This window comes from Delftia sp. GW456-R20, assembly GCF_001622915.1.
Taxonomy (GTDB): domain Bacteria; phylum Pseudomonadota; class Gammaproteobacteria; order Burkholderiales; family Burkholderiaceae_C; genus Comamonas; species Comamonas acidovorans.
In genome coordinates, this window is sequence record NZ_LWCN01000005.1 from 337,825 (window position 1) to 565,068 (window position 227,244).

Annotated in this window: 196 protein-coding genes and 5 tRNA genes (2 of these 201 cut by a window edge); 79 read left to right on the top strand and 122 right to left on the bottom strand. The window is 65.8% G+C overall.

Annotation, left to right across the window (positions count from 1 at the left end; genetic code table 11):
- From A4F85_RS25515 to A4F85_RS25545, 7 genes are all read left to right on the top strand, one after another.
- Positions 1 to 473 carry the 3' portion of a tripartite tricarboxylate transporter substrate binding protein gene (locus tag A4F85_RS25515; RefSeq protein WP_063328197.1) on the top strand. It extends 550 nt beyond the left edge of the window, so the window shows 473 of its 1,023 coding nt (coding positions 551-1,023); its start codon lies off the left edge, out of view; its stop codon occupies positions 471 to 473.
- 44 nt (positions 474 to 517) lie between these two features.
- Positions 518 to 1,843, top strand: a complete 1,326-nt coding sequence (locus tag A4F85_RS25520) for a sulfatase family protein (RefSeq protein WP_063328198.1) — start codon at positions 518 to 520, stop codon at positions 1,841 to 1,843.
- Positions 1,844 to 1,909: 66 nt separating this feature from the next.
- Entirely contained in the window at positions 1,910 to 2,908 is a 999-nt protein-coding gene (locus tag A4F85_RS25525; protein ID WP_063328199.1) for a hypothetical protein, read from the top strand.
- A 10-nt stretch (positions 2,909 to 2,918) separates the two neighbouring features.
- Positions 2,919 to 4,637: a single-stranded-DNA-specific exonuclease RecJ gene (gene recJ, locus A4F85_RS25530; RefSeq protein ID WP_043825009.1), complete on the top strand. Its 1,719-nt coding sequence runs from the start codon at positions 2,919 to 2,921 to the stop codon at positions 4,635 to 4,637.
- 96 nt (positions 4,638 to 4,733) lie between these two features.
- A complete protein-coding gene (locus A4F85_RS25535) occupies positions 4,734 to 5,414 on the top strand; it encodes a CsgG/HfaB family protein (protein ID WP_013800879.1) in 681 nt (226 codons plus the stop codon).
- Positions 5,411 to 5,785, top strand: a complete 375-nt coding sequence (locus A4F85_RS25540) for a DUF4810 domain-containing protein (protein ID WP_063328200.1) — start codon at positions 5,411 to 5,413, stop codon at positions 5,783 to 5,785. Before A4F85_RS25535 ends, A4F85_RS25540 begins: the two co-directional genes overlap by 4 nt.
- Before the next feature lies 1 nt (position 5,786).
- Positions 5,787 to 6,449, top strand: coding sequence for a DUF799 domain-containing protein (locus tag A4F85_RS25545; protein WP_013800877.1), 663 nt, complete (start codon positions 5,787 to 5,789; stop codon positions 6,447 to 6,449).
- A 58-nt stretch (positions 6,450 to 6,507) separates the two neighbouring features.
- On the opposite strand, the gene A4F85_RS25550 is transcribed toward A4F85_RS25545, so the two are convergent.
- On the bottom strand, positions 6,508 to 8,295 hold the full coding sequence (locus A4F85_RS25550; RefSeq protein WP_063328201.1) for a methyl-accepting chemotaxis protein: 1,788 nt from the start codon (positions 8,293 to 8,295) through the stop codon (positions 6,508 to 6,510).
- Between the two features lie 212 nt (positions 8,296 to 8,507).
- Here A4F85_RS25550 and A4F85_RS25555 point away from each other — a divergent pair, with 212 nt between their 5' ends.
- On the top strand, positions 8,508 to 9,371 hold the full coding sequence (locus A4F85_RS25555; RefSeq protein WP_013800875.1) for a 3',5'-nucleoside bisphosphate phosphatase: 864 nt from the start codon (positions 8,508 to 8,510) through the stop codon (positions 9,369 to 9,371).
- A gap of 25 nt (positions 9,372 to 9,396) precedes the next feature.
- Positions 9,397 to 10,041, top strand: a complete 645-nt coding sequence (locus A4F85_RS25560) for an L-threonylcarbamoyladenylate synthase (protein WP_012207210.1) — start codon at positions 9,397 to 9,399, stop codon at positions 10,039 to 10,041.
- 105 nt (positions 10,042 to 10,146) lie between these two features.
- Here A4F85_RS25560 and A4F85_RS25565 read toward each other — a convergent pair whose 3' ends face one another.
- Positions 10,147 to 11,514 (bottom strand): methyl-accepting chemotaxis protein, encoded by a 1,368-nt coding sequence (locus tag A4F85_RS25565; protein ID WP_063328202.1) that lies wholly within the window; start codon positions 11,512 to 11,514, stop codon positions 10,147 to 10,149.
- A gap of 176 nt (positions 11,515 to 11,690) precedes the next feature.
- On the opposite strand from A4F85_RS25565, the gene A4F85_RS25570 reads away from it, so the two are divergent.
- The 5 genes from A4F85_RS25570 to A4F85_RS25590 all read left to right on the top strand — a co-directional run bounded on the left by A4F85_RS25570 (position 11,691) and on the right by A4F85_RS25590 (position 18,725).
- Complete coding sequence (locus A4F85_RS25570; RefSeq protein ID WP_063328203.1) at positions 11,691 to 12,368, top strand: site-2 protease family protein; 678 nt, start codon at positions 11,691 to 11,693, stop codon at positions 12,366 to 12,368.
- Between the two features lie 75 nt (positions 12,369 to 12,443).
- Positions 12,444 to 13,736, top strand: coding sequence for a tryptophan--tRNA ligase (locus tag A4F85_RS25575; protein ID WP_043825000.1), 1,293 nt, complete (start codon positions 12,444 to 12,446; stop codon positions 13,734 to 13,736).
- A 94-nt stretch (positions 13,737 to 13,830) separates the two neighbouring features.
- A complete protein-coding gene (locus tag A4F85_RS25580) occupies positions 13,831 to 14,544 on the top strand; it encodes a response regulator transcription factor (RefSeq protein ID WP_012207214.1) in 714 nt (237 codons plus the stop codon).
- Positions 14,541 to 16,328, top strand: a complete 1,788-nt coding sequence (locus tag A4F85_RS25585; RefSeq protein ID WP_063328204.1) for a FecR family protein — start codon at positions 14,541 to 14,543, stop codon at positions 16,326 to 16,328. The genes A4F85_RS25580 and A4F85_RS25585 overlap by 4 nt, the downstream gene beginning before the upstream one ends.
- Positions 16,329 to 16,355: 27 nt before the next feature.
- Complete coding sequence (locus tag A4F85_RS25590; RefSeq protein ID WP_063328205.1) at positions 16,356 to 18,725, top strand: CHASE2 domain-containing protein; 2,370 nt, start codon at positions 16,356 to 16,358, stop codon at positions 18,723 to 18,725.
- An 80-nt stretch (positions 18,726 to 18,805) separates the two neighbouring features.
- On the opposite strand, the gene A4F85_RS25595 is transcribed toward A4F85_RS25590, so the two are convergent.
- The 3 genes from A4F85_RS25595 to hrcA all read right to left on the bottom strand — a co-directional run bounded on the left by A4F85_RS25595 (position 18,806) and on the right by hrcA (position 20,210).
- Positions 18,806 to 18,882 (bottom strand) — tRNA-Arg (locus A4F85_RS25595).
- Between the two features lie 177 nt (positions 18,883 to 19,059).
- Positions 19,060 to 19,138: transfer RNA gene (locus A4F85_RS25600), tRNA-Ile, on the bottom strand.
- A 67-nt stretch (positions 19,139 to 19,205) separates the two neighbouring features.
- Positions 19,206 to 20,210: a heat-inducible transcriptional repressor HrcA gene (gene hrcA / locus A4F85_RS25605; RefSeq protein ID WP_034396851.1), complete on the bottom strand. Its 1,005-nt coding sequence runs from the start codon at positions 20,208 to 20,210 to the stop codon at positions 19,206 to 19,208.
- Between the two features lie 30 nt (positions 20,211 to 20,240).
- Here hrcA and A4F85_RS25610 point away from each other — a divergent pair, with 30 nt between their 5' ends.
- The 7 genes from A4F85_RS25610 (at position 20,241) to A4F85_RS25640 (ending at position 27,831) form a co-directional block, all read left to right on the top strand.
- Positions 20,241 to 21,137, top strand: coding sequence for an NAD kinase (locus A4F85_RS25610; RefSeq protein WP_012207218.1), 897 nt, complete (start codon positions 20,241 to 20,243; stop codon positions 21,135 to 21,137).
- Between the two features lie 2 nt (positions 21,138 to 21,139).
- Positions 21,140 to 22,915, top strand: coding sequence for a DNA repair protein RecN (recN, locus tag A4F85_RS25615; RefSeq protein WP_013800868.1), 1,776 nt, complete (start codon positions 21,140 to 21,142; stop codon positions 22,913 to 22,915).
- A gap of 4 nt (positions 22,916 to 22,919) precedes the next feature.
- On the top strand, positions 22,920 to 23,822 hold the full coding sequence (gene rapZ / locus A4F85_RS25620) for an RNase adapter RapZ (protein WP_012207220.1): 903 nt from the start codon (positions 22,920 to 22,922) through the stop codon (positions 23,820 to 23,822).
- 29 nt (positions 23,823 to 23,851) lie between these two features.
- The gene (creB, locus tag A4F85_RS25625; protein WP_082848292.1) at positions 23,852 to 24,571 is read left to right on the top strand and encodes a two-component system response regulator CreB; all 720 of its coding nucleotides are present in this window, start codon (positions 23,852 to 23,854) and stop codon (positions 24,569 to 24,571) included.
- A 16-nt stretch (positions 24,572 to 24,587) separates the two neighbouring features.
- Positions 24,588 to 26,048: a two-component system sensor histidine kinase CreC gene (gene creC / locus A4F85_RS25630; RefSeq protein WP_063328207.1), complete on the top strand. Its 1,461-nt coding sequence runs from the start codon at positions 24,588 to 24,590 to the stop codon at positions 26,046 to 26,048.
- Positions 26,049 to 26,158: 110 nt separating this feature from the next.
- The gene (gene creD, locus A4F85_RS25635) at positions 26,159 to 27,592 is read left to right on the top strand and encodes a cell envelope integrity protein CreD (RefSeq protein ID WP_063328208.1); all 1,434 of its coding nucleotides are present in this window, start codon (positions 26,159 to 26,161) and stop codon (positions 27,590 to 27,592) included.
- Positions 27,589 to 27,831, top strand: a complete 243-nt coding sequence (locus A4F85_RS25640) for a hypothetical protein (protein ID WP_063328209.1) — start codon at positions 27,589 to 27,591, stop codon at positions 27,829 to 27,831. The genes creD and A4F85_RS25640 overlap by 4 nt, the downstream gene beginning before the upstream one ends.
- Positions 27,832 to 27,852: 21 nt before the next feature.
- Here A4F85_RS25640 and mutY read toward each other — a convergent pair whose 3' ends face one another.
- The 3 genes from mutY to mutM all read right to left on the bottom strand — a co-directional run bounded on the left by mutY (position 27,853) and on the right by mutM (position 32,092).
- Positions 27,853 to 28,923, bottom strand: coding sequence for an A/G-specific adenine glycosylase (gene mutY / locus A4F85_RS25645; protein ID WP_063328210.1), 1,071 nt, complete (start codon positions 28,921 to 28,923; stop codon positions 27,853 to 27,855).
- A gap of 4 nt (positions 28,924 to 28,927) precedes the next feature.
- Positions 28,928 to 30,925, bottom strand: a complete 1,998-nt coding sequence (locus A4F85_RS25650) for a dynamin family protein (RefSeq protein WP_063328211.1) — start codon at positions 30,923 to 30,925, stop codon at positions 28,928 to 28,930.
- Between the two features lie 336 nt (positions 30,926 to 31,261).
- Positions 31,262 to 32,092, bottom strand: a complete 831-nt coding sequence (gene mutM / locus A4F85_RS25655) for a bifunctional DNA-formamidopyrimidine glycosylase/DNA-(apurinic or apyrimidinic site) lyase (RefSeq protein WP_012207227.1) — start codon at positions 32,090 to 32,092, stop codon at positions 31,262 to 31,264.
- Positions 32,093 to 32,153: 61 nt separating this feature from the next.
- Between mutM and A4F85_RS25660 the strand changes: the two genes are divergently transcribed.
- The 7 genes from A4F85_RS25660 (at position 32,154) to pth (ending at position 38,084) form a co-directional block, all read left to right on the top strand.
- Positions 32,154 to 33,941, top strand: coding sequence for a tetratricopeptide repeat protein (locus A4F85_RS25660; protein ID WP_174549346.1), 1,788 nt, complete (start codon positions 32,154 to 32,156; stop codon positions 33,939 to 33,941).
- Positions 33,938 to 34,486 carry an outer membrane lipoprotein LolB gene (locus A4F85_RS25665; protein WP_231890628.1) on the top strand — a complete coding sequence of 183 codons (549 nt, stop codon included), beginning with the start codon at positions 33,938 to 33,940 and terminating at the stop codon, positions 34,484 to 34,486. The genes A4F85_RS25660 and A4F85_RS25665 overlap by 4 nt, the downstream gene beginning before the upstream one ends.
- 71 nt (positions 34,487 to 34,557) lie before the next feature.
- The gene (gene ispE / locus A4F85_RS25670) at positions 34,558 to 35,421 is read left to right on the top strand and encodes a 4-(cytidine 5'-diphospho)-2-C-methyl-D-erythritol kinase (protein WP_063328212.1); all 864 of its coding nucleotides are present in this window, start codon (positions 34,558 to 34,560) and stop codon (positions 35,419 to 35,421) included.
- A 29-nt stretch (positions 35,422 to 35,450) separates the two neighbouring features.
- A tRNA-Gln gene (locus A4F85_RS25675) sits at positions 35,451 to 35,527 on the top strand.
- A gap of 44 nt (positions 35,528 to 35,571) precedes the next feature.
- A complete protein-coding gene (locus A4F85_RS25680) occupies positions 35,572 to 36,531 on the top strand; it encodes a ribose-phosphate pyrophosphokinase (RefSeq protein WP_012207231.1) in 960 nt (319 codons plus the stop codon).
- 173 nt (positions 36,532 to 36,704) lie between these two features.
- Complete coding sequence (locus A4F85_RS25685) at positions 36,705 to 37,334, top strand: 50S ribosomal protein L25/general stress protein Ctc (RefSeq protein ID WP_013800859.1); 630 nt, start codon at positions 36,705 to 36,707, stop codon at positions 37,332 to 37,334.
- A 126-nt stretch (positions 37,335 to 37,460) separates the two neighbouring features.
- Positions 37,461 to 38,084 carry an aminoacyl-tRNA hydrolase gene (pth, locus tag A4F85_RS25690; protein ID WP_012207233.1) on the top strand — a complete coding sequence of 208 codons (624 nt, stop codon included), beginning with the start codon at positions 37,461 to 37,463 and terminating at the stop codon, positions 38,082 to 38,084.
- Between the two features lie 4 nt (positions 38,085 to 38,088).
- Here pth and A4F85_RS25695 read toward each other — a convergent pair whose 3' ends face one another.
- Complete coding sequence (locus A4F85_RS25695) at positions 38,089 to 38,352, bottom strand: YfhL family 4Fe-4S dicluster ferredoxin (protein ID WP_012207234.1); 264 nt, start codon at positions 38,350 to 38,352, stop codon at positions 38,089 to 38,091.
- 308 nt (positions 38,353 to 38,660) lie between these two features.
- Between A4F85_RS25695 and A4F85_RS25700 the strand changes: the two genes are divergently transcribed.
- From A4F85_RS25700 to A4F85_RS25725, 6 genes are all read left to right on the top strand, one after another.
- Complete coding sequence (locus A4F85_RS25700) at positions 38,661 to 39,623, top strand: ABC transporter permease (RefSeq protein WP_013800857.1); 963 nt, start codon at positions 38,661 to 38,663, stop codon at positions 39,621 to 39,623.
- Positions 39,620 to 40,543, top strand: coding sequence for an ABC transporter permease (locus tag A4F85_RS25705; protein WP_034396870.1), 924 nt, complete (start codon positions 39,620 to 39,622; stop codon positions 40,541 to 40,543). The genes A4F85_RS25700 and A4F85_RS25705 overlap by 4 nt, the downstream gene beginning before the upstream one ends.
- A gap of 15 nt (positions 40,544 to 40,558) precedes the next feature.
- Positions 40,559 to 41,611: an ABC transporter ATP-binding protein gene (locus tag A4F85_RS25710; protein WP_063328213.1), complete on the top strand. Its 1,053-nt coding sequence runs from the start codon at positions 40,559 to 40,561 to the stop codon at positions 41,609 to 41,611.
- Positions 41,608 to 42,465: an ATP-binding cassette domain-containing protein gene (locus A4F85_RS25715; protein ID WP_063328598.1), complete on the top strand. Its 858-nt coding sequence runs from the start codon at positions 41,608 to 41,610 to the stop codon at positions 42,463 to 42,465. The genes A4F85_RS25710 and A4F85_RS25715 overlap by 4 nt, the downstream gene beginning before the upstream one ends.
- 129 nt (positions 42,466 to 42,594) lie before the next feature.
- Complete coding sequence (locus tag A4F85_RS25720) at positions 42,595 to 44,088, top strand: ABC transporter substrate-binding protein (protein WP_013800854.1); 1,494 nt, start codon at positions 42,595 to 42,597, stop codon at positions 44,086 to 44,088.
- Positions 44,089 to 44,188: 100 nt separating this feature from the next.
- Entirely contained in the window at positions 44,189 to 45,670 is a 1,482-nt protein-coding gene (locus A4F85_RS25725; RefSeq protein WP_063328214.1) for an amidase, read from the top strand.
- Here A4F85_RS25725 and A4F85_RS25730 read toward each other — a convergent pair.
- From A4F85_RS25730 to A4F85_RS25830, 22 genes are all read right to left on the bottom strand, one after another.
- Positions 45,657 to 46,670, bottom strand: coding sequence for a Bug family tripartite tricarboxylate transporter substrate binding protein (locus A4F85_RS25730; RefSeq protein WP_063328215.1), 1,014 nt, complete (start codon positions 46,668 to 46,670; stop codon positions 45,657 to 45,659). The genes A4F85_RS25725 and A4F85_RS25730 overlap by 14 nt on opposite strands.
- Positions 46,671 to 46,812: 142 nt before the next feature.
- The gene (locus tag A4F85_RS25735; RefSeq protein ID WP_012207242.1) at positions 46,813 to 47,838 is read right to left on the bottom strand and encodes an AraC family transcriptional regulator; all 1,026 of its coding nucleotides are present in this window, start codon (positions 47,836 to 47,838) and stop codon (positions 46,813 to 46,815) included.
- Positions 47,839 to 47,896: 58 nt separating this feature from the next.
- Positions 47,897 to 48,739 (bottom strand): alpha/beta hydrolase, encoded by an 843-nt coding sequence (locus A4F85_RS25740; RefSeq protein ID WP_197485530.1) that lies wholly within the window; start codon positions 48,737 to 48,739, stop codon positions 47,897 to 47,899.
- Positions 48,740 to 48,846: 107 nt separating this feature from the next.
- Positions 48,847 to 49,491: a LysE family translocator gene (locus A4F85_RS25745; protein WP_043824968.1), complete on the bottom strand. Its 645-nt coding sequence runs from the start codon at positions 49,489 to 49,491 to the stop codon at positions 48,847 to 48,849.
- A 45-nt stretch (positions 49,492 to 49,536) separates the two neighbouring features.
- On the bottom strand, positions 49,537 to 50,400 hold the full coding sequence (locus A4F85_RS25750; RefSeq protein ID WP_063328217.1) for a DUF429 domain-containing protein: 864 nt from the start codon (positions 50,398 to 50,400) through the stop codon (positions 49,537 to 49,539).
- A 14-nt stretch (positions 50,401 to 50,414) separates the two neighbouring features.
- The gene (locus tag A4F85_RS25755; RefSeq protein ID WP_013800847.1) at positions 50,415 to 51,296 is read right to left on the bottom strand and encodes an EamA family transporter; all 882 of its coding nucleotides are present in this window, start codon (positions 51,294 to 51,296) and stop codon (positions 50,415 to 50,417) included.
- Positions 51,297 to 51,401: 105 nt separating this feature from the next.
- Positions 51,402 to 52,124 (bottom strand): GTP cyclohydrolase I, encoded by a 723-nt coding sequence (gene folE, locus A4F85_RS25760; protein WP_013800846.1) that lies wholly within the window; start codon positions 52,122 to 52,124, stop codon positions 51,402 to 51,404.
- Between the two features lie 129 nt (positions 52,125 to 52,253).
- Positions 52,254 to 53,027 (bottom strand): endonuclease/exonuclease/phosphatase family protein, encoded by a 774-nt coding sequence (locus tag A4F85_RS25765; RefSeq protein WP_012207248.1) that lies wholly within the window; start codon positions 53,025 to 53,027, stop codon positions 52,254 to 52,256.
- Between the two features lie 27 nt (positions 53,028 to 53,054).
- Positions 53,055 to 53,531 carry a dihydroneopterin triphosphate diphosphatase gene (gene nudB, locus A4F85_RS25770; RefSeq protein WP_034398928.1) on the bottom strand — a complete coding sequence of 159 codons (477 nt, stop codon included), beginning with the start codon at positions 53,529 to 53,531 and terminating at the stop codon, positions 53,055 to 53,057.
- Positions 53,532 to 53,539: 8 nt separating this feature from the next.
- A complete protein-coding gene (locus tag A4F85_RS25775; RefSeq protein ID WP_063328218.1) occupies positions 53,540 to 54,355 on the bottom strand; it encodes a CsgG/HfaB family protein in 816 nt (271 codons plus the stop codon).
- Between the two features lie 78 nt (positions 54,356 to 54,433).
- Complete coding sequence (gene aspS / locus A4F85_RS25780) at positions 54,434 to 56,236, bottom strand: aspartate--tRNA ligase (protein WP_063328219.1); 1,803 nt, start codon at positions 56,234 to 56,236, stop codon at positions 54,434 to 54,436.
- Positions 56,237 to 56,277: 41 nt separating this feature from the next.
- Positions 56,278 to 56,901 carry a DUF502 domain-containing protein gene (locus A4F85_RS25785; RefSeq protein ID WP_012207252.1) on the bottom strand — a complete coding sequence of 208 codons (624 nt, stop codon included), beginning with the start codon at positions 56,899 to 56,901 and terminating at the stop codon, positions 56,278 to 56,280.
- Positions 56,902 to 56,919: 18 nt separating this feature from the next.
- Positions 56,920 to 57,231, bottom strand: coding sequence for an FmdB family zinc ribbon protein (locus tag A4F85_RS29895; RefSeq protein ID WP_034396889.1), 312 nt, complete (start codon positions 57,229 to 57,231; stop codon positions 56,920 to 56,922).
- A 223-nt stretch (positions 57,232 to 57,454) separates the two neighbouring features.
- A complete protein-coding gene (locus A4F85_RS29900) occupies positions 57,455 to 60,139 on the bottom strand; it encodes a DUF7933 domain-containing protein (protein WP_231890629.1) in 2,685 nt (894 codons plus the stop codon).
- Between the two features lie 177 nt (positions 60,140 to 60,316).
- A complete protein-coding gene (locus A4F85_RS25795) occupies positions 60,317 to 61,765 on the bottom strand; it encodes a sodium:solute symporter family protein (protein ID WP_063328220.1) in 1,449 nt (482 codons plus the stop codon).
- Positions 61,766 to 61,823: 58 nt separating this feature from the next.
- Positions 61,824 to 63,389: a ubiquinone biosynthesis regulatory protein kinase UbiB gene (gene ubiB, locus A4F85_RS25800; protein ID WP_013800840.1), complete on the bottom strand. Its 1,566-nt coding sequence runs from the start codon at positions 63,387 to 63,389 to the stop codon at positions 61,824 to 61,826.
- Positions 63,386 to 64,024, bottom strand: coding sequence for a ubiquinone biosynthesis accessory factor UbiJ (locus A4F85_RS25805; protein WP_063328221.1), 639 nt, complete (start codon positions 64,022 to 64,024; stop codon positions 63,386 to 63,388). The genes ubiB and A4F85_RS25805 overlap by 4 nt, the downstream gene beginning before the upstream one ends.
- Before the next feature lie 122 nt (positions 64,025 to 64,146).
- Positions 64,147 to 65,163, bottom strand: coding sequence for a Tim44 domain-containing protein (locus tag A4F85_RS25810; RefSeq protein WP_012207258.1), 1,017 nt, complete (start codon positions 65,161 to 65,163; stop codon positions 64,147 to 64,149).
- A 53-nt stretch (positions 65,164 to 65,216) separates the two neighbouring features.
- Positions 65,217 to 65,948 (bottom strand): bifunctional demethylmenaquinone methyltransferase/2-methoxy-6-polyprenyl-1,4-benzoquinol methylase UbiE, encoded by a 732-nt coding sequence (gene ubiE / locus A4F85_RS25815; protein WP_013800838.1) that lies wholly within the window; start codon positions 65,946 to 65,948, stop codon positions 65,217 to 65,219.
- Between the two features lie 227 nt (positions 65,949 to 66,175).
- A complete protein-coding gene (locus A4F85_RS25820; protein WP_013800837.1) occupies positions 66,176 to 66,598 on the bottom strand; it encodes a gamma-butyrobetaine hydroxylase-like domain-containing protein in 423 nt (140 codons plus the stop codon).
- A 10-nt stretch (positions 66,599 to 66,608) separates the two neighbouring features.
- Positions 66,609 to 67,064 (bottom strand): HIT family protein, encoded by a 456-nt coding sequence (locus A4F85_RS25825; protein ID WP_063328222.1) that lies wholly within the window; start codon positions 67,062 to 67,064, stop codon positions 66,609 to 66,611.
- Entirely contained in the window at positions 67,064 to 70,978 is a 3,915-nt protein-coding gene (locus tag A4F85_RS25830) for a DUF3683 domain-containing protein (RefSeq protein WP_063328223.1), read from the bottom strand. The genes A4F85_RS25825 and A4F85_RS25830 overlap by 1 nt, the downstream gene beginning before the upstream one ends.
- Before the next feature lie 420 nt (positions 70,979 to 71,398).
- On the opposite strand from A4F85_RS25830, the gene ugpB reads away from it, so the two are divergent.
- The 6 genes from ugpB (at position 71,399) to A4F85_RS25860 (ending at position 79,094) form a co-directional block, all read left to right on the top strand.
- Positions 71,399 to 72,703, top strand: a complete 1,305-nt coding sequence (gene ugpB, locus A4F85_RS25835; RefSeq protein WP_013800834.1) for a sn-glycerol-3-phosphate ABC transporter substrate-binding protein UgpB — start codon at positions 71,399 to 71,401, stop codon at positions 72,701 to 72,703.
- A 123-nt stretch (positions 72,704 to 72,826) separates the two neighbouring features.
- Entirely contained in the window at positions 72,827 to 73,708 is an 882-nt protein-coding gene (ugpA, locus tag A4F85_RS25840) for a sn-glycerol-3-phosphate ABC transporter permease UgpA (protein ID WP_012207264.1), read from the top strand.
- Between the two features lie 2 nt (positions 73,709 to 73,710).
- Positions 73,711 to 74,559, top strand: a complete 849-nt coding sequence (ugpE, locus tag A4F85_RS25845) for a sn-glycerol-3-phosphate ABC transporter permease UgpE (protein WP_012207265.1) — start codon at positions 73,711 to 73,713, stop codon at positions 74,557 to 74,559.
- An 89-nt stretch (positions 74,560 to 74,648) separates the two neighbouring features.
- The gene (ugpC, locus tag A4F85_RS25850) at positions 74,649 to 75,659 is read left to right on the top strand and encodes a sn-glycerol-3-phosphate ABC transporter ATP-binding protein UgpC (protein WP_034396898.1); all 1,011 of its coding nucleotides are present in this window, start codon (positions 74,649 to 74,651) and stop codon (positions 75,657 to 75,659) included.
- Between the two features lie 90 nt (positions 75,660 to 75,749).
- Positions 75,750 to 76,514: a glycerophosphodiester phosphodiesterase gene (gene ugpQ, locus A4F85_RS25855; protein WP_012207267.1), complete on the top strand. Its 765-nt coding sequence runs from the start codon at positions 75,750 to 75,752 to the stop codon at positions 76,512 to 76,514.
- A gap of 153 nt (positions 76,515 to 76,667) precedes the next feature.
- Positions 76,668 to 79,094 carry a DUF3772 domain-containing protein gene (locus A4F85_RS25860; RefSeq protein ID WP_063328599.1) on the top strand — a complete coding sequence of 809 codons (2,427 nt, stop codon included), beginning with the start codon at positions 76,668 to 76,670 and terminating at the stop codon, positions 79,092 to 79,094.
- On the opposite strand, the gene A4F85_RS25865 is transcribed toward A4F85_RS25860, so the two are convergent.
- Both A4F85_RS25865 and A4F85_RS25870 read right to left on the bottom strand, forming a co-directional pair.
- Positions 79,091 to 79,996 (bottom strand): N-formylglutamate amidohydrolase, encoded by a 906-nt coding sequence (locus tag A4F85_RS25865; RefSeq protein ID WP_063328224.1) that lies wholly within the window; start codon positions 79,994 to 79,996, stop codon positions 79,091 to 79,093. The genes A4F85_RS25860 and A4F85_RS25865 overlap by 4 nt on opposite strands.
- Positions 79,996 to 80,988 carry a tripartite tricarboxylate transporter substrate binding protein BugE gene (locus A4F85_RS25870; protein ID WP_012207270.1) on the bottom strand — a complete coding sequence of 331 codons (993 nt, stop codon included), beginning with the start codon at positions 80,986 to 80,988 and terminating at the stop codon, positions 79,996 to 79,998. The genes A4F85_RS25865 and A4F85_RS25870 overlap by 1 nt, the downstream gene beginning before the upstream one ends.
- Positions 80,989 to 81,136: 148 nt before the next feature.
- Between A4F85_RS25870 and A4F85_RS25875 the strand changes: the two genes are divergently transcribed.
- Entirely contained in the window at positions 81,137 to 82,060 is a 924-nt protein-coding gene (locus tag A4F85_RS25875; RefSeq protein WP_063328225.1) for a LysR substrate-binding domain-containing protein, read from the top strand.
- A gap of 55 nt (positions 82,061 to 82,115) precedes the next feature.
- Here the strand turns inward: A4F85_RS25875 and A4F85_RS25880 are convergent, their stop codons facing one another.
- A complete protein-coding gene (locus A4F85_RS25880) occupies positions 82,116 to 82,391 on the bottom strand; it encodes a hypothetical protein (RefSeq protein ID WP_013800828.1) in 276 nt (91 codons plus the stop codon).
- 72 nt (positions 82,392 to 82,463) lie between these two features.
- On the opposite strand from A4F85_RS25880, the gene hemA reads away from it, so the two are divergent.
- The 5 genes from hemA to A4F85_RS25905 all read left to right on the top strand — a co-directional run bounded on the left by hemA (position 82,464) and on the right by A4F85_RS25905 (position 87,925).
- Complete coding sequence (gene hemA, locus A4F85_RS25885) at positions 82,464 to 83,789, top strand: glutamyl-tRNA reductase (protein ID WP_012207273.1); 1,326 nt, start codon at positions 82,464 to 82,466, stop codon at positions 83,787 to 83,789.
- Positions 83,790 to 83,961: 172 nt separating this feature from the next.
- Entirely contained in the window at positions 83,962 to 85,044 is a 1,083-nt protein-coding gene (gene prfA / locus A4F85_RS25890) for a peptide chain release factor 1 (RefSeq protein ID WP_063328226.1), read from the top strand.
- A gap of 10 nt (positions 85,045 to 85,054) precedes the next feature.
- On the top strand, positions 85,055 to 85,924 hold the full coding sequence (gene prmC / locus A4F85_RS25895) for a peptide chain release factor N(5)-glutamine methyltransferase (RefSeq protein WP_063328227.1): 870 nt from the start codon (positions 85,055 to 85,057) through the stop codon (positions 85,922 to 85,924).
- Between the two features lie 116 nt (positions 85,925 to 86,040).
- A complete protein-coding gene (gene grxD, locus A4F85_RS25900) occupies positions 86,041 to 86,364 on the top strand; it encodes a Grx4 family monothiol glutaredoxin (RefSeq protein ID WP_012207276.1) in 324 nt (107 codons plus the stop codon).
- Between the two features lie 187 nt (positions 86,365 to 86,551).
- A complete protein-coding gene (locus tag A4F85_RS25905) occupies positions 86,552 to 87,925 on the top strand; it encodes a hemolysin family protein (protein WP_034396907.1) in 1,374 nt (457 codons plus the stop codon).
- A gap of 54 nt (positions 87,926 to 87,979) precedes the next feature.
- Here A4F85_RS25905 and A4F85_RS25910 read toward each other — a convergent pair whose 3' ends face one another.
- Together A4F85_RS25910 and A4F85_RS25915 are read right to left on the bottom strand one after the other, a co-directional pair.
- Positions 87,980 to 88,633: a lytic transglycosylase domain-containing protein gene (locus tag A4F85_RS25910; RefSeq protein WP_063328228.1), complete on the bottom strand. Its 654-nt coding sequence runs from the start codon at positions 88,631 to 88,633 to the stop codon at positions 87,980 to 87,982.
- Positions 88,630 to 90,375, bottom strand: a complete 1,746-nt coding sequence (locus tag A4F85_RS25915; RefSeq protein ID WP_063328229.1) for a proline--tRNA ligase — start codon at positions 90,373 to 90,375, stop codon at positions 88,630 to 88,632. Before A4F85_RS25915 ends, A4F85_RS25910 begins: the two co-directional genes overlap by 4 nt.
- A 93-nt stretch (positions 90,376 to 90,468) precedes the next feature.
- Here A4F85_RS25915 and A4F85_RS25920 point away from each other — a divergent pair, with 93 nt between their 5' ends.
- On the top strand, positions 90,469 to 91,158 hold the full coding sequence (locus A4F85_RS25920) for an RNA pyrophosphohydrolase (RefSeq protein WP_012207280.1): 690 nt from the start codon (positions 90,469 to 90,471) through the stop codon (positions 91,156 to 91,158).
- Positions 91,159 to 91,224: 66 nt separating this feature from the next.
- Here A4F85_RS25920 and proB read toward each other — a convergent pair whose 3' ends face one another.
- From proB to rplU, 4 genes are all read right to left on the bottom strand, one after another.
- Positions 91,225 to 92,373 carry a glutamate 5-kinase gene (proB, locus tag A4F85_RS25925; RefSeq protein WP_012207281.1) on the bottom strand — a complete coding sequence of 383 codons (1,149 nt, stop codon included), beginning with the start codon at positions 92,371 to 92,373 and terminating at the stop codon, positions 91,225 to 91,227.
- Between the two features lie 83 nt (positions 92,374 to 92,456).
- A complete protein-coding gene (gene cgtA / locus A4F85_RS25930) occupies positions 92,457 to 93,572 on the bottom strand; it encodes an Obg family GTPase CgtA (RefSeq protein ID WP_012207282.1) in 1,116 nt (371 codons plus the stop codon).
- Positions 93,573 to 93,721: 149 nt separating this feature from the next.
- Positions 93,722 to 93,979 (bottom strand): 50S ribosomal protein L27, encoded by a 258-nt coding sequence (rpmA, locus tag A4F85_RS25935; RefSeq protein WP_012207283.1) that lies wholly within the window; start codon positions 93,977 to 93,979, stop codon positions 93,722 to 93,724.
- 15 nt (positions 93,980 to 93,994) lie between these two features.
- The gene (gene rplU, locus A4F85_RS25940; protein ID WP_012207284.1) at positions 93,995 to 94,306 is read right to left on the bottom strand and encodes a 50S ribosomal protein L21; all 312 of its coding nucleotides are present in this window, start codon (positions 94,304 to 94,306) and stop codon (positions 93,995 to 93,997) included.
- Positions 94,307 to 94,536: 230 nt separating this feature from the next.
- Between rplU and A4F85_RS25945 the strand changes: the two genes are divergently transcribed.
- The 8 genes from A4F85_RS25945 to A4F85_RS25980 all read left to right on the top strand — a co-directional run bounded on the left by A4F85_RS25945 (position 94,537) and on the right by A4F85_RS25980 (position 101,362).
- Positions 94,537 to 95,466: a polyprenyl synthetase family protein gene (locus A4F85_RS25945; RefSeq protein WP_034396917.1), complete on the top strand. Its 930-nt coding sequence runs from the start codon at positions 94,537 to 94,539 to the stop codon at positions 95,464 to 95,466.
- 33 nt (positions 95,467 to 95,499) lie between these two features.
- A tRNA-Pro gene (locus A4F85_RS25950) sits at positions 95,500 to 95,576 on the top strand.
- Positions 95,577 to 95,706: 130 nt separating this feature from the next.
- Positions 95,707 to 97,449, top strand: coding sequence for a type IV-A pilus assembly ATPase PilB (pilB, locus tag A4F85_RS25955; RefSeq protein WP_063328230.1), 1,743 nt, complete (start codon positions 95,707 to 95,709; stop codon positions 97,447 to 97,449).
- 38 nt (positions 97,450 to 97,487) lie between these two features.
- Positions 97,488 to 98,705: a type II secretion system F family protein gene (locus A4F85_RS25960; RefSeq protein WP_063328231.1), complete on the top strand. Its 1,218-nt coding sequence runs from the start codon at positions 97,488 to 97,490 to the stop codon at positions 98,703 to 98,705.
- Complete coding sequence (locus A4F85_RS25965) at positions 98,705 to 99,592, top strand: prepilin peptidase (protein WP_063328232.1); 888 nt, start codon at positions 98,705 to 98,707, stop codon at positions 99,590 to 99,592. The genes A4F85_RS25960 and A4F85_RS25965 overlap by 1 nt, the downstream gene beginning before the upstream one ends.
- 14 nt (positions 99,593 to 99,606) lie before the next feature.
- On the top strand, positions 99,607 to 100,251 hold the full coding sequence (gene coaE, locus A4F85_RS25970; RefSeq protein WP_063328233.1) for a dephospho-CoA kinase: 645 nt from the start codon (positions 99,607 to 99,609) through the stop codon (positions 100,249 to 100,251).
- A gap of 89 nt (positions 100,252 to 100,340) precedes the next feature.
- Positions 100,341 to 101,096, top strand: coding sequence for a cell division protein ZapD (zapD, locus tag A4F85_RS25975; protein WP_063328234.1), 756 nt, complete (start codon positions 100,341 to 100,343; stop codon positions 101,094 to 101,096).
- Positions 101,096 to 101,362, top strand: coding sequence for a DNA gyrase inhibitor YacG (locus A4F85_RS25980; RefSeq protein WP_063328600.1), 267 nt, complete (start codon positions 101,096 to 101,098; stop codon positions 101,360 to 101,362). The genes zapD and A4F85_RS25980 overlap by 1 nt, the downstream gene beginning before the upstream one ends.
- A gap of 10 nt (positions 101,363 to 101,372) precedes the next feature.
- On the opposite strand, the gene A4F85_RS25985 is transcribed toward A4F85_RS25980, so the two are convergent.
- The 4 genes from A4F85_RS25985 to secA form a co-directional block, all read right to left on the bottom strand.
- On the bottom strand, positions 101,373 to 101,891 hold the full coding sequence (locus A4F85_RS25985; protein ID WP_063328235.1) for a (deoxy)nucleoside triphosphate pyrophosphohydrolase: 519 nt from the start codon (positions 101,889 to 101,891) through the stop codon (positions 101,373 to 101,375).
- A 50-nt stretch (positions 101,892 to 101,941) separates the two neighbouring features.
- Positions 101,942 to 102,898, bottom strand: coding sequence for an ATP-binding protein (locus A4F85_RS25990; protein ID WP_063328236.1), 957 nt, complete (start codon positions 102,896 to 102,898; stop codon positions 101,942 to 101,944).
- Positions 102,899 to 103,063: 165 nt separating this feature from the next.
- Positions 103,064 to 104,296 carry a bifunctional glutamate N-acetyltransferase/amino-acid acetyltransferase ArgJ gene (argJ, locus tag A4F85_RS25995; RefSeq protein ID WP_063328237.1) on the bottom strand — a complete coding sequence of 411 codons (1,233 nt, stop codon included), beginning with the start codon at positions 104,294 to 104,296 and terminating at the stop codon, positions 103,064 to 103,066.
- Positions 104,297 to 104,445: 149 nt separating this feature from the next.
- Positions 104,446 to 107,193, bottom strand: coding sequence for a preprotein translocase subunit SecA (gene secA / locus A4F85_RS26000; RefSeq protein ID WP_013800813.1), 2,748 nt, complete (start codon positions 107,191 to 107,193; stop codon positions 104,446 to 104,448).
- 311 nt (positions 107,194 to 107,504) lie between these two features.
- Here secA and A4F85_RS26005 point away from each other — a divergent pair, with 311 nt between their 5' ends.
- On the top strand, positions 107,505 to 107,810 hold the full coding sequence (locus A4F85_RS26005) for a hypothetical protein (protein ID WP_034396930.1): 306 nt from the start codon (positions 107,505 to 107,507) through the stop codon (positions 107,808 to 107,810).
- Between the two features lie 69 nt (positions 107,811 to 107,879).
- Here A4F85_RS26005 and A4F85_RS26010 read toward each other — a convergent pair.
- The 6 genes from A4F85_RS26010 to petA all read right to left on the bottom strand — a co-directional run bounded on the left by A4F85_RS26010 (position 107,880) and on the right by petA (position 112,212).
- Positions 107,880 to 107,955: transfer RNA gene (locus A4F85_RS26010), tRNA-Thr, on the bottom strand.
- Positions 107,956 to 108,053: 98 nt separating this feature from the next.
- Positions 108,054 to 108,596 carry a ClpXP protease specificity-enhancing factor gene (locus A4F85_RS26015; RefSeq protein WP_063328238.1) on the bottom strand — a complete coding sequence of 181 codons (543 nt, stop codon included), beginning with the start codon at positions 108,594 to 108,596 and terminating at the stop codon, positions 108,054 to 108,056.
- Positions 108,597 to 108,697: 101 nt separating this feature from the next.
- Entirely contained in the window at positions 108,698 to 109,309 is a 612-nt protein-coding gene (locus tag A4F85_RS26020; RefSeq protein ID WP_012207298.1) for a glutathione S-transferase N-terminal domain-containing protein, read from the bottom strand.
- Positions 109,310 to 109,412: 103 nt separating this feature from the next.
- A complete protein-coding gene (locus A4F85_RS26025) occupies positions 109,413 to 110,168 on the bottom strand; it encodes a cytochrome c1 (protein ID WP_063328239.1) in 756 nt (251 codons plus the stop codon).
- Between the two features lie 17 nt (positions 110,169 to 110,185).
- Positions 110,186 to 111,601: a cytochrome b gene (locus A4F85_RS26030; RefSeq protein WP_013800811.1), complete on the bottom strand. Its 1,416-nt coding sequence runs from the start codon at positions 111,599 to 111,601 to the stop codon at positions 110,186 to 110,188.
- Positions 111,602 to 111,615: 14 nt separating this feature from the next.
- Positions 111,616 to 112,212 (bottom strand): ubiquinol-cytochrome c reductase iron-sulfur subunit, encoded by a 597-nt coding sequence (gene petA, locus A4F85_RS26035; RefSeq protein WP_012207301.1) that lies wholly within the window; start codon positions 112,210 to 112,212, stop codon positions 111,616 to 111,618.
- Between the two features lie 149 nt (positions 112,213 to 112,361).
- On the opposite strand from petA, the gene mscL reads away from it, so the two are divergent.
- Positions 112,362 to 112,790, top strand: coding sequence for a large conductance mechanosensitive channel protein MscL (gene mscL, locus A4F85_RS26040; RefSeq protein WP_012207302.1), 429 nt, complete (start codon positions 112,362 to 112,364; stop codon positions 112,788 to 112,790).
- Between the two features lie 92 nt (positions 112,791 to 112,882).
- Here the strand turns inward: mscL and pdxA are convergent, their stop codons facing one another.
- From pdxA to A4F85_RS26080, 10 genes are all read right to left on the bottom strand, one after another.
- The gene (pdxA, locus tag A4F85_RS26045) at positions 112,883 to 113,944 is read right to left on the bottom strand and encodes a 4-hydroxythreonine-4-phosphate dehydrogenase PdxA (RefSeq protein WP_063328240.1); all 1,062 of its coding nucleotides are present in this window, start codon (positions 113,942 to 113,944) and stop codon (positions 112,883 to 112,885) included.
- A 101-nt stretch (positions 113,945 to 114,045) separates the two neighbouring features.
- A complete protein-coding gene (locus A4F85_RS26050) occupies positions 114,046 to 114,798 on the bottom strand; it encodes a Nif3-like dinuclear metal center hexameric protein (protein ID WP_063328601.1) in 753 nt (250 codons plus the stop codon).
- 74 nt (positions 114,799 to 114,872) lie between these two features.
- The gene (locus tag A4F85_RS26055; protein WP_063328241.1) at positions 114,873 to 116,198 is read right to left on the bottom strand and encodes an MFS transporter; all 1,326 of its coding nucleotides are present in this window, start codon (positions 116,196 to 116,198) and stop codon (positions 114,873 to 114,875) included.
- A gap of 383 nt (positions 116,199 to 116,581) precedes the next feature.
- Complete coding sequence (locus tag A4F85_RS30775; protein WP_156517060.1) at positions 116,582 to 116,860, bottom strand: hypothetical protein; 279 nt, start codon at positions 116,858 to 116,860, stop codon at positions 116,582 to 116,584.
- A 709-nt stretch (positions 116,861 to 117,569) separates the two neighbouring features.
- Positions 117,570 to 118,061, bottom strand: coding sequence for a tetratricopeptide repeat protein (locus tag A4F85_RS29905; protein ID WP_197485531.1), 492 nt, complete (start codon positions 118,059 to 118,061; stop codon positions 117,570 to 117,572).
- A gap of 13 nt (positions 118,062 to 118,074) precedes the next feature.
- The gene (locus A4F85_RS26060; RefSeq protein WP_043822304.1) at positions 118,075 to 122,133 is read right to left on the bottom strand and encodes an RHS repeat-associated core domain-containing protein; all 4,059 of its coding nucleotides are present in this window, start codon (positions 122,131 to 122,133) and stop codon (positions 118,075 to 118,077) included.
- Positions 122,134 to 122,241: 108 nt separating this feature from the next.
- Positions 122,242 to 126,684 carry an Ig-like domain-containing protein gene (locus A4F85_RS30780; protein WP_063328242.1) on the bottom strand — a complete coding sequence of 1,481 codons (4,443 nt, stop codon included), beginning with the start codon at positions 126,682 to 126,684 and terminating at the stop codon, positions 122,242 to 122,244.
- 130 nt (positions 126,685 to 126,814) lie between these two features.
- Complete coding sequence (locus A4F85_RS26070) at positions 126,815 to 131,197, bottom strand: carboxypeptidase-like regulatory domain-containing protein (RefSeq protein ID WP_156517062.1); 4,383 nt, start codon at positions 131,195 to 131,197, stop codon at positions 126,815 to 126,817.
- Between the two features lie 124 nt (positions 131,198 to 131,321).
- On the bottom strand, positions 131,322 to 132,266 hold the full coding sequence (locus A4F85_RS26075; RefSeq protein WP_152547232.1) for a hypothetical protein: 945 nt from the start codon (positions 132,264 to 132,266) through the stop codon (positions 131,322 to 131,324).
- Positions 132,263 to 136,735, bottom strand: coding sequence for an IPTL-CTERM sorting domain-containing protein (locus A4F85_RS26080; RefSeq protein ID WP_197485532.1), 4,473 nt, complete (start codon positions 136,733 to 136,735; stop codon positions 132,263 to 132,265). Before A4F85_RS26080 ends, A4F85_RS26075 begins: the two co-directional genes overlap by 4 nt.
- 360 nt (positions 136,736 to 137,095) lie before the next feature.
- Here A4F85_RS26080 and A4F85_RS26085 point away from each other — a divergent pair, with 360 nt between their 5' ends.
- Complete coding sequence (locus tag A4F85_RS26085) at positions 137,096 to 138,247, top strand: S1C family serine protease (RefSeq protein WP_013800805.1); 1,152 nt, start codon at positions 137,096 to 137,098, stop codon at positions 138,245 to 138,247.
- A 69-nt stretch (positions 138,248 to 138,316) separates the two neighbouring features.
- On the opposite strand, the gene A4F85_RS26090 is transcribed toward A4F85_RS26085, so the two are convergent.
- Positions 138,317 to 139,219 carry a D-hexose-6-phosphate mutarotase gene (locus tag A4F85_RS26090; RefSeq protein ID WP_082848295.1) on the bottom strand — a complete coding sequence of 301 codons (903 nt, stop codon included), beginning with the start codon at positions 139,217 to 139,219 and terminating at the stop codon, positions 138,317 to 138,319.
- A gap of 85 nt (positions 139,220 to 139,304) precedes the next feature.
- On the opposite strand from A4F85_RS26090, the gene A4F85_RS26095 reads away from it, so the two are divergent.
- Positions 139,305 to 140,495, top strand: a complete 1,191-nt coding sequence (locus A4F85_RS26095) for a spherulation-specific family 4 protein (RefSeq protein WP_063328246.1) — start codon at positions 139,305 to 139,307, stop codon at positions 140,493 to 140,495.
- Between the two features lie 85 nt (positions 140,496 to 140,580).
- Here the strand turns inward: A4F85_RS26095 and hisA are convergent, their stop codons facing one another.
- From hisA to A4F85_RS26240, 29 genes are all read right to left on the bottom strand, one after another.
- Positions 140,581 to 141,321, bottom strand: coding sequence for a 1-(5-phosphoribosyl)-5-[(5-phosphoribosylamino)methylideneamino]imidazole-4-carboxamide isomerase (gene hisA / locus A4F85_RS26100; protein ID WP_012207316.1), 741 nt, complete (start codon positions 141,319 to 141,321; stop codon positions 140,581 to 140,583).
- A 61-nt stretch (positions 141,322 to 141,382) separates the two neighbouring features.
- Positions 141,383 to 142,051, bottom strand: coding sequence for an imidazole glycerol phosphate synthase subunit HisH (gene hisH, locus A4F85_RS26105; RefSeq protein WP_013800802.1), 669 nt, complete (start codon positions 142,049 to 142,051; stop codon positions 141,383 to 141,385).
- 81 nt (positions 142,052 to 142,132) lie between these two features.
- A complete protein-coding gene (gene hisB / locus A4F85_RS26110; RefSeq protein WP_012207318.1) occupies positions 142,133 to 142,738 on the bottom strand; it encodes an imidazoleglycerol-phosphate dehydratase HisB in 606 nt (201 codons plus the stop codon).
- On the bottom strand, positions 142,735 to 143,859 hold the full coding sequence (hisC, locus tag A4F85_RS26115) for a histidinol-phosphate transaminase (protein WP_063328247.1): 1,125 nt from the start codon (positions 143,857 to 143,859) through the stop codon (positions 142,735 to 142,737). Before hisC ends, hisB begins: the two co-directional genes overlap by 4 nt.
- Positions 143,860 to 143,912: 53 nt before the next feature.
- Entirely contained in the window at positions 143,913 to 144,350 is a 438-nt protein-coding gene (locus A4F85_RS26120; RefSeq protein ID WP_063328248.1) for a PIN domain-containing protein, read from the bottom strand.
- A complete protein-coding gene (locus tag A4F85_RS26125) occupies positions 144,347 to 144,595 on the bottom strand; it encodes a DUF6364 family protein (RefSeq protein WP_017405472.1) in 249 nt (82 codons plus the stop codon). Before A4F85_RS26125 ends, A4F85_RS26120 begins: the two co-directional genes overlap by 4 nt.
- A 134-nt stretch (positions 144,596 to 144,729) precedes the next feature.
- A complete protein-coding gene (hisD, locus tag A4F85_RS26130; protein WP_013800800.1) occupies positions 144,730 to 146,046 on the bottom strand; it encodes a histidinol dehydrogenase in 1,317 nt (438 codons plus the stop codon).
- A gap of 17 nt (positions 146,047 to 146,063) precedes the next feature.
- Positions 146,064 to 146,687: a DUF6348 family protein gene (locus tag A4F85_RS26135; RefSeq protein WP_231890630.1), complete on the bottom strand. Its 624-nt coding sequence runs from the start codon at positions 146,685 to 146,687 to the stop codon at positions 146,064 to 146,066.
- Between the two features lie 31 nt (positions 146,688 to 146,718).
- The gene (gene hisG, locus A4F85_RS26140) at positions 146,719 to 147,369 is read right to left on the bottom strand and encodes an ATP phosphoribosyltransferase (RefSeq protein ID WP_012207324.1); all 651 of its coding nucleotides are present in this window, start codon (positions 147,367 to 147,369) and stop codon (positions 146,719 to 146,721) included.
- Positions 147,366 to 148,634 (bottom strand): UDP-N-acetylglucosamine 1-carboxyvinyltransferase, encoded by a 1,269-nt coding sequence (gene murA / locus A4F85_RS26145; protein ID WP_063328250.1) that lies wholly within the window; start codon positions 148,632 to 148,634, stop codon positions 147,366 to 147,368. Before murA ends, hisG begins: the two co-directional genes overlap by 4 nt.
- Before the next feature lie 96 nt (positions 148,635 to 148,730).
- A complete protein-coding gene (locus tag A4F85_RS26150; RefSeq protein WP_012207326.1) occupies positions 148,731 to 148,979 on the bottom strand; it encodes a BolA family protein in 249 nt (82 codons plus the stop codon).
- A 129-nt stretch (positions 148,980 to 149,108) separates the two neighbouring features.
- Positions 149,109 to 149,864 (bottom strand): ABC transporter permease, encoded by a 756-nt coding sequence (locus A4F85_RS26155; RefSeq protein WP_012207327.1) that lies wholly within the window; start codon positions 149,862 to 149,864, stop codon positions 149,109 to 149,111.
- Entirely contained in the window at positions 149,861 to 150,790 is a 930-nt protein-coding gene (locus tag A4F85_RS26160; protein ID WP_017405469.1) for an ABC transporter ATP-binding protein, read from the bottom strand. The genes A4F85_RS26155 and A4F85_RS26160 overlap by 4 nt, the downstream gene beginning before the upstream one ends.
- A 73-nt stretch (positions 150,791 to 150,863) precedes the next feature.
- Positions 150,864 to 151,145, bottom strand: a complete 282-nt coding sequence (locus A4F85_RS26165; protein WP_043822279.1) for an STAS domain-containing protein — start codon at positions 151,143 to 151,145, stop codon at positions 150,864 to 150,866.
- A 20-nt stretch (positions 151,146 to 151,165) separates the two neighbouring features.
- Positions 151,166 to 151,807, bottom strand: coding sequence for an MlaC/ttg2D family ABC transporter substrate-binding protein (locus A4F85_RS26170; protein WP_012207330.1), 642 nt, complete (start codon positions 151,805 to 151,807; stop codon positions 151,166 to 151,168).
- A gap of 116 nt (positions 151,808 to 151,923) precedes the next feature.
- On the bottom strand, positions 151,924 to 152,727 hold the full coding sequence (locus A4F85_RS26175) for an MlaA family lipoprotein (RefSeq protein WP_063328251.1): 804 nt from the start codon (positions 152,725 to 152,727) through the stop codon (positions 151,924 to 151,926).
- Positions 152,724 to 153,209, bottom strand: a complete 486-nt coding sequence (gene mlaD, locus A4F85_RS26180; RefSeq protein ID WP_012207332.1) for an outer membrane lipid asymmetry maintenance protein MlaD — start codon at positions 153,207 to 153,209, stop codon at positions 152,724 to 152,726. Before mlaD ends, A4F85_RS26175 begins: the two co-directional genes overlap by 4 nt.
- A 44-nt stretch (positions 153,210 to 153,253) precedes the next feature.
- Positions 153,254 to 154,036 carry a lipid asymmetry maintenance ABC transporter permease subunit MlaE gene (gene mlaE / locus A4F85_RS26185; protein WP_012207333.1) on the bottom strand — a complete coding sequence of 261 codons (783 nt, stop codon included), beginning with the start codon at positions 154,034 to 154,036 and terminating at the stop codon, positions 153,254 to 153,256.
- On the bottom strand, positions 154,033 to 154,872 hold the full coding sequence (locus tag A4F85_RS26190; protein ID WP_013800794.1) for an ABC transporter ATP-binding protein: 840 nt from the start codon (positions 154,870 to 154,872) through the stop codon (positions 154,033 to 154,035). Before A4F85_RS26190 ends, mlaE begins: the two co-directional genes overlap by 4 nt.
- Before the next feature lie 218 nt (positions 154,873 to 155,090).
- Positions 155,091 to 155,879, bottom strand: coding sequence for an amino acid ABC transporter ATP-binding protein (locus A4F85_RS26195; RefSeq protein ID WP_373681080.1), 789 nt, complete (start codon positions 155,877 to 155,879; stop codon positions 155,091 to 155,093).
- Positions 155,860 to 156,513: an amino acid ABC transporter permease gene (locus tag A4F85_RS26200; RefSeq protein ID WP_012207336.1), complete on the bottom strand. Its 654-nt coding sequence runs from the start codon at positions 156,511 to 156,513 to the stop codon at positions 155,860 to 155,862. The genes A4F85_RS26195 and A4F85_RS26200 overlap by 20 nt, the downstream gene beginning before the upstream one ends.
- Before the next feature lie 131 nt (positions 156,514 to 156,644).
- On the bottom strand, positions 156,645 to 157,451 hold the full coding sequence (locus A4F85_RS26205; protein ID WP_012207337.1) for an amino acid ABC transporter substrate-binding protein: 807 nt from the start codon (positions 157,449 to 157,451) through the stop codon (positions 156,645 to 156,647).
- 208 nt (positions 157,452 to 157,659) lie between these two features.
- Positions 157,660 to 159,033 (bottom strand): exopolysaccharide Pel transporter PelG, encoded by a 1,374-nt coding sequence (gene pelG, locus A4F85_RS26210; protein ID WP_012207338.1) that lies wholly within the window; start codon positions 159,031 to 159,033, stop codon positions 157,660 to 157,662.
- On the bottom strand, positions 159,033 to 160,589 hold the full coding sequence (gene pelF, locus A4F85_RS26215) for a GT4 family glycosyltransferase PelF (protein WP_063328252.1): 1,557 nt from the start codon (positions 160,587 to 160,589) through the stop codon (positions 159,033 to 159,035). Before pelF ends, pelG begins: the two co-directional genes overlap by 1 nt.
- Positions 160,586 to 161,608 (bottom strand): hypothetical protein, encoded by a 1,023-nt coding sequence (locus A4F85_RS26220; RefSeq protein ID WP_063328253.1) that lies wholly within the window; start codon positions 161,606 to 161,608, stop codon positions 160,586 to 160,588. Before A4F85_RS26220 ends, pelF begins: the two co-directional genes overlap by 4 nt.
- Complete coding sequence (locus A4F85_RS26225) at positions 161,601 to 162,980, bottom strand: PelD GGDEF domain-containing protein (protein WP_063328254.1); 1,380 nt, start codon at positions 162,978 to 162,980, stop codon at positions 161,601 to 161,603. The genes A4F85_RS26220 and A4F85_RS26225 overlap by 8 nt, the downstream gene beginning before the upstream one ends.
- 23 nt (positions 162,981 to 163,003) lie before the next feature.
- Positions 163,004 to 163,555: a hypothetical protein gene (locus tag A4F85_RS26230; protein WP_063328255.1), complete on the bottom strand. Its 552-nt coding sequence runs from the start codon at positions 163,553 to 163,555 to the stop codon at positions 163,004 to 163,006.
- Between the two features lie 25 nt (positions 163,556 to 163,580).
- The gene (locus tag A4F85_RS26235) at positions 163,581 to 167,420 is read right to left on the bottom strand and encodes a tetratricopeptide repeat protein (RefSeq protein ID WP_063328256.1); all 3,840 of its coding nucleotides are present in this window, start codon (positions 167,418 to 167,420) and stop codon (positions 163,581 to 163,583) included.
- Positions 167,386 to 170,214 (bottom strand): bifunctional glycoside hydrolase 114/ polysaccharide deacetylase family protein, encoded by a 2,829-nt coding sequence (locus tag A4F85_RS26240; RefSeq protein WP_063328257.1) that lies wholly within the window; start codon positions 170,212 to 170,214, stop codon positions 167,386 to 167,388. The genes A4F85_RS26235 and A4F85_RS26240 overlap by 35 nt, the downstream gene beginning before the upstream one ends.
- Positions 170,215 to 170,449: 235 nt before the next feature.
- On the opposite strand from A4F85_RS26240, the gene galE reads away from it, so the two are divergent.
- The 10 genes from galE to tatC all read left to right on the top strand — a co-directional run bounded on the left by galE (position 170,450) and on the right by tatC (position 177,160).
- Positions 170,450 to 171,460, top strand: a complete 1,011-nt coding sequence (gene galE, locus A4F85_RS26245) for a UDP-glucose 4-epimerase GalE (protein WP_063328258.1) — start codon at positions 170,450 to 170,452, stop codon at positions 171,458 to 171,460.
- A 76-nt stretch (positions 171,461 to 171,536) separates the two neighbouring features.
- Entirely contained in the window at positions 171,537 to 172,337 is an 801-nt protein-coding gene (hisF, locus tag A4F85_RS26250) for an imidazole glycerol phosphate synthase subunit HisF (protein ID WP_013800786.1), read from the top strand.
- A gap of 244 nt (positions 172,338 to 172,581) precedes the next feature.
- Positions 172,582 to 172,980, top strand: coding sequence for a phosphoribosyl-AMP cyclohydrolase (gene hisI, locus A4F85_RS26255; RefSeq protein WP_013800785.1), 399 nt, complete (start codon positions 172,582 to 172,584; stop codon positions 172,978 to 172,980).
- A complete protein-coding gene (locus A4F85_RS26260) occupies positions 172,977 to 173,390 on the top strand; it encodes a phosphoribosyl-ATP diphosphatase (protein WP_016450992.1) in 414 nt (137 codons plus the stop codon). The genes hisI and A4F85_RS26260 overlap by 4 nt, the downstream gene beginning before the upstream one ends.
- The gene (locus A4F85_RS26265; protein WP_013800783.1) at positions 173,387 to 173,779 is read left to right on the top strand and encodes a DUF4870 family protein; all 393 of its coding nucleotides are present in this window, start codon (positions 173,387 to 173,389) and stop codon (positions 173,777 to 173,779) included. The genes A4F85_RS26260 and A4F85_RS26265 overlap by 4 nt, the downstream gene beginning before the upstream one ends.
- Positions 173,780 to 173,798: 19 nt before the next feature.
- Positions 173,799 to 174,830, top strand: coding sequence for a patatin-like phospholipase family protein (locus A4F85_RS26270; protein ID WP_063328259.1), 1,032 nt, complete (start codon positions 173,799 to 173,801; stop codon positions 174,828 to 174,830).
- 41 nt (positions 174,831 to 174,871) lie between these two features.
- Complete coding sequence (locus tag A4F85_RS26275) at positions 174,872 to 175,234, top strand: histidine triad nucleotide-binding protein (RefSeq protein ID WP_063328260.1); 363 nt, start codon at positions 174,872 to 174,874, stop codon at positions 175,232 to 175,234.
- A gap of 192 nt (positions 175,235 to 175,426) precedes the next feature.
- Complete coding sequence (gene tatA, locus A4F85_RS26280) at positions 175,427 to 175,666, top strand: Sec-independent protein translocase subunit TatA (protein ID WP_013800780.1); 240 nt, start codon at positions 175,427 to 175,429, stop codon at positions 175,664 to 175,666.
- A 21-nt stretch (positions 175,667 to 175,687) separates the two neighbouring features.
- A complete protein-coding gene (gene tatB / locus A4F85_RS26285) occupies positions 175,688 to 176,185 on the top strand; it encodes a Sec-independent protein translocase protein TatB (protein WP_016450990.1) in 498 nt (165 codons plus the stop codon).
- A gap of 150 nt (positions 176,186 to 176,335) precedes the next feature.
- The gene (gene tatC / locus A4F85_RS26290) at positions 176,336 to 177,160 is read left to right on the top strand and encodes a twin-arginine translocase subunit TatC (RefSeq protein ID WP_063328261.1); all 825 of its coding nucleotides are present in this window, start codon (positions 176,336 to 176,338) and stop codon (positions 177,158 to 177,160) included.
- Between the two features lie 218 nt (positions 177,161 to 177,378).
- On the opposite strand, the gene A4F85_RS26295 is transcribed toward tatC, so the two are convergent.
- The 4 genes from A4F85_RS26295 to A4F85_RS26310 form a co-directional block, all read right to left on the bottom strand.
- Positions 177,379 to 178,854, bottom strand: a complete 1,476-nt coding sequence (locus tag A4F85_RS26295) for a glutamate synthase subunit beta (RefSeq protein ID WP_063328262.1) — start codon at positions 178,852 to 178,854, stop codon at positions 177,379 to 177,381.
- A gap of 153 nt (positions 178,855 to 179,007) precedes the next feature.
- The gene (locus A4F85_RS26300; RefSeq protein WP_013800777.1) at positions 179,008 to 183,738 is read right to left on the bottom strand and encodes a glutamate synthase-related protein; all 4,731 of its coding nucleotides are present in this window, start codon (positions 183,736 to 183,738) and stop codon (positions 179,008 to 179,010) included.
- A gap of 188 nt (positions 183,739 to 183,926) precedes the next feature.
- Positions 183,927 to 184,637: a transposase gene (locus A4F85_RS26305; protein WP_043822249.1), complete on the bottom strand. Its 711-nt coding sequence runs from the start codon at positions 184,635 to 184,637 to the stop codon at positions 183,927 to 183,929.
- Positions 184,638 to 184,692: 55 nt separating this feature from the next.
- Positions 184,693 to 185,532, bottom strand: coding sequence for an IclR family transcriptional regulator domain-containing protein (locus tag A4F85_RS26310; protein WP_063328263.1), 840 nt, complete (start codon positions 185,530 to 185,532; stop codon positions 184,693 to 184,695).
- Between the two features lie 86 nt (positions 185,533 to 185,618).
- Here A4F85_RS26310 and A4F85_RS26315 point away from each other — a divergent pair, with 86 nt between their 5' ends.
- The 5 genes from A4F85_RS26315 (at position 185,619) to A4F85_RS26335 (ending at position 190,223) form a co-directional block, all read left to right on the top strand.
- Complete coding sequence (locus A4F85_RS26315; protein WP_012207359.1) at positions 185,619 to 186,320, top strand: 3-oxoacid CoA-transferase subunit A; 702 nt, start codon at positions 185,619 to 185,621, stop codon at positions 186,318 to 186,320.
- Positions 186,321 to 186,346: 26 nt separating this feature from the next.
- Positions 186,347 to 187,006, top strand: coding sequence for a 3-oxoacid CoA-transferase subunit B (locus A4F85_RS26320; protein ID WP_026062883.1), 660 nt, complete (start codon positions 186,347 to 186,349; stop codon positions 187,004 to 187,006).
- Positions 187,007 to 187,080: 74 nt separating this feature from the next.
- Positions 187,081 to 188,292 (top strand): 3-oxoadipyl-CoA thiolase, encoded by a 1,212-nt coding sequence (gene pcaF, locus A4F85_RS26325; protein ID WP_012207361.1) that lies wholly within the window; start codon positions 187,081 to 187,083, stop codon positions 188,290 to 188,292.
- Positions 188,293 to 188,299: 7 nt separating this feature from the next.
- On the top strand, positions 188,300 to 189,040 hold the full coding sequence (locus A4F85_RS26330; RefSeq protein WP_063328264.1) for an SDR family NAD(P)-dependent oxidoreductase: 741 nt from the start codon (positions 188,300 to 188,302) through the stop codon (positions 189,038 to 189,040).
- Between the two features lie 175 nt (positions 189,041 to 189,215).
- Positions 189,216 to 190,223, top strand: coding sequence for a Bug family tripartite tricarboxylate transporter substrate binding protein (locus tag A4F85_RS26335; protein ID WP_012207363.1), 1,008 nt, complete (start codon positions 189,216 to 189,218; stop codon positions 190,221 to 190,223).
- Between the two features lie 159 nt (positions 190,224 to 190,382).
- On the opposite strand, the gene A4F85_RS26340 is transcribed toward A4F85_RS26335, so the two are convergent.
- The 3 genes from A4F85_RS26340 to A4F85_RS26350 form a co-directional block, all read right to left on the bottom strand.
- A complete protein-coding gene (locus A4F85_RS26340) occupies positions 190,383 to 191,177 on the bottom strand; it encodes a hypothetical protein (protein ID WP_063328265.1) in 795 nt (264 codons plus the stop codon).
- 95 nt (positions 191,178 to 191,272) lie between these two features.
- Positions 191,273 to 192,790: an alkaline phosphatase gene (locus A4F85_RS26345; RefSeq protein ID WP_063328266.1), complete on the bottom strand. Its 1,518-nt coding sequence runs from the start codon at positions 192,788 to 192,790 to the stop codon at positions 191,273 to 191,275.
- A 191-nt stretch (positions 192,791 to 192,981) separates the two neighbouring features.
- Positions 192,982 to 194,397, bottom strand: coding sequence for an alkaline phosphatase (locus A4F85_RS26350; protein ID WP_063328267.1), 1,416 nt, complete (start codon positions 194,395 to 194,397; stop codon positions 192,982 to 192,984).
- A 192-nt stretch (positions 194,398 to 194,589) separates the two neighbouring features.
- On the opposite strand from A4F85_RS26350, the gene A4F85_RS26355 reads away from it, so the two are divergent.
- Positions 194,590 to 195,687, top strand: coding sequence for an MBL fold metallo-hydrolase (locus A4F85_RS26355; RefSeq protein ID WP_063328268.1), 1,098 nt, complete (start codon positions 194,590 to 194,592; stop codon positions 195,685 to 195,687).
- A 20-nt stretch (positions 195,688 to 195,707) separates the two neighbouring features.
- Here the strand turns inward: A4F85_RS26355 and A4F85_RS26360 are convergent, their stop codons facing one another.
- From A4F85_RS26360 to A4F85_RS26410, 11 genes are all read right to left on the bottom strand, one after another.
- Positions 195,708 to 196,589 carry a class I SAM-dependent methyltransferase gene (locus A4F85_RS26360; RefSeq protein ID WP_063328269.1) on the bottom strand — a complete coding sequence of 294 codons (882 nt, stop codon included), beginning with the start codon at positions 196,587 to 196,589 and terminating at the stop codon, positions 195,708 to 195,710.
- Positions 196,586 to 197,206, bottom strand: a complete 621-nt coding sequence (locus tag A4F85_RS26365; RefSeq protein WP_012207370.1) for a DUF1415 domain-containing protein — start codon at positions 197,204 to 197,206, stop codon at positions 196,586 to 196,588. Before A4F85_RS26365 ends, A4F85_RS26360 begins: the two co-directional genes overlap by 4 nt.
- A 138-nt stretch (positions 197,207 to 197,344) precedes the next feature.
- Positions 197,345 to 198,523, bottom strand: coding sequence for a deoxyguanosinetriphosphate triphosphohydrolase (locus A4F85_RS26370; protein ID WP_063328270.1), 1,179 nt, complete (start codon positions 198,521 to 198,523; stop codon positions 197,345 to 197,347).
- Between the two features lie 64 nt (positions 198,524 to 198,587).
- Complete coding sequence (gene aroB / locus A4F85_RS26375) at positions 198,588 to 199,706, bottom strand: 3-dehydroquinate synthase (protein WP_063328271.1); 1,119 nt, start codon at positions 199,704 to 199,706, stop codon at positions 198,588 to 198,590.
- 129 nt (positions 199,707 to 199,835) lie between these two features.
- Positions 199,836 to 200,405 (bottom strand): shikimate kinase, encoded by a 570-nt coding sequence (locus A4F85_RS26380; RefSeq protein WP_063328272.1) that lies wholly within the window; start codon positions 200,403 to 200,405, stop codon positions 199,836 to 199,838.
- Positions 200,354 to 201,883, bottom strand: coding sequence for a hypothetical protein (locus A4F85_RS26385; protein ID WP_156517063.1), 1,530 nt, complete (start codon positions 201,881 to 201,883; stop codon positions 200,354 to 200,356). Before A4F85_RS26385 ends, A4F85_RS26380 begins: the two co-directional genes overlap by 52 nt.
- A gap of 23 nt (positions 201,884 to 201,906) precedes the next feature.
- The gene (gene pilQ / locus A4F85_RS26390) at positions 201,907 to 204,054 is read right to left on the bottom strand and encodes a type IV pilus secretin PilQ (protein ID WP_082848296.1); all 2,148 of its coding nucleotides are present in this window, start codon (positions 204,052 to 204,054) and stop codon (positions 201,907 to 201,909) included.
- The gene (locus A4F85_RS26395) at positions 204,051 to 204,599 is read right to left on the bottom strand and encodes a pilus assembly protein PilP (RefSeq protein ID WP_063328274.1); all 549 of its coding nucleotides are present in this window, start codon (positions 204,597 to 204,599) and stop codon (positions 204,051 to 204,053) included. The genes pilQ and A4F85_RS26395 overlap by 4 nt, the downstream gene beginning before the upstream one ends.
- Positions 204,599 to 205,276 (bottom strand): type 4a pilus biogenesis protein PilO, encoded by a 678-nt coding sequence (locus tag A4F85_RS26400; RefSeq protein WP_063328275.1) that lies wholly within the window; start codon positions 205,274 to 205,276, stop codon positions 204,599 to 204,601. The genes A4F85_RS26395 and A4F85_RS26400 overlap by 1 nt, the downstream gene beginning before the upstream one ends.
- A complete protein-coding gene (locus A4F85_RS26405; RefSeq protein WP_063328276.1) occupies positions 205,276 to 205,887 on the bottom strand; it encodes a PilN domain-containing protein in 612 nt (203 codons plus the stop codon). Before A4F85_RS26405 ends, A4F85_RS26400 begins: the two co-directional genes overlap by 1 nt.
- Positions 205,884 to 206,963: a pilus assembly protein PilM gene (locus tag A4F85_RS26410; RefSeq protein ID WP_043795715.1), complete on the bottom strand. Its 1,080-nt coding sequence runs from the start codon at positions 206,961 to 206,963 to the stop codon at positions 205,884 to 205,886. Before A4F85_RS26410 ends, A4F85_RS26405 begins: the two co-directional genes overlap by 4 nt.
- Positions 206,964 to 207,334: 371 nt before the next feature.
- On the opposite strand from A4F85_RS26410, the gene A4F85_RS26415 reads away from it, so the two are divergent.
- Positions 207,335 to 209,659, top strand: coding sequence for a penicillin-binding protein 1A (locus tag A4F85_RS26415; RefSeq protein ID WP_013800758.1), 2,325 nt, complete (start codon positions 207,335 to 207,337; stop codon positions 209,657 to 209,659).
- Positions 209,660 to 209,737: 78 nt separating this feature from the next.
- Here A4F85_RS26415 and cyaY read toward each other — a convergent pair whose 3' ends face one another.
- Complete coding sequence (gene cyaY, locus A4F85_RS26420) at positions 209,738 to 210,076, bottom strand: iron donor protein CyaY (protein WP_012207381.1); 339 nt, start codon at positions 210,074 to 210,076, stop codon at positions 209,738 to 209,740.
- Between the two features lie 12 nt (positions 210,077 to 210,088).
- Between cyaY and lptM the strand changes: the two genes are divergently transcribed.
- On the top strand, positions 210,089 to 210,370 hold the full coding sequence (lptM, locus tag A4F85_RS29915) for an LPS translocon maturation chaperone LptM (RefSeq protein WP_080518227.1): 282 nt from the start codon (positions 210,089 to 210,091) through the stop codon (positions 210,368 to 210,370).
- Positions 210,371 to 210,461: 91 nt separating this feature from the next.
- Entirely contained in the window at positions 210,462 to 211,289 is an 828-nt protein-coding gene (locus A4F85_RS26425) for an MBL fold metallo-hydrolase (protein ID WP_063328277.1), read from the top strand.
- Here A4F85_RS26425 and A4F85_RS26430 read toward each other — a convergent pair.
- The 12 genes from A4F85_RS26430 to A4F85_RS26485 all read right to left on the bottom strand — a co-directional run bounded on the left by A4F85_RS26430 (position 211,286) and on the right by A4F85_RS26485 (position 225,218).
- Positions 211,286 to 211,906 carry a sulfite oxidase heme-binding subunit YedZ gene (locus A4F85_RS26430; protein ID WP_063328278.1) on the bottom strand — a complete coding sequence of 207 codons (621 nt, stop codon included), beginning with the start codon at positions 211,904 to 211,906 and terminating at the stop codon, positions 211,286 to 211,288. The two genes, A4F85_RS26425 and A4F85_RS26430, sit on opposite strands and share 4 nt — an antisense overlap.
- Positions 211,907 to 211,919: 13 nt before the next feature.
- Positions 211,920 to 212,900, bottom strand: a complete 981-nt coding sequence (msrP, locus tag A4F85_RS26435) for a protein-methionine-sulfoxide reductase catalytic subunit MsrP (RefSeq protein ID WP_063328279.1) — start codon at positions 212,898 to 212,900, stop codon at positions 211,920 to 211,922.
- A gap of 174 nt (positions 212,901 to 213,074) precedes the next feature.
- Entirely contained in the window at positions 213,075 to 214,415 is a 1,341-nt protein-coding gene (gene ccsB / locus A4F85_RS26440) for a c-type cytochrome biogenesis protein CcsB (RefSeq protein WP_012207385.1), read from the bottom strand.
- Entirely contained in the window at positions 214,412 to 216,595 is a 2,184-nt protein-coding gene (locus A4F85_RS26445; RefSeq protein WP_063328280.1) for a cytochrome c biogenesis protein ResB, read from the bottom strand. The genes ccsB and A4F85_RS26445 overlap by 4 nt, the downstream gene beginning before the upstream one ends.
- Before the next feature lie 139 nt (positions 216,596 to 216,734).
- Positions 216,735 to 217,385 (bottom strand): c-type cytochrome, encoded by a 651-nt coding sequence (locus A4F85_RS26450; RefSeq protein ID WP_034397008.1) that lies wholly within the window; start codon positions 217,383 to 217,385, stop codon positions 216,735 to 216,737.
- 276 nt (positions 217,386 to 217,661) lie between these two features.
- Positions 217,662 to 218,594, bottom strand: a complete 933-nt coding sequence (locus A4F85_RS26455) for an AraC family transcriptional regulator (RefSeq protein WP_016450966.1) — start codon at positions 218,592 to 218,594, stop codon at positions 217,662 to 217,664.
- 54 nt (positions 218,595 to 218,648) lie between these two features.
- Positions 218,649 to 219,593, bottom strand: a complete 945-nt coding sequence (locus tag A4F85_RS26460; protein WP_063328281.1) for a carbohydrate kinase family protein — start codon at positions 219,591 to 219,593, stop codon at positions 218,649 to 218,651.
- Positions 219,594 to 219,598: 5 nt separating this feature from the next.
- Positions 219,599 to 221,023, bottom strand: a complete 1,425-nt coding sequence (gene dalD, locus A4F85_RS26465; protein WP_063328282.1) for a D-arabinitol 4-dehydrogenase — start codon at positions 221,021 to 221,023, stop codon at positions 219,599 to 219,601.
- A gap of 64 nt (positions 221,024 to 221,087) precedes the next feature.
- Positions 221,088 to 222,146 (bottom strand): ABC transporter ATP-binding protein, encoded by a 1,059-nt coding sequence (locus tag A4F85_RS26470; protein ID WP_063328283.1) that lies wholly within the window; start codon positions 222,144 to 222,146, stop codon positions 221,088 to 221,090.
- 45 nt (positions 222,147 to 222,191) lie between these two features.
- On the bottom strand, positions 222,192 to 223,010 hold the full coding sequence (locus A4F85_RS26475) for a carbohydrate ABC transporter permease (RefSeq protein ID WP_063328604.1): 819 nt from the start codon (positions 223,008 to 223,010) through the stop codon (positions 222,192 to 222,194).
- A 7-nt stretch (positions 223,011 to 223,017) separates the two neighbouring features.
- Positions 223,018 to 223,911 (bottom strand): carbohydrate ABC transporter permease, encoded by an 894-nt coding sequence (locus A4F85_RS26480; protein WP_013800748.1) that lies wholly within the window; start codon positions 223,909 to 223,911, stop codon positions 223,018 to 223,020.
- Positions 223,908 to 225,218, bottom strand: a complete 1,311-nt coding sequence (locus A4F85_RS26485) for an ABC transporter substrate-binding protein (RefSeq protein ID WP_063328284.1) — start codon at positions 225,216 to 225,218, stop codon at positions 223,908 to 223,910. The genes A4F85_RS26480 and A4F85_RS26485 overlap by 4 nt, the downstream gene beginning before the upstream one ends.
- A 240-nt stretch (positions 225,219 to 225,458) precedes the next feature.
- Here A4F85_RS26485 and A4F85_RS26490 point away from each other — a divergent pair, with 240 nt between their 5' ends.
- Positions 225,459 to 226,361 (top strand): SMP-30/gluconolactonase/LRE family protein, encoded by a 903-nt coding sequence (locus A4F85_RS26490; RefSeq protein ID WP_063328285.1) that lies wholly within the window; start codon positions 225,459 to 225,461, stop codon positions 226,359 to 226,361.
- A 35-nt stretch (positions 226,362 to 226,396) separates the two neighbouring features.
- Here A4F85_RS26490 and pgi read toward each other — a convergent pair whose 3' ends face one another.
- Positions 226,397 to 227,244, bottom strand: partial view of a glucose-6-phosphate isomerase gene (pgi, locus tag A4F85_RS26495; protein WP_063328286.1) — the 3' portion only. It continues 715 nt past the right edge of the window; only the last 848 of its 1,563 coding nucleotides appear in the window; its start codon lies beyond the right edge, outside the window — the gene reads right to left on this strand; it ends in the stop codon at positions 226,397 to 226,399.

A 227,244-nucleotide genomic window follows, 5' to 3' on the forward strand; every position in this document is an offset into this window, starting at 1 on the left:
CCTCGGCCATCCTCACCCATGCCACGGGCGCCAAGGTCAGCCACGTGCCCTACAAGGGCAACGCCCCGGCCAGCACGGCCGTGCTGGCGGGCGAGGTGGACGGCGGCATCATCAGCTCCTCGGCCATGCTGGGCCAGGTGGCGGCCGGCAAGGTCGTGCCGCTGGCCGTGACCACGCGCCAGCGCAACCCGCTGGTGCCCGGCGTGCCCACCGTGGGCGAGCTGGGCCACAAGGACCTGGAGCAGGAAGTGCTGTTCGCCCTGTGGGTGCCTGCCGCCACGCCCGAGCCCCTGGTCGCAAGAATCCAGTCCGCGCTGGAAAAGGCCATGAAGGATCCGGCCCTGCGCGAGCGCATGCGCGCCAACGACCTGTTCTACGAAGGCCTGACCGGCCCGGCCGCCGCCGAACGCATACAGGCGCTGGCCGACCGCTACCGGACCGTGATCCAGTCCACCGGAATGAAGATGGAATGAGCGCCGCCGCTTCCCGCCCACGACCCTGCACAGAGCGCATTTCCATGTCCCGTCCCAATATCCTCTTCATCGTGGCCGACGACCTCGGCTATGCCGACCTCGGCTGCTACGGCGGCCGCGCGGCCGACTTCGGCCCGGTGTCCCCGGTGCTCGACCGCCTGGCCGCCGGCGGCCTCAGGCTCACCCAGGGCTATGCCAACTCGCCCGTGTGCTCTCCCACGCGCTTTGCCCTGGCCACGGCGCGCTACCAGTACCGCCTGCGCGGTGCGGCCGAGGAGCCCATCAACAGCAAGACACGCGGCACGCCGCTGGGCGAGAAGCTGGGCCTGCCGCCGGACATGCCCACCGTCGCCTCCATGCTCAGGGATGCGGGCTACCGCACGGCGCTGATCGGCAAATGGCACCTGGGCTACCCGCCGCACTTCGGCCCGCTGCGCTCGGGCTACGAGGAATACTTCGGCCCCATGTCGGGCGGCGTGGACTACTTCACCCACCTGAGCAGCTCGGGCCAGCACGACCTGTGGGTGGGCGAGGAGGAGCACCATGACGAGGGCTACCTGACCGACCTGCTGTCCCAGCGCAGCGTGGACTTCGTCCACCGCATGGCCCAAGGCGATGCGCCCTTCTTCCTGAGCCTGCACTACACGGCGCCGCACTGGCCCTGGGAAACGCGCGATGACCGCAGCACGGCCGAGGCGCTGGGCGCAGGCATTGCCCACCTGGACGGCGGCAACATCCACCAGTACCGCCGCATGATCCACCACATGGATGAAGGCATAGGCTGGATCGTCGAGGCGCTGCGCACCAACGGGCAGCTGGACAACACCCTCATCGTCTTCACCAGCGACAACGGCGGCGAACGCTTCTCCGACAACTGGCCCCTGGTCGGCGGCAAGATGGACCTGACCGAGGGCGGCATACGCGTGCCCTGGATCGCGCACTGGCCGGCCGTCATCGCTCCGGGCCGCAGCAGCCCCCAGCACTGCATGAGCATGGACTGGTCGGCCACGGTGCTGGATGCCGCCGGCGTGCAGGCGCCAGAGGGCCATGCGCTGGACGGCATCTCGCTGCTGCCTGTGCTGCGCGCCGAAGATGCCGAATTCCCGCGCACCCTGCACTGGCGCATGAAGCACCGCGGCCAACGTGCCCTGCGCGATGGCGACTGGAAGTACCTGCGCGTGGACGGCATCGACTACCTGTTCGACCTTGCCGCCGACGAGCGCGAGCGCGCCAACCAGGCAGTGCGCGCGCCCGAGCGTCTGGCCGCCATGCGCAGCGCCTGGGAAGACTGGAACCAGGGCATGCCGCCCATCCCCGAGGACGCCACGGTCAGCCTGGTCTCTTCGGCCCGGGACATGCCCCAGCGCTGAACCGCGCTCCAAGGGGAAAACCGAAGGCGCCGGCACTGCGGCACCCCATGCCCGACAATAGCGGCCATGCTTTTGACCGCGCCCCTGGTGTCCTCCACCCAAGCCCCGCTGGAGGAAACGACCGAATGGATCATTCCCTATGCCGGCGGTCCGTCCTCGGATGCAGCGGATGACGCTGCCGTCGCGGCCGTCTGGGGCGGACTGGAGCTGCCCCATCTCCAATCCCTGCTGGCGCTGATGCAGCCCGCGCCCGCACAGACCGGCACGGAGATGGATTTTTCTCCCCCCCACGAACGCGCCCTGGCGCGCTCGCTGGGCCTGCCCGATGCGCCGGGCCTGATTGCCTGGGCCGCCTGGCAGGCCGGTGAGACGGCGCAGGCCTGCGCCTATGTCACGCCCTGCCACTGGCACATAGGCGCAGACCAGGTCCACCAGAGCGATCCCGCCACCACGCCCCTCAGCGATGAGGAATCCCGCCAGTTGCTGGCCCTGCTGGCGCCCTGGTTCGCTGACGACGGCATCGTGCTGGAGTACCAGCAGCCGCAGCGCTGGCTGGCGCGCGGTGCGCTGTTCGATGACCTGGCCACGGCCTCCATGGACCGCGTCATCGGCCGCGACGTGCGGCCCTGGCTGCCCGATGCGCAGCAGGCGCGCGCCCTGCACCGCCTGCAAAGCGAGGTGCAGATGCTGCTCTACACCCATGTCTTCAACGACGCCCGCGCCGCCCGCGGCCAGGTGCCCATCAACGCCTTCTGGGTCCACGGCGCCGGGCGCCTGCAGCCCGGCACGGCCACCGGCGCCAAGGCCGCCGTGCAATGCCTGGACGACCTTCACGCCGCAGCCCTGCAGGGCAACCCCGCTGCGTGGCGTGAGGCCTGGAAGGCGCTGGACGCCGGGCTCATCGCCCGCCTGCTGGAGCGCGTGCGCGCAGGCCACCCGCTCACGCTGACGCTGTGCGGCGAACGCCATGCCATCGCATGGAGCAGCCGCCCGCCGCGCTGGCTGGACAGGCTGACGGGCCTTTTCGGCCCCCGCGCCCTGCCCGACCTGGGCCGCATGCTCTGACACATTGCCCATGAAAATCATCCCCCGCGAGATCCCTGCGCAGCAGGCCTCGGCACTGCGCCAGGCCGGCGTCCACCCTCTGCTGGCCCAGCTCTACGCCGCACGCGGCGTGTGTTCCGCCGACGAACTGGACGACACGCCTGCACGCCTGCTGGCCCCCTCCGGCCTGCTGGGCATGGAGGCTGCTGTGCGGCTGCTGGCCGATGCCATAGAACGCGGCCTGCGCCTGTGCATCGTGGCCGACTACGACTGCGACGGCGCCACCGCCTGCGCCGTGGGCTGGCGCGGCCTGCGCATGCTGGGCGCGACCGAGGTCAGCTACCTGGTGCCCGACCGCGTGGTGGACGGCTACGGCCTGACGCCGCCCATCGCACGCCGCGTCAAGGAAACCGGCGCCGAGGTGATGGTCACCGTGGACAACGGCATTGCCAGCGTCGAAGGCGTGGCCGAGGCCAAGGCCCTGGGCCTGCAGGTGGTCGTCACCGACCACCACCTGCCCGGCAACCACCTGCCGCTGGCCGATGCCATCGTCAACCCCAACCAGCCCGGCTGCAGCTTCGAGAGCAAGTCCATGGCCGGTGTCGGCGTGATGTTCTACGTGCTGCTGGCCCTGCGCGCCGAGCTGCGCGCGCGCGGCCGCTTCGACAAGGCCAGCCAGCCCCGGCTGGAGGCCCTGCTGCCCCTGGTTGCCCTGGGCACGGTGGCCGACGTGGTGCGGCTGGACGCCAACAACCGCCGCCTGGTCGCCCTGGGCCTGAAGCAGATCCGCCGTGGCCAGATGCAGCCGGGCCTGCTGGCCCTGTTCGAAGCCGCTGGCCGCAAGGCCTTTGCGGCCACCACGTTCGACTTCGGCTTTGCCCTGGGCCCGCGCATCAATGCCGCAGGCCGGCTGTCCGACATGACCATCGGCATCGAGTGCCTGACCACGGACGATGCGGGCCGCGCCGCCAACCTGGCGCAGATGCTGGACGCCATCAACCGCGAACGCCGCGAACTGGAAGGCGGCATGCGCGAGCAGGCCCTGCTCATGGCCGAAGGCCTGTGCGAGGACGGCATGACGCCGCCGGCCGCCATCAGCGTGTTCGACCCCGACTTCCACGAGGGCGTGGTCGGCATCGTGGCCTCGCGCATCAAGGACCGCATGCACCGGCCCAGCTTCGTCTTCGCCGCCAGCGGCGCGCCGGGGCACGAGCATGAACTCAAGGGCTCGGGCCGCTCCATTCCCGGCTTTCACCTGCGCGACGCGCTGGACCTGGTATCCAAGCGCCACCCCGGCCTGCTGCTGCGCTTTGGCGGCCACGCCATGGCGGCCGGCTGCACCATTGCCGAGGCCGGTTTCGCGGTGTTCGAAAAGGCCCTGGCCCAGGTGGCACAGGAATGGCTGGACGCGGCCACGCTGACGCGCCGCATAGAGACCGACGGACCGCTGGACCCGGATTTCCGCAAGCCCGAAATGGTCGAGCAGCTCAATCTCGCGGTCTGGGGCCAGGGCTTTGCCCCGCCCACCTTCAGCGAGCAACTGGAAGTGTTGTCACAGCGCCTGGTCGGTGAAAAGCACCTGAAACTGCAATTGCGCCATCAGGGCGAAACCGTGGACGGAATCTGGTTCGGCCATACCGACCCGCTGCCGCCATCGGCGTGCATTGCCTTTCGCATGGACATCAATGAATGGCGCGGAGAGCGCAAGGTGCAATTCCTGATCGAGGGAGTGCATTCGGACGCGTCCTAGAGACCTGGGGCGCCATTCACGGCGCCCCTCGGTTAATATCCCCGGTTTTTGCAACAAATTATTGCAAATTCATTCCAGAAAACCGGGGAAATACTCATGACCTCTCGCCTGTGGCCTTGCACGGCCATTGCCATTACCCTGGCCGCCGGCCTTTCCGGCTGCTCCACCACCGAGCAATCGCGCACGCTTGAAACGGCCAAGCCCGCTTCTGCATCCAGCGCCTATCAAGGCCCGCGCAGCCCCATTTCCGTGGGCAAATTCGACAACCGCTCCAGCTTTCAGCGCGGCATTTTCTCGGACGGCGTCGATCGCCTCGGTGGCCAGGCCAGAACCATCTTGGTAACCCATCTGCAGCAAAGCGGCCGATTCAGCGTGCTGGACCGCGACAACATGTCCGAGACCCGCCAGGAAGCGGGCTTCAACAAGCAGGAGCAAGCGATCAAGGGCGCCACCTATGTCGTGACCGGCGACGTGAGCGAGTTCGGCCGCAAGGTGGTCGGGGACCGCCAGTTCTTCGGCGTGCTCGGCCGTGGCAAGGAGCAGGTGGCCTATGCCAAGGTCAGCCTGAACATCGTCCGGGTGCAGACCTCCGAAGTCGTCTATTCGGTGCAGGGTGCGGGCGAATACAGCCTGTCGAACCGCGAAATCGTGGGATTCGGCAGCACGGCCGGCTATGACTCCACGCTCAACGGCAAGGTACTGGATCTGGCCATCCGCGAAGCCGTGGACAAGCTGGCGGCCGGCATTGACAGCGGCGCATGGAAGCCCGCGCAATGAAGCGCCCCATCCATTCGGCAACGGCCCTGGCCGCGCTGGCCATCTGCGCCACGTTGGCCGGCTGCGCTGCGCCGCGCCAGCCGCTGTATGCCTGGAATGACTACCAGCCCCAGGTCTACCAATACCTCAAGGATGACGGCAGTACCGGCGCCGAGGACCAATTGCTCAAGCTGGAAGAAGCCCGCATGAAGGTCCAGGCCGAGGGAAAGGCGCTGCCACCCGGCTACCGCGCCCATATGGCCATGCTCTATTCCCGGACCGGCAACAACGAAAAGACGGTGGAGCAATTGGCCGAGGAAAAACAGCATTTCCCCGAGTCCGCCACCTTCATGGACACGCTGCTGCAAACCTTCACGGCCCGCAAGAATTGACATGCGCCTGACCGATCACATCAAGACCCTGGCTCTTGCCATGACCGTGGCGCTGACCGGGTGCGCCACCACCGCGCCCTATGACTATTCGGCGCTGCGGGCATCCAAGCCTGCCTCCATCCTGGTCATGCCTGCGCTGAACCAGTCCCCGGAAGTGAATGCACCGGCGGGCGTGCTGTCCCAGATCACGCTGCCACTGGCCGAGGCCGGCTACTACGTTCTGCCCGTGGCGGTCACCGAGGAAATGTTCCGCCAGAACGGCATCGTCAGCGCCGACGACGCCCAGGAACTGCCCGTAGCCAAGCTCCGTGAAATCTTTGGCGCCGATGCGGCCCTGTACCTGAACATCCGCAACTACGGCACCAGCTATGCGGTGATCAGCAGCGCCTCGGTGGTCACGCTGGAGGCCAGGCTGGTGGACCTGCGCACCGGCACCCAGCTGTGGGATGGCAGTGCCACGGCCTCCAGCGCCGAAGGACAAAGCTCAGGCGGCGGACTGGTCGGCATCCTGGTGACGGCACTGCTCAACCAGATCCTGGACACCATGAACGACCGCAGCGTGCAGATCGCCTCCATCGCCAACCAGCGCCTGCTGTCGCCCATGGCGCAGCGCGGACTGCTGCCAGGCCCGCGCTCGCCCGACTACGGCAAGCCGCGCAACTGACGAAGGCCTGCAGGCCGGCGCTGACTTGCACGCCGGCCTGCATCCCCGCTCCTCCCGGTCAGAAGGTCTCCCAGTCGTCGTCCGCCCCGGCCTTGGCCGCTGTCCTGGCGGGGGCCTTCGCCACGGGCTGCTGGATCTTCTGGGGCGCCGGTGCATTGCGCACGGCAGGCGCTGGACGTGCGGGTGCCGCAGGCGCAGGGCGCACCGCAGCAGTTGCACCGGTTGCCCCGATAGATGCCGGCCGGCGTGCCGCTGCGGTGGCCGGCACGTGTGCCCTGGCCGGCGCCAGTGCGCTGCCCTCCTGCCCCAGCTTGAACACCGCCACCACCTCGGACAGGCGCCGCGCCTGGTCCTGCATGGCCAGCGCAGCCGCGCTGGATTCCTCGACCAGGGCCGCGTTCTGCTGGGTCATCTGGTCGAGCTGGGTCACGGCCTGGTTGACCTGGCCGATGCCGTCGCGCTGCTCGGTGGACGAGGCCGTGATCTCGCCGATGAGGTCGCTGACGCGGCGCACGCTGGAGACGATTTCCTCCATGGAACGCCCCGCCTGCTCCACCTGCTTGGAGCCCGACTGCACGTTGTCCACGCTGGTGGTGATAAGCAGCTTGATTTCCTTGGCCGCCTCGGCGCTGCGCTGGGCCAGTGAGCGCACCTCGCCCGCCACCACGGCAAAGCCACGGCCCTGCTCGCCAGCGCGGGCCGCTTCCACGGCGGCGTTCAGCGCCAGGATATTGGTCTGGAAGGCAATGCCGTCGATCACGCCGATGATGTCGGCGATCTTGCGGCTGCTGTCCGTGATCTGCTGCATGCTGGTGACCACCTGGGCCACCACGGCACCGCCCTGCTCGGCCGCCTGTGCGGCCGTGGCCGCCAGCTGGTTGGCCTGGCGCGCCGTGTCGGCCGACTGGGTGACGGTGGCCGTCAGCTCTTCCATGCTGGCCGCAGTCTCCTCCAGGTTGGCCGCTGTCTGCTCGGTGCGCGAGGACAGGTCCTGGTTGCCGCTGGCGATCTGGTTGGAGGCCGTGGACACGGACTCCACGCCAGAGCGCACTTCGCCCACCACGCCGCGCAGCCGCTGCGCCATGCCGTTGAGTGCGCCCAGCAGATGGCCCAGCTCATCGCCCCGGTTGCTTTGCACCGAGCCCGTGAGGTCGCCTGCGGCAATGCCGTCGGCCAGGGCCACGGCCTGGTCCAGCGGCCGCGTGATCGACCGCATGATGGCCACCCCCATGAACAGGCCCAGGGCCACGATGACCGCACTGGCCAGCGCACCGATCCAGTACGCCTGGCGCCGATGGGCCACGCCTTCCTCGCGCGCCAGCTCGCTTTGGCGCTCCAGTTGCTGCACGAAGGCTTCCTGCGCGCTGTTGTAGCGCTCGGCCGCCGGGCGCAGCTGCTTTTCAACGATGTCGAACGTGGTGGCGAAATCGCTGGCCTTGCGCGCCTCCTGGGCCGCCGAGTTGGCCTTGAGCGTCTCGCGGCGCTCGGCTGCCACGGCCTCCAGCGCCTGCTTGGACTGCGTGCCCAGCTGCAGGTCGCCCAACTGCTTTTGCAGCACGTTGATGCGCTCTATGCCCTTGCTCATCAACGCGCGCTGCTGCGCGGCCAGCGTCTCATCGGGCGACATGGCCGCGACGATGGAGCGCTCCACGCTCATCTGCGTCAGATGCCGCCACTCGCGCGCCAGCGTGGCGCCGCTTTGCGCGGTCATCACATCGGTGTTGATCTTCTCGTTGACCCCGTGCAGATAGACCAGGATGCCGCCGTTGACCACCAGCATGCTCACCAGCAGTCCCAGCACCAGGGCCCACAGCTTCTGGGCGACCGTGATTTGATTCAGATTCATGGAAAAACCGATCTTTTTTATAACAATGCCGGAGCCAGGCCATGGCGCCCCTGCCGCCCATCGCTCCGGAAACCATTCTTGTCCACCCTTGACGGCGCCTGGCTGATCATCGTCATGCATCCGTCACTATTGAGGCCTGTTAACCCGCACTCAGGGAAGTCCCCCAGCCGCACTGCCCGGCTCGGAAAAGCACCGACACCTACAATGGACCGGTGCCCAAGTCCTATCTGAACGCCGATCTGCATAGCCACTCCGTGGTCTCGGATGGAACGCTGACGCCGGAGCAACTGGCCGAACGCGCCGCCTCCCGGGGGGTGCAGCTGTGGGCGCTGACCGACCATGACGAAGTCGGCGGCCAGCACCGCGCCGCCGCAGCCGCGCGCGCCTGCGGCATGGACTACCTGACGGGCGCCGAGATCTCGGTGAGCTTTGCAGGTGCCACCGTGCACATCGTGGGACTGGGCTTTGACGCGGACGACCCCGCCCTGCTCGAAGGGCTGCACGCCACGCGCGACGGACGCGGCCCGCGCGCCCGCGAGATGGCCCGCCAGCTGGAGCTGGCCGGCATCGAAGGCAGCTACGAAGGCGCGCTGCGCTTCGCCGGCAATCCCGGCCTGATCTCACGCACCCATTTCGCACGCTTTCTCGTGGAATCCGGCCGCTGCCGCGACACGGGCGAGGTGTTCCGCCACTACCTGACCGAAGGCCATCCCGGCTACGTGCCCCACACATGGGCCCGCCTGGCCGATGCCGTGCGCTGGATCACGCAGGCCGGCGGTGTGGCGGTGATTGCCCATCCGGCCCGCTACGCGCTCACCGCCAACGAGGAGTACGCGCTGTTTTCCGAGTTCAAGGCACATGGCGGGCAGGGCGTCGAGGTCGTCACCGGCAGCCACCGGCCCAGCGAATACACCATCTATGCCGACATGGCGCGCGAATTCGGCCTGGCCGCATCGCGCGGCAGCGACTTCCACAGCCCCGAGGAATCGCACACCGATCTGGGCGACCTGCCCTACCTGCCGGGCCAGCTGACGCCGGTATGGGAACTGCTGAGCGAGCGCATACAGCTGGCCTGAGCTCCTCCCGCCAACAACGCACACCATGGTCCTACGCTTCGAAGCCCACCCCGACAATCCCCAGCCCCGTCTCATCAAGCAGGCCGCCGACATGCTGCGCCAGGGCGCCATCCTGGCCATTCCCACGGATTCCAGCTACGCGCTGGTCTGCCATCTGGACGACCGCCCTGCGGTGGAGCGGCTTCGCCGCATCCGGCAGATCAACGACAAGCACCACCTCACGCTGCTGTGCCGCGACCTGTCGGAGCTGTCCAGCTATGCGCGCGTGGACAACCGCCAGTACCGCCTGCTCAAGCTGGCCACGCCGGGGCCGTATACCTTCATCCTGGAAGCCTCCAAGGAAGTGCCCAAGCGCCTGAGCCATCCCTCGCGCAAGACCATCGGCCTGCGCGTGCCGGACCGCAAGGGCACGCAGCTGCTGCTGGAGCAACTGGGCGAGCCTCTGATCGCCACCACGCTGATCCCGCCGGGCGAGACCGAGGCCCTGCACGACGCGGACGCCATCCTGGAGCGCTTTCCCCACGAGCTTGACGCCATCGTCGATGCAGGCGCCTGCCCTTCGGAGCCGACCACCGTGATCGACCTGGTTCCCATGGCCCTGGGCAATCCGCCGACCGTGGTGCGCCAGGGAAGGGGCAGCCTGGACGCCCTGGGCCTTGAGATGGCCTGATGAAGATGGCCCGAGCAGGGGCCATGCTCCGCACCGCATGAACGACAAACGCCGGGCAAGCCCGGCGTTTGTGTTGTGAAGGGACGCTGACGAGAGAGATGCAGATCAGTGCTGGGCCAATTCCAGAGACTGCAGCGACCGGGCTGCAGGAATCGGCGCACGCTGCTGTGGCCTTGGCGAACTTGGCGTCCTTGGAGAACTTGCTGCGGGCGCCACGGCAACGGACGGGGCCAGCGCGGGCCTGCCCTGCGCTGCCGCTGCCGAGAACCCCGCACCCGCCGCAGACTCTGGCTCGTCATCGAGCTTGAAGGCGCCCACCGCCTGCTCCAGATCCTGGGCGCGCTCGCTCAACGCCGAGGCCGCGCGCGAGGCCTGCTGTACCAGGGCTGCGTTCTCCTGGGTCGCGCTGTCCATGTGGCCCACGGCGGCGTTGACCTGGGCGATGCCCTCGCTTTGCTCGCGCAGCGCCTGCGACATTTCGCCCAGCAGGCCCGAGACCTGGCCCACGGCGCCCACGATTTCCTGCATGGTGGCGCCCGCCTGGTTGACCAGGCCGGCTCCGCTTTCCACCTGGCGCACGCTGGTGGTGATCAGTTCCTTGATCTGCTTGGCGGCCTCGGCCGAGCGCCCGGCCAGGCTGCGCACCTCGCTGGCCACGACGGCAAAGCCCCGGCCCTGCTCGCCCGCACGCGCCGCCTCCACGGCCGCATTGAGCGCCAGGATATTGGTCTGGAAGGCGATGCCTTCGATGACCTGGATGATGTCCACGATCTTGCGCGAGCTGCCGCTGATGGCCTCCATGGTCTGCACCACCTCGCCCACCACGGCCCCGCCGCGCTTGGCGGTGGACGAGGCATCGACGGCCAGCCCGCTGGCCGAATGCGCGCGGTCGGCGTTCTGGCGCACGGTGGCGGTGAGCTGCTCCATGCTGGCCGCCGTCTGGGCCAGCGCCGAGACCTGGGCCTCGGTGCGGCGCGACAGGTCGGAGTTGCCGGCGTCGATCTCGCCGGCCGACAGGCCGATGGAATCCGTGGACTGCTTGATGCGGCCGACCAGCTCGGTCAGTGTGTCCTCCATGGTGCCCAGCGCGCCCAGCAGGCGGCCGAAGTCGCCCTGCAGCTCGGTCGAGAACTCCTGGCTCAAATCACCGGCCGCCACGGTCTCGGCAATCAGGATGGCCTGGCCCAGCGGCTGCACGATTCCCCGCCGCAGGCTGAACCAGGCCACCAGGGCCAGCACGCAAACGGCAGCCCCCAGCCCCAGCACCCACCAGCGCGTGTGCACCAGCGCCTGCTCGGCCACCGTGGTCGCTCCCCCGGCCGCCAGCGCCTGTTCGGCCTGCCCCAGTGAAAACACCGTGACCGCCATCATTGTGAAGACCAGCAGATTGATACCGCCGAACGCAATCACCAGTCGCCAGCCTATCGGCAGCCTGCCCAAGCCCAGTACGCCCACGTGCCACCTCTTGTACATATGGCCCGAGGGCCTTGGTGAAAAACCTGTTGAGGGAATCATCTCATCGGTGTTTCATTTTGCAACACAGAATGGGGCATTGCCAATCTGCGGGAAACCACCATATCCACGCGGCCAGAGCGCAGCGCACGGGCTCTGCCGGCTGCCAGCGGCAAGGGTAGCCAGCGTCTGAGACAATGCCCGCCGTGGACATCTCCAACCTCATCCAGACCGTACTCATCTATGCCCTGCCCGTGCTCTTCGCGATCACGGTGCACGAGGCAGCCCATGGCTATGCCGCGCGCTACTTCGGCGACAACACGGCCGCCATGATGGGACGCATCACGCTCAACCCCATCAAGCACATCGACCCCATCGGCACCATCCTGATGCCGCTGCTGCTGTACTTCGCCACCTCGGGCGCCTTTCTGTTCGGCTACGCCAAGCCCGTGCCCGTGCGCTTCGACCAGTTGCGCAACCCCAAGCGCGACATGATCTGGGTGGCCCTGGCAGGCCCGGCCTCCAATTTCGTGCAGGCCCTGCTGTGGGGCGTGCTGCTGGTGGTTCTGGTGGGATCGGGCGTGGGCGAGCGCTTCTTCATAGAAATGTGCCGCGCCGGCATCCTGGTCAATCTGGTGATGTGGGCCTTCAACCTGTTTCCGCTGCCGCCGCTGGACGGTGGCCGCATCCTTGTCGGCCTGCTGCCCTGGCGTCAGGCGCAGTGGGTGGCGCGCATCGAGCCTTGGGGCTTTTTCATCGTCATGGGCCTGGTCATCGCCGGCGTGGTCGGCAGCCTGTGGCTGCGCCCGCTGATGGACCTGGGCTACGCCGTGATCGACTTCGCGCTGACCCCGCTGATCGCGCTGCTGCGCTGAACGCGTTGCAGAGCGGCCCACCGGCTGTCTCTGCGGCTCCCTGTTTTTCTTTCTTGCCTGTCGAAGCCTCCCGTCATGAGCACCATCCGTTTCCTCACCGGCATCACTCCCAGCGGAACCCCGCACCTCGGCAACTATGCCGGCATGCTGCGCCCGGCCATCGCGGCCAGCCGCTCGCGCGAGGTCGAGAACTTCTACTTCCTGGCCGACTACCACGCCCTGATCAAATGCCAGGACCCGGCACGCGTGCAGCGCTCCACCATCGAGATCGCGGCCAGCTGGCTGGCGGCGGGGCTGGACCCCGAGCATGTGACCTTCTACCGCCAGTCCGACATTCCCGAGATCCCCGAGCTGTGCTGGCTGCTGACCTGCGTGACCGGCAAGGGCCTGCTCAACCGCGCCCACGCCTACAAGGCGGCCGTGGACAAGAACCACGCGGACGGCACCGAGACCGATGACGGCGTGACCGCCGGCCTGTTCATGTACCCCGTGCTCATGGCGGCCGACATCCTGGCCTTCAATGCGCACAAGGTGCCTGTGGGCCGCGACCAAGTCCAGCACATCGAGATGACGCGCGACATGGCCTCCAGCTTCAACCACATCTACGGCGGCGAGTTCTTCACGCTGCCCGAGGCGCAGGTCGAGGAGAACGTGGCCACGCTGCCCGGCCTGGATGGCCGCAAGATGAGCAAGAGCTACAACAACACCATCCCGCTGTTCTCCTCGCGCGAGCAGCTGCGCAAGCTCATCGGCAGCATCACCACCGACTCGCGCACGCCCGGCGAGCCCAAGGAAGTCGAGGGCTCGGCCCTGTTCCAGATCTACCAGGGCTTTGCCAGCGAAGAGGAAACCGAGGCGCTGCGCCGCCAGTACGCCGAAGGCATTGCCTGGGGCGACGCCAAGCAGCAACTGTTCGAGCGCATCGACCGCGAGCTGGCGCCCATGCGCGAGCGCTACGAGCACCTGGTGGCCCACCCTGCCGAGCTGGAGGACATCCTGCAGGCCGGCGCCGCCAAGGCCCGCCGCGAGACCCTGCCCCTGATCCGCGAACTGCGCTCGGCCGTCGGCCTGCGCAGCCTGGCACAGGCGCCCGTGGCCGCCAAGGCCAAGGCCGCCAGGCAGGCCCTGCCCCAGTTCAAGCAATACCGCGAAGCCGACGGCAAGTTCTACTTCAAGCTCGTCGCCGCCGACGGCCAGCTACTGCTGCAAAGCCTGGGCTTCGACGCCCCCAAGGAAGCCGGCCAGGCCATTGGCCAGCTCCAAAAGGAAGGCGAGGCGGCCCTGTCCGCACTGCAGCCCCGGCTGCAGCCCGCAGACCCCCAGTTGGTGCTGGCCGCCCTGCAGCAACTGCGCGATGCCGCAGAGTAAGGGTAAGCTTCGCTTTAGAAACCGCCTATTTGCGGGCAGTCCTGCCCGCGGGCTCGGCGCCGGGATTGCGGCGCGTGCGTGAAAGGACATTTGGATGCGTATAGCTGCTCTGGACGATGATCCGCTGCAACTGGAGATGCTGCGTCAGGTCGCGCTGGAGACGGGCCACAGCTGCCACACCTACCAGACGGGCTCGGCCCTGCAACTGGAGCTTCGCCGCGAGAGCTTCGACCTGCTGATCGTGGACTGGCACCTCCCGGACATGGAAGGAACGGACCTGGTGCGATGGGCGCGTGGCCATGTCAGCCGCGAGCTGCCCATCCTCATCATCACCCACCGCAGCGAAGAGGCCGACATCGTCGAGGGCCTGTCCTGCGGCGCCGACGACTTCATGGTCAAGCCCGTGCGCCATGCCGAGCTGCGCGCGCGCATGGCCGCCCTGTTGCGCCGCGCCTATCCGGTGAACACGCAAAGCGTGCTGGAGTTCGGCCCCTACCGTTTCCTCACCACCACCAACAGCCTGGAGATGCACGGCCAGCCCATCGAGGTGACGCACCGCGAGTACACGCTGGCCCTGACCCTGTTCCAGAACCAGGGCCGGCTGCTGTCGCGCGAGCACCTGCGCGAAGCCGTGTGGGGACACAACGCCGAAGTGCAGTCGCGCTCGCTGGACACGCATATCTCGCGCCTGCGCGCCCTGCTGAACCTGCGCGCCGGACAGCCCTACGCCATCAGTGCCGTGTACGGCTATGGCTATCGCCTCGATGTGCCCGACGCAGCGCTGCAGGCGCTGCAGCAGGCATCATGACCGTACACATGCCTGCCGCCCTGGGCAGACCCGTATCGCGGGCCTGCATGCTGGCCGCTCTCGGCCTGCTGGGCCTGGGCGGCGCGCAGGCCCAGATCAAACCCGTGGGCCGCAACGGTGACACGATGGCACACCGGGTCGTCGCCGGCGACACGCTGGAGCAGCTGGCGGCGCGCTACCTGGGCGATGCCCGCCAGTGGACCGACCTGCAGCAGCACAACGGCGTGGCCAATCCCTACCGCCTGCGGCCCGGCTCCGTGCTGGAGATCCCCGTGCGCCTGCTGCGCGCCGCTGTCGCCTCCGTGGAATTCGTGCAGGGCGATGCACGCAGCACGCGCCCGCTGGACCACCTGGCCGATACGCAGGGCGCGGCCGGAGACGATGCGGGCCAGCCCCTGCGCAAGGGACAGACGCTGCAGGAAGGCGAGCGCCTGCAGCTGGCCCCGGACGCATTCGTCGCCGTGCGCCTGGCCGATGGCTCCCTGGTGCGCGTGCAGTCGCAGTCCGATGTGGTGCTGCGCCAGATGCGCCGCAAGGGCCGTGCCGGCAGCCTGCAGTCCGTGCTGGACCTGCGCGAGGGCGGCGTCGAGGCCTCGGTGCCGCCCGAGCCCGGCAACGCACAGCGCCGCTTCGAGATCCGCACGCCCGCTGCATCGACCAGCGTGCGCGGCACCCGCTTCCTGGTCCAGGCCGATGCCGCCGGCAGCACGGCGGCCGCCGTCGATGAAGGCACCGTCGCCGTGGGCTCCGACGCCTCAAGCGCGAACACTGGTGATGCGCTGCTGCGCCCGGGCCAGGGCGTGGCCGTGGACGCCAATGGCCGCGTGGGCGAGCCCCGCCCCATGCTGGGTGCGCCCGACATCACGGCGTGGCCCGCGCTGGCGGAAGACGCCAACTGGATCAGCCTGCCCCTGCCCGGCTTGCCGGGCGCCGTGCGTTACCAGCTACAGCTGTCGCGCGATGCCGACATGACCCAGGTGCTGCGCAGCGCCAGCTTCCAGGCCACGGCATCGCCGCTGCGCCTGGCGGGCGTGGAGGACGGCGACTACGTGCTGTCCCTGCGCGGCATCGATGCCCAGGACATTCCGGGCGCCGCCAGCCGCCGCGCCCTGCGCGTCAAGGCCCATCCCGTGCCGCCGCTGTATGAATCCCCCCAGGCCGACGCCACCGTGGGCCTGGGCCGCGCCAGCCTGCAATGCACCCAGGTCGTGGGCGCCGCGCGCTACCGCATTCAGGTCGTCTCTGCCGATGCGCAGGCCGGCTTTGCCGAGCCCGCCATCGATGCACGCGACCTGAAAGACTGCACACTGCCCGCCACCACGCTGGCCCGCCTGCCGGCCGGACGCTATCTCTGGCGTGCCGCCAGCATTCGCACGCTGGCCGATGGACAGCCCGACCAGGGCCCGTTTGCCGCAGCCCAGGCCATGCGACTGGCGGCCGTTCCTCCCCAGCCCTCGGCCAGCGCGCTGCAGCTGGGCGACGGCCCGGCCGAAGGCAGCCGCCAGATCCGCTGGAGCGGCGAGCCCGGCCAGCGCTACCACGTGATGGTGGCGCGCGACCAGGAGTTCACCGCGCCGCTGGTGGACCTCTGGACCGACCAGCCGCAATGGAGCACCGAGGACCTGCCCGCAGGCAGCTACTACGTGCGCCTGCAGATCGAGGATGCCAACGGCCTGCGCAGCGACTTCTCGGCCGCGCGCCAGTTCCGCACCGGCAGCTGGATCGTCGATGCCAGCGGCGAGATGATGCATTCGGGCAACGGAGAGCGCCTGCAGCGCCAGTAACCGTGCCCGTTCATTCCCTGACCGCGCTTGTCCACCCAGCCGCCCCTGCCTGACAGCCCCGCCACGCCGGCGCAGCCAGCGCCTGCGCGTGGCCGTGGACTGCGGCGGGACTGGCTGCTGCTGGCGGCGGGCCTGCTCTCCCTGGTGTTCTGGCTCAGCGGCGACGGGCAGCTCGACCGCATCAACGGCTTCGTCCAGGACACGGCCAGCTGGCTGCACCGGCCCAAGGCATCGCAGGACATCGTCATCGTCGCCATCGACGATGCCAGCATCGACGCCATTGGCCGCTGGCCCTGGCGTCGCGCCCTGCACGCCGGCCTGCTGGAGCGCATCAGCCAGGCACCGCCGCGCGCCATAGGCCTGGACGTGATGCTCAGCGAGGAAGACCTGGACTATCCCGGCGACGACCTGCTGCTGGCGCGCGTTCTGCAGCGCAGCGGCCGCACCGTCTTGCCCGTGGCGCCAGGCAGCGGCCCGCTGCCGGCCTTCGCACAGGCGGCAGCGGCGCTGGGCCATACCCAACTGCCCGTGGACGCCGATGGCGCGGTGCGCGGCTTCCATGCCATAGAAGGCAGTGCGCAGCAGCCCTGGTGGCACATGGCGCTGGCCCTGCACTGCGTGGGCGAGAACGGCCGCGCATGCGCCCGCCCGGAGCCCGTGCCGCCCATGGACCCCGACGCACCCTCCTGGCAACGCCGCCAGCAGGAGATCATTGCCTTTGCACAGGCCAGGCCGGAGCAAGGCGCCAGGGACCGCTCGCCCTTCACCACCTATTCCTACATCGACGTGCTGCGCGGTCGAATTCCTGCAGCGGCATTCCGCGGCAAATACGTGCTCATCGGCACGACGGCCACCGGCCTGGGCAGCCGCTTCACCGCACCGCTGGGCACCAGCGCGCGGCCCATCTCCAGCGTGGAGATGCTGGCCCATGTGCTCAACGGCAGCCTGCAGGGCTCGCATGTGCATCCCGCGTCGGCCACGCTCAACCGCGCGCTCAATGCGGCAGCCGTGCTGCTGGCCCTGCTGGCCCTGGCCTGGCTGGGCCCGTCGGGCGGCATGCTGGCCTGCGCGCTGCTGGCCCTGGCCTGCCTTTCGCTGGCCGGGCTTGCACCGCGCCTGTGGCAGGTGCAGACAGCGCCTGCAGCCGGCCTGCTGGGCCTGGCCCTGGCCTATCCGCTATGGAGCTGGCTGCGCCTGCGCGCCGCCGCGCGCTTTCTGGCGCTGGAGCTGCGCGACCTGCAGGGGCAGGGCCTGCCCACCGCGCTGCGCCTGGGCGGCGACCTGCTGGACCAGCGCATCGCGGCCGTGGAGCAGGCTTCGCGCCAACTGCGCGCCCTGCACCATTTCGTCAGCGAAAGCCTGCGCCAGCTGCCCTCGCCCACCTTTGTCTGCGACCGGCAGGGCCATGTGCTGCTGGCCAATGCCGCAGCCCACGCCTATGCACGCAGCCTGGGGCATGGCCTCAGGGCCGGCGATGCCCTGCCCCGGCTGCTCGATGGTCTGCGGGCACTGGACACGGCAGCCGGCGCATCCGCCGGCCAGCCCTTGCTCACGCCCGAGACACTTGCCGCCCACGGCCTGCCGCCCAGCAGCGAGGGGCGCGACCCCATGGGACGCAGCCTGATGCTGCTGACCCAGACCTTCGAGGCACCGCCGACCACGGGCTGGCTGATCACCCTGGTCGATATCAGCGATCTGCGCAGCGCCCAGGCCCAGCGCGACCAGGCCATGCAGTTCATCTCGCACGACATCCGTGCGCCTGTGGCATCCATCATCACCTTGCTGGAGATGCAGCGCGGCGCCGTACAGGCGCCCGACCTCGGCCTCCTGCTGCCGCGCATCGAAGGCTATGCCCAGGCCTCCCTGCAGCTGGCCGACGATTTCGTGCACCTGGCACGCGCCCAGCAGCAGGCGCTGCGCCGGGAACGGCTGGACCTGGGCCTGGTGCTGGACCAGGCCGTGGAAAGCTGCTGGGCCCAGGCCTCTGCGGCCCACGTGCAGCTGGAGTTCCTCCTGCCCGAACAGGAATGCCCCGTGCTGGGCGATGCGGGCATGCTCCACCGCGCGGCCGTCAACCTGATCGGCAACGCCATCAAATACGGAGCGCGCGCAGATCAGGCAAACCCCGCCACGGTGCAATGCCTGCTGCAGCAGGACGCAGGCCATTGCCGCATCACCATCCGGGACCACGGGCCCGGCATGGATGGGAAGGCCGTCGCCCGGCTGAGCCAGCCGTTCGAGCGCCTGGACCATCACCAGCACCTCGACGGCGTGGGCCTGGGCCTGGCCTTTGTGCGCACCGTGGCCGCCCGACATGGCGGGCAGCTTGAGATAGAAAGCACGCCCGGCCAGGGCAGCGCCTTCAGCATCGTGCTGCCGAAAGCGGAACAGGCCTGACTGGCATCCCAGGGATGCGGATGCAAATGCAGAAAACGAAAAAGCCCTGAAGTCTTTTAACTTCAGGGCTTTGCGTTTTTTGGTGCGGCTGGCAGGAATCGAACCCACGACCCCTTGGTTCGTAGCCAAGTACTCTATCCAGCTGAGCTACAGCCGCAACGCTTCGCATTGTAGCAGCGGGTTTTGGGGCTCCCGGACAAAAGCGCCATATTTCTGCAAAAAACCCGGCAGCCGCATTCCCCGGCAACCGGGCGATGGCATGCCATGCGGCAGCCGTGCGCCCAGCAAAAAAGCCTGCCGCCCGGAAAGGCGGCAGGCTTTTCATACCAATGGATGGTAGGGCCTCCCAGAGTCGAACTGGGCACCAACGGATTATGAGTCCGCTGCTCTAACCAAGCATGAGCTAAGGCCCCTGATTCACCAAGGCAGCACGGATGCAGGCCATGGCAAACAACTATTGTAGAGCCTAACCCGCAGGACTCAGCGCTTGTGACTCAGCGCATTGCTGACGAGCTTGGAGGTGATGTCCACGATCTGGATCATGCGGTCGTAGTGCATGCGGGTGGGCCCGATCACGCCCAGCGTGCCCACCACCTTGCCGTCGAGTTCGTAGGGCGCGCTGACCACGGACAGCTCCTCGAAAGGCACGACCTGGCTTTCACCGCCGATGTAGATGCGCACGCCTTCCGCCTGGCTGGAAAAATCCAGCAGCCTGAGGATCTGGGTCTTTTGCTCGAACAGGTCGAAGGCGCGGCGCAGATTGCCCATGTCGCTGGAGAAATCGCTGACCGACAGCAGGTTGCGCTCGCCCGCGATGACCACGTCCTCCTGGGCGCTGGTCATGGCCTCCGTGCCGATGTTGACGGCCGCCTGCATGAGCGTGGCCACCTCGCCGCGCAGCAGCTCCACCTCGCCCTTGAGGCGCTCGCGCACCTCTTCCATGGCCAGGCCCGCGTAGTGGCTGTTGAGGAAGTTGGAGGCTTCGATCAGCTGCGAGGACGAGTAGTCCACGTCGGTGAAGATGACGCGGTTTTGCACGTCACCGTCGGGCGATACGATGATGACCAGAAAGCGCCGCTCCGACAGCCGCACGAATTCGATGTGTTTGAACACCGAGGTGCGGCGCGGCACCAGCACCACGCCCACGAACTGGGAAAGGCTGGACAGCAGGTTGGCGGCGTTGGCAATGACTTTCTGCGGCTGCTCGGGCGCGAGCTCGGGCGTCACGATATCGGCACGGTCTGCAGTGAGCATGGTGTCCACGAACAGCCGGTAGCCCCGGGCGGTCGGAATGCGGCCCGCCGAGGTGTGCGGGCTGATGATCAACCCCAGGTCTTCGAGGTCAGCCATCACATTGCGTATCGTGGCAGGCGACAATTCAAGCCCCGACGCACGCGACAGGGTTCGCGAGCCCACAGGCTGGCCGTCAGCGATATAACGCTCGATCAGCGCTTTGAGCAACAACTTGGCACGTTCGTCGAGCATGTGATGATTTTAATGATGTAATTTCCAGAAATGACGTCCACGTTTCGCCACGTTGCCTTGATCGGGAAGTACCACGCTCCCAGCGCAAGCGCCCCGTCCGAGAATGCCAGCAACGCGCTTGAGCGCATTGCGGACTTCCTCAGGCGCCAGGGCTGCGAAGTCGTGCTTGATACCCAATCGGCCCTGCACGCAGGGCTCACAGACTACCCCACCCTCGATGTCGATGGCCTGGGCAGGCATTGCGACCTGGGCTTGGTCGTCGGCGGCGACGGCACCATGCTCGGCGTGAGCCGGCACCTGGCGCAATACGGAACGCCCCTGATCGGGGTGAACCAGGGCCGCCTGGGCTTTGTCACCGACATTGCGCTGGAGGACTTCGAGGCCACGCTCACGCCCATGCTGCAGGGCGAATACGAGGAGGACCTGCGTCCTCTGATGTGCGCCCGCGTGATCCGCGACGGCCAGTGCGTGTTCGAGGCCCTGGCCATGAACGATGTGGTGGTCAACCGCGGCGGCACATCGGGCATGGTGGAGCTGCGCATCGAGGTGGGCGGCCGCTTTGTCTCCAACCAGCGCGCCGACGGCCTGATCGTGGCCACGCCCACGGGCTCCACGGCCTATGCGCTGTCCGCCGGCGGACCGATGATGCATCCGTCCATCCCCGCCTGGGTGATGGCACCCATTGCGCCGCACAACCTGTCCAACCGCCCCATCGTGCTGTCCGATGCCAACGAGGTCACGATCGAAGTCGTGGCCGGGCGCGATGTCAGCGCCAATTTCGACATGCAGTCCCTGGCCTCGCTGCAGCACGGCGACCGCATCCTCGTGAGCCGCGCCCACCACAGCGTGCGCTTTCTGCATCCCAAGGGCTGGAACTACTTCGCCACGCTGCGCAAGAAACTGGGCTGGAACGAGGGAGGCGCCTGACCATGGCGCTCAAGCGCATCGTTCTGCGCGACTTCGTGATCGTGCAGGCCCTGGATCTGGACTGGCATGCGGGCTTCACCGTGCTGACCGGGGAGACCGGCGCCGGCAAATCCATCCTGATCGACGCATTGCAGCTGGCCCTGGGCGCCCGCGCCGACGCCGACGTGGTGCGCGAAGGCTGCACCCAGGCCGATATCTGCGTGGAGTTCGACGGCTGCGCGCGGCTGCGCCCCTGGCTGGAGGCCGCAGGCCTGGCCTGCGAGGACAGCAGCCTGCTGCTGCGGCGCACGGTGGACACCCAGGGCCGCAGCCGCGCCTGGATCAACGGCACACCAGCCACGGCCACGCAGCTGCGCGCCCTGGGCGAGCAGCTGATCGATATCCACGGCCAGCATGCCTGGCAAAGCCTCACGCGGCCCGATGCGGCGCGCGCGCTGCTGGACGCCTATGCCGGCATCGACAGCCGCGAGGTCCAGGGCTGCTGGAGCCGTTGGTCCCAGGCCCGGCAGGCGCTGCAGCATGCGCAATCCGCCCAGGACAGCCTGCAGCGCGAGCGCGAGCGGCTGCAGTGGCAGATCACCGAACTCGACAAGCTGGCTCCGCAGGCCGACGAGTGGGACGAGCTCAATGCCCAGCACACGCGCCTATCCCATGCCCAGACCCTGATCGACACCGCCCAGACCACGCTGCAGATGCTGGAGGACGACGAGGCTGGCGTGATCACTCCGCTGGGCCGCGCCAGCCACCTGATCCAGAACCAGGAGCACCTGGAGCCCGACTTCCAGAACATTGCCGACGTGCTGGCCTCGTGCATGGCCCAGGCGCAGGATGCGCGCCATTCGCTGCAAAGCTATCTGCGCCGCGCCGACCTGGACCCCGAGCGCCTGGCCGAGCTCGATGAGCGCCTGTCGCTGTGGATGCAGCTGGCGCGCCGCTACCGCCGCACGCCCGATGAACTGCCGGCACTGCTGGCCGGCTGGCGCCAGGAGCTGCAGCAGCTGGACGCCGCCGTGGACATCGAGGCCCTGCACGCTGCCGAGCAATCCGCGCAGCAGCATTACCAGGCCAGCGCCCGGGTGCTGTCGCAGCAACGCGCCCTGGCTGCGCCGCGCCTGTCGCGCGCCATCACCCAGGCCATGCAGGGCCTGGGCATGGAAGGCGGCCTGTTCGAGGCCGCCCTGTCCACGGCCGACTCCCCTGGTGCCTTTGGCGTGGACAGCGTGGCCTTCCTGGTCGCCGGCCATCCTGGGGCCAGTCCCAAGCCGATTGCCAAGGTGGCCTCGGGCGGCGAGCTGTCGCGCATTTCGCTGGCGATTGCCGTGACCACCAGCGAGCTCGGCGAGGCCGGCACGCTGATCTTCGACGAGGTGGACTCCGGCGTTGGCGGCGCCGTCGCCGAGACCGTGGGCCGCCTCATGCACGCACTGGGCCGATCGCGGCAGGTGCTGTCCGTCACCCATCTGCCGCAGGTTGCCGCCTGCGCCGACCAGCACTACCTGGTGGCCAAGCAACGCGCGAGGCAAGGCACGCTCAGCACCGTGCAGCCGCTGGACAGCGCCGCACGCGAGGCAGAGCTGGCGCGCATGCTGGGTGGCGAGCGACAGTCCGAAACCACGATGGCCCATGCCCGCGAAATGCTGGCCATGGCGCGCCAGGCACCTGCACCCCGCCCACCCCCGCGACGGGCCGGCAGGCAGCGGCCCCAGGCCGATGCCGACCGCACACGGTCCAAGCCGGGACGCGCGGCCAACGGCGCGCGCAACACCAATGGAGGCTGATGCCATGTCGCTTGAGATCGTGCTGATCACCGGGATGTCCGGATCGGGCAAATCCGTCGCCCTGCATGCGCTGGAGGATGCCGGCTACTACTGCGTGGACAACCTGCCCCCCGAGCTGCTGTCCGCCTTCGTCGAACTGGAGCACGGCCGCCACAGCAACAAGGTGGCCATTGCCATGGATGCGCGCAGCGCCGGCGGACTGCCCCACCTGCCCGGCCAGCTGGAACGGCTGCAGCGCCAGGGCGTCGTGCCCCACCTGGTCTTTCTGGACGCCACCACGGGCACCCTGGTGCGGCGCTTCTCCGAAACCCGGCGCCGCCATCCGCTGTCGCAGGGGCCGGTCGCCGAAGGCCGCCGCGCCCTGGTCCAGGACATAGAAACCGAGCGCGAGCTGCTGGGCGACCTGCGCGAGAAGTCGCATGTCATCGACACCAGCCACCTGCGCTCGTCCCAGCTGCAAAGCTATATCAAGGAGCTGATTGCGGCCCCGGTGGGCCAGATGACCCTGGTCTTCCAGTCCTTCGGCTTCAAGCACGGCCTGCCCTCGGACTCCGACTATGTGTTCGATGTGCGCATGCTGCCCAACCCGCACTACGAACCCCAGCTGCGCCCGCTGACCGGCATGGACGCGCCCGTGGCCGAGTTCCTGCGCCAGCAGCCAGGCGTGGACCAGATGCGGCGCGACATCCAGCAGTTCCTGGAGTCCTGGCTGGACATGATGGCCAGCAACCACCGCAGCTATGTCACCGTGGCCATCGGCTGCACGGGGGGCCAGCACCGCTCGGTCTTCCTGGTCGAGGAACTGGCGCGGCACTTTGCCCCGCGCTGGCCCACGCTGTGCCGGCACCGCTCGCTGGACAGCCGGCCCACGCTCAAGCCTGCCGACTTGCTTGCGCACGACGTCTGAGCGCCAGGCCCCGCCTCCGGAACACTGCGATGCAAGGCTTGCCGATGACGAACGCTCCGCGTGTGTTGCTGGTGGAGGACGACCCCGCCATCGCGCGCACCGTCTGCTATGCGCTGGAGCGCGACGGCATCGCCGTGCGCCACTGCCTGCAGCTGGCCGACGCACGCGCGCAATGGCAGGCGCAGCCGCCCGATGCCCTGCTGCTGGACGTGGGCCTGCCCGATGGCAACGGCCTGGACTGGTGCCGCGAGCTGCGCCAGGCCGGCGCCGCCGTGCCGCTGCTGGTGCTCAGCGCACGCGGCGAGGAAATGGACCGCGTGCTGGGCCTGGAGCTGGGCGCCGACGACTACCTGACCAAACCCTTCAGCCCGCGCGAGCTGGTGGCCCGTACCCGCGCCCTGCTGCGCCGTGCGCAGCGCCTGCAGCCCGCGCCAACGGCCAGCGCAGCGCCGGCCGATGCCCTGTTCAGCATCGATCCACAGGGCCAGCGCGTACGCATGCAGGGTGTGCCCCTGGAGCTGACGCGGCGCGAATACCAGTTGCTGCGCTGCCTGCTGGAGCGCCCCGGGCGCATCCTCAGCCGCGAGTTCCTCCTCGACAGCATCTGGGGCCAGGACAGCGACAGCACGGACCGCACCGTGGATACGCACGTCAAGACCCTGCGCGCCAAGCTGCGCGCCCAGGCGCCGCAGCAGGACTTCATCACCACCCACCGCGGCATGGGCTACAGCCTGACGCTGCCGGGCTGAGCCACCGCAGCACGCCATGCGCCTCGGACTGCGGCTGTTCTTCGCCTTTTTCGTCATCAACGGCCTGGCCGCATTCTTCGTGCTGCGCGTCTTCATGGTCGAGGTCAAGCCCAGCGTGCGCAAGGTGACCGAGGACACGCTGGTCGAGACCGCCTACGCCCTGGCCGCGCTGGCCAGCGACGACATGGCCAGCGGCGTGCTGCAGCAAAGCCCCGCGGACAGCCGCTTCGCGCACCACATGCAGGCCTATGCCAACCAGACCGTCAAGGTCTGGATCTGGGACACGCGCAAGACCAGCCTGGACATGCGCGTCACCGTCGCGGACCAGAAGGGCCTGGTGCTGTTCGACTCCGCCGGGCTGGACCAGGGCGCCGACTACTCGCGCTGGCGCGACGTGTACCGCACGCTGCGCGGCGAATACGGCGCACGCACCACGCGCGAGGTGCAGAACGACGAGGCCAGCAGCGTCATGTATGTCTCGGCACCCATCATGGTCGATGGCCGCGTGGCGGGCGTGCTCACCGCCTCCAAGCCCGCCCACTCGGTGCAGAAGATCGTGGACAGCGCGGAAAGCAAGATGCTGCGCGGCGGCCTGCTGTTCCTGCTGCTGTCGGCCGGCGTGGGCTTTGCCGTCACCTGGTGGCTGGTCATCCATGTGCGGCGCCTGCGCAGCTATGCCCAGCAGGTACAGGCGCCCACGCTCAACGAGGCCGCCTCGCCCACCACGGCGCCCCCCATGCCCGAGGCCCCGCGCATGCCCGGCGAGCTGGGCGAACTGGCCCGCGCCATGGAGAACATGCGCAGCCGCCTGGAAGGGCGCGACTACATCGAAGGCTATGTGCGCGCCCTCACGCACGAGCTCAAGAGCCCCGTGGCTGCCATCCGTGGCGCAGGCGAGCTGCTGCAGGAAGACCTGCCATCGGCCGACCGCGAACTGTTCGCGCGCCAGGTGGTGGACCAGTGCCAGCGCCTGCAAAACCTCGTGGACCAGTTGCTGCGCCTGAGCCAGCTGGAGCAGCGCCGCGCCCTGCACCCGCACACGGCCTGCAGCCTGCAGGCCTGTGCCGAACAGGCCGTGGCGCAAGTCCACAGTGCAGCGCACCAGCGCCGCATCCAACTGGTGCTGCACGGCCAGGACAGCAGCGGCCCCTGGGAGCAGGACCTGGTGGTGCTGGCCCTGAGCAACCTGCTGAGCAACGCCATCGACTTCGCCCCAGAGGGCAGCAGCATCCACGTGGACCTGGAGCCCGGCCGCGTCAGCGTGCGTGACCACGGCCCCGGCGTGCCCGAGGCGCTACTCGGCCGGCTGGGCGAGCGCTTTTTCACCACCCCCCGCCCCAACGGGGAGCGCAGTGGCACGGGACTGGGCCTGTCCATCGTGCTGCGCATCATGCTGCTGCACGGCGGCAGCATGCAGGCCACCAACGCCCAGCCCGGGCTGCGTGTCACGCTGAACTGGCCACTGCGGGCACACTGACGCCCCCATATCGGCCCTGCGAATCCGACTTCACACCCGCTTCACACACTTCATTCCGGCCACACAGCCCCCGCCCAGACTGCATCCACGATCAACGAACGGGATGTGGAATGAAGAACCGACTGCTTGCCAAAGGCGTGGCCCTGCTGGTCATGCTGGGCCTTTTGATGCTGGGCCTGGGCCTGATACACGACGTGGTGCGGGACCGCATACGCAACCGCGACAACGCCGTGCAGGGCGTGGTCGCCAGCCTGGCTGGCCGCCAGACGCTGATGGGCCCGGTGCTGGTGCAAAACTGCACCGAGACCACGGGCTTGGAAAAAGGCAGCAAGACCGAATGGACCACGCGCCAGTTCCAGCGCATGCTGCTGCCCGACCAACTGCGCCACCAGGCCACGGCGCGCATGGAGGAGCGCTCGCGCGGCCTGCACCAGGTCAGCACCTATGCCATGCAGGACAGCATCAGCGCCAGCTTCACGAACGCCGCCCAGTACCTGGAAAAGCCCTCCATCGACACGGCGGCCAACCAGACCGTGCGCTGCGGCGCACTGCGCGTGGCGCTGTCGCTCACCGATCCGCGCGGCATACGCTCGGCCACCATCGAAGCCGATGGCAAGAGCCTGGACGTGGGCCCCGGCACATCACTGGAGCGCTTCTCGCAGGGCCTGCAGGCGGAACTGGCGCCGGCCCTGCTCAAGAAGGACGGGCCCCTTGAACTGAAGATTGCCCTGGAACTGGTGGGCACCGAAAAGCTGGCCTTCGTGCCGCTGGGCAGCCACAGCCAGGTCCAGTTGTCGGCCGACTGGCCCCATCCCTCGTTCGGTGGAAGCTTTCTGCCCAACCGGCGGGAGATCAGCGACAAGGGCTTCGAAGCCAGTTGGAACCTCTCGGCCCTGGCCTCGTCCGCACGCCAGGCCTTCACCGACCAGCAGCCGCTGTGCCAGCCCGGCCGCCGCGACATGGAGGAATACGCGGCCACCGCCCATGCCCCCAACAGCGGCCCTTGCCTGGAATCGCTGGATACGGACTTCGTGGACCCCATCAACGCCTACTCGTTGAGCGACCGCGCCACCAAGTACGGCCTGCTCTTCGTGGTGCTGACCTTCGTAGCCGTCGGCCTGTTCGAGGTGCTCAAGCAGCTGCGCGTGCATCCCATCCAGTACCTGCTGGTGGGATCGGCGCTGTGCAGCTTCTTCCTGCTGCTGATCAGCCTGTCGGAGCACATGGGATTTGCCAGCGCCTACGGCATTGCCGCCTCGGCCTGCGTGCTGCTGCTGGCCTACTACGCCAGCCACATCCTGGGCAGCCTGCGCCGCGGCCTGCCGTTTGCGGCGGGCATCGCCGCACTCTACGGCCTGCTGTACGTGCTGCTGCAACTGGAGCAAAGCGCGCTCATCGTGGGATCGATCGCGCTGTTCGCGGTGCTGGCCCTGATCATGGTCTGCACGCGGCATGTGGACTGGTATGCCTTCGGCCGGCAGGATGGCGACCGCGGCGGTGAAGGCGCGGGCACCCCACCCACCGTGGGAGCGCTGCAGCCATGAGCACCATCACCGCCATCAGCGATATCCGCAGCTCGGACAATCAGGCGCTGGAGCGCCAGCGCTGCGAGCAGGCCTGGCAACAGGCCGTGCAAAGCGGGGACCGTCATGCCCTTGGCTCACTGCGCCTGCACATTGCCGACGCCACCGCACGCGCCAGGCGCACGCCCGGCGCACGGGAACAATGGCTGGCCTGGATGCTGCTGCGCTGCGCCCTGCTGCTGCCGCGCCGCAGGTTCTAGCCAGCCGGGCCGGCCGTGGCCTCAGCCCGCAAATTGCGCATCCAGCAGCTTGCGCACCGGGGCTGGCAGGCCCATGTCGGCCCAGGCCCCGGCATCGGCCCAGCAGCCCTGGCCGTCCGGCGTGGCGGCATCGATGCCGCCGCCCTGCACGCGCACGCGCACCGGATGCAGGTGCAGATCGCGGTGGGTGAGCACATGCAGGAAGGCGGGCAGATCGGTCCAGTCCAGGGGCTCCGTTCCTGGCCAATGCTGTGCCGCCGCCTGCTCCAGCGCCTCGCGCCCGTTGAACACGGGTGGCGCATAAAGCCCCGCCCAGATGCCCTGCTGCGGACGGCGCTCCAGCCAGACGCGGCCCTGCCCGTCCACGGCGATCAGCAGCCACCAGGCCTCGGAACTGCGCTTGAGCTTGCGCGTTCGCACGGGATAGTTTTCGGGATTGCCAAAGCGCGCTGCCCGGCACTGCGGCTGCAGCGGACAGACCAGACAGCTGGGCTTGCGCGGCGTGCAGATGGTGGCACCCAGGTCCATCAGGCCCTGGGTATAGCGGGGCATGGCCTGCTGCAGGTCCTCGGTGGGGCACAGCTGCTGGGCCAGGTCCCACAGTTCGCGCTCATTCCTGGCAACAGCCAGATCCGCATCGAAAGCCAGCACGCGCGTGAGCACACGCCGCACGTTGGCATCGAGGATGGGCACACGCTCGGAAAAGCAAAAGGAGGCGATGGCGCCCGCCGTGGACCGGCCTATGCCCGGCAGCGTGGCCAGATCCTCGGCCCTGCCTGGAAAGGCACCACCCCAGTCCTCGACCACGGCCTGGGCACAGCGGTGCAGGTTGCGCGCGCGGCTGTAGTAGCCCAGGCCGCTCCACAGCGCCAGCACCGCGTCCTGCGGTGCGGCCGCCAGGCTGGCGACATCGGGGAAGGCATCGAGAAAGCGCTGGTAGTAGCCCAGCACGGTACTCACCTGGGTCTGCTGCAGCATGATTTCGGAGAGCCAGACGCGGTAGGGATCGCGCGTCTGCTGCCAGGGCAGGTGATTGCGTCCATGCGACGCCTGCCACTGCACGACGGGCGTGGCAATCGAGGGAAAGGTCAAGATATCAAGCAGTCAGTGAAGTTTCCTGTGCAGCCTTTGCCAGGCCGGGGAAGGCGGGCGTGGGCGACAGGGGTTGCAGCAGTTCCATGGTGGCCTGCCCCAGCTGCAGCTGCAAGGCCGTGAGCTGTTCGTCAGCGGTCTCGATCTCGGCAATGCGCTCCACCAGGCCCGAGGCCGCATTCTGGATGCGGTCCACCGCTTCGATGCGGCGGGCAAAGCTGCGCTTGCGCTCCTTCAATTGGGCATCGAGCTGGGCCGTGGCGGATTTGCTCCACATGTCCACGTCGTTGGCCGCAGACTCGAACACCGTGCGCAACCGCATCGCCAGCGCCTTGATCAGGCGCTGTGCAAACGCAGGATTGCTGCGCCTGAGCGCGTGGCCCAGGCCCAGGTACTGGGTGTAGCTGGCCTCGATGCGCTGCAGGTCGGCGCCGAACTCGGCCAGTTCCAGCTGGGCCGGAGCCTGCAGCGAGAAGCCGAACTCGGCATTGAGTTCCTTGAAGGTCGCGCCCAGCATGGACTGGATCTCTCCGGCCTGCGCCTGCGCCCGGGTCGCCACGGTACGCAGGCGCTCGAAGGTTTCGGCATAGACCTTGCGGGCGCCCAGCTTCAGGCCGCGCTGCTCCAGCGCATCCTTGAGATCGACCAGCTCCTGCTTGAGCGCGCTGGAGCCCAGCTGGCGGAAGATGTCGCGCAGCATGCGCATGTGCACCAGCCGCACGGCCTGGATCCTGGCGGCGCTGGCATCGAAATCCTGCTGCTCGCTCTCGATGCGGTGGCGCATGGAGGCGATGACGCTGGCATTCTTGCCGCGCAGACTGCGCAGCTCGGCCATCTGGTCGTCCAGGTCGCGGCGGCGGATGTTGAGCACGCGCTCCACCTCGACCTGCAACTGCTGCACATTGGCCCTGACGGCCGTCTGCAGCACCTTCTGGCGCTGGCCCATGATGCCCTCGGCCAGCATGTTCTCGAAAACGGGCAGTCCGCTGGCCTGCAGCAGCGCATCGTTGCTGGAGACCTTGGCCACCAGGCCCTTTTGCGCCGACACGGGCAGCACCCGCTCCATGGGCAGGCCCAGCATCTGTGCCGACTCCTGGCGCTGGCGCTGCAGTTGGGCCTGCACCTGCGACGCGGAACTCAGGCTGTCCCAGAGCGTGTCTATCTTGTTGAGCACCACGAGGCGGGAATCGGCCAGCGCATGCTGGCCCGAAGCCACATCGGGCGGCAGCACATGGTCGCGCCAGATGGCCAGATCGGACTTGGTCACGCCGGTATCGGCCGCCAGCACGAAGACCACGGCATGGGCCTGGGGGATCAGGTTGACGGTCAGCTCGGGCTCGGCGCCCACGGCATTCAGGCCGGGCGTGTCCAGAATGACCAGACCCTGCTTGAGCAGGGGATGGGGCATGTTGATCAGCGCATGGCGCCACATGGGCACCTCGACCAGGCCCTGCTCATCCACGAAGGGATTGCCGCCCTGGTCCTCGTCATGCCAGAAGCCCCAGGTCCGCGCCAGTTCCACGGAAACCTTGCGCACTTCGGCCACCTTGGCCAGCGTGTCGGCGATCTGCTGGGCATTGTTCACGTCGAGCGGCAGTTGCAGCCAGGCCTCGGGACGGGCGCGCCACTGGCCCAGGCTTTCCAGCGATTCGCGCGTATCGATGGGCAGCAGGCGCAGGCTGGGCTGCAGCTCGGCTTCCCAGCCCAGCTCGGCGGGGCACATGGTCGTGCGCCCTGCGCTGGCCGGCATGAGGCGGCGGCCATAGTGGGCGAAGAAGACCGCATTGATCAGCTCGGACTTGCCGCGCGAGAACTCGGCCACGAAGGCCACCATGACCTTGTCGCCACGCACCTGGGCTTCCAGCCGCTGCAGCCGCTCCTGCACCGCGACATCCAGCAGCTCCTGGGACTGCAGCCATTCGCGCAGCGCATGCAATTGCTGCGCAAAGCCGCGGCGCCATGCGCCGTGCTGGTCGAATTGCTCGTTGAATGATGGTCCCACGTGTTTCCCCCGCCATTGCATCGCCAATGTCTGCCGATGCCTAGTGATCGCCTCGACATTGCGCCGCAAGCGTGATGCCTGTTCTCTTCAAAATATAGCACCGTCGCCCCGTTTTGCCTGCTGCGGCGCCCCAAGGCCGGCCCCTGGAGCGGGGGGATTAAGGACAAAATATCGTTTATTTACAAATGAAACAATATTTCACCATCAATCTGCAGCGGTTGGTGCCTGAAATTTACAGAAACAGGCGTTTTCTGCAAATGCTTCGCGGGGCCTGCCGCAATGTAGCCGCAACAGGCGTTACGAGACGTTGAGAATTCGCTCCATTTTTTGAAGCAATCATCCCGCCTTCTGGCACCGCGCGCAGAAGTAGGTGCTGCGCTGCCCCTGGCGCAGCATTTGCACGGGCGAGCCGCAATGCGTGCAGGGCAGGCCTTCGCGGCCATAGACCTTGGCCTGCAGCTGGAAGTGGCCGGCCATGCCGTCGGGCGCGGAGAAATCGCGCAGCGTCGTGCCGCCCTGCTCCACCGCCAGGGCCAGCACGCGGCGGATCTCCTCGAACAACCGGCGCACCTTGCGCGGCCCGACCTCGCAGGCCGGCTGCGTGGGCGCGATGCGCGCCATGAACAGCACCTCGGACGCATAGATATTGCCCACGCCCACGACCACGCTGCCGTTCAGCAGCAATTGCTTGATGGGCGTGCGGCTGGCCTTCAGGCCGGCCCGGAAGGTCTCGAACGAGAAGCTGTCATCCAGCGGCTCCATCCCCAGATGGTCCAGCAGCCTGCGCGCCCAGGGATCGCTCTCGGCCGCCACATACATCACCGCACCAAAGCGCCGCGGATCGTGCAGCCGCAGCAGGCCCTTGCTGGTCTGCAGGTCGAAATGGTCATGCGTCCCTGCAGGCCCCAGCGGTGCTTCATGGGGGGCCACGAAACGCAGGCTGCCCGACATGCCCAGGTGCAGCATCAGCAGGCCCTCGCTCAGCTCCATCAGCAGATACTTGCCGCGCCGGCGCACGCCGTGCACATCGCGCCCGGCCAGCAGCTCGGGGGCAATGCCCAACGGCCAGCGCAAGGGCTTGCCCAAGGCCACGGATTCAATGCGCGCTCCGGCGATCTGCGCGGCAAAAGCGCGCCGCGTGACTTCTACTTCTGGCAATTCAGGCATGCGATCCGGGTTGTGCTGTAGTTGTGCGAAATGTGGTCTGGGCTTCGATTATTATGGTTCGATGGATCATCGCCTTCGCCTTCAGGGACTTGCCGTGGCAGCAGCCCTGGCCATGGGTTCCGCCACTGCCTGGGCACTCCCGGGCAAGACCGCAGCCACCATCGAGACGGAATCCCCCGAACCTCCCTCGTCCGCCGCCGCCTCTGCGGAGGACGATCGCGCCGCCCTCAACGCCGAGCTGTTCTACGAGATCCTGGTCGGCGAGATCGCCGCCAGCGAAGGTGCGCTGGGCGACGCCCAGGCCATGATGATGGAGGCCGCACGCACCAGCGGCAGCGAGCAGTTGTACCGGCGCGGCACCGAGCTGGCGCTGCAGTCGCGCTCCGGCGAGCGCGCCCTGGCCAATGCCCGTGCCTGGCTGGACGCCTTTCCCCAGTCCCGCGACGCCAACCGCTTCGTGCTCCAGATCCTGGTGGCACTGAACCGCATCGCCGATACCGGCAGCTATCTCAAGCGGGAGATCGAGGCCACGCCTGCGCCCTCCAAGCCCGCCACCTACCTGGGCATCACCCAGCTCTACAACAACGCCAGCGACAAGGCCCTGGCGGCCGATGTGGTCGAGCAGGCAATGGCTGGCGAGACCGACAACCCCGCCAGCGGCCCCCTTGCCTGGGCCACCATCGGCCACATGCGCCTGGGCGCCGGGCAGAAGGCTGCCGCCATGCAGGCCGTGCAAAAGGCACAGGCGCTGACACCCGATACCGGCCCCGTGGCCCTGCTGTCCATGGAACTGCTGGAAGCCGGCATGCCCGAGGCGGAGCCCATCGTCAAACGCTACCTGGCCAAGAACCCTTCAGCCCAGATGCGCATGGCCTATGCCCGCGTGCTGCTGGGCCAGCAGCGCCTGGACGAGGCCCGCCAGCAGCTGGTCTCCATCACCGTGGATTCCCCCGACTACGCCGAAGCCTGGGCCACCCTGGCCGCGCTGCAGCTGCAGTCCAACGACGTGGATGCAGCCCAGGCGTCCACCGAGCGCTTCGGCAAGCTCGTGCCGCAGATTCCCGCCGGTGTGGCGCGCAGTGCAGCCCAGTCCCAGTACTACCTGCTTCAGTCCCAGATTGCAGAAAAGCAGGGCAAGTTCGCCGAGGCCGACGCCCTGCTGCGCCGCATCGACGACGCGCCCAACCTGTTGAGCGTGCAGGCGCGCCGTGCCGCCCTGCTCGCGCGCCAGGGCAAGCTCAAGGAAGCCCGCGCCCTCATCGAGGCCGTGCCCGCCAGCGGCCCCAGCCAGCAGCGGCTCAAGCGCCTGGCCGAAGTGCAGCTGCTGCGCGATGCCAATCAGAATGCCCAGGCCTACGCGCTGCAGGCCGAGTTGCAAAAGCAGGACCCTGAAGACGCCGAGCTCGCCTATGACACCGCCCTGCTGGCGGAGCGCATTGGCAAGCATGACGAAATGGAGCGGCTGCTGCGCGGCATCATCGCGCGCCAGCCCGATTTCCAGCACGCCTACAACGCGCTGGGCTACTCCTTCGCCGAACGCGGCATCCATCTGGATGAAGCCGAAAAGCTCGTCGGCAAGGCGCTGGAAATGTCGCCTGGCGACCCCTTCATCACCGACAGCCTTGCCTGGGTGAAATTCCGCCGGGGCGACCTGGACGAAGCCCTCAGGCTGCTCGAAAGCGCCTACGCATCACGCCCTGACGTGGAGATCGCCGCACACCTGGGCGAAGTGCTCTGGGCCAAGGGTGATCGCGAACGCGCGCAGAAGATCTGGCGCCAGGGCCTGGCCACCAGTCCCGACAACACGACCCTGCGCGAAACCCTGCGCCGCCTGGGCGTTTCGCTTTGAGCCACCGCGCCGTGCCCGGGTTTCCGCATCCCGCCCTTGCACGCCGGCAGCTGTGCGCCACGGCGGCCGCCGCCGCACTGCTGGCCCTGGCCGGCTGCGCCCTGCCACCCCGCCAGCTGCAGGCCGATGCAGCCGCCCCCACCGCTGCAGGCCACTGGGCGGGCCGGCTGGCGCTGCAGGTGGAAGATGCGCAAAACCAATCCTTCAGCGCAGGCTTCGAGCTGCTGGGCACGCCCCAGCGCGGCGAGCTGCTGTTGTTCACGCCCCTGGGCTCGACACTGGCGCGTCTGCTCTGGGAGCCGGGTCAGGCAAGCCTGCAACAAGGCGAGGAGCGCAAGACCTCGGACTCGCTGCCCGCACTGGTGCAGGAGCTGACCGGCAGCGATCTGCCCATTGCCGCCCTGTTCGACTGGCTGCAGGGCCGGGCCACCGCAGCCGCAGGCTGGCAGGTCGACCTCTCCCGCATGGAGCAGGGCCGCCTGTCCGCCCGGCGCCATGACCCGCAGCCGCCGGCCGCGCTGCGCATCGTGCTCGACACGCCCTGATTTCCGCCGGGCGCGCCTGCTCCATCCCCAGCTGCCGCCCCCTGCCTCTTTTCCCTCATCCTCTCCAGCCCATGCGCTCGCTCCACGACGTGCCGGCTCCGGCCAAGCTCAACCTGTTCCTCCACATCACCGGCCGCCGCGCCGATGGCTATCACCTGCTGCAATCGGTCTTCATGCTGTTGGACTGGCATGACACGCTGCATTTCGACAGGCGTGGCGACGGCCAGATCAGCCGCGAGGACCTGTCGGGCATGGCACTTCCTGCCGACGATCTCATCGTGCGGGCTGCACGGGCCCTGCAGCAGGCCACCGGCTGCAGCGCGGGCGTGCACATCGGCGTGGAAAAGCGCCTGCCGGCGCAGGCCGGGATGGGCGGGGGCTCGTCGGATGCGGCATCGACCCTGATCGCACTGAACCGCCTGTGGCAGTTGAACCTGACGCGGCGCGAGCTGCAGCGCATTGCACTGGACCTGGGCGCCGATGTGCCCTTCTTTCTTTGCGGCAACTCCGCCTGGGTGGAAGGCATAGGCGAGCACATCACGCCACTGGAACAGGCCAATGCCCTGCCGCCCCAGCGGTTTGTGGTGGTCAAGCCCGAGGCGGGGCTGGAGACCCTGTCCATCTTCCGCGACGCAACCCTCAAGCGCGATCATGCCCATGCTACAATCGAAGACTTTGCTGCAGATCACTATGGCTTTGGCCAAAACGACTTGCAGCCTGTCGCCGAAAGGCTGCAGCCTGAAGTGAAAAAAGCCATCGATTGGCTAAACTCACTAAAACTGCATGCTAGAATGACGGGCTCAGGAAGTGCAGTATTTGCACCACTGACGCAAACGATTGACTTAAAGGATGCCCCTGGCGCCTGGAATGTCAGAGTTTGCAGCAATCTGCAGGCCCATCCTCTCAGGGATTGGCTGAAAGATGAAAGTTTATAGGCTGTCTGCCTGCGGCAGAAGGCCTGTGTAGGGGAGTCGCCAAGTTGGTAAAGGCACCGGATTTTGATTCCGGCATGCGAGGGTTCGAGTCCTTCCTCCCCTGCCAAACGTCTTTCGCGTCAAGGCAAACCCATCGTACTGGGGCGCTCAATGCATTCACATCATCCTGACATCATGGTCTTCACCGGCAATGCCAATCCTGGCATGGCCACTGAAATCGTTCAGCACCTCGGCACCACGCTGGGCGCAGCCGACGTGGGTCGTTTCTCCGATGGAGAAGTCGCCGTCGAGATCAAGCAGAACGTGCGTACGCGCGACGTCTTCGTCGTGCAATCCACCTGCGCACCGACCAACGACAACCTGATGGAACTGCTGGTCATGGTGGACGCGCTCAAGCGTGCATCGGCCGAGCGCATCTGCGCGGTGATTCCCTACTTCGGCTACGCCCGCCAGGACCGCCGCCCGCGCTCCACCCGCGTGCCGATCACGGCCAAGGTCGTGGCCAACATGCTGCAGGCCGTGGGCGTCGAGCGCGTCCTGACCATGGACCTGCACGCAGACCAGATCCAGGGCTTCTTCGACATCCCCGTGGACAACATCTATGCCACGCCGGTGCTGCTGGGCGATCTGCGCCAGAAGAACTACGAAGACCTGATCGTCGTCTCCCCTGACGTCGGCGGCGTGGTCCGCGCACGTGCGCTGGCCAAGCAGCTCGGCTGCGACCTGGCCATCATCGACAAGCGCCGCCCCAAGGCGAATGTCTCCGAAGTCATGCATGTCATCGGCGATATCGACGGCCGCAACTGCGTGATCATGGATGACATGATCGACACCGCCGGCACGCTGGTGAAGGCGGCCGAAGTGCTCAAGCAGCGCGGCGCCAAGAGTGTCTATGCCTACTGCACGCACCCGATCTTCTCGGGTCCGGCCATCGAGCGCATCGGCAACGGCAATGCCCTGGACGAGGTCGTGGTGACCAACACCATTCCCCTGAGCGCCGAGGCACAGGCCTGCGGCAAAATCCGCCAACTGTCCGTGGCACCCCTGATTGCCCAGACGATCCAGCGGATTTCCACCGGTGATTCGGTGTTGAGCCTGTTCTCTGAATAAAATATCGGCCCCTGTGGTCGGAACCCAGCAAACCTCCTTCGGGAGGTTTGCGCGTTCCGGAGTGGTTTCAGGACCACCCCGGGACACCGCAAGAGCAGCCTGGTCCGCATCGGACAGGCGTTCTTTTATCAACGGATGAGGCTGGTCGCGGTCCATCCATCTAGGAGTTAGTTATGCAATTCGTCGCTTTTGAGCGCGCCAAGCAAGGTACGGGTGCGAGCCGCCGTCTGCGCAATTCGGGCAAGGCCCCTGGCATCGTCTACGGCGGTGCTGCCGAAGCCCAACTGATCGAAATCGATCACAACGCCCTGTGGCACGCCCTGAAGAAGGAAGTGTTCCACTCCAGCATCCTGGACATGGAAGTCAACGGCCAGACCTCCAAGGTCGTGCTGCGCGACGTGCAATTCCACCCCTACAAGCAGCTCATCCTGCACGTGGACTTCCAGCGCGTTGACGACAAGACCAAGGTTCACCTGAAGGTGCCGCTGCACTTCGAAGGCATGGAACAGTCCCAGGCCGTCAAGGTCGAGAACTGCACGATCACTCCTCTGGTCCATGAACTGGACGTGGTGTGCATGCCCGCCCAACTGCCCGAGTTCATCACCGTGGACCTGAGCGGCCTGACTTCCAAGTCCACCCTGGGCCTGCAAGGCGTCAAGCTGCCCAACGGCGTGAAGGCCGTGGTGCGCGGTTCCAACAAGAACCCCGCCCTGATCTCCATCAAGCTGCCCGAAGTGGCTCCTGATGCATCGGCAGCTCCCGTGGCAGCCCCGGCCGCTCCGGCCAAGAAGGGCAAGAAGTAATTCTTGGCTTTCCCTTGCGGTGGCCCCGGCTGCCGCAAACCTGCAAAAGGCCCACCTCGCGTGGGCCTTTTGCATGGGGGAGCACCCTCGCCCGCCTGCTGCGGCCGCCATGGAGATAATCGCCCGATGATCAAATTGTTTGTCGGCCTGGGCAACCCCGGGCCGGAGTATGAGGACACCCGCCACAACGCGGGCTTTTGGTGGATTGATGCGCTGGCGCGCGAACTCAAGGTCCAGCTGGTACCCGAGCGCAGCTACTTCGGCCTCATGGCCCGTGCCAGCGTGCGCGGCGAGAACGTCTGGCTGCTGCAGCCGCAGACCTTCATGAACCTGTCGGGCAAGTCGGTGGGCGCGCTGGCGCGCTTCTTCAAGATCCAGCCCGAGGAAGTCCTGGTGGTCCATGACGAACTGGACTTCGAGCCCGGCCAGGTCAAGCTCAAGCGCGGCGGCAGCCACGGTGGCCACAACGGCCTGCGCGATATCCATGCCCAGCTGGGCTCGGCCGACTACTGGCGGCTGCGCATCGGCATAGGCCATCCGGGCCACAAGGCCGAAGTCGCCAACTGGGTGCTCAAGAAGCCCGCGCCCGACCAGCGCCAGCTGATCGAGGACAGCATCGCCCACTCCCTCAAGGCCTGGCCCGAACTGCAGGCCGGCAACATGGACAAGGCAACCTTGCTGATCCACACCACCAAGCCGCCGCGCCCCAAGCCCGCACGCCCGGCCACGGCCGAGAGCGACAAGGGCTGAACGTTCAGGAAGAAGCGGGAGCCTGGGACTGCAGACGCAGGTACTTCTGCATCAGCGTCTCGCGGTCTTCCACATGGGCGGGATTCACGGGAATGCAGGCCACCGGGCAGATCTGCACGCACTGGGGCTCATCGAAATGGCCCACGCACTCCGTGCACTTGCTGTGCTCGATCTCGTAGTACTCCTCGCCCATGGAGATCGCATCGTTCGGGCACTCGGGCTCGCAGACATCGCAGTTGATGCATTCGTCGGTGATCATCAAAGCCATGGCAGGTCCCTCGCAAGTGCCAGCCACGCTCCGGGCCGGGCGAGCCCATGCGCCCCGAAGGGGCCTTGCAGCAAGGTGGCATCAGTCATGCCGCCATTATCCTGTCCGCCACATAAGCATGGAGGCTGCACGGGCAAGCCCGGCGCCCCGAAATCGATGGCCGCGTCCCCGTCCATCGGGGCCCTGCCGCTTCAAAGGCCGCTATGCTGCGCGCATGGGCCATGCGCAGTACCATTCGGGCCCTTCCAAGAACAACCCACCCACTCCGCCGACGTGACCGCCACCCACCCTGCCGAGGCCGATTGCCCATGAGCATCTTTCTGCTCAAGCGCCTGCTGATGCTGGCAGCCACGCTGCTGGGCGCATCGGCCGTGGTTTTCGGCGTGCTGGAAGTGCTGCCCGGCAATGCCGCCCAGACGCTGATGGGCCCCGATGCCGCGCCCGAGGCGGTGCAGGCGCTGGCCGTGCAACTGGGGCTGGACCAGCCGGCCTGGCAGCGCTACCTGCAGTGGCTGCAGGGGCTGCTGCACGGCGACATGGGCCTGAGCTACGCCTATAGCACGCCGGTCAGCGAGCTGGTGCTGGAGCGGCTGGCCGTCACCGTGCCGCTGGCCGTGATGGCCATGCTCATCACGACCGTGCTGGCACTGGCCGCCGGCATCTATGCCGCCTCGCGCCACAACCGCTGGGGCGACCTGGGCATCATGGGCCTGGCCCAGGTCGGCATCGCCATCCCCAATTTCTGGTTTGCCATCCTGCTGATCCTGGTGTTCTCGGTGAAGCTGCAATGGTTTTCCGCCGGCGGCTTTCCCGGTTGGAGCGAGGCCGACGGCGGCGGCCCGCTGCAGGCACTGCAGGCGCTGCTGCTGCCGGCCATCTCGCTGGCCGTGGTGCAGGCGGCCATCCTGGCGCGCATCACGCGCTCGGCCGTGCTGGAGGTGCTGCGCGAGGACTTCGTGCGCACGGCCCGCGCCAAGGGCCTGTCGCGCCGTGCCGTGCTCTGGGGCCATGTGCTGCGCAACGCCATGATTCCCGTGCTCACGGTCATGGGCCTGCAGTTCGCCCAGTTGCTGGCAGGCACCATCGTGGTGGAGAACGTGTTCTACCTGCCGGGCCTGGGCCGGCTGATCTTCCAGTCCATCGCCAACCGCGACCTGATCGTGGTGCGCAACTGCGTGCTGCTGCTGGCGGCCATGGTGGTGGTCATCAACTTCATCGTGGACGTGCTGTACGCGGCCATTGATCCGCGCATCGAGGCCAGCGACGTATGAGCCAGCCGCACAGCCCTCCTTCGCCCCCGCCCTCCGCCTCGCAAGCGGGCCATCGGCCCACGCGGGCCGTCACCCTGGGCGCGCCCGCCGGAGCGGGCCGGCGCATGCTGGGCCACCGCAGCTTCCTGCTGGGAGCGGTGCTGACCGCGCTGCTGCTGCTCACGGCCCTGCTGTCTTTCTGGTGGACGCCGGGCTCTGCCTACGACATGGACATGGACGCCAAGCTGGCTGCACCGGGCGCCCTGCACTGGCTGGGCACCGACGCCTATGGGCGGGACGTGGCCTCGCTGCTGTTCCTGGGCGCGCGCAGCTCCATCCTGGTCGGCGTGATTGCCGTGGGCATCGGGCTGTCGATGGGCGTGGCGCTGGGCCTGGTCGCGGCAGCCTGCAGGGGCTGGGTGGAAGAGACCATCATGCGGCTGGCCGATTTCAGCTTTGCCTTTCCCGCGCTGCTGTCGGCCATCATGCTCACGGCCGTGTTCGGCGCGGGCATCGTCAACGCCATCATTGCCATCGGCATCTTCAACATCCCCACCTTCGCGCGCATCACGCGGGCATCGGCCAAGGCCGTGTGGGCGCGCGAATACGTGCTGGCCGCACGCGCCTGCGGCCATGGCCGCGCCAGCATCACCTGGCGCCACGTGCTGCCCAACATCCTGCCGGTGCTGGTGGTGCAGGCCACCATCCAGTTCGCGCTGGCCATTCTGGCCGAGGCCGCCCTGTCCTATCTGGGCCTGGGCACGCAGCCGCCCCAGGCCTCCTGGGGCCGCATGCTCAGCGAGGCGCAGACCCTCATGTTCCAGGCACCGCTGCTGGCCGTGTGGCCGGGCCTGGCCATTGCGCTGTCGGTGCTCGGGCTCAACCTGCTGGGCGACGGGCTGCGCGATCTGCTCGACCCGCGCCTGTCGCGCCAGCGCTGAGGAAGGCACGCGCCCATGCCCCTGCTCGAAGTCTCCGGCCTCACCATCACCTTGCAGACCCCGCGCGGCCGCGCGCGCGCCGTGCAGAACCTGGAGTTCATCCTGGAGCGCGGCGCCACGCTGGGCCTGATCGGCGAGTCGGGCTGCGGCAAGTCGCTGACCGCCCTGGCGCTGATGGGCCTGCTGCCAGAGCATGCCCAGGTGGACGGCAGCATCCAGCTCAACGGCAAGGAGCTGCTGGACATGGACGAGAACGCGCTGTGCCGCCTGCGCGGCAACCGCATGGCCATGGTGTTCCAGGAGCCGATGACGGCATTGAACCCCGTGCACGGCATCGGCCGCCAGGTGGCCGAGCCGCTGCGCCATCACCTGCGCCTGGGCCGCCAGGCCGCGCGCGCGCATGCGGTGGCGCTGCTGGAGCGCGTGGGCATTGCCCGTGCGGCCCAGCGCTATGACGACTATCCGCACCAGTTCTCGGGCGGCCAGCGCCAGCGCATCACTATCGCCATGGCCCTGGCCTGCGGGCCCGACCTGCTGATTGCCGACGAACCCACGACGGCGCTGGACGTGACCGTTCAGCAGCAAATCCTGGACCTGCTGCAGGAACTGGTGGCCGAGCATTCCATGGCCCTGCTGCTGATCTCGCACGACCTGGGCGTGATCGCGCAGAACGTGGAGCAGTTGCTGGTCATGTACGGCGGCAGCGTGGTCGAAAGCGGCATGACCGAGGCCATCTTCGCGCGCCGCGCCCATCCCTATACGCGCGGCCTGTTCGCGGCCAGGCCCCAGCTGGACCTGTCCGCCCCAGGCAGCCTGCCGCCGGCCCGGCTGCCCACCATTGCCGGCACGGTGCCCGAGCTGGTGGACCTGCCGGCCGGCTGCGCCTTCGCGGGCCGCTGCAGCTTCACCGAGCCGGCCTGCCACAGCGAGCGCCCGCGCCCCGTGGTACTGGAGCGCCCGCAGCGGCCCACGCCAGCATCACTGCAGGCCTGGGCACAGCCGCATGTGGTGCGCTGCCTGCGCCCCGAGGCCATTGCACAGGGCCTGCCTGCACAGGAATGCGCATGACAGGGCACCCCCTCCAGACGCCACCGGTCCAGACGCTACCGGCTGCCGATGCACCCCTGCTGCAAGTGACAGGTCTGACCCGCAGCTACCAGCTGCCGCGCCGGTCGCTGTGGCGCGCGCCGGAGCAGGTGCATGCGCTGCGCGGCGTGGATTTCACGCTGGCGGCGGGGCGCAGCCTGGGCGTGGTGGGCGAGTCGGGCTCAGGCAAGTCCACGCTGGCACGCCTGGTCATGGCGCTGGACACGCCCAGCGCCGGCAGCGTGCGGCTGTTGGGCCAGGACCTGCACCGGCTCGGCAACCAGGCCCTGCGCATGGCGCGCCGCGATTTCCAGATGGTGTTCCAGGACCCCTACGGCTCGCTGGACCCGCGCATGACGGTGGAGCACATCGTCTGCGAACCCCTGCTCGCCCAGCCTGCGTCGCCCGAACGCAGCGCCCGGCGCGACCTGGCCCGCGCCACGCTGGAACAGGTCGGCCTGCGCGCGCAGGATCTGGACAAGTACCCGCATGAGTTCTCGGGCGGCCAGCGCCAGCGCATCGCCATTGCGCGGGCATTGATCACACGGCCCCGCCTCATCGTGGCCGATGAGCCCGTGAGTGCGCTGGACGTCTCGGTGCAGGCCCAGGTGCTGAACCTGCTGCACGATCTGCAGCAGCAGCTGGGCCTGTCCTATCTGTTCATCAGCCACGACCTGGCCGTGGTCCAGCACCTGTGCGACGACGCCATCGTGCTGAGCGAGGGCCGCATCGTCGAGCGCGGAGCGCCGCAGCAGCTGTTCCACGCCCCGCAGCACCCGTATACGCAGGCCCTGGTCCGGGCCGTGCCGCACATCGCCCTGCAGCACCGGGCCTGAAAGCTGACGGCCGCCCGCGCGGACCAGCCCCCCAGGGCCACGCACCCGTGCGCCGTGGTGTAAAAACACTGCTGCAGGCCGCAGACAGCGGCCCGAGAACCATCTGCAAGAATTTCCGGAGACCTGTTCATGTTCAACCGCCGTTCCCTGCTGGCCAGCTCCGCTGCTGCCGGCCTGCCCCTGCTGATGCCCTGGCCTGCGCTGGCCCAGAGCCGCAAGGACAGCATCACGCTGGCGATGACGCTGGAGCCCCCGGGGCTGGACCCCACGGCCGGCGCCGCATCTTCCATCGGCGAGATCGTGCTCTACAACCTGTTCGAGACGCTGACCAAGATCAACCCGGACGGCAGCGTCTCGCCGCTGCTGGCCGAGAGCTGGGAGGTCTCGCCCGACCTCAAGACCTACACCTTCCGCCTGCGCAAGGGCGTGAGTTTTCAGAACGGCGAGCCCTGCAACGCCCACAGCGTGAAGTATTCCTTCGACCGGGCGGGCGACGACAAGAGCACCAACAAGGACAAGCGAACCTTCGCCTCCCTGTCCACGCGCGTGGTGGACGACCACACCGTGGTCGTGATCAACAAGGACATTGATCCCGACTTCCTCTTCGTGCTCGGCCAGGCGACTTCCATCATCGTCGAGCCCAAGAGCGCGGCCACCAACGCCACGCGCCCCGTGGGCACGGGCCCCTACCAGTTGGGCAACTGGAGCAAGGGTGCCTCGGTCACGCTCACGGCCTGGCCGCAGCACCGCATGGCCTCCGGCCTGCGCATTCGCCGCGCCAGCTTTCGCTTCATCTCCGACCCCGCGGCCCAGGTCGCTGCGCTGCTGGCTGGCGACGTCGATGCCTTTCCGCGCGTGACGCCGCGCAGCGTCGCCCAGTTCAAGGCCAACGGGCGCTTCCAGGTCGTGGTCAGCGGCTCGCGCGCCAAGACCATCCTGGCCATGAACAACGCACGCAAGCCCCTGGGCGACGCGCGCGTGCGCCGCGCCATTGCCGCGGCCATCGACCGCAAGGCCGTGATCGACGGCGCGGGCGACGGCTACGGCCTGCCCATCGGCAGCTACTACGTGCCCACGGCCTTTGGCTATGTGGACACCACGGGCATCAACCCCTTCGACGTGGAAAAGGCCAAGGCGCTGCTGGCCGAGGCCGGCGTCAAGACCCCGCTGGAGCTGACCATGACCCTGCCGCCCACGCCCTACGCGCGCCAGGGCGGCGAGGTGATTGCCGCGCAGCTGGCCAAGATCGGCATCCGCGCCAAGCTGCAGAACGTCGAATGGGCGCAGTGGCTGTCGGGCACCTACACCCTCAAGAACTACGACCTGACGCTGATCTCCCATGTCGAGCCCTTCGACCTGGGCAACTTCGCCAAGCCCGACTACTACTGGGGCTACGAGTCCGCCCAGTTCAACGAGCTGTACGACAAGATCAAGAACGCCTCGCGCCCCGCCGACCGCTCGCGCCTGCTGGGCGATGCGCAGCGCCTGCTGGCCCAGGATTGCGTGCACGCCTTCCTCTACACGCCGCAATGGGTCACCGTGGCCAACAAGAACCTGCGCGGACTGTGGAAGGACATGCCCATCTTCGTCAACGATCTCTCGGCACTGTCCTGGGCCACCTGAACCGCGCACCGGCTGAGCCACAGGCGACAGGCGCGCCGGAGGCCCCGGTCCACACTGCGGCAGATCTGCCGCTGGAACCGCCATCCTCAAGGAAGCCGCGATGACTGGAACGACACAGGCTCTGCACGACCTACCCGCCCATGCGCTGCTGCGCGCCTACCGGGAGCGCAGCCTCTCGCCCGTCGAGGTCATGCAAGACCTGCTGGCCCATGTGCAGCGCTGGGAGCCGGCCCTGGGCGCCACCTACCTGCTGCGCCCCGAGGCCGCACTGGCCCAGGCACGCGCCAGCGAGGCGCGCTGGCTGCGCGGCGAGCCGGCAGGCCTGCTTGACGGCGTCCCCGCCACGGTCAAGGACAACATCGCCACGCGCGGCGACCCCACGCCCGTGGGCACGGCCGCCATGCCGCAGGTCGCGGCCCCGCTGGATGCACCACCCGCCGCGCGGCTGCGCGAGGCGGGCGCCATCCTCTTCGCCAAGACCACCATGCCCGACTACGGCATGCTGTCCTCGGGCCTGTCCTCGCTGCACGGCAACACCTTCAACCCCTGGGATCTGGACAAGACGCCGGGCGGCTCCAGCGCAGGCGCGGGCGCCGCTGCGGCGGCCGGCTACGGGCCGCTGCATGTGGGCACGGACATTGGCGGCTCCATCCGTCTGCCCGCAGGCTGGTGCGGCATCTTCGGCCTCAAGCCCAGCCTGGGCCGCGTGCCCATCGACCCGCCCTATACCGGCCGCTGTGCCGGTCCCATGACGCGCAGCGTGGCCGATGCCGCACTGATGATGCAGGCGCTGTCCCTGCCCGATGCGCGCGACAGCATGGGCCTGCCGCACCAGGACATTGCCTGGAGCGGCTTCGACATGGACCCCGCCCAGGTGCGCGGCCTGCGCATAGGCCTGCTGCTGGATGCCGGCTGCGGCCTGCCCCTGCAGCCCCGCGTGCGTGCCGTGGTGGAGCAGGCTGCGGCCTGGCTGGAATCGGCCGGCGCCCATATCGAGATCATCCAGCCCTGGCTCACCCGCGACATGCTCGACGGCCTCGACCATTTCTGGCGCATGCGCTCGCATGTGGAAATGCAGTCGCTGCCGGACGCCCAGCGCCGCGTGGTCCTGCCCTTCATCCGCGACTGGGCCGACAGTGCCGGGTCCATCACCGCCACCCAGCTGTTCGTGGCCAGCCAGCAATCGCACCTGCTGCGCGTGGTTACGGTGCGGGCCACGGCGGCCTTCGACTATGTGCTGTCGCCCGTGGCGCCCATCACGGCTTTCCCGGCCCACCTGCCCAGCCCCACCAACGACCCGCTGCGACCGCTGGAGCACATTGCCTTCACCGTGCCCTACAACATGTCCGAGCAGCCCGCCGCGTCCGTGCCCTGCGGGCATGACGGGCAGCTGCCCATCGGCGTGCAGATCGCGGGCCGCCGCTTTGACGACCTGGGCGTGCTGCGGCTCAGCCGTGTACTGGAGCAGTTGCGGCCGCCGCAGCCTGCCTGGCCACAGCCCCTGCCTCCGGGCAAGGGCACTGGCGACAGCGAAGACGGGGCACAGGCGCGGGCACGCGCAGTGCCGGCTACTCCAGCCTGATTCCCGCATCCTTGACGATGCGCGCCCAGCGCGGCAGGTCGCGCGCCATGGCCGCTGACAGCTCCTCGGGCGTACCGCCCACCGGGCGCAGCCCCATGGCCGCCAGGCGGCCGCTGAGTTCGGGCGAGGCCACGATGCGCCGCACCTCGGCCGAGAGCTTGTCCACGATGGGCCGGGGCGTTCCCGCCGCCACGAAGGTGGCAAACCAGCCATTGGCCTCGAAGCCCGCCAGCCCCAGCTCGGCAAAGGTGGGCACCTCGGGCAGCGCCGGATGGCGCTGCATGCCGGTGATGGCCAGGATGCGGATCTTGTCGGACTTCAGGTGCGCATTGGCCGAGGACACGTCGATGAAGCCTGACGACAGCTGCCCGCCCAGCACATCGTTGACCAGCGGCGCCGCGCCCTTGTAGGGAATCAGCGCCAGGTCCAGCCCGGCCCTGGCACGCAGCAGCTCGCCATGCATGTGCGAGGAGGTGCCGTTGCCGTAGTTGCCGTTGCTGTACTTGCCCGGATGGGCCTTGACCAGGGCGATGAACTCCTGCAGCGTCGTGGCCGGCACGTCGCGCGGCACCACGAACAGGTCCGAGGACAGGGCCACCTGCGATACGGGGGCAAAGTCCTTGAGCACGTCATAAGGCATCCTGGCGTACAGCGCAGGCGCCTGGATCATGGCCGTGATCCCCAGCAGCAGCGTATAGCCATCGGGCACCGACTTGGCCACCACATCGCCGCCGATGATGCCGCTGGAGCCCGGCCGGTTCTCCACCACCACGGGCTGGCCCCAGGCCTGGCTCAGTTGCTGGGCAATGATGCGGCCGATGATGTCCGTGCCGCCACCCGCCGGATAGGGAATCACCATGCGCAGCGGCTTGGACGGATAGGCACCGCCTGCCGGCTGTGCAAGGGCGATCGGCGATGCCGTTCCCAGGGCGGCACCCAGTGAGGCGCTGGCGGCGCATGCCAGCGCTGCCCGCAGGCAGCCGCGTCGGCTCGATTCCATGGCTTGTCTCCTTGTCCTTCGGTGCTCCGCCCTCGTTGGCGGGGCGGTGTGCCCTGCCGCAGTGGCAGGGTCCATGGACAGTGTGGCCACCGGGCCTTCAGCCACCAATCGCCGATCGTCTCAAAATGATTGGCAAAAAAGATCAGCGGCCGCGATGCTGGGCCTGCCGGTAGGCGCCCGGCGGCAGGCCGGTCCAGCCCTTGAAGGCGCGGTGAAAGGTGCTGGCCTCCGCAAACCCCACGCGGGCCGCGATGTCGGCCAGGGTCAGATCCGGGCGGTTCAGCAATTCGATGGCGGCGTCGCGGCGCAGGTCGTCCTTGAGGGATTGGAAGCCCAGGCCTTCGTCGCGCAGGCGGCGGCGCAGCGTCTGCGGGGTCATGGACAGCGCGGCGCCCACCTGCTCCAGCGAAGGCAGCTCCCCCGCCAGATCGCGGCGCAGCAGGCGGCGGATGCGCTCGCCCAGGCGCGTGCGGTCGCGGTAGCGGATCACCAGGCCCATGGCCGCCTGGTCCAGGAATTCGGCCAGGCTCTCCGGGGTCTGCACCACGGGCAACTCCAGCCAGCGCGCATCGAACTCCAGCCCCGTGAAGTCGCGGTCACGCTGCAGCGGCGCCAAGAACAGGCGCTGCGCCTCCGTGCCATACGGCATGCTGGCTCCGGCCGGCGCGCACACGCCCGTCAGCTCAATCCTGCGCGACACCAGCCAGGACATGACGCCATAGCCCAGAAAGCAAAAGGAACGCTCGGCATAGGCCAGCGGCGCATCACGCTCGCGCAGCGACACCATGGCGATTCGGGCCACGCCGTCCACCACCTGCAGCCGGGGAGCGAAGTCGCGCAGCACCAGGCGGTAGAAACGCAGCCCGGCCTGCAATGCCTCGCCCAGCGTGCGGCAAGGCAGCATGGTGCGGCAGGCCTGGGCAAAACTGCCAACGGGCAGCGGATGGCGGCACAGGCCCCACAGCTCGTCGCGGCAGACGCGGCGCAGCACGCGGATCAGCGCCGCGTACTGCGCCTGGGTCACGCGCGACAGCGGCGCATCCAGCAGGGCCGGCGCAATGCCGGCGCGGCGCAGGATGGCTGGCACATCCATGCCATTGCGCTGCACGCCCTGCACGATCTGCAGGACCTGGGCAATGGCAATGGTGTGGGCCGTGGTCTGTGGCATGGGCTTGGTGGAGACGGCGTCAGATGGGCAGGTCAAGGTCTGCCAGCCATTGTCTCCATCAATGGCCCAGATATCGATCCAGGAATCCCAGCACCCGCAGCTCGTAGGGCTTGGGCGCGTAGTCGTACAGGTCCACATGCGCGGCGCCCTCCACCATCCACAGCGCCTTGGGTTCACGCGCCGCATCGAACAGCTCGCGGGTTTCTGCGGGCGTGGTGTGCCGGTCCTGCAGCCCGGCCGCGATCAGCACGGGAGCACCCAGCGCCTTCACATGGTCGATGGGACGCAGTTGCGCCAGCTCCAGATGCAGGCGCAGCGGCAGCTGCCACGCCAGCAAGGGCGTGACCACGTCCGCCAGCCAGTCGATGTGCGCGCGCACGCGGTTGTCTATGGCCTGCCGGATGTCGGGGAACACGGACTCCAGCACCACCGCATCCGGCCCCGGCGCCACATGGGACAAAAGCAGGGCCGCGCCGCCCAGCGATGTGCCGATCACCGCCACCTTCTCGCCCGGCAGCTGTTGCCGCACATAGGACATGGCGGCACGCACGCCTGCGCCTTCGGCCATGCCGAAGCTGATGCGCTCGCCACTGCTTTCGCCGTGCGCGGGCAGGTCGATCAGGCAGACGGAGTACCCCTGCCGATGGAGCATGCGCGCACGCGCCAGCATGGCCAGCCGGTCTGCGTACACGCCGTGCAGCAGCAGCACGGCGCCATGGCCCGGCAGCCCCTTGGCGAACCAGCCCCGGACCTGCCCGCCCTCGTCGGTGGGCAACTGCAGCGTCTGGACCGGCCAGTCCGCGGGCGGCGCGCCGACAGGCTGGTGGTCCGGCTGGCTCAACAGGCTGCCCACCAGCCAGGCCGCCGCCATCAGCAGGGCCAGTCCGGACAATCCGGCCATCAGCAAGGCGGCAGGCCATGAAAGATTGCGCAATCGGGAAAGCATGGCGTGGACTGTGCCACGGCCCGGCCCTCGCGCCGTGGCCCGCAGCGAAAAGCAGAGTATTCCTAACGCTGCACCAGGGCCAGCCGCACGGCCATGCCCAGAAAGACCAGCCCGGCCACGCGGTTGAGCCAGTTCTGGGCGCGCACGGAGCGCTGGAGCAGCACGCCGAACCAGCCCGAACAGCAGGCGATGGCGCCGAACACCAGCAGCGCCGCCAGCATGAACACGCAGCCCAGCACCATCACCTGGGTGGCCACGCTGCCGCGCGCGGGGTCAGCGAACTGCGGCAGAAAGGCAAGGAAGAAGATCAGCACCTTGGGATTGGTGAGGTTCATCACCACGCCACGCCCCACCCAGCGCAGCGCCCGTGCGGGGGTCAGCGGGTCGGCTGCGCCGGCCTGCGGCATCTCGCCCGGCCGGGCCACGGCGCGCAGCGCGCCCCAGGCCAGCCAGGCCAGATAGGCCGCGCCGCACAGCTTGATGGCGGTGAACAGCAGGGGCGATGCAGCCACCAGCGCCGCCAAGCCCAACGCAACCGCCGCCGTATGCACCACCAGCCCCAGGCACAGGCCCAGCACCACGCACAGCCCCACGCGCCAGCCGCGCTGGGCCGATTGCATGAGCACGAACAGGTTGTCAGGCCCCGGGCTCAGGCCCAGCAGCACGGCCACGCCAAAAAAGGCCAGCAGGGTTTCAAAGGTCGGCATCGCTTCTCTCTTTTCGATTCATCGCATGTTCCAGCGCGGCTTGGGTCAGGCTTGCGCCGTGACGATCCAGCCTTCCAGCGGGTCCAGGTCGTGCGGTAGCCCGTAGAGCGCATCGCCCTGCGCATGGCGGGCTGCGGCCCAGGCGGCCTGCAGCATGCAGATCACGGCGTCCAGCCGGTCTCCGCTGCCGTCTGCCAGAAACTGGTTGCGGGCTTCTTCGCCATCAATCTGCAGGCGCAGAGCCAGCGGGTTGTCGCCGCTCTCCAGCGCCGCCAGCAATTGCACACGCGCCTGATGGCGTTCGGGCGTTTGCCGTGCGGACTCGTCGCTTTTGTAGCTGCGGCGGCCGATCACGGCGCGCGCCAGCATGCCCGGGTAGGCTTCCAGCGCCACGCGGCGCGCATCGCCTTCGCCGGGCGGCTGCAGGCCCGGCAGATGCACGCCGGCCGCGCGCAGCAAGGGCAGCCCGGCATGCAGCATGTAGGCCACGGGCGGGTTCACCCATTTCATGGAAGGGCTGGCACCGGCAGGCCCGTCCGTGGCGCGGTGCGCGAACTTGCCGCCTGCGGGCCGCGCCGCACAAAAGGCCTTGAACTGCTCGCGCAGGCTCTGGCGCGTGAGGCCGGCGTAGTGATCCATGCACGCCGCCCAGTCCGTGGGCCAGCCCAGTTGCTCCACCAGTTCGCGCGGCAGGCCGAAAGGCAGGTCGAATCCGCCCACCCAGGCCGACTGCGCCGACTGCGCCGAATCGGCGGGCCGGGCCAGCCAGGCGGCCCATGCGTCCAGCGAGGCGAACTCCAGCAAATCCTGCAGGACCACCGTGTCGCCAGCCAGCAGGTGGCCCAGGGCCATGGTGATGGGCTTGCGCGCCGTAGGCCGGCTGCTGAAATCGCAGCCCAGCACCCGCATTGCCGCCATGGCGCTCAGCCCAGGCCCAGCGCCGTCACGCCGACGGCAATGCACACCGCGCCCGCAATGCGCGCCAGGCGGTCGCCTTCGCGCAGCATGTGCCCGCCGATCAGCGCCGCGAACAGCATGGAGACTTCGCGCGCAGGCGCCACGTGCGACATGGGTGCATCCTGCATGGCGTAGAGCACCAGCACATAGGCGATGGGACTGATCAGCGCCACCAGGGCCGCGAAGCGCCACTGCGTGCGCCACAGGCTGCGCGCAGTGGGCAGGTCGCGCAGCACCACGGGAGCGAGCAGGAATACGCGCACGAAGTTGCCCATGTAGTCGATGAGGATGGGCGACATCAGCAGCATCTTCACGCCGTAGCCGTCCACCACGGTGTAGCTGGCGATGAAGGCGCCCGTCAGCAGGCCGTACCACAGGCCCAGCCGCAGCCGCTCGCGCGCTTCGGGGTCATGGCGTGCGCGCAGCAGGCCGGGGCCGCCCGCGATCAGGAACACGCCAACCACCACGCCGGCAATGCCCAGCACGCCCAGCGAGGAAATCTGCTCCCCCAGGAAGACCACCGCCACCATGGACGACAGCAGCGGCCCCGAGCCGCGCGCCAGCGGATAGACCACGGTGAGGTCCGCGCTGCGGTAGCCACGCAGCAAGGTCACGTAGTAGGCCACGTGCAGCAGGCCGCTGGCCAGCACCACCAGCCATTCGTTGCGGCCCCATGTGGGCACCACATCGCGCCCCACCCACCAGCCCAGCGGTGCCCAGATCACCATCATGATGACCGAGGTGAAGAAAGCGAAGCGCGAGTCGCCGCCCGCCTTCTTGGCCACGATGTTCCAGCCGGCATGGATGAGGCCGGCAATGATGATCAGGGCAAAGGCTTGCAGCGACATGGGCAGGTCCGGGGAAAGCGGGGCGTGGCGCGGGAAAGAAAAAAGGCCGCGCACTGCGCAGCCTGGGGTGTTGCTTGAGGCGTCCGGGGACGCCACCCCGGGGAGTTACCTGCGGCTGGACACCAGCGAGAGGAACTCGCGGCGCAGTTCCGGGTTGGTGAGGAAGGCGCCGCGCATGACGGAGTTCAGCATCTTGCTGTCCATCTCGCGCACACCGCGCCAGGACATGCAAAAGTGCGAAGCCTCCATGACCACGGCCAGGCCGTCAGGGCGGGTCTTGTCGAGGATCAGGTCGGCCAGCTGGATGATGGCCTCTTCCTGGATCTGGGGGCGGCCCATGATCCAGTCCACCAGCCGCGCGTACTTGGACAGGCCGATGACATTGGTGTTCTTGTTGGGCAGCACGCCGATCCAGATCTTGCCGATCACCGGGCACAGATGGTGACTGCAGGCGCTGCGCACCGTGATCGGGCCGACGATCATCAGCTCGTTGAGGTGCTCGGCGTTGGGGAACTCGGTGATGGCGGGCTGCGCCACATAGCGGCCGCGGAACACCTCGTTGACATACATCTTGGCCACGCGGCGCGCCGTGGCGCGCGTGTTGTGGTCGTGCGTGGTGTCGATGACCATGCTGTCGAGCACGCCCTGCATCTTGTCCTGGACTTCGTCGAGCAGCAGCTCGAGTTCACCGGGCTCGATGAATTCGGAGATGTTGTCGTTCGCATGAAAGCGCTTTTGCGCCTGCTTCAACCGTTCGCGGATCTTGACCGAGACGGGGGTGCCCTCGGCCTGGCTGTCTTGTTTCATGTCGACTAGTTCTCTGAACATGGCTGGCATGGTAACAGCGAAACCCGCCGCATGGCACGCAAGGGATTTTCCACCCAAACGCAGGTTCTGCCCGCGCCGAAAGCTATCATTTCAATAGCAAAAGAATGGCTTGTGTGACAGAACCCGGGGCTAGAGGCGGAATTCGGCAATCAGCGGCAGATGGTCGGACATGCGCCACCAGATGCGTCCCTTGGGCACATGCAGTCCCAGCGGGGTGAGGCCGCGCACGTAGACATGGTCCAGCTGGGCCAGCGGCAGGCGCGAGGGATAGGTGGGCACGCTGGGCAATTCGTCGTACTCGTACAGGCCGAAACCGCCGAGCATGCGCTTGATCTGGCCACCCCAGTCGTTGAAGTCGCCCGCCACCACCACGGGCGCGCCGGGCGGCACCTCGCGCTCGATGAAGCGCTTGAGCTGGGAGACCTGGCGCACGCGGCTGCCGGGGATCAGGCCCAGGTGCACCACGATGGTGTGCACGCGCCGGTTCTGCACTTCCACCTCCACATGCAGCAGGCCCCGCTGCTCGAAGCGGTGGTCGGAGATGTCTTCGTGCTGGTGGCCCACCACGGGCCAGCGGGTGAGCAGCGCATTGCCATGCTCGCCATGGCGCGTGTAGGCATTGGTGCGGTAGACGGCCTCGTAGCCCAGGGGAGCCAGATACTCCGCCTGCGACACCTGGGGCCAGCGCTCGAAGTAGGCGGCCTCCTTGTGGTTCATCTTGCGCACTTCCTGCAGGCAGACGATGTCGGCATCGAGCTGCTCCACAGCGTGTCCCAGGTTGTGGATCTCCAGGCGGCGCACGGGACCCATGCCTTGCACGCCCTTGTGGATGTTGTAGGTCGCGACGCGCAGTATGGACGGGCCGGGGTCCACCTCGTGGGAGGATTTCACGTTGTCAGTCATAGGCGGTCAGGAACACAGGGATCGGGATCAGTCCAGCTCCAGTGAAGCGAATCGCGGCAGCATCAGGATGGCTTCCGCATTGGACGGGGAGTAGCAGCGCTCGGCAGCGTCATGCCAATGATGCCAAGCAGATGCGGTATGTTCCCTCGGATTCAAGAACACAGGGGTGTAGGACGGAATCCGCAGGCCGAAAACCCTCTCGCGGTTGTGCCATACACCGGGCGCATAGCGGTGCTGCCAGGCCGGGTAGATGGTGTAGATGTTCTCCAGCGCCCAGTCCTGCAGCAGGCAGCCGGGCGCCTCGGGATCGATGCCGGTTTCTTCCCGCACCTCGCGCACTGCGGTCTCGCGCCAGGACTCGCCTTCATGGTCCTTGCTGCCCGTCACCGACTGCCAGAACTCCCCGCCCTCAGGCGCCGGTGCCGTGCGGCGCATCAGCAGCACCTGCCCGTCATCGCGGTAGATGACGACCAGCACCGATTCAGGGATCTTGTAGCCTGGCATGGCAGGCATCAGCCCTTGCCCTGGACCGCTTTGGTCGCCACGGGCGGTGGCAGCTCCTTGGCCTGCAGCGCGCGCACCTGATGCACGAGCTGGTTGTGCGCATCCAGAAAGGCGGCGGCGATGACCTTGCCCTCGTTGGTATTGCTCCAGCCCGCGCCCGCCGCGCCCAGGCGGCCCAGCACCATGCCGCCCACGCCCAGATCGGTGGTGCGGGCGGCGCCCGTGGCAGCGGCCACCTGCTCGGTGGTTTCGTTGTCCGACAGCAGCAGCGCGGTCTGCGCCTCCTTGAACTTGACCTGCTCGACCATGCCGGCCAGCCCCGCGATGTCCCGCAGCACCGGAATCATGGCAACCACGCCGGCCAGGCCCCGGCCCGCGTCCTGCTCGCTGAAGGTCAGGCTGGGCGTCAGCGTGTATTGCGCCTCATAGCCACGGCCCTTGCGCACCGTGGAGCTCTCGCGCAGCACGCCGGCGTTCTTCAGGTCCTGCTCCTGCACCGTGCCGCGCAGGCCCGCGCCCCGGTCCACCACACGGAAGCACCCGCTTTGCTGGGCCAGCAGCTTGATCAGCGGCACGGGCGAGGCGGGCAGTTGGTAGCCCGACCCCATGACGTAGCCGTTGGGATTCTCGGCCAGGGCCAGCGTGGCCACGGGCGCATCGCAGCGCACGAGTTCGCGCGAGCCATTGTTCGCGCCCAGGGGCCCGGCGGAGCCGGTGATCTCCGAGCCGCCCTGCCCCAGCTCGGTCTTCTTTTCCCCGCAGCCGGACAGACCCAGCCCTGCCAGCACAGCCAGCGCCAGCGATGCAATGCCTTGAAAACGCATGAAAGCTCTCCGCAAAAAGAAAAACGGCAGAAGCTGTGCCAGCTTCTGCCGTCCGTATCAAGCCGCCAGGCCCGGTCCTCAGCCCTGGGTGGCCGCCAGCGGGTTGCGCAGGCGGATGTGCAGCTCGCGCAGCTGCTTTTCGTCCACGGGCGAAGGTGCCTGCGTCAGCAGGTCCTGGGCGCGCTGGGTCTTGGGGAAGGCGATCACGTCACGGATGGAGTCGGCACCCGTCATCAGCGTGATCAGGCGGTCCAGGCCGAAGGCCAGGCCACCGTGCGGGGGCGCGCCGTACTGCAGCGCGTCCAGCAGGTAGCCGAACTTGGCGCGAGCGTCTTCGGGAGAGATCTTGAGCGCGTCAAACACCTTGCTCTGCACGTCGGCGCGGTGGATACGCACCGAGCCACCGCCCAGCTCCCAGCCGTTCAGGACCATGTCGTAGGCCTTGGCCAGGCAGTTGGCCGGGTCGGTGACCATGAGTTCCTCGTGGCCGTCCTTGGGCGAGGTGAAGGGATGGTGCACGGCCGCCCAGCGGTCGTTTTCCTCGTCGTGCTCGAACATGGGGAAGTCCACCACCCACAGCGGCGCCCAGCGGTTCTCGAACAGGCCGTTGGCCTTGCCGAATTCGCTGTGACCCACCTTCAGGCGCAGCGCGCCGATGGAGTCGTTGACGATCTTTTCCTTGTCTGCGCCGAAGAAGATGAGGTCGCCGTCCTGTGCGCCCGTGCGCTTGAGGATCTCGGCAATGGCCGCGTCATGCAGGTTCTTGACGATGGGCGACTGCAGGCCATCGCGGCCCTTTGCCACTTCGTTGACCTTGATCCAGGCCAGGCCCTTGGCGCCGTAGATCTTGACGAATTCGGTGTACTGGTCGATCTCGCCGCGCGAGATCTGCGAGCCGCCGGGCACGCGCAGCGCGACCACGCGGCCGCCCTTGGTCGTGGCGGGGGTGGAGAACACCTTGAAGTCCACGTCCTTCATGACTTCGGTCAGTTCGGTGAACTCGAGCTTGACGCGCAGGTCAGGCTTGTCCGAGCCGAAGCGGAAGGCCGCATCCTGGTACGTCATCATCGGGAACTCGCCCAGATTCACGTCCAGCTGGGTCTTGAAGACCTCGGTGATCATGCGCTGGAAGATGGCGCGGATTTCCTCTTCGTCCAGGAACGAGGTCTCGCAGTCGATCTGCGTGAACTCGGGCTGGCGGTCGGCGCGCAGGTCTTCGTCGCGGAAGCACTTGGTGATCTGGTAGTAGCGGTCGTAGCCGGCCACCATCAGCATCTGCTTGTACAGCTGGGGCGACTGCGGCAGGGCGAAGAACTCGCCATCGTGCACGCGGCTGGGCACCAGGTAGTCGCGCGCGCCTTCGGGCGTGCTCTTGCCCAGCATGGGCGTTTCGATGTCGATGAAGCCTTCCTTGTCCAGGAAGTTGCGCACCTGGATGGCCGTGCGGTAGCGCAGCATCATGTTGCGCTGCATGTAGGGGCGGCGCAGGTCCAGCACGCGGTTGGTCAGGCGCACGGTCTCGGACAGGTTCTCGTCGTCCAGCTGGAACGGGGGCGTGACCGAGGCGTTGAGCACGTTCAGCTCGTGGCACAGCACTTCGATCTGGCCGCTCTTGAGCTTGTCGTTGGTCGTGCCTTCGGGACGTGCGCGCACCAGGCCCTTGACCTGCACGCAGAACTCGTTGCGCAGGCCTTCGGCGGTCTTGAACATCTCGGCACGGTCGGGGTCGCAGACCACCTGCACATAGCCTTCGCGGTCGCGCAGGTCGATGAAGATCACGCCGCCATGGTCGCGGCGACGGTTCACCCAGCCGCACAGGGTAACGGTTTCGCCCATCAGGGCTTCGGTCACTAGACCGCAGTAATGGGAGCGCATGGCCATGATGAAAAGCTTCCTGCGCCCGGGACGGGCGCGACAGTTTGTTATTTGGATTCCGCGGGCAGTGTGAGATCCGGAGGAGTCACCACGCCCATCGAAACAATGTACTTGAGCGCGGCATCCACGCTCATTTCCAGCTCGATGCAATCGCTCTTGCGAACGATGACGAAATAGCCGCCCGTCGGGTTCGGCGTTGTCGGCACGAAGACGCTCAGGTATTCGTCACGCAGATAGGCGGCGACCTCTCCGCTGGGCGAGCCGGTGACGAAGGCCACGGTCCAGACGCCTTCGCGCGGCCACTGCACCAGCACGGCGGTGCGAAACGCATTGCCACTGTCCGAGAAGACGGTGTCGGACACCTGCTTGACGCTGGAATAGATGGAGCGCACCACGGGAATGCGGCTGACCACCGCATCGCCCCAGGAGACAAGCTTGCGGCCGATGAAGTTGCTGGCCGCAGCGCCAACCACCAGCAGGATCAGCAGCGTGAGCACCACGCCGAAGCCGGGAATGTGGAAACCCAGCAGCCGGTCCGGATGCCAGGCCTCGGGCAGGATGGCCAGCGTCTGGTCCAGCGTGCCGATGATCCAGTTGAGCACGCCCAGCGTGATCACCAGAGGAACAATCACCAGCAGGCCGGCGAACAGCCATTTGCGCAGAGCGGACATGAGAAATGCAAGCCTTGATTAATGGCCCGTGGAGGGTGCGGGAGCAGATGCGGGGGCCGCAGCAGGCGCAGTTGCCGCAGGTGCGGCAGATGTATCCGAGGCCTGGGTGTCTGCCGCTGGAGCCGGCGTGGCGGCGCTCTTGCTGCCGCTGTTCTTGAAGTCGGTCGCGTACCAGCCCGAGCCCTTGAGCTGGAAGCCGGCAGCCGTCAGCTGCTTGGAAAAGGCCTCGGCACCACAGGCCGGGCAGGTCGTCAGCGGAGCATCCGAGATTTTCCGCAGCACGTCCTTGGCATGACCGCAGGAGCCACACTTGTATGCATAAATAGGCATGGCGCTAATGCTTATACGAGAGAAGATGCAAAACTTTCGATTATAGGCATCCGCCCGATACTGCGGCTGCCTTGCCCCCAAAGGCCCAGGCCGGAGAGCCGCAAGCCGCATGCATCAGTCGGTACCTGATGGCCCGAAATGCAAAATGCCAGTCGCGCGGACTGGCATTCCATCAGGGCGGTGCCGGCAAGCCCCGCTGCCGGGGCGCCTGCCGCGTCCATGTTCAGCGCCGTGCCCGGCGCCGCTGCATCCCCATACCGGCCAGCATGACGGCAAGGCCCATCAGCACCAGGGCAGGCACCCCGGTGGCGGGGACCGGCTCCGGTGTCAATGCGGCAGCAACCACCAATTCCTGATCCCGCGAATTGTTGGCCGGCTCCGGGTCCGTGGTTCCACTGACCGCCGTCACCGTGGCTGTCAGGCTGCCCTGCGTGGTGGGCGTGAAGCTCACCGTGCAGGAAATGCGGGCACCCGAGGCCAGCGGCGCGCCAGTCGACACCGCAGGCGTGCATGAGGTGCTGGCACCCGCTGGCAGCCCTGCGATGGAGCAATTGGCAAAGGCCGCCGCATTGGGGCCGGCATTCGTGCAGACGAACGATCCCTTCACGGGAACACCCACGTTGGCGGTGGCCGGCAGCGTGACGCTGGTGGCCTGCATATCGGCCCGCTCCACGGGGTTGAAGGGGTGGGCCTTGGTGTTGTTGGCCGGCACCGGATCCACCGTGCTGCTGCTCGCCGTCACCAAGGCCGCGATGGTGCCCGTTGTGGTGGGCGTGAACTGCACTGTGCAGGCGATGCTGCCGCCCGATGCCAATGGCGAGGCCGTGGGCACGCTGGGCGTGCAGGACGTGGTCGCCCCGGCTGGCAGGCCGGAGATCACGCACGAGGCCGCCGTGGCCGCACTGGGGCCGGCATTGGTGCAGCTGAAACTGCCGGAGACCGGCGCGCCCACCGTCATGGTCAGGGGAAGCGTGATGGAGGTGGCCTGCATGTCGGCCCGCTCCCCGGGGCTGTAGGGACGCGAGGTCGTGTTGTTGGCAGGCACCGGGTCCGGCGTGCCGCTGCCGGCGGTGACCAGGGCCGTGAATGCCCCGCCCGCTGTGGGCGTGAAGCCCACCGTGCAGTCAATGCGGGCGCCCGAGGCCAGCGGCGATCCTGTAGGTACAGCGGGAGTGCAGGACACGGAAGCGCCTGCGGGCAGACCTGAAATGGCGCACGAGGCTGCCGCCGCAGGGCTGGGCCCCGCGTTGGTGCAACTGAAGCTGCCGGATGCCGGCGTGCCCACAGCCATGGAGGCCGGCAGGGTCAGCTCCGTGGCCCTCATGTCCGCCGACTCCCCTGGGTTGTAGGGGAAGGACATCGTATTGTTGCTTGGCACCAGATCTGTCGTTGCACTGCCGGCCGTCACCAGTGCCGTGATGGCGCCCGTGACAGCAGGCGTGAAGCCTACCGTGCAGGCGATGCTGTCGCCTGCGGCCAGCGGCGATCCTGTAGGAACAGCGGGAGTGCAGGACACGGAAGCGCCTGCCGGCAGACCTGAAATGGCACACGATGCTGCCGCCGCAGGGCTGGGTCCCGCATTGGTGCAGCTGAAGCTGCCGGATACCGGTGCCCCCACCGTCATGGACGGCGGAAGATCGACGCTGGTGGCCTGCATGTCGGCCGCTGGCGCAACCGCCAGCACAGCCAGTGTGGCCGGCTGGTTCAGGCCAATAAGACTGAGGTTGGAAGGACCGTTGGTGAAGCTGCCTGTCGCGGTCGGACGCACGTCGAGGCTCACCTCGCAGAAGGCGGCGCCCTGGGCCAGGTCTCCGTTGGACACGGTCACGGTGCTGCCGCCTGCTGCCGCCTGCACGGTCGTGCCGGGGCAGGTGGTGCTGGCATTGCCCTCGACGACCAGTCCTGCAGGCAGGTTGTCGGTAAACGACCAGCCTCGCTTGCGCAGCAGATCGGTCGTATTGGTGATGGTCATGGTCAGCCGGGAGACCTGGCCGAGGTGGATGCTGGCAGGCGAGAAGGCCTTGTCCAGCTGCGGCGTGACATCGATGATCTGCGCGTTGTCGATCGACGAATCGTTGCCCATGGAGCTGGTCTGGTCGTTGTGCAGAACAAACCCGACAGAGGCTCCGCTGAAGAGCAGGGCTCCGGGAGAGGTCACTGTCTGGGCCCTGGCCGTTTGTATGATCCCAATACCGATAGGCATCGTATTGAACGACACACCATCCACGCATGGATCGACAGCGTTCATGGAGATGGGCAGTTCCGCATTAGCGTCATTGACAAGAGAAAAACGCAGCAACGGAGCGACGAATCCTGACGAGCAGAAGTTCGCCACCACATCGGCACGGGCCGTGAGGAATCTGCTGCCGGAACTTTGCGGAATATTGGCCTTGGTGCGAAAGGCAATTGCGCCAGCAGGATAGGTTCCATTCGCTGTAAGCATCGCCATGACGTGATTTTTGACCGCATCCGCCGCACTCTGGCCCTGATAGCGCCCTGCGACCTCCGCCATCTGCTGCAGGGCGTTCCAATTGCCTTGGGAACCGCAGGCCGCACTCATCGTCGCCGAAGTTGGATCCTGGTTGAAGGACGTGACTATGCCATTGCACTGGTTGGCGCTCATCCGGTACAGGGGGTCGGCGGTATACATCTGCCCCGCAGGGTCCGCGCCCTGGTAGACCAGCAGATCCCGCCCCTCCGTGGTGATGGGGGGTGTCTGCGGGTTTTCGAAGTCCTCGCTCCAGACAATGACCGGAGCGACCGGGATCCTCGGCGCAGCCATTGCCACCTGGCCGCACAGGGCTGGCACAAGCAAGGCGCCTCCAAGCCAACTCCATCGGAACCGGACGCCAGCGACAGGCCGCAGCTTCAGCCGGCGAGCCCTCGCAATCAGTTTGAGTGTTTTCATGACGGTGCTTCCTCCCAAGCGTTTGCTATTCGGAGGTCCGCCGTACTGTCACGACCTGTGCTTCACACCACCCAAGTCAGCATTCCGGGACCTCCACAATCCCAGCCGCCGACTATATAGTTAATAACTATTGATGATTGTCATCAATTGTTTTTGCAAATGATGGTGTGACGGCGCTTACCTTTCAGGGCTGAATTCAAGAATGTCTGCGCTGCGATTGGCTAGCCACTGCGGCGCCAGTGATCCGGCCACCATCCCCGTCACTGCAGCCAGCAGTCCCGCCAATTGCTGCGGAAATGCCTCGTGCAAAGCAGGAGTGGTCATGAAGACCACCCACACGCCAATGCCCAGTGCCACGGCGCAAATGGCGCCCTGCGTGGTGGCGCGCTTCCAGTACAGCCCGAAGACCAGCGGCACGAAGGCGCCGACCAGCGGCACCTGGTAGGCGCTGGAGACCAGCTCATAGATGGGCGTTCCTTCCATCTTGATCGAGTAGGCCAGCACGCAGATGCTGAAGACGAGCACGCTGATGCGCATGGCCAGCAGCATTTCCCGGTCGCTGGCCTGGGTGCGGAACTGGCGCCAGATGTTCTCGGTGAAGGTCACGCTGGGCGCCAGCAACGTGGCCGAGGCACAGGACTTGATGGCCGACAGCAGCGCGCCGAAGAACAGCACCTGCATGACGAAGGGCATCTTGTCCATGACCAGGGTGGGCAGCACCTTCTGCGGGTCCTGCTTGAGCAACTCCGCTGCCTCCTGCGGCATGATGATCAGCGCGCTGGCCACGAGGAACATGGGTACGAAGGCGAAGCAGATATAGGCCGAGCCACCGATGACGGTGCCGCGCGTGGCGGCCTTCTCGCTGTGGGCCGACATCACGCGCTGGAACACGTCCTGCTGGGGAATGGAGCCCAGCATCATGGTGATGGCCGCGCCAAAGAAGAAGAGGATTTCATGCCAGCTGGGCTCGGGCCAGAACTGGAACAGATCGCGGCTCACGGCCAGGTCGATGACCTTGCCGGCACCGCCAGCCATGTCGCTGGCAAACCAGGCCAGCACCACCAGGCCGACGACCAGGATGATCATCTGCAGGAAGTCCGTCACCGCCACCGACCACATGCCGCCGAACAGCGTATAGGCCAGGATGGACACCACGCCGATGGCCATGCCCACGGGAATGCTGACCGTGCCGCCCGACAGCAGGTTGAACACCAGGCCCAGGGCCGTGACCTGGGCCGAGACCCAGCCCAGGTAGCTGAGCATGATGATCAGCGAGCAGACGATCTCGATGGACCGGCCATAGCGGTGGCGGTAGTAGTCGCTGATGGTCAGCAGCGTCATGCGGTACAGCTTGCCCGCGAAGAACAGGCCCACCAGGATCAGGCACATGCCCGCGCCGAACGGGTCTTCGACCACGCCGCGCAGGCCGCCCTCGATGAACTTGGCGGGCACGCCGAGCACGATCTCCGAGCCGAACCACGTGGCAAACGTGGTGGTGATGATCATGTACATGGGCAGATGGCGCCCGGCAATTGCGAAGTCGGCTGTGTTCTTGACCCGCCTGGCCGCCCACAGGCCGATGGCGATGGTCACGAACAGGTAGGCGATCACCATAGAGAGCAGCACGCTGGCACTCCTGTTTCAAAGTGGGAAAAGGGAGAGGTCCGGAAACCCGTCAGTGTTCTCAGTACCAGCGCAGCCGCACCACCAGTTGCAGCAGGATCAGCGCTATGACAAAGCCGATACCGGCGCTGACGATGGCCTGCAACAGGCGGTTGGTGAGCTTTTGCTGCTGCAGCAGCTCCTTGAGCAGTTCGTCGTGCTCGCCGGAGTTGCGCGTGAGCCGGCGATGGATCAGGCGCGGCAGCTCGGGAATGAGCTTGGCATAGCGCGGCGCCTCGGCCAGCAGCTCGCGCCACAGCCGTTGCGGGCCCATCTGGTCCAGCATCCATTTTTCGAGGAAGGGCTTGGCCGTGCTCCACAGGTCCAGGTTGGGGTCCAGCTGGCGCCCCAGGCCTTCGATGTTGAGCAGCGTCTTTTGCAGCAGCACCAGTTGCGGCTGGATCTCGACTTGAAAGCGGCGCGAGGTCTGGAACAGGCGCATCAGCACCATGCCCAGCGAAATCTCGGCCAGCGGACGGTCGAAGTACGGCTCGCAGACGGCGCGGATGGCGGCCTCCAGTTCGTCCACGCGCGTGCTCGGCGGCACCCAGCCGCTTTCGATGTGCAGCTCGGCCACGCGCTTGTAGTCACGGCGGAAGAACGCCGTGAAGTTCTGCGCCAGGTATTCCTTGTCGTACTCGGTCAGCGTGCCGACGATGCCGAAGTCCAGCGAGATGTAGCGCCCGAAGGTCTCGGGCTCCAGGCTGACCATGATGTTGCCCGGGTGCATGTCGGCGTGAAAGAAGCCGTCGCGAAAGACCTGGGTGAAGAAGATGGTCACGCCGTCGCGTGCCAGCTTGGGGATGTCCACGCCGGCTTCGCGCAGGCGCTCGACCTGGCTGATGGGCACGCCGGTCATGCGCTGCATGACCATCACGTCGTTGCGGCAGAAATCCCAGTACACCTCGGGGATCAGCACCAGGTCCAGCCCTTCCATGTTGCGGCGCAACTGCGCGGCGTTGGAGGCTTCGCGGATCAGGTCCAGCTCGTCGTGCAGGTAGTTGTCGAACTCGGCCACGACCTGGCGGGGCTTGAGGCGCTTGCCGTCGGCCGACAGGCGCTCGACCCAGCGCGCCATCATGTGCATCAGCGCCAGGTCCTTGTCGATCACGGTCTTCATGCCCGGACGCAGCACCTTGACGGCCACGTCGCGCTGCACGCCGTTGCGGTCGCTGATCACGGCAAAGTGCACCTGGGCGATGGAGGCACTGGCCACCGGCTCGCGCTCGAAGCTCACGAAGATCTGGTCCAGCTTCTTGCGGAAGGCGCGCTCGATGGTGTCCACCGCAATCTGCGAATCGAAGGGCGGCACGCGGTCCTGCAACCGGGCCAGCTCCTCGGCCACGTCGGGCGGCATCAGGTCGCTGCGCGTGGACAGCACCTGGCCGAACTTCACGAAGATGGGTCCCAGCTCTTCCAGGGCCTCGCGCAGGCGCTGGCCGCGCGGCTTGTCCAGCCGCCGGCCCAGCGTGAGCACCGCGCGTGCGCGGCGCATCCAGGGATGCTCGAAGCTCGACAGCACCAGTTCATCGAGTCCGTAGCGGAACACCACCCAGAGGATGGTCAGCCCGCGAAGAAACCGGCTCATGGCTTGTCGTTCTCGAAACCGGGCAGGGATACCACGGGGGAACCAACGGGCGCGCTGGCGGGCGCTGAGGCACGTGCGGCCTCGGGGGCGGGGGCATCGGCATCGGGCTTGCCGGCCATGCGGGCGCCTACGAACTGGCGCAGTGCCTGGGCGGCGCTGCGCGCGACCTTGGCCACGGTGTGCGCGGGCGCATCGCCGATGATGCGGGCCAGGTCTTCCTCCACGTCCCATTCGACGTGGTCCACCAGCCAGTTGATGTCGGCGGCCAGTTGCACGTCGCCCTCGATGCGGATGGAGGGCTTGTCTCCGCGCAGGGCCACCTGGGCCAGGGCCAGCGGGGAGGTCTCGGTGACTTCAAGCAGCAGGTCGGGCTGCGCGCCTTCGGGAGCCACGTTGAACAGGCCGGCGGGCGTGATCTGCAGGGCCATGGAGTAGCCGCGCCACTGCACGCGCGCCACGCGGCCCTTTTGCCGCACGAGGCGCTCCATCGCCTCTTTCTCCTGCATCAGCACATGGTTGAGGAACAGCACGAGGCGCTGATGCACCTCGCTGACCAGCCATTGCGGCGGTTGCGGACCGGCCATCACGCGTTCCATGAGACCGTTCAGAAAAGAAAAAGGGGACTGTGTTGCCATAGTCCCCGATTATTCCCGAAGTGAGAGGATGCGGCCGACGCAAATCCGGTCGAGACAAGTGGCCAGCCCATGGCGTGACCGCCTGTCGCATCCCTGGCTTGCGCCGGTCCTCTGCAAATTACTTACTGCAGTGCCTGGACGCCGGCGACCAGCCAGCCGCTGCTGCCGCTCTTGGGCTTGGTCATGTTCCAGACCTCGCGGAAGGGCGTGGGGCCTGCCGAGGCGTCCTCGCGGATCATTCCCGAGAATTCCACGCTGGCCATGTAGTCATTGCCCAGATCCTCGATGCCCAGCAACTGGGCATCGATCATGACCACGTCGGTCTGGTTGGGCTGGCCAGGGCGCTGCACCTCGCGCTCGCTGAGCTGGCCACGGATCTCGGTCAGCATCTCGTCGGTCATCATGGCGCGCAGCGAAGCGATGTCCGAGCGGTCCCATGCCGATTGCAGCGTGACGAAGTTGCGCTTGGCAGCCGTCAGGAAGCCTTCGGTGTCGAAGCCTTCAGGCACACCCCAGTTCTGCGAGCCTGCCAGGGCAGAGCCGATCTGCACGCCGGAACCCGAGGCCAGGGCGGCCGGCTGGTGGTTCTGCTCCCAGGGACGGGCCGAGGCGTCGTTGCCGACCTTCTCGGGGTTGTACTGGCGTGCCAGCGGTGCGCTGTCCACGTTGCCACCCATGTTGCCCGCGCCCGCAGGGGCCGCGTTCTGGAAGGCGAAGGGGCTGGACGATGCCTGCTGCGCACCGGCCGCTGCACGGCGCGAGCGCATGACCATGCCCACCACGACCATGATGACCAGGGCCAGCAGGGCGATCAGCAGGAACTGGCCGAAGGCGGCGCCCAGGCCCAGCGAGTGGGCCAGCCAGGCCAGGCCCAGGCCGGCGGCCAGGCCGCCGAGCATGGCGCCCCAGGGCTTCTTGGCCGGAGCGGCCGCAGGCGGCGTTGCAGGCTTGCCCGCAGCGTTCTGTGTGGCGGCGTTCTGCGGCGGCGTGTTCTGCGCCGGCGCGCGCGTAGCTTCACGCTGCGTCACATTGCTCGACTGCTTGCCCACCGATCCGCCACCGCCCATGCGCTTGGCGTCGGCCGTGCCGTGGACCACCACCAGCATTGCGACCAAGACCATAGACCATAGCTTTTTCATGTCATCTCCTCGAATAATCGTGTTGCCGTCACCTCACCGAACGCCTCACGCGCTCAGCACTTGATTCCCACATGCAGCGCCGCAATACCGCCCGTCATGTTGTGATAGTCCACATGGCCGAAGCCGCATTCCTGCATCAGGCGCTTGAGATCCTCCTGGCCGGGGTGCATGCGGATGGACTCGGCCAGATAGCGGTAGCTGGCGTCATCGCCCGCCACGAGCTTGCCCATGGCCGGAAGAATCTTGAAGGAGTACCAGTCGTAGGCTTTCTCCAGGGGCTTGGCCACCTTGGAGAACTCCAGCACCAGCAGCTTGCCGCCGGGGCGCAGGACACGGTTCATTTCCTTGAGCGCCGCATCCTTGTGGGTCATGTTGCGCAGGCCGAAGGCCACGCTGACCAGATCGAAATGGTTGTCGGGAAACGGCAGGGCTTCTGCATCGCAGACCATGGTGGGCAGGATGACGCCCTTGTCGATCAGGCGGTCGCGGCCCACGCGCAGCATGGCTTCGTTGATGTCGGTGTGCACCACCTGGCCGGTGGAGCCGACCTTCTTGGCGAAGGCCAGGGCCAGATCGCCCGTGCCACCCGCGATGTCCAGCGCCTTGTCGCCTTCCTTGAGGTTGGCCACCATCACCGTATAGGCCTTCCAGGCACGGTGCAGACCACCCGACATCAGGTCGTTCATGACGTCGTAGCGCGAAGCGACCGAGTCGAACACGCCGCGCACGCGGCTGGCCTTCTCGCGCTCGTCCACCGACTGGAATCCGAAATGTGTGGTGCTCATAACAACGATGCTAAGCAAGCAGTAGTAATGCGTACAGCGACAACCCCGTGTGGCCACGGGCTTTGCCGGGCAAGGGTTATCAAGAACAAACAGCTTGAAACGCCTTCAAACAAAGACTTTTAAGCTATTTTAAATATAGCACCACCCCCAATAACCCTGTGCCGTACAGAGGTCCGGAATGTGGTGCGAGGGGAACGGCGCCATACAGCGCGCACCCGTGCGCGGCGTCAGTGGCTGCCGCAGCCGTGTCCGCCGCCGCTGGCCTTGCCGGGCATGGGCGTGTCGCGGTCCATGCCGGACTCCTGCAGCCGGTCCAGGTACTGCGCCCAGAACTCGTCCTGGCGGCGGCCCAGTTCGTAGAGGTATTCCCAGGTGTACAGGCCGCTTTCATGCCCGTCGCTGAAGAAGGGCTTGATGGCGTAGTTGCCCACGGGCTCGATGGCCGTGATGGACACCTCGCGCTTGCCCGTCTGCAGCACTTCCTGGCCCGGGCCATGGCCCTGGACTTCGGCCGAGGGCGAGTACACGCGCAGCAGCTCGAAGGGGATGCGAAAGCTTGCGCCGTCGGAGTAGGCGACTTCCAGCACGCGCGATGCGCCGTGCACGGTCAGGGCTTCGGGGGTTGGGGTGTCAGGGGTCAGGCCGGCCATGCGGTGCTCCTCATTCAGTGGCGGGGTGCTGTTGCCAGGCATCGAGTGCCTGGACCAGCGCCGTGTCTATGGCTGGCAAGCGCGCTGCCACCTCGGCCTCGCGCTCGGCATTGCGCGGGCGCTGGGCCGGGGCCCAGACCGCGCCCGGAAAATGGCTGTCCCAGTCAAAGCGCGCAATCACATGCCAGTGCAGGTGCGGCACCATGTTGCCCAGTGCCGCCAGGTTGATCTTGGTCGGCGCAAGGCGCTCACGCAAGACGCGCTCGACCACGACCACGGCATCCATGCAGTGCTGGCGGTCGGCGGCGTCCAGGTCGGAGAACTCGGCCGCATGCGCATTCCAGACCACGCGGTAGAAGGCCGGAAAGCCCTCCTCCTGCGCGCGGATCACTCGCAGGCGCGGGCCGCGCCAGATGGGCACGCCGCCTTCTGTGGCGCACAGGGGGCAGGAAGCGGGAGCAGCCATCAGACCAGCACCCGTTCGATGCCGCCGGCGTTGGCGCGCTGAACATATTCGGCCATCCAGTTCTCGCCCAGGATCTGGCGCGCCATCTCGACCACGATGTAGTCGGCTTCCAGCAGGCCGTTGTTCATATCGCCACCGTAGCGCGACAGGCCCTGCAGGCAGCTGGGGCAGCTGGTGAGGATCTTCACGTTGTCCTTCTCGGCCAGGGCGCCGCTGGCGCGCAGCGCGGCCTCGCCCTTCTTGAGTTCCTCTTCCTTTCGGAAGCGGATCTGCGTGGAGATGTCGGGGCGCGTGACGCCCAGCGTGCCCGATTCGCCGCAGCAGCGCTCACTCTTGATCACGCCGTCGCCGACCAGGGCCTTGACGGTCTTCATGGGGTCCTGCAGCTTCATGGGCGAGTGGCAGGGGTCGTGGTAGAGGTAGCCCTCCTTGCCCTGCAGCGTCACGCCCTTTTCCAGCAGGTACTCGTGGATGTCGATGATGCGGCTGCCCGGGAAGATCTTGCCGAACTCGTAGCCCTGCAACTGGTCGTAGCAGGTGCCGCAGCTGACCACCACGGTCTTGATGTCCAGGTAGTTGAGCGTGGTGGCGACGCGGTGGAAGAGCACGCGGTTGTCCGTGATCATCTTCTCGGCCTTGTCGAACTGGCCACTGCCGCGCTGGGGATAGCCGCAGCACAGGTAGCCGGGTGGCAGCACGGTCTGCACGCCGGCATGCCAGAGCATGGCCTGGGTGGCCAGGCCCACCTGGCTGAACAGGCGCTCGGAGCCGCAGCCGGGGAAGTAGAACACCGCCTCGGTGTCCGCGCTCGTGGTCTGCGGGCTGCGGATGATGGGCACGTAGTCCTTGTCCTCGATGTCCAGCAGGGCGCGCGCCGTCTTGTTGGGCAGGCCGCCGGGCAGCTTCTTGTTGACGAAGTGGATCACCTGCTCCTTGAGGGGAGCGCGCCCCACCGAGGCCGGTGGACGCTGGGTCTGCTTCTTGGCCAGGCTGTGCAGCACGTCGGAGGCCAGGCGCTGGGCCTTGAAGCCCACGCCGACCATGGCCGAGCGCATGAACTTGATGGTGTCCGGATTGGTGGCGTTGAGCATGGCCATGGCCAGCTTGTTGCCGGGCCTGAAGCTCTTCTTGTCCATCTTGCGCAGCAAATTGCGCATGTTCATGGTCACATCGCCGAAGTCGATCTTCACCGGGCAGGGGTTGAAGCACTTGTGGCAGACCGTGCAGTGGTCCGACACGTCCTCGAACTCCTGCCAGTGGCGCAGCGACACGCCGCGGCGCGTCTGCTCCTCGTAGAGGAAGGCCTCGACCAGCAGCGAGGTCGCCAGGATCTTGTTGCGCGGGCTGTACAGCAGGTTGGCGCGCGGCACATGGGTGGCGCACACGGGCTTGCACTTGCCGCAGCGCAGGCAGTCCTTGACCGAGTCGGCGATGGCGCCGATGTCGCTCTGCTGCATGATCAGCGACTCGTGCCCCATCAGGCCGAAGCTGGGCGTGTAGGCGTTGGTCAGGTCGGCGAACATCAGCGATTCGCGCGGCGAGCGGCCGTCATGGCTCTGGCCCACCACGGCCTGCAGCTTCTCGTTGCGGATCAGCTTGCCCTTGTTGAAGCGGCCTTCGGGGTCCACGCGCTGCTTGTAGGCGGCAAAGGGCGCCAGCTCGTCGTCGCTGAGGAATTCCAGCTTGGTGATGCCGATGCCGTGCTCGCCCGAGATCACGCCGTCCAGATGGCGCGCAAGCACCATGATGCGTGCCACGGCCTCATGGGCGGTCTGCAGCATCTCGTAGTCGTCGCTGTTGACCGGAATGTTGGTGTGCACGTTGCCGTCGCCGGCGTGCATGTGCAGCGCCACCCAGACACGGCCCTTGAGCACGCGCTGGTGGATGGCGTTGACTTCGGCCAGCAGAGGCTGGAAGGCCGCGCCCGCGAAGATCTGGGCCATGGGCGCCTTCAGCTGGGTCTTCCAGCTGGCGCGCAGCGTATGGTCCTGCAGCTGCGGGAAGAGGTTCTCGACATCGTCGAGCCAGCCCTGCCACAGCGTGCGCACGTCGGCCACCAGGGCCAGGGCCTGCTGCACGCGGTCCTCCAGCAGCTCGGCCGATGGAATGTCGCCCGCATCGTCCTGCTTGCCCAGCGGCAGGTCGCCGTGCTGGAAGAAGTCCGTCAGCGCATCGCACAGCTTGAGCTTGTTGCGCAGCGACAGTTCGATGTTGATGCGCTCGATGCCGTCGGTGTACTCCCACATGCGGGGCAGCGGGATCACCACGTCTTCGTTGATCTTGAAGGCGTTGGTATGGCGCGAGATGGCGGCCGTGCGCTTGCGGTCCAGCCAGAATTTCTTGCGCGCCTCGGCGCTGACGGCCGTGAAGCCTTCACCGTTGCGCGAGTTGGCAATGCGCACCACCTCGGCGGCCACGCGGGCCACATCGTCGGCGTTGTCGCCGGCAATGTCGCCCAGCAGCACCATCTTGGGCAGATGGCCGTTGCCCTTCTTGCTCTTGGTGGCGTAGCCCACGGCCTTCAGGTAGCGGTCGTCCAGGTGTTCCAGGCCGGCCAGCAGCACGCCCGAGCGCTTTTGCTCGGCGAACATGAAGTCCTTGATCTCGACGATGCTGGGCACGGCGTCCTTGGCGTTGCCGAAGAACTCCATGCAGACCGTGCGCGTGTGCTCGGGCATGCGGTGCACCACCCAGCGCGCGCTGGTGATCAGGCCGTCGCAGCCTTCCTTCTGGATGCCCGGCAGGCCCGACAGGAACTTGTCGGTCACGTCCTTGCCCAGGCCTTCCTTGCGGAATTTCTGGCCAGGAATGTCCAGCCGCTCGCTGCGGATGGGGGTCTTGCCGTCTGCCTCGAAGTACTGCAGCTCGAAGCTGGCCATCTCAGCGTCATGGATCTTGCCGAGGTTGTGGCCCACGCGCGTGACTTCCAGCCACTGCGCATCGGGCGTGACCATGCGCCAGGACACCAGGTTGTCCAGCGCCGTGCCCCAGAGCACGGCCTTCTTGCCGCCCGCATTCATGGCGACGTTGCCGCCGATGCATGAGGCCTCGGCCGATGTGGGGTCCACGGCGAAGACGAAGCCCGCGCGCTCGGCCGCATCGGCCACGCGCTGCGTGACCACGCCGGCTTCGGTGAAGATGGTGGGCACCTCGTGGTCCACGCCGGGAATGCGGCGCATCTCCACCTCGGTCATGGCTTCGAGCTTTTCGGTATTGATCACCACGCTGCGCCAGGTCAGCGGGATCGCACCGCCCGTGTAGCCCGTGCCGCCGCCGCGCGGAATGATGGTCAGGCGCAGCTCGATACAGGCACGCACCAGGGCGGCCATCTCGGCTTCTGTATCGGGGGTGAGCACCACGAAGGGGTATTCGACGCGCCAGTCGGTGGCATCCGTCACATGGGCCACGCGCGACAGACCGTCGAACTTGATGTTGTCCTTGGCCGTGTGGCGGCCCAGGCTCTTTTGCACCCGGCGGCGCAGTTGCTCGGCCTCGACGAAGGTGGCGTTGAACTCATGCACGGCGCGGCGCGCTGCATCCACCAGCTGGCCCACCAGCGCATCGCGCACGGGGTCCTGCTGCGGAGCACGGCGCTTGTCGATCTCGCCCAGGCGGTGCTCCAGGGCCTCCACCAGCGACTTGCGGCGGTCGGGACTGTGCAGCAGGTCGTCCTGCAGGTAGGGATTGCGCTGAACGACCCAGATGTCCCCCAGCACCTCATAGAGCATGCGGGCGGAGCGGCCCGTGCGCCGCTCCTGGCGCAGCTGGTTGAGCACATCCCACATGGACGTGCCCAGCAGGCGGATCACGATCTCGCGATCGGAAAACGAGGTGTAGTTGTAGGGAATCTCTCGCAGACGTGCAGGTTCGGCAGCCTGTGCCTGCAGGGCTGCCAACGCAATCGGTACATTCATGGGGTAGACCGTGTCTGGCGCTCTCGGGGCGCCGCTAAGCCAAGTGGGAGCGCAATTTTAAGCGAGCGCCCCGGGGATGCGCTTCCCACGGGGCTCTGGACGGCGCGCCGTCTCGGCCCGCGAAGCCAGCCCTCGCCAACGTGGCGGGATCTTGCGGAGCCCGGTGAAGGTGCCTTATACAGAAAGAGCACAAACGAGCCAATACGAACAACCCGGCTTTTGAAACGAAATGGTATTGACCTAAAATAGCGCCGCTTCGCGTGTCATTTTTTGTCACACGACTGACATACGGGACCAGCGGCTCACCGGGTTTGGCCTGTAGTGCGGTACGAAGCATCCGAAAACAATGACACAGACATGTCATGCCCCTGCCTTACCGTGGCAGCGGTCTGAAACCGTCACCGAACTAGAGGAGTCCTCATGCAACTGAAGCAACTGGCCATGGCAGCCGCGATCGCGGCCACCACCATCTCGGCACAAGCCCAAACCGAAATCCAGTGGTGGCACTCGATGAGCGCAGCCCTGGGCGACTGGGTGAACGACCTGGCCAAGGAGTACAACGCCAGCCAGACCCAGTACAAGATCGTGCCGACGTACAAGGGCCAGTATGACGAGTCGATGACGGCCGCCATCGCCGCGTTCCGCGCCGGCAACGCGCCTGACATCCTGCAGGTCTTCGAAGTGGGCACGGCCACCATGATGGCCTCCAAGGGCGCCGTGGTGCCCGTCACCAAGATCATGAACGACGGCGGCTTCAAGTTCGACCAGGGCGAGTACATCTCCGCCGTGGCCGGCTACTACACCGCCCCCAACGGCCAGATGATGAGCTACCCGCTCAACAGCTCGACCACCATCTTCTACTACAACAAGGACGCCTTCAAGAAGGCAGGCCTGGACGAGAACAAGCCGCCCAAGACCTGGCCCGAAGTGTTCGCCGCCGCCGAAAAGCTCAAGGCCTCGGGCCACCGCTGCGCACTGACCACGAGCTGGATGAGCTGGACCCAGCTGGAGAGCTTCTCGCTGTGGCACAACACCCTGTACGCGACCAAGAACAACGGCTTTGACGGCACCGATGCCAAGCTGGTGTTCAACTCGCCGCTGCACGTCAAGCACTTCGAGAACCTGGCCAAGGCCGCCAAGGATGGCAGCTTCGTCTACAAGGGCCGCGGCAACGTGCCTGACGCTGCCTTCGCTTCCGGCGAGTGCGCGATGATCACCGGCTCCTCCGGCCTGTATGCCCGCGTGGTCAAGGAAGGCAAGTTCGCCTTCGGCCAGTCGCAACTGCCCTACTACGCCGATGTGAAGGGCGCGCCCCAGAACACGGCCATCGGCGGTGCCTCCCTGTGGGTGATGGCCGGCAAGAGCGCCGAACGCTACAAGGGCGTGGCTGACTTCTTCAACTTCCTGAACAACACCAAGATCCAGTCCGCCAGCCACCAGCGCACCGGCTACCTGCCCGTGACCACCGCTGCGTACAAGCTGACCGAGGCATCGGGCTTCTACGAAAAGCATCCCGGCACCGACACAGCCGTGACGCAGATGATCCGCAAGACCACCGACAAGTCGCGCGGCATCCGCCTGGGCAACTTCGTTCAGATCCGCACCATCATCGATGAGGAAACCGAACAGATCTGGACTGGCAAGAAGACTCCCCAGCAAGCCCTGGACACCGCTGTCACCCGTGGCAACGAGCAACTGGGCCGCTTCGCCCGGGCCAACAAGTAATCCTCCCATGTGATCTGCGGTGTGGCCGCTGCGCAGGCAGCCCGCACCGTGCATCACAGGCCCGCAACCGGCGGCCCCACGGCCATCCGGTTTGCGGGCTGTTTTGTTCTACCGAGTTCCGTCATGGAAAAACGCGTTCTTTTTCGATCCGCCTGGCTGCCGTGGTTGCTGATAGCACCACAGATGGTCATCGTGCTGGTCTTCTTTTTCTGGCCTGCAGGCCAGGCCATCGTGCAGTCGTTCCAGGCGCAGGATACGTTTGGCTTCTCCACCGAATGGGTCGGGTTTGCCAACTTCCAGCACCTGCTGGATGACCCTGCCTACCTGGCCTCGTTCAAGACCACGGCCATCTTTTCCGTGCTGGTGGCGGTGTTCGGCATTGCGCTGTCGCTGATGCTGGCCATCTTTGCGGACCGCGTGATCAAGGGCGCGCTTGCCTACAAGACCGCCTTGCTGCTGCCCTATGCCGTTGCGCCCGCCGTGGCGGGTGTGCTGTGGGTGTTCATGTTCTCGCCGTCCATCGGCGTCGTGGCCTATGCGCTGCGCATGATCGGCTATGACTGGAACCACCTGCTGAACTCCGGCAACGCCATGACGCTGATCGTCATCGCCGCGATCTGGAAGCAGATTTCCTACAACTTCCTGTTCTTCCTTGCGGGCCTGCAGTCCATCCCCAAGTCGCTGATCGAGGCCGCCGCCATCGACGGCGCGGGCCCCATGCGCCGCTTCTGGGACATCCAGTTCCCGCTGCTGTCGCCCACCACGTTCTTCCTGCTGGTGATGAACGTGGTCTACGCCTTCTTCGACACCTTCGGCATCGTGGACGCCACGACCCAGGGCGGTCCGGGACAGGACACCTCCATCCTGGTCTACAAGGTCTATCACGACGGCTTCAAGGCCATGGACATGAGCGGCTCGGCCGCGCAGTCGGTCGTTCTGATGGTGATCGTGGTTGCACTGACCGTGATCCAGTTCCGCTATGTTGAGAAGAAAGTGCAGTACTGATCATGGTTGAACGCAGTCCCCTTCTCTCCTTTTTCTCGCACCTGATCATGGTGCTGGGCGTGATCATCGTCGGCTTTCCGCTGTACCTCGCCTTCGTGGCCTCCACGCACACGCCGCAGGACATCATCCAGGTGCCCATGCCCCTGGTGCCCGGCAGCAACTTCTGGGAAACCTACAAGGCCGCGCTGTTCGGCGGCTCGGGCCCCGGCTCCAGCGCGCCCGTGGCACGCATGATGTGGATCAGCTTCGTCTCGGCCATGGTGATCACCGTGGGCAAGATCGCGATCTCGCTGCTGTCGGCCTTCGCGCTGGTGTACTTCCGCTTCCCGTTCAAGAAGATCTGCTTCTGGCTGATCTTCGTGACCCTGATGCTGCCCGTGGAGGTGCGCATCGGCCCCACCTACGAAGTCGTCTCCACGCTGGGCATGCTCAACAGCTACGCCGGCCTGACGATTCCGCTGATCGCCTCGGCCACGGCCACCTTCCTGTTCCGCCAGTTCTTCCTGACGGTGCCGGACGAGCTGGTGGAGGCCGCCCGCATCGACGGCGCAGGCCCCATGCGCTTCTTCAAGGATGTGCTGGTGCCGCTGTCCAAGACCTCGATCGCGGCGCTGTTCGTGATCCAGTTCATCTACGGCTGGAACCAGTACCTGTGGCCGCTGCTCGTGACCACCTCGGAAGACATGTACCCCGTGGTCATCGGCATCAAGCGCATGGTGGCCAGCGGCGATACCGGCAATGACTGGAACGTGGTGATGGCGACGGCCCTGCTGGCCATGCTGCCGCCCGCCGCCGTGGTGATCCTGATGCAGCGCTGGTTCGTCAAGGGCCTGGTGGACACCGAAAAGTAAACCGCCCGCCGCCGCCCCAACCCACCGTATAGAACCCCGCAGAGCAAGCGCCAGCGCCCTTCGCTCTGCGACTCAACCAGAATCTTCGTATGGCATCCATTTCCTTTCGCAACCTGATCAAGCGCTACGGCCAGGGCCCGTCGGCCAACCAGGTACTGCACGGCGTCAACGCCGAAATCAAGGACGGCGAGTTCGTCGTCATCGTCGGCCCTTCGGGCTGCGGCAAGTCCACCCTGCTGCGCATGGTGGCGGGCCTGGAGGAGATCTCCGACGGCCAGTTGCTGATCGGCGACAAGGTGGTCAACGACGTGGAACCGGCCAAGCGCGACATCGCCATGGTGTTCCAGAACTATGCGCTGTACCCGCATATGTCGAACTACGAGAACATGGCCTACGGCCTGAAGATCGCCAAGGTGCCGCCCGAGGAGATCAAGCGCCGCGTGGACAAGGCCGCCAAGATCCTGGAGCTGTCCCACCTGCTGGACCGCAAGCCGCGCCAGCTGTCGGGCGGCCAGCGCCAGCGCGTGGCCATGGGCCGCGCCATCGTGCGCCAGCCCAAGGTCTTTCTGTTCGACGAGCCGCTGTCCAACCTGGACGCCAAGCTGCGCGGCCAGACCCGCATCGAGATACAGAAGCTGCACGCCGAGCTGGGCATCACCAGCCTGTTCGTGACCCACGACCAGGTCGAGGCCATGACCCTGGCCCAGCGCATGATCGTCATGAACGGCGGCGTGATGGAGCAGTTCGGCACGCCCGAAGAGGTCTACCACACGCCCGCCTCCACCTTCGTGGCCAGCTTCATCGGCTCGCCCCCGATGAACCTGCTCAAGAACGCGCCCGGCGGCACGGCCGGCCGCATCCTGGGCATCCGCCCCGAGCACCTGGTCGTCGTCAGCGAAGGCGGCTGGGAAATCAAGGTGGACACCGTTGAAATGCTGGGTGCCGAGCGCCTGGTCTATGGTTCGCTCAATGGCGAGACGATGACGGTGCGCATCGACGAAGGCGCGCCCTTCCCCAAGTCCGGCGAGACCATGCGCGTGCGTCCTTCCGAAGAGCGTCGCCTGCACTGGTTCGACGCAGAATCCGGAAAGCGGATCTGATCCCCTGAAGGCCGGATCTCCGACCTTTTCCAAGAGAGCCCCAGAGGCTCTCTTTTTCCATCCAAGCTCCCTTCTTTTGACGGACTCGCCATGACCGAGAACCTGAAATCCTGGCCCTACCCCCTGTGGGTGGCCCACCGTGGCGCTGGCAAGCTGGCGCCCGAGAACACCATGGCCGCCTTCCGCCTGGGCGCCGCGCACGGCTATCGCATGTTCGAGTGCGATGCCAAGCTGTCTGCCGACGGCGTGCTGTTCCTGATGCACGACGCCACGCTGGAGCGCACCACCAACGGCCACGGCACGGGTGGCGACCTGTCCATGGGCGAGATCGCCCAGCTGGACGCCGGCAGCTGGCACTCGCGCGCCTTTGCGGGCGAGGCCCTGCCCACGCTGGAAGCCCTGGCGCGCTGGTGCCTGGCCAACCACTTCTTCCTGAACGTGGAGATCAAGCCCACGCCCGGCCAGGAAGAGGCCACGGGCCGCGCCACGGGCGAGCTGATGAACCGCATCTGGCCCAGGGACCGCATCCAGCCGCTGTTCACTTCGTTCAAGACCGATGCGCTCAAGGGCGCACGCGACACGGCACCGCACATTCCGCGGGGCCTGCTGGTGGACAAGCTGGCCGATGCCACGGGCGACGCCGACCTGCGCACCGCGCTGGACCTGGGCTGCGCGGCCATGGTGCTCAACCATGCGCTGTGGGATGCGGCTCTGGTCGCCAAGGTGCATGGCGCGGGCCTGCGCTGCAGCAGCTATACGGTCAACGATGAATGGGCCGCGCAGCGCCTGATCGACCTGGGCACGGACGGCGTCATCACCGACCGTGTCGATATGTTCAGTCCCGCATCGCGCTGAGACGGCTGCCGGCTGGCGGGGTCGGACCTTTGGAAACAACCGTCGCGGCGGCCCGCCGCACAATGTGCGTCCATGACACCGCCCCGCCCGTGCCCTCTCCCGCTGCGCCCTACGTGGGCGCAGGCCTTGCGCCAATGCCTGGCCACCGGCCTGATGGTCCTGGCCATGCTGGTCCTCACTGCGCCCGCTCCGGCCCATGCGCAGGACCGCACGGCAGCGGCGGCCACGGCGGCGCCCGACGGCCGGCCCGCCCTGCCCAGCGTGGACGATCTGCGCAAGCAGCTGGACGCCATTCCCCGCAAGCTGGCCGAGGACGATGACGGCCGCAAGCTGCTGGACGAGGCTGCGGCCATAGGCACGGCGGCCGACCAGGTCGCAGCCCGCCGCACCGAGGAACTGGCCGACATCGATTCGCGCCTGGCCGGCCTGGGCCCCGCGCCCGAAAAAGGCGCCCCTGCCGATGCGCCCGATGTGGCCGAGCAGCGCGCCAGCCTGGCCAGGCAGCGCAGTGCCGTGGATTCCGAACTCAAGCTCGCGCGGCTGGTGTCGGTCGATGCCGACCAGCGCGGCAACGAGCTGATACGCCAGCGCCGCGAACAATTCCAGGCCGCACTGACGGCCCGCACCGACTCACCGCTGGGCCGCCCCTTCTGGCGCAACCTGCGCGCTGCCGCGCCTTTGGACGCGGCGCGCCTGCAGGGCCTGGGGCGCGAGCTGCGCCAGGCCGTCGCCTCTATCATGGCGTCCGATCGCCGGGGCGGCTTCATCGCCAGCCTGGCCGCCGCCTTGCTGATCGCCCTGCTCGGCCCCTGGCTGGCCGAGCGTCTGCTGGTGCGCGCCGCGCCCGCGCGCCTGCCCAGCGGCCGCCTGCGCCGGTCGTTGCGCGCGGCGGCCACCGTGCTGATCAACACGCTGCTGATCGGCCTGGCAGCGCAACTGGCCTGGAGCGTGCTCAAGGCCGGCGATGGCTTCAGCGAATCGCTGGACGCGCTGGCCAAGGCCAGTGTGCAGGTCACGCTGTTCGGCGCCTTCGTGGTGTCGCTGGGCCAGACCCTGCTGTCGCGCAGGCGCAGTTCCTGGCGCCTGCCCGGCGTGTCGGACGAGCTGGCCGAGCGGCTCAGCCCCTATCCCTGGTGGATTGCCGCCGGAGCCGCGCTCAACGGCCTGGTGACCGAAGTCAACGCCATCATCGGCGCCAGCCTGGCCGCCGAGGTCACGGTGCACGCCCTGTCGGCCCTGCTGATTTCGGCCGTGGTCATGCTGGCCCTGCGGCATCTGCGCGCGCCGGCGCCAGTGGCGCAGGAAGACGGCGCCCAGGCAGAGCCTGCGCCGCCCCGGCCCTTGTGGGTGGGCCTGCTCGTGGCCTGTGCGGCGGTGGCCAGCATTGCCACCATTGCGCTGGCCGTGACCGGCTACGTGGCGCTGGCCGGAACGTTGGCGCGCCAGATGGTGTGGACCGGCGTGGTCTTTGCCACCACCTACCTGCTGTTCCAGCTGGGCGACGATCTGTGCGAGGCCCTGCTGTCGTCCAAGGGCAGTTTCGGCACCCGGCTGAACCAGAGCCTGGGCATTGAGGGCCGGCTGCTGGACCAGGCCTCGGTGCTGGTCTCGGGCCTGCTGCGCGTGGCCCTGTTGTTCTACATGGTGATCGCCCTGCTGGCCCCGCTGGGCACGGGGCCGGACGAGGTGTTTCGCCGCGGCAGCACGGTGAACCACAGCCTCAAGGTGGGCGACTTCACCATGGCGCCGCAGGCCCTGTTCACCGCATTTGCCGTGATCGTCACGGGCCTGATCGTGATCCGCGTGATCAAGCGCTGGCTGACGGACCGCTACTTCCCCAACACCTCGCTGGAGCCGGGCATGCGCAGCTCCATCACCACGCTGCTGGGCTATGTGGGCGGCATCTTCGTGGTGGCCGTGGCGCTGGCGGGGCTGGGCATCAGCGTGGAGCGCATTGCCTGGGTGGCCAGCGCGCTGTCGGTGGGCATTGGCTTTGGCCTGCAGGCCATCGTGCAGAACTTCATCTCGGGCCTGATCCTGCTGGCCGAGCGGCCCGTGAAAGTGGGCGACTGGGTGGTACTGGGCGATACCGAGGGCGATGTGCGCCGCGTCAACGTGCGCGCCACCGAGATCCAGCTGGGCGACCGCTCCACAGTCATCGTGCCCAACTCGGAATTCATCACCAAGACCGTGCGCAACATGACGCTGGCCGGCGCGCCCGGGCGCGTGCTGCTGCGCCTGCCCGCGCCGCTGGACACCGATGCCGAACGCATGCGCACCCTGATATTGGAAGCCTTTCGCACGCATGAAGGCATCCTGGACACGCCCGAGCCTCTGGTGCAGCTCGAAGGCATTGCCAACGGCACGCTGACCTTCCTGGCCATCGGCTACGTGGGCAACCCGCGCAATGCGGGCGGGGTGCGCAGCGATGTGCTGTTCAGCATCCTGGCATCGCTCAAGGGCGCGGGCCTGTACCTGTCGCCACCGGCCACCACCTCGGTGGCGGCGCCGGTGGTGGCAGGCATGCCGGGCTCGCCAGGCACGCCGCCCCTGCCCGGCGACCCCGCCAGCCCGGCCTAGCCTCGCCCGGCCATTTCAGCGCGCACATGCGCCGCGACCACGGCCATCAGCTCACGCAGATGGCCGCGCAGCGGCTCGAAGCCCGCGTTGGGCTCGCGCGTGTCCTCGTCCATGTAGACCGGGCGGCGGATCTCGATCTGCAGGCTGTGCCGGCCCAGGTGCGGCTGGCCTATGCGGCCGATCAGCTCCACGCCCTTGTAGGGCTCGTTGTAGGCCACGCTGTAGCCAAAGCCCGCCAGCGTATCGCCCACCAGCTGGATGAACTCGGGCGCGCAGGTCGTGCCGTCGCGGTCGCCCAGCACGAAGTCGGCCAGCGGCGGCGCGTCGGTGCGGCCCAAGCGCTTGTAGACATCGTTGGGCATGGAGTGCAGGTTCAGGTGCCAGACGCCGCCAAAGCGCTGCACGCTGTCATCGATGGCCTGCGCCAGCGCCGCATGGTAGGGACGCCAGTAGCGCGCGATGCGGTGCTCCACCTCGGCCACCGTGCGCGGGCGTTCATACAGCGGCGTGGCCACGCCGTCGCGGCTGATGCGCTGCCAGATCAGGCCCAGGCCCTGGCGGGTCTTGACGCTGGGCGCCAGGGGCACGGGCCACTGGCCGTCGATCTGGGCGGGGTCCAGGTCGGCCTCGCTGCGGTTGGGGTCGATGTAGGTGCGCGGAAAGGTGGCCTCGATCAGCGTTGCGCCATGCGCGGGCCACTGGTCCCAGAGCGCGGCCACATGCGTGTCCTCGCCGCGGCGCAGCAGGGACATGGGCACGGCATGGCCGAAATCCTCTGGATAGGACGTGCCGCTGTGCGGCGAGTCGCAGACGATGGGCAGCACCTCGCCGGTGGCGGGATGCACCACGACCGGGGTGTCCGGCCGGGGGCGCAGGAAATCGGTCTGTGCCATGCGGTCCATCAGTCGAGCTTGATGTTGGCGCGCTTGGCCACGGCCGTGTAGCGCTCGATGGCGGCCTTGATCTGTTTGGCAAATTCCTCGGGCGTGTTGCCCATGGACTCGCCCGAGATGGATTTTTGCTTTTCCAGGTAGTCAGGCATGGCCATGGCCTTGTGCGCAGCCGCATTGAGCTTGTCGATGATGGGGCGCGGCGTGCCGGCAGGTGCGACCAGGCCGAACCAGCCGCCGTCGCCCATCTGCGGGAAGCCCAGCTCGGTGTAGGTGGGCACGTCGGGCAGCACGTCGGCGCGCTTGAAGGCCAGCACGGCCAGCGGGCGCAGCTTGCCATCCTTGATGTGGGGCAGCGTGGAGGGCAGGTTGTCCGTCATGGCATTGACCTGGCCGCCCAGCGCGTCGGTGATGGCCTGGCCCGCGCCCTTGTAGGGGATGTGCAGCAGGTCGATACCGGCCAGGTTCATGAAATTCTCGATGTTGGCGTGGCCCAGGGAGCCTGTGCCCGGCGAGGCAAAGCTGTACTTGCCCGGGTTGGCCTTGGCCAGGGCGATGAACTCCTTCATGGTCTTGGCGGGCACGCTGGCGTTGATCACGAATACGCTGGGCACCGACATCACATTGGTGATGGGCGCGAAGTCCTTGATCGGGTCGTAGGGCAGCTTGCGGAAAATGGCCGGGTTGGAGCCATGCGTGCTCACCGTGGCCATGCCGATGGTGTAGCCATCGGCCGCAGCACGCGCAATTTCGGAGGCGCCAATGGAGCCGCCCGCCCCGCCCCGGTTGTCCACCACCACGGACTTGCCCAGGATCACGCTCATCTTCTCGGCCAGCAGACGCGCCACCATGTCGGTGGAGCCGCCCGCGCCAAACGGCACGACCAGGCGGATCGGCCGGCTGGGATAGTCGGCAGCCGGGCCCTGGGCCCAGGCGACGGGAGCCAAAAGAGCAGTGGCGGCGCAGGCGGCCAGGCTGGACAACAGGGTGCGGCGCATTGCCATGGTGTGTTTCCTCTCGTGATGGATGAAAGAGCGGCCTGCTGCAGGGCAGGGCTTCGCGGAACAGGCGCCGATTCTGGACAGCCGCCGCACGCGCGAAAAGAGACAAGACGGCAAGCAACTATGACAAACCGTCATAATTGCGTCCGTCATGCGCATGCACTCTCCCTCGCTTTCCGAGCTGCACGCCTTTGCGGCGGCGGCGCGCCTGGGCAGCTACTCGCTGGCAGCCCAGGAGCTGTATGTCACCCAGGGCGGCATCAGCCGCGCCATCGCCCGGCTGGAAGAGCACCTGGGCTTTGCCCTCTTCGAGCGCCAGGGCCGGCGCAGCGTGCTGACCGAGGCTGGCCGTGAATATCTGCAGGCCGTCGAGCCTGCCGTCCAGTCCATTGAATCGGCCTCGGCCGCCGCACGCAGGCGCCACTTCGGCCCGCAACTGCGGTTGTCGGTCGTTCCCACGCTGTTCAGCCACTGGCTGATTCCGCGCCTGCCGCGATTCAATGCACTGCATCCGGGCATCGTCCTTTCGTTCGCCCCCTACCGGCGCGATGACCCGCTGTCCGCCGCCGAGATAGACGGCTGGCTGCGCGTGGGCAGCGAGCCCTGGCCCGCCCATGTGGTGGCCGACTATGTGGTGGGCCGCGATCTGGTGCCCATCTGCCATCCGCGCGAATTGCAGGGCCCGCAAGCCATTCGCAGCGCAGCGGATGTGCTTGCGCGCCCCTTGCTGTTTCACACCAACTACCCGGGCAACTGGGCGCGCTGGATGAGCCACCTCGGCCTGCCCGGGCCCTGCCCCGCGCCTGCGGCGGACTTCGAACTGGTGGCTCTGCTGGTCCAGGCCGTGGCCGCAGGCATGGGCGTGGCCCTGGTGCAGCGCTGCCTGGTGGAGGAAGACCTGGCCGCCGGCCGCGTGGCCCTTGCCTTGCCTGCACCCGTCCACATCGAACGCGGCTACTTTCTGTGCCGGCCGGCTGCGCGGATGCCTTCCGAAGCCTTTGTGCAGTTCCGCGCATGGCTGCTGGAGCAGGCCGCACCGGGTGCCGTGCCTCCAGCCGCAGTCTCAGGCCCTTGATCGCCAGGAGAAACGCCCTCTTCCGTTGATCTGCATCAATCTTTGCTGTCAGCCATCAGCGCCAGCCGCGCGAAAGCACCCACTGGCAAAGCGCCATCACGAGGACCAGGGCGGTGTAGGTGGCCATCTTTGCATCGCGCCCGAACCACCACAAACCGGCCAGCAACACCAGCGCACCAACAACCAAATTGATAGCAACCTGCAACCACCAGGCAAGGGATTGCTGCGATTTTCCATAGATCAAAAGCGCGCACAACATCAGGGCCGGCGACAGGAAAAGTGCAGGCGCCAGGAAGTTCAGCCAATGATTCGTACTCGCAATCCATCCCATGTGCGGGCTCCGATTCCAGGGTGTTGTGATCAGGGATGCCTGAAACTGCGCGAAATTTTATAATCCCGGGTTATGGCAGTCTGGGCACTCGGCATCAACCACCACACGGCTCCGCTTGATATGCGGGGACGTTTCGCGTTCGCGCTTGACCAGATCGTGCCCACGCTGCAGGGCCTGCGCGAATCGCTGACCGGCCCCGGCCGCCAGCACAGCGCCGTCGAGACCGCCATTCTCTCCACCTGCAACCGTACCGAGATCTACTGCGCGGCCGAAATGCCGGCCATGGACCATACCCTGCACTGGCTGGCCAACAGCGGCGGTATTTCGTCCGAATTGCTGCGCTCGCACTCCTATCTGCTGGAAGACGGCCATGTGGCGCGCCATGCCTTCCGCGTGGCCAGCGGGCTCGATTCCATGGTGCTGGGCGAGGCCCAGATCCTGGGCCAGATGAAGAATGCCGTGCGCGCCGCAGAGAACGCAGGCGCCCTGGGCAGCACGCTGAACCAGCTGTTCCAGCGCAGCTTCGCGGTGGCCAAGGAAGTGCGCAGCTCCACCGAGATCGGCGCCCACAGCATCAGCATGGCCGCTGCCGCCGTGCGGCTGGCCGGCCAGCTGTTCGAAGACCTGTCCCAGATCCGCGTGCTGTTCGTGGGCGCGGGCGAGATGATCGAGCTGGTCTCCACCCACTTCGCGGCCCGCCACCCCAAGCAGATCATGATCGCCAACCGCACGCTGGAGCGCGGCGAGAAGCTGGCTGCCCAGTTCGGCGCCGGCACCATGCGGCTGGCCGACCTGCCCGACCATCTGCATGAATACGATGCCGTGATCAGCTGCACGGCGTCCAGCCTGCCCATCATCGGCCTGGGCGCCGTGGAAAGCGCGCTCAAGAAGCGCAAGCACCGCCCCATGTTCATGGTCGATCTGGCCGTGCCGCGCGATATCGAATCCGAGGTCAAGGACCTGCGCGACGTCTACCTCTACACCGTGGACGATCTGGCCACCGTGGTGCGCACGGGCCAGGCCCAGCGCCAGGCAGCGGTCGAGCAGGCCGAAGTCATCATCGACCATGGCGTGCAAAGCTTCATGCACTGGCTGGACCAGCGCCGCCCGCAGGCCGGCGTTGTGCCGCTGATCCGCCAGCTCAACACCCAGACCGATGAATGGCGTGCGCTGGAGATTGCGCGCGCCAAGAAGCTGCTGGCCAAGGGCGAAGACATCGACACCGTGCTGGAGGCCCTGTCGCGCGGCCTCACGCAGAAAATGCTGCACGGCACCCTGGCCGAGCTGCACAAGGGCGATGCCGACCAGCGCAGCCAGACCATGGACACGGTCTCGCGCCTGTTCCTGCGCTCGGCCCAAAGCGGCCCGCGCGGCACGGCCCCCGACAAGGCGCTCTAGCGGCGCTCGCCGCCCCTGCGCAGGGCTGCGTGCCAGCGGGCCTGTGGCGCCCCGGCCGCACTTGCGGCCCCTCCCCGCCCCTCCCGGTTTTTAAGGCCCATCCGCCCTTCCAGGCCCCCACGTTTCCCGCCGCAGTGCTGCCCGAGCAGCCCTTCGCACCACCGCCCACACCATGCAAGACTTTCTGCGCCAACAACTGGAGCGCTACGCCCAGCGCCTTGAAGAACTCAACTTCCTGCTCTCGCGCGAAGACATCATGGGCGACATGAAGCAGTACCGCGCCATCTCGCGCGAGCACGCGGACGTCACCGCCATTGCAGGCCGCTATGCGCGCCACCGCCAGCGCGAGGCCGATCTGGCCGCCGCGCGGGACATGCTCTCCGACCCCGACATGGCCGACATGGCGCAGGAGGAAATCGCCAGCGCCGAGGCCGAGCTGGTCCAGCTTGAGGACGAGCTGCAGCGCCTGCTGCTGCCCAAGGACCCCGATGACGCGCGCAACGCCTACCTCGAAATCCGCGCAGGCACGGGCGGCGACGAATCGGCCCTGTTCGCAGGCGACCTGGCCCGCATGTACACGCGCCACTGCGACGCCGTGGGCTGGAAGGTCGAGATCATGAGCGCCAATGAAAGCGAGCTGGGCGGCTACAAGGAAGTGGTGCTGCGCGTGGAAGGCACCGACGTCTATGGCCGCCTGCGCTTCGAATCCGGCGGCCACCGCGTGCAGCGCGTGCCGGCCACCGAGACCCAGGGCCGCATCCACACCAGTGCCTGCACCGTGGCCGTCATGCCCGAGCCGGACGAAACCCAGGCCATCACGCTCAACCCGGCCGACCTGCGCATCGACACCTTCCGCGCCAGCGGCGCCGGCGGCCAGCACATCAACAAGACCGACTCGGCTGTGCGTGTGGTCCACCTGCCCACGGGCATCGTCGCCGAGTGCCAGGACGGCCGCAGCCAGCACAGCAACAAGGCCAAGGCCCTGCAGGTGCTGCAGGCGCGCCTGCAGGAGAAGGAGCGCAGCGAGCGCGAGGCCAAGGAGGCCGCACTGCGCAAGGGCCTGATCGGCAGCGGCGACCGCAGCGACCGCATCCGCACCTACAACTTCCCGCAGGGCCGGCTCACCGACCACCGCATCAACCTCACCATCTACAAACTGCTGGCCGTGATGGAAGGCGACCTGGGCGATGTGCTCGACGCGCTGCAGGCCGCACGCGAGGCCGAACTGCTGGCCGAGCTGCAGGTCAACAACTGAGGCCCGGGCCATGGCCAATCCACCCATCGTCAAAGAAGCGCTGCAGCAGGCCCAGGCCCTGGGGCTTGCGCGCATCGATGCGCAAATGCTGCTGCTGCACGTGCTCGGGCGCCAGTCTGGCGGCCGAGCCTGGCTGCTGACCCATGACGAGGACATGCTGACCGCCCCCCAGGCCGAGGCCTATGCCGCGCTGTGCGCACGCCGCCTTGGCGCGGAGCCCGTTGCCTACCTGCTCGGCCACAAGGAGTTCTACGGGCTCGATCTGGCCGTGGACGCGCGTGTGCTCGACCCACGCCCCGATACCGAGACCCTGGTGGACTGGGCGCTGGAGCTCATGCCCATCCAGACCCAGGCAGGCCCCGCTTGCCGCGTGGTGGACCTGGGCACCGGCAGCGGCGCCATAGCGCTGGCCCTACAAAGCCAGCGCCCCGGCGCCACGGTCTGGGCCGTGGATGCCAGCGCCGACGCACTGGCCGTGGCCAGCGCCAATGCCACGCGCCTGCAACTGGGCGTGCAGTTCGCGCATGGCAGCTGGCTCCAGCCGCTGGCAGGGCAGGCACCGTTTGACCTCATCGTCAGCAACCCGCCCTATATCCGCGACGACGATCCGCATCTGCTGGCCTTGGCGCATGAGCCGCTGTCGGCACTGGCCAGCGGTGCCGATGGCCTGGCCGATATCCGCGCCATCATCGCCCAGGCGCCCGCGCTGCTGGCCCGCGGCGGCTGGCTGCTGATGGAGCATGGCTGGGACCAGGCCGATGCCGTGGCCGCCCTGCTGTGCCATGCCGGCTTTGGCGACGTGCAGCATCGCCACGACCTGGGCGGCATTGCCCGCTGCACGGGCGGGCAATGGCAAGGGCAGGCCAGAGCTCTGACCTGAGCTCTGGCCTGGGCGCAGCAATCCCGCATGCTTTCAAAGTCCGCGCCGAGAGTGAAATAATCCCATCCATGCCGCCGCGCCTGCGGCGCCCACCACGACCCCGGAGCACCACACAGATGAGCGACACCCAGCAACGCATCGACCAACTGGTCAAGAGCAACAACATCCTGCTGTTCATGAAGGGCAGCGCCAGCTTTCCCATGTGCGGGTTCTCTGGCCGCGCCATCCAGATCCTCAAGGCCTGCGGCGTGGAAACCAAGGACATCTCCACCGTCAACGTGCTGGAAGACCAGGAAATCCGCCAGGGCATCAAGGACTACAGCAACTGGCCCACGATTCCCCAGCTCTACGTGCAGGGCGAGTTCATCGGCGGCTCGGACATCATGATGGAGATGTACGAGTCGGGCGAGCTGCAGCAGTTGCTGGCACCCAAGGCCTGAGCCTTCTCGCACCACGCGCCTTCGGCGCAGCATCGAGCCACCTTCGGGTGGCTTTTTTTCGCCTGCGCCGCGCTGCCGGCGGACTCCCCGGGCATGCCTCAGGGCCAGGGGCATGCGATGTGTGGTCGAATGGTCACATCTTTCACATCCGGAAAAGCGCGCCTGCGCCCGCTTCTCCGCCCTGCCTATGAGTCTGTCCCAAAGTCTGCTGTTGATCGTCGCGCTGATATTGACCAGTGCCTTCTTCTCCGTGGCCGAGATCTCGCTGGCCGCCTCGCGGCGCCTGCGACTGCGGCAGATGATGGAGGACGGCGAACCCCGCGCCGAACTGGTCATGAAGATGCAGGCCCAGCCGGGCGAATATTTCACGGTCACGCAGATTGGACTCAATGCCGTCGCCATCCTGGGCGGCGTGGTAGGCGAAGGGGCATTGACCCCCTATCTGGCCGAGCTGCTGATGCTCTGGCTGCCTGACAGCCGTGCGCAGACCGTGGGCTTCCTGCTCTCGTTCGCCAGCGTCACCTCCCTGTTCATCCTGTTTGCCGACCTGCTGCCCAAGCGCCTGAGCATGGCCGAGCCCGAGGCCCTGGCCATTCGGGTGCTGCGCCCCATGCTCTGGTGCATGGCGGTGCTCAAGCCCCTGGTCTGGTGTTTCAACCATCTGGCCGACGCCGTTGCCAAGCTCTTCGGCCTGCCCACGGTGCGCGATGACCGCATCACGCACGAAGACATCCTGGCCATGACCGAAGCTGGCGCGCGAGCCGGCGTGCTGGCCGCGAAGGAGCAGCAGGTGATCGCCAACCTGTTCGAGCTGGACTCGCGCACCATCGGCTCGGCCATGACGCAGCGCGACCGCATCGCCTACTTCCACCGCGACGACCCCGATGAACTGATCCGGGTCCGCATTGCCGAGGAGCCTTTTTCCACCTACCCCGTCTGCGACGGCGACATCGACCACATCGTCGGCTATGTCGATGCCAAGGACCTGTTCCAGCGCGCGCTGAACAACCAGTCCCTGTCGCTCATGGACGATTCGCTGGTCCACAAGGTGCTGGTCGTGCCGGACCGCCTGACGCTGGCCGAGGTACTGGAGCAGTTCCGCCAGGTGCATGAGGACTTTGCCGTCATCGTCAACGAGTACAGCCTGGTGGTCGGCGTGGTCACGCTCAATGACGTGATGAGCACGGTGATGGGCGGCCTCGTCAGCCCCGGCGACGAGGAGCAGATCCTGCGGCGCGACGAGAACTCCTGGCTGATCGATGGCGTCACGCCGGTCGAGGATGTGATGCAGGCCCTGGAGCTCGACGAGTTGCCGCATTCCGAGGACTACGAAACCCTGGGGGGCTTCCTCATGGTCATGCTTCGGCGCATTCCCAGGCGCACGGACACCGTGCAATGGGGCGGCTACCGCTTCGAGGTCATGGACGTGGACAGCTACCGTATCGACCAGGTGCTGGTCACGCGCATGTCCGGCAGCAGCCCGGCCGCGCCGCCCAATGCAGGCGATACGGCCGCCGCCGTGGCCAAGGTGTCCAGCATGTCGCCGGACACGTCGTCCTGAAAACGCAGCAAGGCAGGCCTGCAGGACTGCCGCCAGGCGCCAGCCTGCGCCCCCTCAGGCCGAGCGCGAGGGCTCGATCTCCCAGCGGCGCTGCGCAGCGAACACCGCATTCGGATACTGGGGCTGGCCGCGGCTGCCGTTGTAGCGGCCCAGCGCCATGTAGGCATCGCCGTTTTCACGGTCCAGATAGTGGCGCAGGATGACGCAGCCAAAGCGCAGATTGGTCTGCATGTGGAACAGCTTGCCGATGTCGCCATCGCCGATCAGCCGCATCCAGAACGGCATGATCTGCATATAGCCGCGCGCGCCCACGCTGGAGATGGCGAACTTGCGGAACGCGCTCTCCACCTGCACCAGCCCCATTACCAGCGAGACTTCCAGGCCGGCGCGCTTGGCCTCGTACCAGACGGTTTGCAGGAACTCCAGCCGAGTCGCCAGTTCCGGCTTGCGCGAGCGCAGGCGCTCGCTGCTGGCCGTGAGCCAGCGCAGGTAGTCCATGCGGGCCTCGGTGGAGGCAAAGCGCAGCTCGGGCGGCGCCGATCCCGTGACGGCCGAACTCAGCGCGGTGCGCACCGAATCGGCCAGCGGCTCTTCCAGCTGGCCACCGGCCCAGGCGGGCGCGGCCAGCCCGCCGAGCAGCGGTGCTGCGCCCAGCGAAGCCGCCAGGCGCAGGCAATCGCGGCGCGCTATCACGGGGGCCTGGCTCACAGACCCAGCCTCTGCTTGAGATGGCCCAGCACATCGGCAGCGGCCATCTTGGTCGCTTCCGTGTCGCGGCGATGCTGGTACTCGACCTGGCCTTCCTTCAGGCCCCGGTCGGACAGCACCACGCGGTGCGGCACGCCAATCAGTTCCCAATCGGCAAACATGGCGCCCGGGCGTTCGCCGCGGTCGTCCAGGATCACGTCCACGCCCAGTGCCAGCAACTCGGCATGCAGCTTCTCGGCGGCTTCCTTCACGGGCTCGCTGCGGTCCATGCCGATGGGGCAGACCACCACGGTGAAGGGCGCAATCGCGTCGGGCCAGATGATGCCGCGCTCATCATGGTTCTGCTCGATGGCGGCAGCCGGCAGGCGCGTCACGCCAATGCCGTAGCAGCCCATTTCAAACAGCGAGGGCTTGCCGTTCTCGGCCAGGAAGGTGGCGTTCATGGCCTGGGAGTACTTGGTGCCCAGGTAGAACACATGGCCGACTTCAATTCCGCGCTCAATGGCCAGCTCGCCTGCGCCATCGGGGGACTTGTCGCCGGCCACCACATTGCGCAGGTCGGCCACGGCATCAGGCTCGGGCAGGTCACGGCCGAAGTTCACGCCGGTGATGTGGAAGTCGGCCTCGTTCGCGCCGCAGACCCAGTCGGCCATCACGGCCACCTCGCGGTCCACGACCAGCTTCACGGGCTTCTTCAGGCCGATGGGCCCCAGGTAGCCGGGCTGGCAGCCGAAGTGATCCTCGATCTCGGCCACAGTGGCAAAGCGGAAGCCCACGTCCAGGCCAGGCACCTTGGCCACCTTGATCTCGTTCATCTCATGGTCGCCGCGCAGCAGCAGCAGCCAGACCTGGCTTCCCGCCACATCGCCCTTGTCGTCGAGCTTGTCGGTGGCCAGCACCAGGGACTTCACCGTCTGCGACAGCGGCAGGCCCAGTTGGGCAGCCACGGATTCGCAGGTGCTGTTGCCCGGCGTTGCCACACGGGCCATGGCCTGGGCTGCAGCGGGACGGGGGCCTGCAGGCGCCAGGGCCTCGGCCTTCTCGATATTGGCGGCGTAGTCGCTGCTGGGGCAGTAGACGATGGCGTCTTCGCCCGTGGAGGCGATCACCTGGAATTCCTCGCTCAGATCACCGCCGATGGCGCCGCTGTCGGCACGCACGGCACGGTACTGCAGGCCGAAGCGATCGAAGATGCGCTTGTAGGCCGCGCGCATGGTCTGGTAGCTGATCTGGGCGGTGTCGCGGTCCTTGTCGAAGGAATAGGCGTCCTTCATGATGAACTCGCGGCCACGCATCAGGCCAAAGCGCGGGCGGCGCTCATCGCGGAACTTGGTCTGGATCTGGTAGAAATTCTTGGGCAGCTGCTTGTAGCTCTTGAGCTCCTGGCGCGCAATGTCCGTCACCACCTCTTCGCTGGTGGGCTGGATCACGAAGTCACGGCCATGGCGGTCCTTGATGCGCAGCAGCTCGGGGCCCATCTTCTCGAAGCGGCCGGTCTCCTCCCACATCTCGGCAGGCTGGACCACGGGCATGGTCACCTCCACGGCACCGGCACGATTCATTTCCTCGCGCACGATGGCCTCGACCTTGCGGATCACGCGCAGTCCCATGGGCATGTAGTTATAGATGCCTGCGCCCAGCTTCTTGATCAGGCCGGCCCGCGTCATGAGCTTGTGGCTGACCACTTCGGCATCGGCCGGAGCTTCCTTGAGGGTGGAGATGAAAAATTGGGAGGCTTTCATGGATCAGGGGCTTCGCGGGAATCGGGGCAGCGTGCTTGCCGCTGGCAAGGCACCGTGCATAATGGACACAATTCAGAAAATTGGGGTTCGATTATGCTTGACCGGGACGGATTTCGCCCGAACGTCGGCATCATCCTGCTCAACCAAAAGAACCAGGTGTTCTGGGGCAAGCGCATCCGCACCCACAGCTGGCAGTTTCCACAGGGCGGCATTGACCGGGGGGAGACACCCGAACAGGCCATGTTCCGGGAACTGCATGAGGAAGTGGGGTTGATGCCCAACCACGTTCGCGTGGTCGCCCGCACCCGGGACTGGTTGCGCTACGAGGTGCCAGACCGGTACATCCGCCGCGATGCGCGCGGACACTACAAAGGCCAGAAGCAGATCTGGTATTTGCTGCAACTCATGGGTCACGACTGGGATTTGAACCTGCGTGCCACCGACCACCCCGAATTCGACGCCTGGCGCTGGAATGACTACTGGGTGCCACTGGATGTGGTGGTGGAGTTCAAACGCGGCGTCTACGAGATGGCCCTGACCGAGCTGGCACGCTTTCTGCCACGGGGCGAGCAACAGCGCAACCGCTATCTTCGCAGCGGCATGCGCCCCAGGGAAGCCCATGAAACAGGCCCCGAAACCTATGGCGCCCCAGGCTTGCATCCGGCACGCTCAGGCAGCTTTCGCGTCAATCCCGGCATGGAGTTGCCGCCTGGTGCCTGCTTCGACCCTGATCCACAGTCAGGGCAGCAGCAGGTCTTGCACCCCGATCCAGGCAAGGCCTGAAGCCAAAGGCTCCATGCAAAAGCGCACCCGAGGGTGCGCTTTTTCTTTGCCCCGATTGTGCAGACATCAGTGCCCGGCAATCACCATGTTGTCGCGGTGCACCATCTCCGGGCCTGCGGAATAGCCCAGCAGGCGCTCGATCTCCACCGAGCTCTTACGACAAAGCAGGCGCGCCTCGGCACTTGCATAGTTGGCCAGACCACGCGCCACCTCGATGCCCAGCGCATCGCGCACGGCAATCACATCGCCGCGGGCGAATTCGCCATCCACATTCACCATGCCGATGGGCAGCAGGCTCTTGCCTTCGTCGCGCAGCTTGGCCACGGCACCGGCATCCACGGACACGGAACCGCGCAGTTGCAGATGGTCGGCAATCCACTGCTTGCGCGCCTGGTTCTTGTGGGTCTGCGCCACGAGCAGCGTGCCAATGGACTCGCCCGCAGCCAGACGCACCAGCACGTCCTGTTCACGGCCCCAGGCGATGACGGTTGAAGCACCCGACCCCGCCGCACGCTTGGCCGCAAGGATCTTGGTGATCATCCCACCCTTGCCGATGGACGAGCCCGCGCCGCCCGCCATCTCCTCCAGTGCAGGATCGCCGGCATTTGCCACGTCGATGAAACGCGCATCGGGATTGCTGCGCGGATCGGCGCTGTAAAGGCCTCGCTGATCGGTCAGGATGACCAAGGCATCGGCTTCGATCAGATTGGCCACCAAAGCACCCAGGGTGTCGTTGTCGCCGAACTTGATCTCATCGTTGACCACGGTGTCGTTCTCGTTGATCACCGGCACGATGCCCAGCTCCAGCAGCGTCAGCAAGGTGTTGCGCGCATTCAGATAGCGCTCGCGGTCCGCCAGGTCGGCATGCGTGAGCAGCACCTGGGCACTGCCCATGCCCTGCTCGCGCAGCTTGGACTCGTACATCTGTATCAGCCCCATCTGGCCCACGGCTGCAGCGGCCTGCAGCTCATGGATCTCCTTGGGCCGCGCGGCCCAGCCAAGGCGCTTCATGCCTTCAGCCACCGCGCCGCTGGAGACCATGATCACCTCGCGCCGCTGACCGCCATGGCTCTCATCCCCGCGCACCAGGGCCGCCAGCTGGCGGCTCCATTCCTGGATGGCGGCTTCATCAAGACCGCGACCTTCATTGGTCACCAGGCTGGAGCCGACCTTGACCACGATGCGATGGGCATCACGCAACAAGTTGGAAGACATGGATGGATAGTGATTCTTGCAGCGCAGGCCCAGGCAGGCCGCGCCGCTGTTGTGATCAAGGCAATGGGAGCAGCAGGCGGCTCTTACTCGGAATCGCGGGGGGCAAAACGCGGATCGGTGAGATCCACGCCATCACCCTCGACTTCGACGAAGCGCGGATCGATTTCCTTGGGACCGGCCTCGATCTGCTGCTGCTCATGCACATGTTTGTAGATGGTGCGGATCAGCACTTCACAGCCTTCGCGCGTCAGGGCGGAAATCTCGAAGACCGGCCCCTTCCACTTGAAGCGCTTGACGAAGTCCTTGACGCGTGCAGCGCGCTCCTCGGCGGGCACCATGTCCAGCTTGTTGAGCACCAGCCAGCGCGGCTTGTTGTACAGCTCGGCATCGTACTTCTGCAGTTCGCCCACGATGGCCTTGGCCTGGGCCACAGGATCCACGCTGTCATCGAACGGCGCCAGGTCCACCACATGCAGCAGCAATCGGGTGCGCTGCAGATGGCGCAGGAACTGGTGGCCCAGGCCCGCACCTTCCGAGGCGCCTTCGATCAGGCCAGGGATGTCGGCCACCACAAAGCTCTGCTCGGCAGCGACGCGCACCACGCCCAAATTGGGATGCAGCGTGGTGAACGGGTAGTCGGCAATCTTGGGGCGCGCATTGGAGACCGCGGCAATGAAGGTGGACTTGCCCGCATTGGGCATGCCCAGCAGGCCCACGTCGGCCAGCACCTTGAGCTCCAGCTTGAGATTCTTGCGCTCGCCGGGCCAGCCCGGAGTCTTTTGCCGAGGCGCGCGGTTGATCGCGCTCTTGAAGCGCAGGTTGCCGTAGCCGCCGTCGCCACCCTTGGCAATGGTGACCACCTCACCGGCCGTCAGCAGCTCGTAGAGCACCTCGCCGGTTTCGGCATCGCTGATGATGGTACCGACCGGCATGCGCAGCGTGATGTCGTTGCCCGCCGCGCCGAACATGTCCGAGCCCTTGCCATGCTCGCCGCGCGTGGCATCGTGCCGGCGCGAGAAGCGGTAGTCCACCAGGGTGTTGAGGTTGACATCGGCCACCGCGTAGACATGGCCGCCACGGCCACCGTCTCCACCATCGGGACCGCCAAATTCCTTGTATTTTTCGTGCCGGAATGACACGCAGCCATTGCCGCCGTCACCGGCGGAAATGTCGATATAAGCTTCGTCGACGAACTTCATGAGGCATCCAGTTTACAAAAAGCAGTGTGCACCAGACAGCCCCAGGCCACACCTCAGAGACGGAAAAGAGGGCGAAGGCACGATGCACAACCCTCCTGAAACGACAAAGCCCCGACAGGTCGGGGCTTCGAGCGTCGAAGTGACAGGGCTTAGGCAGCCGTCACATTGACCGTGTGCTTGGACAGTGCACCCTTGACAGCAAACGACACGTGGCCGTCCACCAGAGCGTACAGGGTGTGGTCCTTGCCCACGCCGACGTTGTCGCCGGGATGGAACTTGGTGCCACGTTGGCGCACGATGATCGAGCCGGCCGTGATCAGTTCACCACCGAAAGCCTTCACGCCGAGCATTTTGGGCTTGGAATCGCGCCCGTTTCGCGTAGAGCCGCCGCCTTTTTTCTGTGCCATGACTCAGCTCCTGAATTAAGCAGCGATCGCCACGATCTGCAGCTCTGTGAACTGCTGGCGATGGCCTTGGCGCTTCTGATAATGCTTACGACGGCGCATCTTGAAGATGTGCACTTTGTCGTGCTTGCCGTGAGCAACCACGGTTGCCTTGACAGACGCACCGGACACCAGAGGTGTGCCGACCTTGATTTCAGCGCCGTTGCCGACTGCCAGAACCTGATCGATCACAACTTCTTGGCCTACGTCCGCAGCAATCTGTTCTACCTTGATCTTTTCGCCGGCTGCAACGCGATACTGCTTGCCGCCGGTTTTTATGACTGCGTACATTTAAACCTCTTGAATTTGAGAGTTCCGCGAACGAATTTCCACGGAAGCCGAGGATTCTAGCACGCACTCACATTCTTTGCATGAAGCGCTACCACCCCGCGCCCAAACAACCACCAGAGCGGGCCGCAGGCGGGATCGCTCTTCCTATAATTGCCGATCCACTTGGCGGCCACAGTACCTTGACCACAGCTCTCTCCACCCCCAATCCGCTTGCCCTGATCACTGACGACATGCGCGAGGTGGATCATGTGATCGCCCAGCGCCTGACGACCACCGTCCCGCTGATTGCCCAGATCTCCCAGTACATCATCGCTGCCGGCGGCAAACGCCTTCGCCCGGCCCTGCTGCTCATGGTCTGCAATGCGCTGGGCTACGAAGGCAGGGACAGGCATGTCCTGGCGGCCGTGGTCGAGCTGATTCATACCGCCACCCTGCTGCACGACGACGTGGTGGACGAGTCCACCCTGCGCCGTGGCCGCCCGACGGCCAACGAGACCTTCGGCAATCCGGCCAGCGTGCTGGTCGGCGACTTCCTGCACTCGCGCTCCTTCCAGATGATGGTGGAAGTGGGCAGCATGCGTGTGCTCAAGATCCTCTCGGACGCCACCAACGTGATCGCCGAAGGCGAGGTGCAGCAGCTCATCAACACCCATGATGCCTCTCTGGACGAAGCCGGCTACCTGCACGTCATCCGCTCCAAGACCGCCCAGTTGTTCGAGGCCAGCGCCCAGCTGGGCGCCGTGCTGGCCGACGCACCCCGCGAGATCGAACAGGCCTGCGCCATCTATGGCCAGGCCCTGGGCACCGCCTTCCAGATCATTGACGACGTGCTCGACTACACGGGCGACACCCAGGAAATGGGCAAGAACCTGGGCGACGACCTGCGCGAAGGCAAGTGCACCCTGCCGCTGATTGCCGCCATGCAGCGCGGCACTCCGGAGCAGGCGGCCATCGTGCGCAACGCCATCGAGCAGGGCTCAACCGAGCAGTTGTCTGCCGTTGTGGATATCGTGCGCAGCACAGGCGCGCTGGATGTGGCACGCGAAGCCGCCCATGCCGAGGCACGCCGCGCCATTGACGCAATAAATGTGCTCCCGAGCAATTTGCATACGGCAAGTTTGCTACAATTAGCCTCTCAGCTTTTGGAGCGACGCACCTGATTTCAGGCTGCATTGCTTTGTCTAAAAAAGCAACGGGGTGTAGCTTAGCCTGGTAGAGCGCTACGTTCGGGACGTAGAGGCCGGAGGTTCGAATCCTCTCACCCCGACCATTTCTGGTCACTTCATCACCACACCACCATTGAGCCAGGTTCAAGACCTGGGTGCGCAACAGTGCGTCTGGCCTTTCAAGGCTTCAGGGATGATAGGATAAATGTCCTTTCCTCTCAAACGTCTTGCTACATGGCTGTTGCTGACTCCTCGCTCAAGAATGCTTCCGCTGTTGCATCGCTTCCCGGCATCGGGCGAGCCCTGATATCAGCAGGCAAGGTATCGCAGCAGGCAGCGGAAGCCGCCGCCAGCAAGGCCGGCGCCAACCGCACCTCGTTCATTGCCGAGTTGAGCAACGCGGGCGTCCTCTCAGCCCTGGAAGTGGCCGAGACGGTCTCCACCATGTTCAGCGCGCCGCTGCTCGATCTTGATGCCATCAACGCCGCGCGCCTGCCGCATGAGTTGCTGGACGCCAAGATCATCAGCTCCTATCGCGTCCTCCCCTTGAGCAAGCGAGGCAACCGCATCACGGTGGCCACGGCCGACCCGACGCAGCAGGAAGCTGCAGAGCAGATCAAATTCACCACCCAGCTAGGCGTGGATTGGATCATCGTCGAGGCCGACAAGCTGGAACGCCTGATAGCTCAGCAGAGCAAAAGCGCCAGCGAAGCCATGGAGAGCTACAGCGGGGGCGGCGATTTCGAGTTCGGCGACCTCAAGCCCGACGAGGTTGCCGAGGAGAAGGACAACACGGCGGCAGCGGACGTCGAGGACGCGCCCATCGTCAAGTTCCTGCACAAAATGCTGCTCGACGCCTTCAACATGCGCGCGTCGGACCTGCATTTCGAGCCCTACGAACATCAGTACCGCGTACGCTTCCGGATTGACGGCGAGTTGCGCGAGATTGCATCGCCCCCCATTGCGATCAAGGAGAAGCTGGCCTCGCGCATCAAGGTGATCTCGCGCATGGACATCTCGGAAAAACGGGTTCCGCAAGACGGGCGCATGAAGCTCAAGGTGGGTCCGGACCGCGTCATCGACTTTCGCGTGAGCACCCTGCCCACGCTCTTCGGCGAGAAGATCGTGATCCGTATCCTTGACCCGAGCTCGGCCAAGATGGGCATTGATGCCCTGGGCTACGAACCCGAGGAAAAGGCTCGCCTGATCGAAGCCATCGGGCGCCCCTACGGAATGATTCTGGTGACAGGCCCCACGGGCTCGGGCAAGACGGTGTCGCTGTACACCTGCCTGAACCTGCTGAACAAGGCCGGGGTGAACATCGCGACGGCAGAAGACCCCTCGGAAATCAACCTGCCCGGCGTCAACCAGGTCAACGTGAACGAAAAGGCAGGCCTCACCTTTGCGACGGCGCTGAAGGCCTTCCTGCGCCAGGATCCCGACATCATCATGGTCGGTGAAATCCGCGACCTGGAAACCGCCGACATCTCGATCAAGGCCGCGCAGACCGGCCACTTGGTGCTGTCCACGCTGCACACCAACGACGCACCGACCACGTTGACGCGCATGCGCAACATGGGCATTGCCCCCTTCAACATCGCATCGAGCGTGATCCTGATCACCGCCCAGCGGCTGGCCAGGCGCCTGTGCCCCCAGTGCAAGGAGCCTGCGGATATCCCGCGGGAGGCGCTGCTGGAGGCGGGCTATGACGAGGCGGACATCGATGGCAGCTGGGTCACCTACAAGCCCGTGGGCTGCCAGGCATGCAACAACGGCTACAAGGGACGCGTCGGCATCTACCAGGTGATGCCGATCAGCGAAGAAATCCAGCGCATCATCCTGCAAGACGGCAGCGCGCTGGAGATCGCGGCACAGGCCAAGCGTGAAGGCGTGCGGTCTCTGCGCGGATCCGGACTGCACAAGGCCAGACTAGGACTGACCTCGCTCGAAGAAGTGCTGGCAGTCACCAATGAGTGAATAGCGCGGACAGCGCAGACAACAAAAGAGGGAGCACGATGGCCACAGCCGCGTCCAAAGGAATCAAGGAATTTGTCTTTGAATGGGAGGGCAAGGATCGCAACGGCAAGATCGTCCGCGGCGAAACCCGGGCCGGGGGCATCAACCAGGTCCAGGCCATGCTGCGCCGTCAGGGCGTGCTTCCCAGCAAGATCAAGAAGCGCCGTACGCGCGGCGGCAAGAGGATCAAGCCCAAGGACATCGCGCTGTTCACGCGCCAGATGGCCACGATGATGAAGGCCGGCGTCCCGCTGCTGCAGGCCTTCGACATCGTCGGGCGCGGCAACACCAACCCCAGTGTCACGCGCCTGCTGGCCGATATCCGCTCCGACGTGGAGACGGGCACCTCGCTGAATGCGGCCTATCGCAAGCACCCCATGTACTTCGATAGCCTCTACTGCAATCTGGTGGAGGCCGGGGAAGCGGCCGGCATCCTGGAGGCCCTGCTGGACCGCCTGGCCACCTACATGGAGAAGACCGAGGCCATCAAGTCCAAGATCAAGTCCGCCTTGATGTATCCGATCTCGGTGGTCGTCGTGGCCTTCATCGTCGTGACCATCATCATGATCTTCGTGATTCCCGCATTCAAGGAAGTGTTCAGCTCCTTCGGCGCGGATCTGCCCGCACCGACGCTGTTCGTGATGGGCATCAGCGACATCTTTGTCCAATGGTGGTGGGTGATCTTTGGCGTGATCGGAGGCGGCTTCTACTTCTTCATGCAGGCCTGGAAGCGCAATGAGCGCATGCAGCAGTTCATGGATCGTGCAATGTTGAAGATGCCGGTCTTTGGCGTGCTGATCGAAAAGTCCTGCGTTGCGCGCTGGACGCGCACGCTGTCGACCATGTTTGCGGCAGGCGTTCCGCTGGTCGAGGCACTGGATTCCGTCGGCGGCGCCTCCGGGAATGCCGTCTACGCCAATGCCACCGAGAAGATCCAGCAGGAAGTCTCCACCGGCACCAGCCTCACGGTAGCCATGACCAATGCCAACGTCTTTCCCTCCATGGTGCTGCAGATGTGCGCCATCGGCGAGGAATCCGGCTCCATCGACCACATGCTTGGCAAGGCGGCCGATTTCTACGAAGAGGAAGTCGATGACATGGTGGCCGGCCTGTCCAGCCTGATGGAACCCATCATCATCGTCTTCCTGGGCACCCTGATCGGCGGCATCGTGGTTTCCATGTACCTGCCCATCTTCAAGCTGGGTCAGGTGGTCTGATGGTTTTGGAACTCTGGATGCAGGCTGCATTGGGCGGCCTGCTGGGCCTGTTGGTCGGCAGCTTTCTCAACGTGGTGGTGCACAGGCTGCCACGCATGATGGAACAGCAATGGAACGCGGAATGCGCCCAATGGGCACAGGAGCAGTCCGGTGCCGCACCTCCCTCTGCTGCTGCGCCTGACCCTGCCGAGGCCCCCCTGAGCCTGAGCCGCCCCCGCTCGCGCTGCCCGCATTGCGGCCATGCCATCCACTGGTACGAGAACATTCCCGTGCTCAGCTATCTGGCGCTGCGGGGCCGGTGCTCGGAATGCAAGGCATCGATCAGCATACGCTACCCGCTGGTGGAACTGGCCTGCGCTGCGCTATTCGCCTACTGCACGATGCAATGGGGCATCACGCCCACGGGCGCCATCTGGTGCCTGTTCAGCGCCGCCTTGCTGAGCCTCGCATTGATCGACTGGGACACCACACTGCTCCCCGACGACATCACCCTGCCCTTGCTGTGGGCCGGGCTGCTTTCATCGGCACTGCACTGGACCGCTGTGCCTCTGGCCGACGCGGTCTGGGGTGCCGCAGCGGGCTATCTTTCGCTGTGGCTGGTCTACTGGACCTTCAAGCTGGTCACCGGCAAGGAAGGCATGGGCTACGGCGACTTCAAGCTGTTTGCCGCGCTGGGGGCCTGGTTCGGCTGGCAGGCTCTTGTGCCCATCATCCTGATCTCGTCCGTGATTGGCGCAATCGTGGGCATTGCGCTGAAGATCAACAGCCGCCTGCGCGAAGGTGGCTATGTTCCCTTTGGCCCCTTTCTTGCGGGCGCCGGCTTTGCCGCCATGGTGTTCGGCCCCCAGCAGATGCTGCAATACCTGTTGGCGGCCATCGGTCTTTGATCCGACACTGCGGCATGGAATCCAGCAACGCCCCGCCACCACGTCCGCACCCGCGCCCTTTCCGGCTGGGCCTGACCGGCGGCATCGGCAGCGGCAAGAGCACCGTGGCCGCACAGCTTGCCTTGCGCGGAGCAAGCATCATCGATGCCGACCAGATCTCGCGCAGCCTCACCGCCCCGGCAGGCGCCGCATTGCCCGAGATTGCGCGCCGCTTCGGACCTGAACTGATCGATGCGAACGGTGCTCTGGACCGTGCGCGCATGCGCGAACTGGTCTTCCAGCAGCCTGCCGCACGCCAGCAGTTGGAAGCCATCATCCACCCTCTGGTGACTCGGCAAACGGCCCTTGAAGTCCAGCAGGCCACCGATGCCGGATCCGCGCTCATCGTGCATGACATCCCGCTGCTTGTGGAGTCCGGCCGCTGGCCTGCCCTGCTCGATGCCGTGCTGGTCGTGGACTGCCGGACGGAAACACAGATCGCACGCGTCATGGCCCGCAACGGATTGCCCCGCGATGCCGTGCAAGCCATCATCGCCGCCCAGGCCACCCGCGCGGCACGGCTGGCGGCAGCCGACTGGGTGCTCTACAACGACGAAGCCATGACGATAGAGGCTTTGCGCGCATGCAGCGATCGAATCTCGGCATGGTTCGGGCTATGATGCACGCCATGGCTTGGCCTGTGCGTGTAATTCAGCATGTGCACGACGTAGACAGCTGATTCCTGAGCACCCCGAGGAGCCCAGCAAGCGTGATCCTGTACGAATATCCTTTCAATGAGCGCCTGAGGACCTACCTCAGGCTGGAGCAGCTGTATCGCCGCCTGGGCGAGCTGCTGTCGCGCGCTCATTCCATCGATCACCATTTCGCGCTGGTCACCATCTTCGAGATCATGGATGTGGCAGCACGCACCGACCTCAAGACGGACGTGCTCAAGGACCTCGAACGCCACAAAAGCCTGCTCGACAGCCTGCGCGGCAACCCCGATATCGCCGAGCACATGCTCGACCAGGTGTCCCGCCATGTGGAGCAGTGCTTTGCCCAGCTCAACGCCCAGAACGGAAAAGCCGGCCAGTCCCTGACCGACAACGAATGGCTGATGGCCGTGCGCAGCCGCATCGGCATCCCTGGCGGCACCTGCGGTTTCGATTTGCCGGCCTATCACGCCTGGCAGTTCCATGACCCCCAGGTGCGACTGCGTGATCTGGAGGACTGGGCCAGCACACTGACCCCGCTGGGTCAGTCGCTGCAGCTGCTGCTCAAGATGCTGCGCGAAACCGGCGTGCCGCAATGGGTGGCCGCAGAAAAGGGCGTGTTCCAGCAGGCCATGCCGCCCGGTCGCAGCTTTCAGCTGCTGCGCCTTCGCATAGACCCGGCATTGAATCTTGTTCCGGAAATCAGCGGCAACCGCCTGCTGGTTTCAGTGCGCCTGCTTCGCCCCGAGAGCGGCGCCAAACCCCAGCCTTGCAACGAAGATGCCTCGTTCGAGGTCACGCTTTGCAGCTGATGGAAAAGACTGCCGGCATGTCCACGAAAGCCACGCCCTCTGTCGATGCAACATCCGCATCCGCATCCGCATCCGCAGGGCCCAAGGTACGCTGCCCGACCTGCAGCGGCCCCAGCCTGTTCGCGCCGGCCAACCGCTTTCGGCCCTTTTGCAGCGAGCGCTGCTACCAGATCGACCTCGGGGCCTGGGCCAACGAGGAATTCCGCGTGCCTGCGCCCATGCCTCCCGAGGATTCGCCCTTCGGCGATCCTCGTACTGAACCCTGATCAGGCCTGATCAGACTTTCGGTTGGCCTGCCTCGTAGAAGCCGGCATCAAAAGGCAGCCCGCGTTCCTCGCTGAGCCATTGCAGCACCGGATAGGCGCCAGGCAGCACCGGCTGCACCTGCAGCGGAAGTTGCTGCCAGGCCATCTGCTGGCCTTCTCGCATCTCGAACTCCCCGCTCCAACGCGTGATCTTGCACCAGTGCAGGCGCACCAGGGCATGCGGATAGTCATGCTCGGTGACCTTCCAGACGGGGGCTGCTGCGATCTCGACGCCCAGCTCTTCCTGAAGCTCGCGACGCAATGCCTGCTCCACCGTCTCGCCGGATTCGATCTTCCCGCCAGGGAACTCCCAATAGCCGGCATAGGGCTTGCCAGGCGGCCGACTGGTGATCAGCAGCGCGCCATCGGCCTCGCGCAGGAGCACGCCAACGGCGACTTCGGTGTGCTTGCGCTGCACCGGCGGTTGAGACGGCGTTTGAGACTGGGCAGCATCAGCGCCGGTGTTCAGGGAGATTTCTTTTTCAGTCACTTGATCTTTCGCAAAAAACCGCCCGGCCCCAAGGCCGGGCAGCAAGCTTGTCAGAGCTCGGCCTCTTCGGCCAGCCCTTGGACATCGGCGATGCCAGTCTGGCGCTGGCTCGGGCGCTCGGCGCGGCCCGCATAGTCACGCGCGAACTGATGGGCCACGCGGCCGCTGCGCGAGCCTCGTTCCAGTGCCCAAACCAGGGCTTCAGGACGCGCGGCCTCGATCGTGGCCTGGTCCAGTCCCAGGGCCTCCAGCCATTGCGCCACCACGCGCAGGTACTCGTCCTGGCTGAAGGGATAGAAGCTCACCCACAGGCCGAAGCGCTCGGACAGCGAGATCTTTTCCTCAATCACCTCGCCGGGATGCAGCTCCCCATCCTCGCCGCGCTGGTAGGTCAGATTCTCGGACTGGTACTCCGGCAGCAGATGGCGGCGATTGCTGGTCGCATAGACCAGCACGTTCGGGCTGGCGGCGCTGACCGATCCATCCAGAATGGACTTCAGGGCCTTGTAGCCAGGCTCGCCTTCCTCAAAGCTCAGATCGTCGCAATAGATGATGAACTTCTCGGGCCGGCCGGCCACCACATCGACGATGTCGGGCAGGTCGGTCAGATCGGCCTTGTCCACTTCGATCAGGCGCAGGCCCTGCGACGCAAAGGCATGCAGGCAGGCACGGATCAGCGAGGATTTGCCCGTGCCGCGCGCGCCGGTGAGCAGCACGTTGTTGGCCGTGCGGCCGGTCACGAACTGCTCGGTGTTGCGCGCGATCTTGTCCTTTTGCACATCGATGTTCTGCAGGTCGGACAGTTGCATGGCGCCGACGTGGCGCACGGGCTCCAGCAGGCCGCAGCCGTTGGCGCGCTTGCGATAGCGCCAGGCGATGGCGGTATTCCAGTCTGCGGGGGATTGCAGCGGCTGGGGCAGGATGGCCTCGATGCGCTGCATCAGCTGCTCGGCGCGCTGCACGAGTTGCAGCAAGGGGGCGGCGACGGCTTCTGTGGGCAATGTCATGGATGTCTCTCGAATACGGATCTCACGGCCACCGACGCTGGATATGCCCGGGAATCGAGATGGATCTCATGCCAACGCCAGAGCTTTTGCGCGCCGGCCGCCATTGAAAGCTGGCAGCAGCCAGGCACAAGGCCTGCGGCTGCCGGCGGCACGGTGGGTGGAGAGTCAGGAGCGGTAGTCGGCGTTGATGCTCACGTAGTCGTGGCTCAGATCGCAGGTCCACACGGTCTGCTCGGCCTCCCCTCGGCCCAGTAGCACGCGCACGATGATCTCCTGCTGCTTCATCACGCGCTGGCCGTCTTCCTCCTGATAGGCAGGGTTGCGGCCGCCATTGACTGCGACATGCACATCGTTCAGGTACAGGTCGATCTTGGTCTGGTCCAGATCGTCGATGCTAGCATAGCCAACCGCCGCGAGGATGCGGCCCAGGTTAGGGTCGCTGGCAAAGAACGCCGTCTTGACCAGGGGCGAATGCGCGATGGAGTACGCCACCAGGCGGCACTCGGCCTCGGTCTTGCCACCCTCCACCTTGATAGTGATGAACTTGGTGGCACCTTCGCCATCGCGCACGATGGCCTGGGCCAGCAAACGCGACACATCCAGCAATGCAGTCTTCAGAGCCTGGCCTTCGGCGCTGGTCAGCGAAGTGATCTGCGCATTGCCGGCCTTGTGCGTGGCCACCAGCACAAAGGAATCGTTGGTCGACGTGTCGCCGTCGATGGTCACACGATTGAACGAGCCGTCGGCCAGCTCCTTGACCAGGGGCTGCAGCAGCTCGGGAGCGATGGCCGCATCGGTGGCCAGAAAGCCCAGCATGGTCGCCATGTTGGGGCGGATCATGCCCGCGCCCTTGCTGATGCCGGTGATGCTCACGCGCTTGCCGCCAATGTCCACGGCCCGGCTGAAGGCCTTGGGCAGGGTGTCGGTGGTCATGATGCCCTCGGCAGCCGTGCCCCAGTTGTCGGCCTTGGCTGCAGCAATGGCGGCCGGCAGGCCGGCTGCAATGCGGTCCACAGGCAGCTCTTCCATGATCACGCCAGTGGAGAACGGCAGGATCTGCTCGGGCTTGAGCTGCAGCAGCGCTGCCAGATCTGCGCAGGTACGGCGCGCACGTGCCAGGCCGTCGGCGCCGGTGCCTGCATTGGCATTGCCTGTGTTGATGACCATGGCACGGATGGCGCCCGCTGTCTGAACCAGATGCTCGCGGCTGACCTGCACAGGCGCTGCGCAGAAACGGTTCTGTGTGAACACGCCAGCCACCGAAGCGCCCTCGTCGAGCAGGAACACGGACAGGTCCTTGCGGTTGGCCTTGCGCACACCGGCTTCGGTGACGCCGATGCGAACGCCGTCGATCGCCAACAGGTCGGCGTGCACGGGAGCGGAGAGATTCACAGGCATTGAGGGCTTCCTACAGTGAAAGAAAAACGCGCTCCATTATCGGAACAAACCGGAGCGGCACGTATTTCATCGACCTTAAAAAAGAAAACGGCACGGAGTGCATCCGTGCCGTTTTCCGTGTCTTGCGGTGTCTTACGACGCCCGCCGCATCACGACAGCTTGCCGTGGCACTGCTTGTACTTCTTGCCGCTGCCGCAGGGGCAGGGATCATTGCGGCCCACGCGAGCGCCTTCGGGCAGCTCCAGCGGCTCGTCCTCGACGGAGCCACCGATGTCGCCATCCGACGGAGCGCCATAGGTCATGTGCTCCAGGCTGTGGGCGCTGCGCTGCTCCAGGGCCTCGGTGGCCTGCTCCACCTGTTCGCGCGACTGCACCTGCACGGTCATCAGCACGCGCGTGACTTCGGTCTTGACCTGGTCGATGAGCTGGCGGAACAGCTCGAAGGCTTCGCGCTTGTATTCCTGCTTGGGCTGCTTTTGCGCATAGCCGCGCAGGTGGATGCCCTGGCGCAGATAGTCGAGCGCAGACAGGTGGTCACGCCAGTTGGTGTCGAAGCTTTGCAGCAGAACGGCGCGCTGGAATTGCGTGAAGTTCTCGCGGCCGATCAGCTCGACCTTGGCATCGAATACTTCGCGGGCGGCCTGCAGCACCTTTTCGAGGATTTCCTCGTCGGTGATGGCGTGCGCGGACTGCACCTGCGACTGCAGCGGCAGCTGGATGCGCCATTCGCTTTCCAGCGCCTTTTCCAGACCGGCCAGATCCCACTGCTCTTCCATGGACTCGGCAGGAACGTACTGGCGCACCAGATCGGACACCACGTCGTCGCGCATCACCGTGATCATCTCGTACAGGTCCGAGGCGTCGAGGATCTCGTTGCGCTGCTGGTAGATCACCTTGCGCTGGTCGTTGGACACGTCGTCGTATTCAAGCAGCTGCTTGCGGATGTCGAAGTTGCGGGCCTCGACCTTGCGCTGAGCGCCTTCGATGGAGCGGGTCACGATGCCGGCCTCGATGGCTTCGCCATCGGGCATCTTCAGGCGGTCCATGATGGCACGCACACGGTCGCCCGCGAAGATGCGCATCAGCGCATCGTCCAGGCTCAGGTAAAAGCGCGAGGAGCCGGGATCGCCCTGGCGGCCCGAACGGCCACGCAGCTGGTTGTCGATACGACGCGATTCATGGCGCTCGGTGGCGATGATGCGCAGGCCACCCAGGGCCGAGACCTTGTCGTGCTCGATCTTCCAGTCGGCGCGCATTTGTTCGATGCGCTGCTGGCGTTCGGCTTCGGACAGGGATTCATCGGCCTCGACAGCAGCCACCTGCTTTTCGATGTTGCCGCCCAGCACGATGTCGGTGCCGCGGCCGGCCATGTTGGTGGCGATGGTGATCATGCCGGGACGGCCGGCCTGGGCCACGATGTCGGCCTCGCGCTCGTGCTGCTTGGCGTTGAGCACCTGATGGGGCAGGTTTTCCTTGTTGAGCAGCTCGTCGATGATTTCGGAGTTCTCAATCGAAGTCGTGCCCACCAGCACGGGCTGGCCGCGCTCATGGCATTCACGGATATCGCGGATCGCCGCCTCGTACTTCTCGCGTGTGGTCTTGTAGACACGGTCGAGCTGGTCGTCGCGCTTGCTGGGACGGTTGGGCGGAATCACCATGGTCTCGAGACCATAGATTTCCTGGAATTCGTAGGCCTCGGTATCGGCCGTGCCCGTCATGCCTGCCAGCTTGCCGTAGAGACGGAAGTAGTTCTGGAAGGTGATCGAGGCCATGGTCTGGTTCTCGGCCTGGATGGTCACGCCTTCCTTGGCCTCAACCGCCTGGTGCAGGCCATCGCTCCAGCGCCGGCCTGCCATCAGGCGGCCCGTGAACTCGTCAACGATGACGATCTCGCCGTTCTGCACCACATAGTGCTGGTCACGGTGGTAGAGGTTGTTGGCACGCAGCGCCGCGTAGAGATGGTGGACCAGGGTGATGTTGGCCGGGTCGTACAGCGAGGCGCCCTCGGCAATCATGCCGGCGTGGCCCAGCAGGCGCTCTGCAGCCTCGTAGCCCTGGTCGGTCAGGAACACCTGGTGGCTCTTCTCGTCCACGGTGAAGTCGCCGGGCTTGGTCACGCCCTCGCCGGTGCGCGGGTCGGCCTCGCCTTCCTGGCGCACCAGGTTGGGAACGATCTTGTTCATGGCCACGTACATGGCCGTGTGGTCTTCGGCCTGGCCGCTGATGATCAGCGGCGTGCGGGCCTCATCGATCAGGATGGAGTCCACCTCGTCGACGATGGCGTAGTTGAGCACGCGCTGAACGCGGTCGCCCGACTCGTAGACCATGTTGTCGCGCAGGTAGTCGAAGCCGTATTCGTTGTTCGTGCCGTAGGTGATGTCGCTGTTGTAGGCGGCCTGCTTTTCCTCGCGCGGCATGTTGGGCAGGTTGATGCCCACCGACAGTCCGAGGAAGTTGTACAGCTTGGCCATCCAGGTCGCATCGCGATTGGCCAGATAGTCGTTCACGGTCACCACGTGCACGCCATTGCCCGACAGTGCGTTCAGGTAGACCGGCAGCGTGGCAGTCAGCGTCTTGCCTTCGCCGGTGCGCATTTCGGCGATCTTGCCGTAGTGCAGCGCCATGCCGCCCAGCAGCTGAACGTCGAAGTGGCGCATCTTCATGACGCGCTTGGAGCCCTCGCGCACCACGGCGAAGGCTTCGGGCAGCAGGTCGTCCAGCGACTCGCCCTTGGCCACACGTTCCTTGAACTCCTGCGTCTTTGCACGCAGAGCCTCGTCGCTGAGCTTCTCGTAGTCGGGCTCCATCGCATTGATGCGAACAACCGTCTTGCGGTATTGCTTGAGAAGCCGATCGTTTCGGCTGCCGAATAGTTTGGTGAGGAAGTTGGTGGCCATGCGAAAAAGACACACCGCCGCCCGCTGAAGCGGACTGCGGTGTGCCTGGAATCCCTAGATTGTTGGATTTCAGATGGGGCCGCTCCACCTGCCTGCAAGTGCTCTTCTGAAGAACACATGCGACCGGGCCGAAGCGAGAACCGAACAATTGATTCTAACTGCCTCTGTCCAACCCTCTCTCAGGCAGGCCGACGCATGCAGCCGCACAGCCCCGAACCCGAATCCCCGGACCCGCGCCACACCGCAGATGCTGCTATAACGACCCTCCGGGCCGGCGCATGCCAACGCTGCCAGTCCAGCCCTTCAAGCCCATGACCTTCACACGCCGCCACCACGCCGTCACCGCCCTGCACGCCGTCGAGAACTCGCCCACGCTGGCGCGGCTCGCACAGCTCACCCGGGACTCCAGCAATCGCCTGACGGCCATCCTGCCCCTGGTGCCGCCGCTGCTGCGCGCCAGCCTGCAGGCAGGCCCCATCGAGGGCAGCACCTGGTGCCTGCTGGTGCGAAACAATGCGGCAGCCGCCAAGATCCGCCAGTTGCTGCCCGCCATGGCAGCCCACCTGCGCACCAAGGGGTGGGATGTGACCGAGATCCGGCTCAAAGTGCAGGCCTGATCGGCCGCTGAAACAAACGCGGCCGGAAATGAAGAAAGCAATGAAAAAAGGCCTCCGAAGGAGACCTTTTGGTGCCGGTTGTCGGATTCGAACTGACGACCTACCGCTTACAAGGCGGGTGCTCTACCAACTGAGCTAAACCGGCGAAGCACGAATTCTAGCGCAGAAAAAGACCGCTTCAGCCGTTCCCGGCGTCTGCGAACACGCTTGCGCGCGTGATCGCAGGCCCGGGATACGAAAAACCTACTTCACCAGCTTCAGCGAGGGCCGCGTGCCCGAGGGCGGCGGCGTGCGCGGGGGCTCTTCATCATCGCCCTCGTTCTGGATACTCACCAGCTGCACCACGCGTTCGTCGGCAGCTGGCTCGGCCGACACTTCAGCAACTGCGTCCTGCGACACAGGCTCATCGGATTCCTGCTCGACCGAAACTTCGTTGTCGTTGTCGTTGTCGTTGTCGGCATCCGACTCCGGCGCCGGGAAGGCCATGCCTTGACCGGTCTCCCGTGCGTAGATGGCCATCACCTGCTCGACAGGCACCATGATTTCGCGTGGCTTGCCGCCAAAGCGGGCCGTGAAGCTGATGAAGTCATTGCCCATCTGCAGGCCGCTGGTGGCGTCGTAGCTGACGTTGAGCACGATCTCGCCGTCGCGCACGAACTCGCGCGGCACCTGCACGTTGCGGTCCACGCGCACTGCGATGTGGGGTGTGAAGCCGTTGTCGGTGCACCACTCGTACAGGGCCCGGATCAGGTAGGGGCGGGTGGAAGTTGCTTCGGGGGCAGTCATGACGATCCCAGGAAAAGAGTGGTCGTAATACGAAAACGGGCAGGATGGCGACCGGTTGACCGCCTTCCCTGCCCGCGCAATCAGTCGTCAACCGATGCGAATTATTTGCGCATCACCTTCTCGGAAGGCGTCAGCGCTTCGATGTAGGCAGGGCGCGAGAAGATGCGCTCGGCGTACTTGAGCAGCGGGGCGGCGTTCTTGGACACCTCGATGCCGTAGTAGTCCAGGCGCCACAGCAGCGGGGCAATGGCCACGTCCAGCATGGAGAAGTTCTCGCCCAGCATGTACTTGTTCTTGAGGAACACGGGAGCCAGTTGCGTCAGGCGGTCGCGGATGTGGGCGCGCGCCTTTTCGATGGCCTTTTCGTTGCCCTTGACGTTGCGCTCCTCGAGCGTGCTCACGTGCACGAACAGTTCCTTCTCGAAGTTCAGCAGGAACAGGCGCACGCGGGCGCGGTCCACCGGGTCGCCGGGCATCAGTTGGGGATGCGGGAAGCGCTCGTCGATGTACTCGTTGATGATGTTCGATTCGTACAGGATCAGGTCGCGCTCGACCAGGATGGGCACCTGGCCGTACGGGTTCATCACGCTGATGTCTTCAGGCTTGCTGAACAGGTCCACATCGCGGATCTCGAAGTCCATGCCTTTTTCGAACAGGACGAAACGGCAACGGTGTGAAAAGGGGCAGGTCGTTCCCGAATAAAGCACCATCATGGTGGAGGCTCCTAAAAATCAAAAAGAGTGGGTCGCTCGCGGCGCCCACTCTGCACACAGTTCAGCCGCGCAATCGCTTGCACGACCTTCTGCAGTCACGGTTTTATTTGACGTCTTTCCAGAACGCGGCGTTGAGGCGCCATGCAATGAAGATGAAGACCGCCAGGAAAAGCAGCACGCCCACGCCAATGCGGATGCGGCTGTTCTGTGCCGGCTCACCCATCCATTGCAGGTAGTTCACCAGATCGCCAACTGCCTGATCGTACTGCACTGGGCTCATGGAGCCGGGAGAGACCTGCTCCCACCCCTTGAAAACCTGGGTCTTCACGCCGTGCTCTTCGGCTTCTTCGAAGACGGCACGGCGCTCGCCCTGCAGTTGCCACAGTGCATGGGGCATGCCCACGCTGGGGAAGGCCAGGTTGTTCCAGCCCGTGGCCTTGGTGTCATCGCGGTAGAAGGTGCGCAGGAAGGTGTATAGATAGTCGGCACCCGTGCCGTTGTGGCCTGCGCGCGAGCGCGCGATCACCGTCAGATCCGGCGGATTGGCACCGAACCACTCCTTGGCTTCCTTCGGGTTGATGGCCGCCTTCATGGTCTCGCCCACCTTGTCGGTGGTGAACAGCAGGTTGTCCTTGATTTCCTGCTCGGTCAGCCCGATGTCCTGCAGCCGGTTGAAGCGCATGAATGCAGCCGAGTGGCAGCTCAGGCAGTAGTTGACGAACAGCTTGGCGCCGTTTTGCAGCGATGCCGTGTCATTGGTCTTGCCCGGGGCCTTGTCCCAGGCGATGCCGCCTTCGGAAGCCTGTGCACCGGTCATGATGCCCAGGGCCGCGATCAACGTGAGAATCAGTTTCTTCATTGTTGTTCTCTCCAGCTTCAGTGCGGCTTGAACGTCACACGATCGGGAACGGGTTTGGTCTTGCCCAGGCGGCTCCACCAGGGCATCAGCAGGAAGAAGCCGAAGTAGAACAGCGTTCCGACCTGGGACACGCGCTCGCCGATGGGCGAAGGCGGCTGCACACCGAGATAGGCCAGGATCACGAAGTTGATCACGAAGATGCCGTAGAGGTACTTGTGCCAGCTCGGACGGTAGCGGATGGACTTGACCGGGCTGCAATCGAGCCAGGGCAGCGCGAACAGGATGATCACGGCGCCACCCATCACCAGCACGCCCCAGAACTTGGCGTCGATGGACAGCATCATGGCGATGACGCCCAGGGCCACGATGGCGACCACGCCCTTGACGGCGGCCGGCAGGCGCGACTTGAGCACGCCAAAGCCCGCACCCAGCAACACGCAGGCGATCAGCACATACATCATCTCGCTGGTGATGGCACGCAGCATCGAGTAGAACGGCGTGAAGTACCAGACCGGCGCAATGTGCGAAGGCGTCTTCAGCGGATCGGCCGGGATGAAGTTGTTGTACTCCAGGAAGTAGCCGCCGAACTCGGGCGCGAAGAACACAACGGCCGAGAACAGGAACAGGAACACCGTCACGCCGAAGATGTCGTGCACCGTGTAGTAGGGATGGAAGGGGATGCCGTCCAGCGGATGGCCCTTGGCGTCCTTGGGCGCGTTGGGGCCCTTGATCTCGATGCCGTCCGGATTGTTGGAGCCCACGTCGTGCAGCGCCAGCAAGTGGGCCACGACCAGGCCCAGCAGCACCAGGGGCACGGCGATCACGTGGAAGCTGAAGAAGCGGTTGAGCGTGGCATCGCCCACCACATAGTCACCACGGATCAGCAGCGCCAGGTCCGGGCCGATGAAGGGGATCGCCGAGAACAGGTTCACGATCACCTGTGCGCCCCAGTACGACATCTGGCCCCAGGGCAGCAGGTAGCCCATGAAGGCCTCGGCCATCAGCACCAGGAAGATGGCGCAGCCGAAGATCCAGACCAGTTCACGCGGCTTGCGGTACGAACCGTACAGAAGGCCGCGGAACATGTGCAGATAGACGACGACGAAGAAGGCCGACGCGCCCGTGGAGTGCATGTAGCGGATCAGCCAGCCCCAGGGCACATCGCGCATGATGTACTCGACCGAGGCGAACGCCTTCTCGGCGTCCGGCTTGTAGTGCATCACCAGGAAGATGCCGGTGACGATCTGGATCACCAGCACCAGCAGCGCCAGCGAGCCGAAGATGTACCAGAAGTTGAAGTTCTTCGGAGCGTAGTACTCCGACATGTGCACACGGTAGGCGTCGAAAGCCGTTGGAAAACGGTTCTCGAACCAGTTCGTGAGCTTGGCGCCTGCGGGCGCGTTCGGATCGATGTCCTTGAATTCGTGGGCCATTGTTCTTGTCTCCCTCAAGCCTTGTCTTCACCGATGAGGAGCTTGGTCTCCGACAGGTACATGTGCGGTGGCACCTGCAGGTTGTCGGGGGCCGGCTTGTTCTTGAAGACACGGCCAGCCATGTCAAAGGTCGAGCCATGGCAGGGGCACAGGAAGCCGCCCTTCCAGTCATTGGGCAGCGAAGGCTGCGCGCCGGGCTGGAACTTGTCGGAAGGCGAGCAGCCCAGGTGCGTGCAGATGCCGACGACGACCAGCACTTCGGGCTTGATCGAGCGGGCTTCATTCATCGCGTAGGGCGGCGTGAACTCTTCAGGGTGGCGCTTGGACTGAGGATCGGCCAGCTGGCTGTCCAGCTCGGGCAGTTCCTTGATCTGTTCCGGCGTGCGCTTGATGATCCAGACTGGCTTGCCGCGCCACTCGACCGTGAGCTTCTCGCCGTCCTTGAGTGCGGAGATATCGACCTCCACTGCAGCCCCGGCGGCCTTGGCCTTCTCGGATGGCTGGAAGGTGCTCACGAACGGGACGGCTGTCGCCACGCCGCCCACCGCGCCAGCACACGCCGACGTGATGATCCACGTCCGCTTGCTGGAGTCGATTGGAGTGTCACTCATGGGGTTCCTCGAACTACGTCGCTTGAGTTGGGGTCAACAATAAATTGTAGCGGGGCGAGTATGGTTATTCCATACCGACTCCGACATTGACAGGCTCCAAAGCCGCGCAATACTGCGCTATCTCAAACTCTTTCCAGATGGAGCCAGCCATGGGCATGATGCAGGAATTTCGTGAGTTCGCAGTTAAGGGAAACGTGGTAGATCTCGCCGTGGGCGTCATCATCGGCGGAGCGTTTGGCAAAATCGTCGATTCCGTGGTAAACGACCTGATCATGCCGGTCGTTGGCCTGGTTTTCGGCAAGCTGGACTTCTCCAATCTGTTCGTCGTGCTGGGCAGCGTGCCCCCCGGAACAGCGATGACGCTCGATGCCCTGAAGAAGGCCGGCGTCCCCGTATTTGCCTATGGGAACTTCATCACGGTGGCGGTGAATTTCATCATCCTGGCCTTCATCATTTTCATGATGGTCAAGCAGATCAACCGCCTGCGCCGCGAGGCCCCGGCCGCCCCCGCGCCGGCCCCCGTCACACCTGAAGACATCGTGCTGCTGCGCGAGATTCGCGACAGCCTCAAGCGCTGAAATCCGTGTTTTGACGCAAATCAAAACGCCCGTGGCATGGTTGCCACGGGCGTTTTCCATTACTGCAGATTCCCAATGCTTGGGCTAGCCATTCAAGCCGCCAATTTGCGCGCCATTCGCACGGACTCAATCAGGCTGCTCGCCTCTGCAAGGCCCTGCCCTGCAATATCGAAAGCCGTGCCGTGGTCCGGACTGGTGCGCACCAGCGGCAGCCCCAATGTGACATTCACGCCCTTTTCCACGCCCAGATACTTCACGGGAATCAGTCCCTGGTCGTGGTACATGGCCAGCACCACGTCGAACTCGCCGGGGTGGCCGGTAGCATTGCGGGCGCGCATGAACACCGTATCGGGCGCAAAAGGTCCATGGGCGTCCAGGCCCTCGGCGCGCGCCTGGGCGATGGCCGGGGCGATGATCTCGACCTCCTCGCTGCCGAACAGGCCGCCCTCGCCCGCATGCGGGTTCAGCCCTGCCACACCGATCCGCGGCGGGCGACCCAGGCTGCGAGACAGGGCCTCATGCGTGATGCGCAAGGTCTGCAGCAGGTTGTCCTTCGTTACCGCATCGATCGCCTTGCGCAGCGAGGTATGGATGCTGACCAGCACCGTGCGCAGCTCATCGTTGGCCAGCATCATGCGCACCGGCATGCGGTCCAGGCCCACACCCGCATGCTGCGCAGCCTCGAACTGCAGCAGCTCGGTATGACCAGGAAAGTCCACGCCCGCAGCATGCAGCGCCTCCTTGTGCAGAGGCGCCGTCACAAGAGCCGCGATCTCGCCGCGCAAGGCAGCCCGCGCGGCCCAGACCACGCAGCGCGCAGCCGCGTCACCGGCGCTGGCACTCACCTGGCCCCAGGACGCAGGACCGGGCAGCCCGGGCAGCTCCAGCAAAGGGATGCAGTGGCGCGGCACCTGCCACAGTTGCTCAGCCGACTCGATGACGGCCACGGGCAGGGGAATGGCGTTGTCGCCATCGCGCGCACGCGCCGCCACGGCGGCTGCCCGGCGCAGCGTCTGCAACTCGCCGACGACGAAGCAGCCGCGCATGACCTCGGGCACTTCCATGAATGCCTTGGCGATGGTCTCGGGCCCTACGCCTGCAGAGTCGCCCTGGGTGATGGCAATCGCGGCTTGGGGGGGTGTGGAATCAGGCATTTTCGGTATCCGGATCAGGCAAGCCGGTCATTCGCACCGCGCTTGCAGCAAAAGGCCTCGCCCCCTGGGCGGGCCAATAGTGGGCCAATAACAGGCCAGCATCAGGCCGGATTGTCGATCTCGATGAAACGATGCTCCAGCCCCAGCTCCAATGCCACCTGCCTCGCCAGGGCCGGCGCACCATAGCGCTCGGTCGCATGGTGGCCGGCGGCCAGGAAGGCCACGCCTGTCTCGCGCGCCAGGTGCGCCTGCGGCTCGGAAATCTCGCCCGTGATGAAGGCATCGGCCCCAGCGGCAATCGCGGCCTCGAAGAAACCTTGCGCGCCGCCCGTGCACCAGGCAATGCGGCGAATGGGGCGCAGTCGCTCTCCTCCCACGCAGACAGGCGTGCGCCCCAGCGCCTGCTCCACATGCCTGCCCAGCGCCGCCGCGTCGGCAAACTCCGCCGCGGCCATCCAGCCCAGGTTCTGCTCGCCAAACGTTGCCTGGCCCTCAAGCCCCAGCTGCACGCCCAACTGCGCGTTGTTGCCCCATTGCGGATGGGCATCCAGCGGCAGGTGGTAGGCAAAGAGATTGATGTCGTGGGCCAGCAGCAGGCGGATGCGCTCCTTGAGCCAGCCCGTGATGCGGCCATCCATGCCGCGCCAGAACAGGCCGTGGTGCACGAAGATGGCATCGGCCTGCGCCTCGATGGCCGCCTCGATCAGCGCGCGGCTGGCCGTCACCCCGCTGACGATGCGGCGGATCTCGCCGCGCCCCTCCACCTGCAGGCCGTTGGGACCGTAGTCCTTGAAGCGCTCGGGTTGCAGCAAACCGTCGAAGTGGGCCAGGAGTTCTTGTCGCGTGGTGCTCATGAAAGGATTGTCAACGATCCATGCGGCGCCCAAGAAAAAGGGCAGCCATGCTGCCCTTCACTCCACTGCCAAGCTCAGCCGCGCCTGGGTTGCCAACCACGGCAGGCCAGGGGCCAGAAGCCGATGGCCGCGCCCAGGATGCCCATGGCCGCCACATAGTGGGCCGGCGCCATCACATCCACCTGCTGCCACACGGACACCAGCATGGGCGTCATGCCGCCGAACACCGCATAGGCCATGTTGTAGGCAAAGGACAGGCCTGTGAAACGCACCTCGGCCGGGAAAGCGCGCACGCCCACCACCGGCAGCAGCGCAATGCTGCCCACAAAAAAGCCCACCAGCGCATAGCTCCACACCAGCGAGGACGCCGTGCCCGGCAGGTTCAGATAGAACGCATAGGCCGTCACCGTCATGCCCAGCCAGCCCGTGACCATGGCCACACGCGTGCCCATCTTGTCGGACAGCCAGCCCCAGAACACGCAGCCCAGCGTCAGCGTCACCGTGGCCACGGCATTGGCCTTCATGGCCAGGGCCGCGTCGATGTGGAAGACCTTCTGCAGATAGGCCGGCGTGAACAGCACCACCACCACGATGGCCGTGGACAGCACCCAGGTCATCAGCGCCACCAGCACGCAGGCCTGGCGGTGGTCGCGCACTATGGTCTTGAGCGGCAGTTCGCGGTCGGCCTGCTTGCGTGCCATCAGTTCCTGGAAGACGGGTGTTTCGTGCAGGAACTTGCGCAGGTAGACCGACACCAGGCCGAACACGCCGCCCAGGATGAAGGGCATGCGCCAGGCCCAGTCATGGATCTCTTCGGCGCTGTAGGTGCTGTTGAGCCAGACGCCGATGATGGAGCCCAGGAAAATGCCACCCGTGATGCCCGAAGTCAGCGAGCCGATGGCAAAGCCATAGTGGCGCGCCGGCGCATGCTCGGCCACGAAGACCCAGGCGCCCGGCATCTCGCCACCAATGGCCGCGCCCTGCAGCACGCGCATGGCCAGCAGCAAAATCGGCGCGGCAATGCCGATGGAGGCATAGGTGGGCAGCAGACCGATCACCAGCGTGGGCACGGCCATCAGGAAGATGGACAGCGTGAACATCTTCTTGCGGCCCAGGATGTCGCCAAAGTGCGCAATCAGAATGCCGCCGATGGGCCGGGCCAGGTAGCCCGCCGCAAAAATGCCCAGCGTCTGCAGCTGGCGCAGCCAGTCCGGCATCTCGGCCGGGAAGAACAGCTTGCCGATGACATTGGCGAAGAAAACGAAAACGACGAAGTCGTAGAACTCCAGGGTGCCGCCCAGGGCCGACAGGCCCAGGGTCTTGTAGTCCTGTCGGTTGAGAGGACGTGCGGTCGCAACAGCAGGGGCCATGCCCGGCTGCGCTTGGTCAAGCGTAGTCATGGTTTTTTTCCAGGGATCGAACAGCAGGACGGCGCGGTGGATGCCACGGCAACGGATGAGCGTGCAGCGGCAGATCGTTCTGCAAGACTTCGGGATCGGAGGACTTGGCTCTCTCTTGGGGCCGGCTTGTGGGCCGACGCAACAGCGAACGCGGCGTGGCGCAGTCGTCGTGGGATTCTAGGGTTTGTACTGTAGCTGTGTGGGGAGCGCGGCTTTGGGGGCAGCAAGCCGTGCTTGCCGCATGCCGACCCTGGCTGCCAGCGATGCGCAGCAATCAAAAGCTCTGGAAACTGTCTGGCAACACAAACACCGCTCCCAGACCAGTACCAGAACTCACCACACCGTCTCCCCCAAAGTCCTGCATGGTCATGACATTCAATTTCTCATCCAAAAAAAAATGACGTCAGCATCGTCAAAAACCATGTCGATGCAATTTGATGTGCGGATGAACATGACACGCGAATCGTCCAAGAAGTGACTCCAGGCGGGATGCTGATCAATTCCATCCATGTCATCCACCCAATATCTGACTCCAGCCACCTCGCCAGATTCTCTGCAAAAAAAATAATCATAAAATATCCACCCAGAGAAACACCAGATGCGTCAATCCAATTTTCCTTATCGATACCCATCCATTTCTTCGGCAGCAGAAAATACTTCATGAATGCAGCCCTGATTCAAAGAACAATATTACTGACCCAAAACTCAGCCCACAACCATCCCACTCTCTGGATCAATGACAAAATGCCCGCGTTTGGCAAGTTATCCGGCAATTCATGGGCAGAGCAGAATCTTCCAAAAAAATCTCTTGTCAGCTCACCTGACTCAATGGCCGAATACAAATTCTCGCAATCCGTTGAATCAGGGATCGCGCTCAACCCAAGGAATACATCCTTTGGAATTTCTTGCGCCCACATCTCCTTTTGCAAAATTTCCTACTCACACTCTAGATGCAGTAATCGTCTTGGCATTGACCAATGCTTCAACTTCATGAACACGTCAGTGCTGCACACGCATAGGGTCTATAAGCAGACGTGACACAAGGCGCAAGCAGCAGAGACACAAGCCCGATCGGATCAGCTGCATCAAGCATCCTCAGTCTGGAGCATAGTCCCGCCGCTGGTTGTAATGAGGCCCCCCTCTTCATCAAAATACTGCATTGCAAACCGCAGGTTTATCCATGTGCGATTGCCGCTTCGCTCAAGCGTGTGCCCGAAACTCTCGCTCAAGGCTTGCCAGAATGAACGGCCCGTCGCTTTGCTGGCCACCTACGGTACAGGTTAAATTATTATCTGCTCATCTTGCATCGCAGCCATCCTGCGCAACGCGGCCTAGTTTTGATGGTAGATTTTTTATCTATGTATGAAATACTCAATCATTCTTGTCATCAAGAATAAGTTTGATATTTTTACGAGCTTTTTTTCCAATTTCGTCGCGCCTATTTTTTACATCCAAATAATAAGCAATAGCCTCATCAAACCTCTCTTGATCAAACAACGCATTTCCCAAATTAAAAATAACGGCGGACCTGACTTTTCCCTTCAAACCAATATCAAGAGCTTTTTTTAAAATATTTTCAGCCTTCTTTGGCTCTTTCATTACATCAAAGCAGTTTCCAATTGCCAGCAAGCATTGAACATCGTCCGAATCATAACCATATGCTTTTCTAAAAGATTTTATAGCATCTTTGTATTTTCCCATTTTAAAATCTGCATCACCAACACAATACCAAGCATGATTCTTATCCCAGGCATACTCTCGTTTGATTCTTCCAGTATCAGGGTCAACCAACATTCCCCTTACCTTGCGCTCCTCTCCATTCAGAAGCATGGAATTCACTTCGTCAAAAGATTTTTCTTTCAAATTTAACCCCTACTTAACAAGGATCTATGGGAGGCGGCGGCTTTATAACACCACAACCACCAACACTTGGATTTTCATTACATATGTCATTAACAATATCCCAAATAAGCAACCCTCCGACGCCTCTCGCTCCGCGCGACCCCTTCACACCAGAGCCTCGCTGTTTTTTTGATTGTCTAGAATGCTCTTCTGCATTTTCATGTCCAACATTACGCTCTCTTTCCCCACTTGGAATTCTATGATCAGGCGGTTTTCTCTTGTTTGGATTATCAGGCTTTACATATTTAGGAGCCAATCCATTATTGTCATAAACATCTAGCGGACTTTGCTCCGCATATACGAACAAATTCAAGCCACCACTCAATCCAAATGGATCACTTTCTATATACCTCCCCAACTTTGGCTGATAGTCACGGTAGTAGTTGTAATGCGTCCCCACCTCTTCATCAAAATACTGTCCAGCAAACCGCAGATTCATCCGCGTTCGGTTTCCGTTGCGTTCAAGGGTTTGACCAAAGCTCTCGCTCAAGGCCTGCCACGTTGAGCGCCCTGTCACGTCGCTGGCAACCTGCGGAGTGCTCAAATGGTCACTGTGCAGATAGTGGTAAATCTTGCTAGTTCCCGTCTGATCGTTGACGTGATCCGCTTGCCACAGGGGCTCCGCACCCCAGTCCGTATCAGGCTGCCAACCATAAGCTTTCACAGTCTTTCCCTGGGCATCTACCTCTGCCAACAGTCCTTCTTTGCTGTACATAAGCCACGTCGTACGCGCTCCCACCGTCTTGCTTATACGCCGCCCGAACGGGTCGTACTGATAGCGCGCGATGAGCTGCCCGTCCTGCTCCACGGCAACCCTTCGATCGTTGGCGTCATATACGTTGGTGGTGACGCTGCCGTTGCGCGTGGCGCTCTGGATATGACCTGTGGCGGTGTAGTCATAGCGCTCCAGATCCTTGCCCAGGCCTCGCTGCACCAGCCGATTGCCGCTGCCGTATTGCCATTCGCCGGGTTGGTGCAGGCTGCTGATGCGATTGTGAACGGCGTCGTAGCCGTATTGCTCCTGAGGCAGGCCCAGGTCAGCCAGACCGGCGCTGGGGCGCACCTGCGTCAGGCGGTCCAGCGCATCGTAAGCGTAATCCACGCTGCCGTTGACATCGCTGCCCAGTTGCAGCGTCTTGCGTGTGACGCTGCTGTCAGCGTCGTATTGGTAGCCCAGCGTCAGGAGGTTGGCGTTGGAGGCTCCCTGGACTTGGATGCCCTGGATTCTGTAGAAACCGTCGTAGGCAATGCTCCTGCTGGCGCCCGGGTACTGGACCTTGGTGGGCAGCACCCACTGGTAGTCGGTCCATGTGATCTTGTCGGTGCTGCCGGGTTGGGCGGCCTCCTTGAGATAGCCCTTGTCGTAGCTGAAGACGGCGGCACTGCTGTCAGGGTAGCCCTGGCTGGTTTTGCGGCCATCGGCATCCCAGCCCTGGGCCAGGGTGGCGGTGACGCGGTTAGCGCCGTCACCGTAGATCAGTTGCTCCTGGCTGATGCGGCCCAGGGCGTCACGGCTGTAGTCGGCCTGGCTGATGAGCTTGCCACTGCCATCCTTTTGTTCGTAGCCGGCAAGGCGGCCGGCCTTGTCATAACGGTAGGTGATGCTGCTGCTCAAGCCCGGTTGCCCGGCCTGCGGGCTCGTGCGGGTGAGCAGGGTCAACAGGCCATCGCTGTTGTAGGTGTAGTTGCTGACATCTCCTGCCGCGTTGGTTTTTTTGATCAGAAAGCCCGCGGCATCGTATGCATAGGTGGTTTTGCCACCTTCCGGGCGCATTTCCTCGGTCAGGCGGCCCAACCGGTCGTATTGCCGGGTATGCACGTTGCCGTTGGCATCGGTGACGCGGGTGATCTGATGCAGCAGGTTGTAGGCCATCTGGGTGGCCTGGCCGTTCGCGTCGATGGACTTAGCGACGCGGCCCAGTGCGTCGTGCTCATAGATGGTTGTCTTGCCGCCCGGGCTGGTGATGGCGGCTGTCTGTCCTGCACTGTCAAGGCTGTAGTGCAGGGTCAGGCTTTCGCCGTTGCGTGCCTTGCGGATGATGGAGGTGCGACGCCCCCGCTGGTCATACTGGCCCAGCTCGGCAAGGCCGCCTGGGTAGTTGATGGCTTGCAGCAGGTTGGCCTGCGGAGTGCCCAGTGCGCCGTATTCGTACTGGGAGCTGTCGCCTGCAGGGTTCTTGTAGCTGGCGACGCGGCCCAGGCTGTCATAGCCCAGTTCGTGACGATTACCGGTAGGCGTGTTCTGCGAAACGATGTCGCCATAGGTGTTGTATTCATAACGGTAGGCGTGGCCCAAGGCGTTGGTGGCGGTGACCAGGCGGCTTTGGCTGTCATAGGCAGCGACGGTGGCATGGCCCTCGCCATCCATGCTCTGGGTTTCGTTGCCTAGTGCATCGAAGCGGGCCGAGGATGTCAGGCCCGAGGGATAGATGGTCTTGATGCGATTGCCATGGCTGTCGTATTCATGGCGTGTGGTGTGGCCCAGGGGGTTGGTGATGCTGGCGATTTGCCCGGTGACGGTGTGTGTGTAGCGCCATGTTCCGCCTTCGGCATCCGTGGCTGTTTGGCGGTTACCGTTGCTGTCGTAGGTATAGGTGGTGACGCTGGCCTGAGCACCTGTGCCCAGGGTCTGCCGGACGAATTGCCCCAGCTCGTCGTACTCCCATGCCGTGATGCGCTCCAGCGCAGTGCCCTGGGCTTCGATGCGCTGTAACGCACGCCCCTTGCTGTCATGCCGCCAGGCGGTGACGGTACCCAGTTCATTGGTATGGCTGGTGGTTTCGCCATGCACGGGATCGTAGGTGTAGCTTTCCTCGCTGCCATCAGAGTGGCGAATCCTCAACGGACGCCGGTTGTAGTCCCAATAGGTGGTGCGGGTGTTGCCGCGCTCGTCCACCAGCCTGTCGGTGTAGTTGCCATCCCAGCTTCTTTGTCGAATGGGTTTGTCATTCAGGCTGCGGCTCGACTCCAAGCCGTCCTTGTCATAGTGAACGACCAGACGATTGCCGCGTGGATCCGTCAGTGTGGCAATGAATTTTCGTGATTCCCTGAGGTACTGCACCGAACCCGTTGTGGTGCCCCGGCGGTCACTGAAACTGCCGACACGCCCGCCTCCCCAGTTGGTCTGCAGTTTCTGCGTGGTGCCACTGGTTCCCGTGGGATCCAGGGTGATGCCCAGGTTGCCCAGCGTGAACTGGGCAGCGGGTGCTGGCGCACTGGCGCTGTATTGGGCCGTGACCTTACCCCCCAGCGGGTCCGTGCGGCTGGTGAGTTGGCCGTTGCCGTCATAGGTGTATGTCCAGCGGTTGCCCCTCGCATCCAGGACTTCGGTCAGGCGCCTGGCGCTGCCCGATCCAGCCCAGGTATATCGGACGGTACTGCCTGCACGGTCTTCGATGCTGGTGACAAGGCCATCGGCCAAGGTGAGCTTGAAAGCGACCTGCCCATGGTGGTCAAGAATGCGGATGCTGGACGTGCTGTCGTAGCTGAACCGGACCTGGATGCCATTGAAATCCGTATAGCCCTGAATGCGCCCCTGCGCGTCATAGTCGATGGTATTGCCACGGCGGTCATACCACTGCCAGCCATCCTGACCATTGCGGCTGACCTGCCGGATGAAGGTGGGCGCATCCACTCGGTCCTTGGCGATGAACAGGCCAGACTGGCCGCTTCTTTCATAAAGCGTGCCGGCGCGCTGGATGGTCTTAGCATCCCTGCCCAGCGGATCCAGCTCGAAGTCCAGCGGCGCCCATGCGGGGTTGAGCCACCAGCGTCCGAGCGTCCAGGTGCGGGCAATGTCAATGCTTCCGCCCAGTACCTTGACCTGCAGATCGGTGTTGACCTCCCGGTATTCTCCGTTGGGCCACTTGATGTACGGATACTCGCTTGCCTGTGCCTGCAGAACTGCCAGGCTCAGCAGGGCAAACGCCCAGGCAAGGATGTGCCTGAAAGTCCAGGACAAGGCCCGCCGTGCTGCGGCTCGCTTGCCTGGATATTGGGCCAGTTCAATCAGATGTTTCAGTGCCTGGATCATTTTTGCGCTTCCCTGTGGACCGCTGATGGGTCCCCTCTCCAATCCCTTGCGCAGCGTCTTGATGGCTGCGCCCTTGGACCGGCCTGCCGGATGACAGGCCGGCCTATCTCAACTCCCACACGAGGGAGGGCCGTCCGCCCCGGGTCCGTCGTCTCCCGGCGCATTGGGTCCATCTCCTCCTGGCCCGTCTCCTCCTGGCCCGTCTCCTCCTGGCCCGTCTCCTCCTGGCCCGTCTCCTCCTGGCCCGTCTCCTCCTGGCCCGTCTCCTCCTGGCCCGGCGCCGCCAGGACCTTCGCCACCAGGCCCGTTACCACCGGACCCACCGCCCCCCGCGCCGCCACCGCTGCCACTCGATCCACTGCCGCCCGAGCCACTGCCACCGCCGAATCCGCCGCCATGGCCACCCAGCAAGGGGCCGCCGCCCATCCCACCGCCTTGGCCGCCAGCACCTGAACTGCCTCCACTGCCACCCCGCCCTCCTCCAGGGCCACCGCCTTCAGAGCTACAGCCACCCCCAAGGCACCAGGGCGTGCAGCCCTGCGTCAAGCCGATGGGTGTTCCGCCACCACCAGTACCGCCACTGCCCCAGCCACCAATGCCACCGCCCACGCCGTGGCCTCCGGTCCCGCCAATCCCCCCGATGCCGGTGTTCCCGCACGCGCCACCAACAAGCCGATTGAACGTGGCAGAGAGCGAGCGCGATTCCTCTTCCCCATTCGCGCAGATCCACGCCAACTCCACCATGGCCCACATGGCATAGGCAGCGCAGCTGCCCGCATTGCGCGCATTCACCACGATGCTCTGCACGGCACCCATCTCCGCCGAACGTGCCTGCCTGAAGCCCATGCTGCGCGGGTGCAGCTTGACGGCCGTGATGCGGTAGGGAATGACCACGCGCTGCTTGGCGGCCAGGGTCTTGGGGATGTCTGCCAAGAATTCGTAGCGGTAGTACTCGTCGGACTGCGGCGGTGTGAAGACAACCTTGTCGGCCTGGATCAGGCCGTAGTTGGTCAGCGTCAGCTCGCCCGTGAATTCCTCGCCCACCTGCAGCTCGGGCAGGTTGATGGACAGGGGCTCCAGCAGCACCACGGGTGCCGGCACCTGGGTCTGGAAGGTGGCTTCCAGAGTGATCTGGTACTCGTCCTTGATGGTGGTTTCCGTCACGCTGAAGTCGATGCTGATGGTCTGGTACTGCAGGTGCACGCGCTCCGAAGTGGTGACGCCCGGGCGCACGAAGATGCGGCCCGACCTGTCGGCATGGCGCGGGCCGCTGGCGCGGTAGGTGTAGGTGCCGGGCGGCAGGTCGGTGAGCACGGCCTTGCCCTGCGCGTCCGTAGTGAGGGTGCGCAGATAGGTGAGCACGGCATCGTTTTGCAGGCGTATGCGCACGTTGGCCACGCCCGGTATGGGCTTGCCGCCCGCGTCCAGCGTTTCCGTGAACAGGTCGGTGGCATGGAAGCTCAGCCCGCCCTGCCCGCTTTGCGTGACGGCCACCGAGACGGGTATGGTGCCCGTGCCCTGGTTGCTGGCCGTGATCTGCAGTCGGTAGTTGTAGATGCCGTCGGCCACGTCCTTGCCGGGGCTTGCCGTGACCTGGATGGGCACCTGGGCGCCCACGTCCACGGCGCCGATGTGGCTGGCGCTGGACAGGAAGATCCAGGAAGGCGCGGCCCGGCCATCCTTGTCCACCAGCTGGACCTTCACGTCCTGGGCTGCCACCAGGCCACGGTTGCCGATGGTGATGCTCTCGGTGACGGTCTTTTCCTGCTGTACCCCGGTTTCTATGTAGGTGGGATTGGCAAACAGCTCGGGCAGGGCCTGCACCAGCCGGTAGTGGATGGTGAAGCTGCCCCGGGGCGTGTCCCCTGTCTCGCTGGCGTAGGCCGTGAGCACGACGGTGCCCGTCTCCCCGGCCGATGCACTGCCCGTGAAGCGGATGACCATGGGCACCGAGGCGCCTGCGGCCACGTTGACCGGCGCACCCGGCTCCACGCTGATGCCCGGCGGCAGGCTGCCGCTGGGCTGCTGTGCCGGAACCACGGCCCAGCGCACGCCGGTGGCGCCCGTGCCGGCGCTGGCACGCGCGTTGACCGTGATGCTGGCGGCAAAGCCGCGCGGCGCGGTGAGCTGGTAGCTGGCCAGGTCGAAGCTCAGCCGGTTGATGGTGAAGCGCCCCTGCTCGGTGGTGGTGGTCTCTTCCGGATGGATGACGGAGACGATGTAGGTGCCGTTGTCATTGGCCGTGGGCACGAATTCGTAGCGGTACTGGCCGCTGTCGTCGGTGGCGATGCCTATGCGCCGCTTGAAGCCCGAGATGTCCAGCACCATGCGCAATGCTGCATTGGGCATGGGCTGTCCGCTGGCGCGTGACACGGCGGCACCGGCTATGACGACGCGTTGCGCGCCGTACGAGACCGCCGGGCTGACGGAGCTGACCGTGCCCGTATAGGGCGTCTTGGGCAGCTCGGGCTCGGGCGGCTTGTTGTTCACGGTGACGGCGCGCGTGGCTTCACCAGTCTTGCCTGCCTTGCTGGTGGCCACGACCCTGAGCGTGAAGGCACCGTTGGCCACGCCCGACGTATCCCACTGCATGCTGTACGGAGCCTGGGTGGCCGAGCCGATCAGGCTGCCGTTGGCGAAGAAATCGACCTTGGCAATGCCGTCCGGTGCCGAGGCGGCGACACCTACGGCCGTGCTGCCGACCACGGTGACATCCTGGCCGGGCATGGTGAAGTTCACCGTCGGGGCCGCGATGGCATAGGTCACGGCAACCGCCGCGCTCCTGGGGCTGGTGCCGCGCGCATTGCTGGCCGTGGCCTCGATGCGGTGCGCGCCTTCGGCTGGCAGAGTCAGGCTGCCGGAGAAGCTGCCATTGGCTGGCACGGCCATCGGCGTGCCAGCGGCCTGCCCGCCCAGATACAGCTGCACTTGCGAGCCCGCCATGGCCGTGCCGGAGACGGCAATCTGCGGCGTGGACACCTGCGCGTTGTGGGCCGGCTGCGCGATGACGGGAGCCGGCGGCGCGCTGAGGCTGAGCGTGAACGGGATGTCCAGTACCGCTGCGCCCCCGTCCACGTCGGTGGCCGTGATGCCGAACCTGTGCGTGCCGTTGGGCAGTTGCGCAAAGTCGATGAACTGGTTGTGGCTGAAGGAACTGCTGGCGTCGCCGCTGCGCTCGAAGATCTGCAGGCCGTTGATGGTGGCCTTGACGTTGGCAATGCCGATGGGGCTTTGTGCGGACACGACCAGTTCGCCCGGCGCGGAGATGGTCGCATTGGGCGCGAGCGCCGCGCCTGCAAAGGTAGCGGTGAGGGCCGGGCCTTGTCCGGCCTTTTTCTGCACCTGTACCGGACGCGTTGCAGTGTTGCTCAGGCCGATGCCGTTCGTGGCCCTGGCCTGCAGGGTATAGCTGCCGTTGCGCACGGCGGCCAGTGCCCAGGTGGTCTGGAAGGGTGCTTCGGTCAGCAGGGCGAGCCGCTGACCATCGACCAGGATCTCCACCTGCTGCACGCCTTCAGGGTCGGCCACGCTGATGGCGATGGTCGTGTCCTGCTCCAGCACGGCACCAGCGGCCGGCTGGGCGAACTGCACCAGAGGACCTTCAGGTGCGTATGCAATGGGTTGTGGCAGCGAGAACTGGTTGATGCCACCCTGTGCCGTGCGGAACTGCACATGGATCATCTTGTCCCCCGCCCCCATGGACAGCGTGTAGCTTGCCAGCATGGGGTGGCCCGTCATGCTCTGCCATGCAGCACTGTCGAACTGATCGCTTTCCTGCAGGCGGAACTGCGCGGCCTGCGGGCAGTCAAGGCGCAACTGCACGGCACGCACGCGCGTGGCATAGCCTTGCGTGGGCGCGATGGTGCAGGCCAGTACGGGCTCGGCCGTCAGGTAGGAGCCATAGTCCACGCCCGTGCTGACCGCATTGCCCTGCCCCGCCGGATTGCCCACGGCATCGCGCGGACCACTGGCGTGGCCCCACCAGTTGCCCTGGGCCTGGACGATGCTGGCCGGGCTGGTGTTGCGTATGCCGAACTGGCTGTTGCCCGAGATATCTGATTCACCAACGGCCGGCGTGGCGCCCTGCTCTGCCAGCAATCCCACGCCGTTGCCAGCGATGCGCGAACGCGTGATGCGGGGACTGCCGCTGCCGACCACCCGGATTCCCACGGCGTTGTCCGTGAGCTGCAGCCGCTCGAAACCGTAGCCTGCACCTGCCAGTACCAGAGCGGCACCACCTGCCATGTGGCCGGGCAGGCCCTCCGCGCCTCCGGCATAGCGAATGGCCAGGCCGTCCAGTTTCAGGCTGGCGGGAGCGGCTTCAGGCGCCACCAGCACACCCAGCCAATCGCCGGCCTGCGGCGCCCGGGACTGTGGCCCCTGCGCCTGCACCGGGCCCAGTTGCGCGTCGTCGTGGCTGCTGGTCAGCACCACGGAAGATCCCGTTTGCAGGCCGCTGCGCACGCTGATGCCGGCGCCCTGGCCGAATTTGACGATCACGCCATCGGCAATGGTCAGTTGCGCCGTGTCGGCGGCAATGGCCGTGCTCATGCCCAATGCGATGGCCAGGGCCGCAACGGAACGACGCCGAAGCGCTGACAGCGGTTTGTGCCATGCGGCCACGGAAAGCGTAAAGCGTGCGCACTGGAAAAATGGGGAGCGTTGCATGCTCATCTCTTTCTTATGGGTTCACCGTGATCGGGCCGCTGGTCGCCGGCGTGAAGCCGGGGGAGCTGGCCGTGATCTGGGTGGTTCCGGGGGCGACCGCAGTGAAGGTGGCGTAGCCCGAGTTGCCCGAGTTGGCATTCCAGGTGACGCTGTCGGTGATCGTGCCTACGGAGGGGACGGAGCTGGTGAAGGTGATGGTCAGGGGAGCAGCAGGGTATTGGCTTGTTGACCAGTAGGCCCCCGGTACTTCCGGCGTGACATAAATGGAGCCAGCTGTCCCGCCTGCACTCAATTCCGATGGAACATATTGAAGGCGGAGAGAAGCGGCGACGGTTTCCACATTGAAGTAGGCTGGATCAAGGGCAACGGCCGTAGCTTCAATCTGTGTGGAGCCCAGTTCCACGCCCGCCACATTGGCGTACGTCCGGCTCTGGCCCGCAGGAATCGTCACCGTCGCAGGTACCGTGCACACCTCCTGTGCCACACACCGCAGGTTCACCGTCACGGCATCCGCGCCGCCGCTGACCGCACCGTTGATCAGGCGCTCCACGTACAGTTCGTTGTAGTGGCTGTACAGGCCCTTGCCGACAAGCAGCCTGCTGGCTCCGTCGTAGCGGCCCACCCTCAGGCTCTGCTGCGCTGCAACCACGGTCTGCACATCCGACTTGCCGCTGGTCACTCCCGGGATCTCAGCGGTAACACGATAGGTGCCCGCCGTTGCCGGCTGCGCCACATAGCCTGTGTTCGTGTACTGGCCGCCCTTGCCAATCGTGAGCTGGCTTACCAGGCTGCTGCCTCCTGCAGAAATTCCATTGACCACACCCGCCGGCTCCTGGTCCGTCAGGCTCACATTGACAGCAAGGGCATCAATGGCCGACTGCGCTGTCGACCAGTAGGCACCCGGCACCCTCAGTTGCACATAGAAATCGTCCCAAACACTTGCTGTCGAACGCGATCCATCCAGGTAATGGAAATCCACCTGCGGCCTGATAACCTCCGCCGCCAGCGGCGTTGCCGCCTGCATTCCTTCGGCAGTGGCCTCGATCTGGGTGGTCCCCAGTTCCACGCCTGCCACATTGGCGTACGCCCGGCTCTGGCCCGCGGGAATCGTCACCGTCGCGGGTACCGTGCACACCTCCTGTGCCACACACCGCAGGTTCACCGTCACGGCATCCGCGCCGCCGCTGACCACACCGTTGATCAGGCGCTCCACATACATTTCGTTGTAGTGGCTGTACAGGCCCTTGCCGACAAGCAGCCTGCTGGCTCCGTCGTAGCGGCCCACCCTCAGGCTCTGCTGCGCTGCAACCACGGTCTGCACATCCGACTTGCCGCTCGTCACTCCCGGGATCTCAGCGGTAACACGATAGGTGCCCGCCGTTGCCGGCTGCGCCACATAGCCTGTGTTCGTGTACTGGCCGCCCTTGCCAATCGTGAGCTGGCTTACCAGGCTGCTGCCTCCTGCAGAAATTCCATTGACCACACCCGCCGGCTCCTGGTCCGTCAGGCTCACATTGACAGCAAGGGCATCAATGGCCGACTGCGCTGTCGACCAGTAGGCACCCGGCACCCTCAGTTGCACATAGAAATCGTCCCAAACACTTGCTGTCGAACGCGATCCATCCAGGTAATGGAAATCCACCTGCGGCCTGATAACCTCCACCGCCAGCGGCGTTGCCGCCTGCATTCCTTCGGCAGTGGCCTCGATCTGGGTGGTCCCCAGTTCCACGCCTGCCACATTGGCGTACGCCCGGCTCTGGCCCGCGGGAATCGTCACCGTCGCGGGTACCGTGCACACCTCCTGTGCCACACACCGCAGGTTCACCGTCACGGCATCCGCGCCGCCGCTGACCACACCGTTGATCAGGCGCTCCACATACATTTCGTTGTAGTGGCTGTACAGGCCCTTGCCGACAAGCAGCCTGCTGGCTCCGTCGTAGCGGCCCACCCTCAGGCTCTGCTGCGCTGCAGCCACGGTCTGCACATCCGACTTGCCGCTCGTCACTCCCGGGATCTCAGCGGTAACACGATAGGTGCCCGCCGTTGCCGGCTGCGCCACATAGCCTGTGTTCGTGTACTGGCCGCCCTTGCCAATCGTGAGCTGGCTTACCAGGCTGCTGCCTCCTGCAGAAATTCCATTGACCACACCCGCCGGCTCCTGGTCCGTCAGGCTCACATTGACAGCAAGGGCATCAATGGCCGACTGCGCTGTCGACCAGTAGGCACCCGGCACCCTCAGTTGCACATAGAAATCGTCCCAAACACTTGCTGTCGAACGCGATCCATCCAGGTAATGGAAATCCACCTGCGGCCTGATAACCTCCACCGCCAGCGGCGTTGCCGCCTGCATTCCTTCGGCAGTGGCCTCGATCTGGGTGGTCCCCAGTTCCACGCCTGCCACATTGGCGTACGCCCGGCTCTGGCCCGCGGGAATCGTCACCGTCGCGGGTACCGTGCACACCTCCTGTGCCACACACCGCAGGTTCACCGTCACGGCATCCGCGCCGCCGCTGACCACACCGTTGATCAGGCGCTCCACATACAGTTCGTTGTAGTGGCTGTACAGGCCCTTGCCGACAAGCAGTCGGCTGGCTCCGTCGTAGCGGCCTACTTTCAAGCCCAGCAAGAGCTTCTCGCGCACCTCCACCTTCATCGCCTTGGAAATCAACCCAGGCGATGCGATATCCAGCACGGTCTGCCCTACGGTCAGCGCCTTAACGGTGATCGGCGTCGTCCCATAGATCTGCCCCTGGGGAATGAACACCTCGGCAGGGTTCACGCCAGCAACCACTGGATCACGGCTGATCACAGACACCGTGACGCCGCCTTGCGGAGCCGCCTTGCTTAACTGCACACGCAGGACCCTGGTCAGTTCCTCATTCATCACCAGGTCGGCGGCTGGATCCGTGTCGAGGCTGATGGCATCCACGCGCAATGCAGCCTGCGCCGACTGGTAGCCGCTGGCCGTGGCCGTGATCCGGGTCGTGCCCAGGGTCTGGCCTGCCACCGTGAAGGCTGCCTTGCTCTGCCCCGCAGGGATCTGCACGGACGCAGGCACCTGCGCCAACCCTGACTGCTCCACTACGAGGCTGACGACCAGCCCTGCCGAGGGAGCTGGCTCAGTGGTTTCGATGGTCACGCTGGCCTGCGCACCAGGCGCCACGATGACGCTGGCCGGCAGCACCAGTGCCTTGCCACGCACGGAGACCGTGGCCAGCGCACTGGCATGGCCTTCGGCCTGGGCTGTCAGCCGGCTGCTGCCATCAGCAAGGCCCGTCACCTCGAAGCTGGCGCCTTGTTGACCGGCCGGGACCAGCACGGACGATGGGACAGAGAGCACGTTGGCGTCGGAATTGCCCAACTGCACGTTCACACCACCGACGGGTGCCGGCACAGGCAACGACACAGTCATGGGATACGGCCGGTTGACACCAACCGTGGGGCTGCCAGGGACAAGGCCCAGCGAGGGCAGATTGACGACTTCGATCTGCGTTTCGGCAAAGCCCAGCGTGGCGTGGCTTGCGGTGATGCGGGTGGCGCCCAGGGTGCTGGCCTGTACCTCCAGGTCCACGCTGGTCTGCCCCGGCGCCACGGTGACCCGCGACACGGCAGATGCCACCGAGGGCACACTGCTGGCGATGTCCACTACCACGCCTTGTGCAGGTGCAGGCGCGTCGAGCGAGACCCTCAGCATGGCGACCACGCCGGGACTGAGCCGGAGCCTGGCGGGCTCGATGGACAAGGGCGCCTGACCTATCTGGATGAGGCCCTGCTGCACCAGGTAGGGAATGCCGACCATGCCCCAAATGACTTGGGAGCGGATGGTGCCCGAAGGGACTGTTATCGCGTTCAGCGAATTGCCCTTGGCTGAGTTGCCTTTGCCGGCCGGCGAGGACGCAAGATCAATGCCGATGGCCGGGCCGCTGTGGTGATTGAAGGCCGTGTTGTTGATGGAAGGGGCAGCGTTCTCGATGACCACGCCGCTGCCGTATTCGATGGTGACGTGGTCCAGCAGCGTCTGGGCGCTGCGCGTGCCGGCCGTCATGCGCCATTGCCGCCAATCCCCGGGCGCAGGGGTTGTGGCCGCCGAGGTGATGAGGATGGGCTTGTCCGGCGTGCCCACGGCTTGCAGCGCACCTTTCCTGAGCAGGAAACTGGCGCCAGGGGCCATGCGCAGGGTCACACCCGGCTCGATGGTGAGCGTTGCATCGCCATCGAGCACCACGTCGCCCTGCATCAGGTAAGGCGACTGGCTGGCACGCAACACCGTTTGGCTGGAGATGGTGCCGCTCAACGTGGTCTGGGCCCAGGCGGGAGAGACCAGCAGCAATGCCAGCGCAAGACAGGCAGCCAGCCATGCCTTCCCCACGTCTGCCATGCGGGCCAGCGCGGTCACGGCCAGGACCTGCCAACGCACAGGATTCGCCCTTCTGCACACACCCACAGACCCATCCGTTCGCACGCTGTACTGCATCACCACTTCTCCCCCAATACTTGACTCGTTCAATCGTTGTGCTCGCTCAAAACCGCCCGCATGCCGCCTGAAGCCGGTGGCCTGCCGTTGTTCCGATGGCCTGCATGCTCGCCACCTGTGACTGATAGGCCTGCCAGCCGCCCTGCAGCCAGTACACGGGTATTGCGTCAGGCCGCTCACCCAAAGAGGCCCGTTGCGCAGCCAATCGGGCACGCAACTCAGGCTCCGTCGAAGCGTCGGCTATGACCACCAAAGCCCGGGATGCGGGGCCTCCTGGCTGGTCGCCGCGTGCCTTGCCGCCGGCCATGGCGGTCAGTTGGATGGCCAGATCGTGCGTGGCGACCAGCCGGTGCGTTTGTTGTTCGTCAACGGGTGACTGCACAGCCGGCGCCGCGTCCAGGGCCTTGCTGAGGGAAAGCACCGTCCATTCAATGCCTTGTCCCAGGCTGGCGATCCAGTCGCTGGCAGACAGGTCCTGCAGCCTGGCCGATGCCGTGGGATGCAGGGCCACCGCCGCGCCGCCCAGCAAAGCCTTCACACGGCCAAAGCCCTGGCTGCGCAATTGCCGGCATGCCGCGTCAAGGTCCGCATGGTCCAGCCCGGTGCCCAGCAGGATGACTTCCTCCTGCATCAGAAAGCGCTTGCCTTGCAGCTGCGGCAAATCCATCTGCAGGGCCTGCGCGACGGGGGTAGCGCGCCTGTGCTGCGCCGGCCGAACGTCAACGAGCATGGCCGCCTGTGCGCCAGGGGAAACAAGGCGCTGCCGCCACTCCGCCGGACTCATCCAGCAGGAAGGGGTCAACGCCAGAGGCGGCACCTGACGGGGCCACGTCACAGGGGACTCGGCGGCCCTTGCGTCCCGTACGGCATGCGCGTCTGCCCGACAGGACTGCGGCTCGGCATCGGTCTGCGCCCGCAATGGTGCAGCCACCAGGACGGCTGCGCACACCGCCACTGCATGCGCCAAGCCACAAAAACGACGCGGGCTCATGCATCCATCCCCGCGCCTGCACGTGCGGCGCGTCGGCGCCGGTGCTGCAGGCAGGCGCCCAAGGCCATGAGGGCGGACAACAGGGCCAGGCCCGCCGCCTCCAGGCCAGGCACCGCCGTCAACTGATCCTCAGGCAGCGGCCCGGACTGTATGACGGGGCCGCCCGGGTCCTTGATGACGCCATTGGCCTGCAGGTCATCGTCGCCCAACTGGCCATCGGTGATGGTGTAGCTGATGCGGTTGCCGTTGATCGACAGGTTCCTGGGCGCGTACCAGATGCTGCGGCCCTTCGAATAGGGCGTGGGCCCGAACTTCAGGTAGCTGCTGATGCCGAACAGGTTGGGCCACTCGGTGGTAACGGTGACCGTGCTTCCGACGTCGCAGCCGGTGAGTTCGTAGTCGAACACGCCATGCGGGAAGAGCAGCACGTTGAACAGCGGCAGCCAGCCCTCGGGCTTGCGTACGGCTGTCTTGTCCGGGTTGAAGCGGCAGCTGGCGCCTCCGCCCGTCACCGAGGCTTTCAGCGTGCCGGAGCCGCTGGGTGTGGGCAGGGCCACATCCTTGCCGCCCACAGGCGCGGCCTGGTTTTGCAGGGATACGCGCAAGGCTTCGCCCACACCGGCTGCCGTCACGCGCATCTCGAATGCGCCCGCCAGTCCATTGGCACGAAGCCCGGGCGAAGCGGCAACGCCGGCCGCATCGGTGACGGCCTGCGCTGCGAGCGTGCCACCATCAAACACGGCGCTCGCTCCGCTATCCGGCAGCGCAAAGACCACGGCGTGGCCGGCCACGGCGGCGCCCTGCGCATCGGTGACCTTGACACGTACAGGTGCCGCATAGGCCGTCCCCACGGTGGCCGTCTGCCCATCCCCTGTCAACTTGACAATGCGCAGCACGGGCGCCGTGCCATCCAGGTTGCCCAGCGTGAAGCGCACGCCGCCGGGCAAGGCCTCGACGCCGGCGGATACGGTGAAGCTGCCCGCAGCGCCAGTGGCTGTCATGACCGGGCTGCGTGCCAGGCCCTGTGCATCGGTGAGCACGCGCGCCTGGCGGCTGCCGCCGGCAAAGCGCGCGGAGGCCCCGCTGGCAGGCGCGTCGAACGTGACCTCCTGCCCTGCCACCGGGTTGCCACCAGCCGTCTGCAGGCGCACCTGCAGCGGCAGCGCAAACGGCTGCTCCAGCCTGGCGGACTGCAAGTCGCCGGACACGATGGAAAGCGTCCAATCCCGAGCGGGCTCCTCCTGCCACTGGGCGGCGACAAGGCCTATCCACTGCGCCAGCGATTGCAGAGCCACATTCCGGGTACCGTGGGATGGCAGCGCCCTCAACAGGGGCTGGGCCTGCACCAGGGCCGAGAGGGCCTGGGCCGGCTTTTGCTGCTCCATGGCAACCCGGGCCTGGCCCAGCAATGCCTCGACGGCCTGCCGCTGGTCTGCCGTGGCCTGCGCCAGCACAGCCACTGCGGCCCGGGTGTTAGCGGTGGCTTGAGGTTCTGCGATGACGGTGACCGGCTGCGACCAGCTGTCCACCAGCGACTTGTCGCCGGCCTTGCGCAACTGCGTCTCGACCGTGGTGGCCAGCGAGGTGCCGGGCAGGTCCAGCCAGGCCTGCACCTGCAATTCGGCCTGGGAGGCGGGCTCCAGGGTCCACCTGACCCGATCACCGTCGACAACGGCCTGCGGCGAGGAGGAACGCAGCTTCATGCCACTGGCCAGGGTCATGGCCTGCTCCAGCGCAATGGCTTGCGTGCTGCGGTTGGCGATGCTGGTTCTGACGCGCACGGCAGATTGCGCCAGCATGGGCTCGGACACAGGCGGAACCAGGGCAGTGAAGCGCGTCTTGGTCCAGTCTTTCCACGAAGCCGCAACCGCGCCTTGCGCCAGGGCATCGAAGCCGATCACCAGCACCTGGCCCTTGCCGTGGGCCACGCCCAACGCAGCAGTCTGCCCTGTGCCATAGCGGGCCAGTTCCGAGCCTGCACCCTCATTCTGCAACGCCCACGCCCGGCCTTGCAGCGCCAGCGCCGCATCGCCCAAGCCTGCATCGCCCAGGTGCACAGAGACGCCCGCAGGCAGTGGCTGGCCTGAACGGCTGCCGCCCCAGACGTCGGCCAAGGTGTCCGGCAACGCGCCTGGTGCGCCATCGATGACCAGCGAGGCACCGCGGTAGACGGCGGCCCGCACTTCCTCCATCTGGGAAGCGGCCAGGTCATCCACCGAGCCATGGAGCCAGAGCGCGCTGAAGTCGCCGGCACGCAAGGCCTTGCGGAGCTCACTTGGGGTGACCGCCAGCTGCACCGAGCCATCGGCCTGCGCGAGCAGATCCTGCAGGGCCTGGCGCTTGCCGTCCGTGCAAGCGGTATCGGCGCCGCATGCGGCATAGGCCAGCACACGCAGGCCCTGGTCCAGGGTCTGCGAAGCGGCCACGGAGGCCTCCTGCTCGCGCCTGAGCAGGGTACTGGCCGCGTTGTTGCCGGTGACGGGGTCGCGGGTGGCCGCGCCGATGCGTGCGGCCAGCAGGAATTCCCTGGCCGTGGAGCCTGCTGCAGGACGCACCTGCAGCACCAGGGTGGGGGCGGAGTCCTTGGCCATGTCGCCCAGGGTCCAGCGGCCCTGTGAATAGCTGCCCACCGATGCCGACTGGCTGGCGATCTCCAGCCCCTGGGGCAGGTCCACATGGACGACGGTGGCCGCTGCCATGGCCGGCCCGGCATTGCGTGCCGTGATGGTGACCGTGGAGCCACCGTCGCGCGCCATGGTGGCCGGTGCTGCCGTCACGCTGATGCCAATGTCCGCTTCCGGTTCGGGATCTGGCCCGGTCACCTTGGCGGAGCGCTTTGCAAACAGATAGCCCGCAGCCGCCGTACCGGTGGCCAGATCAATGCCCGATATGCGTCCCGGCGCGGACTGGCCGCCCGCCGTGCCCGCAAGCGCAGCGCCATCGACCAGCCCCTCGCTGACGGCAGCCGACAGCGCATAGCTGCCCTGCAGCAGTCCATCGAATCGGAATTGGCCCTGGGCATCGGTGTGGGCAGTGGCCAGCACCGACTCCCCGGTGCCTGCCCGCGTGCCGGTGAGCTTGATTTCGAGCACGGGGATGGCGGGCTCGCCTGCATCGCGCAGCCCGTTGGCATTGCGGTCCTCGAAGGCCGCGCCGGCAATGCTGGCCTGTGCCTCGCCAGCGACCAGGCCGATGGTGTAGCGGCCCGTGGTGTTCACGTCGAACAGGTTCAGGTAATAGCTCCAGCTCAGGTCCTCGTTGCGCTGCCTGGACAGCCAGACGTTTTCGCCAGGAACGACGTAGCCGTCGGAGCGGACCACCTGCAGGGGAAGACGGGTGCCCCTGGAGGGATCGGGCACGCGCGCATAGGCCATGCCATTGGCCACGGGATTGAACTGCAGGCTGGCGGTGGCACTGGAGGGCATGAATTGGGCGGATCGGCTTTGATCGCTGACCTCGGTATCCACGCCATCGGATTCATAGACGCGGTAGACATCTCCATCCAGGGCCAGAAAATCGCGGACCTTGTCGCGTCCTGGAAGATCGACACGCACATCCTGGACCAATTGATGGGTATTGACGGTCTTGATCAGGGACGTCAGGGCACCGCCCAGCGAATCCGTATGGGTGAATCCGGCCGTGAATTCGACAAATTTGCCGGCCAGGCTGGACACCATGTTCCAGCGCCCATGCAGGGACGATCCCGGCGTGATGTCGCCAAAGTCGAGCAGCAGGCTTTTGCCTGCTGGCGCATCGTTGACATAGCCGCTCAGAATCTGGAAATTGACAAGCAGCCCTTGCCGGTTTTCGACAATGCGGGGCTGCGCGGTATCGATCTTTGTCTTGTACGAAGTGCCGCCACCACTGTTCTTGATGCGCACGCCCAGCGTGAAGGGGTCGGAAGGCTCGACCTCGGGGGTGAAGGCATCGTCACCCGGAACGTCACGGGGCAGGAAGTAGTCAAGCACCAGTTCAGGCTGGGGCCGCACGACGATGGACTCTGGCGCCACCTCCACGGTGTCGGTCTTGCCATCCAGCGTGTAGGTGACCTTGGCGCCTATGTAGTAGACCGCACCCTGGGGATCGCGGCCGCCCGTGCCGGCTGCGGGAATGATCAGCCATCGGACATTGGCGACGGCCTTGGGAGCAATCGTGCCGCCCTGCAGGGAAGTGATGCCCTCGACCCCATCCGTGCGGTAGAAAAAGCGGGCTCCGGAGGCTGCGGGATCCGTGGTGGCGATCACCGTCTGGTTGTTCGCATCCAGGAACTGCAGCGTGATGCTGACGTTCTCCAGCTTTTGGTCCGCCAGGCCATTGGTGATCACCATCCTGGCGTCAAATGCCTGGCGCTCCAGCGAGAGTTTTTGCTCTATGACAATCTTGACTTCGGCACATACCGCATCGGCGGCCTGTGCAAAGGCAATGCCGATGGTTCCTGCAATGGCAAACACCGCGCCAACCAATAGCATCAGCCATCTGGGCGCAATCCTCCCCGAGTCTTTCCACTCCATAGCCCCTCCGTCCCCACTCTATTCATTGGGCCGCGATTGTATTGAAATTCCTCTTCCGTATCAAATCGTGACTTGAAAAAATAATTAGCAAGCCAATTTAAATAAGACTTGTCCCATTTCAAATGGCGCAACAAAAAAAAATGACTCGTTCTTCAGCGCTTCAGAAAAAGGCAAAAATCGGCACATCCCGATATAGCAATGTCGGTTGTCCGGTGATTCATCGATCACCCAGCGCCCCAGCGAACGCGCCCACCACCGCCCTGTGTACGACATGCCTCACAATGAGGCCTTGTACTCCCGCACAGAACACCACACTTCATGAAACGCACCTGGCTGCTGTTTTCGCAGGTGGTCACCATCTTGGTGGCTGCCTACTTTGTCGTCGCCACCCTGCAGCCGGACTGGCTGCGCCGTGGAGCCGTGCGCAGCAATGCCGGCATCGCGTTGCTGGAGGCGCCGGCCACGCCCGTCGGAGAAGTCAGCCCCGGCAGCTTTGCACCTGCGGCCAAGAAGGCAGCGCCGGCCGTGGTGAGCATCAACACCAGCAAGGCGGTACGGCATCCGCGCAGCAACGATCCGTGGTTCCAGTTCTTCTTTGGCGACCAGGGCACGCAGGAGCAGGCAGGCCTGGGCAGCGGCGTGATCATCAGCACCGACGGCTACATCCTGACCAACAACCACGTGGTCGAGGGCGCCGATGACATCGAGGTCACGCTGACCGACAGCCGCCAGGCCAAGGCCCAGGTGATCGGTACCGATCCCGAGACCGACCTGGCCGTGCTCAAGATCGCCCTGGACAAGCTGCCCGTCATCGTTCTGGGCAATTCCGACCAGATCGACGTGGGCGACCGCGTGCTGGCCATCGGCAACCCCTTCGGCGTGGGCCAGACGGTGACCAGCGGCATCGTCAGTGCACTGGGCCGCAGTCAGCTGGGCATCAATACCTTCGAGAACTTCATCCAGACCGACGCCGCCATCAACCCCGGCAATTCGGGCGGCGCACTGGTGGATGCCAGCGGCAATCTGCTTGGCATCAATACCGCCATTTATTCGCGCTCGGGCGGCAGCATGGGCATCGGCTTTGCGATTCCCGTATCCACGGCCAAGCTGGTGCTGGACGGCATCGTCAAGGACGGCCGCGTGGTGCGCGGCTGGATCGGCGTGGAGCCCAATGAACTGTCGCCAGAGCTGGCCGAGACCTTTGGCGTGAAAGCCGACTCCGGCGTGATCATCACCGGCGTGCTGCAGGCAGGCCCCGCTGCCCAGGCCGGCATGCGACCGGGCGATGTGATCGTGCAGGTGGGCGACAAGCCCATCCGCAATGTGTCCGAGCTGCTGACCGCCGTGGCCGCGCTCAAGCCCGGCGAGGCTGCGAAATTCGATGTGCGCCGTGGCGAAGGCCCCGTGGAGCTGCAGATCACCCCGGGCCTGCGCCCTGCGCAGTCGGCACAACGCATGCAGCGCCGCTGACCCGGTCCCCGCCCCAACGAAAAAGCGCCTGTTCACAGGCGCTTTTTCCATTGCAGGGCCGGCGCTGAACTACAGCTTGTGCAGGCGCTGGGCCGCGCGCCAATGCGCACCGGGTGCCACATGTACGGGCGCATCGATGGCGGCGGCCTCCACGCACAGCATCTGCTGCCACCCTTGTGGCGGCATGTCGGCCAGGCGGGCACACAGCGCAGGGCCGGGGTTCCAGACCACGGTCTCGCTCCAGGCGGCATCCTGCGAGATGCGCAAGCCTCCGGCAGGAGCGGCCAGTTCCATGGTCTTCCCGGGCCGGGGGTAGACGCGATCGAGCTCTTCGCCAAAGCGCACGTCGCCTTGCTGCGTGGGATGGGTGTCGGCCACGGCATCCCAGTAGGGCAGGCCGTCAAGGCCTTGCAGCCGGCATTGCTCCACGTCCGCCACGCGCAGGTAGCTGTGCAAGGCGGCAGTGAAGGCCAAAGGCGTGTCGCCCCGGTTGTGCACCACCAGCTCCACGTCAAGCCGGCCGGGCAACAGCGTCACCTCCAGCCAGGTCTCGAAGGAGTGCGGCCAGACGGCGCGCGTCTGCGGCGTATCGGCAAGCTTGAGCCGCAGGAACAAGCCATCGCCGGCAAGAACCTCGGCCTGTGCTGCATCGGCCTGCCACGGCAGGGTGCGCGCAAAGCCGTGCTTGACCAGCGGGCCGCGTTGGTTGAATTGGGGAAAGCAGACCGGAATGCCGCCGCGTATGGGTGTGTGGCCGTCATGGGCGGCATGAGGGCTCAGGAACAGTTGCTCCTCGCCACCTGCCTGCCAGGACAGCAGCTGCGCCCCCTGCAAGGCCACCAGGGCGGTATCGCCGCAGGCCAGGCGCAGGCGGATGGCGGGCAGGCCCTGCCATGCATCGGCGCAGGCGCCGGGAGCTTGCGCGGCCGCAGGTAAAGCTGTTACTGCGGGAAAGGAAGATGTAACTTTCATGCTTGAATATAGCCTTTCCCCCGCTCAGCCCTCCTCTGTCATGCAACGCTCCCACGCTCCCTCTCCTCTTGTCCTGCGACTCGGCATGCTCGCCCTGGCCGCCTCGGTGGCCTCCTGCGGCGGAGGCGGCGGTGGTGACAGCAACGCTGGCGGTGGCAATGGCGGTAATGGGGGTGACGGCGGCACCGGCCAGCCCGGAGTGACCTCGGTCACCGTGCAATGGACGGCCCCTGCCGCCAGGGATGTGGTGACTGCAGGCTCGGCACTGACCCTGCGCGCAGGTGTTCTGGCCGATGGCGTGAATGCCGCCGATGGAACCGTGGTGAGCTTCAGCGCAGCCACAGGCGTCAGCACCTCGGCACTGACCAGCTCCGGCGTGGCAACGGCTTCGCTGACCGGCGCCACGCCGGGCCCCCAGCAGGTGCAGGCCAGCGCCACCGTGGCAGGCCGCACGGGCAGCGCTTCCCAGACCTTCTATCTGCGTCCTGCACCTGCACCGCTGCGGGTGCTGGTGCCCACGTACTTCTATCCCACCGGCGCGGGAGCCACGGCCTGGAATGCGCTGACGGCCAGCGCACAGGCGAATCCGACCGTGCAGATGACGGCCATCCTGAATCCGGCCAACGGCATTTTCAGTGGCCCGGACGCGAACATCACGCGCGCCGCCACCGCTTTTGCCAACGCGGGCGGGCAGCTGGTGGGCTATGTGAGCTCCAGCTATGGCACGGGCACGCGATCGCTGGCCAGCATCCAGGCCAATATCGACAACTATTTCACGCACTACGGCGCAGGCCTGGTCAAGGGCTTCTTCATTGACGAGATGGCGGCCACCACCAACCGGCTGGACTTCTACCGCACCATCTACCAGTACATCAAGGCCAAGAATCCCAACCTGATCGTGATCGGCAACCCGGGCCTCGTGCCCGTGGCCGGTTATGCCGATGTGGCCGATGTGTTGACCACGTTCGAGGGCAAGGGCTCCACCTACGCCACCTACGATCCGCGCACGACGAGTTTTGACTGGCTGTACGGGCTGCCCAACAGCCACCAGGCCTCGCTGGTGCACAACGTGTCGGGCTGCGCGGCCATGCAGACGGCCGTTCAGTCGGCCGCCTCGGCCCGCTACCAGGCGGGATGGATCTATGTGACCCAGCTGGAGTTCGAGCCCAGCACCGGCGTGGGCAACCCCTGGGCCGGGCTGCCGAATTACTGGGATGCCTTTGTGCAGACCGTGCGCGCCACCAATGCCGGGCAGGCCATGCCCGCCTGCCCGTAAAGAAAGCCTGAAGCCCAGGCGCTGAATGCAGCGCGGGCGCCTGTGAAGCACAGGCGCCCGCGGATACAGGGAAGGCGCAGGCCGTTCAGGCCCTGAGCTCGTCGGCGCGGGCCTGCGCCGCGGCGAAGTCAAGGTCCCCCGAGTAGATGGCGCGGCCGCAGATCACGCCTTCGATGCCTTCGTCCTCGACCTTGCACAGCGCTTCGATGTCGGCCATGCCCGCCAGGCCGCCCGAGGCGATGACGGGAATCTTCAGCGATTGCGCGAGATTGACGGTGGCGTCGATGTTGATGCCCGTGAGCATGCCGTCGCGGCCGATGTCGGTGTAGATGATGGACTCCACGCCCCAGTCCTCGAAGCGCTTGGCCACCGAGTGCACGTCCTGGCCCGTGAGCTTGCTCCAGCCGTCGATGGCCACCTTGCCGTCCTTGGCATCGAGCCCGACGATCACATGGCCGCCGAAGGCGCTGCAGGCGTCCTGCAGAAAGCCCGGGTTCTTCACGGCAGCGGTGCCGATGATCACGTAGCTGATGCCGGCGTCTATGTATTTCTCGATGGTGTCCAGGTCACGGATGCCGCCGCCGAGCTGCACCGGAATCCGGCCGTCCACCTCTTTGAGGATGGCCTTGATGGCCACCAGGTTCTTGGGCTGGCCCGCAAACGCGCCATTGAGGTCCACCAGGTGCAGGCGGCGTGCGCCGGCGTCGAGCCAGCGGCGGGCGATGATGGCCGGGTCTTCGCCGAACGTGGTCGACTGGTCCATATCACCCTGGATGAGGCGTACGCAGTGGCCGTCCTTGAGGTCGATGGCAGGAATGAGCAGCATGATGGTTTGCGAGCAATGAAGGCCTGGGATGCAGCGGCCGGTGCGGGGAAGGAAAGAGGGTTCAGGGCTTCCAGCCCAGAAAGTTGCGGAACAGGGCCAGGCCCTGGTCCGCGCTCTTTTCGGGGTGAAACTGGGTGGCGAAAATATTATCGCGTGCGATGGCGCAGGCAAAGCGCCCGCCGTAGTCGGCCTCTGCAGCGCAATGCTGGGGCTGCTGCACCACGGCGTAGAAACTGTGCACGAAGTAGTAGAAGCTGTCTTCGGGAATTCCACGCCACAGCGGGTGGGACTGCCCGGCATTGTGCTTGCGGTGCACGCGGTTCCAGCCCATTTGCGGCACCTTGAAGCGGCTGCCGTCGGCCTGGACGCGGCCCGCCAGATCGAACTTGCGCACATTGCCGGGGATCAGGCCCAGGCCAGGCACATCGCCCTCGTCGCTGTGGTCCAGCAACATCTGCATGCCCACGCAGACGCCGAACAGGGGCTTGTTGGCAGCGGCGTGCAGCACGGCGTCCTGCAGGCCGGATTCGCGCAGTTCGCGCATGCAGTCGGGCATGGCGCCCTGGCCCGGCAGCACGACCCGGTTGGCGGCCAGCACCACCTCGGGATCGGCGGTGACCACGACCTGCCAGCCGGAGTCGGCGGCGGCCGTGCGCACGGCCTGGGAAACCGAGCGCAGATTGCCCATGCCGTAATCGACGACGGCGACGGTGTTGTCAGTCAAACTCATAGCGTGTGGCGCGTGTTCGGTCGGATTTTCGGCTGGATTGCCCGGTCAGATCAAGCTCTGACCGGAGTCAATCGCTTCTCTTTACAGAGCGCCCTTGGTCGAGGGGATGACGCCGGCCATGCGCTCGTCATGCTCCAGCGCAAAGCGCAGGGCGCGTGCGAAGGCCTTGAAGATGGTCTCGCACTGGTGGTGGGCGTTGAAGCCCTTGAGATTGTCGATGTGCATGGTCACGCCCGCGTGGTTGACGAAGCCCTGGAAGAACTCGTAGACCAGCTGGGTGTCGAGCTGGCCGATGCTGCCGGCCGTGAATTTCACGTCCATGTGCAGGCCCGGGCGGCCCGAGAAATCGATGACCACGCGGCTCAGGGCCTCGTCCAGCGGCACATAGGCATGGCCGTAGCGGCGGATGCCCTTCTTGTCGCCCACGGCCTTGGCAAAGGCCTGGCCCAGGGTGATGCCGATGTCCTCCACCGTGTGGTGGCCGTCGATGTGCAGGTCGCCCTCGCAGTCGATATCGAGGTCGATCAGGCCATGGCGCGCGATCTGGTCGAGCATGTGGTCCAGAAAGCCGATGCCCGAGCGCAGGCTGGCCTTGCCCGTGCCGTCCAGGTTGATGGCGACCTTGATCCGGGTCTCGGCGGTATTGCGCTGCACTTCGGCGGTGCGTGCGGGAGCTGCATTGCTCATAGGGATTCCTTCAGGGCCGCCAGCATCTGGGCGTTTTCTTCGTGGGTGCCCACGGTCAGTCGCAGGCAGTTGGCCAGCAGCGGGTGCATGGCAGAGACATTCTTCACCAGCACGCCCCGGGCCTTCATCTCGGCCTGGGCGCGCGCGGCATCGCGCACGCGCAGCAAGACCATGTTGGCCTCGGACGGCCAGATCTTTTCCACACCCGGCAGCGTGGCCAGCGCATCGATCAGCGGTTGGCGCTCGGCGCGGATGGCCACGGCCTGCTGCGCATACAGCGCCTCGTGCTCCAGCGCGAAGATGGCCGTCTCGCAGTTGAGCACGCTGATGTTGTAGGGCGGGCGCACCTTGTCGATCTCGCCGACGATGGCGGCCGGGCCGATCAGATAGCCCAAGCGCGCACCGGCCAGGCCGAACTTGCTGAGCGTGCGCATCAGCAGCACATGGGCGTTGCGGGCCGGGTCGGCGCGCATGTTCTCTGCCCAGCTGCGGCGGGCGAAGGGCTGGTAGGCCTCGTCCATGACGACCAGGCCGCCGATGGCGCCGACCGCGTCGATCACGGCCTGCACATCGGCCTCGGCCCAGAGCGTGGCCGTGGGATTGTTGGGATAGGCGATATAGGTGATGGCGGGGCGGTGCTCGGCAATGGCGGCGCGCATGGCGGGCACGTCCAGCTCGAAGTCGGCCGTCAGGTTGACGCCCACGAAATCCAGGCCCTGCAGCCTGGCGCTCATGGGGTACATGACGAAGCCCGGCATGGGCGCCAGCATGGTGGCGCGGCCCTCGGCGTGGGGCTGGGCACAGGCCAGGGCCAGCAGCGTGATGATCTCGTCCGAGCCATTGCCCAGCAGCACGGCGCTGCCGGCCGGCGCCTGCGCGTAGCGGGCCAGCATGTCCTTGAGCACTTCCTGGCGCTCGCCAGGGTAGCGGTTGATCTCCAGCCGGCCCAGGCGCTCGCCCAGCGCGGCCTGCAATTCAGGGGGCAGGCGGAAGGGGTTCTCCATCGTGTCCATCTTGAGCAGGCCTTGCGAGGGCTGCACATGGTAGGCATGCATGGAGCGAACATCGGCGCGGATGCGCTCCAGGGCCAGGGCCTGAACCTGCAGAATGGAAGCTGTCATGGCATGCACACTTTCACGAGTCAGTGGGGGAAGAAATCCATCAGCGAAGCCGCTCAGGCCTGCTGCTGCGGCGGCGCCTCGTGCAGCGGGTGCACCATGGCGACGCCGCCAAACTGGGTGCCGTGCGGCAGGTGCAGGGTCAGCATCTGCTCGCAGCCGCTGTGCTGGGCGCAGGCCACGGCCAGGCAGTCGCCAAAGGCCAGTTGGTGGCGCGATTGCACGGCCCAGGCGGTTTCCAGCGTGGCGGCATCGGTCTTCCAGGGCGTCCAGGTCTGGTAGCGGCGGATGGCGGCGCGCGCATCGCCCTGCGGCAAAGGCTGGGCGGCCGTGGTGACCTGTTCATAGAACTCGCACAGCGACTGGCTGCCGGTGCGCCCGCTGCGCGTGCGCCACAGCAGGTCCAGCCACTGCAGCACGGCGGCATGCAAGGCGCCCTGCCCCGTGTCTTCGGCAGCGACCAGCACGGAGGTATCGACAAAGACGGTGTTCATGCCTGGCCCTCGCGGCGCAGCGCGGCACTGCGCTGGGCGGGCTGCGTGGATGACGGCTGGCCGCCGTCCCAGCCGCGCTCGTCGGTGCGCCAGGCCAGGTAGGCGCGCTCGTAGGCATCCTCGCGGCGCTGCATCTCGGCCATGAAGTCGCCCACCATGCGCGAGACGCTGGTGCCGCGGCGCGCGGCCTCGATGCGGGCCCATTCGAGCACGCTGTCTTCGACGGTGATGGTGAGGTTCTTCACAGGGCACAAGTCTACACGAAATTCGTGTTCCACTGATTTCGTGTCAATTCTTGACACGCTTGCTCCAGCGTTCAGGCAGCAAAAAGCGCCGCCCCTTTCGGTGACGGCGCCTTCGTCCCACAGGAAGCGAGTGTCTACTTCAAACGCATTTCGGCCGCACGCGCATGGCCTTGCAGGCCTTCGCCATGCGCCAGCACCGAGGCGATGCGGCCCAGGGTCTGGGCACCCTGCTCGCTGACCTCGATGAGGCTGGACCGCTTCTGGAAGTCATAGACCCCCAGCGGCGAGGAAAAGCGCGCCGTGCCGCTGGTGGGCAACACATGGTTGGGGCCGGCGCAGTAGTCGCCCAGGCTCTCGCTGGTATAGGCACCCAGGAAGATGGCGCCTGCATGGCGCAGCAGCGGCTCCCACTGGTGGGGATCGTTGCTGGAGACTTCCAGGTGCTCGGGCGCGATGCGGTTGCTGATGGCGCAGGCCTCCTGCATGTCGCGCGTGAGGATGAGGGCACCCCGGTCGCTCAGGCTCTTGGCGATGATGGCGCGCCGCGGCATCTCGGGCAGCAGGCGGTCGATCTCGCGCTGGACGGCGGCGATGTAGTCGGCATCGGGGCACAGCAGGATGCTTTGCGCCAGCTCGTCATGCTCGGCCTGGCTGAACAGGTCCATGGCCACCCAGTCGGGCGGCGTGCTGCCGTCGGCCAGCACCAGGATTTCACTGGGGCCGGCAATCATGTCGATGCCCACGGTGCCGAACACCCGCTTCTTGGCGCTGGCCACATAGGCGTTGCCGGGGCCGGTGATCTTGTCCACCTTCGGAATGGTGGCCGTGCCGTAGGCCAGGGCCGCCACGGCCTGGGCACCGCCGATGGTGAAACCGCGCGTGACGCCGGCCACATAGGCGGCAGCCAGCACCAGGGCGTTCTTCTCGCCGCGTGGCGTGGGCACGACCATGATGATTTCCTGCACGCCAGCCACGTGGGCGGGAATGGCATTCATCAGCACGCTGGACGGATAAGCCGCCTTGCCGCCGGGCACATAGATGCCCACGCGGTCCAGCGGCGTGACCTTCTGGCCCAGCAGGGTGCCATCGGCGTCACGGTAGCTCCAGCTTTCGCCGCTGGCGCGCTTTTGAGCCTCGTGGTAGGTGCGCACGCGCTGGGCGGCGGCCGTCAGCGCATCGCGCTGCTCGTCGCCCAGGCTGTCGAAGGCGGCCTTGAGCTCGGCCTGCGTCAGCTCCAGCGCTGCCATGCCGTCCACCTGCAATCCGTCGAAGCGCGCCGTGTACTCCAGCACGGCCGCATCGCCGCGCTTTTGCACATCGGCCAGGATGTCGGCCACGCGCTGCTCGATGGCCGCGTCCGTGTCTGCCGACCAATGCAGGCGCTGCGCAAAATCGTGTTCGAAGTTGGCGTCCGCAGTCGACAGGCGGGCAGGGGCAGCTACATATTCCATTGTGGTTTCCTTGGGGTCTAGCAGGCCGTCTCGCAGCCGTGCTTCAGTATCAAGAACAGGCGCGCGCCGTAGTAGCCGTCGCGCGGGGGCCAGTCCTGGTCGCGCAGCAGGGCTTCAGCACTGGGCCACTTCTGATTGTCCTTGAGCGCTTCAATGGTGAAATCACCATTGTTCTGCCCGACAAAGAAGCGGAACCAGTGCAGGTCCTCGTCCTTGTCCAGCGCCTCGGCCTCGATCAAGGCCCGCAGGCGCTCAGTGATGCCTTCGGGCAGCGGGGCATCGTTGCGAAGATGCCAGGGGCCCGGATAGGCCTGCCAGTGCCTGCCCTGGACCTGCCAGGCCTCGGCTGGCACGGCATCCTCATCGCGCGCCGTCCACAGGGCGGAGAGCATCACATGCAGGTCGCTGACAGCGAAGTGGCCGAATGCGTCGTGCATTCCCTGCAGGCCTTCACCCAGGCCCGTGAAATTCTCGATGATCTCGCGCCGGTCCGGCAGGCGGACCACCACGGCCAGGGAACCGACCAGGGGATGGCCGAGGTAGGCACCGCGCCAATCAGCCAGCACGCCTGGTGCCTGGCCGCCAGGCAGCAGCCAGCCGTTGTATTCCTCGCAGGGCAGGCCATGCGCGGCGAAACACAACGCAAGCGCCTCCTTCGCCGGATCGCCGGGCTCAGCCCCTGGGGCCATTTACCGCCTCGGCGAAGGCATCGATGATGTGGCGCAGCGGCTCGCGCTTGAGCTTGAGCGCCGCCTGGTTGACCACCAGGCGCGAGCTGATCTCCATGATGGGCTCGACCTCGACCAGGTCATTGGCCTTGAGCGTGTTGCCGGTGGACACCAAGTCGACGATGGCGTCGGCCATGCCGGTCAGCGGGGCCAGCTCCATGGAGCCGTAGAGCTTGACCATGTCCACGTGCACGCCCTTGGTGGCAAAGAAGTTGCGCGCGATCTCGGGGTACTTGGTGGCGATGCGCAGGCGGGCGCCTTGCTTGACGGCCAGCGCATAGTCGAAGCCGTTGCGCACGGCCACGCTGACGCGGCAGCGCGCGATCTTCAGGTCCAGGGGCTGGTACAGGCCCTGGGCGCCATGCTCGATCAGCGAGTCCAGGCCGGCCACGCCGAGATCGGCGCCGCCGTACTGCACATAGACCGGCACGTCGGAGGCACGCACCAGCACCACGCGCACGTCGCTCTTGTTGGTCTCGAAGATCAGCTTGCGCGACTTTTCAATGTCTTCGCTGACCGAGATGCCGGCTGCGGCCAGCAGCGGCACGGTTTCGTCGTAGATACGGCCCTTGGACAGGGCAATCGTGATGGTCATTGGGAAACTCTTTCGATGTCGGCACCCAGGCCGCGCAGCTTGTCTTCCATGCGATCGTAGCCGCGGTCCAGATGATAGATGCGATCGACCAGGGTCTCGCCCTTGGCCACGAGGCCGGCGATGACCAGGCTGGCCGAAGCGCGCAGGTCGGTGGCCATGACGGCCGCGCCCGACAGCGACTGGCTGCCGGTGATGGTGGCAACGCGCCCGTCGGTGGTGATCTGCGCGCCCAGGCGCAGCATTTCATCCACGTGCATGAAGCGGTTCTCGAAAATGGTCTCGGTGACCATGCTGCAGCCTTCGGCCACCAGGTTCAGCGCCATGAACTGCGCCTGCATGTCGGTGGGAAAGCCCGGGTATTCGGTGGTGCGGAAACTCTGGGCCTTGAGCTTGCCGGCCGCGCGCACGCGGATGCCGCCGTCCTCGGCGGACACCTCGGCGCCCGCATCCTTGAGCTTGTCGATGACGGCGCCCAGATGGTCGGCGCGGCCATTGCGCAGCAGCGCATTGCCGCCGGTTGCGGCCACGGCGCACAGAAAGGTGCCGGCCTCGATGCGGTCGGCCACCACCTGGTGCTCGCAGCCGCTCAGGCGCTCCACGCCCTGGATGACGATGCGGCCGGTGCCATGGCCTTCGATTCTTGCGCCCATCTTGATGAGCATTTCGGCCAGGTCGCCGATCTCTGGCTCCATGGCGGCGTTTTCCAGCACGGTCTCGCCTTCGGCCAGCACGGCGGCCATCAGGAAGTTCTCGGTGCCCGTGACGGTCACCATGTCGGTGGTGATGCGGGCGCCCTGCAGGCGCTTGAGATGCCCGGGCAGGCACGCGTGCATGTAGCCGTTCTCGACAACGATCTCGGCGCCCATGGCCTGCAGGCCCTTGACGTGCTGGTCCACGGGGCGCGAGCCGATGGCGCAGCCGCCGGGCAGCGACACGCGGGCCTGGCCGAATCGGGCCAGCAGCGGGCCCAGGGCCAGGACCGAGGCGCGCATGGTCTTGACCAGTTCGTAGGGTGCCTCGGGGTTGGACAGAGAGCCGGCGTTGATGCGCACGGTGCCGCTGTCATCGTGCTCGGCGCTGACACCCATGTTGCGGATGAGCTTGAGCATGGTGGCCACGTCCTGCAGGCGCGGCACGTTGCGCAGGGTGACGGGCTCGGACGACAGCAGCGCGGCGCACAGCTCGGGCAAGGCGGCATTCTTGGCGCCGGAGACCGTCACCTCGCCATGCAGCGCTCGGCCACCGCGAATCAGGAGTTTGTCCATGGCTGACAGCCTTGAATCTGGAAATCGGGGAAAAGAAGATGCCGCACGGGCCGTGGCGACCGGTGCAGCAGGAGTCTGAAGTGCCTGACCGCCGGCTCAGGCCTGGCCGGCCTGGGCAGCCCACTCGGCGGGCGTATAGGTCTTCATGGACAGGGCATGGACCTCGTCGGTGTGCATGCGCTGGCCCAGCGTGGCGTAGACCAGGCGCTGGCGCTGCAGCAGTCGCTGGCCCTCGAATTGGGCCGAGACGATGGTGGCAAACCAGTGCCGTCCATCACCTTCCAGCGCAATGTGTTCGCAAGGCAGGCCGGTGGCGATCAGTTCCTTGAGTTGGTCTGCAGTCATGGGGGGGAAGCTTTCCTGCCATGCATCGTGGCATGGCCTTGGTTGGCGGCGGCGCCGGGCGCCGGCCGCCTGTTCATGGGTGGATTCAACAATGCGGGCACAGCGCCCGCCGCAGCCTGTGGAAAAACCTCAGCCGCGGATCTTGTAGCCGATGCGCAGCAGGTGCACGGCCAGGGCGCTCACCGCCAGCCAGGCCGAGCCTACGATGGCCAGGCTTACCCAGGGCGACACGTCGCTCTGGCCGAAGAAGCCGTAGCGGAAGCCGTCGATCATGTAGAAAAACGGGTTCAGATGGCTGACTTTTTGCCAAAAAGGTGGCAGCGACTGGATGGAATAGAACACGCCCGACAGGAACGTCATGGGCATGATCAGGAAGTTCTGGAAGGCCGCCATCTGGTCGAACTTGTCCGCCCACAGGCCGGCGATCACGCCCAGCGTGCCCAGCAGCGCCGCGCCCAGCAGGCCGAAGACCAGAATCCACAGCGGCGCCGTGAATTCGGGAATGGCGAAGTACAGCGTGACGATGAAAACGCCCACGCCCACCAGCAGCCCGCGCAGCACCGAAGCGCCCACGTAGGCACCAAACCACGCCCAGTGCGACAGCGGCGTGAGCAGCACGAAGACCATGGAGCCCATGATCTTGCTCTGCACCAGGCTGGAGGAGCTGTTGGCGAAGGCGTTCTGCAGCACGCTCATCATCACCAGGCCGGGGATCAGGAAGGCCGTGTAGCTGATGCGGTCGTAGACCAGCACCCGGCCTTCAAGCACATGGCCGAAGATCAGCAGATAGAGCACAGCCGTGAGCACGGGTGCGGCCACGGTCTGGAAGCTGACCTTCCAGAAACGCAGCACTTCCTTCTTGAGCAGGGTCTGCCAGCCGTTCATGCCGAAGCTCCCTGCGAGGTCTGGCCTTGTTCGTTCATCACGTGGATGAAGACATCCTCCAGATCGGCACGGCGGATTTCCACGTCCTCGGGGACGACGGAGCCCTCGCGCAGCGCGGCGAGCAGGCGCTCCACATCGCTGGCGTCGTTGGCGGGTATCTGCACGATGCGGCCGGTCACCCGTGCCCGCGCGGCCAGGGCCGGCGGCAAGGCGGTATCGGTCTTGAACTGCAGCACGTTGGAGGAGGCGGACTTGAGCAGATCCGACATGGTCGAGAGCTTGACGATGTTGCCCTGCTTGAGCATGGCCACGCGGCTGCACAGCGCCTCGGCCTCTTCCAGGTAATGGGTGGTGAGCAGCACGGTATGGCCTTCGCGGTTCAGGCGCGCGATGAAATGCCACAGCGTCTGGCGCAGCTCCACGTCCACGCCGGCCGTGGGCTCGTCCAGCACGATGATGGGCGGCTTGTGCACCAGGGCCTGGGCCACCAGCACGCGGCGCTTCATGCCGCCGGACAGCTGGCGCATGTTGGAGTTGGCCTTGTCGGTCAGCCCCAGGCTGTGCAGCAGCTCGTCGATCCAGTCGTCATTGTTCTTGACGCCGAAATAGCCGGACTGAAAGCGCAGCGCCTCGCGCACATTGAAGAAGGGATCGAAGACCAGCTCCTGCGGCACGATGCCCAGCTTGCGCCGGGCAGCCGAGTAGTCGGCATGCACGTCGCTGCCCTGGACCAGCACGCGGCCGCTGGTGGCGCGCGACAGGCCGGCCAGGATGCTGATCATCGTGGTCTTGCCAGCGCCATTGGGACCGAGCAGGCCGAAGAACTCGCCCTCCTCGATGTCCAGACTCACGTGGTTGAGCGCCTGAAAGGCCCCCTTGGGGGTCTGGTAGGTCTTGGAGATGGATTGGAATGAGACGGCAGACATGCGAGGCGCGATTCTAGGCCCTTGCAGCCAAACCTGCCTTGCAGGGCTCTTTGCAGCGGCGCGCTGCGCCGGCTCAGGAGGGGGAGGATGCGTCGGTCAGCAGCCCATCGACGCCGTACAGCGCCGCCATGGACTGCAGGCCCTGCGGCAGGCCCACGACCACCAATTGCTTGTCGGCCGCCTTCGCGGTGCGGCGGCAGGCCAGCAGCACGGCCAGGGCGGCCGAGTCGAAGACTTCGATGCCGCTGGCATCGACGCGCACCTGGGCGCCATCGAAGGCCTGCACCTGGGGCTGCAGCTGCACAAGGCAGCTGCGCGCCTGGCGGTAGGTCAGTTCACGGGGGAGCTGCAGCATGGCGCGCGCATCAATGGCCGTCAGCCCTTGGAGGCCGGCGTGGCAGGCATCTTGCCGCGCGTGGCAAGGGTCTCGATCAGGCCGTCGATGCCGCGGGCATTGATTTCCTGGCTGAACTGGTTGCGGTAGGTTTCCACGAGCCACACGCCCAGTACGTTCAGGTTGTAGATCTTCCAGCCGTCGCCGGACTTTTCAAGGCGGTAGTCCAGCTGCACGGGCTCGCCGCGGCCCAGCACTTCGGTGCGTACCAGCACATCGATGTCGCCGGGCGCAGCGCGCACCGGCTTGACATTGATGGTCTGATTGCTGACCTGGGTCAGCGCGCCCGAATAGGTGCGGATCAGCAGGGCCTTGAACTCGGTCTCCAGCTTCTCGCGCTGTGCAGGCGTGGCCTGGCGCCAGGCCGGGCCCACCGAAGCCGAGGTCATGCGGCGGAAATTCACATAGGGCATGACCTTGTCATTGACCAGCGCATTGACCTTGGAGACATCGCCCTCGCGCAGCGAGGGGTCCTTCTTGATGGTTTCCAGCACGTCGGTGGAGACACGCTTGATCAGCGCATCAGGGGTTTCATCGGCCGCGTGGACGGGCAGCGCAGCGCCCCAGGTTCCCATGGCCAGCACGGCTGCCGCGGCAGCGCTCCAGGCACGTCGATTGATCATCACTCTTCCTTTCCCAGCAGGGCCTCAATGCCCCGGACCGGGTTGATATTGCACATTTTTCCGGCCGTGCCGTGTCAGGCGCGGACCGTTTTTCATCTCGGGATGTTACGAACTGCTTACTTTGCGCCGTCTTCGGGCGGCAGTTTGCCGGCATCTTCGTCGTAGTCCTCGATGCGGCCGTCATCGCCGGACTTGCCACGCCGCAGGTTCAGGTAGACGTCACGCGTCAGGCTGTAGCGGTCAAGGGCGACGGAGTCCAGCGTGTCCGAGGCATTGAGCAGGCGTGCACGCGTATCCACCAGTCGCAGCACATACAGGCTGTTGCGCACGGGGATGTCGTTGATCGCCGTCAGGGGGCTGCCCCAGGCATCCACAGGCAGAGCCGCCGTGTCACGCACCGTGGACGGGCCGAGCAGCGGCAGCACCAGGTACGGCCCCGTGGGCACGCCCCAGCGGCCCAGCGTCTGGCCGAAGTCCTGCTTTTGGCGCTCGATGCCGGCCTCGCTGGCGATGTCGAGCAGGCCTCCCAGGCCGAAGACCGTGTTCACCGAGAAGCGCACCATGGAGTTGTAGGCACCCTCGGCCTGCCCCTGCAGCGCGTTGTTCACGAACGACCAGGCATCGCTCAGGTTGGAGAAGAAGTTGCTCACCCCATCGCGCGCCAGGCGCGGCGTGACATCGCGGTAGGCCGTGGCCACCGGCTTCAGGACGGCGCGGTCCAGCCCGTCATTGAACGAGTACATGCTGCGGTTGAACGGCTCGAACGGATCCTGGGGGTTGCGTGCCTCGCCCGGAGCGGTGGCGCAGCCGGCGAGCAGCGAAGCGGCGGCCAGCGTGCCGAGCATGGCTGCGCGCTGCCAGGAGGCTGCCTGGGCGGCAGGGCGACCCGCGGTCGCCTGTTCATGGTGGTTGGTTGTCATTCTTTGCCTCCTGCACCGGAGCTGCCACCCTGCTCGGCCTTGCCGTAGAGGAACTGTCCGATCAGATTTTCCAGCACAACGGCCGACTGGGTTGCGACGACGCGGTCGCCATCCTTGAGATTGTGGTCATCTGCACCGGCTTCGATGCCGATGTACTGGTCGCCGAGCAGGCCGCTGGTCAGGATCTTCAGGGAGCTGTCCTTGGGAAAGGCGTAGCGGTTTTCCAGGGCCATGGTCACGCTGGCCTGAAAGACCTTGTCGTCGAAGGTGATGGATTCCACACGGCCCACGACAACGCCCGCGCTGCGCACGGCTGCCTTGGGCTTGAGTCCGCCGATGTTGTCGAAGCGCGCGGTCAGCGTATAGGTCTTCTGGAAGTTCAGGCTCAGCAGGTTGGCCGACTGCAGCGCCAGGAACACCAGCGCCGCAGCGCCGATCAGCACGAACAGTCCGACCCAGACATCACTCTTGGATTGCTGCATGGTTTGTTTTTCCTTGATTTGCGAGAGGTGGCACCGGTGCCGGGTCAAAGGCTGAACATCGTGGCCGTGAGCAGGAAGTCCAGCCCCAGCACGGCCAGCGAGGCCATCACCACCGTGCGCGTGGTCGCGCGGGACACGCCTTCGGGCGTGGGCTTGGCTGCATAGCCCTGCAGCAGCGCGATGAAGGTCACCGCCACGCCGAACACCAGGCTCTTGAGAACGCCGTTGCCCAGGTCATACCACCAGTCCACGCCGTTTTGCATCTGGCCCCAGAAGGCGCCGCCATCGACGCCGATCATGACCACGCCCACCAGCCAGCCGCCGATCACGCCGACGGCACTGAAAACGGCCGCCAGCAGCGGCATGGCGATCAGGCCCGCCACGAAGCGCGGCGCCAGGATGCGGCGCACTGGGTCCACGGCCATCATCTCCATGGCCGACAACTGCTCGCCGGCCTTCATCAGGCCGATCTCGGCCGTCAGCGCCGTGCCGGCACGACCGGCAAACAGCAGCGCCGTGACGACGGGGCCGAGTTCGCGCACCAGCGACAGCGCCACCAGAAGGCCCAGCGCCTCGGCCGAGCCATAGCGCTGCAGCGTGTAGTAGCCCTGCAGGCCCAGCACGAAACCGACGAACAGGCCGGACACGCCAATGATGGCCAGCGAATAGTTGCCCAGGAAATGGATCTGGTCGCCGATCAGCCGCGGGCGGCCCAGCGCAGGCCCCATGAGGGCGAGCAGGCGGCCGAACAGGCGCGTGCCCATACCCAGCTGCGTCAGCTGTTGGCGTACCGCCGCGCCAATGCGTGCGGGATGCAGCCGGTTCATGCGTGCCTCCTGCCGTTGCTCTTGCCGGAGCTTGCGGGGTTGCCGAAATCTTCCTCGGCGCTCACGCCGGGGTAGTGGAAAGGCACGGGGCCGGTGGCCCGTGCGTGGATGAACTGCTGCACCAGCGGGTCGGGATTGGCCCGCACCTCATCTGGCGAGCCCTGGGCGGCGACGCCGCCGTTGCCCAGGATGACCACATGGTCGGCCACGTGGAAGGTTTCCTCCACGTCATGGGACACCAGGATGGAAGTCAGGCCCATGGCGTCGTTGAGTTCGCGGATCAGCTGGGCGGCCGTGCCCAGGGAGATGGGGTCCAGCCCGGCGAAGGGCTCGTCGTACATGATCAGTTCGGGGTCCAGCGCAATGGCCCGCGCCAGCGCCACGCGGCGGGCCATGCCGCCCGAGATCTCGCTGGGCATGAGGTCGCGCGCACCGCGCAGGCCCACGGCATGCAGCTTCATGAGCACGATGTCGCGGACCAGTTCGTCGGGGAGATCGGTGTGCTCGCGCAGCGGGAAGGCCACGTTGTCGAACACGCTCATGTCGGTGAACAGCGCGCCGAACTGGAACAGCATGCCCATGCGCCGGCGCGCGGCGTACAGGCCTGCGGCGTCCATGGTGGTGACGTCCTTGCCATCGAACAGCACCTGCCCCTGCTGGGCATGCTGCTGGCCGCCGATCAGGCGAAGCACCGTGGTCTTGCCGCCGCCCGACGCCCCCATCAGGGCCGTGACCTTGCCGCGCGGCACCTGCAGCGACAGGTCGCGCAGGATCACACGTTCGCCATAGCCGAAGGTGACGTTGCGCAACTCCACGAAAGAGGCGGTTGGGATCATGCTGTGGTGCGGTCGATAAATGTTCGCAGGCAAGCCCGCTATTGTGCAGACAGGTGCCGATGCCTGCTCATCACCCCCCGAGATAAACATACATCCGTGTATGTTTCTCAAAAAGTCATGGCAGAAAACGCCATAAAAAAAAGAGCATGCTTCGCTTGCTACACAAGCGTTGCACGCTCTCTGGACCTGGGGAAAGTCCGGACTGGACAGATGTTTTTTTACAACATGTTCTGCAGAAATGCCTGGGTCCGGGCGTGCTGCGGCGCTGCAAAAAAGGCTTCCGCCGGGCCTTGCTCGACGATCTCGCCCTTGTCCATGAAGATCACGCGATTGGCCACCTCGCGGGCAAAGCCCATCTCGTGGGTCACGACCAGCATGGTCATGTGCTCCTGGGCCAGCTCGCGCATGGTGCGCAGCACTTCGCCGGTCAGCTCCGGGTCCAGCGCGGAGGTGGGCTCGTCGAACAGCAGGATGTCCGGCTCCATGGCCAGAGCCCGGGCGATGGCCACGCGCTGCTTTTGCCCGCCCGACAGTCGGTTGGGATAGGCATCGCGCTTTTCCAGCAGGCCCACCTTGTGGAGCAGCGCCTCGGCCTTGGGCACGATCTGCTCGCGCTTGAGGCCCTTGACGACGATCGGCGCCTCGATGATGTTCTCCAGCACCGTGAGGTGCGGGAACAGGTTGAAGGACTGGAACACCATGCCCATCTTGCGGCCGATCTGGCGGATCTGCGCCTCGGGCACGTAGTGGGCGCGGCCGTCCGCGCCGCTGTCCACCAGCACCTCGCCCTCGACGGCGACACGGCCGCTGTCAATGGTTTCCAGGTGGTTGAGGCAGCGCAGGAACGTGCTCTTGCCCGATCCCGAAGGACCGATGACGGCCACCACCTCGCCGCGCGCCAGCTCCAGCGAAACGCCGCGCAGCACCGGCACACCGCCAAAGCCCTTGCAGATGTTCTGCGCCGAGATCATGGTCTCGGGCGCGTTATCACGCGTCGTATTTGGCATGGCGTTTTTCTAGGTATTGGAAGATCCAGGTCAACACGAGAGTCATGACCAGATAGAAGCCTGCGGCCACCACGAAGGGCGTGATGGTGAAGTCGCGCTGCACGATGCCGCGCGCGGCGCGCAGCAGGTCATTCAGGGCCAGCACGTAGATGAGCGAGGTGTCCTTGACCAGGGTGATGGTCTCGTTGCTCACAGGCGGGATGATGCGCGCCCACATCTGCGGCAGGATGATGCGGCGCATGGTCTGGCCGTAGCTCATGCCCAGCACCTTGGCACCCTCGTACTGGCCGCGGTCCACGGACTGGATGCCCGCGCGGAAGATTTCGGCGAAGTAGGCGGCGTAGTTCAGCGCGAAGGCGACCACGGCGGCAGGAAAATCGGGCAGGCGCACGCCGATCACGGGCACGAAGGGCAGCGCGAAGTAGATGAACAGCATCTGCAGCATCAGCGGCGTGCCGCGCATCAGCCAGATGTAGCCGCCGACCAGCCGGCTCAGGGCGGGAAAGCGGGAGATGCGCATCAGCGCCAGCGACAGTCCCAGGGGAATGGACAGCGCCAGGGTGATGACGAAGAGCTTGAGGGTGACCAGGGCGCCGGCGGACAGCGGCCCCATGAGCGAGATTACATATTCCATCGAATGGCCTCAGTGCGGTGCGCGGCCCCGCCGGCATCGGCAGGATCCGGGCAGCCACGGGCGCGTGCGTCCCAGAACGCAAAAGACCGGCAATGCCAGGCTGGCCTTGCCGGTCGCATGGTGTGCCGGATTTACTTGATGATGTCCTTGCCGAACCACTTGGAGGCGATTTCGGCGGCCTTGCCGTCCTTCTTCATCTCGGCCAGCGCGGCTTCGAGCTTGCCCAGAACTTCGGTGTCTTCCTTGCGCAGGCCCACGCCGTAGTCCTCGGTGCCGAAGTTGTCCTCGAGCACCAGGTACTCGCCAGCCTTCTTGGCCACGTGGAAGCGGCCCACGACCTCGTCGACCACGACGGCGTCCAGGCGGCCGGCCGACAGGTCCATCAGCGCGGTGATGTTGTCGCCGAAGGTCTTCAGGTCCTTGAAGCTGGCGGCCACGGCGGCGTCCTTCTTGATGGCGTCCACGGCCGAGCTGCCATCCTGCGCGCCCACGACCTTGCCTGCCAGGCCAGCCTTGTCCTTGATGTCGGAGTTGGCGCGCACGATGATGATCTGGTGGTTCTCCATGTAGGGCGCGGTGAAGGCGATGTTCTTCTTGCGCTCTTCGGTGATAGTCAGGCCGTTCCACAGCGCGTCGACGCGCTTGCCGACCAGCTCGGCCTCCTTGGCGCTCCAGTCGATGGGCTTGAAGTCCACTTCCACGTTCATGCGCTTGGCGGCTTCACGCGCCATGTCGATGTCGAAGCCGACGATCTCGTTCTTGTCGTCACGAAAGCCCATGGGCGGGAAGTTGTCGTCCAGGCCGATCACCAACTTGGTCATGGCTGCCGGCACGGGGGCGGCAACCGGCGCGGCGGCGGTCGATGCGGACTCGTTCTTGCCGCAGGCTGCCAGCAGTGCAGACAGGGCCACCATGGCCAAGAGGGTGCGTTTTTTCATGGCTTAAAGCTTTGGAGTGGAAAAAGCGAAAGGCGGCGGCCGCTGCACGCAAGGTGCGCAATCGTTGTAATGAATGGTTCCTCGGCGGAACCTTTGTCTCGGTTGGGTGCCGGCGCCGAATCCCGTATTGTCGCGCAGACCGGCGCCCCCCGCCAACACGCTGGATCAAGACCGTGCAAATCGGCAAATGGCGAGAGATGCCTGCCGGTCACTGCAGCATGAAGGTCTTGTATTCGAGCCGGTTGAGCTCGCGCGAGAGCAGGTACAGCCCCACGCACAGCGTCACCAGCATGGCCAGGCAAAAGCCGTAGCCATAGAACGCGGCGCCCAGCGCCAGCGAGATGCCCGTGAAGGCGATGTTCAGCGCCACCAGCAGCAGGCAGAGCATGAACACGATGCGCCGCTCGTCCAGGTAGAAGAATACGTTGAGCACGGCCATCACACCCACCTGCAAGCCGGCGCCCACCACCTGCACGTGCAGCAGCGGCAGGTACAGCTGGGAGATGCCCAGCAACTGCAGGATGGCCGGCCCGGCCACCAGGGTGACGAGGACGGCCAGCGTCTGCACCTTGGCGATCTCGCCCAGGCCCGCCTGGATGGCGTAGACCATCTCGTTGCGCATGGACTCGATGTATTCCAGCGATCCGCCGCCGCGCACGGCGTCGAAGAACTTGTCGTAGTACTCGACGAAGTCGGTCTCGATGCGCACCAGGAAGACCGCCATGCCCGGAATGATGGACAGGTACGACAGGAACACCGGCAGGTCGTAGATCAGCGAGGCCCTGAGTCCGCCGATGATCTGCTGCGAGGTCGGCGGGTAGTACCAGAACATGAACTTGTCGATCCAGATGCCCAGGTTGTAGAGCACGCCGATGCCGATCAGCGCCGGAAAGATCAGCGAGCGCTGCGTGAAGTCGAAGGCGATCCAGCGCTGCTGCAGCGGAAAGCTGCGCAGCACGATCATCCACATGCCGGCCAGCAGCAGCACATGGCCGATCACGAAGCTGGCCAGCAGCCCTTCCAGCCCCCAGTAGCGCAGCGGCAGCGCCAGCAGCACGATGAGCAGGTAGGTGGCGCCGAACAGCCCGGCAATGGCCCGGTAGTGCTTGAGGCCCGACAGCAGCACGGTCATGACCCAGACCACGCACATCAGCGTGAAGCCGGCCAGCATCAGCACGCGGTACAGCAGGCCCTGCCCCGGCAGCACCACGAACAGCGCCAGCGTGCCCAGCGCGCTGGCCGTGGCCACGACCACCAGCAGCAGGCCATGCAGGTTGGGCAGGATGCTCTCGTCCTTCTTGAGGAACAGCTGGTCCGACACAAAGCGCGTGAAGGCCAGTTGCGCCGCCCCGGTCAGGATCAGGCTGCTGGCCACCAGATAGGTCACCGAGGTCTGGAACTGCGTGACCAGCAGCGGCGGCGCCACCACGCTGACGCTGAACACCCCCACCAGCAGGATGCCGATGATGGAGAACACCCACGGCCCCGAGCCGATGACGCCCGCATAGGCGTAGGCCTGGAGCACGCTGGTCAGCGTGTTCTTGCGCAGCAGGTGGCGCAGTTCGAATCCAATGCCGGCCATCAGTGTTTTTCCTCGGACTGTTGCAGCGCCCTGTCGTAGACCTGCCTGTAGCGCTCGAACAGCAGCCGGTCGGAGTAGTAGCGCTCCACGCGCGCAATCCCGGCCGCGCTGGCGGCCTGCCACTGCGCGGGCGAGCTCAGCAGCTCCAGGCAGGCGTCGGCCAGCGCCTCGGGGTTGGCAATGCCGACCACGCGCCCGCACGAGCCCAGGGCCTGGTCTTGCGGCTCCAGCCCGTCGATGAGCTGGCGGCAGGAGCCCACGTCGGTGCTGACCACGGGCACGCCTGCGGCCTGGGCTTCGAGAATCACCAGGGGCAGCGCCTCGCTGATGGAAGACAGCACGACCACGCCCACCTTGGGCAGCAGCTCCTCCACCTTCTGCATGCCCAGAAAGCGGACGTTGGCCTGCAGGCCCAGGCTGTCCACAAGGTTCTGGCATTCCTCGGCATAGGCCGGGTCCTCGGCCGTGGGGCCGGCCACCCAGGCCTGGGCCTGGGGCATCCGGTTGACCACGCGGCGCATGGCGCGGATGAAGGTCTTGATGTCCTTGATGGGCACCACGCGGCCGATCAGGCACAGCACGGGCGGCACCTCGGCGGGCCGCTGGGTGCGCAGCGGCGCAAAGCGCTCTATGCGGATGCCGTTGGGGATGCTGACCGTGCGCTCGGCGGCCGCGCCATCGGCCACCTGGCGCAGGCGGTTGTTCTCGTACAGCGCAATGATGGGATCGGCCGCGCCATAGCAAAAGCGCCCCATCCAGTCGAAAAACCGTATCCACATCTGCCGGAAGAACGACACCTCCATGGGGTCGCGCTGGAAGATGTTGCGGTTGTCGCGGATCCAGGAGCTTTGCAGCAGGTCGATCTGGCGCTCTTTCGTGTAGATGCCATGCTCGGACAGCACCAGCGGCAGGCCGCGCGCATGGTGCAGCAGGCCGCCCAGAAATCCCGCATAGCCGGTCGAGACGGTATGCAGCACGCGCACCGGGATCAGCCCATGGGCGATGCGCGCCATCAGCCACAGCGGCTGCAGCATGATGCGCACGGTCCAGAAGAAGTCCACGAACGACGGGTCGGTGCAGTGGCGCCGGTAGCTGTCGCGGATCAGGTCCCAGGCGAATTCGCTGTGCAGGAAATCCTCCAGCGGCAGGCTGCCGCCGGGCTGCAGCTCCAGCGCAATGGAGCGCATGGCCGCCAGCACCTTGGCCCGGCTTTCGGCACTGCCGTCATGCGCCTCCAGCGCGCCCAGGAATTCCTGGGCCTTGGCCAGGGCTTCAGGATGGCCGCGCGAAGGGGCGGGCTGGATATTGGAGTGCAGCGCGTCAAACAGGTAGTGCTGCTCGAAGTGCACCACGTTGGGCGGCAGTGCGTAGCGGAAATCGCCATAGTCCTCGCGCCGGCTGCCCAGGAAGACGATGGCAAAGCGGTGCTCGGGATAGGCCTGCAGGATCTGGTTGACCCAGCTGGACACACCACCGCTGACATAGGGAAAAGTGCCTTCCAGCAGCAGCGCGATGTCCGCATTGGCCGCCGTGGGGAACTGGCTCGCACGGCTCATGAGGCACTCCAGTAGCGGATGCTGGGCTTCAGGCGCGGCAGGGCTTGCTCGATGTCCAGCGAACGCATCAGGGCCTGCGCCTTGGCGAATTCGCGCCGATCGAACAGCAGCTCGGCCTGGTAGGGCACGACGCGTGCCGGCTCCATGCCCAGCGCCAGCGAGCGCTCATAGCAGGCCAGCGACTCCACCGCCCTGCCCTGCATGTGCAGCAGCCGGCCACGGCGCAGCAGCAGCAAGGCGTTGTCGGGCCGCTGAGCGAGCACCAGGTCGCAGTAGTGCAGGGATTGCTTGATGGCGTGGTCGCGCACATCGCCCTGCGCCACGCCCTGGTAGACCAGCTCCGCGTAGAGGTCGGTCAGCGCCCGCGCCGCCTGCAGGCCACGCGGCCCGTAGGGCGCATCGCCCTCGGACTGGCGGGCATGCTCGAACAGCTGCAGCTCCTGGTGGATGGTCTTGCTGATCTCGCGCTCCTTGGCGTCCAGCATGCTGTAGGCCAGCAGGCGCAGGTCTTCGCTGGAATCGCCCAGCGCCGTGCGCAGCATGGGCGAGGCAATGCGCCCCGGCACGCTGCCCAGCGCCACCATCGCCCGCATGCGTGAGGCGACCGGCACATTGGGATTGGCCAGGAAGGACTGCAAGCCCGCCTGGCGGCGGCTGGTGCTGGCCTGCTGGTGCGGGTCGAAATCGGGCAGGGGCATCACCGGGAAACGCGGGCCGCCACGCGGGCCGCGCTGGGTGTGCAGCGCAATGGTGGCGACCACGGCGCCCAAAATGCCGGCCACCGGCACGGCATAGGCAAACAGCCCCATCAGCGCCGCCAGGGCCAGGCGCTGGCGCACCGACTTGGCCGAGGTGGCCAGGAAGGGCGCCAGGCACAGCGCCAGCAGGCCGCTGGCCAGCCCGTGGGCCGTGAGATAGCCCAGCAGGGCCGCGTCCGACTGGCTGCGCAGCAGCCACAGGCTGCTCCAGGAAGCGATTTCCGCGGCCAGCGCGCCCAGGGCCAGCTTGAGGTTAAGCATGGCCCTGCCCCATTTGATGGAGCCGCTCCAGCACGCTGCTGGCCGAGCAGCGGTCCAGCAAGATGGTGCGCGGGAAGATGCCCGCATCGGCCAGCGAGGCCACGCCGCGCTGGGCCAGCCAGCCCTCGATGCGGTTCAGGTAGCCCTCGGCCGTGGCGTTGGTGCCCAACGGCATGAAGATGGCCAGCAGTTGCCGGCCATCGCTTTCCCGCAGCCAGGAGCGGTCCAGCATGCGCTCCAGCCGCATGATCTGCTGGGCCATCTGGGCCTGCACAGCCGAGGGCGACAGCTCCAGCGCCACCACCACGCTGCTCAGGCGCGCGCTGCGGTTGACATGCTCCATGCGCTGCAGTTCGAACGCGAAATGCGGCGGGCAATCGGGATAGGCCTGCAGCAGCGGCGCAGCCAGGCTGTTGGCGGCCACGCTGTCCGTGTAGTAGCCCAGCAGCAGGTTGATGGTCTGCAGCGCCTCTTCCTGCAATGCGAAGAAAGGCATTTCCTCGACCAGCAGCAGGCCGTAGATCTCGCCCTCCAAGTCCAGCATGGGAGCCACGACGATGTACTGCGTCTGCTGGCCCTCCGCCATGCTTTGCGAGACATGGCACAGCACATGGCTGTCCAGCGCCTGGCGCACCAGCGGATCGTGGACATGGATGGGCCGCTCGCCCCCCAGCTGGGCAATGGGCGTGGGGTCCAGCACCTCATTGCGCACGGGCACCAGGCTGGCCACGCTGATCTGGCTGAAGCGCGACAGCAGGTTGAGCAGGCTTTGCGCATCGCCCTCGGCGCCACTGAGGCCGCTGAGCACGTTGATGGCATCGCGCATGGACACGGGGCGGCCTATGAGCTCCTGCTCCAGCCGGTCATGCGACAGGCGCAGCAGGTAATGCTGGCGGATCAGCTGCTCGGTGCGCTGGTCCATGTAGTTCTGCGCCGTGCGCGCGCGGCGTATGCGTGCGCGCCAGAGGCTGGAGATCTCGCCCACGACCATGACCAGGATCAGGCCGCCCAGAAAGTACTGTTCCGGGAACAGCGACAGATCGCGCTGGTTGACCCCCAGCCAGGCCAGCAGCAGCACGCCGGCCGCCGACAGGCCGGCCACCGGCCCGTAGCGCAGGGCCACCACCACGGGCGCCAGCCAGGCCCAGGGGAACTCGGACTCCACCCACAGGGGGTTGTCCGGGTTGGCCCACATGCCGATCAAAACGGCCAGCACCGGCAGCAGCAGCGTCTCGCCCACCACCACCCAGGGCTTGGCGCTCGTCTGCACAAGCAGGCCCAGCGGCGAGCCTCTGAATTCCGCGGCAATGCCGGCGCGGCGCGGTGCAGCGGAATGCGGTGCCGCCTTGGGCGTGCTGGCTTGGTCTGGCATGAAGAGTCGTTCCCTGGATGCGCTTATCGGGCGTTGGCCAGGCCTGTGCCCAGCAGGTTGCGGATCAGCTTCTGGCCCACGGCGGCCAGTGCCTCGCGGCTCCAGCCGCTTTGCGCGCCCGCACCGCTCCACACGGTGGCGCCGGTTCCCACGTCCACGATCTCCAAGGTCACGCCCACGGCCGGCTCGCCATCCACGCCCACCTTGTAGCGCCATTCGTCCACCGCGCCCGTCAGCGCATAGCGCACGCCTTCGCCGCGCGCCCAGGCCAGGGCGTCGTCGCGGCGCTTGGCTTCGCGGCCGTCGAACAGGGTTTCCTGCAGTGCATCGCCCGTGTAGCGCTTGACCTGGCCCACGCCACGCGCATTGATCAGCGCCGCGGCAATGGCGGCGGCGCGGTTGCCGGCCATGGGCGTTTCGGTGTGGTTCTCGAAGGGCAGCACCGCCCAGCTGGCGTTCGTCTCCAGCGCGGGCGCCGTGCCCCGGTCGATGGTCGAGCAGGCAGACAGCAGGCCGACAAGGGCAATACCCGTGAGCACGCGAAGGCGGGAGGCGAAAGTGGTGCGGTGTGTCATGGAGAGGCTCCTTGAAGTCTTCGGATCAGTAGTGGAGGCGGTAGGTCAGCAACAGCTCGCGGGTATTGCCCACGGTGTTGATGCCCGACTTGGACAGATTCAGGCCCAGCGCGAGGTGGTCCGCGCCGAACAGGCTGGTGGCCAGGCCCATGCCCAGCTCGTAGCCCGCGCCGTTGACGCTGTGGTGCGTCAGGGCCAGGCTGGCGTAGGGCCGCAGCGCGCGCGTGTACTGCTGCTCGTAGCCCGTGTTGAACATCATCTGCAGGCCCGAGAAGCGGAAACTGCGCGGCAGCAGATAGTCGATGGTGGGATCGTTGAACGGCGGCAGGTAACCCAGGATGGCCGCATCCCGGCCCTGCAGCAGCGCCGGGTCGTTGCGGCTGTAGCGGTGCCAGGAGGTGAAGGCGCCGAACTGCAGGGTGGGCGCCTCGCTGCGGTAGGTGTGCAGGTATTGCAGCGTCGCATGGTTGCCGGAGCCCACGCGTGCGCCGCTTTGCACGCGGTAGCGCTCCGATGCCAGCTCCAGCGTGATCTGGTCCAGGCGCGAGAGCTGGTAGCTGCTGCCCAGCGACACGCGGTCCTTCATGCCGCCCATGCGCATGGCCAGCGTTTCCTGCGTGGCCAGGTGCCGGCCCAGTGATGCCTGCAGGCTCCAGCGGCTGTCCACGTTGTAGGTCTGCGTGAACTGCATGGGCGTGTAGCCCTCCAGGCTTTCGCGCCGGCCCAGCATGAATTCGCTGGAGGCCGACTGCGTCTTGCGCGTCAGGCGCAGGCCGATGCCCCGCTCCTGCGAGGGGCCGCGCACCAGGGTGTTTTTGTTGACCGTGCGGCGCACGTCCTCGGCATCCAGGTCCAGCGCCCAGCGGGGGTTCAGGCCCACATGCCAGCGCAGCCGGGAGATCTGCTCGTCGATGGCGTCCATGCGGCGGTTGCGCAGTTGCAGGCCGCCGTAGTCGCTGAAGGCCAGCAGCTGCTCGGTCAGCGCCAGGTGCAGGGGATCGTCGTCGGGCTGGTCGACCATGTTCTCGAAGGCAGCCGTCTGCGCCAGCCGCACATCGCCGACCATGGCTGCCGCGTTGATGCGGTCATAGCGGGGCAGCGCCTCGTCATGGCGCTGCAGCAACTGCCCGGCCTGGGCCACATCCTTTTCCGCCAGGGCCACCGTGATCTCGGCCCACAGCGGCGAGCTGGTGCTCTTGCTGCGGCTGCGTGCGTACTGCTGCCACAGGTAACCACGCTCGGCCTGGTACTCGCCGCGCTCCTGCAGCCAGGCAATGGCCAGCTCGGCCGCAGCGGCGGAATGCTCGCGGCGCCCGCCTTCCAGGTCCATGCGCAGCAGCTCGCGCATCAGGGCGAATTCGGCATCGCCCTGGGTATGAAAGAGCATGAGCCGGCTGCGGGCCTGGCGCTGAACCTCGTCCAACCCCTCGGCCGTCAGCCATTTGCGGGCGGCCAGGGCCGCTGCGCCGTCCTGGGCGCGTGCCCGCACCTTCTCGCGCGTCCACAGCTGCTGCCTCAGGCTCCAGGCCCGATCGGCCTGCTGGTTCTGCTCCAGCGCGTCGGCGTACTGCATCATCCACAGGAAGTCGTCGGCATGCTCGGCGCGGTGCGGCTTCAGATAGCGTTCCAGCGCAACGGCCGGGCGCGACAGCGTCATGTAGGCCGCCGCCAGGGCGCCGTGCATGTCGGCATCGCGCGCCCAGACAGGCTCGGCCGCCGCCAGCAGCAGCTTGAGGGCCGCCGCGTTCTGCGTATCGATCAGCAGCCACATCAGGCCCTGGCGCAGCGGCGTGGAGCCTGGGTCCAGCGCCAGGCCCTTCTCGAAGGCCTCCATGGCCTTTTTCGATTGCGCCGTGCGCTGGTAGTAGGCGCCCAGTATCTGGAAGAAGGTGGGCTGGCCCTGCAGGCGCTTGACCAGGGCCGGGTCGGCCAAGATGCGTTCGACCTGGCTGCCGATCTGGGTCCAGTCCTCCAGATCCTCCAGCAGGTAGAAGGCCTGCGTCAGATGGCGCACGTCATGGAACTGCTCCCAGGCGTGCAGGGACATCCGGGCCGCCTCGCGCCGGTCGGCGCGCTGCAGCAGGCGTATCACCTCGTCGTAGTCGCTGATGCCGGCGTGCGGCGTCTGCAGCAGGCGGCGGTAGGCCTTCAGCGTCAGTGCTTCCTGGCGCTGGTCCTGGGCCAGGTCGCCCAGCAGGCGCCAGTACTCGCCCTCGTCCTGCATGCCGGCGGGAATGCGCGTCTGCGCATCCTCCAGCCAGCGCAGGCCCAGCGCCGGCTCGCCCTGCAGCAGCGCGAGCACGGCGGCGGGCATGGCATGGGCCGGCGTGCGCTGCTCGGGATCGCTGAGCACGCGTTTCCATGCCTGCAGCGCCAGCGGCGAACGGCCTGCGCGCTCGGCCAGCTGGGCCAGCAGAATCTGCGACTGCGGCGTGCTGCCGTGCTTTTGCAGATAGTCGATGGCCTCGCCGGGCTCGGCCTGGCGCTCGTAGGCCTGGACCAGCGCCTGCTGCAGCGCGGCATCCTGGGGACGGCGGCTCAACTGGTGGCGCAGGCCGGCAATCAGGGCGCGGTCGTCGAACAGGCCCGGCGCCAGGCGCATCACCGTCTTCCAGGCATCCTCGCGCCCCGTGTTCTGCGCAATGACCAGCCAACTGTCCAGGGCCTGCTGCTGCTGTCCCATCCATTCGGACACCTGGGCCAGGCGTTCGCGCCAGGCCATGTCCTGCGGCGCCTGGCGCACGGCAGCCGTGGCCACGCGCCAGGCATCTTCCAGGTTGCGGTTTTCGAGGAACACCTCGTAGCCCAGCAGGTAGGTCTTGTCGTCAAAGGGCAGGCCCGGCGGCGGCTTGCGCACGGGATCGGCCGTGCGCAGCATGCGCCAGCCCGGCGCGGTCCAGGCCACGGGCTGCAGCGCCCAGGCGCCGTCGTCGGCAGCCGGGTCCGGACCGGCGCCCGAAGCCCCGGCCACCTGCGTCTGCCATTGCTGCAGCAGCGACAGCTGCAGCAGCCGCTTGGCATAGCGCTCGGCCTCGGCCCGGTTGCCGGCCGCGCGCGCCAGGCCGATGAGCTTTCGCAGCGTCTCGGGGTCGCTGCCCAGCAGCTCTTCCTGCTGGCGCGCCAGCGCCAGCGCTTCGTTGGCACGGTTGCCGGACTGCAGCACCTGCAGGGCCTGCCAGAGGTAAGCGCGCGACTGCTGGACGTCCTCGGTCGTGGCGCTGGCCTGGCGCAGCAGCCGGGCCGATTCCTCGTACAGGGACATGCCCAGCGCCTGCCGCGCTGCGGATTCATAGACCTGCGCCTTGCGCGCGGGATCGGCCTGGCGGCCTGCCACGTCGTCGTAGATGCCCAGGGCCAGCGGTGCGTCCTTGAGCACCAGCGCCGACGAGGCCAGGTACAGCGCCTGCTCCTGGGTCAGCCCCTGCAGCGGCACGTCCTTCAACGCCTGCATCACCTGCGGCGCCAGCGCCTCGGCCTGGCCGCCCGCGCGGTGGTCCTGCTTTTGCGCCTCCAGATAGCCCTGGTAGGCGGCCTGCCAGTGGTCCCAGGCCTGGACGGCTGCGCTGGGCAGTGCCTGCTTGGCCGCCTCTTCCCGCGCCAGCTTGATGGCCTGCAGGCGCTCTTCCTTGGCCTTGAGCAGGGCGCGCAGGTTCTCGTTACCGGGATCGCTCTTGAGCAGGTTGCTCAGGTAGTTGTAGGACAGCTCGGAGTCATCTCCGGTGACGGAGAGCCGGCGCTCCAGATCCTGCTTGGGAAACAGCATCCACAGGGCGCCACCGATCAGTACCGCCAGCAGCGCGATCAGCCAGAAGGGAACCGTGATGGGGCGCTCAGAGCCCCCGGCATTGCGCTTGGAGTTCGACACTGTTTTGGGTACTTCTGAAGGAACGGAGGTTGGCGTTGCCAGTATCGGCACCCACCACGGCAAGGAGGGGCGTGGCGGCGTTCGCAGAACTCAGCGAACAGCCGGCAGGCAGGTACATGCGCAGCTCCAGCGGCACATGGCCCTGCAGGGCGAAGCGCACGCCGCCGTCGGCCTGGGGCTGCCATTGCGTGAGCCGGGCATTGGCATCCACCAGATAGGGGCGCGCCGCGTGGGCGGCCGCGCCTGCGGCGTCCTGTTGCGTCTGTTGCACCAGGTATCCGGCGCTGCCGGCCAGATGCAGGTAGCTGCCGTCTGCCCCCTTGGCATAGCCGGCAATGCCGCTGCTGGCAGCCATGGAAGGCAGGGCCATGCCGGGCGGCATGCGCAGCGTGCGCAGCTGGCCCGGACCCCGCAGGCGCCAGCCCTGCGCGTCGCGGCCGATGGCGAATTCGTAGAAATCCTGCACCTTGCGGATGTACTCGGAGCTGTAGACCGGGTTCAGCCGCTGCGCCAGCGCCCACTGGTAGATCCTGTGCAACGCCTTGATGCTGGCCTGCTTGCTGGCGGAGTAGGAGTGGTAGTAGATGTCCACGGCCTTCAAGCGCCGGGGAGCCTCGGTCATCTCGAAGGTCTCGATGACGCGCTCGAAGCCGTAGAACGGCCCGTGCCAGAGGTTGGTGTAGATGTTCTCGTTGGTGACGGGCGCATAGATCTGCAGGTGGCCGCCCTTGCGCAGACCCCAGCTGCGCACCTCGGTCAGCGAAGGATTGCTGCGCGTGATGGCCGTGTCGCCACCATTCATGTTGAGCAGGCCGGCGGCATCGGAGATGGCCAGGGCCTCGGCGCTGGGCGCCGTGTTGCCGGTCCACAGGAACACGTCCACCGGCTTGCCGGGCGGCGCCAGGCGCTTGCGGATGTAGTCGACCGAGCCATTGATCTCCCGGTTCATGTCCATCTGGTAGCCGGGGATGTGGAGGTTGAGGTTCACCTCCTTGCTGTCATCCCCGTCGGGCGCTGCCCCGGGCTCCCAGAAGAAGGGGTGCGAGTAGGAATGGCTGGCAATCTCGACATGGGGCATGGCGAAGATGCGCTTGGCAATGCCCTCCAGCTGCTCGGCCCACTGCGGATACAGGCCCTGCGGCGAGACCTCGGCCTCGATGACCGAGATGGTGTGCGGGATCTTGTAGCGCTCCAGAATCTCGCGGCGCAGCACTTCGCCCGCGAAGGGCGTTCCCGGCAGCTCGGCCTTGGAGGGAAAGCCGTCGCCATCCACATGGGCCAGCAACAGGCGGCGGCCGTTCTCCGTGGAGACATCGGGCGCGGGGAAATCCTTCAGGCGCAGCGCCTCGCGCAGCAGCGCGAACGGATCGATCACCCAGCGCGACTGGTCGGTGCCCGGCATGCCCACCACCACATAGGGCATGAGTGCAAAGCCGCCCCAGGGCGTGATGGCGGCAGAGACGAAGCGGCGCCCCCGCTTGTCGTCGAAGGACAGCAGCTCGCGGCTGCCCTTGGCCATCTGCGGCGTGAACTCCCAGCCTTCGTAGTCGTGCGCGGGCTCGGCCGGCGGTATCTCGAACCCCATGAGCGGCGCCTGCTCGGCGCGCCGCAGCGGGAACACGGGTGCCGCTTCCGTGCTGCGCGTGCCCAGGGCGGCCGACATGGTGCGGTCCTGGGACAGGCCCAGCGTATTGAGCACCAGCAGCGGCATGCCCTGCTGCACCTGATTCGCCAGCCACTGCCGCACGCTTTTGGCCCGCATCTCGGGCACCGCGCCGCCGAACCAGCTCACCACGCCGGCATAGCGGTCGCGCGCCACGCCTTCGGGCAGGGGCTCGCGCACATCGGCGTAGTCGGCAACGTAGCCCATGTAGTTGATGGGCATTTCCAGGAAGCGGTGCGCCGATGCGCCGTTGATGGACGGATAGTCGGCACCGTTGTAGAGAATCAACACCCTGCGCGCCACCGCCTCCACCTGGCCTATGCCCAGGGTCTGCAGCCCGGCATCGGAAACCCACGGAATGATGCCCAGCTGCGCAATGCGGCGGGCCGTCTCGCGCGTGGCGTCGCGGTCGTGCGGGGCCACGTAGTCGATGGACATCACCGGCAGGCGGTCACGCTCACGGATGGTCTGCAGTTGCTGCAGCAGCCATTCGCGGTCTTTCTCGGGCACGTTCACATAGCGCTTGAGGCTGGCATCCCAGCCCCGCAACAGCGACTCCGCCGCCACCATCTGTACCTTGTCCCTCACACGCGGCACGATCTCGAAACCCCGGTTCAGGATCAGGCGGATGCCGGGATAGCGCTGGTGCAGCGTCTCGATGACGCGCACCAGGCCGTCCTGCTGGGCCTTTTCGTCGAAATTCGCGGCCAGGCGGTAGGAGTCCAGCGTGTCCAGGAAGAAGCCCCGAAAACCCTGCTTCCACAGCGGTGCGATCACCTCGTCGGCGAAGAAGGCGGGCCACTGCGCGGGCGTCTGGTCCAGGACGATGGACTGCCAGGCGCCGTTGCGCGCCATCTTCCAGGCCTCGGGAATCTTGCTGAAGTAGGCGCGCGCGGGCAGCACCTCGGCCACGGAGGCATATGCGTAGAGTTCGCTGCCCGGAGCCTGCTTGCGGAATTGAACGGGGTCGTAGCCGTGGCCCGGCTCCACGACAGCGATGTCGTAGAGGCTCAGTTCACTGAGCGAGGCCTTGTTCCCGTAATAGACGGCAACCGCAGGCTCGGCGGCCTGCACCGCCCAGCCGCACAGCATCCCCCAGCAAAACAGGCAGGTTCGCAGGAAAGCGTTCACGGCCTTCTCCTCGGGGTGTGGCCACGCACGGTCAATTCATAGTTTTTGTACATCAAATTTCTAGTCGATTTGATAAAAGCTATCGTCAGTCCGACGAAATGCGGGCGCGAGCATACCGGTTTTTGTCTGCAAACGTGTCTTCTCCCTACTTTTGTGCTCGTCGCCCTTGAAGCCTGGGGGAAGCTGGGTTATGGCGATACTAGGCAGGCAGAAAAATCACCAATGAAAGGTATTCATGATTCTGGTCACAGGCGGCGCCGGCTTCATCGGCTCGCATACCTGCGTGGAACTCGCCGCTGCGGGCGAGCCCTACCTGATCTACGACAACTTCAGCAACAGCAGCCCCGATGTGCTCGAACGCATGGAACGCATCACGGGCCGGCGCCCGCTGTGCGTCGAGGGCGACGTGCGCGACCGCGCCGCGCTGGAGCGGCTGTTTGCCGAGCACTCCATCCGCGAGGTGATCCACTTCGCCGCGCTCAAGGCCGTGGGCGAGTCCGTGGCCCAGCCGCTGCGCTACTACGAACACAACGTGGGCGGCACGGTCGCCCTGCTGCAGGCCATGCGGACGGCAAGCGTGCGCAGCTTGGTGTTCTCCTCCTCGGCCACGGTCTACGGCGATCCGGCCAGCCTGCCGATCCGCGAAGACTTTCCGCTGTCCGCCACCAACCCCTACGGCCGCAGCAAGCTGTGGATCGAGGAAATGCTGGCCGACCTGGACCGCGCCGAGCCCGGCCAGTGGAGCCTGGCACGGCTGCGCTACTTCAACCCCGTGGGCGCCCATGAAAGCGGCCTGATCGGCGAGGACCCGCGCGACATCCCCAACAACCTCATGCCCTATGTGTCGCAGGTCGCCATCGGCCAGCGCCAGCAGCTCAGTGTCTATGGCGATGACTATGCGACGCCGGACGGCACGGGCGTGCGCGACTACATCCACGTCACCGACCTGGCGCGCGGCCACCTGGCGGCGCTGCGCTATCTGCGCGAGCAACAGGGCCTGCTGACCGTGAACCTGGGCACGGGGCGCCCGGTCTCGGTGCTGGAGATGGTCAAGGCCTTCGAGCGCGCCAGCGGCCGCCCCGTGCCCTACCAGATCGTGGCGCGCCGCCCCGGCGACGTGGCCCAGTGCTGGGCCAACCCCACCGAGGCCGAGCGCCTGCTGGGCTGGAAGGCTGCGCTGGATATCGATCGCATGTGCGAGGACGCATGGCGTTGGCAAAGCCAGGCCGCAGGCCTCAAGCGCTGAACCCCGCAGCGCCTGCGGGCGCCGAGGGCGTGGTATCTTTTCGCCCTTGTTTCACGCCCTAGCCACGAGTCTGCCCATGCTTGCCAAACGCATCATCCCCTGTCTTGACGTCACGGGAGGGCGCGTCGTCAAAGGCGTGAACTTCGTGGAACTGCGCGATGCGGGCGACCCGGTGGAGATCGCCGCGCGCTACAACGCCCAGGGCGCGGACGAGCTGACCTTCCTGGACATCACGGCCACCAGCGACGGGCGCGACCTGATCCTGCCCATCATCGAATCCGTGGCCAGCCAGGTCTTCATTCCCCTGACCGTGGGCGGCGGTGTGCGCACCGTCGAGGACGTGCGCCGCCTGCTCAACGCGGGCGCCGACAAGACCAGCTTCAACTCGGCCGCCATCGCCAATCCCGATGTGATCAATGCGGCCTCGGACAAGTACGGCGCGCAATGCATCGTCGTGGCCATCGATGCCAAGCGGCGCACCGCCGAGGACGAGCAGCGCATCGGCGCCGATGGCCGCGCTGCCGGCCCCGGCTGGGACGTGTACAGCCACGGCGGACGCAAGAACACCGGCCTGGACGCCGTGCAGTGGGCCGCCGAAATGGCGCGCCGCGGCGCGGGCGAGATCCTGCTGACCAGCATGGACCGCGACGGCACCAAGTCCGGGTTCGACCTGAAGCTCACGCGCGCCGTCAGCGACGCCGTGCCCGTGCCCGTGATCGCCTCGGGCGGCGTGGGCTCGCTGGACGACCTGGCCGATGGCGTGACCCTGGGCGGCGCCGACGCCGTGCTGGCCGCCAGCATCTTCCACTACGGTGAATTCACCGTGGGCCAGGCCAAGCAGCGCATGGCCGAGCGCGGCGTGCCCGTGCGCCTCTGATACGGCGCGTCGGCGGACTCCTTCATTTCAGTTTTCCATGGCGCTCGCGCCGCCCACAACCCATGAAACCGGCGCGGCCCAAGGGACCAGGGACAGCGAGCAAGGGCCGCCCCGCAGCAAGGCTGTCGTCTCCCTCCCGCGCAGCGAGAGAGGGGGAAGGCGCGAAGCGACTCAGGGGGTGTATTTTCAATCCAGGCAATTCCTGACAATCCTGTCACAGGGATGCCCACCCAGGATATTCACAATGCAGGCAATGAACTGGCTAGATCAAGTCAAATGGGATGCGCAGGGCCTGGTGCCCGTGATCGCGCAGGAAAAGGACACGGGCGACGTGATGATGTTCGCCTGGATGAACCGCGAGGCCCTGGCCAAGACGGCCGAGCTCGGCCGCGCCGTCTACTTCAGCCGCTCGCGCAACAAGCTGTGGTTCAAGGGCGAGGAATCGGGCCACGTGCAGACCGTGCACGAGGTGCGCATCGACTGCGACAACGACGTGGTCCTGCTCAAGATCACCCAGACCGGCCACGAGCCCGGCATTGCCTGCCACACGGGGCGCCACAGCTGTTTTTACAGCGTGCTGCAGAACGGCCAGTGGCAGGCCGTCGATCCGGTCTTGAAAGACCCCGAATCGATCTACAAATGAATTCCACGACCATGAACGACACCGCAAGCACTTCCTCGCTGGACGCCCTGGCGCGCCTGGCCGCCGTCATCGAAAGCCGCAAGCCCGCCAACGGCGGCGACCCCGACAAGAGCTACGTCGCCCGCCTGCTGCACAAGGGCCCGGATGCCTTTCTGAAGAAGATCGGCGAAGAGGCCACCGAAGTGGTCATGGCCGCCAAGGACGCAGACCATGGCGGAGACGCCGGCAAAATCCTCTACGAAGTGGCCGATCTGTGGTTCCATAGCATGATCGCCCTGGCCCACTATGGCCTGACGCCCGCCCAGGTCGTTGCCGAACTGGAACGCCGCGAAGGCACCAGCGGCATCGAGGAAAAGGCGCTGCGCAAGGCCCAGGAACGTGATGTGAACGAGAAAGGACCGCTGCCATGAATGACGATTACATCGAAGTCCGTGCCCTGGACCAGTCCCGCATCGAAGGCCTCAAGGCCTGGGGCTGGGTCAGCTACCTGCTGCACCTGGTGGTGGCCGTGGCCGCCGTCGTGCCGGGCGCACAGCCCAGCATTGCGCTGCTGGTGATCGCCCTGATCATCGATCTGGTCAAGCGCGGCGACGCCGAAGGCAGTTGGATGGCCAACCACTTCTCGTGGCGCATCCGCAGCGTGATCTGGGCCGGCATCCTGTACCTGGTCACGGCGCCGCTGTGGCTGCTGTTCTTCGTGCCCGGCTGGATCGCCTGGACCGTCATCTCCATCTGGTTCCTCTACCGCATCGTGCGCGGCATGGTCGCCATGAACCGCAACCAGGCCGTGGACCGCTGAAGGTCCCGGGCACACCGCCATGACTCCGACCCCGACCTGCAAGATCAACCTCGCCCTGCAGGGCGGGGGCTCGCACGGCGCCCTGACCTGGGGCGTGCTCGATGCGCTGCTGGAAGACGGCAGCTTTGTCTTCGACGGCATCAGCGGCACCAGCGCCGGTGCCATGAATGCAGTGGCACTGGCCCAGGGCTTTGCCAAGGCTGCACGCCAGGAAAGCGATCCGGCGGCCGCCCAGGCGCTGGGAGCCGAGCTGGCCCGCGCCACGCTGACCGAACTGTGGGAAGGCGTGGGCACCATGGGCAGCCTGATGTGGGGCGCGCCCCTGCCGGGCAGCCCCTTCATGGGCGTGCTCAACCAGTTCTTCTCGCCCTACCAGACCAACCCGCTGGACATCAACCCGCTGCGCAAGCTGCTCGAACGGGTCGTGGATTTCGAGGCGCTGACGCATCCGCCCGTGGAAGGCGTGGTGCCCAAGGTCTTTGTCTGCGCCACCAATGTGCGCACAGGCCGGGGAAGCATCTTTTCGGGCAGAAAACTCAGTGCCGACGCGGTCATGGCCTCGGCCTGCCTGCCCCAGCTGTTCAAGGCCGTGGAAATCGATGGCGAGCCCTACTGGGATGGCGGCTTTTCGGGCAACCCGGCGCTGTACCCGCTGATCTACGGCACGGCGTCCAGCGACATCCTGCTGGTGCAGATCAACCCCATCGAGCACACCGATCTGCCCAACACGGCGGCCGACATCATGGACCGCATGAACGAGGTCACCTTCAACGCCGGCCTGCTGGCCGAGCTGCGCGCCATCGAGTTCGTCAAGCGCCTGCTCGAGCAGGGCAAGCTGGACCCGGCACGCTACAAAAAGGTGCTGCTGCACCGCGTGGACGGCGGCTCCGTGCTCAAGGGCTATGGCGCCTCGACCAAGACGCGCTCCGACATGCGCTTCGTGCGCGAGCTGTTCGAGCTCGGACGCGAGCAGGGCCAGCAGTGGCTCCAGCAGCACCGCAGCGACATCGGCGTGCGCCAGACGCTGCGCATCAACGACAATCCGGCCTGATTTCCAACCTACCGCCAGCCTCCCAGGATTCCTGTAGCGCCATGCACGACCACGACCCGAACTGCCTGTTTTGCCGCATCATCAAAGGCGAGATCCCTTCCCGCAAGGTCTATGAGGACGAAGACGTCTTCGCCTTCCACGACATCCATCCCGGCGCGCCCATCCACTTCCTGATGGTGCCCAAGAAGCACATCCCCTCCATGGCCCAGGTCCAGGCCGAGGACGCCCCGCTGCTGGGCCGCCTGATGGCGCTGGCGCCCCGGCTGGCTGCCGAGCAAGGCTGCAACCCGTATCCCGACGGCGGCTTTCGCCTGGTGGTCAACACCGGCACCGAAGGCGGCCAGGAAGTCCACCACCTGCATATCCACGTCATGGGCGGCCCCCGCCCCTGGCTCAAGGGCTGAAACTCAAGGGCTGAAAACGCCGCAGCGGCCATGCTGCCTGCGGCAGACGGCTGACGCCCGGCACAAGGTGGCCCGTCTCTTGCTTGAGGCACCCCTGTTTCTTGCGTCGGCCAAACGGCTTTTGTGGGGCCTTGCGAACTGCCGCCATGGCCCGGCGTCTAAAATGACCTGCAATTCTTAGGAGAGATTCTCATGGGCTCGTTTTCCATCTGGCATTGGCTGATCGTCCTGGCCATCGTGGTTCTGGTGTTCGGCACCAAGAAGCTGAAGAACATCGGTTCCGACCTCGGCGGCGCCGTCAAGGGCTTCAAGGACGGCGTGAAGGACGGTTCGACCTCCACCGACACTCCCGCAGCCGCTCCCGGCCAGGTCGCCGGCCAGACGGCTGCCGACAAGACCACCATCGACGTCGAAGCCAAGCAAAAGAGCTGATGGCCCGCACGCCAAGCTTCCATGTTTGATATTGGCCTTTCCAAGATGGCGCTCATCGGTGCCGTGGCCCTCGTGGTCATCGGTCCCGAGAAGCTGCCGCGCGTGGCGCGTACCGTCGGCACCCTGCTGGGCAAGGCCCAGCGCTATGTCTCCGATGTGAAGGCCGAGGTCAACCGTTCGATGGAACTCGACGAGTTGCGCAAGATGAAGGACACCGTGGAGGGCGCGGCGCGAGACGTCGAGCAATCCATCCACACTTCGGCCGCCAACTTCGAGAAGGACTGGAACGAGTCCACGGCAGCGCTCAACGGCACGTCTTCCTCGTACGACTCCTCTTCCTACGGCTCCGACAGCGATACGTACAGCGCCGTGGCGCCGGCCTACCGCCACCCGGGCAAGAACTGGCGTCTCAAGCGTGCCGCCGTGCCCCAGTGGTACAAGGCCCGCGCCGGAGTGCGCACCAAGGCGCAGTCGGGCGCGGCGCGCGTGGCGCGCTTTCGCCCCCAGAAGTCCCGCTGAAGATGCCGGCGCGCCGCGGGCCACGAGGCAACCAGCCCAGCCTCTGCCACCCGGGCACCCGCCATTGCCGAATCCTGCCCGATCCGTCGGGCTTTCTGCTTTTCACCCCAGGTCCGTGGATGCCCTTGCGGCCCGCCGCGGTTTCGCACCATGTCCGACATTCCACCTAAAGACGACGAGCTGGCAGGCACCGAGCAGCCTTTCGTCCAGCACCTGATGGAGCTGCGCGACCGCCTGCTCTATTGCATCTACGGCATCGGTCTGGCGATCGCCGTGCTGGCCGTGTGGCCCGGCCCCAACGGGCTGATCGACTTCATCGCCCATCCGATCAAGGCCCACATGCCGCCCGATGCCAAGCTCATCGCGGTGGGCGTGTTCACGCCCTTCTTCGTGCCGCTCAAGGTGCTGATGATGGTGGGCGTGCTGGCCGTGCTGCCCTGGATCATGTACCAGATGTGGGCCTTCGTGGCGCCCGGCCTGTACAGCCATGAAAAGCGCTTCGCGCTGCCGCTGATCATCTTCGGCAGCCTGCTGGCCTATATCGGCATCGCCTTCGTGCAGTTCTTCGTGCTCGACAAGATGTTTGCCTTCATCCAGGGCTTCACCCCGGACAGCGTGGCGGCCACGCCGGACATCGCCTCCTATGTGGAGGCCATCCTGTCGCTGTACCTGGCCTTTGGCCTGGCCTTCCAGGTGCCCATCGTGGTCATGCTGCTGGTGCGCTTCGGCCTGGTGGACATCGCCAAGCTCAAGTCCTTCCGCGGCTATTTCATCGTGGTGGCCTTCATCATCGCCGCCGTGGTCACGCCGCCCGACGTGATCTCCCAGCTGGCCCTGGCCGTGCCCATGTGCATTCTTTACGAGATCGGCATCCTGGGCGCAGGCTGGTTCAGCCGCGTCTCCAAGGCGCCGGAAGAAGCAGCCGAGCCCGGCACCGCAGTGGACAAGCCCGCAGACGACAAGCCCGCGCAATAGTCCCCGCAGCACGAAAAGCAAAAAGCCCTTGGTTCATCACCAAGGGCTTTTTCTTTAGCCACCGTACTCTCTCATATCAGTCCGGAGCATTCGAAACTGGCGCACTTCAAACCCAGGGACAGCGAGCAAGGGCCGCCCCGCAGCAAGGCTGTCGTCCCCCTCCCTCGCGCAGCGAGTAGAGAGGGGGAAGGCGCGAAGCGACTCAGGGGGAGCCTACCTCAACGCGGCAGGTCGGACGTGCCCATGAGGAATTCGTCGATGGAGCGAGCGGCCTGGCGGCCTTCGCGGATGGCCCAGACCACCAGGGACTGGCCGCGGCGCACGTCGCCGGCGGCGAAGAGCTTGGGCACGCTGGTGGCGTAGCCGCCTGTGAAGTCGGTGGTGGCCTTGGCGTTGCCGCGGGTGTCCTTGTCCACGCCAAAGGCGTCGAGCACGGCCTGCACGGGGCTGACGAAGCCCATGGCCAGCAGCACCAGATCAGCCTTGAGCACCTGCTCGCTGCCGGGCACCTCGACCATCTTGCCGTCCTTCATTTCGATGCGCACGGTCTTGACGGCCGTGACCTGGCCCTTCTCGCCGATGAACTCCTTGGTGGCGATGGCGAACTCGCGCTCGCAGCCTTCCTCGTGGCTGGAGCTGGTGCGCAGCTTGATCGGCCAGTAGGGCCAGACCAGGGGCTTGTTCTCCTGCTCGGGCGGCATGGGCATCAGCTCGAACTGGGTCACGCTGACGGCGCCGTGACGGTTGCTGGTGCCCACGCAGTCGGAGCCGGTGTCGCCGCCACCGATGACGATGACATGCTTGCCATCGGCCCGCAGCTGGCCCTTGAGCTTGTCGCCGGCGTTGACCTTGTTTTGCTGCGGCAGGAACTCCATGGCGAAATGGATGCCCTTGAGTTCGCGCCCCGGCACGGGCAGGTCGCGCGACTGCTCGGCACCGCCTGTCAGCAGCACGGCGTCGAACTCGGCCATGAGCTGCTCGGGGCTGACGGTTTCCTTGGCCCAGTTGGTGACCTTGGAGTCTTCGCCCAGGCCGTCCTTGCCCGCCACCAGCACGCCGGTACGGATCTTGACGCCTTCGGCCACGAGCTGCTCGACGCGGCGGTCGATGTGCGACTTCTCCATCTTGAAGTCGGGAATGCCGTAGCGCAGCAGGCCGCCCACGCGGTCGTTCTTCTCGAACAGCGTGACATCGTGGCCGGCGCGCGCCAGTTGCTGCGATGCGGCCAGGCCTGCGGGGCCTGCGCCGACTACGGCCACCTTCTTGCCGGTCTTGCGGCTGCTGGGCAGCGGCTTGACCCAGCCTTCGGCCCAGGCACGGTCGATGATGGCGTGCTCGATGGACTTGATGCCCACGGCGTCGTCGTTGATGTTCAGGGTGCAGGCGGCCTCGCAGGGCGCGGGGCAGATGCGGCCCGTGAACTCGGGGAAGTTGTTGGTGCTGTGCAGCACGGCGCTGGCGCTCTTCCAGCCGCCGTGGAAGACCAGGTCGTTGAAGTCCGGAATGATGTTGTTGACCGGGCAGCCGCTGTTGCAGAACGGCGTGCCGCAGTCCATGCAGCGCGCGCCCTGGATCTTGGCCTGGCTGTCATCGAGGCCGATGACGAATTCCTTGTAGTGCTTCACGCGCTCGACGACGGGCGCGTAGCCCTCCTCGAGGCGTTCATATTCCATGAAGCCGGTGGTCTTTCCCATGATTCGTTGTCCTGATGTGTGGGGTGCAGGGATGGATGCGGGCCGCTGCCCGCATCCTTCGCTTCCTTTGACGACCTGCGCAAGAAGGAATCTGGCGGGCGGCCTGCCAAAAGGCACGGTGCCGGGTCTCATCCTGTTTGCGCAAGTCCTGCTTTATTTGGCGGCCACCGCCTCCTTGGCGTGTTCCTCGACCTCGGGCGTGGCGGGCTCTTCCATCACCTGGCGCTCGTACATCTCGGACAGGGCACGCTTGTACTCGCTGGGGAAGACCTTGACGAACTTGGAGCGGGCCGCCGCCCAGTTGTCCAGCAGGTCACGGGCACGCTTGGAGCCGGTCCAGCGGCTGTGCGCCTCGATCAGTGCGCGCAGCTGGCGTTCGTCGGTTTCGCGGCGGTGCCAGACGGCGGGCGAGACCTGGGCCAGGTGCTCGTCGTGGGGCAGCACCTGGTCCAGCGAGACGGACGCCTTGTTGCAGCGCTCGGCGAAACGGCCATCCTCGTCATACACATAGGCCACGCCGCCGCTCATGCCAGCCGCGAAGTTGCGGCCCGTCTTGCCCAGCACCACCACCGTGCCGCCGGTCATGTATTCGCAGCCGTGGTCGCCCACGCCCTCGACCACGGCCGTGGCGCCCGACAGGCGGACCGCGAAACGCTCGCCGGCCACGCCGCCGAAGAAGGCCTCGCCGCTGGTGGCACCGAACATCACGGTGTTGCCGACGATGGTGTTGGTCGTCGTGTCGCCCCGGAATTCATGGCTGGCATGCACCACCACGCGGCCGCCGGACAGGCCCTTGCCCGTGTAGTCGTTGGCATCGCCGCGCAGGTTCAGCGTGATGCCGTTGCACAGGAAGGCGCCGAAGGACTGGCCGCCGGTTCCCTCGAAGTGGATGCGGATGGTGTCATCCGGCAGGCCTTCGGGATGCACGCGCGTCACGGCACCGGAGAGCATGGCGCCCACGGAGCGGTTCACGTTGCGCGCCACTTCCATGATGCGCACGCGCTCGCCGTTCTCGATGGCGGGCTTGCAGCGCTCGATGAGCTTCACGTCCAGCGCCTTGTCCAGCAGGTGGTCCTGCTTTTCGACATGGAAGCGCGCCACGTCGGCGGGCACTTCGGGCTGGGCGAACAGGCGCGAGAAGTCCAGGCCCTGGGCCTTCCAGTGCTGCAGGCCCTTGCGGGTGTCCAGCAGGTCGGCACGGCCGATCAGGTCGTCGAACTTGGCCACGCCCAGCTGGGCCATGATCTGGCGCACTTCCTCGGCGATGAAGAAGAAGTAGTTCACCACATGCTCGGGCTTGCCCGAGAACTTGGCGCGCAGCACCGGGTCCTGCGTGGCCACGCCCACGGGGCAGGTGTTCAGGTGGCACTTGCGCATCATGATGCAGCCCTCGACGACCAGGGGCGCCGTGGCGAAGCCGAACTCGTCGGCTCCCAGCAGCGCGCCGATGACGACGTCGCGGCCGGTCTTCATCTGGCCGTCGGCCTGCACGCGGATGCGGCCGCGCAGGCGGTTGAGCACCAGGGTCTGCTGGGTCTCGGCCAGGCCGATTTCCCAGGGCGAGCCCGCATGCTTGATGGACGACCAGGGCGATGCGCCCGTGCCGCCGTCGTGCCCCGCGATCACCACGTGGTCGCTCTTGCACTTGGCCACGCCGGCCGCGATGGTGCCCACGCCCACTTCGGACACGAGCTTGACCGAGATATCGGCATGCGGCGCCACGTTCTTCAGGTCGTGGATCAGCTGGGCCAGATCCTCGATGGAGTAGATGTCGTGGTGGGGCGGGGGCGAGATCAGGCCGACGCCGGGCACGGAGTGGCGCAGCTTGCCGATGTAGTCGGACACCTTGCCGCCGGGCAGCTGGCCGCCTTCGCCGGGCTTGGCGCCCTGGGCCATCTTGATCTGCACCTGGTCCGAGGACGACAGGTATTCGGCCGTGACGCCGAAGCGGCCCGATGCCACCTGCTTGATCCTGGAGCGCAGCGAGTCGCCGTCCTGCAGCTCGATGTCGGCCTCGACCTTGTCGGCGCCGATGATGGAGCCCAGGGTCTCGCCCTTCTTGATCGGGATGCCCTTGAGCTCGTTGCGGTAGCGCTGGGGATCTTCCCCGCCTTCGCCGGTGTTGCTCTTGCCGCCGATGCGGTTCATGGCCACGGCCAGCGTGGCATGGGCCTCGGTGCTGATCGAGCCCAGGGACATGGCGCCCGTGGCAAAGCGCTTGACGATGTCCTTGGCCGATTCGACCTGGTCCAGCGCAATGGCCTTGGCCGGGTCGAACTTGAACTCGAACAGGCCGCGCAGCGTCATGTGGCGCTTGCTCTGGTCGTTGATCAGCTGGGCGTATTCCTTGTAAGTGCTCCAGTTGTTGGAGCGCGTGGAATGCTGCAGCTTGGCGATGGCGTCGGGCGACCACATGTGCTCTTCGCCACGGGCGCGCCAGGCGTATTCGCCGCCGGCGTCCAGCATGGTCTCCAGCACGGGATCGTCACCGAAGGCCGCGCGGTGGTTGCGGATGGTTTCCTCGGCGATCTCGAAGACACCGATGCCCTCGACGCGGCTGGCCGTGCCGGTGAAGTACTTGTCCACGGTGTCGCTGTTCAGGCCGATCACCTCGAACAGTTGGGCGCCGCAATAGGACATGTAGGTGGACACGCCCATCTTGGACATGATCTTGGACAGGCCCTTGCCGATGGCCTTGACGTAGTTGTAGATGGCCTTGTCGGCCGACAGGTCGCCGCCCAGCTCCTTGTGCATGTCGGCCAGGGTTTCCATGGCCAGGTAGGGATGCACGGCCTCGGCGCCGTAGCCCGCCAGCACGGCGAAGTGGTGCACTTCGCGCGCCGTGCCCGTTTCCACGACCAGGCCGGCCGTGGTGCGCAGGCCCTCGCGCACCAGGTGCTGATGGATGGCCGACAGCGCCAGCAGCGCGGGGATGGCCACCTGGGTGGCGCTCACATGGCGGTCGCTGATGATCAGGATGTTGGCACCGCCCTTGATGGCGTCCACGGCCTGCGCGCACAGCGATGCCAGCTTGGCTTCCACGCCCTGCTTGCCCCAGGACAGCGGGTAGGTGATGTCGATCGTTGCGCTCTTGAACTTGCCCTGCGTGTGGCGTTCGATGTCGCGCAGCTTGGCCATGTCGGCGAAGTCCAGCACGGGCTGGTGCACTTCGAGGCGCATGGGCGGGTTGACCTGGTTGATGTCCAGCAGGTTGGGCTTGGGTCCGATGAAGGACACCAGCGACATCACGATGGCTTCGCGGATGGGGTCGATCGGCGGGTTGGTCACCTGCGCGAACATCTGGCGGAAGTAGTTGTACAGCGGCTTGTTCTTGTCCGACAGCACGGCCAGCGGGCTGTCGTTGCCCATGGAGCCGATGCCTTCCTCGCCGTTCTTGGCCATGGGGGCCAGCAGGAACTTGATGTCTTCCTGCGTGAAGCCGAAGGCCTGCTGGCGCTCGAGCAGCGGCAGGCTGGCGGCCTCGGGGCCGGCATGGGTGTCACCGCCCACGCTGCCCAGCTTGATGCGCAGGTTCTCGATCCACTGCTTGTAGGGCTTGGTGTTGACGATGTTGGCCTTGAGCTCGTCGTCCTCGATCAGGCGGCCCTGCTCCAGGTCGATCAGCAGCATCTTGCCGGGCTGCAGGCGCCACTTGCGCACGATGGAGCTGTCGGGCACGGGCAGCACGCCGGCCTCGGAAGCCAGGATGACCAGGTCGTCATCGGTGATCACGTAGCGCGAGGGGCGCAGGCCGTTGCGGTCCAGCGTGGCGCCGATCTGGCGGCCGTCGGTGAACACGATGGAGGCCGGGCCGTCCCAGGGCTCCATCATGGCGGCGTGGTATTCATAGAAGGCGCGGCGGCGCTCGTCCATGGACTCGTGCTGCTCCCAGGGCTCGGGAATCATCATCATCACGGCCTGGCTGATGGGGTAGCCGGCCATGGTCAGCAGTTCCAGGCAGTTGTCGAACGTTGCCGTGTCGGACTGGCCAGCGAAGCTGATGGGATAGAGCTTCTTGAGGTCCTCGGCCAGCACGGGCGAGGCCATCACGCCTTCGCGCGCCAGCATCCAGTTGTAGTTGCCGCGCACGGTGTTGATTTCACCGTTGTGGGCCACGTAGCGGTAGGGGTGGGCCAGCGGCCACTCGGGGAAGGTGTTGGTCGAGAAGCGCTGGTGCACCAGGCCGATGGCCGAGACGCAGCGCTCGTCGGACAGGTCGTTGTAGTACACGCCCACCTGGTCGGCCAGCAGCAGGCCCTTGTAGACCACGGTGCGGCTGCTCATGCTGGGAACGTAGTATTCCTTGCTGTGCTTGAGCTTGAGGTTCTGGATGGCGGCGCTGGCCGTCTTGCGGATCACGTACAGCTTGCGCTCGAGCGCATCCTGCACGATCACGTCGGCGCCGCGGCCGATGAAGACCTGGCGCAGGATGGGCTCCTTTTCCTGGACCGTGGGCGACATGGGCATGTCGCGGTTCACGGGCACATCGCGCCAGCCCAGCAGGACCTGGCCTTCGGCCTTGATGGCGCGTTCCATCTCCTGCTCGCAGGCCAGGCGCGAGGCATGCTCCTTGGGCAGGAAGATCATGCCCACGCCGTACTCGCCCGCCGGCGGCAGGGCCACGCCCTGCTTTGCCATTTCTTCGCGGTAGAGCTGGTCGGGAATCTGGATCAGAATGCCCGCGCCATCGCCCATGAGCTTGTCGGCGCCCACGGCGCCGCGATGGTCGATGTTTTCGAGGATCTTGAGCGCGCCGGTGACGATGTCATGGCGCTTGACGCCCTTGATATGCGCAACAAAGCCGAGGCCGCAGGCGTCGTGCTCGTTGCTCTTGGAGTACAGACCGTGGTCTTGGAGATGCTTGATCTCGGCAGCCGTCGTCATGGCGGAATCCTCAAATTTTTCGCAGGGAACGCAAGATTAAGGCAAGGCATCACCTCATGCAATAAATTTATATAAGGGTCAGATCCCAATTAATTCCAGAACAAAAAAATCGGAAATTAATAAGGGACACATTTATTTCACAAAGGCCTGCAGTGAGGAATCAAGCACTTGCAGGCTATCAGTGGGTACTAACGCACTGTTGTGGTGCGCTCATTGGTCCGTCCGGGCGGACGACCGGCACGTTGGCGGGTCACACGGCGCTCGGTGCGCTGTTGTAAATCGGCAATGAATTGCTCATCGCCCAGCGCCCAGCCCCGCAGCGCCGACTGGCTGATGCGCTCGGCGTCGTCGGCGCCAACCCCCTCTTCCACGGCTTCCACATAGGCTGCATCCCGCGCAAACGGGGTGTTGCCCAGCTCCCAGAACACGGCATGCGGCTGGATCAGCGCGTCGCTGCGCAGGCCGGCGTTGTGCGCGTAGCTGGACCAGGGCCAGTCGGCCGGCCGCTGGACCAGGCCGGCGCGCACGGGGCTGTCGTCCATGAAGACCATGGTGGGCAGCAGCCAGCTGGGCTGCAGCACCGTGCCGCGATAGCGGCCTTCCCACAGCGTGCCGCTGCGGCCGTGTCGGTCGTTGAAGTAGCGCACATAGCGCCGGCCCACGGCCTGCATGAACTTGGGCAGGCCATCGCTGGTGCGGGGCGTGGCCAGCAGGTGGAACTGGCTGGGCAGCAGCACGTAGGCATGCACGGCCAGCTCGCAGCTGCGCGCCATCTCGCGCAGCAGCCCCAGCATGGTTTCCCGGTCCTGGGCATCGATGAAGATGTCCCCGCCGTTGTTGCCGAGCTGGATGATGTGGTGCGGCAGATCCGCAAGGGTGAGTCGGGGCAGGCGGGCCATGGTGCGAGTGCGGGGCGTGGATCGGCAATTATGGAGCGCCGCGCCGCCCGCCGCCCTACAGGGAAAGCCGCGATGAGGCCCGCAGCAGCTGGCTCACCAGCTGCGTGGCGGCCAGCAGCCGGGGCAGGAGTTGCCCGCGCATCATCTCGGCGCTGTTGCGGTTGGCTTGGCCGCTGATGTTGAGCGCGGCGACGGTGCGCCCGGCCGCGTTCTTCACGGGTGCCGCGATGGAGATCAGGCCTTCGGCCAGTTCCTGGTCCACCAGGGCCCAGCCCTGGGCGCGCACCTCCAGAATGCGCTGGCGAAGGCGCTCGTCGTCCTGCTCGGTCAGGGCCGTGAACTGCCGGCGCTCGCGCGCATCCAGCAGGGCCTGCAGGGATTCATCGCTCTCGCCGGCCAGCAGCACGCGCCCCATCGAGGTCCAGCAGGCCGGCAGGCGCGAGCCCACGCTGAGGTTGGTGCTCATGATCTTGTGGGTGTGCACGCGCAGCACATAGACGATGTCGCCCCCATCGAGCACGGCGGCCGAGCAGGACTCCTTGACCTCGTCGACCAGGTTTTCCATCACGGGCTCGGCCAGGTTCCAGACCGGGGTGGAGCTGAGGTAGGCAAAGCCCAGTTCCATGATGCGCGGGGTGAGCTGGAACAGCTTGCCGTCGCTCTTCACATAGCCCAGCGTCTGCAGCGTCAGCAGGATGCGCCGGGCCCCGGCGCGCGTGAGCCCCGTGCGCGCCGCCACCTCGCTGAGCGTCTGCGCAGGCGCCTCGGCGCTGAACGAGCGGATCACGCCCAGGCCGCGCGCAAAGGACTGCACATAGCTGTCGCCGGGGCGCGGCGTGCCGCCCTCTTCTTCGGCCCCACCTGTGGAAATTACGGAAGCGGCATTTTTTTCCATGGCTCTATAATTCTTTCTGCGAACTTTTGTTCTACATACGAACATTTTAGCGCAGCGCCAGCGGCCTGCATACCGGAGACAAGCAAGTGATCAACAAAATCACCGACACCATCGCCGAGGCGTTGTCGGGCGTCCAGGACGGCTCCACCGTGCTGATCGGGGGCTTCGGCACCTCGGGCAATCCCACCGAACTCATCGACGGCCTGATCGCCCAGGGCGCACGCGAGCTGACCGTGGTCAACAACAACGCGGGCAACGGAGACCAGGGGCTGGCCGCCCTGCTCAAGAGCGGCCAGGTGCGCAAGATCATCTGCAGCTTCCCCCGCCAGGTGGACAGCTGGGTGTTCGACGACCTGTACCGCAGCGGCAAGATCGAGCTGGAACTCGTGCCCCAGGGCAACCTGGCCGAGCGCCTGCGCGCCGCCGGCGCTGGCATCGGCGGCTTCTTCTGCCCCACGGCCTATGGCACGGAGCTGGCCAACGGCAAGGAAACGCGCGAGATCAACGGCAAGCACTATGTGCTGGAGCATCCCATCCACGGCGACGTGGCACTGGTCAAGGCCGAGAAGGGCGACCGCTGGGGCAACCTGACCTACCGCATGTCGGCCCGCAACTTCGGGCCCGTGATGGCCACGGCGGCCAAGCACACGATCGCCACCGTGCACGAGATCGTGGAGCTGGGCGCGCTGGACCCCGAGGCCGTGGTCACGCCCGGCATCTACGTGAGCCAGATCGTGAAGATCGACCGCGTGGCCACCCAGGCCGGCGGCTTCAAGAAAACCGCATGAGCGCCCCAACCGCCGAAAGCAAGAGCATGAGCAGCTACCAGAAACGCAGCAAGCAAGAGCTGGCCCGGCGCGTGGCCGAAGACATCTTCGACGGCGCCTATGTCAACCTGGGCATCGGCATGCCCACCCAGGTGGCCAACCACATCCCGGCCGGCCGCGAGGTCATCCTGCAAAGCGAGAACGGCATCCTGGGCATGGGCCCGGCGCCCGCCGAAGGCCAGGAGGACTATGACCTGACCAATGCCGGCAAGCAGCCCGTCACCCTGCTGCCGGGCGGCTGCTATTTCCACCATGCCGACAGCTTCGCCATGATGCGCGGCGGCCACCTGGACATCTGCGTGCTGGGCGCCTTCCAGGTCTCGGCCACGGGCGACCTGGCCAACTGGAGCACGGGCGAGGCCGGAGCCATTCCCGCCGTGGGCGGCGCCATGGACCTGGCCGTGGGTGCACGCCAGACCTGGGTGATGATGGACCTGCTGACCAAGACCGGCGAATGCAAGGTCGTCGAGGCCTGCAGCTATCCGCTCACGGGCCTGTCCTGCGTCAAGCGCATCTACACCGACCTGTGCACGCTGGAATGCACGCCCGAGGGCCTGCGCCTGATCGACACTGTGCCTGGCCTCTCGCACGCCGAGCTGCAGTCCATCGTGGGCCTGCCCATCAAGGACGCGACGGCCACGGCCTGATCCCTCAGCTCCCCACCCAGTGGGTGCGCTGCGGCGCACCCCGGCACCTCTTCATTCTTTTCCCAGGAGACACCATGAGCCAGTCCAACCAGGCCTTCATCTGCGACGCCATCCGCACCCCCTTCGGCCGCTACGGCGGCGCCCTGTCCCCGGTGCGTGCCGATGACCTCGGCGCCGTGCCGATCAAGGCGCTGATGGAGCGCAACCCCGGCGTGGACTGGACGGCCGTGGCCGACGTGCTCTACGGCTGCGCCAACCAGGCCGGCGAAGACAACCGCAACGTGGCGCGCATGTCCGCCCTGCTGGCCGGCCTGCCCATCGATGTGCCGGGCGCCACCATCAACCGCCTGTGCGGTTCGGGCCTGGACGCCGTGGGCACTGCCGCGCGCGCCATCAAGGCGGGCGAGGCCCGCCTGATGATCGCGGGCGGCGTGGAAAGCATGAGCCGTGCGCCCTTCGTCATGCCCAAGGCAGAAAGCGCCTTCAGCCGCAGCAACGCCGTGTACGACACCACCATCGGCTGGCGCTTCGTCAACAAGCTGATGAAGCAGCAGTACGGCGTGGACTCCATGCCCGAGACGGCAGAGAACGTGGCCGACGACTTCAAGATCGAGCGCGAAGCCCAGGACCGCATGGCCCTGGCCAGCCAGCAAAAGGCCGCCGCCGCCATCGCGGCCGGCTACCTGGCCAAGGAAATCGTGTCCGTGTCCATTGCCCAGAAGAAGGGCGACGCCATCGTGGTGAGCCAGGACGAGCATCCGCGCGCCACCACCATCGAGGCGCTGGCCAAGCTCAAGGGCGTGGTGCGCCCGGATGGCACGGTGACGGCCGGCAATGCCAGCGGCGTGAACGACGGCGCCTGCGCCCTGCTGCTGGCCAACGAGGAAGCCGCCAGGCAATACAACCTGGTGCCCCGCGCCCGCGTGGTCGGCATGGCCGTGGCCGGCGTGGCGCCGCGCATCATGGGCTTCGGCCCCGCGCCCGCCGTGCGCAAGGTGCTGGCCCTGACCGGCCTGACGCTGGAGCAGATGGACGTGATCGAATTGAACGAAGCCTTCGCCGCGCAGGGCCTGGCCGTGCTGCGCGATCTGGGCATTGCCGACGACGACCGCCGCGTCAACCAATGGGGCGGCGCCATTGCGCTGGGCCATCCGCTGGGCGCATCGGGCGCGCGCCTGGCCACCACCGCCGTGAACCAGCTGCACACGCTGGGCGGCCGCTATGCGCTGTGCACCATGTGCATCGGCGTGGGCCAGGGCATTGCCGTGATCCTGGAAAAGGTCTGAGACTGCGATGAGCACCGTGGATAACAAGACACCCGTCACCGTGGTCAGCGGCGCCAGCAACGGCATCGGCCGTGCCATCGCCGAGGCCCTGCTGGCCCAGGGCCGCGCCGTGGTCAACCTCGACTACGTGCTGCCCGAATGGAGCCACCCTCTGCTGGTGAGCTACCAGGCCGACCTGACCAGCGAGCAGGCCACCGCCGAGGCGGCGACCCGCATTGCCGCCGCGCACAACGTGGTCGCCCTGGTCAACAACGCGGGCGCCACGCGCCCCGGCACCATCGACAACGCCAGCACCCAGCATCTCGACGACGTGGTGGGACTGCACCTGCGCGCGCCCATGCTGCTGGTCCAGGCCTTCCTGCCCACACTGCGTGCCTGCGGCGAGGGGCGCATCGTGAACATGTCCTCGCGCGCCGCGCTGGGCAAGCCCGACCGCATCGTCTACTCGGCGACCAAGGCGGGCCTGATCGGCCTGACGCGCACCCTGGCCATGGAACTGGGCCGCGACCGCATCACGGTCAACGCCCTGGGCCCCGGCCCCATCGCCACCGAGCTGTTCACCAAGAGCAACCCCGAGGGCGCGCCGCAGACCCAGCGCATCCTCAACAGCATTGCCGTGGGCCGAATGGGCACACCGGAAGACGTGGCCCGTGCCGCGCTGTTCTTCCTGTCGCCCGACAACGGCTTCGTCACCGGCCAGGTGCTCTACATCTGCGGCGGCACCACGCTGGGCGTGGCGCCCGTCTGAACGAACGTCGGACCGACCGTCTGACCGACCGCCTTTCCAGGCACAACCCCCTTCAAGAAGAACCACTGGAAGCGCCCGCCTGCACAGGCGGGCGCCACACAGGGCCTTGCCCTGGCCCAGCCCGACCTTGCCGGGCCCGGCCATCCACCTTATTGCCGAATCAGGAGACCTCTCGATGTCCGATCAAACCACCCACTTCACCCGCCGCCGTGGCCTGCAGGCGCTGGCCGCCGCATCCCTGACCGCGCTCGGCGCCCTGTCCGGCACCGCCGCCCTGGCCCAGGACGGCTTCCCCAGCAAGCCCATCACCATCCTCGTGCCCTTCGCCGCTGGCGGCACCACCGACATCCTGGCGCGCATCGTCGCCCAGGCGCTGCAGCAGGAACTGGGCCAGACCGTGATCGTGGACAACAAGCCCGGCGCGGGCGGCAACATCGGCGCCGTGGCCGCCGCGCGTGCGCCGGCCGACGGCTACACGCTGTTCATGGGCACCGTGGGCACGCATGCCATCAATGCAGCGCTCTACGCCAAGCCCGGCTTCGACCCCATCAAGGACTTCTCGCCCCTGACGCGCGTGGCCAACGTGCCCAACCTGCTGGTGGCCCACCCCAGCCAGCCGTTCAAGACCGTCAAGGAAATGATCGCCTACGCGCGCGCCAATCCCGGCAAGCTGAACTACGGCTCCTCGGGCAGCGGCAGCTCCATCCACCTGTCGGGCGAGCTGTTCCGCTCCATGACGGGCCTGGACATGGTGCACGTGCCCTACAAGGGCAGCGCCCCGGCCATCACCGACCTGCTGGGCAACCAGATCGCCATCATGTTCGACAACATGCCCTCGGCCATCCAGCATGTGCGCTCGGGCAAGCTGCGTCCCATCGCCGTGACCACGGCCAAGCGCTCGCCCGAACTGCCCGATGTGCCCACCGTGGCCGAAGCCGGCGTGCCCGGCTACGAGGCCACTTCGTGGTTCGGCCTGTGGACCCAGGCCAAGACGCCCGCTGCCGTGCAGCAGCGCCTGTACACGGCCATTGCCAAGGTGCTCAAGGACCCGGCCGTGGTCAAGAAGATCAACGACCAGGGCGGTGACGTCGTTATCGACACGCCGGCCGAATTCCTCGCCTACATCAAGGCCGAATCGACGAAGTGGAGCAAGGTCGTAAAAGACTCCGGAGCACAGGTGTAACTGGCCTCCCCCTGAGCCGCTGCGCGGCTTCCCCTTGAAGGGGGACGGCGCCCCTGGTGTTAGGCTGCGCCGGTTTCCAGCGCCATGCGTTTGAGCATTGAAATGGGGAATAAAAAAGAGCTGCCTCCGGGCAGCTCTTTGCATTGGGGTGTCAGGTGCTCAATCCAGCAAGTCGGAGTAGTCGCCCTTGTCATAGCCTTCGATGGCCTTCCAGGGCTGGGCCAGCGGGGCGGGCAGCTTGGTGGCGGTGACCACGATGCGCTCGATGCCGTGGGAGTCGCTGCGTTCCACGCGGCGGGCGAACTGGTTGGCCACGTCCCAGTCGATGACGGTGGTCTGCTCGCCTGCCGTGCCGCGGTAGCGCTGCACGCCGTTGTGCGGCTTGCCCACGCGCTCCATGCCCTGCAGCGCGGTGGGGGGCACGATCCAGTACACGTTGTCGAAGGAGCCGCCGTAGCCCACGTTGCCGTGGTGGGCCAGGTCCACGCTGATGACGCGGCGCAGCTTGGCCAGGATGACTTCCACGCCGACCTTGCCGTCATCGGCGCGGCGGATGGACAGGGGTGCGGCGCGGGCCTCGTCATGGGCATGGCCGGCGTGCGGGCCGTGGGCATGGTCGTGGCCGTGGTCCTGGCTCTGGCGCAGGGCGGCGGGCATTTCGCGCTCTATCCACAGCTGGGCCTTGCGGCGGTAGACGCGGTTGGTATAGACGCTGCTGCGCTGCACGCCGTCGCTGCCCACGCTCATGGCTTCGTAGGTGATGCGCAGGTCGGCTTCGGGCGTGGCCTGCACGGCGGCCGTGGTGCGTGCCACGGAATCAGCGGGGACTGCGGCCGTGGGTGCGGGTACCGGCTTGGGCGGCTCGGCGGCACATGCTGCGGAGACGGAACAGGCCAGCAGCGCGGCCGCGTAGATGTGGCGCGCCGCGCGCGGCGCCGGAAGGGAAAGCGTCATGGAATCCAGCCAATGCGAAAAAACCGGGGCCGGGCACACGCATGTGCCACGGCTCCGGCCAGGGGTTGGCAAGCAGCCAACGAAGGAAGAAACAATTACAGGCCAGCGGCTTCGCGGACCTTGGAGAACACCTTGGTGTTGTCCATCGTGCCCTTGAAGATCTTGGCGCCGGCGCCGCCGGCGAACAGCATCACGTCGCCGCCGCCATGGGTCTCGGAGCCCGGCGTGCCCAGGTTCAGGCCGACTTCCTGCAGGTAGTTGTCGTCCGTGGTGTCCACGGCCGTCACGTCGTCGCGCGAGGCGCCGCGCGTGGGAGCGATCCAGGGCTTGTTGCCATCTTCGGCATTGACCTGGCTGGAGGCCGTGGCGTTGGGACGTCCGCCGTTGCCGAAGGCCAGCGTGGTGTAGGGCTTGCCGTCCTGGGCCTTGGCCATCTGGCCGGTCTGGTAGTCCTGCACCTTGCCCAGGATCGGGTTGCCGATCTTGGAGTAGCCGTTGAACACCATGTTGTGGTCGTGATCGGCCGTGACGACGATCAGCGTGTTCTTCAGGCCCGGGTCCTTCTTTTCCATGTAGGCCATGGCGGTCTCGATGGCGCGGTCGAAGGCCAGCGTGTCTTCCAGCGCGCGCTTGGCATTGGTGCCGTGCAGTGCGTGGTCGATGCGGCCGCCTTCCACCATCAGGAAGAAGCCCTTGTCATTGCGGCTGAGCACGTCCAGCGCCTTGCCGGTCATGTCGGCCAGGCTGGGCTCGTCCAGCTTTTGCTTGACGCGGTCCAGCTCGTAGGCCATTTCGCTTTGCGTGAACAGGCCCAGCAGCTTGGGGGCCTTGGTCGCGTCCAGGGCCGACAGCTCGCTGCCCTTGGCGACATAGGCGTAGCCCTTGGCCTTCATCATGTCCACGAGGTTGGCCGTGTCCGTGCGCTTGCTGCTGGGGTTGACCGACTTGGGCAGGTAGTTGCGCTGGCCGCCGCCCATGAGCACGTCAATGCCGTCGCCCAGCTTGGCGTTGTAGTTGGCATGGCCGGGCACGGACTGCTCGGCAATGCTGTTGTAGCCATTGCGGTTGCAGATGTGGGCGTAGGTGGCCGCAGGCGTCGCATGGCCCACGCGCGTGGTGGAGATGGCGCCCACGGCGCGGCCCTTGGCCTTGGACAGTTCCAGCAGGGTCTGGGCGGGCTGGCCGTTGCCGGCCGGGCAGGTGGTGTCCTCGCCGTTGATGTACTGCTGGCCGTTGGCCGCATAGGCCAGGGTCTCGGCCGACATGGAGATGACTTCGTTGTTCATCTTCACGCCGGTCATGTAGGCCGCCATCGAAGGCGCGCTGTCCGTGGTCTGGCCATCGCGCGAGAAGGTCTTGACGCGGCTGGCGTAAGGCAGGGACTGCATGGTCAGCGTGGCGCGCTCGCTGCTGGTCAGTGCCGTGGGATTGGCAGCCAGCTGCTTCTCACCCTTATAGATGCGCGCGGCGGTCACGGTGACCGGGCCCATGCCGTCGCCGAGGAAGAAGATGACGTTCTTGGCCTCGCCAGCCGCATGGGCGGCAGGTGCCAGCAGCGCCAGCGCGCCGGCCGCAGCCAGGGCGAGGGAGGTCTTTTGGAGGATCGGATGCATGTGGAATTCCTTGAATACTTTGAATGCCTTGATTGCGGTACAAGACCCTGGTCGTACAGCGTGCTAGGACCGCATGAAACCGGCGTGGCCCAGGCGGCGGACGCCGAGCAAGGGCCGCCCCGCAGCGAGGGCGTCGTCCCCCTCCCGCGAAGCGAGAGAGGGGGAAGCGACGCAGTCGCTCAGGGGGTGTTTCATTGCAAGCCGATGCTCTTCTTGATCAGATTGAACACGGCCGTGTTGTCGATCACGCCCGAGAACGTATCGGCACCCATGCCTTGCGCGCCCAGGAACACGTCGCCGCCGCCGTGGGTTTCGGAGGCCAGGGGCACCACGGCCTCCTGCAGGTAGTCGGGGCTCTCCAGCGAGGCAGCGTCGATGGGACCCCGCGTGGCCAGGCGCTTGGGACCGTTGCCGAAGCCCAGGATGGTGTAGGGATTGCCATCCACATCGGTGGAGGCCTTGCCATCCACGTAGTTCTTGACCAGGCCCAGCACGCCGGGCTTGCCGGCCTCGGTCTTGCCGGTGCGCGCGGCATAGCCATTCAGGTGCAGCGTGTGGTCATGGTCGGCGGTGACGACGATCAGCGTGTTCTTCAGGCCCGGATCGAGCTTGGCCATCTTGTCCAGCGCGGTCTGGATGGCGTTGTCGAAGGCCACGGTGTCCTGCAGCGCGCGGCGCGCGTTGGTGGCGTGCAGCGCATGGTCGATGCGGCCGCCTTCCACCATCAGGAAGAAGCCCTTCTTCTTGGCCGACAGTGCGTCGATGGCCTTGCCCGTCATCTCGGCCAGGCTCGGCTCCTTGGTCGCATCGCGGTCCAGGTCATAGGCCATGTGGTCCTTGGTGAACAGGCCGGCGATCTTGCTGCCGTCCACGGGCAGCTTGTCGAACTCGCTCTTGTTGGCGGCGTAGCTGTACTTTTGCGTCTTGAACTCGGCGATCAGGTTGCGGCTGTCGTTGCGGCGGCCGCCGTCGGCCTTGGGCGTGAAGTAGTAGGAGCCGCCACCCAGGATCACGTCCACGCCGTCACCGAGCTTGCTGTTGTAGCCGGAGCCGCCGGGCACCAGGGCCGCGGCAATGGTGTTCTCTGCATCGCGGTGGCAGACGTGCGAGTAGGTGGTTGCCGGCGTGGCATGCGTGATGCGCGCGGTGGAGACCACGCCCGTGCCGTAGCCGGCGGACTTCATCTGCTCGAGCAGCGTGGGAACGGCCTGGCCGTTGCCGCTGGGGCAGGTGCTGTCGTAGTTGGTGTGATAGGCCTTGCCCGCAGCGTCCGTGGCCTTGGTGTCGGGCGTCATGGAGATGACTTCGTTGTTCATCTTCACGCCGGTCATGTAGGCGGCCATCGAGGGCGCGCTGTCCGTCACCTGGGCGTCGTTCGAGAAGGTGTGGACGAAGGCCGTCTCAGGCAGCTTGTCCATGGTCAGTTCACCGTCTTCGCCCACGCTGTAGATGCGTGCGGCCGTCATGGTGGTGATGCCCATGCCATCGCCCAGGAAGAACAGCACGTTCTTGGTCGGAGCGGCTGCGGACGAACCGTCGCTGCCGCCACAGGCGCTCAACAGCAGCGAGGCACCAGCCAGCGCGCTGCACAACATCTTCAATTTCATGCGGATATCCCTCTGTAGGCAGGGGACCCCGCAGCACGGCCGCGCCCTCCCCCTGTTGATTGACCCGTGCACTGTAGGAGCGGCCTGTGACGAGCCCGTGACAGCAGGGCAGCAGCGGCAGGCGTATCGTTGCGGGGATGCGCTGCCAGCCGGGGAGCACCCGGCCACCCCCGCGACTGAACAAGGAACCCCATGGACCAGAAAGCCCAAGCCCCGAACGCCTCGCACGCCACGGATGCGCCGCCCAAGCCGGTGCTCGACTACCCGTTCGAGGCGCCACCACAGCGCGGGCAGACGCTGGAGGTCGCACCCGGCGTGCTCTGGATACGCATGCCCCTGCCCTATGCGCTGGATCACATCAATCTCTGGGCCATTGATGACGGCGAGGGCTGGGCCATCGTCGATACCGGTGCGCGCACCGACGAAGGCGTGGCCACCTGGCGCGCGCTGTTCTCCCAATCCACCGATGGCCGCTCGCTGACGCGCGTGCTGGTCACCCACATGCACCCCGACCATGTGGGCCTGGCCGGATGGCTGACACGCAAGTTCCATGTGCCGCTGTACATGACGCGCCTGGAGTACCTCAACTGCCGCGTCGTGGTCTCGGACTGCAGCCGCGAGGCCCCGCCCGACGCCATTGCCTTCTACCGCCAAGCAGGCTGGAGCGACAGCGCGCTGGAGTCCTACCGCGCCCGCTTCGGCAACTTCGGCAAGCACATCCACGCCCTGCCCGACAGCTACCGCCGCCTGCACGACGGCGAGGAACTGCGCATAGGAAAGCACCTGTGGCGCGTGGTGGTCGGCAGCGGCCACTCGCCCGAGCACGCCAGCCTCTACTGCCCCGATCTCAAGCTGTTGATCTCGGGCGACCAGGTGCTGCCGCGCATCTCGTCCAACGTCTCGGTCCATGCCATGGAGCCCGACGCCAACCCCATGGCCGACTGGATGGATTCTCTGGAAAAGGTCAGGCGCGAAGTGCCCGACGATGTGCTCGTCCTGCCCGCGCATGGCGATTGCTTTCGCGGCCTGCATGCACGGATCGATTCACTGGCCGCAGGCCAGGAGCGCGCCAACGCCCGCTTGCTGGCCGCACTGGCCGAACCGCGTCGCGCCGTCGATGTCTTCGGCGCCCTGTTCTCACGCCCCATCAGCGAATCCAGCCCCGCCCTGCTGGGCATGGCCACGGGCGAAAGCCTGGCCTGCCTGAATCATTTGATGCATGCGGGGCAGGTGGAGCGCAGCATCGATGCCGATGGCATCGCCTGGTACCACGCCGTGGCGGGGGCCTGAGACTGCTGCAGGCAGCCGGCTCAGGCTGCCTGCAGCAGCGGATAGCGCTGTGCCATCGCATCCTGCAGGCCGAACTCCGCCAGGATGGCGCGCATGCGCTCGACCGCACTGCGCTTTTTCTGCCCCGTGTAACGCGCAATGATCAGCTCGTTCTTCATGCTGTGCTCCCAGCCGACCAGCTCGGTCACGGTGACCTGGTAGCCGCAGGCCTCCAGGTACAGGCAGCGCAGCACGTTGGTGAGCTGGCTGCCCATTTCGCGGGTGTGTATGGGATGGCGCCACAGTTCGGCCAGCGGCGTGCGCGTCAGGCTCAGCGCCTTGGTCTGGCGCAGGCAGGCAGCGACCTCGGCCTGGCAGCAGGGCACCAGCACCATGGCCTTGGCCTTTTTCTCCAGGCCGAAGGCGATGGCATCGTCGGTGGCGGTGTCGCAGGCGTGCAAGGCCGTGACCACGTCGAATTGCGCAGGCATGAAGTCGGCATGCGTGGATTCGGCCACCGACATGTTGAGGAAGCCCATGCGGTCGAAGCCCAGCTCGGCCGCCAGCTTCTGCGAAGCGTCCACCAGCGGCGCACGCGTCTCTATGCCGTAGATGTGGCCGCGCCCCAGCGGTTTGAAATACAGGTCGTAGAGGATGAAGCCCAGGTAGGACTTGCCGGCACCGTGGTCGGCCAGGGTGACCGCATGGTCGTCGGCCGACAGTTCTTCGAGGATGGGGGCGATGAACTGGTACAGGTGGTAGACCTGCTTGAGCTTGCGCCGCGAATCCTGGTTGATCTTGCCTTCGCGCGTGAGGATGTGCAGCGCCTTGAGCAGTTCGATGGACTGGCCGGGCTTGAGGCCCAGCTGCTCGGTCACATCCTGCTCGGGTTTCGCGGCAGGCTTGCCTTGGCGCGCCTTCATTCGGCTGCGCCCGGCTTGGCTGCATGCGCCACGGGGCAGCGCGCGCCCACGCCCATGTCCAGCCAGCCTTCGATGCCGATCTTCTCCAGCGTCTCCATGTTGCGCTCGTAGATGGACTCCGCCTCGGGGAATGCTTCGACCGCCTTGTCTATGCTGTCCTCGCGCAGCAGGTGCAGCGTGGGATAGGGCGAGCGGTTGGTGCAGTTGGTGACGTCGTCGGCTTCGGTGCCCTCGAACTGGAACTGCGGATGGAACGAGGCCACCTGCAGGATGCCTCCCAGGTCCAGCTCTTCGACCATGGCGTCGGCCACTTCGAGGAAGTCGTTGAAGTCCAGGAACTCCTGCAGCGCATGGGGCAGGATCAGCAGCGTGGTGTCGCGCTTCTCGGGCGAGGCCTCGGCCAGCGCCTCCAGCTCGCGGTGCAGATCCGCCGCCACGCCCTCGGCGTCGGTGGCCTGGCTGACCGTGTAGTGGATCTGGCCCTTGATGTGCACGCCCTTGGCGAAAGGGCACAGGTTCAGGCCGATCACGGCCTTTTCGAGCCAGTGCACCGTATCCTCGATCACGGTGACAGGCGGAAACTCGGCCGCGCGAATCTCGTGGTTGGTATCGGTCATGGCTGTGCCCTTCAAAAATGCGAACGGGGGCACTGCGCCCCCAGACATTGCGAAACCGTCCAGGAACCCTTCCCTGCCCTGTCACGCAGGGTCCGCATTCTAGCCGCGCCGCCCGGGCGATGCCGGTGCTCGGATTTCTCAGCCCAGCACGCGCAGGCCTGTCAGCAGCTCATGCTCCCGGGCCGCGTAGCGATCCGTCATTCCGGCGATGAAGTCGGCCACCACCCGCGCACGCGCCGATACATCCTCGGCCAGCATGGCCCGCTGCACAAAGCGCGGCTTCATGCGATCGGGCTCCACCATGTAGGCAGCAAACAGCTCGGCCACCACCTGCTGCGCGCCGTCCATGGTCTTCATCACCTGTTCATGGCGATAGAGATTGCGGAACAGGAACTGCTTGAGCTGCAGCGACTGCTGCCTCATGGTATCGCTGAAGCCCACCAGGGGGCCAGCCTGTGCGCGCACCTCATCGACCGAACAGGGTCGTGCCTGTGCAATGCGTTGCTGCGTGGCGGCGATCACGTCATAGACCTGGTCGCTGAGCATGCGGCGGATGCTTTCGTACAGCAGGCGCCGCTCGGCCAAAGGCATGCCCAGCTGGGGGTGCTCGGCCAGCGTTGCATCGTGATAGCGCGCGAACAAGGGAACGGCCTCGCACAGCTGGGCCATGGTGATCAGGCCGGAGCGCACGCCATCGTCCACGTCATGGGCGTTGTAGGCAATGGCATCGGCCAGATTGCACAGCTGGGCCTCCAGCGAAGGCTGCCGGCCCAGCAAAAAGCGCTGGGCCACGCCACCGGGCTCCCGCGCTTCCAGGTGCTCGGCATTGGTGCGCGAGCAGTGCTTGAGAATGCCCTCGCGCGTCTCGAAGCTCAGGTTCAGGCCGTCAAAGGCCGGATAGCGCTCCTCCAGCCGGTCCACCACGCGCAGGCTTTGCAGGTTGTGCTCAAAGCCGCCGTGCGGCTGCATGCAGGCATTGAGCGCGTCCTGGCCCGCATGGCCGAAGGGGGTGTGGCCCAGGTCGTGGGCCAGGCAGATGGCTTCGACCAGATCCTCGTCGAGCTGCAGCGACCGGGCGACCGAGCGGCCCAGCTGGGCAACCTCCAGCGAGTGCGTCAGCCGTGTGCGGAACAGGTCGCCTTCATGGTTGACGAAGACCTGGGTCTTGTAGACCAGTCGCCGGAAGGCCGAGGAATGGACAATGCGGTCCCGGTCGCGCTGGTAATCGCTGCGCGTGGGCGCAGGCGCCTCCGGGAAGCGCCGCCCCCGGCTGAACGCCGGGTTGCAGGCATAAGGGGCCAGGGCCTGTTTCTGCATTCGATCGCCTCATCATGCTGACAAGGGCACTCTAGCAGTTCCGGCTTGCCCCCAGCGCCGCGCGTCAGGCGCAGCAGGCGTTGATGACCTCGCGCACCATTGCGTCGGGGGCCGAACGCATGATGGCCTTGCCGGGGCCGTCGATGAGCACGAAGCGGATCTCGCCCGCCTCGGACTTCTTGTCCACGCGCATCAGCTCCAGATAGCGGCCAGCGTTGTCACGCGCATCCAGCACGGCGCCACGCACCGGCAGGCCCGCACGTTCGATCAGCACGCGCAGCCTTTGCACAAAGGCGGCATCCACCAGGCCAAGGCGCTCCGACAGCTCGGCCGCCATGACCATGCCGGCGCCCACGCCTTCGCCGTGCAGCCAGTTGCCATAGCCCATGCCGGCCTCGATCGCGTGCCCGAAGGTGTGGCCGAAATTGAGAATGGCGCGCAGCCCAGCCTCTTTCTCGTCCTGGCCCACCACCCAGGCCTTGATCTCCACGCTGCGCTTGATCGCGTGCGCCAGCGCACTGCGGTCGCGGGCGAGCAAGGCATCCATGTTCTCTTCCAGCCAGGCCAGGAAGTCCATGTCGGCGATCGGCCCGTACTTGATGACCTCGGCCAGGCCGGCGCTCAGCTCGCGCACGGGCAGCGTGTCCAGCGAAGCCAGGTCGCAAACCACCAGCTGCGGCTGGTAGAAGGCGCCGATCATGTTCTTGCCCAGCGGATGGTTGATGGCGGTCTTGCCACCCACCGACGAATCCACCTGCGACAGCAGCGTGGTGGGCACCTGCACGAAGGGCACGCCGCGCATGTAGCTGGCGGCGGCAAAGCCGGTCATGTCGCCGATGACGCCGCCGCCCAGCGCGAAGAGCACGGTCTTGCGGTCGCAGCCGCCGGACAGCAGGTCGTCAAAGATCAGGTTCAGCGTCTGCCAGTCCTTGTGGGCCTCGCCATCGGGCAGCACCACGGTACGCACGCTGCGGTAGCGTTGTTCCAGCACGCGGCGCAGTGCGGGCTCGTAGAGCGGCGCGACCACATCATTGCTGACGATCACGGCCTGGGCCGCAGAAGGCAGGGCGGCATAGGTCGCGGCCTGGTCCAGCAGACCGGTGCCAATGGTGATCGGGTAGGAACGGTCACCCAGGTCGATGGTCACGACCTGGGCGGCAGGCAAGGAGGAGGCGGTGGGCAAGATGGTGTCGCTCCAAGGCAGAAAGAGTGAAAGGAATTGCGCGACACGGCAGCGCGCCCGGCAACCGCCGATCTTAAAGAAAAAGGCCCCGGCAAGTGCCGAGGCCTTTGGTGTTCCACCTGACTGTGCTCAGGCCAGTTCCGCCTGCATGCGTATGCGCTGCGCAGCCTGCGCCACAGACAGACCCGATGTCTGGATCACGAAGTGAGCCGTCTCCAGATAAAGCGGCTCGCGTTGCAGCAGCAGCTCCCGCAGGCGCAGCGCCGGGTCTTCCACCTGCAGCAAGGGCCGCGTCACATCGTTGCGCAGCCGCGCGGCGATGGCCTCTGGCGTGCAATCCAGATAGAAGACCTGGGTGCGCGCATGCAGATGGCGGCGGTTTTGCTCGCGCAGCACCACGCCACCGCCCGTGGACAGCAGCAGGCTGGATGTGGAGGCGGACAGCTCATCAATGACCTGCGACTCCATGTCTCGAAAAGCCTGCTCGCCCTCGCGCTCGAAAAACTCCCGGATGCTGCAGCCTATGCGCTGCTCAACCACATGATCCGCATCCACAAAACGCATCGACCACAGGCGCGCCAGCTGGCGCCCTATGGTCGATTTGCCGGAGCCGGGCAGGCCGATCAGGGCGATCGGCCTTTGACCTGTCAAGGGGCTGTCGGAGTGGTGGGGGTTGTCGGAGTGGTGGCTGTCGCGCATGCCGGATAGTCCACGGGCAGGGTCAAGGTGCTCACATTATTATTGGATTTGAAGGTGAACTGCACTTGAGTCGAGCCCGCAGGAGTACCAATCTTCGAAGTCACCTGGAAAGCAACTCCGCTGCGGCCTGAGACACGATCAAGCACCGGGGATCCGTTGAACACGGAAACCGTCACATTGGTGTCCAGGGATTTGGCCTCGATGGTCGTCCCGGCCGGTGCAGGAAAGAGCTTAGGAGTTCCTAGTTCACCCGTCCAGATCGCATTACAAGTCGCATCCAGCTTGCTCACCGTCAATTTATTGACCAACGCACCGCTTTGGTACAGGCTCAGCCAGCCCACCGAAGTAGCCCTCAGGAACAGGCTGTCGCTGATGACTTGGCCCGTGCCCAGCACAGTCGAAATAGCCACGTTGATCAGTTGACCGTCGGCAGGACGCGGATTCTGCACCTGGTAGTCCACCGTACACAGTCCGTTGACTGTCTGGCAGCCACCACGATTGGAAGAGCCAACGCGGCCGAAGTCCACTGTTGCGACCACAGGCACGCCATCGGATACCGGATTACCATTGCTGTCCACAATGCCAATGCGCAGTGTGGATGTATCACCGGAAAGGTCCAGGTCCAGGTTGAACTTGGAGGCAGAAAGATCGAAGCCGCGCTGCGTGGAAATACCGGTGGTCACGGTCAAAAGATCTGATTGCGACGTCACGTTCCGACCATTCACCGTTGCCCTCACAACAACGGAAGTGGGAGCGCTTTTGGATGATACCGACGTGGTCACGATGCCATCATTGTTCGAGCGAGCCTGGGCAATATTGACCTGGACACCCCCTGTGGCTTCCATGAAATCCACAACCACGTCTTTGATCGGGCTGCCGCTGGAATCAACCACCTTGAAACGGAGGATGGCGGTCTCAGAGCGCCCATTACCACCCGATCCTTTGATAACGATGGATTTGTCAGACGGAACCACATCCAGGAAATTGATGGCCTGGACCAAGGCCTGAGGATCGCCCGTGGGAGGTGCGCTCGTAATGGCCAGATTCTGGCCGCCGGACACTTCCTTGGTTGCAATTGTGGCAGAGGCTTTGACGCGGGTCGCGCCGATCGAGGTTGCAGTGGCCGCTGAAATTTCCACTTCAGCCACGCCCTTGCTGTCCGTCAGGGCAGTCCTGGATTCAGGGCTGAACTTCAGCAAACTCCCGCCATCTTCCGAAAACGTCACGATTTCATTGGCAACTGCAGCGCCTTTGGCATCCAGCAAGGTCGCACGCGCCCTGGCTGTGCTCTCGGAGGCGGTGATCGAAATGACACCTTGCGCGCTGGAGGACGCGCCAGTGATCACCTGAATCGTCATGGTTCCTGCCGGAGTTTCTGTTCCTCCTCCCGTGCCACCACCGGTGCCCGGATTTCCCCCTCCGCCACCACATGCAACCAGCGTAAAGGCCGTCAAAGCGGCCAGCCACAATTTTTTCATCAGAAATCTCCCTATATTTTCACTCAGCGTTTTGCAGCGCTATCAGAAATCATTTTTGGCGTAATGAATACCAGCATTTCTCTCTTGGAAGAGGCCCTGGAGCGGCTCTTGAAAAGATTTCCCAGCACAGGCACATCGCCCAACAAAGGAATCTTGTTTTCCTGATTGGTTTCTTCCAGTTCAAAGATGCCACCAATCACCACGGTGCCGCCGTTTTGCACCAGGATCTGCGTCTTGATATGCTTGGTGTCAATAGCCACCCCCTGGGTCGTGGTTTCACCGCGAGAATCCTTGTTGATATCCAGATCCAGAATGATATCTCCTTCAGGAGTTATTTGCGGCGTCACTTCCAGCTTCAAGACCGCCTTCTTGAAGGCTATGGTGGTCGCTCCGTTGGGTGCGGTGACTGAGTACGGATACTCCGTACCCTGCTCGATCAGCGCCTTGGTCTGGTCGGCGGTCATGAGACGAGGGCTTGAAATGATCTTGCCTTGTCCATCGGCTTCCATTGCTGAAAGTTCCAGCGTAAGGAAGCGATTGGCTGCAGCATTGAAGATGGACATGGCAAACGTGCCAGATCCTGAAACTCCTGACACGGATGCAGGAAGATTCACAAAGCTGCCCGAAGTGTTGACCGTGCCCCCCGCACCTGCAGAGGCATTTGCGTTATCGAATCCCGTACCGAAGACAACACGATTGTCACCACCGATACTGTAGCCGCCATCACCACCGCGCTGGGCACGCAAGTCCCCGCCGCCGAGGCGCACACCCAGCGCACGTCCGAACGTGTCACGCGCTTCCACAATACGCGCTTCAATGAGCACTTGCCGCACTGGCACATCTAGCGTCGCCAGCAATGCCTTCATCGCCTCAAGCTTTGCAGGGGTGTCCGTCACGAAAAGTTGGTTGGTTCGAGGCTCGGAAATTGCGGAGCCACGCTCGGAAAGAAATCTCGTGGTAGTTCCACTGACCCCGCCGCCACTGGTGTTCGTCGTGATTTGCAACAGAATATCGGCCGCCTTCGCATAGTTCAGCTGAAAGCCCTGGGTGCGCAGCGGCTCCAGTTTCTGGATTTCCATCGCAGCTTCGTAGTCACGCTTGGTGCGCGCATCGATCTCATCCTTAGGCGCAATCCAGAGCACCGAGCCCGACTTGCGCATGCCCAGGCCCTTGGCATCCATGATGATCTGCAGCGCCTGATCCCAGGGAACATCCTTGAGACGCAGGGTCAACGCACCAGAAACCGTGTCCGAGGTCACGATATTGAAGTTCGTGAAATCGGCGATCACCTGCAACAGCGACCGCACTTCGATGTTCTGAAAGTTCAGGGAGAGCTTTTCACCGCTGTAGCCGGGTCCCTGCGTGAGCTTGCTCACATCCACCTTTTTCTGGCGGACCTCGATCACAAACTGGCTGTCGCTTTGGTAGGCGCTGTGCTCCCAGTCGCCGACGGGAGCGATGCGCATGCGCACCGACTCACCCTGCTGCACCGAAGAGATTGTCTGCACCGGCGTTCCGAAATCCCCAACATCCAGCTTGCGCCGCAGCCCTTCAGGCAAAGAGGAGCGCAGGAAATCAACCACCAGCTCCTTGCCTTCGCGGCGCAGATCCACGCCAACCTGGCTATTGCTCAGACCCACGACGATACGGCCCGAGCCGTCACTGCCGCGGCGGAAATCAACATCCCGAATGGGTTGGACATCACTGCCAACAGGCGTCTTGGCTTCAAACACGCCCTGCTGCGTAGAAGGCTTTACTGCGGCAGACGTTGCCACCGGATCCAACAGGATCAGCAGCGCCTTGCCTTGGCGTTCAGTGCGGTAGGACGTAGCAGACTTCAGATTCAGCACCAGGCGAGAGCGGCCGGATGCCTCCACGATATTGATGGAGCGCAGGTTGCCTTGGTTGAGCTCGACCATCGATTTACCCGTGGCATTGGTTGCGCCAGGGAAATCCAGTGCGATTCGTGCAGGCGACTGGATTGCAAATCCGGTCGGGTCCGCAGCCAGCGCTTCGGAAAGCTCGATGCGCACCACCTCAGTGCCTCCTTGAATCGAGCCGGAGACCGACTCTATCGTGGACTGCGCCCATGCCAAGGAGCCAAGCAGCCAACCGCCTATGGCGATTCCCCAGCGAGCCTTGTGCAACATGCTTCGATGTGTGCCCATCATTTTCTTCCCTCCTGCAACTCCAGTGTGCTATTTCTCTCTATCCAGTCGCCGCTGCCGTCCTGGACAATTTCCCGCAACTGGATGGACGTCTCGGTGATCCGGGTAACCTTGCCGTAGTTCTGCCCCAGGTAATTTCCTGCCCGAACCTGGTATAGCAAAGCCCCCACCCTGACAAGCGCCGTAGGCACGCCTTTTTTGTCCAGACTGCCGACCATGGTCATTGCATCCAAAGGCTCGGCCTCCAGCGGTTCCTTGCGGCGATTGAGTTCGGAAGCAATCAGGGTGGTATTGGCGCTAGTCTGTGCAGACTCCCTGCGCAGCACCTGCATCAGCTTCATGGGATTGAAAGGATCCATGCCATCAGAACCAAGATAGGCCTGGGGCGTGAAGGTCTTGGGCTCCTCCAAAGGCTTGACACGGGGCTTGGCATTGGCTCTTTCCTGGGCCATCCAGCTCTGCAGTTCCTCCTGATCAGAAGAAGAGCAGCCTGAGACGGTCAGGCAGGCAGTCAACATGAGCCAGCCGCTGAAACGCATATGTCTCATTACTTCTTACCCTTCCCGGCGGCTGCGCGTTGCGCCTGCACCTCGTCCGCATCCAGGTAGCGGAAGGTCCGTGCCGTCGCCTCCATGCTCAGGACCTCACCTCCCTCCTTGCCCACGGGCACGATCGAGAGATTGTTCAAGGTCACGATGCGCGACAGGTAGGCCACATCGGAGGCGAATGATCCGATGTCGTGAAAGCGACCAGTCACCTTCAAAGCAATGGGCAGCTCAGCGTAGTACTCCTTGACCACCATCGCACCAGGCCGGAAGGTTTCAAACTGCAGGCTGCGACCCAGCCCTGCCTGATTGATATCCGAGAGCAGCGCAGCCATTTCCGCCTTGCTGGGCAATTGCTTTTCCAGTTGCGTCACATACTGCTGGACCTGTTCACGCTGCTTCTTCAGGCCATCCAGGCTGACGGCCTTGGACAGCTTCTGGCTGAAGTCCTGGCGCAGTGTGACTTCGGTATTGCGCTCCTGCTCCAGCGTGTCCTCATAGTCCTTGATCAGGACATACCACATTAGGGCAGCAACACCCAAAGCAATGGCGATGCATAGAAGCGCCTGCGGAAGCATGGGCCAACGCGACGGATCATTGGGATCAAGACCACGGAACTGTCGCTGGATGTTCTCCTGCAGTGCGGAGAAGTCGATGTCTTTCTTTTTCTTCTTGGCCATCACTGGGGCTTTCCTGGGTTGGCCGGCGTCGAAAGGCTCTTTTCCGCCACGCTGGCGCGCGTCAGTTGAAAGCGCAGATTGAACGCAGCAGCGCGGCGCTGATCCTTGGGCGTGACACTGACTGTCCTTGCCACGATCTCAACCAGCTCGGGCTTGGAGAGCCAGGGCGTACCCTCGGACAGATTGCGCAGCATTTCGGAAACCCGCTCATTGGACTGCGCCGTACCCTGCATGGTCACAGACAGACCTTCCTGCCTGATGCTGGTGATGTAGACGCCATCGGGCAACTGCGCCACCAGCTCGTTGAGCATATGCACCGGAAGATTGCGGTCGGACTGCAGATCCTCCACGGCCTTCTGACGTGCACGCAGGGCCGTGATCTCATCCTCCAGCCCGGCGATCTCCTTGATCTGGGACTCCAGCACGGTGATCTGGGCGCGCAGCATGCTGTTTTTGGCCTGCTGGGCCTCGATCATCATCTGGTACCACCAGTACACCGCGCCAATGATCAAAAGCCCCACCAGGGCAGAAAGGACCATGGTGGCCTGGAATGCTTCCTTGCGGCGCTTTCGTGTTGCTTCTCTGTGAGGAAGCAGATTGATCAGAATCACGACACAAACCTCCGCATGGCCAGTCCGCAGGCGGTCAGGTAGGCGGGGGCCTCGCGCGACATGCGCTTGAGGCGTACACCGCTGCCGACTTCCATTCCATCAAAGGGATTGGCCAGGCTGCAGGCAAAACCCGTTTGCTGCGTGATGGCCTCGGACAGGCCGGAAAGTGGGGCCGAGCCGCCTGCCAGCAGGATGTGGTCTATGCGGTTGTGGGGCGTGCTGGTGAAAAAGAACTGCAGTGCGCGCGACACTTCCTGCGTCATGCTTTGCACAAAGGGCTTGAGCACGGCGGACGCGTAGTCCTCCGGAAGTTCGCCGCTGCGCTTCTTGGACTCGGCCTCTTCGAGCGAGAAACCATATTGGCGCGCGATCAGTTGCGTCAGCTGTGCGCCGCCAAAGGCCTGGTCCCGGTCATACAGCACCTCGTCGTCGCGCAATATCTGCATGCTGGTCGTCATGGCGCCCAACTCGAACAAGGCCACAAGGGCGTTGTTGCCCTGATTGGGCAGGCGCTCGATCAGCCGTGCAGCCGCCATGCGGGAGGCGTGGGGCTCAATGTCGATGACCGTCGGCTTGAGGCCAGCCGCCTCGGCCAGGCCCTGGCGGTCCTGGACCTTCTCGCGGCGCGATGCGGCAATGAGCACGTCCACATCGCCGGGTGAATTCGATGACGGGCCTATGACGCAGAAGTCCAGACTCACTTCATCGAGCGAGAAAGGAATGTACTGATTGGCCTCGGATTCGACCTGGACCTCCAATTCCTGCTCGCTCATGCCGTCCGGCAGCGAAATCTTCTTGGTGATCACGGCCGAGGCCGGCAAGGCCATGGCCACGTTCTTGGTCCGCGTGCCGCTTTTTTTGACCAGTCGCCGTACAGCCTCTGCCACTTCATCGAACTTTTCGATGTTGCCGTCCGTGATCCATCCCCGCTCCAGCGGTTCGATGGCACAGCGCTCCAGCAACAGTTCGCCCGACTTGGCACGAGACAGCTCAACGAGCTTGGCGCTCGAAGAACTGATGTCGATGCCTAGCAAAGGTGCGGGCTGGCGACTGAATAAGGATCCCATAGCAATCAACTTGCCCTCCCTCTTCTTGTGTATGTAAAGAACGCAACAAACCTTCACATATAGGTTGAATGCTATCAGCAAGACTGCGCGCAGCTCACCATGCCGGCCGGAGCACGCTAGGCGCTAGTGGCCAAAAACAGACATTATTGCGGGCCATCAAATGCGACATGAATGCACCCCTGCTTGCATGTCGGCCTGCACGCCTGGCTTAGGATGCTTGGCTTGCGGCCATGCTGGCAACCGTGTGCAGCCGTCTCCTACCGACCTTCTGGGGCACGCATTTTTATAATGCGGCACTCCTCAGCACTCCCTGCGACATGCCGTCTTCAGACTCCCGAGATCCCCAGGCTGCAAAGCCTCGCTCCGCCCCATCCAAGCCCATGCACTGGTTTCCCAAGGCCTTGCTATGGCTGGCGGGCATCGCCGTCGCCGGCGCGCTGGCCTTGATGCTGACCGTGGCCGTGGCCCTGGCCATGGCCTACCCCAACCTGCCCGACGTGTCCGAGCTGGCCGACTACCGGCCCAAGCTGCCGCTGCGCGTGTACTCCAGCGAAGGCGCCCTGCTGGGTGAATTCGGCGAGGAGCGGCGCACGCTGACTCCCATCCAGGACATCCCCAAGGTGATGACCGACGCCGTGCTGGCCATTGAAGACACGCGCTTTTTCGAGCATGGCGGCGTGGACTACAAGGGAATGGCCCGTGCCGCGCTGGCAAATCTGGGCCGCGTGAAAAGCCAGGGCGCATCGACTATCACCATGCAGGTGGCGCGCAACGTCTATCTGTCTTCCGAGAAAACCTTTACACGCAAAATTTACGAAGTCTTACTGACTTTTAAGCTAGAGCATCTGTTGAGCAAAAACCAGATTCTCGAGATCTACATGAACCAGATTTATCTGGGAAATCGGGCCTATGGCTTTGCTGCTGCCTGTGAAGCCTATTTCGGCAAGCCACTGAAGGACATCACGGTGGCCGAGGCGGCCATGCTGGCAGGCCTGCCCAAAGCACCATCGGCCTACAACCCGATCAGCAACCCCAAGCGCGCCCGCTCGCGCCAGCTCTACATCATCGAGCGCATGGAGGAAAACGGCTTCATCACCTCCGCCCAGGCCACTGAAGCCAAGGCCGAGCCGCTGAAGATCCGCACGGGCTCCTTCAACACCCGCGTGCATGCCGAATACGTGGCCGAGATGGCACGCCAGCTGATCTTTGCCCAGTACGGCAACGAAGCCTATACGCGCGGCCTGAACGTCTACACCACCATCAATGCCGGCGAACAGGAAGCCGCCTACGCCTCGCTGCGCCGCGGCATCATGGACTACGAGCGCCGCCAGAAGTACCGCGGTCCCGAAAAGTTCGTGGCCCTGCCGGCCGACGCCGAAGACCGTGAAGACGCCATCGACGACACTCTGGCCAACCACCCCGACAACGGTGATGTGCTCGCCGCCGTGGTGCTGGATGCCAATCCGCGCAAGATCCTGGCGGCACGCGCCGACGGCGAGCAGATCGAGATCACTGGTGAAGGCCTGAAACCCGCCGAATCGGGCCTGAACCCCAAGGCACCGCCCAACATCAAGATCCGTCCCGGCGCCGTGATCCGCGTGGTCAAGACGCCCAAGAACACCTGGGAAATCACGCAGCTGCCCGAAGTGGAAGGCGCCTTCGTGGCCCTGGTCCCCCAGACAGGCGCCTTGCGCGCCCTGATCGGCGGCTTCGACTTCCAGAAGAACAAGTTCAACCACGTGACCCAGGCCTGGCGCCAGCCCGGCTCGGCCTTCAAGCCCTTCATCTACTCTGCGGCATTGGAAAAAGGCTTCTCGCCTTCCACCATGATCAATGACGCGCCGCTGTTCTTCAGCGCCGGCGTGACGGGGGGCCAGCCATGGGAGCCCAAGAACTACGACAGCCGCTACGACGGGCCGATGACCATGCGCACGGGCTTGAACAAGTCCAAGAACATGATCTCCATCCGCCTGCTGCAGGCCGTGGGACCCAAGCAGGGCCAGGAGTGGGTCACGCGCTTCGGCTTTGACGCCGCCAAGCATCCGGCCTACCTGACCATGGCGCTGGGTGCCGGAGCGGTCACGCCGCTGCAGTTGGCTGCCGGCTACTCCGTGTTCGCCAATGGCGGCCACCGCGTCAACCCCTGGCTGATTGCCCGTGTCACCGATCACAAGGGCCGCATCCTGTCCGAATTCACGCCGCCCCCGGTGCAGGAACTGCCCCAGGCCATCGACGCGCGCAACGCCTTCATCATGGACAGCCTGCTGCAGGACGTGGCGCGCGTGGGCACGGCAGCACGCGCACAGTCCACGCTCAAGCGTCCCGACCTGTACGGCAAGACGGGCACGACCAACGACTCGGTGGATGCCTGGTTCGCAGGCTTCCAGCCCACGCTGGCCGCCGTGTCCTGGATCGGCTACGACACGCCGCGCAACCTGGGCAGCCGCGAGACGGGCGGCGGCCTGAGCCTGCCCATCTGGATCGGCTTCATGCAGCATGCCCTCAAGGGCGTGCCGGTGGCAGAGATGCCTGTGCCCCCTGGCGTCGTGAACATGGGCGGCGAGTGGTATTACGAGGAAAACGCGCGCAACGGCGGCGTCAGCAGCCTGGGCATGGACAGCGCCTCCACGGGCGGCGCTGCAGGCGCCACGCCCCCGCCCGCCACCGAGGAGCGCAACCGCATCCTCGACCTCTTCCGCAACTGACCGCCAACAAGCGATTGACCACGCAAGAAAGCCCGGCCATGCCGGGCTTTCTTCATGGAGCCTGCCGATAACGGCGGATCAGCGTGCCGAGAACTGCAGCGCCAGGCCCGACTGCTCGGTGGCGTAGCGGCTCAGGTTGGCGAAGAATTCGCCCGCGCCCTTGGTATCGAGCCAGGCGCCCTGCGCCGCGTCGTAGCGGTAGTGAAAGCCACCGGCCTTGGCCGCCAGCCAGATTTCGTGCAGCGGTTTTTGCTGGTTGATCACGATCTGGCTGCGGTTGGCAAAGACCAGGGTCACCATGCCACCCACGCGCTGGGCATCGAGGTCGGCATCGGTTTCATCGTTGATGCGATCGCAGTCCTGCTCAACGGCCAGCAGCAGTCGTTCGGCAAGGTCCAGAAATTCTTGGTCGGTCATTACAATTCGCTTATGTTGAAAGCCTCGCAAATTCTAGTCAGGTGCATTGCCCTTGGCGCCTGTGCGGCGTCCCTGGCCGCCTGCGGCCAGAAAGGCCCGCTGTTTCTGCCCAGCTCGCCTGCGGCCAGCCACCGCGCCACACTGCCGCAGACCCTGGGCATTTCCAGCCCGGCCGAGCGTGCAACGCCCGCGCCTGCACCCACCACCTTGCCCGCTGGCCCGTCAAGTGCCGCCGTCGAGGAAAGCTCGACCCCCACCGGCACTACGGACTCCCGCAAGCAGCAGGCCGACTGAGCCGGCAGCCGCGCTGCGGCTTGATGCACATCAACACCGCTGCCAGGCATGGCGCTTAGAGTGACTTTCTCTTGTCCCTCGACAACCCGCCATGCCCGTAGAGCTCTACCGAGACAAAAACCACGCCTGCCTGATGTTCACCGACCTCATCGAGGAAGATGGACAGGCCATACAGGCCAATCAGTTCCTCATCGTCGATGACGACACGGGCGCCATCATCGACCCGGGCGGCAATCTCGCATTCAACGAACTGTTCATGGGCATGTCGCGGCATTTCGCGCCGCACAAGCTGTCCTATCTGATCGCTTCCCACGCCGACCCAGACATCATTGCCTCGCTGGACCGCTGGATGACCAGCACCAAGGCACAGCTGGTGATCTCGCGCATCTGGGAGCGCTTCGCGCCCCACTTCACCAAGGTCGGCAAGACCGAAAACCGCGTGATCGGCGTGCCGGACGCCGGTGGCCGGCTGCCGCTGGGCCGCCATGAACTGCACCTGCTGCCCGCCCACTTCCTGCATGCCGAAGGCAACTTCCACTTCTACGACCCGGTCAGCCGCATCCTCTTCACGGGCGATCTGGGCGTGTCCCTGATGAACGGCATCGAGGCGCAGGTGCCCGTGACCGACCTCGTGCCGCACATCGCCTGCATGGAAGGTTTTCACCGCCGATACATGGTCTCCAACAAGATCCTGCGGCTGTGGGTGCAGATGGCGCGCCAGCTGCCCATCGACATGATCGTGCCCCAGCACGGCGCGCCCATCATGGGCGCCAAGGCGATTGCCGACCTGTTCAATTGGCTCGAAGGCCTGCAGTGCGGCATTGATCTGTTCGACCAGCGCAACTACCAGCTGCCCATGGCGGACATCGACCCCGTGACCCGCCAGCTGCGCCCTGCCCTGCGCGCCGTCGCCGGCTAGCGCCTGGCGCGCCGGCGGCGCAGTGCATGGACCACGCGCCAGGCCAGCAGCAGCGCAAGAATGGCGGCGTACACGCCGACCTCGGCAAAGTTGTTCTTGCCTGCGCGCATCCAGAAGAAATGCAACAGGGCCAGCGGCGCGACCGCATAGATACAGCGGTGCAGCCATTGCCAGCGCCTGCCGCCCATGGCGCGCATGACACGGTGCGGTGAAGTCACCGCCAGAGCGGTCAGCAAGAGCAGCGCCGCAAAGCCCACCAGGATGAATGGGCGCTTCGGGATGTCGAGCACGATCTCGCCCCAGTCCAGCCCCATGTCGAACCATGCATAGCACAGCAGGTGCAGCAGCGCGTAGAAGAACACATACAGGCCCAGCATGCGCCTGAAGCGCGCCAGTGCCGTCAGCCCCAGCGCCTGGCGCAGCGGTGTCACGGCCAGCACCACGCACAGAAAGCGCAAGGTCCAGTCGCCGGTGGAGCGCAGCAAGGCCTCGGCCGGATTGGCGCCAAGCGTGTTCAGGATGGCTCCAGCCAGCAGCCAGGCAAACGGCAGCAGGCACGCAAGAAACACCAGCGGCTTGGCCGTCCGGTGCAGCAAAAGACGCTGCACCGCCGTCATTGCATGGGCCACATCAATAGAACTTCTTGAGGTCCATGCCCGCGTAGAGCTGGCCCACCTGGGCTTCGTAGCCGTTGAACAGCTGCGTCTTGCGCTTCTTGGCGAACAGGCCGTCTTCGCCAATGCGCCGCTCCGTGGCCTGGCTCCAGCGCGGGTGCGGCACGTCGGGGTTCACATTGGAATAAAAGCCGTACTCGTTGCGTGCCGCCTTGTTCCAGGCCGTGCCCGGCTCCTTGTCGGTCAGGCGGATGGCGACGATGCTCTTGGCGCTCTTGAAGCCGTACTTCCACGGCACGACCAGCCGCACGGGCGCACCATTCTGGTTGGGCAGCACCTCGCCATACATGCCAAAGGCCAGCAGCGTCAGCGGGTGCATGGCTTCATCAAGACGCAGCCCCTCGGTGTATGGCCAGTCCAGCACGCCGCTGCGCAGGCCCGGCATCTGCGCCTTGTCGGCCAGGGTCACGAATTCCACATACTTGGCACTGCCCAGCGGCTGCACCTTGCGCAGCAGCTCGGCCAGGGAATAGCCCACCCAGGGAATCACCATGGACCAGCCCTCCACGCAGCGCAGCCGGTAGATGCGCTCTTCCTGTGGAGCGAGCTTGAGCAGCGCATCCAGGTCCAGCGTCTGCGGCTGCTGGACCAGGCCCTCGATCTTCACCGTCCAGGGACGGGTCTTGAGCGTGTGCGCATTCTTGGCAGGATCGTCCTTGTCCAGCCCGAATTCATAGAAGTTGTTGTACTGGGACACATCGGCATAGGCCGTGACACGGTCCATGGTGTTTGCGCCCACTACCTGGGAAGGCACGGAGGCCAGCGCCGCCAGCTTGCCGGGGCGCTGCACGCCCGCCGCCCAGCCGGGCAAGGCCGCGCCCGCCGAGCCTGCGGCCAGGTACTGCAGCCAGGCACGGCGCTTGAGGTAGCCGGCCCGGGACGTGATCTCGCTGCCTTGCGGGTGTTGGAAGCCGTTGTCGTGGGAGCGGATCAGCATGGGAATCTCCTGGTGTGCCGGCGGGCACGGGGCGCTATTGCTGGCGATATGGCGATTGGGAGCCTCGCAGGCGCGCGCAAGTTCCCTGCGGCACCGATGCGATGGTGCACGAAAAAGCGGCATGCGCCTGAACGCATGCCGCTGCCTTTATCTTGCCACTGCCACTGCCGTGGCTCAAAGCTCGCCGTAGCTGTGCAGCCCCGACAGGAACATGTTCACCCCCAGGAAGGCGAAGGTGGTGATGGCCAGTCCACCCAGCGCCCACCAGGCGGACACCGTGCCGCGCAGGCCCTTGACCAGGCGCATGTGCAGCCAGGCCGCGTAGTTGAGCCAGACGATCAGCGCCCAGGTTTCCTTGGGATCCCAGCTCCAGTAGCCGCCCCAGGCCTCGGCCGCCCACAGCGCGCCCAGCACGGTGGCGATGGTGAAGAAGGCAAAGCCCACGGCGATGGATTTGTACATCACATCGTCCAGCAGCTCGAAGCTGGGCAGGCGCTCGGCGATGCGCTTGCGCGCCAGCAGGATGCCGGCCACGATCAGCGCCGAGATGCCGAAGTAGACCATCCAGTAGCTGCCGCCGTTCTGGGTCGCGCCCTGGCGGAAGACGATGGGCTCGAAGCACAGCACCACACCCAGCATCCACAGCGGCGCGAGCTTGTACCAGCGGGTCTCCGTGGCCTGCTGCTTGATCAGGTAGGCAAAGGAGACCATGGCTGCCAGCGCAAAGGTGCCATAGCCGATGAAGTTGGCCGGCACGTGCAGCTTCATCCACCAGCTCTTGAGCGCCGGCACCAGCGGCTGGATCTCGTGCGCCTCGCGCACCAGCGTGTACCACAGCAAAAAGCCCACGGCCGCGCTGACCACCAGCATCACGAAGCCGCCCAGGGCGCGCGTGTCGTAGTGCTGTTCGTAATAGAGATAGAAAAGCGCCGTCATCCAGCAGAACATGACGAACACTTCATAGAGATTGCTGACCGGGATGTGGCCTACATCGGGGCCGATCAGGTAGCTCTCGTACCAGCGCACCATGGTGCCCACCAGCGCCAGCGTCACAGCCAGCCACGCCAGGCGCGAGCCCAGCAGCGACAGCGCCGTGCCCTCGCCCCGCGCAAACATGCCGATCCAGTAGAAGACGGTGCTCATGAAGAACACCATGCTCATCCAGAGAATGGCCGACTGGCTGGACAGGAAGTACTTGAGGCCGAACACCGTGTCCGAGCGCGCCAGTTGCGCCCCTTCAGGCCCCTGGTAGAGCCCGATGGCCAGCAGCGACAGCCCGGCCACCACCAGCATCAGCCCGCGCAGCGGGCGCCAGAACCAGCCCAGCCAGATGGCCGAGGGAATGGTGCCGACCAGGATGCACTTTTCGTAGACATCCATGTACTCGCCATAGCGCTGCAGCGCATACAGCAGTCCCGCCGCCACCAGGGCCGCGAACACCCAGTCGAACCAGTTGCGGCGGGCGAAGAAGCCCTCGTTGAGCGTCAAAGTCGTCGTGGTAGTGGCGGTGTTCATGCGGAACCTCCGGGGGATTTCTTGTGGATGGGCTCGGCGCCTATCAGCTTGCCGGCCAGCATGGCGAATTCTCTATCACCATCGAGTGTCTTGCGATTGGTGGACAAGGCCATTTCGGCATGGCTTTCCCCATCGCGGGGCGTGAGCCAGATCCAGAGGCGGCGGTCACGCACGTACAGCATGCAGAACACGCCGATGATCAGGAACAGGCAGCCCAGATACACCACGTTCTTGCCCGGGGCGCGCGCCACCTGGAAGACGCTGGCCTGCACCTGCTTGAAGTCCTGCAGCATGAAGACCATGGGCATGGGGTAGAACTGCGCATCGCTGAGCGAGAACACGGCCTGGGTCATGAAGGACTGCGTCTGCTCGCTGGGCTCCAGGGGCGCCTGGCCCGCCTGCGTGCGCACGATCTGGGCCAGCTCGAACAGCACGCCGTTGAGAATGCGCACCAGCACCTCGCCCGCACGTTCGCGCTCGGCCGCAGGCACATTGCTTTCCATGAAGTCCGAGATGGCCTGCAGCCCGCCCAGCGGCTTGCCGTCCGGCCCCTTCTTGTCGGTCTGGCCCGCGAACAATTCCAGCGCCTTGGTGGCCGACTGCGCCAGCGCGCCACTGAGTTCGGCACGCGAGGAATCGATGGCCTTGGCCACATAGGCCTTGGCAGCCTGCTCGCGCAGCCTGGGGTCCTGCAGCGCGCTGCGCAGGCGCAGGAAGGTGTCCATCTCGCTTTCGGGATCGGCGGGAATGCGCAGGTAGCGCATGGCATCGGCCTGGTTGTCGCGCACGCCCAGCAGGAACGCGCGCTGGCCGTCGCCCGTGTCCACGGGCAGCATGTAGTTCTGGAACTCGCGCGCCTGGCCCGAGGCATCGCGCAGCTTGTAGCGGATGCTGGGGCCGATGTTGCGCAGCTCCTTCTTGGTCACGGTCTTGTGGGCCGCGCCCAGGCGCTCGTCGATGGCCTGCTTCAGGTCCACCTTGCGCACATCGGTGCCGCTGCCATTGGCCCCGCCGCCACCGCCGAAGTTCTCCACGTTGATGGTGCGCAGTTCGGCAAACTCCAGCGTCACTGTCTCGTCCTTGCCGTCCGGGAGCTTGCGCACGAACTGGTCCGATCCGCCGATCACGCCCTCGACATCAAAGGGCTTGGCTCCCGCCTCCAGCGGCACGGCGCGTAGCTTCACCGACGAGCCGCCGTCGTCAAAGCTGGACTGGTAGATCTCGATGCCACGGTAGCTGGCCGGGTGGTTGACCTCGATGCGCTTTTCCAGCTTCTCGCCCGTGGCCTTGTCGTGGATGACGACCTCGCTGGCAAACAGCTTGGGCATGCCCGTGGAGTAGTACTCCACGATGAATTTCTTGAGTTCCACCGCAAAGGGCAGCTCCTGCAGCAGCACGCCGTCGGACTGCGACAGGATGGCCGTGCCTGCCGTGCCGCCCTCGGTCACCAGCAGGTTGCCTCGGAAGGTGGGGTTGCGCTCGCTCAGCCGGTGCTGCTCGGACACCTCGGAGATCAGGCCACCGCCGGTATAAGGTGTTTTGCCTCCCAGCCACATCTGCGCGCGCACGATGAGGTCGCCATCGAACAGCCCCCCCAGGCAAATCAGCACGATGGCGCTGTGGGCCGCGATATAGCCCAGCTTGTGGGCCGCGCCCGCCTTGGCCGCCAGCATCCAGCCCGTGCCGGGACCGGCCGCCGTGTCGCGCTGCTGCAGCCGCACCTTCCAGCCGCCCGACACCAGCTGCTGGCCCAGGCGCCTGGCAGCCTCTTGCGTGCTGCCGGGCACCACGTTCTGCGCACGGTGGCCGAAGGCCTTGAGGCTTTGTTCGCGAACGTTTTCCTTGTAGCTGCGCAGATCGGCCAGGTACTTGGGCGCATGGCGGGCCACGCACAGCGAGGTGCTGACCACCAGAAAGGCCAGGATCAGCAGGAACCACCAGGCGCTGTAGACCGCATTGAGCTTGAGCGCGAGGAACAGCTGGGCCCAGAAAGGCCCGAACTGGTTGACATAGTTGCCCACCGGCTCATGCTGCTTGAGCACGGTGCCGATCACCGAGGCAATGCAGATGACCGTCAGCAGCGAGATCGCGAAGCGCATCGACGCCAGCAGCTCCAGGGTCGCGCGCGCGGCCTGCGGGCGGGAGGGAGCAAGAGCGGCACCGGAAGAGTTGTCTGACATGAAGAACGAAAAGCCAAAACCCGAATGAAAAAAGCGGGACCATCTGCATTCATGCGATGGACCCGCCTGGCTTGGGGTGTCTATAAAGCAATAGGTTCCCGGTGATTACCCTGGGAACCGCGTCGGCCCCGGGATCGCATCAACGCAGGCCAGCGATGTAGTCTGCCACGGCCTTGATTTCGCGATCGTTAAGCTTGGCAGCAACCTGCGTCATCTGAATGCTATTGCCGCGCTTGCCGTCACGGAAGGCCGTGAGCTGGGTCGTGGTGTAGTCGGCATGCTGGCCCGCCAGGCGCGGGTACTGGGCTGGAATGCCGGCGCCGTTGGGGCTGTGGCAGCCCGCGCAGGCAGCAATGTTGCGCTCCTGGATGCCACCGCGGTAGATGCGCTCGCCCATGGCCACCAGGTCCTTGTCCTTGGCAAAGCCGTCCTTGGGCTTTTGCGTGTGCAGCCAGGCGGCGATGTTCTTCATGTCAGGCTCGCTGAGCATGCTGGCAAAGCCCTTCATCACGGGGTCCTTGCGCTTGTCGCCCTTGAACTCCAGCAACTGCTTGACCAGGTACTCGGGATGCTGGCCGGCCAGCTTGGGCTGCAGCGGGATGGTGGAATTGCCGTCGGCCGCATGGCATGCCGCGCAGACGGCGGTGTAGCTGGCCTCGCCCTTCGCCAGGTCGGCCTTGGCCGCCTTCGGCTGTGCCGAGGCAGCAGGTGCCTCGCCAGCGGAGAAAGCGGGAAAGGCGGGGGCTGCAGCAAGAATGGCAGCCGTCAGCAAAGAGGCAAGCAACTTCATATCGAGGGCGTGGTTCTGTTGTTGAAAGCGCAAAATTCGGCGGATTCTACAATGGGGTCCCCTGTGATTGATATCGTCAGGAACCCTGGTTTCGCCCCTGCGCACAGAGGAAAACATATTCCTTGATCGTGGTCACAAACTGGCCACGGATTCGGTGCTGAACATATGTTTTTCGCAGCCCAGCATATCGATCTGTGCCAGCGCGGCAATAAGGGCTCTACCCATGTGGCGCGCAATACCACACCCTTGCGCGCCAGATTCCGCTTCCCCGTCGCTTCAACCCGCGCCGAAGCGGCTGTCCGCCTGGCGGCGGAACTCAGAGGGCGTCATGCCCTTGATCTCCAGGAAGCGCCTGTTGAAGTTGGCCACGTTGTTGAAGCCCACCTGGTAGCAGATGTCGGCGATGAAGCTGTCGGTCTGCATGAGCAGGTGGCATGCGCTGTTGATGCGTACACGGCTGACGAAGTCGGTGAAGCTGTTGCCCGTGGCCCGGCGGAAGAAGCGGCTGAAGCGGCTCTCGCTCATGCCCAGCTCGGCCGCCACGTCGGCCAGGCTCAGCGGCTCGCTCACGCGCGCCATGATGCGGTTGACCACCTCGTTGATCTGATCCACCTGAGCCTCGCCCTGGGCGCCCTGCATCTGCACGGCTGACAGCAGCCGGTAATCGGTGCACTCGGCCAGATCGGACAGCAGCGCGCAAAAGGCCGTGAAGCGGCGCATTCCGCGCGCACTCCTGACCGCGTCCCAGTGCGCGCGCGCCGTCTGCGCCAAGCCGAAGAACTCGATGCCATGGCGCGCACGGTCCAGCAGTTGAAGCACCTCGCGCATCTCCGGGATCTGCTCGGCCGCACGGGCGATGGGGTCGTGGTTGAAAAGGATCACGTAATCGCGTGCAGGCGAGCCCCCATCGGGCGCATCGAACGAGATCCAGTTGTGCGGCAGGCGCGGGCCGCACAGCACGAGGTGGCCGGGCTCGAAGGGGCCTATCCAGTCTCCCACGAAGGCGCGGCCCGAGGTGTCGGTGATGAGGTGCAGCTCGTACTCCTCATGGAAATGCCAGCGCACCAGGGGGCTTGGGAAACCATGTGCCAGGCAGCGCACCAGGCCGCTGCCCTCCATATCCTCATAGCCCAGCGCAGGCGTTCGCACGAAATCGCGCTCCAGTTCAGGGTGACGCTGGCGGGGTGTGCGGCGGCGTGGACTGGTCATGGCGGCGTGAAGGTTTCTGGAGAGGCCATGGGCAAACAGTATCACCAGCGGCGGCTAACCACCGCGATGGGCTGCCAGCGCGGCATCGAGTTCCGCACGCCGGGGCGGCTGGGCACCGGCGCGCGTGCAGTTGAGCGCTGCGGCCGTTGCGGCAAAGCGCAGCACCTGGCGCCACGCGCTCTCGGGCAGTTCCTGCAACTGGCCCGGCTGCTCGACACCCTGCTCCAGCAGCGCAACCGACAGCGCCGCGCCAAAGGTGTCGCCCGCGCCGATGGTATCCACCAGTTGCACGGCCGGCGGCTGCACCGACAAAGGCGCCTGTCCTGCACGCAGCAAGGTCGCGCCGGCCGCTCCGCGCGTGAGCACCACGGCCCGGGGACCCAGCGCCAGCCAGCGCGCGGCGGCCTCCAGCGCCGGAACGCCGGGCGCGATAAAGGCCAGGTCCTCATCGCTGAGCTTGACCAGGTCTGCCTGGGCCAGCCAGCCCAGGCAGTCGCGCCGGAAGGCCTGGGCATCGCGGATCAGCGTGGGCCGCACGTTCGGGTCGAAGACGATGATGCGCCGCCCGCGCTCAGCCGCCACCAGGTCCAGGATGCGCGGCCCGACAGGGGTGTGCAGCAATGCGATGGAGCCGAACTGCAGATAGCGGCATTCGGGCGGCAACTCGGGCAGCTCGGCAGGTGCCCACAGCGTGTCCGCCGTTGCCTGCGTATAGAAGGCATAGCGGTTGGTGCCTTGCGCATGCTCGACAAAGGCCAGCGTGCTGGGCGCATCGCAGCGCTGCACCAGGCGCATGTCCACGCCGTTGCCCTGCAGGTGCGCGAAAAGGCGCTCGCCGAAGAGATCGCGCGACAGTTGCGAGACAAAGCCCGTGGCCTGCCCGAGCCGCGCGGCGGCCACGGCGCAGTTGGCGGGCGCGCCTCCTTCATGGCCCTGGAAGGCCAGGCCGCCCGTGGCGGTGAAATCGATCAGGGCTTCGCCCGCGATGGCTATGCGCATGCGTTCTACCTCGCTGCCTGTTGGACAAAAGCATGGACACGGTCTGTGGCACGGCGGACCGCCTCCACCAGATGCGGATGGCCCGCGGCCTCACCCCACAAGGGCACTTCGGCACACAGCGCGGCCACGGGGTCGGTGGCGGCGCAGATGGCGTGTGCCACTGCGGGGTCCATGGCCTGATCCTGGTAGGCATAGGGCAGTGTGTCATGGTGCCAGCGCTGCAGAAAAACCAGGAACAGCGCCGGCAGCATGGCCACGGCATCCATGGACGCGCCCTGCGCGATGCGCTCGCGCACCGTGGGCGCGATGAAGCCCGGGATCTTGGCAAAGCCGTCGGCCGCCACGCGCTGGTTGGTGTCGCGTATCGCAGGGTTGCCGAAGCGTTCCAGCACGGTGTCGCGGTAGGCCGGCAGGTCCAGGGCCGATGCCTTGCCGGGTGTTGCAAGGCAGGGAATCACGTCCTGCGTCACATAGTCCCATGCCATCTGGCGTATCGCCGGCACGGCACTGCCTTCGTGGATGAAGCGCAGGCCCGCCAGCGTGCCGGCCCAGGCAATGCAGCTGTGGCTGGCGTTGAGGATGCGGATCTTGGCCTCCTCGTAGGGGGCCACGGAAGACACCATCTCCACGCCCACACGCTCCCAGGATGGGCGGCCTGCGACGAAGCGGTCCTCTATCACCCACTGTGAAAAGCTTTCGGCCGTCACGGCGGCCGCATCGTCCCAGCCCGTCGCGGCCTGCACGCGCTCGCGCAGCTCCGGCGGCGGGCGCGGGGTGATGCGGTCGACCATGGCATTCGGACAGCTGATGTTGTGCCCTGCCCACTCGGCCAGTTCCTGCAGTTGCGCCAGTTGCATGAAGGCCAGCAGGCCGGCCAGCAGGCGATCGCCGTTGTGGCGCAGGTTGTCGCAGCTCAGCAGTGTGACCGGGCCGGCATGTGCACAGCGGCGCAACTGCAGGATGGCGCACAGCACGCCATAGATCGTCTCTCCGACCTGCCCCTGGCGCATGCGGCCGATGTCGGCTGCAAGCTCCGGGCTGCCGGTGTCCAGCACGCCGCTGCCATCGAGGTAGTAGCCCGCCTCGGTCACGGTGAGGGAGATGACACGCGTGCAGGGGCTGGCTCCGCGCGCGATCACGGCGGCCAGCCCGGGCGCATGGGGGATCACTTCGCGCAGGGCCTCGATGCGTTGGTAGCGCACCGATCCGCCAGGCGCAATCGTCTCCAGTGTGTAAGCCCCTCCCTGCCGCGCCAGCGCCTCCAGCGTCTGCGCCATGTCGGAGCGCAGGTTGGCCCCCACCAGCTCCCATTGCGTGTCCCCTGCATCGATCAGCCGCTGTTGATATGCGGCCTGGTGCGCACGGTGAAAGGAACCCAGGCCCAGGTGCAGCACCGTGGGTCTGGAAAGATGCGGAACAATCGCGTTCATGGTGACCAGAGGGAGATGAGGAAGAAAGGATGACTGCGCCGGGCAGCCTCTCGGAGCGAAGCGCTCAGGCGCCTGCCAGCGTGCGTCCCTGGCGGTCGAACAGGTGCAGTGCGCAGCCGGTGTCCAGCGCGACGGACACCGCGTCGCCCACGGCCAGCGGCGTGCGCTCGGCCTGGCGCGCGATGAGCTGCGCACCGCCCACGCTGACATGGATCAGCGTGTCGGCACCCAAGGCCTCGATCAGGTCCACGCGGCCCATGACCTGTCTCTGTGCAGCGGCATCGGGTGCGACCTGCGCTCTGGCCACGCGCAAGGCCTCGGGGCGTATGCCCAGCGTGCCGTCGGCGGGCAGGCGGCCCTGCGTGGCCCCGGAGAACACGGGCAGTGCCCCGGCGGCGATCAGGTTCATCGATGGCATGCCGATGAACTGCGCAACGAACTGGTTGGCCGGATGGTCGTAGAGCGCCAGGGGTGCACCCACCTGTTCGATGCAGCCATCGCGCAACACCACCACGCGGTCGGCCAGGGTCATGGCCTCGACCTGGTCATGGGTGACATAGATGGTGGTGGCGCCCAGCGCCTTGTGCAGCTTGTGGATTTCCACCCGCGTGTTGCCGCGCAGAGCCGCATCGAGGTTGGACAGCGGCTCGTCGAACAGGAACACCTTGGGCGCACGCACGATGGCCCGGCCTATGGCCACGCGCTGGCGCTGGCCGCCCGACAGGTCGCGCGGCTTGCGTTCCAGATAGGGCGTGAGGTTGAGCGTCTCGGCCGCCTGCCCGACCTTTCGGCGTATCTCCTCTTTCGGCACGCCGGCCAGGCGCAGCGCGAAGGACATGTTGTCGTACACGCTCATGTGCGGATACAGCGCATAGCTCTGGAACACCATTGCCAGGTCGCGCTCGCCCGAGGGCGCATGCGTGATGTCGCGCCCGTCGAGCAGCAGCTGCCCCGAAGTGATGCTCTCCAGCCCGGCGATCAGGCGCAGCAGCGTGGACTTGCCACAGCCCGAAGGCCCGACGAAGACGATGAACTCGCCGCGCTCGATGGCGAGGTCCACGCCGCGGATGATCTGCGCCTCTCCGAAGCGCTTGCGTATGTCCTGAAGTTGCAGATAGGCCATGGTTTTCCTTGTGCAGCACAAAGCCGCGAAATGGATGCCGGACGGCTACTTGACGGCGCCGAAGGTCATGCCCTGCACCAGTTGCTTCTGGCTGAACCAGCCAAACACCACGATGGGAGCGATGGCGATCAGCGAAGCGGCCGAGAGCTTGGCCCAGAACAGCCCTTCGGGGCTGGCATACGAGGCGATCAGCGTGGCCAGCGTGCCGGCCCTGGCGCTGCTCAGGTTCAGCGACCAGAAGGCCTCGTTCCAGCTCAGCACCAGGCACAGCAGCCCGGTGGATGCGATGCCGCCCACAGCCAGCGGCAGCACCACATGGCGGAACTCGGCCCACAGGCCTGCGCCATCCATGCGCGCCGCTTCCAGGATCTCGTTGGGGATGTCCTTGAGCGCGCTGTAGAGCATCCAGACCATGATGGGCAGGTTGGACAGCGTGAAGACGATGACCAGCACGGTGAGCGAATCCAGCAAGCCCGCCCCTTGCGCCAGCACATAGATGGGCAGCAGGGCCCCCACGGCCGGCATCATCTTGGTCGAGAGCATCCACATGAGCACGTCGCGCGTGTGGCGGCTGCGCAAGAACGCCATGGAGTAGGCAGCAGGCACGGCGATGGCCAGGCCGATCAGGGTCGAGGCCAGGCTGGTGATCAGCGAATTGCGCGCATACAGCAGGTAGTCGCTGCGCTGCTGCACTTCGCCGAAGTTGGCCAGCGTGGGCTCGAACACGAACAGCGGCGGCACGGCAATGGCCTGCAGTTCCGTCTTGAAGGCCGTCAGGAACAGCCAGGCCAGCGGAAAGAACAGCAGCAGTGCCACGGCCCATGCGGCAGCGGCGCGCACCAGGGTGGAGGAACTTGTTTTCATCATGCCCTCAGTCCAGGCTCTTGCCCACGATGCGGATCAGGAAGAGGGAGACGATGTTGGCCAGCACCACGGCAAACAGTGCACCGGCCGAGGCCACGCCCACGTCGAAGTTCATCAGCGACTGCTTGTAGATCAGGTAGGTCAGGTTGGTGCTCTCGTTGCCGGGCCCGCCCGCCGTGGTGATGGCGATCTCTGCGAACACGCTGAGCAGGAAGATCATCTCGATCATCACCACCACCGCCATGGGCCGCGCCAGATGGGGCAGCGTGAGGTAGTAAAAGCGCTGCAGGGCGTTGGCGCCATCCATGCGCGCCGCCTCCATCTGTTCTCGGTCCAGCGACTGCAGCGAGGTGATGAAGATCAGGCAGGCGAAGGGCAGCCATTGCCAGGACACCATGACGATGACGGACAGCAGCGGCATCTCGGTGAGCCAGTCCACGGGCTGCAGTCCGACGGCCCTCCACAGGCTGGCCAGCACGCCATAGATCGGGTTCATCATCATGTGCTTCCACAGCAGCGCATTGACCGTGGGCATCACGAAGAACGGCGAGATCAGCAGCACCCGCACGATGCCGCGCCCCGGAAACGGCTCGTTGATCAGCAAAGCGATCAGCACGCCCAGCACCAGGGTGATCAGAACCACGCTGGCCAGGAAGTTCAGCGTGTTCCACACGGCGGGCAGGAAGTCCGGATCGGTGATGAAGAAGGCGTAGTTGTCCCAGCCGGCGAAGCGGTGCTCGCCCGGCTGCATGAGGTTGTAGTTGACGAGCGAGAAATAAATCGTCATCAACAAGGGCACGAGCATCCAGCACAGCAGCACGGCCACGGCGGGCGCCATCAGGGCGCGGGGCAGCAGGCGCCTGGCGGACGCTGCCCTGTCGGGAGTCCTATCGGCCCTCATTTGTAGTAGCCGCTTTTCCTCATCTCGCGTTCGGCCAGCGTCTGCGAGGTACTGAGTGCCTGCTCCACCGTGACCTTGCCCGACAGTGCGGCGCTCATCTGCTGCCCCACGGCAATGCCAATGGCCTGGAACTCTGGAATCGCGACGTACTGCACGCCGGCATAGGGCGACTTGGGCTCGGTCGCATCGGTCAGGCTCACGCTGTCGATGGCCCGCTTCTCGGCTGCGGCAAAGCCCGCCACCTTCTGGAACTCGGCATTGGCATAGGTGGACTGGCGCGTTCCTGTGGGCACGGCACGCCAGCCGTGCTCCTGCGCGACCAACTGCACATACTCCCTGGAAGTGGCCCACTTCACGAAGACCTGGGCCGCATCGGCCTTCTTCGAGCTGGAGGGAATGGCCAGGTTCCAGGTCCACAGCCAGGTCGATCCCTTGGGCGTGCTGGCGATGGGTGCAGCCGCATAGGCCACCTTGTCGGCCACCTTGGATTGCTTGGGGTCGCTCACGAAGGAGGCGGCGATGCTCGCATCCACCCAGGCGCCGCACTTGCCCTCGTTGAACAGCGCCAGGTTCTCATTGAAGCTGTTGGCCGAGGCGCCCGGGGGGCCATAGGCCTTCATCAGGTCCACATAGAAACCCACGGCCTTCTTCCAGGCGGGTGTATCGATCTGCGGCCTCCACTGCATGTCGAACCATTGGCCGCCGAAGGTATTGGCCATGGTGGTGATCAGGGCCATGTTGTCCCCCCAGCCCGGCTTGCCGCGCAGGCAGATGCCATAGACCCCGGCCTTGGGATCGTGGACCTTGGAGGCGAACTCCCGGACCTGCTCCCAGGTGGGCTTGTCGGGCATCTGAAAACCCGCCTTGTCGGCCAGGTCCTTGCGGTACATGAGCATGGAGCCTTCGCCATAGAAGGGCGAGGCATAGAGCTTGCCTTCGTAGGACAGGCCTTCGCGGATGGTGGGCAGCAGATCGGCCGCGTCATAGGCGGCATCGGTGGCAATGGGCTGCAGCCAGCCCTTCTTCGACCAGATCGGCACCTCGTAGATGCCCACGGTCATCACATCGAACTGGCCGCCCTTGGTGGCGATGTCGGTGGTCACGCGCTGGCGCAGCACGCCTTCTTCCAGCGTCACCCATTTGAGCGTGATGTCGGGGTGGGCCTTCTCGAACCGGGGGGTGAGCTTTTGCATCTCGATCATGTGGCCGTTGTTCACGGTGGCGATCACGAGTTCGGTGCCGGCGAGTGCGCCCGCTGCGGCAGTGGCCATGGCCCATGTGAGGCTGGCCTTGAGCAAGACGTGCATTTTTGTCTCCTTGTTCCCTGGTCTTTGAATGCTGTATCACCGCGCCTCCCATCCCGGCTGCGGATGAGGCATTGTGGCGACGGCCTCGTGCCTGGACTGGTACGACAGATGTGCCTTTCGATACTTTTATGCGCAGCCAAGCCGGTGATATCCCTTAGCCGATGCATCAAACCATTTGCCGCTGCTGCGTTGCGTCCCGACCTCCTAGAATTCCGTTCATCCGCATCTCCGAGGCAGACCATGGCCGTGCAGCGCATCCCTGTTCCACCGAGTGCACTCGGCGAGTCCCCCTTCTGGCACCCGCAGGAACACCGGCTCTACTGGTGCGATATCCAGGACCGGCACATCCATTCCTGGGAGCCCGCCACAGGCCTGCACCGCAGCTGGGCCACGCCCAGCGAACCGGGCTGCTGCGCTCCCACGGACCGGGGCCGCATCGTGGTGGGGCTGCGCGATGGCTTCGGCCTGCTGGACACCGCCACGGGACACACCGAAATGATCGCCCGCCTGGACCATGATCCGCAGCAGCTGCGGCTCAACGACGGGCGCTGCGACCGCGCCGGGCGGCTGTGGGCGGGGTCACTGTTCTCGCCCAAGACGGCGCCCGATGCCGCGCTGTGGTGTCTTCGCGCGGACGGCGCCGGAGGCTACGCCGTTCAGCGCATGGCAGGCGACTGCACCACGGCCAACGGCCTGGCCTTCAGCCCCGATGACGACTGGATGTACTGGGCAGACACGCCAGCCCACCGCATAGACCGCTTTGCCTTCGACCTGGAATCCGGCACGCTGGGCACGCGCTCGCTGTGGAAGGCCTTCGCGCCCAAGGCCGAGGGCAGGCTCTATGGCGGCCGCCCCGACGGCGCCAGCGTCGACGTCCGGGGCAACTACTGGGTGGCCATGTACGAAGGCGGCTGCGTGCTGCAACTGAGTCCCGAGGGCGATGTGCTGCAGCGCCTGGACACGCCCGTGCGCTGCCCCACCATGGTCTGCTTTGGGGGGGAGGACCTGCGCACGCTGTACATCACCTCGGCCGGACACGGCCGGCCCGATCCGGAGCGATCGGCGCAGGTGCCTGCCGGCGCACTGATGGAGTGCCGTGTCGATGTGCCGGGCCTGCCGGTGAACAGCTTCCGCGAAGCCTGAGCCTGCACAGCCCCGGCAACGTGTTGCCAGGCGCGTCAGGCCCGCATGCGCTGCAGCAGTCCTGCGGTCGATGCATCGAGCTCCGCCACATCCCCGCTGGCCAGGCGCTGCTGCAGGTCGCGCGCCAGCAGCTTGCCCAGCTCCACCCCCCACTGGTCGAAGCTGTTGAGGCCCCACAGCGCGCCCGCCACGAACACGCGGTGCTCCTGCAAGGCGATCAGCGCACCCAGCGCCGCCGGCGTGAGCGCATCCAGCAGGACGAAGGTACTGGGCCGGTTGCCCGGGAAGTGGCGATGGCCATCATCGCAGGAACGCCCCTGCATCAACGCCTGGGCCTGGGCCAGGGCGTTGGCCAGCAGTTGCTCATGGTGGCCTTGCAGGCCGTGCGACGGCCGCTGCACGGCGATGATCTCCAGCGGCACGATGTCCGTCCCCTGGTGCAGCATCTGGTAGAAGGCATGCTGCCCATCCGTACCAGGCTCGCCCCAGAGCACGGGGGCTGAGCCCAGCGCCAGCGGCCGGCCCTGGCGGTCCACGCGCTTGCCATTGCTCTCCATCTCCAGTTGCTGCAGATAGGCCGGCAGGCGCCGCAGGCCTGCGTGGTAGGGCGCAATGCAGCGGCTGGCAAAGCCCAGCAGATTGCGGTTCCAGACATCGAGCAGGCCCAGGCGCACGGGCAGGTTGGCCTGCAGCGGTGCCGTGCGGAAGTGGTGGTCCATGGCATGCGCGCCGGCCAGCAGGTCGCGGAATGCCGCAGCTCCCACGGCGAGGGCCACGGGCAGCCCGATCGCCGACCACAGCGAATAGCGCCCGCCCACCCAGTCCCAGAAGCCGAAAGTGGTGGTGATGCCCATCTGCGCAGCCGCCGAGGCATTGGTCGTCA

What these genes read in the sequence shown, in the direction of transcription:
- ugpQ (WP_012207267.1), top strand. Translation starts at nt 75,750, where the DNA reads ATGACCGAGAACCTGAAATCCTGGCCCTACCCCCTGTGGGTGGCCCAC.
- A4F85_RS25610 (WP_012207218.1), top strand. Translation starts at nt 20,241, where the DNA reads ATGACGTCCACGTTTCGCCACGTTGCCTTGATCGGGAAGTACCACGCT.
- A4F85_RS25570 (WP_063328203.1), top strand. Translation starts at nt 11,691, where the DNA reads ATGCCCGCCGTGGACATCTCCAACCTCATCCAGACCGTACTCATCTAT.
- A4F85_RS26385 (WP_156517063.1), bottom strand. Translation starts at nt 201,883, where the DNA reads ATGAAAAAATTGTGGCTGGCCGCTTTGACGGCCTTTACGCTGGTTGCA.
- A4F85_RS25640 (WP_063328209.1), top strand. Translation starts at nt 27,589, where the DNA reads ATGAGCACCATCACCGCCATCAGCGATATCCGCAGCTCGGACAATCAG.
- rplU (WP_012207284.1), bottom strand. Translation starts at nt 94,306, where the DNA reads ATGTACGCAGTCATAAAAACCGGCGGCAAGCAGTATCGCGTTGCAGCC.
- A4F85_RS26365 (WP_012207370.1), bottom strand. Translation starts at nt 197,206, where the DNA reads ATGACCGATACCAACCACGAGATTCGCGCGGCCGAGTTTCCGCCTGTC.
- A4F85_RS25775 (WP_063328218.1), bottom strand. Translation starts at nt 54,355, where the DNA reads ATGCGTTTTCAAGGCATTGCATCGCTGGCGCTGGCTGTGCTGGCAGGG.
- A4F85_RS26345 (WP_063328266.1), bottom strand. Translation starts at nt 192,790, where the DNA reads ATGCATCCGATCCTCCAAAAGACCTCCCTCGCCCTGGCTGCGGCCGGC.
- A4F85_RS25765 (WP_012207248.1), bottom strand. Translation starts at nt 53,027, where the DNA reads ATGACTGACAACGTGAAATCCTCCCACGAGGTGGACCCCGGCCCGTCC.
- A4F85_RS25820 (WP_013800837.1), bottom strand. Translation starts at nt 66,598, where the DNA reads ATGGCCGGCCTGACCCCTGACACCCCAACCCCCGAAGCCCTGACCGTG.
- A4F85_RS25865 (WP_063328224.1), bottom strand. Translation starts at nt 79,996, where the DNA reads ATGGACCGCATGGCACAGACCGATTTCCTGCGCCCCCGGCCGGACACC.
- hisI (WP_013800785.1), top strand. Translation starts at nt 172,582, where the DNA reads ATGCAGGCAATGAACTGGCTAGATCAAGTCAAATGGGATGCGCAGGGC.
- A4F85_RS26150 (WP_012207326.1), bottom strand. Translation starts at nt 148,979, where the DNA reads ATGACTGCAGACCAACTCAAGGAACTGATCGCCACCGGCCTGCCTTGC.
- A4F85_RS26080 (WP_197485532.1), bottom strand. Translation starts at nt 136,735, where the DNA reads ATGCTATTGGTTGGCGCGGTGTTTGCCATTGCAGGAACCATCGGCATT.
- ugpE (WP_012207265.1), top strand. Translation starts at nt 73,711, where the DNA reads ATGGTTGAACGCAGTCCCCTTCTCTCCTTTTTCTCGCACCTGATCATG.
- A4F85_RS26165 (WP_043822279.1), bottom strand. Translation starts at nt 151,145, where the DNA reads ATGCTGCAGCTCCCCCGTGAACTGACCTACCGCCAGGCGCGCAGCTGC.
- lptM (WP_080518227.1), top strand. Translation starts at nt 210,089, where the DNA reads ATGTTGAAAGCCTCGCAAATTCTAGTCAGGTGCATTGCCCTTGGCGCC.
- A4F85_RS25945 (WP_034396917.1), top strand. Translation starts at nt 94,537, where the DNA reads ATGCGCGAGGTGGATCATGTGATCGCCCAGCGCCTGACGACCACCGTC.
- cgtA (WP_012207282.1), bottom strand. Translation starts at nt 93,572, where the DNA reads ATGAAGTTCGTCGACGAAGCTTATATCGACATTTCCGCCGGTGACGGC.
- A4F85_RS26265 (WP_013800783.1), top strand. Translation starts at nt 173,387, where the DNA reads ATGAATGACGATTACATCGAAGTCCGTGCCCTGGACCAGTCCCGCATC.
- coaE (WP_063328233.1), top strand. Translation starts at nt 99,607, where the DNA reads ATGGAATCCAGCAACGCCCCGCCACCACGTCCGCACCCGCGCCCTTTC.
- folE (WP_013800846.1), bottom strand. Translation starts at nt 52,124, where the DNA reads ATGTTCAGAGAACTAGTCGACATGAAACAAGACAGCCAGGCCGAGGGC.
- A4F85_RS26460 (WP_063328281.1), bottom strand. Translation starts at nt 219,593, where the DNA reads ATGCGCATAGCCATCGCGGGCGAAGCCCTGATCGATTTCACCGCCACG.
- A4F85_RS26305 (WP_043822249.1), bottom strand. Translation starts at nt 184,637, where the DNA reads ATGGCCCGCCTGCCCCGACTCACCCTTGCGGATCTGCCGCACCACATC.
- A4F85_RS26295 (WP_063328262.1), bottom strand. Translation starts at nt 178,854, where the DNA reads ATGGGAAAGACCACCGGCTTCATGGAATATGAACGCCTCGAGGAGGGC.
- A4F85_RS25990 (WP_063328236.1), bottom strand. Translation starts at nt 102,898, where the DNA reads ATGACATTGCCCACAGAAGCCGTCGCCGCCCCCTTGCTGCAACTCGTG.
- A4F85_RS25585 (WP_063328204.1), top strand. Translation starts at nt 14,541, where the DNA reads ATGACCGTACACATGCCTGCCGCCCTGGGCAGACCCGTATCGCGGGCC.
- ispE (WP_063328212.1), top strand. Translation starts at nt 34,558, where the DNA reads ATGCGCTCGCTCCACGACGTGCCGGCTCCGGCCAAGCTCAACCTGTTC.
- A4F85_RS26310 (WP_063328263.1), bottom strand. Translation starts at nt 185,532, where the DNA reads ATGGAAAAAAATGCCGCTTCCGTAATTTCCACAGGTGGGGCCGAAGAA.
- pilB (WP_063328230.1), top strand. Translation starts at nt 95,707, where the DNA reads ATGGCTGTTGCTGACTCCTCGCTCAAGAATGCTTCCGCTGTTGCATCG.
- A4F85_RS26260 (WP_016450992.1), top strand. Translation starts at nt 172,977, where the DNA reads ATGAATTCCACGACCATGAACGACACCGCAAGCACTTCCTCGCTGGAC.
- hemA (WP_012207273.1), top strand. Translation starts at nt 82,464, where the DNA reads ATGGCAGTCTGGGCACTCGGCATCAACCACCACACGGCTCCGCTTGAT.
- nudB (WP_034398928.1), bottom strand. Translation starts at nt 53,531, where the DNA reads ATGCCAGGCTACAAGATCCCTGAATCGGTGCTGGTCGTCATCTACCGC.
- ugpA (WP_012207264.1), top strand. Translation starts at nt 72,827, where the DNA reads ATGGAAAAACGCGTTCTTTTTCGATCCGCCTGGCTGCCGTGGTTGCTG.
- A4F85_RS25685 (WP_013800859.1), top strand. Translation starts at nt 36,705, where the DNA reads ATGCAATTCGTCGCTTTTGAGCGCGCCAAGCAAGGTACGGGTGCGAGC.
- A4F85_RS25875 (WP_063328225.1), top strand. Translation starts at nt 81,137, where the DNA reads ATGCGCATGCACTCTCCCTCGCTTTCCGAGCTGCACGCCTTTGCGGCG.
- A4F85_RS25905 (WP_034396907.1), top strand. Translation starts at nt 86,552, where the DNA reads ATGAGTCTGTCCCAAAGTCTGCTGTTGATCGTCGCGCTGATATTGACC.
- A4F85_RS26200 (WP_012207336.1), bottom strand. Translation starts at nt 156,513, where the DNA reads ATGGAATATGTAATCTCGCTCATGGGGCCGCTGTCCGCCGGCGCCCTG.
- hisD (WP_013800800.1), bottom strand. Translation starts at nt 146,046, where the DNA reads ATGGAATATGTAGCTGCCCCTGCCCGCCTGTCGACTGCGGACGCCAAC.
- A4F85_RS30775 (WP_156517060.1), bottom strand. Translation starts at nt 116,860, where the DNA reads ATGAAGTATTTTCTGCTGCCGAAGAAATGGATGGGTATCGATAAGGAA.
- A4F85_RS25745 (WP_043824968.1), bottom strand. Translation starts at nt 49,491, where the DNA reads ATGCCGACCTTTGAAACCCTGCTGGCCTTTTTTGGCGTGGCCGTGCTG.
- A4F85_RS26205 (WP_012207337.1), bottom strand. Translation starts at nt 157,451, where the DNA reads ATGAAAAAACGCACCCTCTTGGCCATGGTGGCCCTGTCTGCACTGCTG.
- A4F85_RS26320 (WP_026062883.1), top strand. Translation starts at nt 186,347, where the DNA reads ATGAGCAGCTACCAGAAACGCAGCAAGCAAGAGCTGGCCCGGCGCGTG.
- mscL (WP_012207302.1), top strand. Translation starts at nt 112,362, where the DNA reads ATGGGCATGATGCAGGAATTTCGTGAGTTCGCAGTTAAGGGAAACGTG.
- A4F85_RS26330 (WP_063328264.1), top strand. Translation starts at nt 188,300, where the DNA reads ATGAGCACCGTGGATAACAAGACACCCGTCACCGTGGTCAGCGGCGCC.
- A4F85_RS26090 (WP_082848295.1), bottom strand. Translation starts at nt 139,219, where the DNA reads ATGAAAGTTACATCTTCCTTTCCCGCAGTAACAGCTTTACCTGCGGCC.
- argJ (WP_063328237.1), bottom strand. Translation starts at nt 104,296, where the DNA reads ATGCCTGTGAATCTCTCCGCTCCCGTGCACGCCGACCTGTTGGCGATC.
- A4F85_RS26275 (WP_063328260.1), top strand. Translation starts at nt 174,872, where the DNA reads ATGCACGACCACGACCCGAACTGCCTGTTTTGCCGCATCATCAAAGGC.
- A4F85_RS26355 (WP_063328268.1), top strand. Translation starts at nt 194,590, where the DNA reads ATGGACCAGAAAGCCCAAGCCCCGAACGCCTCGCACGCCACGGATGCG.
- A4F85_RS25535 (WP_013800879.1), top strand. Translation starts at nt 4,734, where the DNA reads ATGACCTCTCGCCTGTGGCCTTGCACGGCCATTGCCATTACCCTGGCC.
- A4F85_RS26335 (WP_012207363.1), top strand. Translation starts at nt 189,216, where the DNA reads ATGTCCGATCAAACCACCCACTTCACCCGCCGCCGTGGCCTGCAGGCG.
- A4F85_RS26395 (WP_063328274.1), bottom strand. Translation starts at nt 204,599, where the DNA reads ATGAGACATATGCGTTTCAGCGGCTGGCTCATGTTGACTGCCTGCCTG.
- A4F85_RS26170 (WP_012207330.1), bottom strand. Translation starts at nt 151,807, where the DNA reads ATGATCAATCGACGTGCCTGGAGCGCTGCCGCGGCAGCCGTGCTGGCC.
- A4F85_RS25755 (WP_013800847.1), bottom strand. Translation starts at nt 51,296, where the DNA reads ATGTCGCTGCAAGCCTTTGCCCTGATCATCATTGCCGGCCTCATCCAT.
- pcaF (WP_012207361.1), top strand. Translation starts at nt 187,081, where the DNA reads ATGAGCCAGTCCAACCAGGCCTTCATCTGCGACGCCATCCGCACCCCC.
- A4F85_RS26485 (WP_063328284.1), bottom strand. Translation starts at nt 225,218, where the DNA reads ATGCACGTCTTGCTCAAGGCCAGCCTCACATGGGCCATGGCCACTGCC.
- A4F85_RS26190 (WP_013800794.1), bottom strand. Translation starts at nt 154,872, where the DNA reads ATGATCCCAACCGCCTCTTTCGTGGAGTTGCGCAACGTCACCTTCGGC.
- hisA (WP_012207316.1), bottom strand. Translation starts at nt 141,321, where the DNA reads ATGCTGCTCATTCCTGCCATCGACCTCAAGGACGGCCACTGCGTACGC.
- creC (WP_063328207.1), top strand. Translation starts at nt 24,588, where the DNA reads ATGCGCCTCGGACTGCGGCTGTTCTTCGCCTTTTTCGTCATCAACGGC.
- recJ (WP_043825009.1), top strand. Translation starts at nt 2,919, where the DNA reads ATGAAAATCATCCCCCGCGAGATCCCTGCGCAGCAGGCCTCGGCACTG.
- A4F85_RS26060 (WP_043822304.1), bottom strand. Translation starts at nt 122,133, where the DNA reads ATGATCCAGGCACTGAAACATCTGATTGAACTGGCCCAATATCCAGGC.
- A4F85_RS26050 (WP_063328601.1), bottom strand. Translation starts at nt 114,798, where the DNA reads ATGAGCACCACGCGACAAGAACTCCTGGCCCACTTCGACGGTTTGCTG.
- pdxA (WP_063328240.1), bottom strand. Translation starts at nt 113,944, where the DNA reads ATGCCTGATTCCACACCCCCCCAAGCCGCGATTGCCATCACCCAGGGC.
- A4F85_RS26490 (WP_063328285.1), top strand. Translation starts at nt 225,459, where the DNA reads ATGGCCGTGCAGCGCATCCCTGTTCCACCGAGTGCACTCGGCGAGTCC.
- A4F85_RS26425 (WP_063328277.1), top strand. Translation starts at nt 210,462, where the DNA reads ATGCCCGTAGAGCTCTACCGAGACAAAAACCACGCCTGCCTGATGTTC.
- A4F85_RS26415 (WP_013800758.1), top strand. Translation starts at nt 207,335, where the DNA reads ATGCACTGGTTTCCCAAGGCCTTGCTATGGCTGGCGGGCATCGCCGTC.
- A4F85_RS25980 (WP_063328600.1), top strand. Translation starts at nt 101,096, where the DNA reads ATGGAAAAGACTGCCGGCATGTCCACGAAAGCCACGCCCTCTGTCGAT.
- hisC (WP_063328247.1), bottom strand. Translation starts at nt 143,859, where the DNA reads ATGACAGCTTCCATTCTGCAGGTTCAGGCCCTGGCCCTGGAGCGCATC.
- pelF (WP_063328252.1), bottom strand. Translation starts at nt 160,589, where the DNA reads ATGAGCCGTGCGAGCCAGTTCCCCACGGCGGCCAATGCGGACATCGCG.
- A4F85_RS29900 (WP_231890629.1), bottom strand. Translation starts at nt 60,139, where the DNA reads ATGAAAACACTCAAACTGATTGCGAGGGCTCGCCGGCTGAAGCTGCGG.
- A4F85_RS25750 (WP_063328217.1), bottom strand. Translation starts at nt 50,400, where the DNA reads ATGCGGGTGCTGGGCTGCGATTTCAGCAGCCGGCCTACGGCGCGCAAG.
- recN (WP_013800868.1), top strand. Translation starts at nt 21,140, where the DNA reads ATGGCGCTCAAGCGCATCGTTCTGCGCGACTTCGTGATCGTGCAGGCC.
- A4F85_RS26360 (WP_063328269.1), bottom strand. Translation starts at nt 196,589, where the DNA reads ATGAAGGCGCGCCAAGGCAAGCCTGCCGCGAAACCCGAGCAGGATGTG.
- dalD (WP_063328282.1), bottom strand. Translation starts at nt 221,023, where the DNA reads ATGAACGCGATTGTTCCGCATCTTTCCAGACCCACGGTGCTGCACCTG.
- hisH (WP_013800802.1), bottom strand. Translation starts at nt 142,051, where the DNA reads ATGAGTTTGACTGACAACACCGTCGCCGTCGTCGATTACGGCATGGGC.
- A4F85_RS25565 (WP_063328202.1), bottom strand. Translation starts at nt 11,514, where the DNA reads ATGTACAAGAGGTGGCACGTGGGCGTACTGGGCTTGGGCAGGCTGCCG.
- A4F85_RS25735 (WP_012207242.1), bottom strand. Translation starts at nt 47,838, where the DNA reads ATGCCACAGACCACGGCCCACACCATTGCCATTGCCCAGGTCCTGCAG.
- A4F85_RS25700 (WP_013800857.1), top strand. Translation starts at nt 38,661, where the DNA reads ATGAGCATCTTTCTGCTCAAGCGCCTGCTGATGCTGGCAGCCACGCTG.
- A4F85_RS25805 (WP_063328221.1), bottom strand. Translation starts at nt 64,024, where the DNA reads ATGGCAACACAGTCCCCTTTTTCTTTTCTGAACGGTCTCATGGAACGC.
- rapZ (WP_012207220.1), top strand. Translation starts at nt 22,920, where the DNA reads ATGTCGCTTGAGATCGTGCTGATCACCGGGATGTCCGGATCGGGCAAA.
- tatB (WP_016450990.1), top strand. Translation starts at nt 175,688, where the DNA reads ATGTTTGATATTGGCCTTTCCAAGATGGCGCTCATCGGTGCCGTGGCC.
- A4F85_RS25720 (WP_013800854.1), top strand. Translation starts at nt 42,595, where the DNA reads ATGTTCAACCGCCGTTCCCTGCTGGCCAGCTCCGCTGCTGCCGGCCTG.
- ccsB (WP_012207385.1), bottom strand. Translation starts at nt 214,415, where the DNA reads ATGAACACCGCCACTACCACGACGACTTTGACGCTCAACGAGGGCTTC.
- A4F85_RS25830 (WP_063328223.1), bottom strand. Translation starts at nt 70,978, where the DNA reads ATGAATGTACCGATTGCGTTGGCAGCCCTGCAGGCACAGGCTGCCGAA.
- A4F85_RS26075 (WP_152547232.1), bottom strand. Translation starts at nt 132,266, where the DNA reads ATGAGCCCGCGTCGTTTTTGTGGCTTGGCGCATGCAGTGGCGGTGTGC.
- A4F85_RS25965 (WP_063328232.1), top strand. Translation starts at nt 98,705, where the DNA reads ATGGTTTTGGAACTCTGGATGCAGGCTGCATTGGGCGGCCTGCTGGGC.
- prfA (WP_063328226.1), top strand. Translation starts at nt 83,962, where the DNA reads ATGCAAGACTTTCTGCGCCAACAACTGGAGCGCTACGCCCAGCGCCTT.
- mlaD (WP_012207332.1), bottom strand. Translation starts at nt 153,209, where the DNA reads ATGCAGCAATCCAAGAGTGATGTCTGGGTCGGACTGTTCGTGCTGATC.
- A4F85_RS25920 (WP_012207280.1), top strand. Translation starts at nt 90,469, where the DNA reads ATGCTTGACCGGGACGGATTTCGCCCGAACGTCGGCATCATCCTGCTC.
- ugpB (WP_013800834.1), top strand. Translation starts at nt 71,399, where the DNA reads ATGCAACTGAAGCAACTGGCCATGGCAGCCGCGATCGCGGCCACCACC.
- A4F85_RS25540 (WP_063328200.1), top strand. Translation starts at nt 5,411, where the DNA reads ATGAAGCGCCCCATCCATTCGGCAACGGCCCTGGCCGCGCTGGCCATC.
- A4F85_RS26370 (WP_063328270.1), bottom strand. Translation starts at nt 198,523, where the DNA reads ATGCAGAAACAGGCCCTGGCCCCTTATGCCTGCAACCCGGCGTTCAGC.
- hrcA (WP_034396851.1), bottom strand. Translation starts at nt 20,210, where the DNA reads ATGCTCGACGAACGTGCCAAGTTGTTGCTCAAAGCGCTGATCGAGCGT.
- A4F85_RS25860 (WP_063328599.1), top strand. Translation starts at nt 76,668, where the DNA reads ATGGTCCTGGCCATGCTGGTCCTCACTGCGCCCGCTCCGGCCCATGCG.
- A4F85_RS25575 (WP_043825000.1), top strand. Translation starts at nt 12,444, where the DNA reads ATGAGCACCATCCGTTTCCTCACCGGCATCACTCCCAGCGGAACCCCG.
- pelG (WP_012207338.1), bottom strand. Translation starts at nt 159,033, where the DNA reads ATGGCCGGCATTGGATTCGAACTGCGCCACCTGCTGCGCAAGAACACG.
- A4F85_RS25680 (WP_012207231.1), top strand. Translation starts at nt 35,572, where the DNA reads ATGCATTCACATCATCCTGACATCATGGTCTTCACCGGCAATGCCAAT.
- A4F85_RS25525 (WP_063328199.1), top strand. Translation starts at nt 1,910, where the DNA reads ATGCTTTTGACCGCGCCCCTGGTGTCCTCCACCCAAGCCCCGCTGGAG.
- A4F85_RS26225 (WP_063328254.1), bottom strand. Translation starts at nt 162,980, where the DNA reads ATGCCAGACCAAGCCAGCACGCCCAAGGCGGCACCGCATTCCGCTGCA.
- secA (WP_013800813.1), bottom strand. Translation starts at nt 107,193, where the DNA reads ATGGCCACCAACTTCCTCACCAAACTATTCGGCAGCCGAAACGATCGG.
- A4F85_RS26195 (WP_373681080.1), bottom strand. Translation starts at nt 155,879, where the DNA reads ATGCCAAATACGACGCGTGATAACGCGCCCGAGACCATGATCTCGGCG.
- A4F85_RS25710 (WP_063328213.1), top strand. Translation starts at nt 40,559, where the DNA reads ATGCCCCTGCTCGAAGTCTCCGGCCTCACCATCACCTTGCAGACCCCG.
- tatA (WP_013800780.1), top strand. Translation starts at nt 175,427, where the DNA reads ATGGGCTCGTTTTCCATCTGGCATTGGCTGATCGTCCTGGCCATCGTG.
- A4F85_RS25785 (WP_012207252.1), bottom strand. Translation starts at nt 56,901, where the DNA reads ATGTCCGCTCTGCGCAAATGGCTGTTCGCCGGCCTGCTGGTGATTGTT.
- A4F85_RS25810 (WP_012207258.1), bottom strand. Translation starts at nt 65,163, where the DNA reads ATGAAAAAGCTATGGTCTATGGTCTTGGTCGCAATGCTGGTGGTGGTC.
- A4F85_RS25725 (WP_063328214.1), top strand. Translation starts at nt 44,189, where the DNA reads ATGACTGGAACGACACAGGCTCTGCACGACCTACCCGCCCATGCGCTG.
- cyaY (WP_012207381.1), bottom strand. Translation starts at nt 210,076, where the DNA reads ATGACCGACCAAGAATTTCTGGACCTTGCCGAACGACTGCTGCTGGCC.
- A4F85_RS26155 (WP_012207327.1), bottom strand. Translation starts at nt 149,864, where the DNA reads ATGAACGGCTGGCAGACCCTGCTCAAGAAGGAAGTGCTGCGTTTCTGG.
- A4F85_RS26300 (WP_013800777.1), bottom strand. Translation starts at nt 183,738, where the DNA reads ATGACGACGGCTGCCGAGATCAAGCATCTCCAAGACCACGGTCTGTAC.
- A4F85_RS25520 (WP_063328198.1), top strand. Translation starts at nt 518, where the DNA reads ATGTCCCGTCCCAATATCCTCTTCATCGTGGCCGACGACCTCGGCTAT.
- A4F85_RS26055 (WP_063328241.1), bottom strand. Translation starts at nt 116,198, where the DNA reads ATGACTACGCTTGACCAAGCGCAGCCGGGCATGGCCCCTGCTGTTGCG.
- A4F85_RS26015 (WP_063328238.1), bottom strand. Translation starts at nt 108,596, where the DNA reads ATGACTGCCCCCGAAGCAACTTCCACCCGCCCCTACCTGATCCGGGCC.
- hisG (WP_012207324.1), bottom strand. Translation starts at nt 147,369, where the DNA reads ATGACCATCACGATTGCCCTGTCCAAGGGCCGTATCTACGACGAAACC.
- A4F85_RS26020 (WP_012207298.1), bottom strand. Translation starts at nt 109,309, where the DNA reads ATGATGGTGCTTTATTCGGGAACGACCTGCCCCTTTTCACACCGTTGC.
- A4F85_RS25580 (WP_012207214.1), top strand. Translation starts at nt 13,831, where the DNA reads ATGCGTATAGCTGCTCTGGACGATGATCCGCTGCAACTGGAGATGCTG.
- tatC (WP_063328261.1), top strand. Translation starts at nt 176,336, where the DNA reads ATGTCCGACATTCCACCTAAAGACGACGAGCTGGCAGGCACCGAGCAG.
- A4F85_RS26350 (WP_063328267.1), bottom strand. Translation starts at nt 194,397, where the DNA reads ATGAAATTGAAGATGTTGTGCAGCGCGCTGGCTGGTGCCTCGCTGCTG.
- A4F85_RS26270 (WP_063328259.1), top strand. Translation starts at nt 173,799, where the DNA reads ATGACTCCGACCCCGACCTGCAAGATCAACCTCGCCCTGCAGGGCGGG.
- A4F85_RS26230 (WP_063328255.1), bottom strand. Translation starts at nt 163,555, where the DNA reads ATGACACACCGCACCACTTTCGCCTCCCGCCTTCGCGTGCTCACGGGT.
- A4F85_RS29895 (WP_034396889.1), bottom strand. Translation starts at nt 57,231, where the DNA reads ATGCCTATTTATGCATACAAGTGTGGCTCCTGCGGTCATGCCAAGGAC.
- A4F85_RS30780 (WP_063328242.1), bottom strand. Translation starts at nt 126,684, where the DNA reads ATGAGCACGGCCATTGCCGCCGACACGGCGCAACTGACCATTGCCGAT.
- A4F85_RS26005 (WP_034396930.1), top strand. Translation starts at nt 107,505, where the DNA reads ATGACCTTCACACGCCGCCACCACGCCGTCACCGCCCTGCACGCCGTC.
- A4F85_RS26085 (WP_013800805.1), top strand. Translation starts at nt 137,096, where the DNA reads ATGAAACGCACCTGGCTGCTGTTTTCGCAGGTGGTCACCATCTTGGTG.
- ubiE (WP_013800838.1), bottom strand. Translation starts at nt 65,948, where the DNA reads ATGAGCACCACACATTTCGGATTCCAGTCGGTGGACGAGCGCGAGAAG.
- A4F85_RS25880 (WP_013800828.1), bottom strand. Translation starts at nt 82,391, where the DNA reads ATGGGATGGATTGCGAGTACGAATCATTGGCTGAACTTCCTGGCGCCT.
- murA (WP_063328250.1), bottom strand. Translation starts at nt 148,634, where the DNA reads ATGGACAAACTCCTGATTCGCGGTGGCCGAGCGCTGCATGGCGAGGTG.
- ubiB (WP_013800840.1), bottom strand. Translation starts at nt 63,389, where the DNA reads ATGAGCCGGTTTCTTCGCGGGCTGACCATCCTCTGGGTGGTGTTCCGC.
- A4F85_RS25915 (WP_063328229.1), bottom strand. Translation starts at nt 90,375, where the DNA reads ATGAAAGCCTCCCAATTTTTCATCTCCACCCTCAAGGAAGCTCCGGCC.
- A4F85_RS26400 (WP_063328275.1), bottom strand. Translation starts at nt 205,276, where the DNA reads ATGGCCAAGAAGAAAAAGAAAGACATCGACTTCTCCGCACTGCAGGAG.
- A4F85_RS26220 (WP_063328253.1), bottom strand. Translation starts at nt 161,608, where the DNA reads ATGCTTAACCTCAAGCTGGCCCTGGGCGCGCTGGCCGCGGAAATCGCT.
- A4F85_RS26160 (WP_017405469.1), bottom strand. Translation starts at nt 150,790, where the DNA reads ATGTCTGCCGTCTCATTCCAATCCATCTCCAAGACCTACCAGACCCCC.
- pth (WP_012207233.1), top strand. Translation starts at nt 37,461, where the DNA reads ATGATCAAATTGTTTGTCGGCCTGGGCAACCCCGGGCCGGAGTATGAG.
- A4F85_RS25730 (WP_063328215.1), bottom strand. Translation starts at nt 46,670, where the DNA reads ATGGAATCGAGCCGACGCGGCTGCCTGCGGGCAGCGCTGGCATGCGCC.
- A4F85_RS26445 (WP_063328280.1), bottom strand. Translation starts at nt 216,595, where the DNA reads ATGTCAGACAACTCTTCCGGTGCCGCTCTTGCTCCCTCCCGCCCGCAG.
- A4F85_RS25550 (WP_063328201.1), bottom strand. Translation starts at nt 8,295, where the DNA reads ATGAATCTGAATCAAATCACGGTCGCCCAGAAGCTGTGGGCCCTGGTG.
- ugpC (WP_034396898.1), top strand. Translation starts at nt 74,649, where the DNA reads ATGGCATCCATTTCCTTTCGCAACCTGATCAAGCGCTACGGCCAGGGC.
- A4F85_RS25560 (WP_012207210.1), top strand. Translation starts at nt 9,397, where the DNA reads ATGGTCCTACGCTTCGAAGCCCACCCCGACAATCCCCAGCCCCGTCTC.
- A4F85_RS25705 (WP_034396870.1), top strand. Translation starts at nt 39,620, where the DNA reads ATGAGCCAGCCGCACAGCCCTCCTTCGCCCCCGCCCTCCGCCTCGCAA.
- mlaE (WP_012207333.1), bottom strand. Translation starts at nt 154,036, where the DNA reads ATGAACCGGCTGCATCCCGCACGCATTGGCGCGGCGGTACGCCAACAG.
- creD (WP_063328208.1), top strand. Translation starts at nt 26,159, where the DNA reads ATGAAGAACCGACTGCTTGCCAAAGGCGTGGCCCTGCTGGTCATGCTG.
- proB (WP_012207281.1), bottom strand. Translation starts at nt 92,373, where the DNA reads ATGTCTTCCAACTTGTTGCGTGATGCCCATCGCATCGTGGTCAAGGTC.
- A4F85_RS26380 (WP_063328272.1), bottom strand. Translation starts at nt 200,405, where the DNA reads ATGCGCGACAGCCACCACTCCGACAACCCCCACCACTCCGACAGCCCC.
- aspS (WP_063328219.1), bottom strand. Translation starts at nt 56,236, where the DNA reads ATGGCCATGCGCTCCCATTACTGCGGTCTAGTGACCGAAGCCCTGATG.
- pilQ (WP_082848296.1), bottom strand. Translation starts at nt 204,054, where the DNA reads ATGATGGGCACACATCGAAGCATGTTGCACAAGGCTCGCTGGGGAATC.
- A4F85_RS25870 (WP_012207270.1), bottom strand. Translation starts at nt 80,988, where the DNA reads ATGGCAATGCGCCGCACCCTGTTGTCCAGCCTGGCCGCCTGCGCCGCC.
- msrP (WP_063328279.1), bottom strand. Translation starts at nt 212,900, where the DNA reads ATGCTGATCCGCTCCCACGACAACGGCTTCCAACACCCGCAAGGCAGC.
- prmC (WP_063328227.1), top strand. Translation starts at nt 85,055, where the DNA reads ATGGCCAATCCACCCATCGTCAAAGAAGCGCTGCAGCAGGCCCAGGCC.
- A4F85_RS26455 (WP_016450966.1), bottom strand. Translation starts at nt 218,594, where the DNA reads ATGACCAGTCCACGCCGCCGCACACCCCGCCAGCGTCACCCTGAACTG.
- A4F85_RS26450 (WP_034397008.1), bottom strand. Translation starts at nt 217,385, where the DNA reads ATGAAGTTGCTTGCCTCTTTGCTGACGGCTGCCATTCTTGCTGCAGCC.
- hisB (WP_012207318.1), bottom strand. Translation starts at nt 142,738, where the DNA reads ATGAGCAATGCAGCTCCCGCACGCACCGCCGAAGTGCAGCGCAATACC.
- A4F85_RS26095 (WP_063328246.1), top strand. Translation starts at nt 139,305, where the DNA reads ATGCTCGCCCTGGCCGCCTCGGTGGCCTCCTGCGGCGGAGGCGGCGGT.
- A4F85_RS25740 (WP_197485530.1), bottom strand. Translation starts at nt 48,739, where the DNA reads ATGGCCGGATTGTCCGGACTGGCCCTGCTGATGGCGGCGGCCTGGCTG.
- A4F85_RS25695 (WP_012207234.1), bottom strand. Translation starts at nt 38,352, where the DNA reads ATGGCTTTGATGATCACCGACGAATGCATCAACTGCGATGTCTGCGAG.
- A4F85_RS25660 (WP_174549346.1), top strand. Translation starts at nt 32,154, where the DNA reads ATGGATCATCGCCTTCGCCTTCAGGGACTTGCCGTGGCAGCAGCCCTG.
- A4F85_RS26475 (WP_063328604.1), bottom strand. Translation starts at nt 223,010, where the DNA reads ATGAAAACAAGTTCCTCCACCCTGGTGCGCGCCGCTGCCGCATGGGCC.
- creB (WP_082848292.1), top strand. Translation starts at nt 23,852, where the DNA reads ATGCAAGGCTTGCCGATGACGAACGCTCCGCGTGTGTTGCTGGTGGAG.
- A4F85_RS25715 (WP_063328598.1), top strand. Translation starts at nt 41,608, where the DNA reads ATGACAGGGCACCCCCTCCAGACGCCACCGGTCCAGACGCTACCGGCT.
- galE (WP_063328258.1), top strand. Translation starts at nt 170,450, where the DNA reads ATGATTCTGGTCACAGGCGGCGCCGGCTTCATCGGCTCGCATACCTGC.
- A4F85_RS26025 (WP_063328239.1), bottom strand. Translation starts at nt 110,168, where the DNA reads ATGAAGAAACTGATTCTCACGTTGATCGCGGCCCTGGGCATCATGACC.
- A4F85_RS25960 (WP_063328231.1), top strand. Translation starts at nt 97,488, where the DNA reads ATGGCCACAGCCGCGTCCAAAGGAATCAAGGAATTTGTCTTTGAATGG.
- grxD (WP_012207276.1), top strand. Translation starts at nt 86,041, where the DNA reads ATGAGCGACACCCAGCAACGCATCGACCAACTGGTCAAGAGCAACAAC.
- A4F85_RS26175 (WP_063328251.1), bottom strand. Translation starts at nt 152,727, where the DNA reads ATGACAACCAACCACCATGAACAGGCGACCGCGGGTCGCCCTGCCGCC.
- hisF (WP_013800786.1), top strand. Translation starts at nt 171,537, where the DNA reads ATGCTTGCCAAACGCATCATCCCCTGTCTTGACGTCACGGGAGGGCGC.
- rpmA (WP_012207283.1), bottom strand. Translation starts at nt 93,979, where the DNA reads ATGGCACAGAAAAAAGGCGGCGGCTCTACGCGAAACGGGCGCGATTCC.
- A4F85_RS26480 (WP_013800748.1), bottom strand. Translation starts at nt 223,911, where the DNA reads ATGAGGGCCGATAGGACTCCCGACAGGGCAGCGTCCGCCAGGCGCCTG.
- A4F85_RS26030 (WP_013800811.1), bottom strand. Translation starts at nt 111,601, where the DNA reads ATGGCCCACGAATTCAAGGACATCGATCCGAACGCGCCCGCAGGCGCC.
- A4F85_RS26430 (WP_063328278.1), bottom strand. Translation starts at nt 211,906, where the DNA reads ATGACGGCGGTGCAGCGTCTTTTGCTGCACCGGACGGCCAAGCCGCTG.
- mutM (WP_012207227.1), bottom strand. Translation starts at nt 32,092, where the DNA reads ATGCCTGAATTGCCAGAAGTAGAAGTCACGCGGCGCGCTTTTGCCGCG.
- A4F85_RS26470 (WP_063328283.1), bottom strand. Translation starts at nt 222,146, where the DNA reads ATGGCCTATCTGCAACTTCAGGACATACGCAAGCGCTTCGGAGAGGCG.
- A4F85_RS26340 (WP_063328265.1), bottom strand. Translation starts at nt 191,177, where the DNA reads ATGACGCTTTCCCTTCCGGCGCCGCGCGCGGCGCGCCACATCTACGCG.
- A4F85_RS25825 (WP_063328222.1), bottom strand. Translation starts at nt 67,064, where the DNA reads ATGGCTGCTCCCGCTTCCTGCCCCCTGTGCGCCACAGAAGGCGGCGTG.
- A4F85_RS25545 (WP_013800877.1), top strand. Translation starts at nt 5,787, where the DNA reads ATGCGCCTGACCGATCACATCAAGACCCTGGCTCTTGCCATGACCGTG.
- petA (WP_012207301.1), bottom strand. Translation starts at nt 112,212, where the DNA reads ATGAGTGACACTCCAATCGACTCCAGCAAGCGGACGTGGATCATCACG.
- A4F85_RS26120 (WP_063328248.1), bottom strand. Translation starts at nt 144,350, where the DNA reads ATGAACACCGTCTTTGTCGATACCTCCGTGCTGGTCGCTGCCGAAGAC.